General features: G+C 49.9%; 225 protein-coding genes and 1 riboswitch (1 of these 226 cut by a window edge). Of the genes, 119 read left to right on the top strand and 106 right to left on the bottom strand.

Annotated elements, in window-relative coordinates:
• On the top strand, positions 1-584 hold the end of the coding sequence (locus tag RYZ26_RS01125; RefSeq protein WP_317681275.1) for an aminopeptidase P family protein. 1195 nt of this gene lie to the left of the window's left edge; 584 of the gene's 1779 nt are visible here — the last part of the coding sequence; its start codon lies off the left edge, out of view; the stop codon is at positions 582-584.
• A 178-nt stretch (positions 585-762) separates the two neighbouring features.
• Here RYZ26_RS01125 and ccoG read toward each other — a convergent pair whose 3' ends face one another.
• Complete coding sequence (gene ccoG, locus RYZ26_RS01120; RefSeq protein ID WP_317681274.1) at positions 763-2208, bottom strand: cytochrome c oxidase accessory protein CcoG; 1446 nt, start codon at positions 2206-2208, stop codon at positions 763-765.
• Between the two features lie 211 nt (positions 2209-2419).
• Here ccoG and RYZ26_RS01115 point away from each other — a divergent pair, with 211 nt between their 5' ends.
• The gene (locus tag RYZ26_RS01115) at positions 2420-3808 is read left to right on the top strand and encodes an aminotransferase-like domain-containing protein (protein WP_317681273.1); all 1389 of its coding nucleotides are present in this window, start codon (positions 2420-2422) and stop codon (positions 3806-3808) included.
• Here the strand turns inward: RYZ26_RS01115 and RYZ26_RS01110 are convergent.
• Entirely contained in the window at positions 3791-4351 is a 561-nt protein-coding gene (locus tag RYZ26_RS01110; protein WP_317681271.1) for a regulatory protein RecX, read from the bottom strand. The genes RYZ26_RS01115 and RYZ26_RS01110 overlap by 18 nt on opposite strands.
• Positions 4352-4421: 70 nt before the next feature.
• Between RYZ26_RS01110 and RYZ26_RS01105 the strand changes: the two genes are divergently transcribed.
• Positions 4422-5213: an ABC transporter permease gene (locus tag RYZ26_RS01105; RefSeq protein ID WP_317681269.1), complete on the top strand. Its 792-nt coding sequence runs from the start codon at positions 4422-4424 to the stop codon at positions 5211-5213.
• Here the strand turns inward: RYZ26_RS01105 and RYZ26_RS01100 are convergent.
• Positions 5210-5704, bottom strand: coding sequence for a hypothetical protein (locus RYZ26_RS01100; RefSeq protein WP_317681268.1), 495 nt, complete (start codon positions 5702-5704; stop codon positions 5210-5212). The genes RYZ26_RS01105 and RYZ26_RS01100 overlap by 4 nt on opposite strands.
• A gap of 105 nt (positions 5705-5809) precedes the next feature.
• Here RYZ26_RS01100 and RYZ26_RS01095 point away from each other — a divergent pair, with 105 nt between their 5' ends.
• Complete coding sequence (locus RYZ26_RS01095; RefSeq protein WP_317681267.1) at positions 5810-6238, top strand: Lrp/AsnC family transcriptional regulator; 429 nt, start codon at positions 5810-5812, stop codon at positions 6236-6238.
• Positions 6239-6303: 65 nt separating this feature from the next.
• Here the strand turns inward: RYZ26_RS01095 and trxA are convergent, their stop codons facing one another.
• Positions 6304-6621, bottom strand: a complete 318-nt coding sequence (gene trxA / locus RYZ26_RS01090) for a thioredoxin TrxA (protein ID WP_317681265.1) — start codon at positions 6619-6621, stop codon at positions 6304-6306.
• A 157-nt stretch (positions 6622-6778) separates the two neighbouring features.
• On the opposite strand from trxA, the gene RYZ26_RS01085 reads away from it, so the two are divergent.
• The 10 genes from RYZ26_RS01085 (at position 6779) to RYZ26_RS01040 (ending at position 17119) form a co-directional block, all read left to right on the top strand.
• Positions 6779-8524, top strand: a complete 1746-nt coding sequence (locus RYZ26_RS01085; protein WP_317681263.1) for a tetratricopeptide repeat-containing sulfotransferase family protein — start codon at positions 6779-6781, stop codon at positions 8522-8524.
• 3 nt (positions 8525-8527) lie between these two features.
• Entirely contained in the window at positions 8528-9133 is a 606-nt protein-coding gene (locus tag RYZ26_RS01080; protein WP_317681262.1) for a nicotinate-nucleotide adenylyltransferase, read from the top strand.
• Positions 9117-9518 carry a ribosome silencing factor gene (gene rsfS / locus RYZ26_RS01075; protein ID WP_317681261.1) on the top strand — a complete coding sequence of 134 codons (402 nt, stop codon included), beginning with the start codon at positions 9117-9119 and terminating at the stop codon, positions 9516-9518. Before RYZ26_RS01080 ends, rsfS begins: the two co-directional genes overlap by 17 nt.
• Positions 9518-9976 carry a 23S rRNA (pseudouridine(1915)-N(3))-methyltransferase RlmH gene (gene rlmH, locus RYZ26_RS01070; RefSeq protein ID WP_317681260.1) on the top strand — a complete coding sequence of 153 codons (459 nt, stop codon included), beginning with the start codon at positions 9518-9520 and terminating at the stop codon, positions 9974-9976. The genes rsfS and rlmH overlap by 1 nt, the downstream gene beginning before the upstream one ends.
• Positions 9977-10127: 151 nt before the next feature.
• On the top strand, positions 10128-10904 hold the full coding sequence (locus RYZ26_RS01065) for a hypothetical protein (protein ID WP_317681259.1): 777 nt from the start codon (positions 10128-10130) through the stop codon (positions 10902-10904).
• Positions 10905-11043: 139 nt separating this feature from the next.
• Positions 11044-12606, top strand: a complete 1563-nt coding sequence (gene gpmI / locus RYZ26_RS01060) for a 2,3-bisphosphoglycerate-independent phosphoglycerate mutase (RefSeq protein WP_317681258.1) — start codon at positions 11044-11046, stop codon at positions 12604-12606.
• Positions 12593-13849, top strand: a complete 1257-nt coding sequence (locus RYZ26_RS01055) for a murein hydrolase activator EnvC family protein (protein ID WP_317681256.1) — start codon at positions 12593-12595, stop codon at positions 13847-13849. Before gpmI ends, RYZ26_RS01055 begins: the two co-directional genes overlap by 14 nt.
• On the top strand, positions 13846-15165 hold the full coding sequence (locus RYZ26_RS01050; protein WP_317681255.1) for a S41 family peptidase: 1320 nt from the start codon (positions 13846-13848) through the stop codon (positions 15163-15165). The genes RYZ26_RS01055 and RYZ26_RS01050 overlap by 4 nt, the downstream gene beginning before the upstream one ends.
• Before the next feature lie 16 nt (positions 15166-15181).
• Positions 15182-16648, top strand: coding sequence for a divergent polysaccharide deacetylase family protein (locus RYZ26_RS01045; protein ID WP_317681254.1), 1467 nt, complete (start codon positions 15182-15184; stop codon positions 16646-16648).
• Entirely contained in the window at positions 16649-17119 is a 471-nt protein-coding gene (locus RYZ26_RS01040) for an RNA pyrophosphohydrolase (RefSeq protein ID WP_317681253.1), read from the top strand.
• A gap of 197 nt (positions 17120-17316) precedes the next feature.
• Here the strand turns inward: RYZ26_RS01040 and RYZ26_RS01035 are convergent, their stop codons facing one another.
• The 4 genes from RYZ26_RS01035 to RYZ26_RS01020 all read right to left on the bottom strand — a co-directional run bounded on the left by RYZ26_RS01035 (position 17317) and on the right by RYZ26_RS01020 (position 20631).
• The gene (locus RYZ26_RS01035; protein WP_317681252.1) at positions 17317-18687 is read right to left on the bottom strand and encodes a tetratricopeptide repeat protein; all 1371 of its coding nucleotides are present in this window, start codon (positions 18685-18687) and stop codon (positions 17317-17319) included.
• A 4-nt stretch (positions 18688-18691) separates the two neighbouring features.
• On the bottom strand, positions 18692-18871 hold the full coding sequence (locus RYZ26_RS01030; protein WP_317681251.1) for a hypothetical protein: 180 nt from the start codon (positions 18869-18871) through the stop codon (positions 18692-18694).
• Positions 18872-18940: 69 nt separating this feature from the next.
• A complete protein-coding gene (locus tag RYZ26_RS01025; protein WP_317681249.1) occupies positions 18941-19276 on the bottom strand; it encodes a hypothetical protein in 336 nt (111 codons plus the stop codon).
• 80 nt (positions 19277-19356) lie between these two features.
• A complete protein-coding gene (locus RYZ26_RS01020; RefSeq protein WP_411576845.1) occupies positions 19357-20631 on the bottom strand; it encodes a glutamate-5-semialdehyde dehydrogenase in 1275 nt (424 codons plus the stop codon).
• A 111-nt stretch (positions 20632-20742) separates the two neighbouring features.
• On the opposite strand from RYZ26_RS01020, the gene RYZ26_RS01015 reads away from it, so the two are divergent.
• Positions 20743-21954, top strand: a complete 1212-nt coding sequence (locus RYZ26_RS01015; protein ID WP_317681245.1) for an MFS transporter — start codon at positions 20743-20745, stop codon at positions 21952-21954.
• Here the strand turns inward: RYZ26_RS01015 and RYZ26_RS01010 are convergent, their stop codons facing one another.
• The 6 genes from RYZ26_RS01010 to rplU all read right to left on the bottom strand — a co-directional run bounded on the left by RYZ26_RS01010 (position 21955) and on the right by rplU (position 28741).
• Positions 21955-22878, bottom strand: a complete 924-nt coding sequence (locus RYZ26_RS01010) for a glycosyltransferase (RefSeq protein WP_317681242.1) — start codon at positions 22876-22878, stop codon at positions 21955-21957.
• Positions 22875-24008, bottom strand: coding sequence for a glutamate 5-kinase (gene proB / locus RYZ26_RS01005; protein ID WP_317681240.1), 1134 nt, complete (start codon positions 24006-24008; stop codon positions 22875-22877). Before proB ends, RYZ26_RS01010 begins: the two co-directional genes overlap by 4 nt.
• Before the next feature lie 76 nt (positions 24009-24084).
• Entirely contained in the window at positions 24085-26721 is a 2637-nt protein-coding gene (locus RYZ26_RS01000) for an ATP-binding protein (RefSeq protein ID WP_317681238.1), read from the bottom strand.
• A gap of 175 nt (positions 26722-26896) precedes the next feature.
• Entirely contained in the window at positions 26897-28000 is a 1104-nt protein-coding gene (obgE, locus tag RYZ26_RS00995) for a GTPase ObgE (protein WP_411576844.1), read from the bottom strand.
• Between the two features lie 145 nt (positions 28001-28145).
• Positions 28146-28403 carry a 50S ribosomal protein L27 gene (rpmA, locus tag RYZ26_RS00990; RefSeq protein WP_317681236.1) on the bottom strand — a complete coding sequence of 86 codons (258 nt, stop codon included), beginning with the start codon at positions 28401-28403 and terminating at the stop codon, positions 28146-28148.
• Between the two features lie 26 nt (positions 28404-28429).
• On the bottom strand, positions 28430-28741 hold the full coding sequence (gene rplU / locus RYZ26_RS00985) for a 50S ribosomal protein L21 (RefSeq protein ID WP_317681234.1): 312 nt from the start codon (positions 28739-28741) through the stop codon (positions 28430-28432).
• 300 nt (positions 28742-29041) lie between these two features.
• On the opposite strand from rplU, the gene RYZ26_RS00980 reads away from it, so the two are divergent.
• From RYZ26_RS00980 to RYZ26_RS00970, 3 genes are all read left to right on the top strand, one after another.
• Positions 29042-29569, top strand: a complete 528-nt coding sequence (locus RYZ26_RS00980; protein WP_317681232.1) for a PAS domain-containing protein — start codon at positions 29042-29044, stop codon at positions 29567-29569.
• A complete protein-coding gene (locus tag RYZ26_RS00975; RefSeq protein WP_317681230.1) occupies positions 29547-30842 on the top strand; it encodes a methyl-accepting chemotaxis protein in 1296 nt (431 codons plus the stop codon). The genes RYZ26_RS00980 and RYZ26_RS00975 overlap by 23 nt, the downstream gene beginning before the upstream one ends.
• 134 nt (positions 30843-30976) lie before the next feature.
• Complete coding sequence (locus RYZ26_RS00970; RefSeq protein WP_317681228.1) at positions 30977-35848, top strand: SPRY domain-containing protein; 4872 nt, start codon at positions 30977-30979, stop codon at positions 35846-35848.
• Between the two features lie 53 nt (positions 35849-35901).
• Here RYZ26_RS00970 and greB read toward each other — a convergent pair whose 3' ends face one another.
• Positions 35902-36378, bottom strand: coding sequence for a transcription elongation factor GreB (gene greB / locus RYZ26_RS00965; RefSeq protein ID WP_317681226.1), 477 nt, complete (start codon positions 36376-36378; stop codon positions 35902-35904).
• A gap of 66 nt (positions 36379-36444) precedes the next feature.
• On the opposite strand from greB, the gene RYZ26_RS00960 reads away from it, so the two are divergent.
• From RYZ26_RS00960 to RYZ26_RS00910, 11 genes are all read left to right on the top strand, one after another.
• On the top strand, positions 36445-36996 hold the full coding sequence (locus RYZ26_RS00960) for a DUF1190 domain-containing protein (protein WP_317681224.1): 552 nt from the start codon (positions 36445-36447) through the stop codon (positions 36994-36996).
• Positions 36997-37002: 6 nt separating this feature from the next.
• On the top strand, positions 37003-38157 hold the full coding sequence (locus RYZ26_RS00955) for a glutathionylspermidine synthase family protein (protein ID WP_317681223.1): 1155 nt from the start codon (positions 37003-37005) through the stop codon (positions 38155-38157).
• A 136-nt stretch (positions 38158-38293) separates the two neighbouring features.
• Complete coding sequence (locus RYZ26_RS00950; protein ID WP_317681222.1) at positions 38294-39004, top strand: hypothetical protein; 711 nt, start codon at positions 38294-38296, stop codon at positions 39002-39004.
• A gap of 3 nt (positions 39005-39007) precedes the next feature.
• The gene (locus RYZ26_RS00945) at positions 39008-39547 is read left to right on the top strand and encodes a hypothetical protein (RefSeq protein ID WP_317681220.1); all 540 of its coding nucleotides are present in this window, start codon (positions 39008-39010) and stop codon (positions 39545-39547) included.
• A complete protein-coding gene (locus RYZ26_RS00940) occupies positions 39548-40636 on the top strand; it encodes an MBL fold metallo-hydrolase (RefSeq protein ID WP_317681218.1) in 1089 nt (362 codons plus the stop codon).
• A 124-nt stretch (positions 40637-40760) separates the two neighbouring features.
• A complete protein-coding gene (locus tag RYZ26_RS00935; RefSeq protein ID WP_317681216.1) occupies positions 40761-41711 on the top strand; it encodes a bifunctional riboflavin kinase/FAD synthetase in 951 nt (316 codons plus the stop codon).
• A 22-nt stretch (positions 41712-41733) separates the two neighbouring features.
• Positions 41734-44523 carry an isoleucine--tRNA ligase gene (ileS, locus tag RYZ26_RS00930; protein ID WP_317681214.1) on the top strand — a complete coding sequence of 930 codons (2790 nt, stop codon included), beginning with the start codon at positions 41734-41736 and terminating at the stop codon, positions 44521-44523.
• A 93-nt stretch (positions 44524-44616) separates the two neighbouring features.
• Complete coding sequence (gene lspA / locus RYZ26_RS00925) at positions 44617-45126, top strand: signal peptidase II (protein WP_317681213.1); 510 nt, start codon at positions 44617-44619, stop codon at positions 45124-45126.
• 24 nt (positions 45127-45150) lie between these two features.
• The gene (locus tag RYZ26_RS00920) at positions 45151-45729 is read left to right on the top strand and encodes a DUF3035 domain-containing protein (RefSeq protein WP_317681211.1); all 579 of its coding nucleotides are present in this window, start codon (positions 45151-45153) and stop codon (positions 45727-45729) included.
• Between the two features lie 93 nt (positions 45730-45822).
• On the top strand, positions 45823-47157 hold the full coding sequence (locus tag RYZ26_RS00915; RefSeq protein WP_317681209.1) for a M16 family metallopeptidase: 1335 nt from the start codon (positions 45823-45825) through the stop codon (positions 47155-47157).
• Positions 47154-48452: a M16 family metallopeptidase gene (locus tag RYZ26_RS00910; RefSeq protein WP_317681208.1), complete on the top strand. Its 1299-nt coding sequence runs from the start codon at positions 47154-47156 to the stop codon at positions 48450-48452. Before RYZ26_RS00915 ends, RYZ26_RS00910 begins: the two co-directional genes overlap by 4 nt.
• 94 nt (positions 48453-48546) lie before the next feature.
• Here RYZ26_RS00910 and RYZ26_RS00905 read toward each other — a convergent pair whose 3' ends face one another.
• The 3 genes from RYZ26_RS00905 to RYZ26_RS00895 form a co-directional block, all read right to left on the bottom strand.
• On the bottom strand, positions 48547-49377 hold the full coding sequence (locus tag RYZ26_RS00905) for a mechanosensitive ion channel family protein (protein WP_317681207.1): 831 nt from the start codon (positions 49375-49377) through the stop codon (positions 48547-48549).
• 91 nt (positions 49378-49468) lie between these two features.
• Positions 49469-50557 (bottom strand): YeeE/YedE family protein, encoded by a 1089-nt coding sequence (locus tag RYZ26_RS00900; RefSeq protein ID WP_317681205.1) that lies wholly within the window; start codon positions 50555-50557, stop codon positions 49469-49471.
• Positions 50558-50669: 112 nt separating this feature from the next.
• Entirely contained in the window at positions 50670-51446 is a 777-nt protein-coding gene (locus RYZ26_RS00895) for an FKBP-type peptidyl-prolyl cis-trans isomerase (RefSeq protein ID WP_317681203.1), read from the bottom strand.
• Positions 51447-51622: 176 nt separating this feature from the next.
• Between RYZ26_RS00895 and RYZ26_RS00890 the strand changes: the two genes are divergently transcribed.
• Together RYZ26_RS00890 and RYZ26_RS00885 are read left to right on the top strand one after the other, a co-directional pair.
• Positions 51623-52624: a hypothetical protein gene (locus RYZ26_RS00890; RefSeq protein WP_317681201.1), complete on the top strand. Its 1002-nt coding sequence runs from the start codon at positions 51623-51625 to the stop codon at positions 52622-52624.
• Between the two features lie 61 nt (positions 52625-52685).
• Positions 52686-52907, top strand: coding sequence for a hypothetical protein (locus RYZ26_RS00885; RefSeq protein ID WP_317681199.1), 222 nt, complete (start codon positions 52686-52688; stop codon positions 52905-52907).
• Between the two features lie 317 nt (positions 52908-53224).
• Here the strand turns inward: RYZ26_RS00885 and RYZ26_RS00880 are convergent, their stop codons facing one another.
• On the bottom strand, positions 53225-53713 hold the full coding sequence (locus RYZ26_RS00880; protein ID WP_317681197.1) for a hypothetical protein: 489 nt from the start codon (positions 53711-53713) through the stop codon (positions 53225-53227).
• 129 nt (positions 53714-53842) lie between these two features.
• Between RYZ26_RS00880 and RYZ26_RS00875 the strand changes: the two genes are divergently transcribed.
• Complete coding sequence (locus RYZ26_RS00875; protein WP_317681195.1) at positions 53843-54571, top strand: SDR family oxidoreductase; 729 nt, start codon at positions 53843-53845, stop codon at positions 54569-54571.
• Here RYZ26_RS00875 and RYZ26_RS00870 read toward each other — a convergent pair.
• The 5 genes from RYZ26_RS00870 to dapB all read right to left on the bottom strand — a co-directional run bounded on the left by RYZ26_RS00870 (position 54568) and on the right by dapB (position 57845).
• Positions 54568-55320: a substrate-binding periplasmic protein gene (locus RYZ26_RS00870; protein ID WP_317681194.1), complete on the bottom strand. Its 753-nt coding sequence runs from the start codon at positions 55318-55320 to the stop codon at positions 54568-54570. The genes RYZ26_RS00875 and RYZ26_RS00870 overlap by 4 nt on opposite strands.
• 108 nt (positions 55321-55428) lie before the next feature.
• Positions 55429-55935 carry an SRPBCC family protein gene (locus RYZ26_RS00865; RefSeq protein WP_317681193.1) on the bottom strand — a complete coding sequence of 169 codons (507 nt, stop codon included), beginning with the start codon at positions 55933-55935 and terminating at the stop codon, positions 55429-55431.
• A 1-nt stretch (position 55936) separates the two neighbouring features.
• The gene (locus RYZ26_RS00860) at positions 55937-56272 is read right to left on the bottom strand and encodes an ArsR/SmtB family transcription factor (protein WP_317681192.1); all 336 of its coding nucleotides are present in this window, start codon (positions 56270-56272) and stop codon (positions 55937-55939) included.
• A 79-nt stretch (positions 56273-56351) separates the two neighbouring features.
• Positions 56352-56984, bottom strand: a complete 633-nt coding sequence (gene nth / locus RYZ26_RS00855) for an endonuclease III (protein ID WP_317681191.1) — start codon at positions 56982-56984, stop codon at positions 56352-56354.
• A 57-nt stretch (positions 56985-57041) separates the two neighbouring features.
• Positions 57042-57845, bottom strand: coding sequence for a 4-hydroxy-tetrahydrodipicolinate reductase (dapB, locus tag RYZ26_RS00850; protein ID WP_317681190.1), 804 nt, complete (start codon positions 57843-57845; stop codon positions 57042-57044).
• 147 nt (positions 57846-57992) lie between these two features.
• Between dapB and RYZ26_RS00845 the strand changes: the two genes are divergently transcribed.
• Positions 57993-59213, top strand: coding sequence for an argininosuccinate synthase (locus RYZ26_RS00845; RefSeq protein WP_317681189.1), 1221 nt, complete (start codon positions 57993-57995; stop codon positions 59211-59213).
• A 110-nt stretch (positions 59214-59323) separates the two neighbouring features.
• Here the strand turns inward: RYZ26_RS00845 and RYZ26_RS00840 are convergent, their stop codons facing one another.
• Entirely contained in the window at positions 59324-59731 is a 408-nt protein-coding gene (locus RYZ26_RS00840) for a Ros/MucR family transcriptional regulator (protein WP_317681187.1), read from the bottom strand.
• Between the two features lie 74 nt (positions 59732-59805).
• On the opposite strand from RYZ26_RS00840, the gene RYZ26_RS00835 reads away from it, so the two are divergent.
• The gene (locus tag RYZ26_RS00835; RefSeq protein WP_317681186.1) at positions 59806-60066 is read left to right on the top strand and encodes a sulfurtransferase TusA family protein; all 261 of its coding nucleotides are present in this window, start codon (positions 59806-59808) and stop codon (positions 60064-60066) included.
• Positions 60067-60069: 3 nt separating this feature from the next.
• Here RYZ26_RS00835 and RYZ26_RS00830 read toward each other — a convergent pair whose 3' ends face one another.
• Entirely contained in the window at positions 60070-60501 is a 432-nt protein-coding gene (locus RYZ26_RS00830) for a GNAT family N-acetyltransferase (RefSeq protein ID WP_317681185.1), read from the bottom strand.
• Positions 60498-61181 carry a tRNA (adenosine(37)-N6)-threonylcarbamoyltransferase complex dimerization subunit type 1 TsaB gene (gene tsaB, locus RYZ26_RS00825; RefSeq protein WP_317681184.1) on the bottom strand — a complete coding sequence of 228 codons (684 nt, stop codon included), beginning with the start codon at positions 61179-61181 and terminating at the stop codon, positions 60498-60500. The genes RYZ26_RS00830 and tsaB overlap by 4 nt, the downstream gene beginning before the upstream one ends.
• Before the next feature lie 78 nt (positions 61182-61259).
• Between tsaB and ddpX the strand changes: the two genes are divergently transcribed.
• Complete coding sequence (ddpX, locus tag RYZ26_RS00820) at positions 61260-61814, top strand: D-alanyl-D-alanine dipeptidase (protein ID WP_317681182.1); 555 nt, start codon at positions 61260-61262, stop codon at positions 61812-61814.
• On the opposite strand, the gene RYZ26_RS00815 is transcribed toward ddpX, so the two are convergent.
• Positions 61811-62662, bottom strand: coding sequence for a LysR family transcriptional regulator (locus tag RYZ26_RS00815; RefSeq protein WP_317681181.1), 852 nt, complete (start codon positions 62660-62662; stop codon positions 61811-61813). The two genes, ddpX and RYZ26_RS00815, sit on opposite strands and share 4 nt — an antisense overlap.
• 114 nt (positions 62663-62776) lie before the next feature.
• Here RYZ26_RS00815 and RYZ26_RS00810 point away from each other — a divergent pair, with 114 nt between their 5' ends.
• The 3 genes from RYZ26_RS00810 to RYZ26_RS00800 all read left to right on the top strand — a co-directional run bounded on the left by RYZ26_RS00810 (position 62777) and on the right by RYZ26_RS00800 (position 65810).
• A complete protein-coding gene (locus tag RYZ26_RS00810) occupies positions 62777-63967 on the top strand; it encodes a YbfB/YjiJ family MFS transporter (RefSeq protein WP_317681180.1) in 1191 nt (396 codons plus the stop codon).
• A 63-nt stretch (positions 63968-64030) separates the two neighbouring features.
• Entirely contained in the window at positions 64031-65143 is a 1113-nt protein-coding gene (locus RYZ26_RS00805; protein WP_317681179.1) for an ion transporter, read from the top strand.
• Positions 65121-65810, top strand: coding sequence for an HAD family hydrolase (locus tag RYZ26_RS00800; protein WP_317681177.1), 690 nt, complete (start codon positions 65121-65123; stop codon positions 65808-65810). Before RYZ26_RS00805 ends, RYZ26_RS00800 begins: the two co-directional genes overlap by 23 nt.
• A gap of 55 nt (positions 65811-65865) precedes the next feature.
• Here RYZ26_RS00800 and RYZ26_RS00795 read toward each other — a convergent pair whose 3' ends face one another.
• Positions 65866-66828 (bottom strand): zinc-ribbon domain-containing protein, encoded by a 963-nt coding sequence (locus RYZ26_RS00795; protein WP_317681176.1) that lies wholly within the window; start codon positions 66826-66828, stop codon positions 65866-65868.
• Between the two features lie 203 nt (positions 66829-67031).
• Between RYZ26_RS00795 and ftsE the strand changes: the two genes are divergently transcribed.
• From ftsE to RYZ26_RS00775, 4 genes are read left to right on the top strand one after another with little or no spacing between them, the layout of a single operon-like run.
• Complete coding sequence (ftsE, locus tag RYZ26_RS00790) at positions 67032-67742, top strand: cell division ATP-binding protein FtsE (protein ID WP_317681313.1); 711 nt, start codon at positions 67032-67034, stop codon at positions 67740-67742.
• Positions 67739-68632 carry a cell division protein FtsX gene (locus RYZ26_RS00785; RefSeq protein WP_317681175.1) on the top strand — a complete coding sequence of 298 codons (894 nt, stop codon included), beginning with the start codon at positions 67739-67741 and terminating at the stop codon, positions 68630-68632. The genes ftsE and RYZ26_RS00785 overlap by 4 nt, the downstream gene beginning before the upstream one ends.
• 3 nt (positions 68633-68635) lie before the next feature.
• Complete coding sequence (locus RYZ26_RS00780) at positions 68636-69268, top strand: YdcF family protein (RefSeq protein ID WP_317681174.1); 633 nt, start codon at positions 68636-68638, stop codon at positions 69266-69268.
• The gene (locus tag RYZ26_RS00775) at positions 69265-69996 is read left to right on the top strand and encodes a lysophospholipid acyltransferase family protein (protein ID WP_317681173.1); all 732 of its coding nucleotides are present in this window, start codon (positions 69265-69267) and stop codon (positions 69994-69996) included. Before RYZ26_RS00780 ends, RYZ26_RS00775 begins: the two co-directional genes overlap by 4 nt.
• On the opposite strand, the gene RYZ26_RS00770 is transcribed toward RYZ26_RS00775, so the two are convergent.
• On the bottom strand, positions 69993-71300 hold the full coding sequence (locus tag RYZ26_RS00770) for a DUF2336 domain-containing protein (protein WP_317681172.1): 1308 nt from the start codon (positions 71298-71300) through the stop codon (positions 69993-69995). The genes RYZ26_RS00775 and RYZ26_RS00770 overlap by 4 nt on opposite strands.
• A gap of 44 nt (positions 71301-71344) precedes the next feature.
• A complete protein-coding gene (locus RYZ26_RS00765; RefSeq protein WP_317681171.1) occupies positions 71345-72982 on the bottom strand; it encodes a sensor domain-containing diguanylate cyclase in 1638 nt (545 codons plus the stop codon).
• Between the two features lie 327 nt (positions 72983-73309).
• On the opposite strand from RYZ26_RS00765, the gene RYZ26_RS00760 reads away from it, so the two are divergent.
• Positions 73310-74359: a glucosaminidase domain-containing protein gene (locus RYZ26_RS00760; protein WP_317681170.1), complete on the top strand. Its 1050-nt coding sequence runs from the start codon at positions 73310-73312 to the stop codon at positions 74357-74359.
• Here the strand turns inward: RYZ26_RS00760 and RYZ26_RS00755 are convergent.
• Positions 74330-75496, bottom strand: a complete 1167-nt coding sequence (locus RYZ26_RS00755) for a benzoate/H(+) symporter BenE family transporter (protein WP_317681169.1) — start codon at positions 75494-75496, stop codon at positions 74330-74332. The genes RYZ26_RS00760 and RYZ26_RS00755 overlap by 30 nt on opposite strands.
• A 101-nt stretch (positions 75497-75597) precedes the next feature.
• Here RYZ26_RS00755 and RYZ26_RS00750 point away from each other — a divergent pair, with 101 nt between their 5' ends.
• Positions 75598-76164, top strand: coding sequence for a helix-turn-helix domain-containing protein (locus RYZ26_RS00750; RefSeq protein ID WP_317681168.1), 567 nt, complete (start codon positions 75598-75600; stop codon positions 76162-76164).
• A 139-nt stretch (positions 76165-76303) separates the two neighbouring features.
• Positions 76304-76633, top strand: a complete 330-nt coding sequence (locus tag RYZ26_RS00745; RefSeq protein ID WP_317681167.1) for a hypothetical protein — start codon at positions 76304-76306, stop codon at positions 76631-76633.
• Between the two features lie 27 nt (positions 76634-76660).
• Here RYZ26_RS00745 and mutS read toward each other — a convergent pair whose 3' ends face one another.
• The gene (gene mutS, locus RYZ26_RS00740; RefSeq protein WP_317681312.1) at positions 76661-79273 is read right to left on the bottom strand and encodes a DNA mismatch repair protein MutS; all 2613 of its coding nucleotides are present in this window, start codon (positions 79271-79273) and stop codon (positions 76661-76663) included.
• A gap of 306 nt (positions 79274-79579) precedes the next feature.
• Here mutS and RYZ26_RS00735 point away from each other — a divergent pair, with 306 nt between their 5' ends.
• From RYZ26_RS00735 to RYZ26_RS00725, 3 genes are all read left to right on the top strand, one after another.
• Positions 79580-80071, top strand: coding sequence for a hypothetical protein (locus tag RYZ26_RS00735; protein ID WP_317681166.1), 492 nt, complete (start codon positions 79580-79582; stop codon positions 80069-80071).
• 48 nt (positions 80072-80119) lie between these two features.
• Positions 80120-82393 carry an NADP-dependent malic enzyme gene (locus tag RYZ26_RS00730; RefSeq protein ID WP_317681165.1) on the top strand — a complete coding sequence of 758 codons (2274 nt, stop codon included), beginning with the start codon at positions 80120-80122 and terminating at the stop codon, positions 82391-82393.
• A 135-nt stretch (positions 82394-82528) separates the two neighbouring features.
• Positions 82529-82894: a glutaredoxin family protein gene (locus RYZ26_RS00725; protein WP_317681164.1), complete on the top strand. Its 366-nt coding sequence runs from the start codon at positions 82529-82531 to the stop codon at positions 82892-82894.
• On the opposite strand, the gene RYZ26_RS00720 is transcribed toward RYZ26_RS00725, so the two are convergent.
• The 6 genes from RYZ26_RS00720 to thiC form a co-directional block, all read right to left on the bottom strand.
• Positions 82895-83683: a substrate-binding periplasmic protein gene (locus RYZ26_RS00720; protein ID WP_317681163.1), complete on the bottom strand. Its 789-nt coding sequence runs from the start codon at positions 83681-83683 to the stop codon at positions 82895-82897.
• Positions 83684-83755: 72 nt separating this feature from the next.
• Positions 83756-84421 (bottom strand): heme exporter protein CcmB, encoded by a 666-nt coding sequence (gene ccmB / locus RYZ26_RS00715; RefSeq protein WP_317681162.1) that lies wholly within the window; start codon positions 84419-84421, stop codon positions 83756-83758.
• Entirely contained in the window at positions 84421-85092 is a 672-nt protein-coding gene (ccmA, locus tag RYZ26_RS00710) for a heme ABC exporter ATP-binding protein CcmA (protein WP_317681161.1), read from the bottom strand. Before ccmA ends, ccmB begins: the two co-directional genes overlap by 1 nt.
• Positions 85093-85379: 287 nt before the next feature.
• Positions 85380-86129 (bottom strand): substrate-binding periplasmic protein, encoded by a 750-nt coding sequence (locus RYZ26_RS00705; protein ID WP_317681160.1) that lies wholly within the window; start codon positions 86127-86129, stop codon positions 85380-85382.
• A 46-nt stretch (positions 86130-86175) separates the two neighbouring features.
• The gene (locus tag RYZ26_RS00700) at positions 86176-86844 is read right to left on the bottom strand and encodes a substrate-binding periplasmic protein (protein WP_317681159.1); all 669 of its coding nucleotides are present in this window, start codon (positions 86842-86844) and stop codon (positions 86176-86178) included.
• 128 nt (positions 86845-86972) lie between these two features.
• Entirely contained in the window at positions 86973-88763 is a 1791-nt protein-coding gene (thiC, locus tag RYZ26_RS00695; protein WP_317681158.1) for a phosphomethylpyrimidine synthase ThiC, read from the bottom strand.
• A 51-nt stretch (positions 88764-88814) separates the two neighbouring features.
• Positions 88815-88927: riboswitch (TPP riboswitch) on the bottom strand.
• Between the two features lie 208 nt (positions 88928-89135).
• On the opposite strand from thiC, the gene RYZ26_RS00690 reads away from it, so the two are divergent.
• The 3 genes from RYZ26_RS00690 to RYZ26_RS00680 all read left to right on the top strand — a co-directional run bounded on the left by RYZ26_RS00690 (position 89136) and on the right by RYZ26_RS00680 (position 90952).
• A complete protein-coding gene (locus RYZ26_RS00690; RefSeq protein WP_317681157.1) occupies positions 89136-90149 on the top strand; it encodes a class 1 fructose-bisphosphatase in 1014 nt (337 codons plus the stop codon).
• A 148-nt stretch (positions 90150-90297) separates the two neighbouring features.
• Positions 90298-90531, top strand: coding sequence for a hypothetical protein (locus RYZ26_RS00685; protein WP_317681156.1), 234 nt, complete (start codon positions 90298-90300; stop codon positions 90529-90531).
• A 169-nt stretch (positions 90532-90700) separates the two neighbouring features.
• Positions 90701-90952 (top strand): hypothetical protein, encoded by a 252-nt coding sequence (locus RYZ26_RS00680; RefSeq protein ID WP_317681155.1) that lies wholly within the window; start codon positions 90701-90703, stop codon positions 90950-90952.
• On the opposite strand, the gene RYZ26_RS00675 is transcribed toward RYZ26_RS00680, so the two are convergent.
• Positions 90930-91598 carry a hypothetical protein gene (locus RYZ26_RS00675; protein WP_317681154.1) on the bottom strand — a complete coding sequence of 223 codons (669 nt, stop codon included), beginning with the start codon at positions 91596-91598 and terminating at the stop codon, positions 90930-90932. The genes RYZ26_RS00680 and RYZ26_RS00675 overlap by 23 nt on opposite strands.
• 12 nt (positions 91599-91610) lie before the next feature.
• Positions 91611-93413: a translation elongation factor 4 gene (lepA, locus tag RYZ26_RS00670; protein ID WP_317681153.1), complete on the bottom strand. Its 1803-nt coding sequence runs from the start codon at positions 93411-93413 to the stop codon at positions 91611-91613.
• Positions 93414-93614: 201 nt separating this feature from the next.
• Between lepA and RYZ26_RS00665 the strand changes: the two genes are divergently transcribed.
• From RYZ26_RS00665 to lpdA, 9 genes are all read left to right on the top strand, one after another.
• A complete protein-coding gene (locus tag RYZ26_RS00665) occupies positions 93615-95024 on the top strand; it encodes a methyl-accepting chemotaxis protein (RefSeq protein ID WP_317681152.1) in 1410 nt (469 codons plus the stop codon).
• 189 nt (positions 95025-95213) lie between these two features.
• The gene (locus tag RYZ26_RS00660) at positions 95214-96653 is read left to right on the top strand and encodes a methyl-accepting chemotaxis protein (protein WP_317681151.1); all 1440 of its coding nucleotides are present in this window, start codon (positions 95214-95216) and stop codon (positions 96651-96653) included.
• Between the two features lie 94 nt (positions 96654-96747).
• Complete coding sequence (zapE, locus tag RYZ26_RS00655; protein ID WP_317681149.1) at positions 96748-97869, top strand: cell division protein ZapE; 1122 nt, start codon at positions 96748-96750, stop codon at positions 97867-97869.
• Positions 97870-98281: 412 nt separating this feature from the next.
• On the top strand, positions 98282-99238 hold the full coding sequence (gene mdh, locus RYZ26_RS00650; protein ID WP_317681147.1) for a malate dehydrogenase: 957 nt from the start codon (positions 98282-98284) through the stop codon (positions 99236-99238).
• Between the two features lie 111 nt (positions 99239-99349).
• Complete coding sequence (sucC, locus tag RYZ26_RS00645; protein ID WP_317681146.1) at positions 99350-100549, top strand: ADP-forming succinate--CoA ligase subunit beta; 1200 nt, start codon at positions 99350-99352, stop codon at positions 100547-100549.
• A 1-nt stretch (position 100550) separates the two neighbouring features.
• Positions 100551-101426, top strand: a complete 876-nt coding sequence (sucD, locus tag RYZ26_RS00640) for a succinate--CoA ligase subunit alpha (protein WP_317681145.1) — start codon at positions 100551-100553, stop codon at positions 101424-101426.
• A gap of 98 nt (positions 101427-101524) precedes the next feature.
• Positions 101525-104461 carry a 2-oxoglutarate dehydrogenase E1 component gene (locus RYZ26_RS00635; protein WP_317681144.1) on the top strand — a complete coding sequence of 979 codons (2937 nt, stop codon included), beginning with the start codon at positions 101525-101527 and terminating at the stop codon, positions 104459-104461.
• 17 nt (positions 104462-104478) lie between these two features.
• The gene (gene odhB, locus RYZ26_RS00630; RefSeq protein ID WP_317681143.1) at positions 104479-106089 is read left to right on the top strand and encodes a 2-oxoglutarate dehydrogenase complex dihydrolipoyllysine-residue succinyltransferase; all 1611 of its coding nucleotides are present in this window, start codon (positions 104479-104481) and stop codon (positions 106087-106089) included.
• Between the two features lie 82 nt (positions 106090-106171).
• Positions 106172-107575, top strand: coding sequence for a dihydrolipoyl dehydrogenase (gene lpdA, locus RYZ26_RS00625; protein WP_317681142.1), 1404 nt, complete (start codon positions 106172-106174; stop codon positions 107573-107575).
• Positions 107576-107795: 220 nt separating this feature from the next.
• On the opposite strand, the gene RYZ26_RS00620 is transcribed toward lpdA, so the two are convergent.
• Positions 107796-108185: a hypothetical protein gene (locus RYZ26_RS00620; RefSeq protein WP_317681141.1), complete on the bottom strand. Its 390-nt coding sequence runs from the start codon at positions 108183-108185 to the stop codon at positions 107796-107798.
• A gap of 93 nt (positions 108186-108278) precedes the next feature.
• On the opposite strand from RYZ26_RS00620, the gene RYZ26_RS00615 reads away from it, so the two are divergent.
• Positions 108279-108977: a helix-turn-helix transcriptional regulator gene (locus tag RYZ26_RS00615; protein ID WP_317681140.1), complete on the top strand. Its 699-nt coding sequence runs from the start codon at positions 108279-108281 to the stop codon at positions 108975-108977.
• Here RYZ26_RS00615 and RYZ26_RS00610 read toward each other — a convergent pair.
• The 4 genes from RYZ26_RS00610 to RYZ26_RS00595 all read right to left on the bottom strand — a co-directional run bounded on the left by RYZ26_RS00610 (position 108974) and on the right by RYZ26_RS00595 (position 112237).
• A complete protein-coding gene (locus RYZ26_RS00610; RefSeq protein ID WP_317681139.1) occupies positions 108974-110239 on the bottom strand; it encodes a diguanylate cyclase in 1266 nt (421 codons plus the stop codon). The genes RYZ26_RS00615 and RYZ26_RS00610 overlap by 4 nt on opposite strands.
• Before the next feature lie 207 nt (positions 110240-110446).
• Positions 110447-111322: an aromatic amino acid exporter YddG gene (yddG, locus tag RYZ26_RS00605; protein WP_317681138.1), complete on the bottom strand. Its 876-nt coding sequence runs from the start codon at positions 111320-111322 to the stop codon at positions 110447-110449.
• Between the two features lie 15 nt (positions 111323-111337).
• Positions 111338-111610: a hypothetical protein gene (locus RYZ26_RS00600; protein WP_317681137.1), complete on the bottom strand. Its 273-nt coding sequence runs from the start codon at positions 111608-111610 to the stop codon at positions 111338-111340.
• A 36-nt stretch (positions 111611-111646) separates the two neighbouring features.
• Positions 111647-112237: a hypothetical protein gene (locus tag RYZ26_RS00595; RefSeq protein WP_317681136.1), complete on the bottom strand. Its 591-nt coding sequence runs from the start codon at positions 112235-112237 to the stop codon at positions 111647-111649.
• A 75-nt stretch (positions 112238-112312) separates the two neighbouring features.
• Between RYZ26_RS00595 and RYZ26_RS00590 the strand changes: the two genes are divergently transcribed.
• Together RYZ26_RS00590 and RYZ26_RS00585 are read left to right on the top strand one after the other, a co-directional pair.
• The gene (locus RYZ26_RS00590) at positions 112313-112636 is read left to right on the top strand and encodes a hypothetical protein (RefSeq protein WP_317681135.1); all 324 of its coding nucleotides are present in this window, start codon (positions 112313-112315) and stop codon (positions 112634-112636) included.
• An 82-nt stretch (positions 112637-112718) separates the two neighbouring features.
• Positions 112719-114152, top strand: a complete 1434-nt coding sequence (locus tag RYZ26_RS00585) for an ATP-binding protein (protein WP_317681134.1) — start codon at positions 112719-112721, stop codon at positions 114150-114152.
• On the opposite strand, the gene RYZ26_RS00580 is transcribed toward RYZ26_RS00585, so the two are convergent.
• The gene (locus RYZ26_RS00580; protein WP_317681133.1) at positions 114149-114610 is read right to left on the bottom strand and encodes a MarR family winged helix-turn-helix transcriptional regulator; all 462 of its coding nucleotides are present in this window, start codon (positions 114608-114610) and stop codon (positions 114149-114151) included. The genes RYZ26_RS00585 and RYZ26_RS00580 overlap by 4 nt on opposite strands.
• 93 nt (positions 114611-114703) lie before the next feature.
• On the opposite strand from RYZ26_RS00580, the gene RYZ26_RS00575 reads away from it, so the two are divergent.
• From RYZ26_RS00575 to RYZ26_RS00565, 3 genes are read left to right on the top strand one after another with little or no spacing between them, the layout of a single operon-like run.
• Positions 114704-115366 carry a fumarylacetoacetate hydrolase family protein gene (locus tag RYZ26_RS00575; protein WP_317681132.1) on the top strand — a complete coding sequence of 221 codons (663 nt, stop codon included), beginning with the start codon at positions 114704-114706 and terminating at the stop codon, positions 115364-115366.
• Positions 115367-115401: 35 nt separating this feature from the next.
• The gene (locus RYZ26_RS00570; protein WP_317681131.1) at positions 115402-115773 is read left to right on the top strand and encodes a RusA family crossover junction endodeoxyribonuclease; all 372 of its coding nucleotides are present in this window, start codon (positions 115402-115404) and stop codon (positions 115771-115773) included.
• Entirely contained in the window at positions 115770-116054 is a 285-nt protein-coding gene (locus tag RYZ26_RS00565; protein ID WP_317681130.1) for a hypothetical protein, read from the top strand. The genes RYZ26_RS00570 and RYZ26_RS00565 overlap by 4 nt, the downstream gene beginning before the upstream one ends.
• Here the strand turns inward: RYZ26_RS00565 and arsJ are convergent.
• Genes arsJ through RYZ26_RS00550 form a run of 3 tightly spaced genes read right to left on the bottom strand, consistent with a single transcriptional unit; the run spans position 116044 to position 118591 of the window.
• Entirely contained in the window at positions 116044-117261 is a 1218-nt protein-coding gene (arsJ, locus tag RYZ26_RS00560; protein ID WP_317681129.1) for an organoarsenical effux MFS transporter ArsJ, read from the bottom strand. The genes RYZ26_RS00565 and arsJ overlap by 11 nt on opposite strands.
• Entirely contained in the window at positions 117258-118271 is a 1014-nt protein-coding gene (locus tag RYZ26_RS00555; RefSeq protein ID WP_317681128.1) for an ArsJ-associated glyceraldehyde-3-phosphate dehydrogenase, read from the bottom strand. The genes arsJ and RYZ26_RS00555 overlap by 4 nt, the downstream gene beginning before the upstream one ends.
• A complete protein-coding gene (locus RYZ26_RS00550) occupies positions 118268-118591 on the bottom strand; it encodes an ArsR/SmtB family transcription factor (RefSeq protein ID WP_317681127.1) in 324 nt (107 codons plus the stop codon). The genes RYZ26_RS00555 and RYZ26_RS00550 overlap by 4 nt, the downstream gene beginning before the upstream one ends.
• Before the next feature lie 265 nt (positions 118592-118856).
• Between RYZ26_RS00550 and RYZ26_RS00545 the strand changes: the two genes are divergently transcribed.
• The 3 genes from RYZ26_RS00545 (at position 118857) to RYZ26_RS00535 (ending at position 122005) form a co-directional block, all read left to right on the top strand.
• Positions 118857-120473: a calcium-binding protein gene (locus tag RYZ26_RS00545; protein WP_317681126.1), complete on the top strand. Its 1617-nt coding sequence runs from the start codon at positions 118857-118859 to the stop codon at positions 120471-120473.
• A 136-nt stretch (positions 120474-120609) separates the two neighbouring features.
• The gene (locus RYZ26_RS00540) at positions 120610-120780 is read left to right on the top strand and encodes a hypothetical protein (RefSeq protein ID WP_317681125.1); all 171 of its coding nucleotides are present in this window, start codon (positions 120610-120612) and stop codon (positions 120778-120780) included.
• 205 nt (positions 120781-120985) lie between these two features.
• Positions 120986-122005 carry a DUF4917 family protein gene (locus RYZ26_RS00535; protein ID WP_317681124.1) on the top strand — a complete coding sequence of 340 codons (1020 nt, stop codon included), beginning with the start codon at positions 120986-120988 and terminating at the stop codon, positions 122003-122005.
• An 18-nt stretch (positions 122006-122023) separates the two neighbouring features.
• Here the strand turns inward: RYZ26_RS00535 and pth are convergent, their stop codons facing one another.
• From pth to rfaD, 10 genes are all read right to left on the bottom strand, one after another.
• Positions 122024-122710, bottom strand: coding sequence for an aminoacyl-tRNA hydrolase (pth, locus tag RYZ26_RS00530; protein WP_317681123.1), 687 nt, complete (start codon positions 122708-122710; stop codon positions 122024-122026).
• A gap of 11 nt (positions 122711-122721) precedes the next feature.
• The gene (locus tag RYZ26_RS00525) at positions 122722-123351 is read right to left on the bottom strand and encodes a 50S ribosomal protein L25/general stress protein Ctc (protein WP_317681122.1); all 630 of its coding nucleotides are present in this window, start codon (positions 123349-123351) and stop codon (positions 122722-122724) included.
• 96 nt (positions 123352-123447) lie between these two features.
• On the bottom strand, positions 123448-124287 hold the full coding sequence (locus RYZ26_RS00520) for an alpha/beta hydrolase (protein WP_317681121.1): 840 nt from the start codon (positions 124285-124287) through the stop codon (positions 123448-123450).
• Positions 124284-125021 (bottom strand): sulfite exporter TauE/SafE family protein, encoded by a 738-nt coding sequence (locus tag RYZ26_RS00515; protein ID WP_317681120.1) that lies wholly within the window; start codon positions 125019-125021, stop codon positions 124284-124286. Before RYZ26_RS00515 ends, RYZ26_RS00520 begins: the two co-directional genes overlap by 4 nt.
• 155 nt (positions 125022-125176) lie before the next feature.
• Positions 125177-126109, bottom strand: a complete 933-nt coding sequence (locus tag RYZ26_RS00510) for a ribose-phosphate pyrophosphokinase (protein WP_317681119.1) — start codon at positions 126107-126109, stop codon at positions 125177-125179.
• 137 nt (positions 126110-126246) lie between these two features.
• A complete protein-coding gene (locus RYZ26_RS00505; protein ID WP_317681118.1) occupies positions 126247-127197 on the bottom strand; it encodes a hypothetical protein in 951 nt (316 codons plus the stop codon).
• A gap of 81 nt (positions 127198-127278) precedes the next feature.
• A complete protein-coding gene (pgeF, locus tag RYZ26_RS00500; RefSeq protein WP_317681117.1) occupies positions 127279-128058 on the bottom strand; it encodes a peptidoglycan editing factor PgeF in 780 nt (259 codons plus the stop codon).
• A gap of 5 nt (positions 128059-128063) precedes the next feature.
• A complete protein-coding gene (locus RYZ26_RS00495) occupies positions 128064-129152 on the bottom strand; it encodes a class I SAM-dependent methyltransferase (RefSeq protein WP_317681116.1) in 1089 nt (362 codons plus the stop codon).
• Positions 129149-129958 carry a prolipoprotein diacylglyceryl transferase gene (gene lgt, locus RYZ26_RS00490; RefSeq protein WP_317681115.1) on the bottom strand — a complete coding sequence of 270 codons (810 nt, stop codon included), beginning with the start codon at positions 129956-129958 and terminating at the stop codon, positions 129149-129151. Before lgt ends, RYZ26_RS00495 begins: the two co-directional genes overlap by 4 nt.
• Before the next feature lie 15 nt (positions 129959-129973).
• On the bottom strand, positions 129974-130963 hold the full coding sequence (rfaD, locus tag RYZ26_RS00485; protein ID WP_317681114.1) for an ADP-glyceromanno-heptose 6-epimerase: 990 nt from the start codon (positions 130961-130963) through the stop codon (positions 129974-129976).
• Between the two features lie 154 nt (positions 130964-131117).
• Here rfaD and RYZ26_RS00480 point away from each other — a divergent pair, with 154 nt between their 5' ends.
• Both RYZ26_RS00480 and RYZ26_RS00475 read left to right on the top strand, forming a co-directional pair.
• Positions 131118-131375 carry an accessory factor UbiK family protein gene (locus RYZ26_RS00480; protein ID WP_317681113.1) on the top strand — a complete coding sequence of 86 codons (258 nt, stop codon included), beginning with the start codon at positions 131118-131120 and terminating at the stop codon, positions 131373-131375.
• A gap of 171 nt (positions 131376-131546) precedes the next feature.
• A complete protein-coding gene (locus RYZ26_RS00475; protein WP_317681112.1) occupies positions 131547-132050 on the top strand; it encodes a type III secretion system chaperone family protein in 504 nt (167 codons plus the stop codon).
• A gap of 6 nt (positions 132051-132056) precedes the next feature.
• On the opposite strand, the gene RYZ26_RS00470 is transcribed toward RYZ26_RS00475, so the two are convergent.
• The gene (locus RYZ26_RS00470) at positions 132057-132905 is read right to left on the bottom strand and encodes a hypothetical protein (protein ID WP_317681111.1); all 849 of its coding nucleotides are present in this window, start codon (positions 132903-132905) and stop codon (positions 132057-132059) included.
• A 122-nt stretch (positions 132906-133027) separates the two neighbouring features.
• The gene (locus tag RYZ26_RS00465) at positions 133028-133552 is read right to left on the bottom strand and encodes a cyclic nucleotide-binding domain-containing protein (RefSeq protein ID WP_317681110.1); all 525 of its coding nucleotides are present in this window, start codon (positions 133550-133552) and stop codon (positions 133028-133030) included.
• Between the two features lie 100 nt (positions 133553-133652).
• Here RYZ26_RS00465 and RYZ26_RS00460 point away from each other — a divergent pair, with 100 nt between their 5' ends.
• Positions 133653-135326: an adenylate/guanylate cyclase domain-containing protein gene (locus RYZ26_RS00460; protein WP_317681109.1), complete on the top strand. Its 1674-nt coding sequence runs from the start codon at positions 133653-133655 to the stop codon at positions 135324-135326.
• A gap of 6 nt (positions 135327-135332) precedes the next feature.
• Here RYZ26_RS00460 and RYZ26_RS00455 read toward each other — a convergent pair whose 3' ends face one another.
• The 4 genes from RYZ26_RS00455 to yghU form a co-directional block, all read right to left on the bottom strand.
• Positions 135333-137252, bottom strand: a complete 1920-nt coding sequence (locus RYZ26_RS00455) for a cyclic nucleotide-binding domain-containing protein (protein WP_317681108.1) — start codon at positions 137250-137252, stop codon at positions 135333-135335.
• Positions 137253-137345: 93 nt separating this feature from the next.
• Complete coding sequence (locus tag RYZ26_RS00450) at positions 137346-138038, bottom strand: hypothetical protein (protein ID WP_317681107.1); 693 nt, start codon at positions 138036-138038, stop codon at positions 137346-137348.
• 195 nt (positions 138039-138233) lie between these two features.
• Positions 138234-138908, bottom strand: coding sequence for a glutathione S-transferase family protein (locus RYZ26_RS00445; protein ID WP_317681106.1), 675 nt, complete (start codon positions 138906-138908; stop codon positions 138234-138236).
• A gap of 20 nt (positions 138909-138928) precedes the next feature.
• On the bottom strand, positions 138929-139774 hold the full coding sequence (gene yghU, locus RYZ26_RS00440; protein WP_317681105.1) for a glutathione-dependent disulfide-bond oxidoreductase: 846 nt from the start codon (positions 139772-139774) through the stop codon (positions 138929-138931).
• Positions 139775-139873: 99 nt separating this feature from the next.
• Here yghU and RYZ26_RS00435 point away from each other — a divergent pair, with 99 nt between their 5' ends.
• On the top strand, positions 139874-140755 hold the full coding sequence (locus RYZ26_RS00435) for a LysR family transcriptional regulator (RefSeq protein ID WP_317681104.1): 882 nt from the start codon (positions 139874-139876) through the stop codon (positions 140753-140755).
• 71 nt (positions 140756-140826) lie between these two features.
• Here the strand turns inward: RYZ26_RS00435 and RYZ26_RS00430 are convergent, their stop codons facing one another.
• The 3 genes from RYZ26_RS00430 to RYZ26_RS00420 form a co-directional block, all read right to left on the bottom strand.
• On the bottom strand, positions 140827-141852 hold the full coding sequence (locus tag RYZ26_RS00430) for an aspartate-semialdehyde dehydrogenase (RefSeq protein WP_317681103.1): 1026 nt from the start codon (positions 141850-141852) through the stop codon (positions 140827-140829).
• Positions 141853-142188: 336 nt separating this feature from the next.
• Positions 142189-142815: a cation efflux transmembrane domain-containing protein gene (locus tag RYZ26_RS00425; protein ID WP_317681102.1), complete on the bottom strand. Its 627-nt coding sequence runs from the start codon at positions 142813-142815 to the stop codon at positions 142189-142191.
• Between the two features lie 68 nt (positions 142816-142883).
• Complete coding sequence (locus tag RYZ26_RS00420; RefSeq protein WP_317681101.1) at positions 142884-143318, bottom strand: MarR family winged helix-turn-helix transcriptional regulator; 435 nt, start codon at positions 143316-143318, stop codon at positions 142884-142886.
• Positions 143319-143413: 95 nt separating this feature from the next.
• Here RYZ26_RS00420 and RYZ26_RS00415 point away from each other — a divergent pair, with 95 nt between their 5' ends.
• A complete protein-coding gene (locus RYZ26_RS00415) occupies positions 143414-144073 on the top strand; it encodes a glutathione S-transferase family protein (protein ID WP_317681100.1) in 660 nt (219 codons plus the stop codon).
• A gap of 5 nt (positions 144074-144078) precedes the next feature.
• On the opposite strand, the gene RYZ26_RS00410 is transcribed toward RYZ26_RS00415, so the two are convergent.
• Positions 144079-144846 carry a hypothetical protein gene (locus tag RYZ26_RS00410; protein ID WP_317681099.1) on the bottom strand — a complete coding sequence of 256 codons (768 nt, stop codon included), beginning with the start codon at positions 144844-144846 and terminating at the stop codon, positions 144079-144081.
• Positions 144847-144955: 109 nt separating this feature from the next.
• Here RYZ26_RS00410 and RYZ26_RS00405 point away from each other — a divergent pair, with 109 nt between their 5' ends.
• Complete coding sequence (locus RYZ26_RS00405) at positions 144956-146131, top strand: YeeE/YedE family protein (RefSeq protein ID WP_317681098.1); 1176 nt, start codon at positions 144956-144958, stop codon at positions 146129-146131.
• Here the strand turns inward: RYZ26_RS00405 and RYZ26_RS00400 are convergent.
• From RYZ26_RS00400 to purD, 3 genes are all read right to left on the bottom strand, one after another.
• Positions 146123-148963, bottom strand: a complete 2841-nt coding sequence (locus RYZ26_RS00400; protein WP_317681097.1) for an EAL domain-containing protein — start codon at positions 148961-148963, stop codon at positions 146123-146125. The genes RYZ26_RS00405 and RYZ26_RS00400 overlap by 9 nt on opposite strands.
• On the bottom strand, positions 148960-149952 hold the full coding sequence (locus RYZ26_RS00395; protein WP_317681096.1) for a cytochrome-c peroxidase: 993 nt from the start codon (positions 149950-149952) through the stop codon (positions 148960-148962). The genes RYZ26_RS00400 and RYZ26_RS00395 overlap by 4 nt, the downstream gene beginning before the upstream one ends.
• Before the next feature lie 215 nt (positions 149953-150167).
• Complete coding sequence (gene purD, locus RYZ26_RS00390) at positions 150168-151454, bottom strand: phosphoribosylamine--glycine ligase (protein WP_317681095.1); 1287 nt, start codon at positions 151452-151454, stop codon at positions 150168-150170.
• Between the two features lie 57 nt (positions 151455-151511).
• Between purD and xseA the strand changes: the two genes are divergently transcribed.
• The 3 genes from xseA (at position 151512) to RYZ26_RS00375 (ending at position 154359) form a co-directional block, all read left to right on the top strand.
• On the top strand, positions 151512-153056 hold the full coding sequence (gene xseA, locus RYZ26_RS00385) for an exodeoxyribonuclease VII large subunit (protein ID WP_317681094.1): 1545 nt from the start codon (positions 151512-151514) through the stop codon (positions 153054-153056).
• A 77-nt stretch (positions 153057-153133) separates the two neighbouring features.
• Positions 153134-153913: a M23 family metallopeptidase gene (locus tag RYZ26_RS00380; RefSeq protein WP_317681093.1), complete on the top strand. Its 780-nt coding sequence runs from the start codon at positions 153134-153136 to the stop codon at positions 153911-153913.
• Positions 153914-153996: 83 nt separating this feature from the next.
• Positions 153997-154359 carry a response regulator gene (locus RYZ26_RS00375; RefSeq protein WP_317681092.1) on the top strand — a complete coding sequence of 121 codons (363 nt, stop codon included), beginning with the start codon at positions 153997-153999 and terminating at the stop codon, positions 154357-154359.
• On the opposite strand, the gene RYZ26_RS00370 is transcribed toward RYZ26_RS00375, so the two are convergent.
• Genes RYZ26_RS00370 through RYZ26_RS00350 form a run of 5 tightly spaced genes read right to left on the bottom strand, consistent with a single transcriptional unit; the run spans position 154356 to position 159991 of the window.
• Positions 154356-155279, bottom strand: coding sequence for a lysophospholipid acyltransferase family protein (locus RYZ26_RS00370; RefSeq protein WP_317681091.1), 924 nt, complete (start codon positions 155277-155279; stop codon positions 154356-154358). The genes RYZ26_RS00375 and RYZ26_RS00370 overlap by 4 nt on opposite strands.
• Entirely contained in the window at positions 155254-156237 is a 984-nt protein-coding gene (gene lpxK / locus RYZ26_RS00365; RefSeq protein WP_317681090.1) for a tetraacyldisaccharide 4'-kinase, read from the bottom strand. The genes RYZ26_RS00370 and lpxK overlap by 26 nt, the downstream gene beginning before the upstream one ends.
• The gene (locus tag RYZ26_RS00360; protein ID WP_317681089.1) at positions 156238-157515 is read right to left on the bottom strand and encodes a 3-deoxy-D-manno-octulosonic acid transferase; all 1278 of its coding nucleotides are present in this window, start codon (positions 157513-157515) and stop codon (positions 156238-156240) included.
• Positions 157512-158219, bottom strand: coding sequence for a lysophospholipid acyltransferase family protein (locus RYZ26_RS00355; protein WP_317681088.1), 708 nt, complete (start codon positions 158217-158219; stop codon positions 157512-157514). The genes RYZ26_RS00360 and RYZ26_RS00355 overlap by 4 nt, the downstream gene beginning before the upstream one ends.
• On the bottom strand, positions 158216-159991 hold the full coding sequence (locus tag RYZ26_RS00350; protein WP_317681087.1) for an ABC transporter ATP-binding protein: 1776 nt from the start codon (positions 159989-159991) through the stop codon (positions 158216-158218). Before RYZ26_RS00350 ends, RYZ26_RS00355 begins: the two co-directional genes overlap by 4 nt.
• A gap of 120 nt (positions 159992-160111) precedes the next feature.
• On the opposite strand from RYZ26_RS00350, the gene RYZ26_RS00345 reads away from it, so the two are divergent.
• Positions 160112-160888 (top strand): BUD32 family EKC/KEOPS complex subunit, encoded by a 777-nt coding sequence (locus tag RYZ26_RS00345; RefSeq protein WP_317681086.1) that lies wholly within the window; start codon positions 160112-160114, stop codon positions 160886-160888.
• Here RYZ26_RS00345 and RYZ26_RS00340 read toward each other — a convergent pair.
• From RYZ26_RS00340 to RYZ26_RS00330, 3 genes are all read right to left on the bottom strand, one after another.
• The gene (locus tag RYZ26_RS00340; protein WP_317681085.1) at positions 160863-162212 is read right to left on the bottom strand and encodes a TldD/PmbA family protein; all 1350 of its coding nucleotides are present in this window, start codon (positions 162210-162212) and stop codon (positions 160863-160865) included. The genes RYZ26_RS00345 and RYZ26_RS00340 overlap by 26 nt on opposite strands.
• A 74-nt stretch (positions 162213-162286) precedes the next feature.
• The gene (locus RYZ26_RS00335) at positions 162287-163027 is read right to left on the bottom strand and encodes a substrate-binding periplasmic protein (protein WP_317681084.1); all 741 of its coding nucleotides are present in this window, start codon (positions 163025-163027) and stop codon (positions 162287-162289) included.
• A gap of 12 nt (positions 163028-163039) precedes the next feature.
• On the bottom strand, positions 163040-164548 hold the full coding sequence (locus RYZ26_RS00330) for a UbiD family decarboxylase (protein WP_317681082.1): 1509 nt from the start codon (positions 164546-164548) through the stop codon (positions 163040-163042).
• Positions 164549-164639: 91 nt separating this feature from the next.
• Between RYZ26_RS00330 and RYZ26_RS00325 the strand changes: the two genes are divergently transcribed.
• From RYZ26_RS00325 to RYZ26_RS00275, 11 genes are all read left to right on the top strand, one after another.
• On the top strand, positions 164640-164951 hold the full coding sequence (locus tag RYZ26_RS00325) for a hypothetical protein (RefSeq protein ID WP_317681081.1): 312 nt from the start codon (positions 164640-164642) through the stop codon (positions 164949-164951).
• Positions 164952-165108: 157 nt separating this feature from the next.
• Entirely contained in the window at positions 165109-166899 is a 1791-nt protein-coding gene (locus tag RYZ26_RS00320; protein ID WP_317681080.1) for an HD domain-containing phosphohydrolase, read from the top strand.
• Entirely contained in the window at positions 166896-167561 is a 666-nt protein-coding gene (locus RYZ26_RS00315; RefSeq protein ID WP_317681079.1) for a hypothetical protein, read from the top strand. Before RYZ26_RS00320 ends, RYZ26_RS00315 begins: the two co-directional genes overlap by 4 nt.
• Positions 167562-167651: 90 nt before the next feature.
• Complete coding sequence (locus RYZ26_RS00310; protein ID WP_317681078.1) at positions 167652-168542, top strand: DMT family transporter; 891 nt, start codon at positions 167652-167654, stop codon at positions 168540-168542.
• A gap of 70 nt (positions 168543-168612) precedes the next feature.
• The gene (locus RYZ26_RS00305) at positions 168613-169866 is read left to right on the top strand and encodes an efflux RND transporter periplasmic adaptor subunit (RefSeq protein WP_317681077.1); all 1254 of its coding nucleotides are present in this window, start codon (positions 168613-168615) and stop codon (positions 169864-169866) included.
• On the top strand, positions 169863-173000 hold the full coding sequence (locus tag RYZ26_RS00300) for an efflux RND transporter permease subunit (protein WP_317681076.1): 3138 nt from the start codon (positions 169863-169865) through the stop codon (positions 172998-173000). The genes RYZ26_RS00305 and RYZ26_RS00300 overlap by 4 nt, the downstream gene beginning before the upstream one ends.
• Positions 173001-173038: 38 nt before the next feature.
• Positions 173039-174688: a glucose-6-phosphate isomerase gene (gene pgi, locus RYZ26_RS00295; protein ID WP_317681075.1), complete on the top strand. Its 1650-nt coding sequence runs from the start codon at positions 173039-173041 to the stop codon at positions 174686-174688.
• A complete protein-coding gene (mutL, locus tag RYZ26_RS00290) occupies positions 174689-176560 on the top strand; it encodes a DNA mismatch repair endonuclease MutL (protein ID WP_317681074.1) in 1872 nt (623 codons plus the stop codon). It begins immediately after the preceding gene.
• 12 nt (positions 176561-176572) lie between these two features.
• A complete protein-coding gene (locus RYZ26_RS00285) occupies positions 176573-178168 on the top strand; it encodes a tetratricopeptide repeat-containing sulfotransferase family protein (RefSeq protein WP_317681073.1) in 1596 nt (531 codons plus the stop codon).
• A gap of 16 nt (positions 178169-178184) precedes the next feature.
• Positions 178185-178385 carry a hypothetical protein gene (locus RYZ26_RS00280; RefSeq protein ID WP_317681072.1) on the top strand — a complete coding sequence of 67 codons (201 nt, stop codon included), beginning with the start codon at positions 178185-178187 and terminating at the stop codon, positions 178383-178385.
• A gap of 93 nt (positions 178386-178478) precedes the next feature.
• Entirely contained in the window at positions 178479-178892 is a 414-nt protein-coding gene (locus RYZ26_RS00275) for a YbhB/YbcL family Raf kinase inhibitor-like protein (RefSeq protein ID WP_317681071.1), read from the top strand.
• A gap of 124 nt (positions 178893-179016) precedes the next feature.
• Here RYZ26_RS00275 and RYZ26_RS00270 read toward each other — a convergent pair whose 3' ends face one another.
• From RYZ26_RS00270 to RYZ26_RS00245, 6 genes are all read right to left on the bottom strand, one after another.
• Positions 179017-179478: a hypothetical protein gene (locus RYZ26_RS00270; RefSeq protein ID WP_317681070.1), complete on the bottom strand. Its 462-nt coding sequence runs from the start codon at positions 179476-179478 to the stop codon at positions 179017-179019.
• Between the two features lie 169 nt (positions 179479-179647).
• The gene (locus RYZ26_RS00265; RefSeq protein ID WP_317681069.1) at positions 179648-180253 is read right to left on the bottom strand and encodes a hypothetical protein; all 606 of its coding nucleotides are present in this window, start codon (positions 180251-180253) and stop codon (positions 179648-179650) included.
• A 6-nt stretch (positions 180254-180259) separates the two neighbouring features.
• Entirely contained in the window at positions 180260-180511 is a 252-nt protein-coding gene (locus RYZ26_RS00260; protein WP_317681068.1) for a hypothetical protein, read from the bottom strand.
• A 63-nt stretch (positions 180512-180574) separates the two neighbouring features.
• On the bottom strand, positions 180575-181129 hold the full coding sequence (gene rsmD / locus RYZ26_RS00255; RefSeq protein WP_317681067.1) for a 16S rRNA (guanine(966)-N(2))-methyltransferase RsmD: 555 nt from the start codon (positions 181127-181129) through the stop codon (positions 180575-180577).
• Entirely contained in the window at positions 181110-182000 is an 891-nt protein-coding gene (locus RYZ26_RS00250) for a pseudouridine synthase (protein WP_317681066.1), read from the bottom strand. The genes rsmD and RYZ26_RS00250 overlap by 20 nt, the downstream gene beginning before the upstream one ends.
• Complete coding sequence (locus tag RYZ26_RS00245; RefSeq protein ID WP_317681065.1) at positions 181997-182716, bottom strand: gamma-glutamyl-gamma-aminobutyrate hydrolase family protein; 720 nt, start codon at positions 182714-182716, stop codon at positions 181997-181999. The genes RYZ26_RS00250 and RYZ26_RS00245 overlap by 4 nt, the downstream gene beginning before the upstream one ends.
• A 29-nt stretch (positions 182717-182745) precedes the next feature.
• Here RYZ26_RS00245 and RYZ26_RS00240 point away from each other — a divergent pair, with 29 nt between their 5' ends.
• Positions 182746-183195 carry a nucleoside deaminase gene (locus RYZ26_RS00240; protein ID WP_317681064.1) on the top strand — a complete coding sequence of 150 codons (450 nt, stop codon included), beginning with the start codon at positions 182746-182748 and terminating at the stop codon, positions 183193-183195.
• Between the two features lie 4 nt (positions 183196-183199).
• Here RYZ26_RS00240 and RYZ26_RS00235 read toward each other — a convergent pair whose 3' ends face one another.
• Positions 183200-184735, bottom strand: a complete 1536-nt coding sequence (locus RYZ26_RS00235) for a YifB family Mg chelatase-like AAA ATPase (protein WP_317681063.1) — start codon at positions 184733-184735, stop codon at positions 183200-183202.
• Positions 184736-184821: 86 nt separating this feature from the next.
• On the opposite strand from RYZ26_RS00235, the gene RYZ26_RS00230 reads away from it, so the two are divergent.
• Positions 184822-185088: a hypothetical protein gene (locus RYZ26_RS00230; RefSeq protein ID WP_317681062.1), complete on the top strand. Its 267-nt coding sequence runs from the start codon at positions 184822-184824 to the stop codon at positions 185086-185088.
• Between the two features lie 196 nt (positions 185089-185284).
• Here RYZ26_RS00230 and RYZ26_RS00225 read toward each other — a convergent pair whose 3' ends face one another.
• The 5 genes from RYZ26_RS00225 to truA all read right to left on the bottom strand — a co-directional run bounded on the left by RYZ26_RS00225 (position 185285) and on the right by truA (position 189354).
• The gene (locus RYZ26_RS00225; RefSeq protein WP_317681061.1) at positions 185285-186949 is read right to left on the bottom strand and encodes a peptidase U32 family protein; all 1665 of its coding nucleotides are present in this window, start codon (positions 186947-186949) and stop codon (positions 185285-185287) included.
• Between the two features lie 208 nt (positions 186950-187157).
• Positions 187158-187559: a DUF6746 family protein gene (locus tag RYZ26_RS00220; RefSeq protein WP_317681060.1), complete on the bottom strand. Its 402-nt coding sequence runs from the start codon at positions 187557-187559 to the stop codon at positions 187158-187160.
• 132 nt (positions 187560-187691) lie between these two features.
• Positions 187692-187871, bottom strand: coding sequence for a DUF1289 domain-containing protein (locus RYZ26_RS00215; protein WP_317681059.1), 180 nt, complete (start codon positions 187869-187871; stop codon positions 187692-187694).
• A gap of 56 nt (positions 187872-187927) precedes the next feature.
• Positions 187928-188620, bottom strand: coding sequence for a M48 family metallopeptidase (locus RYZ26_RS00210; protein ID WP_317681058.1), 693 nt, complete (start codon positions 188618-188620; stop codon positions 187928-187930).
• A complete protein-coding gene (gene truA / locus RYZ26_RS00205) occupies positions 188617-189354 on the bottom strand; it encodes a tRNA pseudouridine(38-40) synthase TruA (protein WP_317681057.1) in 738 nt (245 codons plus the stop codon). Before truA ends, RYZ26_RS00210 begins: the two co-directional genes overlap by 4 nt.
• A gap of 115 nt (positions 189355-189469) precedes the next feature.
• Between truA and RYZ26_RS00200 the strand changes: the two genes are divergently transcribed.
• Positions 189470-190555, top strand: a complete 1086-nt coding sequence (locus RYZ26_RS00200; protein WP_317681056.1) for a hypothetical protein — start codon at positions 189470-189472, stop codon at positions 190553-190555.
• Positions 190556-190621: 66 nt separating this feature from the next.
• Positions 190622-191839 carry an alpha/beta hydrolase family protein gene (locus RYZ26_RS00195; RefSeq protein WP_317681055.1) on the top strand — a complete coding sequence of 406 codons (1218 nt, stop codon included), beginning with the start codon at positions 190622-190624 and terminating at the stop codon, positions 191837-191839.
• Here RYZ26_RS00195 and RYZ26_RS00190 read toward each other — a convergent pair.
• From RYZ26_RS00190 to RYZ26_RS00180, 3 genes are all read right to left on the bottom strand, one after another.
• Positions 191833-192156, bottom strand: coding sequence for a DUF779 domain-containing protein (locus RYZ26_RS00190; protein ID WP_317681054.1), 324 nt, complete (start codon positions 192154-192156; stop codon positions 191833-191835). The genes RYZ26_RS00195 and RYZ26_RS00190 overlap by 7 nt on opposite strands.
• A gap of 84 nt (positions 192157-192240) precedes the next feature.
• Positions 192241-193761, bottom strand: a complete 1521-nt coding sequence (gene adh / locus RYZ26_RS00185) for an aldehyde dehydrogenase (protein ID WP_317681053.1) — start codon at positions 193759-193761, stop codon at positions 192241-192243.
• Between the two features lie 257 nt (positions 193762-194018).
• Positions 194019-194507 (bottom strand): DUF1178 family protein, encoded by a 489-nt coding sequence (locus RYZ26_RS00180; protein ID WP_317681052.1) that lies wholly within the window; start codon positions 194505-194507, stop codon positions 194019-194021.
• A 146-nt stretch (positions 194508-194653) separates the two neighbouring features.
• On the opposite strand from RYZ26_RS00180, the gene RYZ26_RS00175 reads away from it, so the two are divergent.
• On the top strand, positions 194654-196114 hold the full coding sequence (locus RYZ26_RS00175; protein WP_317681051.1) for a M48 family metalloprotease: 1461 nt from the start codon (positions 194654-194656) through the stop codon (positions 196112-196114).
• A 94-nt stretch (positions 196115-196208) separates the two neighbouring features.
• On the opposite strand, the gene RYZ26_RS00170 is transcribed toward RYZ26_RS00175, so the two are convergent.
• Together RYZ26_RS00170 and RYZ26_RS00165 are read right to left on the bottom strand one after the other, a co-directional pair.
• Complete coding sequence (locus tag RYZ26_RS00170; RefSeq protein WP_317681050.1) at positions 196209-197768, bottom strand: 2-isopropylmalate synthase; 1560 nt, start codon at positions 197766-197768, stop codon at positions 196209-196211.
• A 540-nt stretch (positions 197769-198308) separates the two neighbouring features.
• On the bottom strand, positions 198309-199325 hold the full coding sequence (locus tag RYZ26_RS00165; protein WP_317681049.1) for an NAD(P)/FAD-dependent oxidoreductase: 1017 nt from the start codon (positions 199323-199325) through the stop codon (positions 198309-198311).
• A 157-nt stretch (positions 199326-199482) separates the two neighbouring features.
• Here RYZ26_RS00165 and tsaE point away from each other — a divergent pair, with 157 nt between their 5' ends.
• From tsaE to pnp, 16 genes are all read left to right on the top strand, one after another.
• Positions 199483-199947 (top strand): tRNA (adenosine(37)-N6)-threonylcarbamoyltransferase complex ATPase subunit type 1 TsaE, encoded by a 465-nt coding sequence (gene tsaE, locus RYZ26_RS00160; RefSeq protein WP_317681048.1) that lies wholly within the window; start codon positions 199483-199485, stop codon positions 199945-199947.
• Positions 199934-200938, top strand: a complete 1005-nt coding sequence (locus RYZ26_RS00155; protein WP_317681047.1) for an aminoglycoside phosphotransferase family protein — start codon at positions 199934-199936, stop codon at positions 200936-200938. The genes tsaE and RYZ26_RS00155 overlap by 14 nt, the downstream gene beginning before the upstream one ends.
• On the top strand, positions 200923-201639 hold the full coding sequence (locus RYZ26_RS00150) for a nucleotidyltransferase family protein (RefSeq protein ID WP_317681046.1): 717 nt from the start codon (positions 200923-200925) through the stop codon (positions 201637-201639). Before RYZ26_RS00155 ends, RYZ26_RS00150 begins: the two co-directional genes overlap by 16 nt.
• Positions 201623-203185: an apolipoprotein N-acyltransferase gene (gene lnt / locus RYZ26_RS00145; RefSeq protein ID WP_317681045.1), complete on the top strand. Its 1563-nt coding sequence runs from the start codon at positions 201623-201625 to the stop codon at positions 203183-203185. The genes RYZ26_RS00150 and lnt overlap by 17 nt, the downstream gene beginning before the upstream one ends.
• Before the next feature lie 132 nt (positions 203186-203317).
• Positions 203318-203788: a helix-turn-helix domain-containing protein gene (locus tag RYZ26_RS00140; protein WP_317681044.1), complete on the top strand. Its 471-nt coding sequence runs from the start codon at positions 203318-203320 to the stop codon at positions 203786-203788.
• Positions 203789-203964: 176 nt separating this feature from the next.
• Complete coding sequence (metK, locus tag RYZ26_RS00135; RefSeq protein ID WP_317681043.1) at positions 203965-205137, top strand: methionine adenosyltransferase; 1173 nt, start codon at positions 203965-203967, stop codon at positions 205135-205137.
• Between the two features lie 69 nt (positions 205138-205206).
• Positions 205207-205911: a tRNA (guanosine(46)-N7)-methyltransferase TrmB gene (gene trmB, locus RYZ26_RS00130; protein ID WP_317681042.1), complete on the top strand. Its 705-nt coding sequence runs from the start codon at positions 205207-205209 to the stop codon at positions 205909-205911.
• Positions 205912-205976: 65 nt separating this feature from the next.
• Positions 205977-206753 carry a substrate-binding periplasmic protein gene (locus tag RYZ26_RS00125; protein ID WP_317681041.1) on the top strand — a complete coding sequence of 259 codons (777 nt, stop codon included), beginning with the start codon at positions 205977-205979 and terminating at the stop codon, positions 206751-206753.
• A 123-nt stretch (positions 206754-206876) separates the two neighbouring features.
• On the top strand, positions 206877-207410 hold the full coding sequence (gene rimP, locus RYZ26_RS00120; protein WP_317681311.1) for a ribosome maturation factor RimP: 534 nt from the start codon (positions 206877-206879) through the stop codon (positions 207408-207410).
• A gap of 6 nt (positions 207411-207416) precedes the next feature.
• Positions 207417-208931, top strand: a complete 1515-nt coding sequence (nusA, locus tag RYZ26_RS00115) for a transcription termination factor NusA (RefSeq protein ID WP_317681040.1) — start codon at positions 207417-207419, stop codon at positions 208929-208931.
• Positions 208918-209496, top strand: coding sequence for an RNA-binding protein (locus RYZ26_RS00110; RefSeq protein WP_317681039.1), 579 nt, complete (start codon positions 208918-208920; stop codon positions 209494-209496). Before nusA ends, RYZ26_RS00110 begins: the two co-directional genes overlap by 14 nt.
• 35 nt (positions 209497-209531) lie before the next feature.
• Positions 209532-212096, top strand: a complete 2565-nt coding sequence (gene infB, locus RYZ26_RS00105) for a translation initiation factor IF-2 (RefSeq protein WP_317681038.1) — start codon at positions 209532-209534, stop codon at positions 212094-212096.
• A gap of 79 nt (positions 212097-212175) precedes the next feature.
• Positions 212176-212580, top strand: coding sequence for a 30S ribosome-binding factor RbfA (gene rbfA / locus RYZ26_RS00100; RefSeq protein WP_317681037.1), 405 nt, complete (start codon positions 212176-212178; stop codon positions 212578-212580).
• An 80-nt stretch (positions 212581-212660) separates the two neighbouring features.
• Positions 212661-213557, top strand: coding sequence for a tRNA pseudouridine(55) synthase TruB (gene truB, locus RYZ26_RS00095; RefSeq protein ID WP_317681036.1), 897 nt, complete (start codon positions 212661-212663; stop codon positions 213555-213557).
• 21 nt (positions 213558-213578) lie between these two features.
• Positions 213579-213848, top strand: a complete 270-nt coding sequence (rpsO, locus tag RYZ26_RS00090) for a 30S ribosomal protein S15 (RefSeq protein ID WP_317681035.1) — start codon at positions 213579-213581, stop codon at positions 213846-213848.
• Between the two features lie 250 nt (positions 213849-214098).
• Positions 214099-216303, top strand: a complete 2205-nt coding sequence (gene pnp, locus RYZ26_RS00085) for a polyribonucleotide nucleotidyltransferase (protein WP_317681034.1) — start codon at positions 214099-214101, stop codon at positions 216301-216303.
• Between the two features lie 323 nt (positions 216304-216626).
• Here pnp and RYZ26_RS00080 read toward each other — a convergent pair whose 3' ends face one another.
• Together RYZ26_RS00080 and RYZ26_RS00075 are read right to left on the bottom strand one after the other, a co-directional pair.
• Complete coding sequence (locus RYZ26_RS00080) at positions 216627-217025, bottom strand: ATPase inhibitor subunit zeta (protein WP_317681033.1); 399 nt, start codon at positions 217023-217025, stop codon at positions 216627-216629.
• Positions 217026-217049: 24 nt separating this feature from the next.
• A complete protein-coding gene (locus RYZ26_RS00075; RefSeq protein WP_317681032.1) occupies positions 217050-217787 on the bottom strand; it encodes a FadR/GntR family transcriptional regulator in 738 nt (245 codons plus the stop codon).
• A gap of 154 nt (positions 217788-217941) precedes the next feature.
• Between RYZ26_RS00075 and acuI the strand changes: the two genes are divergently transcribed.
• Positions 217942-218931: an acrylyl-CoA reductase (NADPH) gene (gene acuI, locus RYZ26_RS00070; RefSeq protein ID WP_317681031.1), complete on the top strand. Its 990-nt coding sequence runs from the start codon at positions 217942-217944 to the stop codon at positions 218929-218931.
• 124 nt (positions 218932-219055) lie between these two features.
• Positions 219056-219712, top strand: a complete 657-nt coding sequence (locus tag RYZ26_RS00065; protein WP_317681030.1) for a tetratricopeptide repeat protein — start codon at positions 219056-219058, stop codon at positions 219710-219712.
• Here the strand turns inward: RYZ26_RS00065 and RYZ26_RS00060 are convergent.
• From RYZ26_RS00060 to miaA, 6 genes are all read right to left on the bottom strand, one after another.
• Entirely contained in the window at positions 219709-220128 is a 420-nt protein-coding gene (locus RYZ26_RS00060) for a secondary thiamine-phosphate synthase enzyme YjbQ (RefSeq protein ID WP_317681029.1), read from the bottom strand. The two genes, RYZ26_RS00065 and RYZ26_RS00060, sit on opposite strands and share 4 nt — an antisense overlap.
• Positions 220129-220160: 32 nt before the next feature.
• Positions 220161-220910 (bottom strand): DODA-type extradiol aromatic ring-opening family dioxygenase, encoded by a 750-nt coding sequence (locus RYZ26_RS00055; RefSeq protein WP_317681028.1) that lies wholly within the window; start codon positions 220908-220910, stop codon positions 220161-220163.
• A 264-nt stretch (positions 220911-221174) separates the two neighbouring features.
• Entirely contained in the window at positions 221175-222194 is a 1020-nt protein-coding gene (gene ilvC / locus RYZ26_RS00050; protein WP_317681027.1) for a ketol-acid reductoisomerase, read from the bottom strand.
• A 51-nt stretch (positions 222195-222245) separates the two neighbouring features.
• Complete coding sequence (ilvN, locus tag RYZ26_RS00045; protein WP_411576843.1) at positions 222246-222764, bottom strand: acetolactate synthase small subunit; 519 nt, start codon at positions 222762-222764, stop codon at positions 222246-222248.
• A gap of 14 nt (positions 222765-222778) precedes the next feature.
• Entirely contained in the window at positions 222779-224560 is a 1782-nt protein-coding gene (ilvB, locus tag RYZ26_RS00040) for a biosynthetic-type acetolactate synthase large subunit (RefSeq protein WP_317681025.1), read from the bottom strand.
• Positions 224561-224666: 106 nt separating this feature from the next.
• Positions 224667-225623 (bottom strand): tRNA (adenosine(37)-N6)-dimethylallyltransferase MiaA, encoded by a 957-nt coding sequence (gene miaA, locus RYZ26_RS00035; protein WP_317681024.1) that lies wholly within the window; start codon positions 225621-225623, stop codon positions 224667-224669.
• 58 nt (positions 225624-225681) lie between these two features.
• Between miaA and serB the strand changes: the two genes are divergently transcribed.
• The 6 genes from serB to fmt all read left to right on the top strand — a co-directional run bounded on the left by serB (position 225682) and on the right by fmt (position 230490).
• Positions 225682-226536: a phosphoserine phosphatase SerB gene (serB, locus tag RYZ26_RS00030; protein ID WP_317681023.1), complete on the top strand. Its 855-nt coding sequence runs from the start codon at positions 225682-225684 to the stop codon at positions 226534-226536.
• Between the two features lie 130 nt (positions 226537-226666).
• Positions 226667-227656 (top strand): sodium-dependent bicarbonate transport family permease, encoded by a 990-nt coding sequence (locus RYZ26_RS00025; RefSeq protein WP_317681022.1) that lies wholly within the window; start codon positions 226667-226669, stop codon positions 227654-227656.
• 10 nt (positions 227657-227666) lie between these two features.
• Positions 227667-227981, top strand: coding sequence for a P-II family nitrogen regulator (locus RYZ26_RS00020; RefSeq protein ID WP_317681021.1), 315 nt, complete (start codon positions 227667-227669; stop codon positions 227979-227981).
• Positions 227982-228245: 264 nt separating this feature from the next.
• The gene (locus tag RYZ26_RS00015) at positions 228246-228887 is read left to right on the top strand and encodes a carbonic anhydrase (protein ID WP_317681020.1); all 642 of its coding nucleotides are present in this window, start codon (positions 228246-228248) and stop codon (positions 228885-228887) included.
• Positions 228888-228950: 63 nt separating this feature from the next.
• Positions 228951-229460, top strand: a complete 510-nt coding sequence (gene def, locus RYZ26_RS00010; RefSeq protein WP_317681019.1) for a peptide deformylase — start codon at positions 228951-228953, stop codon at positions 229458-229460.
• 76 nt (positions 229461-229536) lie between these two features.
• Positions 229537-230490 carry a methionyl-tRNA formyltransferase gene (gene fmt, locus RYZ26_RS00005; protein ID WP_317681018.1) on the top strand — a complete coding sequence of 318 codons (954 nt, stop codon included), beginning with the start codon at positions 229537-229539 and terminating at the stop codon, positions 230488-230490.
• Positions 230491-230686 lie beyond the last annotated feature (196 nt).

The raw sequence follows: 230686 nt of genomic DNA, 5'->3' as shown, positions 1-230686 counted from the left end.
GTGCGCAATATCTGGATGGCACCACGGATATTACCCGGACCGTGGTGCGCGGCACCCCGACAGATGAGATGAAAGATCGCTATACTCGTGTCCTGAAAGGCCATATCGCCATTTCGTCCACCCGTTTTCCAAAAGGGACAACAGGATCACAGCTTGATGTGCTGGCACGTCGTCCGCTTTGGCAGGCCGGGATGGATTATGATCATGGTACGGGTCATGGGGTCGGTAGTTTCCTGAATGTCCATGAAGGCCCGCACCGAATTTCCAAAATGCCGAGCAAGGTCGGGCTGGAAGTTGGTATGGTGGTGTCGAACGAGCCTGGCTATTACAAGACAGGGGAGTACGGCATTCGTCTGGAAAATCTGATTTGCGTGCAGGCTTCAGAAGGGGGGGAGCGTGAAATGCGGATGTTTGAGCCACTGACGCTTTGTCCGTTTGATCGCAAAGGGATTGAGCTTTCCTTACTGAGTAAGGATGAGATTGACTGGATCAATGACTATCACAAAACAGTCCGTGATCAACTGACGCCTTTGTTGGACGGGGATGATCTAACCTGGTTGATTGAGGCGACTGAATCTTTATAAAAACTGCCACCCCGGCACGATGACCGGGATGACAGCTGGGGGGTATTTTTTTCTTACATGTCATTCCCGCGAAAGCGGGAACCCAGCCCTATAGCTCGTTTTCTGGGTCCCCGCTTTCGCGGGGATGACGAATAAATCAGGCAACCATCAACTGCATTTTTTGCAGCATCAGAGCTGATTACTTCGGTCCGTTAAAGATCGTCTCTTCCACTTTCATCGGATGCAGTCCCGGGTCACGCAGGATGATCTGGATTGGCAGTTTACCGTCATAGTTCGGCAGCATCCTGCCTTTGATCAGCACGCGCAGGGTCTTGATCTTGCCGCTTTCAATGCTGAACTGAGAACCCGTATGACCCACAATAGAAAAGTCAGGGAAGTTGGCTGCTTCCACATCCAGAAGATATGTGCGTGTGGTGTCGCTTTTGTTCAGCACGCGCAAGGTATAAGCATTCTGAATTTTCCCGGAACTGAGGGTGACAAAGAAAGGGGCGCGGTCTTTCAGGACATTCAGTTCAGTCAGTTCCCGGTTGCCCAAGGCAAAGCTGGTTACAATCACGGTCGCAAGCAGAATAAACCCATAGATCATCGTGCGCGGACGCAGCAGGTGAGACGGCTTTTCCGGTGTTTTGTTGGCGGCACGTGCGGCGATGTTATGCTGACTGTCATAGGAAATCAGGTTTTTGGGCAGATCAAATTTCGCCATCACATCATTGCAGGCATCGATACAGAGTGCACAGCCGATACATTCCATCTGTTGCCCATCACGGATATCAATGCCAGTGGGGCAGACCTGAACGCACATGGAACAGTCCACACAATGTCCCCGGTCTGAAAAATCCCGGTTCTTGCCCGGCTTACCACGGTCTTCTCCGCGCCAATCTTCATAGGTGACGACCTTGCTGTGCTGGTCAAACATAACCCCTTGGAAACGACCATAGGGGCACATGTAAAAACAGACTTGCTCACGGGCAAATCCAGCCATGACGTAGGTCATTACCAGCAATGTCAGGAAGGTTGCCAGGCTCCAGCCATCAATTTGCCCGGTGAAGAGTTCCTCCGTTACCGAAGCGGCATCCCCGAAATACCACAGAAATGACAAGGCAAAGAAGGTGGAGATGGCAAGCCAGAGTGTATGTTTCACCGTGCGTTTCATGAATTTGGAAAAACTTGGCTTGGCGTGATCAAGGCGGATACGGGCGTTGCGGTCCCCTTCTACCCAGGATTCAACCTTCATGAACAGGTCGGTCCAGACAGTCTGGAAACAGGCAAAACCACACCAGGCCCGTCCGATCATGGCCGCGCTAAAAAACAGGCCGACGGCGGCAAAGATCATGATGCCCGTCAGCATATAGATATCCTGCGGCCAAATCTCCAGATCAAACAGGTAGATACGCTTGCCACCGATATCAAACAAAATCGCTTGATCCGGCTTGTCGCCATCGCGGTCCCATCTGATCCAGGGGCTGAGGTGATAGAAAGCTAAAAGTAGCCACATCAGGGTTGATTTTAAGGAACGATAAAAGCCAGGGATATGCCGGGGGTGAATTTTAATTCGGTCAGCATAAAGCGGTCCCTTTTGATTTTCTGATGATAGTGTGGCGGGATCCGGGGGCAGGGGGCTCATGTGTCAATTCCTTCCTTTATGCCTTGCAATAGGGGGGAGGAAAGACATATGATACATGCAATTTCAATATAAAATTCATACAAAATCACATTGTATGTAAATATTTATACATACAATAAAGTGACTGAATTAAAGAGCTGATAGCCTGTAAGAAAAGCGGAAATGATGAAATTTTTAAAATTGTATGGAATGTATGTGAGGGCAAAAGATCATGACGAAAAATGACCTCCACTGGTTTCCCCATACGCTGGATTCGCAGCAGCCGGTTTATCTCGCTATTGTCGATGCGATTGAACAGGATCTGGCTCGCGCGGTTTTAAAAGCAGGTGATAAACTGCCCCCACAACGCCAGCTTGCTGCCCGCCTTGATATTGATTTCACCACCGTGACCCGTGCCTATGCGGAAGGAAAGAAACGTGGGCTTCTGGTCGCCCGTGTCGGCCAGGGCACCTTTGTGCGCGGGGCGAAAGAAGACCGCTTGCCGGAAAATCAGATCATCGATATGGGCATGAACATCCCGCCTTTGCCTACTGACAAACGCCTGCTGGACCGGATGAAGCGCGATATGGCGCAGGTGGTGATGCGTATGGATGAACAAAACTTGTTTGGCTATCAGGATTTTTTCGGAACATTTGAGGAAAGAGAAACAGCGGCACGCTGGGTAGGAAGGCGCTATGATCCCGCCCATGCGGACAATCTGCTGATCTGTCCGGGGACCCAAGGCACTTTACTTGCCTTGCTGGGTCATCTGGGCGGACGAAACATGTGTGTGGCATCCGAAGAATTCACCTATCCCGGTTTCAAGGCGGTGGTGGAAAAACTGGGAGTGACACATATCGGGCTGGAAATGGATCATGACGGGATCGTGCCCAACGCCTTTGAAGAGGCTTGCCGCAGCCATAATCTGTCCGTCCTTTATTGCACCCCGACGCAGCATAACCCGACGACAACCACCTGGCCCTCACAGCGTCGCCGCGAGATTGCAGAGATTGCGCGGACTTATGATGTGAAGATCATTGAAGATGATGCTTATGGGTTCATTTCCAAACATGCCCCGGCCCCACTTTCCAGCTTTGCCCCGGAACTCAGTTACTATATCGCTGGATTGGCAAAATCGGTGGCCAGTTCCCTGCGGGTCGCCTTTCTGACCTGCCCAGACCAACCACTGCAAAAAGAAGTTTCCCAGGCCCTGCGTGCCACCTCCTTGATGGTATCGCCCATCACCAAAGCCATGGCGATTGATTTGATCACGACGGGGTGTGCGGATTTGCTGGGGGAGGCAATTTCAAAAGCTGCGCGGGATCGTCAGAAAATTGCACGTGAGGTTTTGTCTGATTACACTTTCCGCGCCGACCCCAATGGATTTCATATCTGGTTGTCCCTGCCGCTCAATTGGGATCAGAAAGATTTTGTCAGCCGTATGCGCCGTCAGAATGTGCGACTGGTGGCTGCTGATGATTTTGCTGTTTCAGATCGGTCCGTCACGGGTGTGCGTCTCTGTCTGGGGGCACCTAATTCCATGGAACAGGCCCGTCATGTGCTGGAACTGATTGCAGAATTGCTGAAGAAGGAAGACGATTATTCAAATGCCATCGTCTAAATCTTCGGGGGTTTCAGCTTCAATAATGTCACGTGCGAGATCATAGGAAAATCCGGCACGCGCCATGGCGGCCAGGTCTTTTTCCTTCAAGGCTTCCCGTTTTTCCGGCAAACGCCAGGGGCCAAGCCTGCGCCGACGTGCCAAGGCAATAGCGGCGTCGCGTTCCAAGTCGGGACTTTCTGTTTCTTCGCGCAGGGCATCAAGGGCGTAATTAATGTCGTCTTCTGAAACGCCTTTTTCCACCAGTTTCATGCGGATAACACGCAGCGAAGTGCCTTTGCGATGAAGGGCACTGGCGCGGCCTTCGGCGTAGGTTTTATCATTGATGAAATTGGCTTTTTCCAGCTTATTGAGAATATCTTCAACCCAGTCGATGCCGTCCTGCACAGATGTATCATGGTGATAATGGGATTTATGCACCCGGCGCATCAACACTTGCCGCAAGTTTTCACGCGAAGTGGCGAAGCGATCAATGTACCTTAATGCCGCATTTCTTAGAGATTGTGCGGTGATGGGCCTTGGAATTTTTTGATCTTGTGACATATCTCACTTAACTTCATGCCTTTGTGCTGATAAAAACAATAAACATTTATTTCCTAAAAGAGAATCTCTAATGACTCCCATTGAAGTCAATCCTAATTCTGCCAACTGGCTTGGCCTGTGGACGCTCTATTCCCGTGAAGTTCGCCGGTTTTTAAAAGTTTATACTCAAACGCTGCTGGCCCCGCTGGTGACAACCTTGTTGTTCTTTGCGGTATTTACATTGGCCCTGGGTCGCGCAGTTGAACAGATCGGATCGGTTCCCTTTATGGAATTTTTGGCCCCGGGTCTGGTGATGATGGCGATTACGCAAAATGCGTTTGCCAATACCTCCAGCTCGCTCGTGATTGCGAAAATTCAGGGCAATATCGTTGATACCTTGATGCCGCCTTTGAACGCCCATGAACTGACCTTTGCTTATGCCATGGGTGGCACCACACGCGGGATTGTGATAGGGACCATCATCGTTTGTGTCATGAGCCTGTTTGTCCCCATGGGAATCGATAATTTCGGCCTTGTGCTGTTCCATGGTGTGATGGGGGCGATGATGTTGTCATTGCTCGGCATCATCGGCGGTATCTGGTCGGTGAAATTTGACCATATCGCAGCGGTGACCAACTTTGTGGTCACGCCGCTTTCCTTCCTGTCTGGGACATTCTATTCCATTGAACGTTTGCCGGAAATGGGCAAGTTCCTGGCCTCTATTAACCCGTTTTTCTATATGATTGACGGGTTCCGTTCAGGCTTTATCGGTCAATCTGACAGCACGCCAATGACAGGCATTTTGGTCATGTTGGGCGTGAATAGTTTCCTGTGGTTTGTCAGCTACCGTATGTTCAAGACGGGCTATAAATTGAAAGCCTAAACGCTACCCAGATTTTCCATGACGAGCACGCGTGCCAGACCATTGGGATGGGCGACGTGCTCACATCCTTCTTCCATATGGGCGATCATGCCAGCAGTCAGGGTGACGGATTTATAAGTATCCCCGTTGCGCTGATAACGCATTTCCACTTCGCCATCCAGAACCGCGAAAACTTCCTGCCCATCATTCACATGCCATTTGTAGGGCGTGGACGTGCTGTGGACGCGCACGCTGATGCCGTTCAGGTTTGCGATATAAAGCTTGCCCCATTCTTTATCAGAGACAAAGTTTTTGGTGTCATAGGTGGTCAGGCGGCCTGTTGGTGCAAACTGTCCCAGCACATGGGGATAGTTTTCTGGATTATTGGCAAAATTGTCGCGACACCCGGGGTTGCAGAATCCTATGCGCATGTCCTGATAATCGGCAATGGAGTCCGGCTTGACAGGTTTGCCGGAATTGGGACAGATTGTGTTGATACTGGATTGGGTCATAAATCTTTCCTCTGTTTGAATAGTGAGGAGATTTTACGGATTTTCCCAAATTGATGCGCCCTGCACTATGACCAATCCCCCGTCACAATGAAGGTCTGAACAGAAATGGATGATATCGATAAAAAGCTTTTGGACTTTCTGGAAATCAATGGCCGCGAAACCATCTCCACCCTTGCAGGAAAGGTGGGCCTTTCGCGTACATCGGTGAAGGAACGTATTGATCGTCTGGAACGCGATGGGGAAATTCAGGCCTATACGATTAAACGCAAAACCTCAAGCGCGGGGCCACGCACACGGGCTTACCTGATGATTAAAACCAATGGGGCTTTGTGTCACGAAATTGCGCCCATATTGGAGAAAATGCCCGAGGTGCGTTTCTTTGAATCCATCTCGGGCGATATCGATGCGCTGGTTTGTGTGGAAACCGAAACGCCAGATGAATTGGGGTTATTGCGTGATAAAATTGCAGGCTTTCATCAGGTTACAGATATCCAGACTTTGAGCGTCATGAAAACCCGGATTGACTGGCGATAAGCCACAAAAAAAGCCCCGGCTGAATACTCAAGCGGGGCTTCTTTTTATGAATAAAGCGTCTGGCCTCAGAGGACAGATTCAATCCATTCCTGCAGTTTGTTTTTAGGCAGAGCACCGATTTTAGTCGCTGCAACCTGACCGTCTTTAAACAGCATCAGTGTTGGAATGCCACGCACGCCAAATTTGGAAGGTGTGCCTGGGTTTTCATCAATATTCAGTTTCGCGATGGTCAGTTTGCCATCGAGTTCTTCAGACAGTTCGTCCAAAGCAGGTGCGATTTGTTTACAAGGTCCGCACCATTCTGCCCAAAAATCAACAAGAACAGGTTTATCGGAGTTTACGACATCTGCGTCGAAACTGTCGTCAGTAATCTTTTTGCTCATAATCTTATCCTGAAGGATCAAAAAATAACGTGGCTTGAATTTAGGTGTAACAAAGCAGCACGTCAAGCCAAGGAACGAAAGAAACTGGATTTATAAAGGGGATATGGCGTAAGCTTTCCCAACTAACGTTTTGAAAAGAGATAGGGAATCCTTCCTTGTGAGCAAGCAAAAGCTTGAACAGGCAAAAGCTGCAATTGACCAGAAAGACTACGGGCGCGCGGAATCGATTTATCGCGACCTGTTGATGGAAAATAGCGCGGATGTGGATGCTTTTCTGGGCTGGGCAGAAATGGCGATTGCACTTTCCAACCCGCAGATGGCGCTTGATCTGGCTGATCAATTCCTGTCTTTTAACCCGGATCACGTGGGCGCCTTTATCCTGAAAGGGCGTGTCCTTTTAGAGGCCGGGCAGTTTGAACCTGCGGCCGGCTTCTTCAATCATGTTTTAAAAATCGATCCTGAAAATAAAGACGCGCGCTTGCATTTTGCCCGTCTCTGTGCCCACACCAACAATTGGCAGGCCGCCCTGCAACTGTGCCCCAATGACATTGATCTGTGGTTTGCAAAGGGGCAGTTCCATATCAAACAGGATCAGGTGGTCGCAGCTATTCATGCCTTTAAAGAAGTGATTGCGCGTGCCGATCAACACCAGCTTGCCCATTTTCATTTGGGCCATTGTCTGGGGAAACTGGGTTGGACCCATGAGGCAGTCCATCATCTGGAAATATCCAGGTCCTTAAATGAAGACCATGAACAGACCCTCATTGATCTTATCAATGCCTATGAAAAATTGGACTATTATGAGAAAGCGTTGGACCTGATTGGAAACGACGATGATCGCTTTATTGATCATCGAATCCGTTTGTTAAACTGGCTTAATCGGTCTGATGACATGACAGCTGCATTGGATCACCTGGCAGCACGCGATCCGATCCGTGCGCTGAATCTTGAAAAACTGGACCCCAAACGTCGTCATTCCGATGAGACACTGGCAAACTATACGCAAGCGATTCTGCAGGATCAGGAAGGTGATAAACGGTTAAAGAGTTTTGCCCTGAACGCCATTGCCCAGTTCTATCATCGTAATAAAAACTATGAACAGGCGATGACTTGTTATCATGCAACCCACGCCATGGTGCGCCCCGACGAAACAATACGTCTGTCGGGTCATATCCAGAATTATAAGGAGTGTCAGGTCGATGGGTCAGATAGCGACTGTCCCATCTTCATCATCGGCATGCCCCGTTCGGGCACCTCGTTACTGGAAGCCATGCTGGCGCGCCATAACGATGTGGCGGCGGCGGGTGAGCTGATATTTATGATGCATGCCGACAAATTCATTGAAGACGAACTCAGCCCTGATCTTTCAAGCTTCCTTTCAGAAGGGTATCTCGCCCGGCTGGAACCGCATCGTTTGGGCAAAAAGCATGTAATCGACAAAATGCCGCTGAACTTCCAGCAGGTCGGACTGATTGCCACCTTGTTCCCGAAAGCGCGTTTTCTCTACACATTGCGCGATCCCATCGCCACCTGCTTTTCAATCTATCAACAGATATTCACTGGCCACCATCCTTATTCCCATGACCTAAAAAACATCGCGGATTATTATAAGGACCATCTGGAACTGATGGATTTCTGGAAAGGCTTGTTTGACGATCGTATCTTTGAGGTTTCATACGAAAAACTGGTCAGTCACCCTGAAGAACATGCTCGCGAGATTCTGGGTTTCCTAGATCTGGACTGGCAGGACGCGGTTTTGCAGCAAAGTGACAAAACGGTTGTGCGCACGGCCAGTTCGTGGCAAGTCCAGCAGGAGATTTACACCAGTGCCATTGCAGGCTGGAAAAACTATGAACCCTGGCTGCAGGACCTTATTGATGCCTTTCAGGATCAGGACAGTTAACACATGAGTCTTCCTTCCTTTGGACCCAACGCGCACCTGACCATTGGTCTTTTGGGTGGCTCGTTTAATCCCGCCCATGAAGGCCATGTTTATATTTCTGAACGGGCCTTGAAAGATATGGGGCTGGACGGGGTGTGGTGGCTGGTGTCCCCGCAAAACCCACTGAAACCGAGAAAAGGCATGGCGCCTTTGGCAAAACGGGTGGAAAGTGCCAAAAAAGTGGTGAAAAACCCGAAAATCAAGATAACAACACTTGAAACCCGCCTTGGGACCCGTTATACCGCCGACACGCTGAAAGCATTACATATGCGCTATCCCAATATCCGGTTTGTCTGGATCATGGGGGCGGATAATCTGGCGACATTTCATCGTTGGAAAGACTGGCAGGTCATTTTCAACATGTGCAGGATTGCCATTTACCATCGTCCAACTTATGCTTTCAAGGCGTTGTCGTCGAAAACGGCCAAACGGTTTGGAAAGGCACGATTGCCTGCCTCCCAATCGCATGTCCTGAAACGAAAGACTGCCCCGGCCTGGATTTTTATGCCCATCCGCGGGAACAGCATATCGGCAACCGAGATTAGAAACAGACTTGAACATAAGGAATGAGACCATCGTACGTTCGAAAAAAAGCCAACTAAGCGCCAAAGAAATTTTGGAACTGGCTGTGACCTCTCTGGATGATGACAAAGGTAAAGACATTGTCACCATCGATTTGGCAGGAAAATCAAGTCTGGCAGACCATCTGGTGATCGTATCCGGTACATCCCAGCGTCAGGTTGTGGCGATGGCCGATCACCTGATGGAAAAACTGAAAGCTGCGGGCCTGAAAGGCCTGATGGCAGAAGGCAAGGATCAGGGGGACTGGGTTGTTGTAGATGCCTTTGATGTGATCATCCACCTGTTCCGCCCGGAAGTACGCGAATTCTACAATCTGGAAAAGATGTGGGATGGCCCGGCTTCAGCATCTGCGGATTCTGAACATATCAGCTGATGAAAAGTCACATTCTTGCAATCGGTAAATGGAAGAAGGGGCCTGAGAAGGCCCTTTTTGATACCTATTGCGATCGGATGCGCCCGGCCCCGATTCTTAAAGAACTGGATATCCGCAAAAAGTTAAGTGGGCTGGAATTAAAACAGGCAGAGGCTGAACTTCTACTGGATGCTGTGCCCAAGGGGGCGATTATCGTAGCCATGGATGAACGCGGCAAGACCATGGGCAGCCGGGATTTTGCCAGAAAAATCCAAAATTGGATGGACCAGGGCCGCAGTGATATTGCCTTTATTATTGGCGGCGCAGATGGTCTGGACGAAAGTGTGCGCGCCCGTGCTGATATGCTGTTAAGCTTTGGTGCTATGACCTGGCCCCATATGCTGGTGCGCCCTATGCTGGCTGAACAACTGTTCCGGGCCCAAGCGATTCTGTCCGGTCATCCCTATCATCGGGACTAGTATTCTTGCTAACGCATACGCTTAATTGAAGATTTTCTGTAAAATCTGGGTTATTTCACAAGAAAGACATTTGCGGTTTTGACGAAACAGGTCATAATCCCATATAACAAATGAGAAACAGATTTCACCAGCAAGGGGCGAAGCGATAAAAATGCAAGACTCAGTAAGCTCATATGCGCTAGACGCATCCCATTCACAGGTCGGTCAGTTCCAACACGAATTGTTTGACCAATGCCGCAATACATTCGAAGCTTTTCAGGGACTTGGCGATGTTGCCGAAGATATGCGTATCCTGTCACTGAATGCAGAATTGGCAGCCGGTCGTGCCGGCACTTACGGTGTTTCCATCCGGGCGCTGACACAATATACCCGTGAACTGGTAAACCGCCTGGAACAGATCAATCTGGAAATGCGTAAAGTTGAAGCTTTTCAGGAGCCTGAAGTGGAAGAAGGCGCTGAAGCTGTCGAAGCGGTTGAATATGAAGAAGCCCCGGCTGAAGAATACGCAGAAGCAGAATATGCTGAGGGCGAATATACTGAAGCAGATTACGCAGACTATCCAGCCGAAGGTGAAGGTGAATATGCCGAAGGCGAATATGCTGAAGAATATTACGAAGAAGCAGCGGATGATGGCATCGCTGCAGCACTGGCACAGTTTGACCAGGACAATGGCGGCGTTAAATATCTGAACGAACAGGCAAAACGCATTGCCGAGGTTGTATCCCAGTCCAACTCCATCGCGACAAACATGGCGATTGAGGCAGCGACAGCGGGTCAGTATGAAGATACATTCACCAACGTGGCAAATGACATGCGTGGTTTCGTGGACACTTTGAAGAACATGGTGACACGGGCGCAGGATTCCATCGAAAAAGCTTTCCGCGCTGAAAAAAGTTTAAAAGAGATTGATGCGGCTGCCCGTCAGTAAGCTTCAACCTCAATATTAGAATACCTTGTGGGTCGTCTCTGTTTAAAAGCCAGTGTCTTGGTTTTTTAGGTGGAACGACCCACATATATGTAAGGCTCTCGATAAAAAAACTCCCCCCATCTACTTTTGAAGATTGACCATGACACAAACACTTTCCATTCGCCCCACAGTCCTATGTATTCTGGATGGCTGGGGACAACGCCTTGAAGAAACAGACAATGCCATTGCATTGGCGAACACCCCGACATGGGATCGCCTTTCCAAAGACTGCCCGACAACGCAGCTGGATGCATCCGCTGAACAGGTTGGTCTGCCTGCTGGTCAAATGGGCAATTCTGAAGTTGGTCATATGAACCTGGGGGCAGGTCGTGTGGTGATGCAGAACCTGCCACGTATCGACAAGGCGGTTGCGGAAAACACATTGGGTGATACCCAAGCCATGAAAGACCTGATCGCAGGTCTAAAGGACACAGGCGGGGCCTGTCACATGATGGGGCTGCTTTCCCCCGGTGGTGTGCATTCCTCCCAAGACCATATGGTTGCACTTGCAAAAACCATTGATGCCGCAGGCATTGCCGTTCATATCCATGCCTTCCTGGATGGCCGTGATACGCCACCCAGCAGTGCCAAAGGATTTATGGAACGCTTTGAAGCCGATGTTGCCGATTGCGCAAACGTCAAAGTCTCCACCGTATCGGGACGTTTTTATGCGATGGACCGGGATGAACGCTGGGACCGTGTGGGCAAAGCCTATGACGTTCTGACTGCTGGTGTTGGTGAAGTCGCAGATACAGCCATTGATGCGATTTCCCAATCTTACGCCAAAGAGGAAACTGACGAATTCGTCCTGCCAACAGCTGTTGCGGGTTATGACGGGATGAAAGACGGCGATGCGGTTTTGATGGCGAACTTCCGTGCGGACCGTGCGCGTGAAATTCTGGCAGCGCTTTGTGATCCGGCGTTTGACGGGTTTGATCGTTCCAAGATCGTTAAATTCTCCTGCCAGACAGGTATGGTGGAATATTCCAGCCATCACAATACTTTCATGACTGCCCTGTTTCCGGCTGAAAAACTGCAAAATATTTTGGGTCAGGTGGTGTCTGATGCGGGTCTGAAACAGCTGCGTATCGCCGAAACGGAAAAATACGCCCATGTGACGTTTTTCCTGAACGGTGGCGAAGAACAGGTCTTCCCCGGTGAAGATCGCATTTTGGTCCCGTCGCCCAAAGTTGCGACCTATGATCTGCAGCCGGAAATGTCAGCGCCTGAGCTGACCGACAAATTGGTCGAAGCGATCGAAGGCGACAGCTATGATTTGATCGTCGTGAACTACGCCAATGGCGATATGGTTGGTCACACAGGTATGCTGGATGCGGCGATCAAGGCAGCTGAAACCGTTGATCATTGCCTGGCACGTCTGGAAAAAGCCATCACGGCATCTGGCGGCACCATGTTTGTGACAGCGGATCATGGCAATGCAGAACAGATGACCGATGCCAAATCCGGTCAGCCACATACGGCGCACACCTTGAACCCGGTTCCGGTCATTCTGATCAATGCACCTGAAGGCGTGAGCCAACTGGACAGCGGATCTTTGGCCGATGTGGCCCCGACCCTGTTGCAACTGATGGGGCTGGATCAACCGGAAGATATGACCGGACAATCGCTCATTAAAGATGCGGGGCTACGTGCGGCACAATAAATCCAGATGGTTGCTTTCCGCCTTGATGGTGCCCCTGTTTTTCGGGGCACCTGAGGCTGCCTTGGGGGCAACCAAACAGGATGAATTGAAAGAACTGCAACGCGACATTCAGGATCAGAAAAAAAGAAGTTCTGAACTTGAAAATAAATCCAAAGTCCTGCAGGACGAAGCCCGCGCCTTGCGTGCTGAATTGATTGCCCTGTCGCAATCGGTGCAACAACGCGAAGCTAACGTCACCCACCTGGAAATTGCTATTCGTGATCTTGCGATTGAAGAAAAGCAGGCCCGTCTGGAGCTTGAAAAACGCTATGCGCTGTCCATCGATACCCTGATGGCGCTGCAACGCCTCGCCCTTAATCCACCCGAAGCCCTGATTGCATCGCCGCAAGATCCCGGTGATATGGTCAGAAGCGCGATTTTACTGCGTTCCATCGTACCGCAAATTCAGGAAGATGCCACTGTCTTGCGAAAAGAGGTGGAAGCCTACGCCAAAAAGCGCACTTTGTTGGAAAATCAAAAGAAAAGTCTGAGCCGGGCCAATATCAATCTAGATGATGAACGCCGCCGTCTGAACGTGCTGATCAAAGAGAAAAAAGCCTTGAGTGCGCGCTATGTCAAAGACAGCAAGGCCGCACAAAAACGAGTGGCTGCGCTCAGTAAAAAAGCGAAATCCCTGAAAGGGCTGCTGAACCAGCTGGAACGTGATCGCAAAGCCCAGGCGAAAAAGAAAAAGGCCCAACCACGTATTAAAGCCACACCTGAAAGCAAACCGCAAACGGCCCGGGAAACTGAAGAGGCCGAGATCGTTCTGGGCAAACCGCCAAGGGGAAAACCTATTGCAAAAGCAAAGGGTAAACTGTCTCGTCCGGCCACAGGGCGGGTGGTGATGAAGTTTGGCGCGCGGGAAAAACTGGGTGGAAAACACAAAGGTATCAGCATCAAAACGCGAAAAGGGGCACAGATTGTTGCCACTTATGATGGACAAATTGCCTTTGCGGGGCCATTTCGTGGGTATAAACAACTCTTAATCATTGATCATGGCGACGGATATCATACACTGCTGACAGGGATGGAACATATTGATGTGTCTGTTGGACAATGGCTTTTAAGTGGCGAGCCTGTCGGAGTTATGTCGTCAAACGGATCAAGTAATGCTAATCTCTATTTCGAGCTGCGCAAAAACGGCGCACCAATCAATCCGTTGCCTTGGATGAGGCGACAAAACGCAAAGGCGCGAGGATGACCATTCGATTTTCTAAAGTGATCGCTTTTCTGGCTGCATTTCTGCTGGTTGCTCCGGCATTGGCACAAGATGCAGATAAACCAAAAGAAGACCCGGCAAAGACGTATCAGCTTCTTAATCTGTTCAGCGAAGTTTTTGAAAAAGTTCGCAGTGACTATGTGGAAGAAAAAACTGATCAGGAAATTATCGAAGCGGCCATCCAGGGTATGCTTAGCTCCCTTGATCCGCATTCAAGCTTTCTAAACGCTGATCACTTCAAGGACATGCAGGTTCAGACCAAAGGTCAGTTTGGCGGTCTGGGTATTCAGGTTTCGATGGATCCATCCGGTTATATCAAAGTCATTTCTCCTATTGATGACACACCTGCCTTTAAAGGCGGTGTAGAGGCAGGAGATATCATTACCCATCTGGACGGTGAATCTGTATCCGGTCTGACACTGAATCAGGCCGTTGATAAAATGCGCGGGCCCGTGGGCGCTGACATCACCATGACCCTTCGTCGTAATGGGGAAAAGCCATTTGATGTGACCCTGACGCGTGCCGTCATCAAGGTGCCATCTGTGCGTAACCGAATGGAAGGTGATATCGGCTACATCCGCATCACCAGCTTTACTGAACAAACAGAAAGTGGCCTGAAACGCGCTGTTGAGAAATTCAACAAAGAAAAAGGCGACCGTTTGAAAGGGATCGTGCTTGATCTGCGGAATAACCCGGGCGGTTTGCTGGATCAGGCGATTTCAGTTTCGGATGCATTCTTAAGCCGTGGAGAAATTGTTTCTACCCGGTCGCGCCGGGCAGAAGACATTCAGCGTTTCAATGCGCGTCCGGGTGATATTGCGGATGGTTTGCCGATTGTTGTGCTGATCAATGGCGGGTCAGCCTCTGCTTCTGAAATTGTCGCAGGTGCCTTGCAGGATCATGCCCGTGCCTTGATTTTGGGGACACAGTCTTTCGGTAAAGGTTCCGTTCAAACCATTATGCCATTGGGTGTCAATGGGGCGATGCGTCTGACCACTGCGCGTTATTACACGCCATCTGGTCGTTCTATTCAGGCGCTCGGCATTGAACCTGACATCAAGGTTGAAGTCGCCAAAATCGAAAAGCTTGGCACAGGTCTTGGCAGCCGCGAAGCTGACCTGCGTGGATCGTTGAAAAACACGGACGAAAACGCAGAGGAACGTCAGAAAAAAGTCGATGAAGAACGCAATGGTGATGATAAAGAAAAAGAGGTTCAGGACTATCAGCTCAGCCGTGCGCTTGACCTGATTGAAGGGATCTCGCTTTATTCTGAAATGCCACGCAATACAGAAGAGTAATCGAAGGTAAGTGACCATGGCCGACGACGATGATGATTTCGATCTCGATTTCGATGACGACGACGAAGTAAGCGGTGAAAGTGGCGTACCTGCGCCCACTGATTATGACGACGACGATGATGATTTCGATTTTGACGATTTCGACGATGACTTCGATGGTGAAGGCAAAGGTTCGAAACTGAAAGAAATGCTGGCTGGCAAAGGCAAGCTGATCGGGATCATTGTCGGGGCTGTGGTTGGTCTGGGCGCTATTGGCGGTGGCGCTTACTGGTATTTCATGGGCGATGATGGCTCAGCAGAAATGGCTGAAGGCAGCAAAGGCAAACCCATTGGCGGCGTTGGTGGCGCGGTTGGGATGGCTTTGCAACAACAGGCCACATCCGGTCTTACGCCCCAAACAGGTAAACTGACCCAAGGCGGTAAATTGATGCAGGGCGGGGCAACAGGTGGTGGTAAATTAACCGCTGCGGGTTCTGCGCCTGCCAAGTTAACAGCGGGTGGCAGTAAATTGACAGCTGCTTCTGCGGCGACTGTGGCTGCGACCACAAGCGGTGGTATGGGCGGATACAACCCGGATAATCCGGCAAATCCGCTTTCTACGGCTGCTGTGGCGGAAGTTGGGGTCAATATCCCGGCGGTTCTGCCGCGTGCTTTTAATGGTCTGGGCCAGCCCAAGGCCCCCCAACCATTGGCAACGCCAGATGATAAAAGCCTGTTTGAAGTGACCGACGTGGGCCTGTTGCCCATGGTGTCCCAGGATGGACGCGAACCCTGGAAAACCTATGCCCGACCTTTTGCAGGTGATCCATCGACCCCTGTTGTTGGGTTGGTGGTGACAGGCCTTGGCCAAAGTGCCACCTTGACCGAAGCTGCGATCAATTATCTGCCACCGGATGTGACTTTATCTTTCAGCGCTTATGGGCGCGGTGTTAAAGACTGGGTTTTGAAAGCGCGCGCCATGGGTCATGAAGTTCTGCTGGAACTGCCGATGGAAACCGATAGCTTCCCGGTGGATGATCCCGGCCCCATGGCGATGATGACATCCAAAAGCCCAACGGAAAATCTGAAGCTTTTGAACCTGTTGATGATGCAGGCCCAGGGCTATGTCGGGTTTGTCGGACAGCATGGGTCGCGCTTTACCAAAAACAAGAAAGCCATGGCCCCTGTGTTGGGGGAAATTAAAACCCGTGGACTGTTCTTTATGGACCCGCGCACCGCAGAAGGCAGCCTGACTTTGGAAATGGCGGACCAGATGCAGTTGGCGCGTGCCATTGCCGATACCACCATCAGCCCCAATGTCAGCGGTCAACGCCTGCGCGCCCAGCTTGACACAATCGCGACCATTGCCGGTAATCAGGGGGCGACAACGGCCCTTGTTACTGCGACACCGAACAGCATTCGTGTGATCAAGGAATGGACTGAAAAGCTGCAGAACGTGAAGATCGCCCCGATCACCAGCCTCGCCGGAAGACAGAGATCGTAAATGGCAAAGAATAAGAAAGACCTGCCGTACCGCCCCTGTGTCGGGATTTGCGTACTGAATAAAGATGGTCAGGTTTTTGTGGCCGAACGTCTGGACACCCCCGGTGCCTGGCAGATGCCGCAAGGGGGGATCGACAAAGGCGAAGACCCACAGGATGCAGCATTACGTGAGTTAGAGGAAGAAATCGGGACGAATAAAGGATCGATTTTGGCACGCACCGAAGACTGGCTCTATTACGACCTGCCGGATGATCTGATCGGCAAGGTCTGGAAAGGCAAATACCGCGGCCAGAAACAAATCTGGTTTGCCCTTCGTTTTGAAGGCGAAGATAAAGACATCGACATCAATACCAAACACCCAGAATTTTCCCGCTGGAAATGGGTGGATTTAGCTGAAACGGTGGAGCTGATCGTCCCGTTTAAGCGCGAGCTATATCAGGAAATTGTGAACCAGTTTAAAGGCTTGGTGTGACGTTAACGCGATCCACACCCTCCCCAGCTGTCATCCCGCACCCTCCAGCGTCATCCCGGATTCATTCCGGGATAATGGGTGGAAGGAACGCAAGATACATTCGGACCTGCCACAACGCCTTATCCCGGAATAAATCCGGGATGACGTAAGAAAGAGCAAAGGAGGAGGGCAAGAGCACACATCCTTCAAGCCCCCTTTTATTCCCCCAACCCAAACCGCATATAAATGTCCCGCGCCTCTTCTTTGCGATCACGTTCAAAAAGAAAAAGGGCAAAATTCCTTGCAACGCCTTTTGTGTTGGGATGCTCTTTCCCTAAAGAAGCTTCAAACACCGTCACCGCTTTGCGATATAAAGGTTCCGCCTCTTCATATCGGCCCAAGGTTTTATATAGTGCCGCGAGATTGTTTGACCTGATCGCTATTTTTGGATGATCCGTCCCCAATGCCTTTTTATCAATCTCTAAGGCGCGCAGAATTAAGGGTTCTGCCTCTTCATATCGACCCTTGGCTCTATATAGTTCTGCGAGATTGTTTGAACCGGTTGCTACGTTCGGATGATCCATCCCTACTGTTTTCTCATCAATCTCTATGGCACGCAGAATTAAGGGTTCTGCCTCTTCATATCGGCCCAAGGTCTGATAAAGTCCCGCGAGGTTGTTTGACCTGATCGCTATATTTGGATGATCCATCCCGAGTGCTTTTTCATCAATCTTCAAGGCGCGCAGATATAAGGGTTCCGCCTCTTCATATCGGCCCAAGGTCTGATATAATCCCGCGAGATTATTGTAATCAATTGCTATGTTGGGATGATCCATCCCAAATGCTTTTTCGTCAATTTCCAAAGCACGCAGAATTAAAGGTTCCATTTCTTCATATTGGCCTATAGCTCTATAGCTCTCAGCGAGGTTATTTAAAGCGATCGCAAGATTTTTATCATTTTCAGGTAAATGAGTTTCCCATAGTTGAACAACTTTTTTTTCAATATCCAAAGCATCTTGGTATTTGCCAGCCCTGTCCAAATTCATTGCTTGATCAAGACGATACTCCCCATAAGCTTCATGGTCATCTCGTGGCGTGGTTTGCGCGGCTTTTCCGCAGTAATCAGCAGCACCGAGGTAATCATATTCAAGGGCTTTAAGTTCTGCCATTTCGCTATAGGTTTCCGCAGCGGAAGCCGCATGTTGGTCTCTGTCATTTATGTCAGCAAGGGCGGCGAGGTTGAGGAGGTGTTCGGCCTTTTGCATCTCGCCCTCTTCAAGGGCTTGACGGGCCTGATCTTTTAAATCGCGCGCTTCATCTGAACTTTTTTCGTTCTGTTCAATTTGATCCAGCAGGGCTTTATATTTCTCTGCCAGTTCATCCAGGGCACTGGCCGGGTCATCAATTTTATCGGCATTATCCTGCACCAGCTGCCATAAGCGATCTACCGCCGCTTTGGTCAGGGTGTATTTATCACGCAATGCATCGTAGCGATCAGGATCAATCCCGTTATAATTATTCTGGGTATTGCCACTGCCAGCTTGTTGGTTGATACCGTCTTTTTGTTCGATTTTTTCTTTATCCAACATGGGACTAGTCCTTATCTCTTGGCATCGTCATGTTGAAATTATTTTGAGTGTTATTTTCCCCCGCTTGCTGATTTGTCCCTTTGGTCTGTTTGATCTTGATGGATTTTTCTTTCGCTTTCCATCCTGTGATAAAACCAGCCGTTAAGCTGATCAGAAAACCGATGACAATTTCAGTAAGTTCCATAATAGAGACCCTTCACACCCAGTAGTTGGATAAAGGATACAGGTCTGGGCCGTCAGTACAAGGGGAAAACTAAATCACTTTCCCGCCGCCAAACATGGCAAGCGCTTCGTCGAGCGTGCCGCGCCATTCCTGACGTCGGGCCAGTTTTTCCTGGGCGGCTGGGGGCAACTCGTCAAAGCTGATGGTGCCTTTCATGATCAGAATTTCGATCAGATCTTCCACCACGCGGGCCATAGCCATGTCGCTTTCTGCCAGATCAAGCAGGGTTGCGGCCGCGCCGTCCTGGGTGCTTAAGAACGCCATAATATCCGGGTGGTTCATGGGCAGTTCTTCGTCTACACCTTCGTGCGGGTTTTGGTAGATGGCGATGATTTGTCCCGAAGGTTCGCGCAAGACAAAGGGCATTAAATTATTCTCCAGTGACAAAACAGACCGATAGTGTGGCTGTTTTTGGATGAAAATTCAATGCCCTTAGGGACTTGTTGTTATGGACGGGTCTGGCCCTGTCCACGCACCTTGTATTTAAAGCTGGTCAGCTGTTCCACACCAACCGGGCCACGGGCATGCATTTTCCCTGTGGAAATCCCGATCTCGGCCCCCATGCCAAATTCACCGCCATCGGCAAATTGGGTGGAGGCATTCAGGACACAGATCGCACTGTCCACCTGATTGAGGAAGGTTTCCGCCACCTCATTATCTTCGGTGATGATACAGTCGGTATGGTGCGACCCGTAGGTGTTGATGTGGTTGATGGCTTCAGAAACGCCATCCACAACCTTAACCGAGATAATGGCATCCAGATATTCTGTACCCCAGTCTTCTTCTGTTGCAGCTGAAATACGGCTGTCCACAGCTTGCGCTGCATCATCACCACGGACTTCACAGCCCGCATCAATCAGATCACTGATGATGGATGACATATCAACCGAGCGGTTCACCAGCAGGGTTTCAGTTGCCCCACAAATACCTGTGCGGCGCATCTTGCCGTTGACCACCACTTTGCGTGCTTTTTCAAGGTCAGCTTTTTCATCCACATAGATGTGACAAATCCCATCCAGATGTTTGAACAAAGGAATTTTGGATTCACGTGTGATACGTTCAATCAGTCCTTTGCCGCCGCGTGGGACAATCACGTCGATGGTGTCAGACATGGTCAGCATTTCACCCACGGCTGCACGATCCGTTGTCGGGATCATCTGGATGCAGGTTTTGGGCAGGCCAACCTGGTCTAATGCATCCGTTAAGCTTTCCATGATCGCATGGCTGGAATGGAAGCTTTCCGACCCCCCGCGCAAGATCGCAACATTGCCGGATTTCAGCGACAAGGCACCTGCATCTGCCGTTACGTTGGGGCGCGATTCGTAAATAATGCCGATGACGCCTAGCGGGACACGCACGCGTTGGATTTCCAATCCGTTGGGACGGTCCCATTCGGACATGACATCGCCCACCGGATCATCCAGCTTGGCGATGGCTTCCAGACCTGCGGCCATCCCTTCAATGCGCGCATCGTCCAGCATAAGGCGGTCCAGCATGGAACCACTGAGACCTTTTTGCTCACCAGCGGCCATATCCTTGGCGTTGGCTTCCTTGATTGCCGGGGCGTTGGCGCGCAACAATTCAGCCGCTTTTAAAAGGGCATTGTTTTTCTGCTCAGTCGGGGCAACGGACAAAACCTGTGCTGCGGCTTTCGCCTTGGTGCCGAGGTCTTGCATGATTGCTGTGATGTCTTGAGCTGCTTGCGCCGTCATCGAATTAATTCCTTCATTGTCCCGTCATTCCTGCAATTAGGCCAAGGATGACGAGCGTGTTTAAAATGGACGCCTAAAATAAGCATTTCTTTTAAAAGTCGCAAGCTGTATCAAAGAAGCATGACAGAGACATTCAATTGGTCGAAAGACCGCATTCAGGTCATCTTACTTGCGGGCGCTCAGGCTATGGTCATGAGTGGCGCAAGCCTGATCATGACAATCACTGCATTAACAGGTGCCATGCTGGCTGATGATCCGGCCATGGCAACCCTGCCGCTGGCCTTTCAATTTGTCGGCATGATGTGCGCAACCATCCCTGCATCGTTGTTTATGGGACGGGTCGGGCGCAAGATCGGGTTTACGGTGGGGTTGCTCATTGGGGCAGCATCAGCATTGATTGCGGCTTTCGGGATTTTTCAGGGGAATTTCTGGCTGTTTGTTGTTGGCAGTTTTGGTCTGGGGATCAACAACAGTTTTGCCGCTTACTTGCGTTTTGCAGCGGCTGAGATCGTTGAAAAAGAACATCGCCCGACGGCCATTTCCTATGTGATGGCAGGCGGGATTGTGGCGGCTTTCCTTGGCCCCTGGCTTGCGACACAGACGAAAGAATGGTTTGAACCCGTGCTGTTTGCAGGCGGTTTTGTTTCCATGGCCGGGCTTTATGGTATTGCCATGGTGGTTGTCTGGATCGTGCGCTTTAGAAAAGAAACACCGAACAATGAATTGCATGGCCCGGCGCGACCCCTGATGGAAATCGTCAAGCAACCAACCTTTATCACGGCAGCCCTGGCAGGCACCATGGGCTATGGGGTAATGAGTCTGGTCATGACGGCGACGCCCTTGGCGATGGTGGCTTGCGGGCTTGAATTTACGGATGCGGCCTTTGTTATCCAGTGGCATGTGTTGGGCATGTTCCTGCCCAGTTTCTTTACCGGGAAATTGATCCAGAAATATGGTGTGCTCAATATCATTCTGATCGGGGCGATCCTGAATGGGGCCTGTATGGCCATTGCTTTGGCCGGGCTGGATCTGATGAATTTCTGGTTTGCGCTGGTCGCACTTGGTGTGGGCTGGAACTTTATGTTCATCGGTGGATCATCTTTGCTGACCCAATGTTACCGCGAAACCGAACGGTCTAAAGTTCAGGCGCTCAATGACTTTATGGTCTTTGGCACCGTGGCTGCGGCGAGTTTTTCCAGTGGGGCTATTCAAAATGAATTTGGTTGGTCCTGGGTCAACCTTGTGGTGGCGGTGCCCATGCTAATGGCACTGCTGTCTGTTGTTTGGTTGAAGGCTTTGAATAAGCGAACAGAGGCTGTGGCTGGAGAATAATTATCTGCGTGGCTTGGGGCGGCGCACGTCTTCGCTGTCCCAGGTATGCAGGGTTTTTTCGATCAGTGGCGCTGTCTGATACCAGATGGGCAGTTGCGACAGCGCATAATAGAAGAAATCACGACAGAACATGGATTTGCCCTGTTCGCGCTTTGCCCATTTCCAGGCACGACCTGCACAGCGTTTAAAGGCGAGGCGTTGCAGCTTGACTGGCACATCCGGATTGTCGCGCAGGAAATGCTGGATGGTGGCGGACAGGTCATGAATGACGGTGGCGGATGCATCCAGTACACGGCCTTCGGCTTCGCGCGGACCAAAAACGGCCAGCAAATCGGTCAGCCCCATGCGACCACGATAGCTGACGCGCAGAGGGATAGAGAAATCCTGAACGAAGATGGTTTCATCACAGCCACCCATTTCTTTAAACATCTGTGTGCGGATCATGGTGGAGGTGGAACCGCCCATGCCGTTTCGGATGAAATCCTTAAACGGGTCCTGCACCATCCGCACGGTGCCTGTTTCGTCATGGGTATTTTCAAAGGCTGTAAGCAAATCATCTGTGAGCTGCCATCCCGCCTGCAGGTGATCCAGTTTATGTTCGCGCATCAGTTCCATCATGCGCCGGGTGGCGAAATGGGTCATGACGTCATCGGCATCAACGATTTTGATAAATTCGCCCTGTGCCTTGAATCCACCTGTGTTGGTCGCTCCGGATACCCCCATATTTTCCTGCTGGATAATATGGACGTTGTCCCAATCCTTTGTTTCTTCTTTGATAATCGCAACTGAATTATCGGTCGATCCGTCATCCACAAAGATGAATTCACGGGTGAAATCACCGGACTGCTGACCGAGCGAGGTCAACATGGGGCCGAGGAAATTTTCTTTGTTATAGACCGTGATGACGAAGGAAATATCGATCATTCATCCACCACCAGATCATCGCGGTGAATCATGACGTCACGGCCCTGATAGCCAAGCTTGCTTTCAATCTCGGATGATTTGACGCCGACGATCTGGGTGGCATCTTTTGATCCATAGGCGATCAGGCCACGCGCGACCTCATTGCCGTCGGGGCCAATGACCTGCACGGCTTCACCGCGTTCAAACGTGCCGACGATTTCTTTAACGCCGATGGGTAGCAGGCTTTTACCTGCTTTCAGGGCTTTCAGGCAGCCTTCATCCACAATGACTTTCCCGACAGGCTTGAGACTGCCGGAAATCCATTGTTTACGCGCTTTCTTTGGGGTGGCTTCAGGCAGGAACCAGGTGGATTTAACCCCTTCTTCCAAGGCTTTCAGCGGGTTTTGACGCTCCCCCTTGGTGATCACCATGCGACAGCCTGCGTTCAGGCAAATCTTGGCCGCAGCCAGTTTGGTCATCATGCCGCCGGACCCTACATTACTGGCGGACCCGCCTGCCATGGCTTCAATTTCTGGCGTGATATGTTTGACCACCGGGATAAATTCAGCCTTCGGGTCTTTGGAAGGATCCGCCGTATAAAGCCCATCGATATCAGAGAACAGAACCAGTGTATCGGCGCTGACCATGGCAGCAACGCGTGCGCCCAGGCGGTCATTATCACCAAAGCGGATTTCGTCGGTTGCCACACTGTCATTTTCGTTAATCAGCGGCACGGCACCGACTTTTAACAAGGTCTCAATTGTATTGCGGGCATTGATGTAGCGGCGGCGGTTTTCGCTGTCTTCCAGCGTCACCAGAATTTGGGCAACCGTGATGCCATGATGACCCAGAACTTCCTGATACGCATGCGCCAAACGAATGTTTCCACAAGCTGCTGCGGCCTGTTTTTCTTCCAGGCGCAGGCTGCCATCGGGCAGGTCGAGATGACGACGCCCCACTGCAATCGCACCGGATGTTACGACCACGATTTCCTGACCACGAGCACGGGCCTGCGCGATATCGGCAGCCAGACTTTCCAGCCATTTGCGGTGCACGGTGCCATGGGCCGCATCTACCAAAAGGGCCGACCCGATCTTGATGACGATCCGTTTGCCATCTTTTAACGCGGTACTTTTGAGAAGGTCTGCCATAGTGTCGTTTTTTCGGAAAAACCAAGAGTTAATGAACGAGCTTCACCTTATAGGCCATTATGCGTGAAGAGCAAGTTTATATGTTCTTTGAATGACACAAATGCAGATGAAGTGTCTTAAGAAATTCCAATACATCAAAGGGTTTGCTGATGAAGGCGTTGACCCCGATTTTAAGGGCTTTGTCCACATCATTGGGCATGGCACTGGCACTTAACGCTATCACAGGGATATGGCTTAGGTTTTCTATTGTTTTGATCCGTTTAAAGACTTCCAAACCATCTATATCGGGCAAGTGGATATCCAGCAATAACAGGTCTGGTTTGTGGGTGCGTGCCAGTTCAATTCCCACGGCCCCTATACTGGTCGTGATCAGTTCGATATTTTCAAATTGACCCAGCAACCCTTCCATCAAGATGACATTGCCCGCGTTATCTTCAATATAAAGTATCTTTAAGGGGCCAAGTTTTGAAATCTCACCAAGCTGTTGGTCCGTGATTTCTTCAACTTTATTATGAACCGCAGTGGCTTCTGTTGCCACTGCTATATCGATCCAAAAGGTAGAGCCTTCACCGAGTGTGCTTTCAACGCCGATTTCACCGTTCATTTTCTCAATGATCTTTTTGGTGATGGTCAAGCCGATGCCTGTGCCTTCAACTGCGCCATGTTCTTCCCCCAATCGGTTAAAAGGTTGGAATAATTCAGCCATTTGATCTTTGCTGATGCCTTTACCGGTATCGCGCACAAGCAGGCGGACCTTATTGCCCAAATCTTGATAATCCAGTGTCACCATTCCGCCATCCACGTTATATTTTACCGCGTTGGACAGGAGATTGACCAGCACTTGCTTGAGGCGCAGGTGATCGGCATGGATGTTGTGTTTGCCCTCAACTGGGGTGACCAAATCATTGATCTGAATACTACGTTCTTCCCCCATATGGCCAACCAGATCAAGTACTTCCTGTGTCAGACTATCCAATTCGATATTTTCCATCTGCAGCGAGATGTTACCACTTTCAATGCGTGCCAGGTCAAGCACCTCGTTGATCAAGGCCAACAGGTGGTTACCTGCATCTGAAATTTGCTTCATATAGGGTTTGTGACGATCGGCCAAGGGCTGTCGGCTGTCCATATTCATCAGTTGGGCAAAACCGAGTATGCCGTTCAACGGCGTGCGCAACTCATGGCTCATGGAGGATAGAAAATCACTTTTGGCTTTATTGGCTTTTTCCGCCGCAATTCTGGCAGCGTTGATTTCTTCCTCCCATACATGACGTCGGGTGATGTCACGCGCTGCGCCCAAATAGCCGAGGAAATTTCCCGCATCATCAAATTGGGGACGCCCGGAAATTTCGATGTATTTTCGTGATCCGTCATTGGCGATCAAAGGATATTCAAAGTTCTGAATATCGCGGTGATTTTCCATATCAATCATATGGGCACGCCATTTTTTCGGCTGCAGGGCGACGATCTCGGGTCCTGCGACTTCAAGGCGAGTCTTACCCAAAACTTGTTCTGGGCTCAGGCCTGCAACGTCATAGAATTTTTCAGACAAAAAGGTAAAGCGCAAATCCGGCCCCATTTCCCAGAACCATTCAAAGGAAGATTCAGCAATGGTCTGAAAACGTGCCTGGCTGGATCTCAGCTGGGCTTCAACCCGTTTGCGATCTTTAATTTCTTCTGACAATTCAAAGGTACGATGTGCCACCAACTGTTCAACCTTGCGATGACGGCTGACAGTGGTTTGAATGTAAAAGACCAGAAGGATGGTGAAGAGCAGACTTGCAACAGCCACCAAAGGGGCAGCCCAAGGTGCCCCGATTTCTCCCAATGCCTTTTGGTTGGGCACCACATAAAGTGCCCAGGTCCGGTCCCCCACATCAAATTTCGTAGCATGATGGATTTGATCTTTTAAATCTTCAAACGGGGATAAATCGCGATATTTTGGATCTCCGTTTAATAGATAGGAGGCAATGAATTGTTTGGTTTCAGTTGTCTCATCTGCAATATAAAAACTAATGTTGCGGGTCTTGATATTGGGGAGGATGGTTTGGCGGATCACCTGATCCAGCGAAATTTGTGCAAAGGCAAATCCGTTCAGATATTTTTGGCGCAGATCAGGAGTGTTATTGAGGAATTCATTGTGATAAATCGCCTGTATGGGGAAAAGGAAGGTTTCTTCTGAAGGAGGCAGCTTGAGATAGGCAAGCGTAAGAATATCGTTATCTCGCGCAGACTTCATGGCGGTTTTTAAGCTGCTGATATGACCAAAATCCAACCCGAGAATATCGCCGGATGTTTCTATCGGTTCGACAAAAAAAGCCGGGAAATAATACGGGCGGTCACTTAAAGGCTGGTGGATGTCGTTATTTGAAAGTTCGTGAAAGTCAAAACTATCCAGCCCATCGGCGCGGGCATTCATTATATAGCCATTGAGTGCGTTTTTTGACACACGGGGTAACCAGCCCACCCGGATGATGGATTTAAAGGTGGTGACATCGCGGGTCACAAATTTCTTGAATTCCGGGCGCAGAACCAGTGAAGAAGACCGATAAAAAGCCGAGATGCTGTTGAGCACTTCTAGGCGTTTGGTCAGTTCTTTTGATAGATAGAGAGAGAATTGAGAAGACTGTTCCTTCATCCAGATCTGGACGTTGCGTTCCTGCCAGCTTTTGATGAACTGATATCCACCCAGCGTAAAAAGCAGACTGACCATTAAAAAAAACAAAGTGATCCAGTACAGCCTTAAGACGCTGTATGTGCTCGCATCGCTATTTTGCAGATCTTTTCTCTGGTTTTTGGGCATAGTAAACCTGCTTTATTAAGGGGATAACTATATCACCATTTAAAAGCATTTGTAATTTTGTCTCTTTGGTTTTGCTCCAGATTAATCAGCCCAACGGATCAAACGGTTTGGTTTCTTCTTCCCACTCGTTTTCTTCCTCAACCGGGCCGTCATCCCATGGACCAGCGGTGAATTCTTTGATCCCGCCGTCATCGCCAGTAATGATCCGGTTCATTTTCAGCAAGAGAGGCTGCACACCTGTGCGCGCCACACCGGAAATGGTAAAAATCTCGCCGTCATAGACTTTGGACAGGATTTCTTTTTGTTCTTCCACCTGTTCCGGCAGCAGGGCGTCACATTTATTCAGCGCAACGACTTCGGGCTTTAAGGACAGTTCTTTACTGTAGGCCAGCAATTCATGGCGGATGGTTTCATAAGCCACATCCACATCATCCTGTGTCACATCGATGATATGCAGCAAAACAGAACAACGTTCCACGTGACCGAGGAAGCGGTCGCCCAGACCCTGGCCTTCGTGGGCGCCTTCGATCAGGCCGGGGATGTCAGCAATGACAAATTCATTACCGTCTTTCTGGTCCCCTGCATGGACCACACCTAGATTGGGATGAAGCGTGGTAAAAGGATAATCCGCAATTTTCGGGCGCGCACGTGAAACGGCGGACAGGAACGTTGATTTCCCCGCATTTGGCAGACCGACAAGGCCTGCATCTGCGATCAGTTTCAGGCGCAGCCAGACCCAGCGTTCCACGCCTGGCCAGCCTGGCTCAGACTTGCGTGGGGCCTGGTTGGTGGATGTTTTAAATTGGGCATTTCCGCGACCACCATCGCCGCCGCGCATGAGTACGCGGGTAACACCGGGTTCCAGAAAGTCAGCCAGCACTGTTTCTTTATCTTCATCCAGAATTTGGGTGCCCACAGGCACGCGGATGATGATGTCATCACCTTTTTTACCGGATTTGTTACGCCCGGCACCGCCATCGCCACGCTTGGCCTTGAAATGTTGTTGGTAGCGGTAATCAATCAGCGTGTTCAGGTTATCAACACATTCCACGATCACATCGCCGCCACGGCCGCCATCGCCGCCATCGGGACCACCGAATTCAACGTATTTTTCACGTCTAAAGCTGGTACAGCCATTACCGCCGTCACCGCTTTTAAGGAAAATTTTTGCCTGATCGAGGAATTTCATCGTTCAATATCCAAATTGTCTGAGACGAAAAAAGAGGAATGGCTGCTACCATCCCTCTCTTCTCTAACTTTTAATAAACGCGTCGATCCGTATGACGCAAATGCGTCTCGCACGCCCAATGGGCCGCTCGGGATTTGCGAAGTGCTTATTCAGCAGCTTCAACGTTTACGAAAGTACGGCCTTTAGCTTTGGTCTGGAAGTTCACTTTACCTTCAGCTTTAGCGAAGAGTGTGTGATCTTTACCGATACCAACGTTTGTGCCAGGGTAGAATTTTGTGCCGCGTTGGCGAACCAAAATGTTACCAGCCAATACAGCTTCACCGCCGTATTTTTTGACACCGAGGCGTTTGCTTTCTGAATCGCGACCGTTACGGGACGAGCCACCAGCTTTCTTATGAGCCATAACTTAATCTCCTAAAATGAACGGCCTTAGCCTTTGATAGACTTAATGCGCAAAACGGTCTGCTCTTGGCGGTGACCTTTTGTGCGGCGATATTGTTGACGACGCTTCTTTTTGAAGATGATGACTTTGTCACCTTTGCCTTGCTCGATCACTTCTGCAGTTACAGAAGCACCTTTAACAAGGGGAGTGCCAACAGTGGTTTTGCCTTCTGCACCAACCAGAAGAACGTCTTCCAGCTTGATTTCAGAACCGGCTTCACCAGCCAATTTTTCAACAACGATTACGTCATTTTCAGCGACAGTATACTGCTTGCCGCCAGTTTTCACGATAGCGAACATGGTTCGTCATATCCTTAAATTTACGCGCTTTACGGTGTTGGGAGTACCAAACTTCGACTCGAAGACGAGAACCTCAAACAGCGTGTTAACAAATATAGGGCTTTATGAAACCATAAAACCCGTCAAGTTGGCGCAATATACGCAAGTTTTTGCAAGAGTCAACGATTAAGCCAATTTGGTGGTTGCAATCTGGATATTTAATCAATAGGTAATAGTACGTAATCGCACTTTTTGCCTGTATTTTTAAGGATTAATTTGTGAAGATGACCATACAGAAAATAAGAATATAACGAGAAATAAATGACACAAGATCAAACTTTCCTGTCAGGGGTGGAACGGACTTTCGATGACAACCAGATCATTGTCAGTAAAACTGATACCAAGGGGCGTATCACTTATGCAAACCAGGTGTTTCTGGATGTTGCCGGATACCAGCTTTCCGAGGTCATGAACCAGCCGCATAACCTGATCCGGCATCCCGATATGCCCAGATGTGTGTTCAAGCTTTTGTGGGATACGCTTGCGCAAAAGCAGGAAATTTTCGCCTATGTGATCAATCGCTGCAAAAACGGGGACCATTACTGGGTGCTTGCCCATGTTACGCCTAGTTATGATAAAGACGGCCAGATCATTGGCTATCATTCCAATCGGCGTGTGCCCAAACAGTCGGTTCTGGAACAGGCGATCAAACCGCTTTACGCTGCCTTGTTGAAAAAAGAACAAGCCTATCAAAACCGCAAAGAAGGGATGGAAGCCTCCACACAGATGCTTCTGGATGTCTTGAATGAAAAAGGGGTCGGTTACGATGAATTTATTCTCTCTTTATAAAAGCCAGATCCTGCTTTCAACGGCGCTTCTTGCCCTGTTGGGTTTGTTTGTCTTTATGTCTGTCACCGCCGGATTTTCGATGGTGAGCCTGGTGCTGACGGTTGTGGTCAGTGCTTGTATTTTGATCGCGATGTCATTGGGTGGGCCAAGTTCCAGCACTGCAAAATCTGGGGCATTGGGTGAAGTCATGCGGGTTTGTAATGAAGTTGATCAGGGCAATTTCGAAGCCCGGATCACCACGTCGGCATCCGGTGAAACTCAGGCGCTTTATAATTCGGTCAATGCCATGATCGACCGTACGGACGCTTTTGTACGTGAAGCGGCAGCGGCGATGGAATATGTGGCCCAGAAAAAATATTTCCGCTTTATTATCGAAACCGGGATGACCGGGGCCTTTTTGAAAGCAGCACAGGATATCAATGCCTCTATCCACAATCTTTCTGACATGCAGCATCAGGCTCATGAGATGCAGGACAAGGTTCATAATGTAGTGGAAAAGGTCGTTGAAAACGCACAGGCCATCGTGACCGAAGCTGAAAGCATGGGCGGGCGGATCGATACCAGTTCATCCGGTACCATTGATGTGGCCGAAGCGGCCAATGATGCATCGGAAAGTATTGTGCTGGTTGCTGCGGCCGCTGAAGAACTGGCGGCCAGCGTATCAGAAATTAACCGTCAGGTATCCTACGCCAGCGAAACCTCGCAGACCGCGATGGATAATGTAAATTCCATTCAGAATGATATTACGATCCTGTCTGAAGAAGCCAAGAATATTGGTGAGGTTATTCAGCTGATCTCTGACATTGCCGCAAAAACAAACCTGCTGGCCCTGAATGCAACGGTGGAAGCAGCGCGTGCTGGCGATGCAGGGAAAGGTTTTGCGGTTGTTGCTGCCGAAGTGAAGAACCTGGCGGACCAGACCAGCAAGGCCACTGACCGGATTTCTGATCAGGTGGGCCATATTCAGGATGCGACTGAAGGGGTGGTTCGCAAATCACGCGATATCAATCGCACGATTAACGAGATCAATGAGGTCTCAGCGGCTATTGCTGCTGCTGCAGAAGAACAGGGCGCAGCCACAACTGATATTTCAGAGAAAGTCGGGGTGGTTGCCGATCAGTCCAAGAAGGTATCTGATCGCATCGGTGATATTGCGCAAGCCTCCGCCGGGTCGTATGCGGGCGCGATCACCGTGATCTGGGCGGCTGGTGACCAGATTAAGCCCGTTGAAGAACTGGATGATGATCTGAAAACATTCTTTGAGATGCTTTAATATATACAATTATATGGTGTGGCAATAATGCAACGCATTGAGAATAAAATACTCTTATGTGTTGTGTGTCATACCATTTTCCAAAGATCCTGTTACATTTCTCCGTGATCGGTAAAATCAAGGAGAATTAATCAATGACAAGTCAGAATTCTGTTTTTACAACAGGTGCGCTTATTTTCAGCGAATCCTTCGAAAATAGTGGATTAACTGGGAACAGTTGGGGATTGTTTGATGAAACAGACAGCTGGAATGTGAATGGCTGGGATGTGGAAAGTGTCGCAGATCTGGAAATCCAGAATGGCAATATTGGCGGCACAACTGGTGGTTCAGACGGAACCGCACATGCCGAATTTGACAGTCATGGTTCTTCCTCTCTACCAAAAATCACCAAAACACTTAATACACCTAATGATACGTACCATTTGACTTTTGACTACATGCCCCGTCCAGGCAATGAGGACACAAGTGATCTTCGGGTTCATGTGGGATCGGAAAGTTTTGATATTACCTCTGATAGTAATGGCAATATTACGATTGTCGGTACAACAAGCTATCAGATTGAGCAAACGACAAATGCAAATGGCTGGACAACATTCAGCGTTATTATTGAAGGTTCAGCGGCTACAACAGAAATAGGTTTTGAAGGCCTGCAACCCGAAGATACCCTTGGCGCCTATCTGGATGCGATCAACGTTCATGAACTTCAGGAAGTGAGCGTTAATGATGCCGTCATTTCAGTAAACACTGGGGATGAAGCCATTTGGCATTTATCTGGCGCAGGGGAACCCGGCCTGGTTTTTTCGATTGATGGTACGCCTGATCCTGTCACAGGCTGGATTACAACGGCTGGGGGGCACCAGGTCCGCCTGATTGATCCGGCGACCGGGGAATATGAATTTGTGGCCGGAAACCCGGATGGGGAGAATGATTTTAGCTACACGGTTACTGATGAGTTGGGGAATGTACGATCTGCGGAGATATCCGTTGAGTTAAATGGTGGTGCATTGGGTGCGCTTCTTCCGTTGGGAGGAGAAACGCAAGTCAACACCTATACCGCTTCAGCACAAGTTTATCCGTCCGTGGCAGCGCTCAGTGATGGTGGACACGTGGTGGCCTGGCAATCCAATGGTCAGGACGGCAGCATGTATGGCATCTATGGGCAACGATTTGATGCCGCAGGGCAAGCTGTTGATGGGGAATTCCTGATTCCGACGTATACATCGTCTGATCAGATCGATGTGTCGCTTACAGGACTGCCTGATGGTGGCTTTGTTGCCAGCTGGACATCCAGCCGTGACAATAGTGGAACCGGGTATGATGTTTATACCCGTCAGTTTGATGCCTCGGGAAATCCTATCGGTGCTGAAGTGAGGGTGAACACCTATTTGACAGGTCATCAAAATCATTCAAGTATTACCACTCTATCTGATGGCAGTTACGTTGTGGCTTGGCAATCTGATGGTCAGGACGGAAGTATGCTGGGTGTATATGGTCAACGTTTTGACAGTGCGGGCCAGACCATTGGCAATGAATTCCTGATTCCAACCTATACCTCATCCGAACAAATGGAAGTTGCTTTGACAGCAACAGCAGATGGTGGTTTTGTTGCGACTTGGACGTCCAGCCGCGATCATAGTGGGACATCATACGATATCTACGCACGTCAGTATGATAGTTCCGGGAATCCGTTGGATGATGAGTTTCTGGTGAATACTGAATATGATACCAGTTATCAGCAATTGTCCGATGTCGCTGCCTTAAAAGATGGCGGGTTTGTCGTGACTTGGCAATCGTTTAATCAGGACGGTGGCGGGAATGCCATCATTGCCCAACGTTATGATAGCTCTGGTCAAGAGCTGGGTGTCGCGTTTCAGGTTCATGACTCTGATCTGGATAATCAACGTTTCCCTGCAATTACGTCATTGACGGATGGAGGCTTCCTGATTGCGTGGGAAGACAACAATCGGGATGAAAGTGGTTTTGCTGTCTATGTTCAACGCTTTGACGTGAATGGCAATCAAGTTGGTCCGGAAACACAAATCAATACATATGAGACTAGTAATCAAGCGGATATTGCGTTGGATACACTGGCAAATGGGGATGTAATTGTAACTTGGGACAGTTCGGGTCAGGACGGTAGCGAAGGCGGGATTTATTCTCAGCGTTTGACGTTTGAAAGTTCAACACCGACACTATCTGATGGTAATGATATTTATTTTGGCACATCCAGAGTGGATCTAGTGGATGGCCTTGCAGGCGATGATCTGATCAAAGGTGAAGGCGGGGATGATACTCTGTCAGGTGGGGCTGGTGATGATGACTTGTATGGTGGCGCTGGCAATGACGTGATTGATGGGGGCGACGGGATGGACCGTCTCTTCTTTGATGACGCCCGCTCTGCTTATACTATTGATGCAACTGCTGGGACGGTCACCCATATCGCAACGGGTGAGGTGAATACCTACACCAATATCGAAGAACTGGTCTTCACCCCAGAAGCCGACGGTGGTGTGATTTCTGTGAATGCCTGGGATGACGCCACTTGGTTCCTGTCCGGTGCTGGTGATTATGATGCCGACGGCGATGGCGGCAAAGAAGTTACCTTTGCCATTGATGGCACACCGGACGTTGATGGTTGGATCACCACGACGGATGGTCATCAGGTTCGTCTGATTGATACTGTGACGGGTGAATATGAATTCAAGGCCAGCCAGACGGCAGGAACGGACAGTTTTACTTACACGGTAACTGATGAACTGGGGAATGTGAGCCAGTCTGCTATGAATATTGAGATACCAGATAGTGTTCCAACAACCTACGAGGCAGGTCATTATAACGAGAACCAGTCATTTGATAATCCATCCACAAGCTGGGTAAATCATCTTGCTGATGCGGCTTTGCCAAAAACAGGTAAATGGTATTTCGAATATCAGGTTGATCGCAATGAGGGCTCCGGGGGGCAACATGCGCTGGGTATTATGACCAGCACACCGCCAATTTCCTATATGGGGAATGCCAATACGGGCGAAAGTTACGGCATTCTTGATGGTGATCCAAATGTTTGGAAAATCAGTGGTTCAAGTTATGAGGAGATAAGTGATTCTGGCATTTGGGCTACGCAACGTGTCGGTGTCTATATTGATATGGATAATGGGACAATCGGCTTTAACATCAATGGCACAGATTATGAGAATGTGTACACAGGCATTGATACCACGCTGGACTGGTTCCCTGCGGCTTCCAGTTATAACGAAGACGGAACTTTCCTGTTTAAATCTGATGACTGGACCTTAACCCCACTAAGCGGCTATTCGACATTGGAATTTGTTGCTGATTTTGATGGCACAACCGGGAATGACGTGGTCATTGGTGACGCATATGATGAAACCATCGACGGCCTTGCTGGTGATGATTTGATCAAAGGTCAGGGCGGGGACGACACCCTGTCTGGCGGTGACGGTAATGATGACCTCTACGGTGGTGCTGGTTCAGATGTGATTGATGGCGGCGATGGCGATAAAGACCGCCTCTTCTTCGATGAAGCCCGCTCGGCTTACATAGTTGATGAACAGGCAGGCACAGTAACTCATATCGCCACGAACGAGGTGGATACTTATACCAACATTGAACAGTTTGTCTTTGCCCCAGAAGCAGAAGGTGGCGTGATTTCTGTTAATGCTGGCGACGAAGCCACCTGGTTCCTGTCCGGGGCAGGTGATATTGACGCTGACGGGGATGGCGACAAGGAAGTCACCTTCGCCATCGATGGTACACCTGATGCTGAGGGCTGGATCACCACAGCAGATGGTCATCAGGTGCGCTTGCTGAACAGCGGCACAGGTGAGTATGAGTTCAAGGCAGGTCAAACCGAAGGCGCAGACAGCTTTACTTATACAGTCACCGATGAGATGGGGAATGTCAGTTCCGCTGACATGTCCATTGAAATTAGATCAGACAACCCTCAAACCTATGAAGCAGGTCACTATAACGAGAACCAGACATTCGACAATACGGCAACGGCATGGGTGAACCATCTTGCCGATGTGGCACTGCCTAAAACAGGTAAATGGTATTTCGAATATCAGGTTGATCGCAATGAGGGCTCCGGGGGGCAACATGCGCTGGGGATTATGACCAGCACGCCACCCATTTCCTATCTGGGGAATGCCAATACGGGCGAAAGTTACGGTATTCTTGATGGTGATCCAAATGTTTGGAAAATCAGTGGTTCAAGTTATGAGGAGATAAGTGATTCTGGCATTTGGGCTGCGCAACGTGTCGGTGTCTATATTGATATGGATAATGGGACAATCGGCTTTAACATCAATGGCACAAATTATGAGAATGTGTACACAGGCATTGATACAACACTGGACTGGTTCCCTGCGGCTTCCAGTTATAACGAAGACGGGACCTTCCTGTTTAAATCTGATGACTGGACCTTAACCCCACTAAGCGGCTATTCGACATTGGAATTTGTTGCTGATTTTGATGGCACAACGGGGAATGACGTGGTCATTGGCAATGAATATGGCGAAACCATCAACGGCCTTGAAGGTGATGACCTTCTTAAAGGGGAAGGCGGGGATGACACTCTGTCCGGCGGTACAGGATCAGACATCCTTACAGGCGGGGACGGGGCGGATAGCTTTGTCTTTGGGTCGCTCGCTGAAACGGCCAATGGGGATTTTGATACCATTACCGACTTCCAATCCACCGACACGCTTAGCTTCAAGGCAGATACCTTTGAAGGGTTGAGCGGTCTGGCAGGTAATCTGTCTGATCTGATTGCTCAAGGCGAAGCGGTTGATTTCCTGACCGATCTGTCTGCCACGAAGGATGCCAAAGCGACCTTTATTGTGGTTCAGGACAGTCAGAACCCGAACAATGCAGAGGTTTATTATGATGCTGATGGCAGTGGGACTTCTTACGAAAGCACCAAGATTGCGGACGTGGAAGGCAGCACGACCATCACCGCCAGTGATATTGAAATCATCACGGGTTAATGAAACGACCTAAGGAAAAAGGGCCGCAACGGAAATAGCGTTGCGGCCCTTTTTTAATATTGGATGTTCAGAATTTCCAGCTCTTCATCCCCTTTCGGGGTTTTAACGGTGACCAAATCACCAACGCGGCCTTTGTTCAGGGCACGTGCGACCGGCGAAATCCAGCTGATCAGTCCGATGGTCGAATCGACTTCATCTTCGCCGACAATGCGCACTTTGACTTCTTCTTCGCGGTCATTTTCATAAATGACGGTCGCGCCAAAAAACACCTGTTCACGGTTGGTTTGTTCTTCCACCTTGACGACCTGGGCGGCTTCAATCCGTTTGGTCAGAAAGCGCACGCGGCGATCAATTTCGCGCAGGCGTTTTTTGCCATATTGATAATCCGCATTTTCACTGCGATCGCCATTGCCTGCGGCCCAGGAAACCACCTTGACCACCTGGGGGCGTTCCACCGACCAGAGCTGGTGTTTTTCGTCTTTTAAAGCCTGTAGGCCTTCTGGGGTTATATAGTTCGGTCTGTCTGTCATAAAAATTCACTTGTTGTTTTTGGCATTCCTACTAGATTATGGGACAAACGTCAAAACAGGTGAGTTATGAAACGCAGCAAATCTTTGAAACTGGCCCTGATGGGGGCGACCCTTTTCTCCATGACCGCATGTGACAACCCGGATGAGGTTGCCGCCATCTTTGAAGATGTGGATGAATGCGCCAAATATGAAGGTCAGGACCTGGACCAATGTCGTCAAGGCTGGGAAAAAGCTGCTGAAGAACATATTCGCACCGCCCCGAAATATACCTCCATCGAAGATTGTCAGGAAGACTTCGGTCCGGAACAGTGTGAACAGGCCCCGCAACAAACATCCTCCGGTGGTTCTGTCTTTATGCCATTGATGATGGGCTATATGATGGGATCCATGTTGTCGAATGGGACGCGTTCCAACGTGGCAACGCAGCCGCTTTATCGCTCCAAGGATGATCCAAAATCTTTCCGCACGGGCGATAATCAGAAAGTTTCCAGCAAGACGGGCGTTCAGAAGGTTCCTTCAAACGTGACCAAAGCGCCCAGCACGAAAACATCAACCGTGCGTCGTGGTGGTTTTGGCTCCACCGCCGCACGCACAAGCACAAGAAGCTTCGGCGGCTAAGACTTTATGTTTCGCATCGACATTCAAGAACGTGACAATTGGCAGCAGCTGGCCAAAGAAGTCGGATTCCAGTTTCATACCATTGATGGGGAGAAATATTGGGATGAAAGCGCGTGCTATCGCTTTACCATGGATCAGATCGAAAACCACATCGAAGATCCAACCGCTGAGCTGGAAGAAATGTGTTTTCAGGTCGTTGACCGGGTGGTGGAAGATGAAAGCCTGTTGAAAAAGCTCGCCATCCCTGAATTTTACTGGGATTATGTGCGCGGCAGCTGGATGAACCGGGAAAAAAACCTCTATGGCCGCATGGATTTTTCCTATGATGGTTCTGGCCCGGCCAAGCTTCTTGAATATAATGCTGATACCCCAACTTCCCTTTATGAAAGCGCGGCCTTTCAGTGGGTCTGGATGGAACAGGCGATGGAACAAGGCCTGATCCCGCCTGATTGCGACCAGTATAATTCCATCCACGAACAGATGATTGGCGCCTTTGCCAATATGGATATCCATGGCACGCTTCATATGGCGGCCTGCCAGGGCAGTCTGGAAGATGAAGGCACCGTTCTTTATATGGAAGAATGCGCAACCCAAGCCCATGTGAACACGCACTTCATCCATATGGAAGAAATCGGCATTGATGCACAAGGACGGCTTACCGACCTGCAGGATAATGTCATTACTGATATGTTTAAACTCTATCCGTGGGAATGGATGATGCGCGATGAATTCGGTGAAGCCATGCCCAAATCCGGCGTGACCTTCATTGAACCGTCCTGGAAATCCATCCTGTCCAACAAGGGCATCCTGCCGTTGTTGTGGGAAATGTTCGAAGGCCATCCCAACCTGTTGCCGTCATACTTCATGGAAGATGCGAATAAACTTTCCGGTGGATATGTGAAAAAACCGATCTATTCGCGTGAAGGCGCTGGCGTCACCATGGTGAATGAAGGTCAAATTGTGGCAGAAGTGCCCGGCCCCTACGGCGAAGAAGGCCACATCGTCCAAGCGCTGCACCCGCTCCCCGTCTTCGAAGGCAACCACACTGTCATCGGCAGCTGGCTAGTCGCCTCCCAGCCCTGTGGTCTGGGGATCAGGGAAGACAGTTCTGCCATTACGAAGGACACGTCCCGGTTTGTCCCGCATGTGATCCGGGATTGAACGTAAGTGGTTGATAGCGGTAAGAAATGTTATTTACATACGAAAAATTTTAAATTCATGTTTTTCGTAATTTAATACAATATGTTAACTTATATAGGTTAGGAAAGAGTAGCGTATTCTTACTTATGAGAGTGTGATGGATTATAAATATGGTCTAGAGTCAAACCAGACAAGTATTGTCTTGGTGGGAAAATTTAATCCTTTGATATTTCAACCAAGGTGGCTTGAAAGTGTTGATCTAATTGGCGCGGAAGAAGCCCTACGACTTGAAATAGAAGAAGGTGCTTTAGAAATTATCCATCAAGATGTTGCTATCCTTAACTTAAATTGGGGCAAGCTACATATAGACAGAGGTCGCTTCATGGCCATTTGCGATATGGAGCCACATGAAGCAATTTTTGACTTCACTCGATCTTGTTTTGACATTTTAGATAGCACTCCCATTTATCAAATGGGAATTAATCGCACCGTTACATATCGTTATCCAGATGAGAATGCTTGGCATCACCTAGGAGATACACTCGCACCAAAAGAGCCCTGGGGAGAGCTTATGTATAGAGAAGGAGAGCGAGTAGGAGGGCTTCGTACTATAGTTATGGAACAAGCCACGGGCGATGAGAATGGTCGCAAGTCACGCCTTGACGGGGGGTATGGATATACCCAAATTAAGATTGAAGCAGAGAAGGCAGGGGCCTTTGCTGTGAGTGTTCAAGTTAACAACCATTTTGAAGTGGAAAAACAAGAAGACGTCTTAGGTTCTTCAATAATCCTAGACATTCTCAATGAAAAGTGGGAAAAGTCTGTTGCCGATTCAAATGAGACAATTCTGTCAATTCAACAGGTGTAATCGATGGTTCCTTTTGATCCCGTATCAACAACTCTAGATGATTATAATCAGGAACTAGAGCTTAATGGTAATGATCTGAATTATCAGGAAGTAAAGAGTCGCTTGTCTTATTTGGGGTTAAAAGAAGAGAATTCACCTGCTTCTACGATGGATGCAGAAATTAATCTTCGCAATAACCTAAAAATCATTCACAAAACTTCTTTAATCTCACGTACAGACAAATTCAAAGTTCTCCAAAAATGGGAAGGTACTGTTGTTAAATTACATGCTGACTATTTTGAAGCAGAATTACGTGATTTAACGAATGTTGGTAATGTCGAAGTCGCTGAATTTGAGTTCTCTGAAGTCACCAATGACGACAAAACCTTGTTAACTGAAGGAGCCATTTTTACTTGGCTCATAGGAAAACAAGTGGTTCATGGTACACAGTCGAACTCATCCATACTTAAATTTAGACGACTACCCCGATATACTAAAAAAGACCAATTGCGAGCTAAAGAAAAAGCTGAAAAGTTGGCATCCTTTTTTGCAAAAATAAAATAGATGGTTGCTGAAATTACTATCTTTGGCCCTAATTTTGGGGAGTCGATACTTGTAGACAATGGAAACAACCATTGGATGTTAATTGACTCATGCCTTGACCCTGAGACGCATGAGCCAGTGGCGTTGAAGTATTTAAAAGAAAAGGGATTAGACCCTGCTGCGGCCATCAAATTAATTGTCATTTCACATTGGCATGATGACCATGTTAAAGGAATGGCAGATATAATAAAGCAATGTAAGAATGCTAAAATTGTGATGCCTGGTGCACTTTTAGATGAAGAATTTATCGAATTCGCAGTATCTTTCTTATCAGCCACGCCAATAACAGGTGGCAATGGCACAAGAGAAATAACTAGTGTTTTAGAATATCTCGCAGAGAGTGGTCGTGAACCTGAAATGGCATTAGACAATAAAGTTATTGAACGCTTCCCTGCTGAAGATATTAACTCTAGTTCAGACACTGTAATTCATACGCTATCCCCTTCAAATGAGCAGTATATCCAATTCCTTACTGCTATCAGCGAAAATCACCGCCAAATTGGTGAAGCTGGTAAAAAAGCCATTCGACAAAAACCCAATCACGTTGCGATTGCTATATGGGTCGAATCTAACGACCTAAATATTTTGCTAGGTTCTGATTTAGAAGAGACAGGTAATCCCAAACTAGGTTGGTCAGCTATTCTGAATTCATCTGCAAGACCTAGAGGAAAAGCAGATGTATATAAAGTGTCTCATCACGGTTCAGAAAATGGTGATCATGACGAAATTTGGACTAAACTGTTATCTGATGCCCCACTTTGCGTACTCACGCCTTTTGTCAATGGTGCTGTGAGGTTACCGCGTAAAAAGGATGTTGAAAGACTCGTCACTAAAACTAATGATATATTCATCACCAGCAACAATCTCAAACCTAAAAAGGTTAAACGAACAGGAAAGGTTCAACAGATGATTAAAGCAACCGCGAAAGGTGGTAAGCTGAAAAGAGTGGACCACCTATATGGACAAATTACTTGCAAAAGACAAGATGGTAAATGGGAAATAACGCTAGCGAATGAGAGCGTGCATTTAAAAGAACTGCTGCAAAAATAAAAAAAGGATAATAGTAAATTTAAATTATAATTTATAAGAGTAATGTTATTCCAGTATTCTTAAAATTTCCCGCATTCTCCATCTTTCCGCTTGACCCTTTCGTCAATCCGGCTACTTTCGGCGCATGCGCATATTCAGACATTTTGAGGACTTGCCGCCCGAGGTCAAAGGGGGCGCGGTCGCGATTGGAAACTTTGACGGGGTGCATCTGGGGCACCGTGAGGTTATTGGCGAAGCCGGATGGATCGCCAAGGCTCATCGTATCCCGTGGGTGGTGCTGACGTTTGAGCCCCATCCGCGTATGGTGTTCAACCCAACCCAAGACCCTTTTCGGATCACGCCGTTTCGCATCAAGGCGCGCCACATTGAAGAAATGGACGTGGATGATCTGGTCGTTTTGCAGTTTGATAAAGACTTTGCCAGCCGCAAGGCGGAAGATTTTATTCAGGATGTGCTGATTGACGGACTGGCGGCCAAACATGTGGTCTGCGGCTATGATTTCTATTTCGGCGCCAAACGTCAGGGCAACCCAGATATGCTGCTGCATAAAGGTCGGGAGCTTGGCTTTGGCTTTACTTGCGTAAATCCGGTCAAGGATGACGGCGGGGAGGCTTATTCCTCCACCCGCGTGCGTGAATATCTTTATGGCGGACAACCTGCTGAAGCGCGTGGCGTTCTGGGCCGTCCGTTTGAGATTGAAGGCCGTGTGGTCAAGGGGGATCAGCGCGGGCGCGACATCGGCTTTCCAACCTGCAATGTGGAACTGCATGATTATCTGGAACCCGCCTATGGCGTCTATGCCATTCGCGCAGGCGTGGATGATGGGACCAGCACCGTCTGGCATGATGGGGTGGCCAATATCGGCAAGCGACCGACCTTTGATAAGCGCGATATTATGCTGGAAGCCCACCTGTTTGATTATGACGGCGACCTTTATGGCAAACACCTGCGTGTCGCCCTTTTAGACTTCATCCGGCCGGAACAAAAATTCAGTGGAATTGATGAAATCAAGGAACAGATCGCAAAAGATTGCATCTCTGCCCAAGACATACTAAAGAAGACCGAACCTTTTTAACTCTCACCTGTAAGTGAAGACCATGACTGTGGACTATAAATCGACTGTATTCCTGCCTAAAACCGACTTTCCAATGCGTGCCGGCCTTGCCAAGAAAGAGCCGTTGATTCTGGAAAACTGGGACAAAATTGGTCTTTATGAAAAACTGAGAGAAGACGGCAAGGGCCGTGAGCCCTTCGTTCTGCACGATGGCCCCCCTTATGCCAACGGTCATCTGCACATCGGTCACGCGCTGAACAAGATTCTAAAAGACATCATCGTTCGTTCCCAACAGATGATGGGCAAGAATGCGAACTATGTGCCGGGCTGGGACTGTCACGGTCTACCGATCGAATGGAAGATCGAAGAGAAATACCGCAAGAAAAAGAAGAACAAGGACGAAGTGCCTGTTCTGGAATTCCGCGAAGAATGCCGCCAGTTTGCCAAGCAATGGATCGACGTTCAGCGCGAAGAATTCAAACGCCTGGGCATTACGGGCAACTGGGAAGATCCTTATCTGACCATGACGAATAAGGCCGAAGCCACCATTGCGAAAGAGCTGTGTCGTTTCCTGATGAACGGTGGTCTATATAAAGGGGCCAAGCCTGTCATGTGGTCGCCTGTTGAGAAAACGGCGCTGGCTGAAGCCGAAGTTGAATATTTCGATCACGAATCCACCACCATCCATGTACGTTTCAAAATTGAAGAAACCAAACTGGATGCGGTGAAAGATGCAACCATCGTGATCTGGACCACCACGCCCTGGACTATGCCGGGCAACCGCGCCATTTCATACGGCAATGATATCGATTATGCGGTCTATGAAGTCATCGATGTGCATGACGGATCACTGGCCCGCGTCGGTGAAAAAATCGTCCTGGCAGAAGCGCTGGCAGCAGAAGTCATGGGCGAAGCCAAAGTTGCTGATTTCAAACAAGTCGCCATGTTTAAAGGCCGCGAGCTGGAAGGCACCATCTGTAGCCACCCATGGCGCGGTCGTGATTATGATTTTGACGTTCCTTGTATCGCAGGTGACCATGTGACGGTTGAAGCAGGTACCGGGTTCGTTCATACCGCACCGGGCCATGGCCAGGAAGACTGGGAAGTTTCCATGGAATATGGCATTGCCGTGCCGGATACCGTGGGTCCTGATGGCTGTTATTATGAGCATGTGCCGATTTTTGCAGGCGAACATGTCTATAAAGTTGCCCCGCATGTGCTGGAACAGCTGACCGAGGTTGGCAGCTTGCTGGCATCCGGCAAAATCACGCACAGCTATCCATGTTCGTGGCGTTCAAAGGCCAAGCTGATCTTCCGCAACACCCCGCAGTGGTTCATTTCCATGGACACAAATGGCTTACGCGACAAGGCGTTGAAGGCGATTGATGACACACGGTTCGTTCCAGACATGGGCCGCAACCGTCTGGGTGGCATGATCAAGGATCGCCCGGACTGGTGTGTGTCACGTCAACGCGCGTGGGGTGTGCCGATCACGGTGTTCGTTGACAAGAAAACGGGTGAGCCGTTGCGCGACCAGAATGTGGTTGATCGCATCATCACCGCCTTTGAAGAAGAAGGTGCAGACGCCTGGTATTCACGTGATCCGCAGGAATTCCTCGGCAACGATTATAACGCTGAAGATTATGATCAGGTGACCGACATTCTGGACGTTTGGTTTGATAGTGGTGTAACGCATGCGTTCGTTCTGGAAAATCGCGATGATCTGTCCTGGCCGGCATCGCTTTATCTGGAAGGGTCCGACCAACACCGTGGTTGGTTCCATTCAAGCCTGCTGGCATCCTGTGGCACACGTGATCGCGCGCCTTATGATGCGATCCTGACGCACGGCTTTGTGCTGGATGAAAAAGGCTTCAAGATGTCCAAGTCATTGGGCAACGTGACCAGCCCGCAGGATGTGAATAACCAGTATGGTGCGGATATCCTGCGTTTGTGGGTGGTTTCTGCGGACACTGCAGACGATCTGCGTATCGGCCCGGAAATCATCAAGCAACAGTCTGACGTTTATCGTCGTCTGCGTAACACCATTCGTTACCTGCTGGGTAACCTGGAAGGCTTTACAGACGCAGAAAAACTGCCTGTTGAAGAAATGCCGGAACTGGAACGCTGGGTGCTGCACCGCTTGTACGAGCTGGATCAGCAACTGCGCGGCGCTTGTAACGACTTCGTCTTCCACAAGGCTTTTGCAGAACTGCATAACTTCTGTGCGGTTGAATTGTCTGCCTTTTATTTCGATATCCGTAAAGATGCGGTTTATTGTGATGGGGAAAACAGCATCCGCCGTCGTGCTGCGCGCACCGTTCTGGATACGTTGTTCAACACATTGACCGCGTGGCTGTCTCCCTTCCTGGTCTTCACCATGGAAGAAGCTTGGACATGTCGCTTTGGCGAAAATGCCGACAGCGTTCACATGCGTCAATTCCCGGATATTCCTGAAAGCTGGAAAGATGATGAACTGGCAGCCAAATGGGCCAAAGTGCGCGACCTGCGCAAAGTGGTCACAGGCGCGTTGGAACTGAAACGAAAAGAAAAGACCATCGGGTCTTCTTTGCAGGCTGCCCCTGAAGTTTATGCAACAGCTGATTATGTTGCAGCCATGGACGGTGTTGATCTGGCTGAGATTTCCATTACGTCTGCTGCGAGCCTGAGCGAAGGCGACGTGCCGGATGGGGCTTTCACCATGGAAGATGTTGCGGGCATTGGTGTTGTCTTTAAGGAAGCTGCAGGCGGTAAATGTGAGCGTTGCTGGCAGATCCTGCCAGAAGTCACTGAAGAAGGTGGTATCTGTAAGCGTTGCGAAGATGCGATTGCCTAACTAGTTCTGGAGTCATCCCTGCGCAGGCAGGGATCTCTTTTCATGTCTTTTAAGGTTCCTGCCTACGCAGGAATGACGATCAGTTGGATTTAGATGCTGGATTCCTTAAAACAAAAGCCCGTTGTTGGTGGATTATTGATGGCGCTGATCATCTTTTTGCTGGATCAATGGACCAAGTTTGAAATCGTTTATAGCGTGATGGCGCCGCCGCGCGTGATTGAAGTAACATCCTTTTTCAATATTGTTATGGCGTGGAATCGCGGTGTCAGCTTTGGTATGTTTGGTTGGGATTCGGAAATTAAAGTTTACCTCCTTGCCGGGATGGCCTTTGTGGCCGCTGTGGGGCTGGCGGTCTGGATGTATCGGGAAGGCCGCCTGGCTTTTGCCATACCGTGTGGTGCGATCATTGGCGGGGCCATCGGAAACGGTATTGATCGCCTGCATTGGGGCGCGGTTGCGGACTTTCTGGACTTCCATGTGGCGGGTTATCACTGGCCAGCCTTTAATGTGGCGGATATGGGAATTACCTGTGGGGCGACACTTTTGATTTTAGATAGCTTGTTTCGCAAGCCAGATTCATCTAAAAATAATGAGAGTGAATAGTTAACTTTAACGTCGGCGATTGATATGTCTGTTGCAACATATAAGAAGTTTCTGAGTTTGGCAGTTGTCTGTGTGGCCTTAAGTGCCTGCAGTGGTGCCAAGGAAATGCTGGGTCTGGAAAAATCAGCCCCGGATGAATTTGCCGTTTATTCACGTGCCCCGCTTAGCCTGCCGCCTGATTATTCCTTAAAACCGCCAACACCTGGGGCGGAACGCCCACAGGGCGAAGAAGAATCTGTGAAGGCACAACGTGCACTAACAGGACGCAATGCACCAGAACCTGTTGGTCAAACTGTTGCAGGTTATGAAGGCATGAGCCCGGGTCTGCAGTCTATCCTGCGTCAAACTGGGGCGTTGAATGCGGACCCAGGTATCCGCCGCACCATTGATCGCGAAACCAGTGCTTTTATCGAAGAATCTGAAACTTTTACAGAAGAGCTGATGTTCTGGCGTGACAAAGGTGAATTCGGCACAAAAATCGATGCCGCCAAAGAAGCACAACGCATCCGTGAAGCACAAGCTTTGGGGCAGAAAGTTGAAGGCGCGAACGCAGTTGTGATCGAACGCGAAGAAAAAGCCCTGCTTGAAGGTTTATTCGACTAATTCACGATCTTTAAGATCAAGCTTGCCCTTGTTTGGTCATTGTTTCACGCTACATCCATAATAGTCTTGAATGATGTTAAGAAGGATGTACGTGTGCGTATTCTGTTCCTGATTATTGGTTTTGCACTGTTTTCATTGAAATCAGAAGCAGCCGTTTTTAATCCGCAAAGCTTTACCCTGAAAAACGGGATGCAGGTTGTGCTGATCCCCAACAACCGTGTACCTGTGGTTCATCATATGGTGTGGTACAGGGTGGGTTCCGCCGATGAACCTGCAGGGAAATCCGGTATTGCCCATTATTTTGAACATCTGATGTTTAAAGGCACCAAAACCCGTGCACCCGGTGAATTTTCAAAGATCGTTGCGAAAAACGGCGGGCGCGACAATGCTTTTACTTCCTATGATTATACAGGATATTTCCAGACGGTTGCGAAAGATCGCCTTCCCTTGATGATGGAACTGGAAGCTGACCGGATGACCAATCTGACGCTGACAGCCGAAGTGATTGAGCCGGAACGTCAGGTCATTCTGGAAGAACGCCGTCAACGCACAGACAACAATCCGGGATCGCAACTGCGCGAACAAATCAGCACCGTTCAATATATGAATCATCCCTACCGCATCCCCGTGATCGGTTGGGAGCATGAGATCAAGGGGCTGACGCTGAATGACCTGAATACATTCTATAAGAAATGGTATGCGCCCAATAATGCGGTCCTAGTTGTGGAAGGCGACATCACGCTGGCAGAACTTCGACCGTTGGCCGAAAAATATTATGGGGTGATCCCGGCTGGGGAAAAGATTGAACGTATCCGGCCCATTGAACCTACCCAGCATGCGGACCGCCGTGTCACTAAATGGGATGAACGTGTGCGGCAGAATTCAATTCAACGAAGCTATCTGGCCCCAAGTTACGGATCGGCGGAAGAGGGCGATACCTCACCTTACGATCTGCAGGTTCTGGAAAATATTTTGGGCGGTGGCTCGACCAGTCGTCTTTATCGTTCTCTCGTGATTGATCAGAAAGTTGCCGATTCTGCCGGATTCTATTATTCGCCGAGCATGCTGGATCAAACGACGATAACTTTCTGGGCGTCGCCTAAACAGGGTGTCGATATCGCGGTTGTGGAACAGGCGATCCTAAACGAGATCGATCTGCTGCTCGAAAAAGGCGTGACCCAGGATGAAGTGATGCGCGCGCAGAAGACACTGGTGAATGAAGCGGTTTTTGCCCGCGATAATCTGGGGACTGCTGCACAGGTGTTAGGAAGTTCTCTTGCCATTGGCGTGACGATTGATCAGATCGAAAGTTGGCCGGATCGAATTAAGGAAGTGAACCCCCATAGTGTCAATACGGCCTTGCGTGCTGTTTTGAAAGACAAATATTCAACAACCGGCGTGCTGCTGAGCAAGGGAGAAGGCTCATGAAATATATCATTATCTTACTTGTGACGCTATTCAGCCTACCCGTTCATGCGCTGGCTCCGGTTCAGGAAGTAACGTCTGACAAAGGCATTAAAGCCTGGCTGATTGAAGATCACACCAACCCGATTGTGGCCATGCGCTTTTCTTTCCGTGGCGGTTCTGCCCTGGATCCGGACGGGAAGGAAGGACTGGCCCGTCTCGCGTCTTCCACCATGGACGAAGGGGCTGGCAAATGGGATTCTCAAGGCTTCCAAAGTCGCCTGGAAGACCTGTCGATAACTATCCGTTTCGAAGCAGGTATGGACAGTTACAGTGGGCGTCTTCTGACGTTGAGCGAAAATCTCGACGCTTCTGTTGATATGCTCAAGACTGCCCTGACAGATCCGCGCTTTGAAACAGAACCTGTTGAACGGATCCGCAGCCAAATCCTTGCAGACCTGCGTCAACGCGAAGAAGACCCAGATAGTTTAGCGGCCCTTAGCCTCTATAAACAGATTTTTGGCGATCACCCCTATGCGCGGGGATCACGCGGCACCTTGTCCGGTGTTGCCAATATCACCCCGGATGATCTGAAATCTTTTGCCAAGACACGACTGGGTAAAGACAATCTGATCGTCGGCGTGTCTGGTGACATCACGCCGGATCAGTTGAAAGTCTTGCTGGATAAGACCTTTGGGGATCTGCCTGATAAGGCGGCAAGCTGGCATGTGCCTGCCGCTAAAATTGCCTTTTCTAATGGCCTGACGGTTATTGATAAGCCTGTTCCGCAAAGCAGTATTATCTTTGCGCAAAAAGGGATTGAGCGCGACCATAAGGATTTCTATCCGGCCTATGTGCTGAACTATATTCTGGGGGGCGGTGGTTTTTCATCGCGTCTTTATGAAGAAGTGCGTGAAAAGCGCGGTCTCGTTTATTCCGTCTACAGCTACCTTGCCAATTATGAAGAAGCCGAACTTTGGATGGCAGGGGCAGGTACACAGAATGCCCGCGTGAAAGAAACTCTGGACGTAGTGCGCGCAGAATGGGAAAAGGCCGCCCGTGAGGGGGTATCCGAACAAGAAGTGATGGATGCCAAGACATACCTGACCGGATCGTTCGCGCTGCGTTTTAAATCCAGTGATGCGATTGCTTCCATTCTGGTCGGCATGCAGAAAGATCACCTGCCCATCGATTTTCTGGAAACGAGAAATCAGGAGGTCGAAGCGGTGACGCCGGAAGATGTGAACCGGGTCGCGAAATCCTTATTGACCCCTGAAAATCTGATGGCCGTTGTGGTCGGGCAACCGACGGGGCTTTAAAACACACTGTCATTCCCGCGAAAGCGGGAACCCAGGAACATTTGTTCAACTGGCAAACTGGGTCCCCGCTTTCGCGGGGATGACAGATGTATGTTTAAGCTTTTTCTTCATTCACATGATGAACCACCTGCTGCGGGTAAGGAATGGATATTCCTTTTTCATCAAAGGTTTGTTTGACCTGTTTGGTAATGTCCCATTTGACGCGCCAATAGTCACCAGCATCGACCCAAAGGCGCACGACCAGGTTCACCGAACTATCGGCCAGTTCGCCCACTGCCAGCACAGGGGCCGGGTCCTGTTTGATGCGATCATCGGCTTTTGCGATGGATTCGATAACAGCCATCGCCTGATCGATATCATCTTCATAGGAAATCCCCATGATCAGATCGACACGGCGGGTGTCATGGGCACTGAAGTTCTTGATTGCGCTGCCCCAGACCTGCGAATTTGGCATGATGATCTTGACGTTATCGCCTGTTGCCATTTCGGTGGTGAAGAGTGATACACCTTTGATGGTACCCGCTTGTCCGCCAACTTCAACAAAATGGCCCACCTTGAAGGGACGCAGGAACATCAGCATCACGCCTGCGGCCACATTACTGAGGGTTCCTTGCAACGCCAGGCCGATGGCCAAGCCGGCCGCACCTAAGACAGCGATGAGAGAGGTAGTTTCAACACCGAATTTGTTCAGGACCGCAAGGACCGTAACGGCAATGACGATATATTTGGCGAAGGTGGACAGGAAGCCTGCCAGCATCTCATCTGCTTTGCCGCTTTTTAGCAGGCCTGCTTGAATTTTGTTTTTGGCAAAACCAGCAAACCAGAAACCAGCGATCAGGATAATTACTGCGCCGATGACCTGCAGACCGTAAAGGGAGATGAAATCCATCACCGCTGTTGATGTTTGTTCAATAGAATCTTCCATGCCTATATGCTCCATATATCTAAATGTTGCAAAGCACTATGAAGAAGTCTGAAAGAAATTGAAATCAGGAAAAACCCGGTAATGAATTTTTTTATTCTGCTGCTGCCAGATTTGTCGCTGCAGCTTGTTCGCGGTTCATCAGCCAGTGACCGATTTTTGCCCCAACCACAATCGCGCTCAGGCTGATGATAGAGGAAAAGGCCAGCGTACTGATACCGGACAGGCCCTGACCGATAGAACAGCCAATCGCCATCACAGCACCCGTGCCCATCAGCAAGCCACCACCAAGGTAGCGCAGCATCTCTTTGGGTTCGCCACTAAAGCCTTGCAGTTTTAATTCACGACGCAGGAGCGCTGAGACGAAAGATCCCGCAATGACCCCACCGATCAGCATGATGCCGAAGTTTGCGCTTGTTCCGGTATAGATCATCAGGAACTGCATGGCATTGCCGCCCGGTGCAACAAAGGTCAGGGATTCCAGACGCTGGGGTTCAAATTCATCAAAGCCGATGACGCCTGTGACGTACCAGCCGCCCACAACCAGGGTACCGATGATGACGGAAGCCACGGTCAGGTAAAGGCGATCGCGCAATACAATGCTGCGTGCGATTAAAATGAACGCTAGCAGGCAGGCCAAAACAATGGCACCTGTGCGGATCGGATCAACTTCAAACCCAAACAGGCTAGCGGCCCCCTGGACCACATCCGGTCTATCCAGACCGACCTGAACCGCGCCTTCCAAAGACTGACGCACCGGGGCAAACAGGCCGCGCATGGTCATATAGCCACTGAGTGCAATCATCAGGATCACGATCAGGGAGCGCAGGTTACCTGTTGCGGCCAAGACGACCTGACGGCCTGCACAGCCGCGCGCCAGCATCATACCGATGCCAAACATTATCCCACCGAGGATGAGGGAGAGAACAGGGAGGCTTTCGCCCCAATAGGCAGATTCGGAAAGATCAATTTCGAAAGTCGGGATCAAAGCTTGTGTGCCTCCAACTGCGATCAGGGTGGCGATCAGCCAGCCGCGCAATTGCCCGGCACGACGGCCTTCAAAGGCCTCGCCAGCAGCTTGTCGAAAACAGAAACGACTGGATTGTCCCAGAAAACCGAAGGCAAGGCCAATAAGGCCACCGCCGATTAACAAGATCTGTGTTGGTTCCATGTCTTCAAACATGTTTGCTTTCTCCAATATGCGCACAAACTGCATCTATTCGTATATGCAGCTTGTGACATATTAGGTTTCGCAAATCAACTATTTTATTGTTTTTTAGTGTAAATAAACATAATTAACACACTGAGCATGTGTTTTTTAGGTTACTCAGGTCCGCTTTGACTGTTGGATTCTTCTCTCGCATCCAATGGGTTATGCCATATTGAACGTTATAGATGTTCTTATAGCCATACCGTGCAGACAGGCCATCGGATGCCATACGGGTGCGGTTTCCAGTGCGACAAATTAAGATGACTTCGTCGGTTGGCTTGACGATTCGGTTTAAATCTTCGACAAACTTTGGATTGATCTGACCGTTTGGCATTCTGAATGGCAAAAGCTTGCTGCCTTCAATGATACCTGTTTCCTGCCATTCTTTCGGTGTGCGCACATCCACGATGGTGACGCCTTTGGCTTTCAGTTCTTTTAACTTGCTGTTGTCGATATTTTCATAAGGCGGTTTGGAAACACCCAGAAGCTCGACTTCAAAGCGCAAGGTCGCATTTGGCGGGATGACACCGCCAGCCCCGCGCGGACCATAGGCCAGATGGGACGGAATAATAAGTTCACGTTTGCCACCAACGCGCATGCCTTTAACGCCTTGATCCCAGCCGGGAATGACCTGACGCGCACCCAGAACAAAATTGAAAGGTTGGCCGCGATCCACACTGGAATCGAATTTGGTGCCGTTCATCAGCCATCCGGTATAATGCACGGTGACTTTCTGATTTCCAATGGCCTCATCCCCGGTCCCAACCGTAATATCCTTGATTTGCAGATCAGCGGCGTGCGCCTGGATACTCAAAATGAACAGGGTCAAAAAACCAAATAGGCGAATAACTTTAAACTTCATCTCGCAACCTTCCGTTTTAGCGTACGACCATCTTACATTATCCCCATCTTATATGACGAAGACTTTGTCTTTTTCATGGCTTTATGCTTTTTTGGTGGAAAGCTTTCTTATATAAAAAGTGGAAGGGGTATATAATTAAACCCCTGATCGGGATAAAGAAAAGGATTGCCATAGAAATGGCCGGGGATAACAACGACGATATTTTCCAGTCCATCCGCCAGGCGGTGGGTCAGACACTGGAAATGGCCGAAGCAGAAAGCAAGATTTCGGATGAAACCAAGACGTTATTGTCACAACTGATTTTAACACGTCGTGGTGATGGCGAGGTCGTGCTGGACGTGGGTGCCTTGCAACGCATGAAAGCGGCCGAAAACCAGTGGGTGGATAAGGAACGCAGCGAACAGGATCGTCTGGTGAACCCAACCCGCCTGCCGCAACTTGTCCCGGGATTGAACGGTCTGGCTTCCAGTCAGTATCTGGCTTTTGTGCAGCGCCCGTTGGAACGCAATGGTGATAACGCGCCGTTTCTGGAAGCCGCCGCGCACCGCCTGATTGATGAATATAATGAAAAAGAAAAGGCGGCTGAACGCAACAAGCTGTTTGGTACCATGCAGCGCTATGTCGCAAAAATGCTTATTGATGCCTTGTTGAGTAAGGAACACGGGATCACTGACCAAGATGAACTGGATAAGTTGCGCGATGCGACCGCGCCGAAAGACCAGTTTGCGCTTGCTTCAAAAATTCTGGGCATCCCCACCAATGAAGTGATGAACCGCCTTTATAAATTAGGCGTTGCTTTGACCCTGATTGAAGGGATCAAGATGAAGGCGCTGAAAATCCGCAAAGCCGAAGCGGCCTTTGAAGCCAGTCTGCGTAAACTGGCTTCGAATGATAGTGGTCCGACCGCGAAAACCCGTATTAAGGAGATCTTTGTCGGGTTTAAGAAAGAGCTGGATCTGATGGCGAAAGCCTATACCCAGATTACGCGCGAACTTTCGCCCATTATTGAGAAAATGCAGAAAGACAATTTCGATCAGAGTTTTTCAAATCTGCATCGATCTGCTGCGGTACTGGACGCTATGGCGTCGCGCTGGGTCATTATTATCGGGGAAGCCAATAACAAGGCGCATCGACCTGGAGAAATCATAAAAGGGATGCATAAGGTCTTTACGCATTAGTTTAATAAATTACATATATAAAGAACGCGATAACCTTGCCGACTACGATGGAGTTAATAATATGAGCGATGGACGCCCTGCCTTACGATTTAAAACCCCGGTTCCGCTGAATGTTCTGGAAGATTTTCTCGAACGCGAATGTGGCAGCGGCTGGGATTTGAAACTAGAAGGGATCGCCGAAGATTTGGGTCAGAAGGTTGTTTTGGTGTCTTTTACGGATGCAAATGATCTGGCCAAGTTCAAAGCCGGATATAGCGCCTTGAAGAAACAGCACGGCGGCTGAGACAATAGCTTTTAAGTTGAAAAGCCCTGATATATTCAGGGCTTTTTTTATGTCTGCATTATCGAAATGTAGAACTTGCACATATACCTAGGTGTTCGTACGTAGCTTTTTTTTGTAGAAAAGTGGCTCTTTTCGGTTATTATACTAGACATCTATTCCGCCGATCTTATCGGTTTGAAGTATATAGTCTTAGGGTTGTATGTGGATGGCCGATACCTTTTTCGGGCTTTGCCCGAATCAGAGCGCCTGGAAGTCAGAGATGACTTCCTACAAACTTATAAAAGCCGGTCTTTTGACCGGCTTCTTTTTTGCCTGATTTATCTGCGACCGAGTTCGCGCAAGGTTTCTTCAATATTTTGCCAGGCTTCCCGGATGGCTTCATCCGCTTCATCAGAATGTCCGTCTGCAAAATACGCCATCAGGGCTTCGGCCAGTTCCAGCAGCTTGTCGCGCTGATCAGCATTTTCAGCCTTTCCATCCATGGATCGATACATGAACGAGCTGAGCTGTTCACGGATGGCATCGGATGATTTTCCTGTGCTGGCGATATCATAGACATGGCTGATCATATAAAATCGTTTGGCTGCACGGCGCTGCAGGGCATAGGATTCGTGAAGGCCGATGCGTTCCTGCAGATGTTCTTTTTCTGCCATCAGACGTTTGGTGTCGTCTTCATCGGCTGTTTCGATTGATTTGTTGAACTCTACTTCCAGGCGCATGACTTCGGCTTCGGTTCTTTTTACCTCTTCAGCCGCCCAGTCCAGTTCGCGTTTGATCTCATAGAGTAAATGTTCTTCGTTATGCATGGAAGGAGCCCTCGGTGCGTTTCTCGTTGGAAAAAGTCTAGCAGAGCAGGCAAAAAAAATCATTACGATTGCACCTCCTGATTTAATTTCTTAAAAAGTATCAAACGAAACAATTTAAACAGGGGCATCATGTCGGATTTAACAGGAAAAACCATCATCATCACCGGGGCAAGCAGTGGATTGGGCGAAGCTATGGCACGTAAATTTGCCCCACTTGGCGCAAACCTGGTGTTGGGCGCACGCCGTCAGGACAAGCTGGAAGCCATCAAAGCGGATTTAGGTGACAATGTGCGTATTCAGGCCTGTGATGTGACGCAGGCAAAAGATGTCGAGACGTTGGCGAAATTGGCGCTGGATGAATTTGGCAAGATCGATGTTTTGATCAATAACGCGGGCATCATGCCGCTGTCCTTCTTTGCCGAAAAGAAAGTGGCCGATTGGGACCGGATGATTGATGTGAATATTCGCGGTGTTCTGCATGGGATTGCAGCGGTGATTGATACCATGCATGCCCAGAAATCCGGCCATATCATCAATATCGCCTCGGTCGCCGGACATGTGGTGTCACCCACTGCCGGGGTTTATAGTGCGACCAAATACGCTGTGCGCGCCATTTCAGAAGGGTTGCGTCAAGAATCGCGCGGCTATCTGCGTACCACCATCATTTCCCCCGGGGCTGTGACGTCAGAACTGACCCAAGCAATAGAAAATGAAAAGATTGCCCAAGGGGTGGATAAGCTTTACGAAGATGCGATTGAGGCGAACGCAATCGCAAAGGCCGTGCTTTATGTGGTGGAACAGCCCGAAGATGTGGATGTAAATGAAATCATCGTGCGCCCCACCAAGCAGATGCTTTAAGGTTTTAGGCCAAATTCCTGAGACAGATTATCATAGAGACCGGATGTGCGGATGGATTGGAGACCGAGGTTAAACTGGTCAATCCAGTTTTGTGCATCCTCGATCCGTCTGGAGACGATGAAATGAAGGGAAAAACCTTTTTCATCCAGGTGATGGACTTTGATCTGGGTGGCATCCACACCGTCTTTTTTCAGATGATCCATAAACTGCTGGCGGTTTAGCACCACCACATGCTTTTTAAGGGTAGTGATGGTCCTCAGGCAGCTTTGCATGTCGGAGGGTTGAAACAGGCTGATCTCACCTGCCTTTCTGAATTTCTCAAACTTATCGGCGATGGCGTATCCGATGGGGCGGCAGATGGTGCGTCCTTTCATATCTTCATAAAGTTTGAAGTCCGCTTTTTCAGACATGTTGCTCAGGGCCACATAGGTTTCTGTGAAAATCGGTTCAGAATAGAGGAAATCTGCCCGGCGTTCTGCCGTCGGGATATAGGGGAAGGTCCCGATAAATTGGGCGTTCTTGCTTTCAATATAGCCGCGTTTCCAGGGTTTCCAGAAAATTTCTGTTTTATATCCGACAGCTTTGAAAGCGGCGTTCACAACAGCTGTGGCCAGTCCATCCTTGGGCAGATTGGGATCGGTAAAAGGCGCGTAGTCTTCCCCGGTCACCAGTGCGATTTTTTTGTCAGCAAAAGCGGGGGAGGAAAGGACCAGAAGGGTCAGTATGCAGAAGATACGAAACAGTTTCATCCATCCCAGGAACGTCAATAACGGCTTAAATATAAAGTAAACTGACCTTTCAAGATAGTAAGTAATGTCCCTGCGCTATATAGGTTAACCCTAATGTATAGCGCAGATTTAAAGGGTTGCGAGGTAGGCTTCCAACTGTGCCATGCCTGCGCCCCAGCCTTTATCGTGATCAGAACGGGTGGCTTCGAAGGCCTGCAGCTCTTCAACTGTTGGATTTCGTGGCTCCCATAGGAAGGTCAGTTTTGTTTTGCCATCGAGGGTTTCTTCAAAGGTAAGGGTTGCCAGCATGTCTTTGGGCCAGTTGGGCACATGTTTCATATGGACGATCTCACCCTCAGCATTGGACATATATTGCAGGAAGACAAGTTTTTCAGGGGATCTGACTTCTTCAAATTTGGTGAAGAGCCACATTTCATGACCATTTGGCATGGTGATTTTATGAAGCGATGTACCGCCATCTTTGATATCCGCACTGACATACTCACAAGAACAGCCCGGCATGGGGAACATCCAGTTGTTGAGATGTTCGACCTGCGTCCAGGCATCAAAGACCAATTGGCGCGGCGCATTGAATTCTCGTTCGATTTTGGACGGAATGACTTTAATTTCGCTCATGTCAGCTGCCTTTTTCTTGAATGTCGGTGAGATATTGATCCAGTTGATCCATGGTCCCGCCCCAATATTCCTCAAACTTGTGCATCCATTCCTGAATGGGGCGCAGTTTTTCGGGCTGTACGCGGTAAAATCGAAACCGTCCCTGTCGGCGTTCCGTCACAATCTGGACTTCGCGTAGAACTTTCAGATGTTTGGACACCATGGGCTGGGGCCAATGCACCACTTCTACCAACTCGTTCACTGTCATTTCTTTTTTGACAAGCTCTTCGATCAGCGTGCGGCGCTTGGGTTCCCCAATGGCGCTAAAGACATCATGTGTGGTTTTCAATCTGGACATGCGGATAATATATACCCATATAGGAATATGTCAAGGCAGCTTTTTAGAATTGATTAAAACAGCTTTCAAAAAAGAGAAACTAAACCGTTTTGGCTTTATAGTTACAGAGGTCGTAGACCTTGCATTTCTCGCAGTCAGGCTTGCGGGCTTTGCAGATATAGCGACCATGCAGGATCAGCCAGTGGTGCGCGTGGAAGAGATAGTCTTTGGGGATGCATTTCAGAAGTTTCTTTTCCACTTCCAAAACTGTCTTCCCCAAGGCCATACCTGTGCGGTTGGCGACGCGAAAGACATGGGTATCAACCGCAATGGTGGGCACACCCCAAGCCATGGAACGTACCACATTTGCGGTCTTGCGTCCCACACCGGGCAGCTTTTCAAGGGCGGCCTGGTCATTGGGCACGATGCCGTCGTGGTTATCGACCAGCATCTGCGCTGCCTTCATGACGTTCTTGGCTTTGGAATTATAAAGCCCGATGGTCTTGATATAGTCCTTGAGCTTTGCTTCTCCCAGATCAAGCATTTCCTGCGGGGTAGAGATCACTTTGAAAAGAGCTTCTGTCGCCTTGTTCACCCCGATATCTGTAGCTTGCGCGGACAAGGCCACAGCCACCAGCAAAGTATAGGGATTGGTATAGTTCAATTCCCCTTTGGGTTCGGGATTATCTTCTTCCAGACGGCGGAAGAATTCAATGCGATCAGCTTTTTTCATAGTTAGAAATCCTGTCATTCCAGAACCCTGCCTGCGCAGGGATGACGGTGAAGGGAGTTACTCTTTCAGCCCCAAAACGTCCTGCATATCAAAGATGCCGTTCTCGGCCTTTTGGGTCCAAAGCGCAGCGTTTACCGCACCGCGTGCAAAGATCACGCGGCTGGAAGCTTTGTGGGTAATCTCGAATCGTTCGCCTTCGATGGCGAAGACGACGGTGTGTTCACCAACCACGTCACCACCGCGCAGCGTTGCAAAACCGATATCGCCTTTTTTGCGTTCACCCGTAATGCCGTCGCGCACTTTATCGGCAACTTCATCCAGATCAACACCACGACCCGCAGCGGCGGCTTTGCCCAGGCTGAGTGCGGTACCGGAAGGGGCATCGACTTTATGTTTGTGGTGCATTTCCACAACTTCGATATCCCAGTTGTCATCCAGCATGCTGGCAACTTTTTCCGTGATGGCAAAAGCAAGGTTCACGCCCATGCTCATGTTTGTTGCCTGAATAACCGTGGTGGATTTGGCTGCTTCATCAATGATGGCCTGGTCATCCGCGCTCAGACCCGTTGTACCAATTACCAGGTTGGTGCCGTGTTTGGCGGCCAGCTTGGCGTGCTCGATGGTTGCGGCGGGCGCAGTGAAATCGATCACCGCATCACTATTTGCAAACAGTTCTTCCGCATCGGTGATGATCTTGGCTCCGCTTGGTACCTCGCCGGACACAACAGCCGGGTCTTGGCCTACAAAAGGCGAGCCTTCGCGTTCTGTGCCGCCCGCCAGTTCTGCGCCTTCGGCGTTGACAACGGCCTGAACCAACATACGACCCATGCGGCCTGCACAGCCCACAATACCGATTTTCATTTTGATGCTCCAAATCTCAAATTCATATTTTTCCGGACGCTAGCAGAAGCGCTGGGGAAAGGCAAACAAAAGACCCCTTGCTCTTGTCCCTCTGATGGCTTATTTTCGGGCCAAATTGACATGACCTGTTTTGAAGGCGATTAGAATATGAGCGACATCAAAAAAGTAGTACTGGCCTATTCCGGTGGTTTGGACACATCCATCATCCTGAAATGGCTGCAAGATACCTATAACTGTGAAGTGGTGACCTTCACAGCTGACCTCGGTCAGGGTGAAGAAGTAGAGCCTGCACGCAAAAAAGCTGAGCTGCTGGGTATCAAGGAAATCTTTATTGATGACCTGCGTGAAGAATTCGTTCGCGATTTCGTTTTCCCCATGTTTCGCGCCAATGCGGTTTATGAGGGGGTTTATCTGCTGGGTACATCTATCGCGCGTCCCCTGATCGCCAAGCGTCAGATCGAGATTGCACGCGAAGTTGGCGCTGATGCGGTTTCTCACGGTGCAACGGGTAAAGGCAACGATCAGGTTCGTTTCGAACTGGGTTATTATGGCTTGCAGCCAGACATCAAGGTGATCGCGCCATGGCGTGAGTGGGATTTGAATTCCCGTACCAAACTGATCGAATATGCCCAACAGCACCAGATCCCGGTCCCAAAAGACAAGTTTGGTGAAGCGCCTTATTCTATGGATGCGAACCTGTTGCATATCTCTTATGAAGGTAAAGCGCTGGAAGATCCATGGACAGAATATTCAGAAGACATGTTCCTGCGTACCGTTTCACCTGAAAACGCACCGGATGAGCCTACATTCATCGAGATCGAATATGAAAAAGGGGACCCAGTCAAGCTGAACGGTGAAAAACTGTCTCCGGCTGCCATGCTGACAGCGCTGAACGAAGTGGCTGGCAAGAACGGTATTGGTCGTCTGGATCTGGTTGAAAACCGTTTTGTGGGTATGAAATCGCGCGGCGTTTACGAAACACCAGGTGGCACTATTATGCTGACCGCGCACCGTGCCATGGAATCCATTACACTGGATCGGAATGCAGGCCATTTGAAAGATGAATTGATGCCTCGTTATGCAGAACTGATCTATAACGGTTTCTGGTGGTCTCCAGAACGTGCGGCCATTCAGGCCCTGATCGACAGCACACAAGAAAATGTGTCCGGTGTTGTTCGCCTGAAACTCTATAAAGGCAACGTTATTGTTGTGGGCCGCAAGTCTGACCAGTCGCTTTATTCTGAAGAACATGTAACGTTCGAAGAAGATGAAGTATACGATCAGCGCGATGCAGAAGGCTTTATCAAGCTGAATGCGCTGCGTCTGCGTATGTCAGCCGTGAAACCAGACATGGGCCACGTCGGCTAAGCTCTGGTTTAATGAAATAAGAAAAAGGCCTCTTGGGAATTTCTCAAGAGGCCTTTTTTGTATCTATATACTGTCATCCCGGATTTATTCCGGGATGACAAATAGAAGGATTACTTCTTACGTGCACGTGTACCCAGGCCGATTTTCTTCGCCAGGTTACTGCGGTGTTCGGCGTAGTTTGGCGCAACCATCGGATAATCAGATGGCAGGTTCCATTTGTCGCGATACTCTTCCGGTGTCATGTTGTAGGCTGTTTTCAGGTGACGCTTCAGCATTTTCAGTTTTTTGCCGTCTTCCAGACAAATGATATAATCCTGCTGGATTGATTTTTTGACGGGAACGGCTGGCTGAAGCTTTTCTTTTTCTTCCGGTTTTTCGCCAACTGTGCCTAAAGTCCGATAGACATCTTCGATCAATTGGGGCAAATCACCAGTGCTGACGGAGTTGTTGCTGACATGAGCTGAGACGATTTCTGACGTCAGCTCCAAAAGTTCAAGTTTGCTGGGTTGCTCGCTCATGGTAGAACACTCCTAAATCTGTGTTGTTTGACAGATGGTATATAGGTGTATTTCAAAAAAGTGACAAGAAATTAATGACTAATCAATTGAGTAAAAAATCTGACATTACTTCAGATTCTTTTATAGATATAACCTCTGATACATGTCCGATGACTTTCGTTAAGACAAAACTGCGTCTGGAGAAAATGGAAGACGGCCAAGTTCTTGAAGTCTTGTTGAATGATGGGGAACCATTAAAGAATGTTCCTCTCTCAGCACAGGAATTGGGGCACTCTATATTATGCACAGAAGCCCAGGATGATGGGAAAACCTACAAATTGTGGATCGAAAAATAAGCGTTAATTGCGCATTTTTTCCATAACAATGGCATCGATTGTGCTGTTGTCGGCTCGTTTATAATAGTTTTTGCGCACCCCGACTTTGCTAAATCCGGCTTCAGTGTAAAATAAACGTGCGATTGAATTATCTTTTGCAACCTCTAGGAATATTTTTTCGGTCTTTTTTAAGGCCGCGTTCAGCAAATTTCGCGCAATTCCTTGACGTCGCGCACTCGGATTAGTCGAAATTGTAATAATTTCAGATTCGCACTCATCACCTTGGCAGAGAATAAATCCGACAGGTTCATCCTCCTGCATCATGATAAAGCCGAAGCTTGCGGGCAGACCAATCAGGTCAGCAAAAGCTTTGGCTGTCCAGTTTTCATCAAAGCTGTCTTTGTGAAGCTTGGCGATGATTTTCGCATGGATGGGGTATAGCTCTACAATCGTCATGGGCGTAGACGTCCACCGTTTTTGGGCAGTTCTGCATCCGGTGGACGGATATAGAAAGCTGATGGGCGCGCGTTCGGGTCATTCGGGATGCCTTTGCTGGCGGCACATCTGGCAATATGCTGGGCATCCGGCAGGCGTGAAGCCGTTTCAAATGCTGTTATGCCGCGTTCTTCAAATAAAGGTTTCAGGCGGGCAAAACAATCTCCGGCAACCAGAATCTCTTCGGCATCTTTTGGCGCCATCATGACGATATCTTCAGGCATGCGCGCAACCGGGTCGCTCAGGGGCGTGCCATCAACATTATAATATTGGGCATAAAGATCAGCCCGTTTGGCATCCAGTGCACACAGAAGCGGCCGGTCACGATCCTGTTCCCCATAGGCCAGGGCTTCCAGCGTGGTCACCCCGATCACCGGACGTTTGGCTGCAACGCCGAAACCACGTGCGCAAGCCAAGGCAATGCGAAGACCTGTAAAACCACCCGGTCCAACAGTCACGGCAATGGCGTCCATCTCTTCCACAGACTGGCTGGCGTTCTCCAGTACAGCCTCGACCATGGGCAGTAGTTCACTTGCATGACCGCGCGTCATTTCCTGAAAGTCATGGGCGATGATCTGATCATCTGCCAGCAGCGCAACCGAACAGGCCGCCGCTGCGCTATCCATTGCCAAAATCTTCATAGGGAAGCTTACCTTTTATCAACCAATGGCCTCTTATACTGTGAAACCCCTTCATTCATCAACAGGTAGAACAGGTTCATGGCGCTGATCGAAATAACGGAAAAATCTCACAATGTGGTTCTGGATATGAAATATGCCACAGCAGATAATTTCACCGATGAACCCGTTTATACCAAGCCCTTCTGTTTCCTGCATGAAGAAGCCGAGGGATTGTTATGTGAAGCCATTGATATTGCCGACAAACTCGGTTATCGCTTCCGTATTTTCGATGCGTTCCGCCCCAGCGAAGCGCAATGGAAGTTGTGGAATCACACCCCGGACCCGGATTTTCTGTCCGATCCTCGCCGTGGGTCGCCCCATTCACGAGGGGCTGCTATTGATCTGACCTTGATCGGCCCCGATGGGAAAGACCTGGATATGGGCACAGGATTTGATGAATTCACACCGCTGTCCCATCACGGCAACAAAGAAATCTCGGTTGAAGCCCAGCAGAATCGAATCCTATTGATGGGTATCATGACCACTGCAAACTGGGACTTTTATCGCAATGAATGGTGGCACTACCAACTCTTCAACGCCCGACGCCTGCCAACCTTTAGTGACAGTGCACTGCCTGAAAGTATGATGACCTAAGCAGCCTCAAGTGCTGCATATTCCGCCGTCAGCGCCATCAGGGTTTCCATGGGCTTTGTCTGGATGGTGGTTTTGTTGCAAATCAGATAGGTATCCACATCCGCGATCTCGTCCGGTAAGTCAGTGATGATCAGGTCTTTGCTTAGGCCTTTGGCGACTTCCTGTGGCAAGAGGGTGACGCCAAGTCCGGCGCTGACGCAGCCGATGATGCCTTCTTGGGTGCCGAATTCCATGATGGTGTAGGGCAGGCGTCCTTCGCGACGCAGCCATTCTTCCGCACGTGCCCGATACGCACAGCCTTTGCGATAAACCAGCAGGGTGCTGGATTTTTCATTACCCGGTGTGCTGACCAGAACAAGCCGTTCTTTAAAAAACGGATATTGTACGATCTTGTCGCTTTCAACCTTGCTGCCGACAATGGCACAGTCCAGTTGATGATCCAGCACTTTTTTGATCATTTCGTCTGTGGTACCTGTGCGCACGGACAGTTCTGTCTTGGGATGGCGTTTGTGAAATTCTTTTAAGAGCGTCGGAAGCCTGACAGCCATTGCTGTTTCCATGGATCCGAGTGAGAGGGTGCCGCCATCATCCAGACTGGCGTTGACCGCACGTACGGCTTGGCGTTCCATATCGATCAGCTGATAGGCGTGATCCAATAAAACATGCCCTTGTGTGCTCAGTTCCATCCCCCGGCTTTTACGCACAAAAAGGGAGACCTGAAGCTCTTCTTCCAGTTTTTTGATGCGTGCAGTGACGTTGGATTGCACACAATGAAGCTGTTCTGCAGCCGTTGAAACACTGCCATTTTCTGCCACTGCGATGAAGATTTTAAGGGAGGAAATTTCCATAGCGACCTCATGATATCACTTTTTATGAATGATATCATCAAAACTAATCGTTTGTAATGATTATTTTCACAAGATACTATACTGTTCGATCATCAAACAAAAAGGTGCCAACTGATGCAACATCACCTGCCCACATGGAAATTGCTTCTTGCCAGTATTTCGTCACTTATCCTCACCATGGGGATTGCACGATTTGCGCTGACACCTTTGCTGCCTGCCATGCAAACGGCAACGGGTTTGGGGGATGATGGGGCAGGCTTTCTGGCGGCCTTTAACTATGCTGGATATTTGTCCGGTGCTTTGATCGCCAGTCGTCTGCGTGATCCCATGGTTAAACTGACTTATTATCGCTGGGGGATGATTTTGGCTGTTTTGACCACGGCATTGATGGCCTTTACCGACAGTGTCGTGATCTGGTCGGGCTTGCGTTATATTTCGGGTCTGACAAGTGCGGCAGGAATGGTGATTTGCACTTCATTAGTGCTGGATCATTTAAAGCAACGCCATCGCCCTGATTATATCGGTATTCACTTTAGCGGTGTGGGTTTAGGTGTGATTGTCAGCGGGATTGTTCTGACATGGTCTGAACCTGTCATGGGATGGAGTAATGCCTGGCTGATCATTGGCGTAATTGGCCTGTTGCTTGCGATCCCTGCCATGTTGTGGGTGGGGGCGGATGGCTTGCCGACACCCGTTGCGGGTCATGCCAATCAGGTAAAATTGCGTCAGAGACAAATAACATTTCTGCTGATTTCTTACTGTCTGGCAGGCGCGACGTTTTCCATCGGCACGACTTTTATTATCTCCATCATGGCGGAAAACCCGGCCCTTGCTGATAGCCGCAATTACGCCTGGGTGATGCTGGGCGTTGCCCTTGCACCAAGTTGTTACTTCTGGATGAAGGTTGCCGGCAAAATGGGTGATTTTAAAGCATTGGTTCTTGCCTATCTGGTTCAGGCTGTCGGATGTGCCTTGCCCGTCCTGATCCCGTCTTCAGCCAGTGCCCTGGTCGGTGGCTTTATGTTTGGCGGATGTTTCATGGGGATTGTAACCGTGGTGCTGGCCCTTGGTGGCAAGTTGTCGCCGCACAATCCATCTGCGCTCATGGGTATTTTGGTGGTGTCTTACGGCGTTGGGCAAATCGTTGGCCCGATTTTGGCCGGGATTGCCATGGAACAAACCGGATTTAGCGAGCTTGGACTTTGGAGTGCGGCTGCCTGTTCGCTCGCCTCTATCATCTTTATGCTGGGCACACGGTGTCCGCAAGGTACTCCCTATGAAGAAGGCAAGCCCTGCCTGACTTAAACCTTCCTTCATCCTTTTTTCCTACACTTGATCTGTTGAAATAGGGGAAATGGGTGCAAGGCTATGGCACAGCAGGAACGTAGATCAGGTAAAGGCCGTCGAATCAAAAAGGCCGAAACGGTCCACAAAGATCAAACGGTCGGGCGACGTGAGAGCGATATTCTGGATGCGGTTGCCCCCCGTCAGCGCGAATTTACTCCACAAGCAGATAATCAAAGCCGACGGAACCGGGTTTATGAAGTTATGGAAGTCGGGCGCAAGGATGACTTTCCTTCCCTGTTTTTTGATGTATTTATCATTGCTCTAATTTCCCTGAACGTTCTGGCAGTTATTCTGGAATCGGTTGCTTCTCTGCAGCAGGTTTATGGGGATTACTTCTACGGGTTTGAACTGTTTTCCGTTGCTGTCTTCACTATTGAATTGGCCTTGAGAATCTGGACGGTTTCGGAAAATCCTGATCCGAAATTTGCACATCCGGTTTGGGGGCGACTGAAGTATCTGCTTACGCCGACGGCACTGGTTGATATTATCGCAATCCTTCCATTTTATCTCAGCTTCCTGATTGCTGTCGATCTTCGTTTCATGCGGGTTCTGCGTCTGCTTCGGGTCTTTAAGCTGACGCGTTATTCCTCTGCCATGTCCATTATGCTGACGGTTCTCAGGCAGGAAGCGCGTGCCTTTGGGGCCGCGCTTTTTGTGCTGCTGCTATTAATGATTTTTGCGGCCAGCATGATTTTTCTGTTTGAACATGAAGCCCAGCCCGACGTTTTTTCGAATATCCCGAATGCCATGTGGTGGGCGGTGATTACACTGACGACGGTGGGGTTTGGCGATGCCTATCCGATCACGCCCGTGGGTAAATTTTTTGGGGCAGCGATTTCCATCGTCGGGATCGGGATGGTTGCGTTGCCTGCCGGGATTCTGGCCTCTGCTTTTTCCGAACAACTGCATCTGCGTCGGGAAAAATACCGCGACCGGGTGGTGGACGCGTTGGCAGACGGCGTTTTGACAGAAGAAGAAGCCGAACAATTGCGTAAAATTCAGGAAGATTTGGGAATTTCTATAGAAGAAGCGCGCAACATCCTGCACCATAGTGTAAAAGGGGGCCTGCATTTTTATGCCCATTGTCCCCATTGTGGTGAAAGTTTACAGGATGACCATAGACACAAACGCTGATTGCGCCTTCGATCTGATCATATTTGATTGTGACGGCGTGCTTGTGGATAGCGAGCTTTTGGCCTCGCATGTGCTTTCAGAAGTGCTCGCAAAATATGATGCGGATGTGCCGCCCCGTGAATGTCGTGAACGGTTCACAGGCTCCAGCCTGAAACGGGTGAAAGAACTTGTCTTTAAAAGTGCCGGGATTGAACTGCCGGATGATTTTGAACAACAGGTTCGCAAGGCTGATCGAGACGTGTTTGAACAACGCCTTGCCCCGGTTAGCGGCATGGAAGAAGTCTTGGAGTTGATCAAGCTGCCCGTATGTGTGGCGTCCAGCGGTAGCATTGAAAAGATCACCCATTCTTTGGAACTGACCAAAATGATTGATCATTTCAAACCCAATTTATTCAGCGCTGAAATGGTCATGCGCGGCAAACCGGCGCCTGATTTGTTTTTGCATGCGGCTAAAGAAATGGGTGTTTCACCGGATCGCTGCTTGGTGATTGAAGATAGCCCGGTCGGGATTAAAGGGGCGCAAAAAGCCGGAATGACCGTCTTTGGGTTTGCAGGGGCATCCCATGCCGGGCCTGGCTATGCTGAAATGCTGGAACTTGCTGGCGCGGATATGGTTTTTCGTGAGATGTTTGCCCTATCCAATATGGTGCAATTTTATCAGAAATAAATAAGCCGCCCCTTAAATGAAGGAGGCGGCTTTTAAATATTATATCTGAAACGGTTTATTGCGCTTCAGGGACCATAAAGTCCACACCGACGCGGCGTGCGGATGATGGTGGGTTTTTGATGCGGGCTTCAAACGGGGAGAACCCCCCCGCTTCAATCTCGCGATCTGTTGTTTCCACGACTTCGAAATGCACTTCTTCGTCATTTACGTCATAAAGAGAAATCCGGATCATCGGCACGCTGAATTTCACCTCTGAAATATTGGCCACATCGCCGACGACGACCACAATGGTGTCATTGCCTTCTTTAACGATGTCGGTTGTGTACTCTCTAAAGACCAACGACTCTTCAAGTTTCGGTGTCATGCCCAGCATTTCCTGAATCTCGCCGTAATATTGGTCGTAGATTTTGTAATAATCCGTTGTCTGCGGCACAAACTGTGTGATGAATGAACGACCAAAATGAATGGCGGCGACCAGAATGGCCAGCAGCAGGATAATATAGAACAGGAACTTGAAGAACCCGCCCTTTTTCTTCTGCTTTTCTTTTTTGCGCACAGGCGCGGTGAAGACTTCCGGGATTGGTTCTGGATCACCAATGTCATCCAATGTGTCGATATCGTCAGAGCTATACATGGATTCCGCCATGGATTCCATCGGTTCAATATCATCATCGCCGAAGATATCGTTTAATTCTTCATCAGACGGCATGTCATCCACAGGGGCATCAGATGCCGCTGGTGGTTCCGGTTCCGGCTCTGGTTCTGGCTCAAACACAGGTTCTGGTTCGGGTTCTGGCTCAGGTTCCGGCATGGGGGCCGGTTCTGGCGCAGGTGGAGGGGGAGGCGGCGGTGGTGCTGTCGTTGTTTCATGATCATCAAGTTCAAGAATACTGTCATCATAGGGCTTTTGTTCCCAGGCATGACCACAATTCGCACAACGTAACGTGCGCCCATCTTCGCCCAGTGCGGCGATCGGAACGGAATAATGTGCTGAACAGTTCGGACAACTAATAATCATAAGGCCACCAAAATTTCACGTAAGTCCTTAAACTTTATAGGCGTTTCCTTACTTTGACGCAAGATCACGCATAAAGCAATTTCTTTCATAAATATCGTTATTTTTCACTTTAACTCAGATTGTGTGAATAAGGTCTTAACTCAGGCTCAAAGTTCGCATAAAAAAGAGGACCGAAAATATATTGGGATTTCTGAGACTTGGTTATCGTTAAACTGGAAAATGTTGGATTGCGCTATGGGGTTGGTCCCGAGATTCTGCGCGATGTCTCTTTGACCTTGAATGAAGGTGCGTTTCATTTTCTGACCGGTCCCAGTGGGGCGGGTAAGTCCTCCCTGTTGAAACTGATGTATCTGGCCCATCGCCCGACCCGTGGCCTGATTTCCCTGTTTGGCAGCGATATCGCAACGACCGACCGGGAAAAATTGCCTGCGCTTCGCCGTGAAGTCGGCGTTGTATTTCAGGAATTCCGCCTGCTGGATCATCTTTCCACCTTTGATAATGTGGCTTTGCCCATGCGGGTTGCTAATGTTCATGAAAAAGATATCAAAAAGCACGTAAGTGAACTTTTGGCCTGGGTGGGCTTAAAAGATCATATGGATGCGCGCCCCACCACGCTTTCAGGTGGGCAGCAGCAACGTGTGGCCCTTGCCCGTGCTGTTATTACCCGTCCGCGTCTATTGCTGGCGGATGAGCCGACGGGGAATGTGGATGACAAGCTGGCAGTGCGTCTTTTGCATTTGCTGGAAGAATTAAACAAGCTGGGCACGACCATTGTGATGGCGACCCACAACGAAGGACTGGTGCGTCAGTTTGGCCATCCGCGTATCTGTATTGAAGATGGCCGGGTGGAACAAATGGGCCCATTGCGCCCGGCGCGCGGCGGTGGTATCCGCATGGAAGGGAAAATCTCATGAGTTTCCTGTCCTTTAACCATCATAAAGATTTGCCGCTGGATAAAGACCCGGGCACGCGCTTTCTGCCCTGGTTGATTGCCTTTATGGTTTATCTGGCGGCTTTATCCGTCATTGCAACCAGCATCATGCAATCGGTCAGCCTGCGCTGGGAACAAGGGGCCAGTGATACGCTGACGGTACAAATCCCACCGCAACGCAGTGTTCAGGCGGATCAGCATCAAACTGAAGCCGCCCTTAAAATCCTGCGTGCTAACCCGGCTGTCTTGCTGGCGAACCCCATGGCGAAGTCCGAGGTGCTGGAACTGCTGGAACCCTGGTTGGGTAACGCAAACAGTCTTTCAGATATGCCCATGCCGCATTTGATTGATGTGACCTTGCGTTCATCTGTTGAATTTGATGCCAATGCGGTACTGACCCAGATAAGTCAGGTGGCCCCGGGGGCAACACTGGATGATCATCGCATCTGGCTGGATCGCCTGATCCGCATGAGCCAGACGTTGGAATATGGTGCTTATATCGTGTTGGCGCTGATTGGGCTGGCCTCCATCGGAACGATCTTTTTTGTGACCAAAACAGGCCTTGCCATCCATCATGACGTGATTGAGGTGCTGCATTTGATCGGAGCACAGGATAGTTATATCGCGCGTCAGTTTGCGGAACATTCCCTGCATCTGGGCCTGCGTGGCGGGATGTTGGGGCTGGCGGTTGCCGGGCCGACATTTGGCGGGTTTGCCTATCTTTATCGCCAGATCGACAGTGCTTTATTGCCACAGATTGATATCACGCCTGTGCAGTGGGTGGCTGTCATGTCGCTGCCGCTGATTTCCGGGTTGATGGGATATCTGACGGCAAGGTCAGCTGTGTTACGCAGCCTGAAAAAGATGGTTTAACCCATGAGTGGTTTTGGACCTAAACGCAAACGCCGCTTTATCGGGCCGTTTTTCGTCCTGTGTCTGCTGATCTGTGCTGTCTGGACAGGCGGGTTTATCGCTTTCCTCGATTTGGTGCCGCGCACGGTTCAGGATCAAGATAGTCTGACTGATGGTATCGTGGTTTTAACAGGTGGGACCAAGCGTCTTAATACGGGCCTGGAACTTCTTTCTGATCAGAAAGCACAAAAAATGCTGATTTCTGGTGTATATCGCGGGGTTGACCTGGAAGAACTGCTCAGTCTTTCAAAAGAATCGCCGCAGGAGCTGGAATGTTGTATCGATATTGGTCATGAGGCTGACAATACCCGCGGTAATGCGCGTGAAACAGCTGATTGGGTGGAAAAAACAGGCTTTCAGACCGTGCGATTGGTGACAGCCAATTACCATATGCCAAGAAGTCTGTTGGAATTTTCTTTTCATTTACCTTATACCACTATTATTGCCCATCCGGTTTTCCCTGAACATGTCAAAGTGGATCAATGGTGGCGCTGGCCTGGGACAGCGGCGCTTTTGGTGGGGGAATATAATAAATACCTGTTGGTGTGGGTGCGTCAGGAATTGGCCCGCAGAACTGATTTAGAGATATTGAAATGACATTTATCCGCTCGCTCCTGTTTAATATTTACCTGTTTGGCGGCACCGGGATCATTGCTTTGATCCTGTTGGTTCTGATGCCTTTTTCGTCACAGGAAATGCGTAAAGGATCCCAATTCTGGACCCGTTATGTCATGTGGGGCATGCGAAATATCACCGGCATAGATTATGAAGTGCGCGGCCTTGAAAACCTGCCGGAAAGCGGTGCGATCATCGCGTGCAAACACCAGTCGGCCTGGGATACGGCGATCTTTGTTTTGTTGCGTCTTTCAACGGCTTATATCCTGAAAAAAGAACTGTTGAAAATCCCGTTTTATGGTTGGTATGTGAAACGCAGCGGCCATATTGCGGTGGATCGTGCAGCCGGGGCCAGTGCGTTGAAAAATATGGTGCGTGATGTGAAAGAGGCACTTGGAAAAGGGCGCAATGTGGTTATTTTCCCGGAAGGTACACGCTCTTTCCCGGGGGAAGCGGGGGACTATCAACCCGGTGTTGCAGCTATCTATACCCAGACCAAACAGCCTGTTATTCCGGTTGGACTGAATTCCGGTGTTTTTTGGGGGCGACGTAGTTTTTTGAAGAAACCGGGCAAAATTGTTATCGAGATCATGCCCGCGATTGAACCCGGTCTGAAACGCAAAGAGTTTATGGACGTTCTGGAAAAAACGATCGAAGACAAATCACGCGAACTGGAAGCCGAAGCCTTGAAAAAGATGAGCCAATCTTAAACAGCCATATTGGTGAAAAAGTCGATCTGCCACTGCAGTTCTTCATCTTTCAGGGCATATTGCCCATCGTTATGTTTCAAGATATCATCTGCCGGAATATGGGCGACCTTGGCCTGAATGCGCATTGCCATGATCGCATCCATCCCTGCTTTCCAACACAAAGCTGCGACACCGCGCGCACTGCGCATGGCGATCATGCGCTGGGCAACTGACATATGCATGTGGGACAGTTCAGCCAGCCCCGCCACTACAAAATCGTAATCGCCTTCAGTCAAGGCATTGGCAACCACTTGCGGGGTCAGTTTGTTCATGCGTTTCAGATTTTGGGCAATCACATGGGCAGGTTGCTGGAACAACCATGTATATTCTTTTTTCAGTGCCATGTTGGTCTGATCAAGATCAAGGCTGGGAACGGTTTTCTTGCGCGGTTTATGTTTCACAGCCAAACGGCGGGAAACTTCTTTTCTGACAACATTCAGGGTTTCCGCGTTCAGGTCATCGCGGCCCTTCAAACTGTCCATCAGATTGTCTGCAACAAATTCCGCCAGACGCTGAGCCGCATTGTTACTTAGGACAGGGCGATGAACCAGTGGCCCCTGCCATTCCTTAATTTCGCGGGATTGATCGACCAGTTGATCCAGTGTTTCTTCGCGGATCTGGGCGCTGTCATTGCATAACAATGTGGTAATCGCAGGCACATCATGGGTTTCCACAATCGCATCGGACACGGACGAGCTGACGCTCGCACGATTTGAAATGGCGCCCAAAGCCCCGGATGAAATCCCGCTGGAAATAATTTCAAGTAAGGCATCATCGGTCAGAACCGGGGAATGTTCCAGCACAGGTGTGGAAACCGACAGTTCGGAATCACAGGCGAGCTTCTTAATCAGTTCTTCCGGTACCTGGGCGACATCTTTTAGGGTTTCCGCCAGAATGCCCCGCACATTCGCCAATTGGTCGGACGCGAGAATTTCCAGGGCCTGGAAGGCATAGCTTTGCACCCGGTCAACCTCGTAAGCGGTCAGTTTCGGGGCCAGAACGGCGATTTTTTCTGCGAGATCCGATCGAATTTCATCGTTGGCGTCTTGTGCCAGGTCCACATAGGCGCGCGCAGGTGTTGCCTTGTTACGCGCAATGGCTTTACGTACTTCCGGGTCCGGGTCGCCTGCCAGATAGAATAGAATTTCGGGACGAATGTCTTCACGCTCGGCCAGCGATTTACGAACCGTGAGGTCACGGTGCTGGGCAAGTTCTTTTGCCTCATCATAAGTTAGAGGCGCATCATGTACTGGGTTGCTATTCATCGTCTTTTCAGAGCCTGTACACGTCGTCGTTCGTCATGGTTATTTTACTTTGGTTCATAGGGCACAGCTTTTCTAAAATTGCCGCGTCCTGCGCGTTTTGCCTTGTACATAGCCGCATCTGCGCGACTGATCAAGCCTTCAACGTCTTCATCTGAGGTCGGGTCAAACAAAGCCAGTCCAACCGACACACCCAGGGGTTTGTCCGGGCTGCCGGAATGTTCCCGGAAAAAGGCACTGGATTCGATAATCCCGGCACATCGTTTGTCTGCCGTTTCTTCACTGATGTCATCCAGCCACAGGGCAAATTCATCCCCACCAAGACGTGCAACCACATCACCCGGGCGCACGTGTTTGAGCAGAAAATCACGCAGCATCAGCAAGACATCATCACCTTTCTGGTGACCAAACACATCGTTTACCTGTTTAAAGTGGTCCAGATCCACATAGATCAGTGCGGCTGGGGCCTTGTTATATTGCAGCCGCTCAATATGGCGCGGCAGTTCATCTTCAAAGAAGGCGCGGCGGTTTAACAATCCGGTCAGCGCATCGGTGCGTGACAGTTCTACGATCCGTTCATGCCCGGAGATTTGTTCGTTTGCGATGCCGAGCTGGTTTGCAACATCAATGGCGAGGATTTTATCATCATCATTCCAGGTGCCGCGCACTTTTTCACGCCACAGGCAGATGGCGCCATTGACGTTACGGCGATAGCGTGTGGCAGAGAAAATCGCCAGCCAGTCCGGTGTTTCAAAAATGCCGACTTCATTTTCATTCAGTTTTTCAAGGCGTTGAAACAGGTCTGGCACGTCTTCGGGCACATCGCCAAAGGAGGCATCCACAATCATACCACTGTCCGGCTGACGACGGAAAATCTGACATCCATTGGCGCTGAGCGCACGTGCTGTTGCATTGGCGGCTGCTGTCAGCATATTGCTGGGTTCAACCTCATCACGGATGGTTTTGACGATATAGGCCAACAGCTGATCACGGTGATAGGCGCGTGCAAGTGCCGCATCGCGTTCGCGCTCATCGGTGATATCGCGGCATACACCGCGTGTGCCGACCCATTGATTGTTTTCATCAAATAAAGGCAGGCAGGAAACGGTCAGGCAAGCCGGCTCCCCGTCTGGGCGCAGGACCCATACTTCTTCACGTTCCAGCTTGGATTTGGACATGAAGGGATTAAGCGAATGTTTTTTGTCGCGTTTTAAGACAATATCTTCGGAATGTTTCTGGATCAGCTCGTCCGGCTCGTAGCCCACCGCACCACGTTGGGAGACGAAAATAAAGTGTCCATCCGCGCCCACTTCCCAGGCGAAGTCACTCGAAATTTCCACCAGGTCTTTGAAACGCTGACGCGAATCCATGAGGGCCGCACGCAGGTTATGTTCAAGGGAGCTGTCTTTGGCAAAAATCAGATAGCCATCATCGGTGGGTGAAATGGTCATGTCAAAGAAGAGAACGCCCTTGTCACTTTCCAGCCCGATCGTCTGCAAAAGGGGCGAAAGGGTTGCATCCACTTTGTCGAAAATATCTATAATAGTTTGACTCTGAAGGTTTTTTACAATGATTTGCGCTGCGTTACTTTGGGCAACCACTTGACGGTCTTTGCTGAGAAATGCCGCTGGGAAGGGCGCAATTGTCACCCATTTGGTTGAAATATTCGCAGATGATTCAGGCATATTTTTTTCTTTTCGTTACGTAGAAAACCACCGCTCTTATCCCTTTAAAGAGCAAGGAATATCCTATTCGGGATTGGCGAGGAAATCAAACACTCCCTTAATCAATAGGCTGGATTAGGAAAAAATGTCTATCTAGTAGGGTATGAAAGCGGCCTTATCATGCAAGGCCCTTTAATCCTTAAAGATTTGTTAAGAATATTGTCGTCTGGCATTCAGGTCGAATTTCTGTACAATCCGCCTTACAGCCTGATCGGATGCGGCTGGTAAAAGAAAGATCGATCACTTGCGCATTTTAAAGATCGCACGTTGTCATAAACAACTGGTTTAATGCGCTTTTTTGTTAACAACATTGATTTGGATATGGCTGAAGTTCAGGAAAACAAAGGCTGCCAATGGACGATTCTGGGTCTTTTGGGGTTCTGTTTTATTGCTGTCACCATGGCGCAGATTTTTTATCCCGCCAATACGACAAGCAAAGCACCGGTTTCCGTCTTGCCACTGGCAAAATCGAAACAAGTCGCCAAAGCTGGTATTGATGCGCTTGAAGGGCGCAAAGATAAATTTGGTGATGGACGTCTAAGTTCGTCTGATCTCAACTCCCAGTTCGACAAAATCGGATATCAACTTGACCCGGTTTTAAAAGGCGAAAACACCGTGCCGCGCGTGTTCATCAGTGCATTGCCTTATGATCTGGCGATGATCAAACAGACGGATGAGCGCAAATCCCTGTTTTTCCGCACGCTGTTGCCACTGGTTCTGAAAATCAATGAAGAGATTATTACCAATCGCGCCAAAGTCTGGCGTCTGCGCCACCGTTTGACCATGGGTCTGGCACTGCGGGGTGAAGACCGTATCTGGTTGAACGCGGCCTTTAGCCGTTATCGCGTTGCGGATCAGAATTTTGATCTGCTGCTGGAACGTATGGATGTGGTCCCTGCCTCTCTCGCATTGGCGCAAGCTGCAGAAGAAAGCGGTTGGGGTACCTCGCGCTTTGCCCGTGAAGGCAATGCCTTGTTCGGCCAATGGACGTTTGATCCGAAAGACAAAGGTATCGTGCCGTCTGGTCGTGCAGAAGGGAAAACCCATCGCATCAAAGCTTTTGATGACCTGAAAGGCAGCCTGAAAGCCTACGTGCGTAACCTGAATTCTCATAAAGCTTATCAGAAACTGCGTGTGCTGCGTCGCCAGATGCGCGATAACCGCGAAGCATTGAACGGTCATAAACTGGCAACCGCACTGGATAAATATTCAGAACGCGGTCTGGATTATGTCACGGGCATTCAGGCGATTATTGACAAGAATAACCTGAAGCAGTTTGATAATGTCACGCTGGAAGAGGCCGAAGCCTCAGCCACGTTGAACAGTCCGCTGATTTAACAGATAAACGATTAATCCGATCACCAGCCCCCAAAAGGGCGCCCCGATGGTCAGAAATGTTCCGCCTGATGCTGTGATGACAAATGTCAGGATCGCAGCTTCACGGCCCCGTGTGTCTTCCAAGGCACCATGTAGGCTGTTGGCGATGGTACCAAGCAAGGCAAGGCCTGCAATGGCCCCGACCAGGGCTTGTGGGAAGGCTGTGAAGAATCCGGCAACGGTGGCTCCGAAAATACCCGCCAGCAGATAAAAAATCCCAACCCAGATGGTGGAATAATAACGCTGTTTGGGGTCAGGGTGCACGTCTTCGCTCATACACAAAGCGGCCGTGATCGCTGCCATATTATAGGCATATCCGCCAAAGGGTGCGAACGCCAGACCCATGGCCCCGGTCCATCCGATCAAGGGGGACGCTGGTGTTTGATAGCCATGTGCACGAAGCGCTGCAATACCGGGGACGTTTTGCGACGCCATCGTGACAATGAAAAGCGGCAGGCCGATTCCAATCAGTACTGATATGTCAAAAGTGGGCGTGGTCCAGACAGGTGTGGTGACTTCCAGCGTGATGTCGCCCATATCGATTTTGCCCTGCATCAAAGCGAGGATCACCCCGATGGCAAAGGTTAAGGGGATGGCATAGGTGGATTTCATCCATTTTGCCAAAATGTAGGTGACCAGCATGGCCGCGACAATCAGGGTTTCGGTCTCAAACGCGGGGAAGATTTTGAAGGCGAATTGCAATAAGACACCTGCCAACATGGCGGTGGCGAGACTTTGAGGGATCAGCTTCATAATCTTGTCAAACCACCCGGTCAGCCCGCAGATGGTAATCAGTAATGAACAAAACAGAAAAGCCCCGATGGCATCACTATAGGCAATGCCGGGCAAGCTGGTGACCATCAGCGCCGCCCCCGGTGTGGACCAGGCGATCATGATGGGATGGCGGTAATATACAGAAAGTGCAATTCCCATCACCCCCATGGCAACGCCCAGCGCCCACATCCAGGAACTGACCTGATCAGGCGTGGCCCCGGCGGCGATTGCCGCCTGAAACACAATGGCGGCCGCACTGGTATAGCCGACCAAAATGGCAACAAATCCGGCAGAAATATAGGAAGGGGAGAAAAACTGTTTCATGGGGGGCTCACAATTTTGTGCGTTATAACGTACATTCTGGTCACCCTATCATTTGTGCGTTATAACATCCAGAAGAATTTTTGTGGGCGAGGGGAGTGACCATGCAGGACCCAAAGGATCATCTGGCAGACATGCTGCGTTCGGTGCGCAAGGAAAAGAAGCTCAGCCTTGATAAAGCCGCTGATTTAACGGGTGTGAGCAAAGCCATGCTGGGCCAAATCGAACGCGGGGAATCGAGCCCGACTGTTTCAACGCTCTGGAAAATCGCCACCGGATTTGAAGTCTCGCTCTCCAGCTTTATTGAACCACCGTCCAAAAAACTGGGTGAAACAGCCGTGCGCGAATCCGATGACATCCGCCAGCACCCGGCAGGCGAAGGGCTGTTGATCGCGCCCTTGTTCCCCTATGACGATCATCTCGGGTTTGAATATCTCGAACTCACCATCCAGTCCGGCTATAACCGCATGTCCGAACCCCATGCCCCGGGTGTGATCGAGTTCATCACCATTATGGAAGGCGCGCTGGAAATTTACTGCGATGATCTTTGGCATGACCTGGAAGTCGGCCAAACCATTCGCTTTGCCGGGGACCGCCCGCACGGTTATCGCAATATGAGCGATCAGGACGCCAAGGTCCTGACAGTGATCCATTACCCCAATGGTCGGTGAAGAGGACGACAAAAGAAAACTACGTCATCGCGCATATGTTGCGCGATCAGGGTTAAGGCCAGAGCGTGATATCCACCCTGATGGCGCAATGAATGCGCCATGACGAATTTTTGTGCTATCTTATGGTGGTGCATCAGCAATGGACAAGCGTATGACTCGATCCATCCTCACTCTTTCCTTTCTACTCTTCTTCCTCACCGCCTGTTCCATGAACGGCAAGCTGGTCACCACCAGCGACGGCCAATGCACCTACAATGAATATGAAGTCATCTCAAAGATCGTCGGGCTAAACGACTATGACGCCACCTTCCGTATCGACGCCAGCCGCCCCTTCATCCATGTCCCTTTGCGCCAATTCAATCAACTCCCCCAACTCGGCGAAATTTATATCATTGGTGTGCGGGAAATTATGAAAGGCAGTTGCCGCCCCTTTTATACGTGGGTGGTGGAGCAGTTATTGGATACGTAGTTAATCGTCATGCCGGCGGTGTGTGGGTTAGTCGCTGGTGCGCAAATCTTTCAGCTTGTAGAGCGCCTCAAGAGCCTCGCGTGGGGTCAGGTCATCGGGGTTGATGTCGTCGAGTGCGAGGTCTACTTCGTTGGGTCTCGCAGTTTCAACCACTTCTGGCTCAGCTGCCAAAGCCGCAAATAAAGGCAGGTCGTCGGCTAATTTGGTGACCGCGCTGCTTTGTTCGCCTTTTTCCAAGGTTTCCAGCACTTGCTCGGCGCGTTTGATGACGGCTTTGGGCAGGCCGGCCAGGCGGGCCACATGGATGCCGTAGGATCGATCGGCTGCACCTGCGCCGACTTCATGGAGGAAAATCACTTCGCCTTTCCATTCCTTCACTTTCATGGAATGGCACGACAGATGACCGAGTTTGGCGGTCAGCGCTGTCAGTTCGTGATAGTGGGTGGCGAAAAGGGCGCGGCATTTGTTGAGTTCGTGCAGATGTTCTACCACCGCCCAGGCGATGGAGAGGCCATCAAAAGTGGCCGTGCCGCGCCCGATCTCATCCAGAATAACGAGGGATCGATCTGTGGATTGGTTAAGGATGGCCGCAGCTTCCACCATTTCCACCATAAAGGTTGAACGTCCGCGCGCCAGATCATCGGCTGCACCCACGCGGGAGAACAAACGATCCACCACGCCAATATGAGCACTGCTGGCAGGCACGTATCCGCCCATTTGTGCCAGGATGGTGATCAGGGCATTTTGGCGCAGGAATGTCGATTTACCCGCCATGTTGGGACCGGTGATCAGCCAGAGGCGTTGTTCGTCAGAAAGATCACAATTGTTTGCCACAAAGGCAGATTCGTTGGCGGCTTCAAGGGCGGCTTCCACGACCGGGTGACGGCCGCCCTGAATATCGAATTCGTAACCCTGGCTCAGGATCGGGCGGTTGTAGTTGCGCTCCACGGCCAGTTCAGCAAGGGCTGCCAGAACGTCGAGGCGGGCGAGAGAATTGGCGGCCAGTGCAATCTCATTGGCATTGGTTTGCACCCGATCAATCAGTTCCTCAAACAGGCGCAGTTCAAGCGCGAGGCCCCGGTCCGCAGCTGAACTGATCTTGCCTTCCAACTCGGACAGTTCCACCGTTGTATAGCGGATGACATTCTTCATGGTCTGGCGATGGATAAATTCGCCTTCGGTGGGCATTTTTTCTGCCTGTTTGGCGGTCACTTCGACGAAATAGCCCAGCACATTGTTATGTTTGACCTTCAAGGTGGGGATATCGACTGCTTCCGCATATTTAGCCTGAAGGTTGGAGATCAGGCGCTTGCCTTCACTGCGTAGCGTGCGTAATTCATCCAGTTCGGGCGAATAATCAGGGGCAATGAAATCCCCATCTCGTGCCATCAGCGGCAACTCCATGCCTAATGCACGGCGCAGATTATCAACCAGTTCCCCGTGGGAGCCCAGATCGGTTGCGCAATCTTCCAGCACTTTGGGCGGGGTCAGCGAAATCAGTTTTTCGCGCAAAGAGAAACTGGCGGCTAGTCCGTCGCGGATAGCAGCGAGATCACGCGGACCGCCCCGACCCAATGTGATGCGCGAAAGGGCGCGTTCCATATCCGGGCATTCTTTAAGCGCGCTGCGGATATCTTCGCGTGCAGGCAAATCTTCGGTGAAGAACTGGACGCCATCCAGCCGTTCATCAATGGCTGCAACATCGGTCAGGGGTGAAGACAGCCATGTGGAGAGCAGACGCGCCCCTGCCCCTGAAACCGTGCGGTCTATCACTTCCAGCAGACTGCCTTTGCGCTGACCGCTAAGGGTAATGGTCAGTTCCAGATTACGACGGGTTGCTGCATCAATTTCCATGGTTGCGCCTTGCGCGACCTGGCGTGGGGTTTCAAGGCGGGGCAATTTGCCTTTTTGCGTCAGTTCCACATAGTCAACCAACGCGCCTGCTGCCATAATCTCGGCACGTTCAAAATTGGCAAAGGCATCCAGCGTTTTGACATTATATAAAGACTCAAGACGCTTGGCGGCATTGGAACTGTCAAAACGGCTGTTGGGTTGAGGCGTCAGGATGGATTTGAAATCACCAAAGGTTTCAAAATGGGCCGGGTCCTGCAGCAGCTTGTCACTGACCAGCAATTCACCGGGGTTCAGACGTGCCAGCACCGCAGGCAACATGGCGGGCACGCAGGCTTGTGTATAAAAAGCACCTGTTGAAATATCCAGCCAGGCAACGCCAATGTCATTTCGTGATTGGGCCACGCAGGCGAGGAAATTGTTCTGGCGCGCATCCAGCAAGGTATCTTCGGTGATGGTCCCTGCGGTAAAGAGGCGGACCACATCACGTTTCACCACCGATTTTGATCCGCGTTTTTTGGCCTCTGCCGGGTCTTCCATCTGTTCACACAGCGCAACCTTGAAGCCTTTGTCTACCAGTTTGGGAAGGTAACTTTCATAAGCCTTGACCGGAACGCCGCACATGGGGATGTCATCGCCTTTGTGATGGCCGCGCTTGGTCAGCGTGATCTGCAAAGCTTCGGCGGCAGCAATGGCATCGTCAAAGAACAGCTCGTAAAAATCACCCATGCGATAGAACAGCAACATGCCCGGATGACGTTCCTTGATCGCCATAAACTGCGCCATCATTGGGGTCGCGCCTTCGGCCATACGGCTGGCAATTTCCTCGTCCGTGATCTCGGTCGGGAGGTGTTCTTTGGTGACGTCAAGCATGGTCATGAAATCATTTACTGCTGCAGGGATTGAAAAAAGTGGAATAGTGATAACATGGGTAAGAGACATGTTTCCACCGTCTTATTCCTGCATTGTTAGAAGCGCATAGCACCATTGTAGGAAAAACGTTGGTTTTTTGAGTCTTTTCGGGCTAGCCATATGTCCCATATTGGTGCATATTGCGCAATATAAGTTCACAATTCACTATATTGGTTAAAATAAATGAACCCAAAACCACCTCTTACCGAGATCGTCGGCATTCTTAAAACACGTGAGAAATTCGAAGTCTGTGTGGCAGCACTGCTGGAAGGCGGCTTTGAACGCACGGATTTGAGTGTTTTAAGTTCACATGAATCGATTGAGGCTGCGGGCAAGCCTGCAAAACCGATCAAGGATGTGATGACGGCATTGGTGGGGGAAATCCGTTTTGAAGGACCGATGGTCGCCAGTGGCGGCATCTTCCTTGCGGGGGGACCAATTGGGGAATTGATCGGCGCTGTTGTGGGAGCGACAGTCGGTGGTGTTGCCATAAAAGAAGTCCTCGATGAAGTGACAGCGACACCGCATACAGAAGATTTTGCGCGCGCGGTTGATGCCGGCAGCATTATCTTGTGGGTACGCAGCGAAAGTGATGAAAAACAGGACAAGGCAACCAAAATCCTTGAATCTTTCGATGCGGATAACGTCCATCTTCATACCAACGAGCAGGGTTAAATCCTGCCATTTGCGGCAACAAAATCAAACTAGAGACGAAAACATATTATGGACGATCAATCAGTTAAGGTTACTGAGCGCGAAGCGCTTCTTATGCATGCATCCGGACGCCCGGGTAAGCTTGAAATTCACCCGACAAAACCGCTGACAACACAGCGTGATTTGTCCCTAGCCTATTCACCAGGTGTGGCGGCACCATGTGAGCAGATCGCGCGCGATCCAAATCTGGCCTATGACTATACAGCCAAAGGCAACGTGGTTGCGGTTATTTCAAACGGGACAGCTGTACTTGGTCTGGGCAACCTGGGTGCGCTTGCTTCCAAGCCTGTGATGGAAGGGAAGGCGGTTCTCTTTAAACGCTTTGCCGATGTGGATGGTATTGACCTGGAAGTCGATACCGAAGATGAAGATGAATTCATCAATTGTGTGAAATATCTGGGTAAATCTTTCGGCGGTATCAACCTTGAAGATATCAAGGCCCCCGAATGTTTCACCATTGAAACCCGCCTGCGCGAAATGATGGACATCCCGGTCTTTCACGATGACCAGCACGGCACGGCCATTATTTCTGCTGCGGGCCTGATTAACGCCTGTGATCTGACAGGGCGCAAGATGGAAGACGTTAAACTGGTCTTGAACGGTGCGGGTGCTGCTTCTATCGCTTGTTGTGAGCTTGTAAAAGCCATGGGTGTGAAGCATGACAATGTGATCATGTGTGACTCCAAAGGCGTGATCTATAAAGGTCGCAAAGAAGGCATGAACCAGTGGAAATCAGCACATGCGTCTGACACAGATGCGCGTACACTGGCTGAAGCTTTGGAAGGCGCGGATGCCTTCTTTGGTCTGTCGGTTAAGGGTGCAGTAACCCAGGATATGGTTGAAAAGATGGCACCAAAGCCGATCATTTTCGCCATGGCAAACCCGGATCCGGAAATTACACCGGAAGACGTGAAAGCGGTTCGTCCCGATGCGATTACCGCAACAGGTCGTTCTGACTATCCAAACCAGATCAACAACGTTCTTGGTTTCCCATACATCTTCCGTGGCGCACTAGACGTTCGTGCCAGCACGATCAACGAAGATATGAAAGTGGCCTGTGCACAAGCGCTCGCTGATCTGGCCAAAGAAGACGTGCCGGATGAAGTGGCAGCTGCTTATTCCGGTCGTCGTTTGCGTTATGGCCCGGACTACATTATTCCGGCCCCATTTGATCCGCGTCTGATTTTCTCTGTTCCGCCTGCGGTGGCCGAAGCGGCCATGGCATCCGGTGTGGCACGTCGCCCGATCATTGATATGGATGACTACCGCAACGAGTTGGCCAGCCGTCTTGACCCGACAGCTTCTAGCCTGCAGGTGATTTGCGATAAGGTTCGCGGCAACCCACGTCGTATCGTCTTTGCCGAAGGTGAAGAGGAAAAAGCGATCCGTGCGGCTTATGCCTTCCTGAACGCGGGCTACGGCACACCGATTCTGGTCGGTCGTGAAGATAAAATTCAGGCAACTATGAAGAACCTTGGTCTGGCGGATGCGCAAGGGATTGAGATCAACAACTCCCTGATCGGTCCACGCACCAAGGAATATGCGGAATATCTATACAGACGTCTGCAGCGCAAAGGCGCGTTGATGCGTGATTGCACGCGCTGGGTAAACCAGAACCGAAATATCTTTGCGGCTGTAATGGTTGCCTGTGGCGATGCGGACGGCATGGTTACCGGCCTGACCCGTGGCTTCTATTCAGCTTATGAAGATGTGGAACGTGTGCTTGATCCATCCAAGGATCAAATCCCGATGGGTGTTTCCATTGTTGTTTCCAGCGGTCATAACACGGTCTTTTTGGCCGATACCCGAATTCACGAAACACCAAACGCACAGGAAATGGCGGATATCGCGATTTCTGCGGCGGCAAAGGCACGTCGTCTCGGCCATGAACCGCGCGTTGCCTTCCTGTCCTATTCATCCTTCAGCGGTCGCGCTGGTGGTCGTTCCGAAGAAGTGCGCAAGGCGGTAGAAATCCTTGCTAATTCCAATGTGGACTTCGAATTTGACGGTGAACTGACCGTGAATACAGCCCTGGATCAGGCTTTGCTGAATGATTATCCGTTCAGCCGCCTGTCCGGTCCGGCCAACGTTCTGGTCATGCCGGGTCTGCATACTGCGGATATTTCTTCCAAACTGTTGCAGAAACTGGGCGGTGGCACGGTGATTGGTCCGATCATGATGGGTCTTGAAAAACCTGTTCAGATCGTCCCGCGTGACACCACGGTTTCCGAGATGGTCAATATGGCTATCCTGGCTGCTCACGATGCCATCGTTGGTCGCTAAGAAACCCAAATAAAGACAGCGAAGCCCTCACCGATTGGTGGGGGCTTTTTTGTGAGGATCTCAAACTCTGGAAAGAGTCTAATTTATGTGCTAAAGCTCCGCCCCGTTAATTGGGGTCATATCGGAGACAGACTGATGAAATTTGTTCGCTGGGTTTTGGGGCGTATTATTCTGATCGTGGATTTTCTGACACGTCCGAAGTTTCTGGTACGTGAACAGGATGCGCAGGCCAAAGTGGATGAGGTCACCGCGAATATGAGCATTTATCAGTTCAAGGCCTGCCCGTTCTGCGTCAAGGTGCGCCGCCAGTTGCGTCGTCAGGGATTGAATATCGAACTGCGCGATGCAAAGGAAAATATGACCCATAAAGAAGAACTGACCCAACAAGGCGGACGTCATAAAGTCCCCTGTCTGCGCATCGACCAGGATGGGGCAGAGACTGAATGGCTTTATGAATCGAAAGAGATTATTTCCTATCTGGAAAAGAAATTCGCCGCCTGATTACTGTGCGTAATCAGCAATTTTTTTCAGGTGATCGTTTAAAATCCGATCCAGCGTGCCATCTGTTTTCATGTCTTTGATGGCTTGGTTCACTGCTTCCAGTTTGTGGGCGCAAGTTGCCTCTTTGCTGATCATTACATGCATGGCGTTGGCGAGGATGGCTTTGGGAAGGGCAGTAATTTCGCCTTCCAGCTTTTGGGTATGGATAAACTTTAATCCTTCCACATAGCCGAGGATGCCGTAATCCGCGCGATCGTTCTGCAACATGGTGATGATGGCATCACTTTGTGGGACTTCCTGTAAATCCAGATGTTTTTGTGAAAAAGTATCGAACTCATCGCCTAACGACCCGCCCAACAGATGCATGCCGGAACGTCCGATCAGATCGGCAAAGGCATGGAAAGTAAATTCTTTTCCGGATTTTACAAAGATACGCAGCTCATCCGTTCCCATAGCTTCGGAATAATGGAATTTTTCTGCCCGTTCACTGTTCCAGTAGGCGCCCAAGACCATATCCACATGCGCATTTTCCAGATCATAGATGATGCGTTTCCAGGGGCGATCGACCTGAATGGTCAATTTAAGCCCGACCCGCTTTAAAGCCTCGCGCATGCCATCGACCATCACGCCCGTCAGATGTCCCTCTTCGGTGCGATAGGAAAAGGGATACCAGTTATTCACCCCGTTGCCGGAAAAAGCGGTGCATTCTTCTGCGGCTGCACCTTTTTGAAATCCGGCAAAACAGGTGAGGAGAATTAGGAAGGCGAAGGCCCTTAAAGATGTCATCATCCTGTAAGGATATCACAGGGATTGAGCAGAACCTACGGATCAGATGTGTTAAGCTTTTGTGACAGTCAGCGTTTATTCGACAGACTGCCTGACTGCGGCAGCCGCTGCAAAAGGACAGAAGGCAAGACAGGCAAAGAGAATACCGGACAGGATCAGGATTTGAGATTTCACCGCAAAGCCACCGATGGCTGCTTCGATCAGTCCCACGCCAAAGATCAGGACAGGGACAAACAGGGGCAGCACCAGCAGGGAGATCAAGACACCACCACGTCGTGACCCTAGCACAAGGGCCGCGCCGATAGCGCCAATGAGGCTAAGGGCGGGGGTGCCGAGCAGCAGGGCCAGCATCAACATGCCAAAGCCTTCGCCGCTCATATTCATCAGAATGGCGAGTAAGGGCGACGCGATCATCAAAGGCAGGCCTGTGGTCAGCCAGTGGGCTGTGATTTTTCCCAGCACAATCAGTTCCAGCGGCATGGGGCTTAGCGTCAGAAGCTCCAGCGAGCCATCTTCATAATCGGTTTGAAACAGACGTTCCAGTGACAGCATGGATGCGAGCAGGGCAGCTACAAAGATCACGCCAGAGGCCACACGGGCGAGGATATTGCCTTCCGGGCCAATGCCGAAGGGGAAGAGAACCACGGTCAGGATGAAGAACATCACAACCATGACGCTGTCACTGCCCTGACGAAGGGCCAGGCGCAAATCACGTTTTACGATGGATAGAAAACGTCCCATTAGATACCCTCCGCCAGAAGTGATGCACTTTCATGACCGCGCTTGGCGGTGAAGGTGCCCACATTCAGAATGTTTTGATCTTTGATGTTCATGTCGGAATGGGTGGAGAGCACAACAATGCCACCATTTTCGCGATGTTTCTCGATAATTCCTTCCAGCTTTTTGATGGATTCTTTATCAAGGGCGGTCGTTGGTTCATCCAGCAGCCAGACCGGAGATTTGGAGGCAATGATGCGCGCAAGGTTGGCGCGGCGCTTCTGCCCGGCAGAAAGAAAGCGCCCGGGAACGTCGATCAGGTGACCGATGGAAAAAACGTCCAGAGCTTCGCGGAAATTGGCTTTGGCTTCATCGGCATCGCTGCGCAAGCCCGCCCAAAAATGCAGATTTTCTTCGACGGTTAAAACAGGTTTGATGGCGTCATGATGGCCGACGTAATGCAGCCGTTCGCGGTGTTCATCCATATCATCATCAACGGATTGTCCGTCCCAGCTCATGATGCCTGCAGCAGGTCGTAAAAGTCCGGCCATCATGCGCAGCAGTGATGATTTACCCGCCCCGTTATGACCGATCAGGGTGAGGCACCCGCCACTTTCAATTTCGAAATTCAGTTTTGAAAAAACCAGTCGTTCGCCACGAATGCAAACCAGGTCCTGTCCCGCAAATACTGCCATGTTCCATCATTCCCCTAGTGATGACGCCGACCTTAAATCAAAACATCCCCGGGGGGCAAGTCCGGGGATGTGATGATTAGGATTCTAGCATGATCGATTTTGGTGGTCTGGATGTTGTCTTGAAGAGCAATTAGTTTGTTGAACTATACCTTATGAGGGCGATCGATACTTGGGCTTATCGAGGGGGGATGCTCTTCAACGCACCATCCTTTCCATGTTTGGTAATATGCAACCCAAATTAGGCAGCAATATGAGCGATTTCTGCCTTAATGTGCCTTATTTCATTTTTATCGGATGTTGCGCTGAATAATGGCTTTAACGCTGCCGCTTTCTTTCAGCTTTGCCACCGCTTTATTGACGTCATCCAGGCGATGGGCGAGATTTTTATGCAGGCGCACGGCCACATTGACGGAATAATAAGGGTCGCCAAACTGGACCATAAATTTATTGTGGTTGATGTAAAAAGATGCCGCGTGGCGTTCCAGTACAGCCACATCTGCCTTGCCATCTACCAGCATCTGAAGAACTTCCAGCGGGCTGCTTCCATTTAAACGCACCCCATAATCATCTTGATTGGGATAGGTAAATCCTTTGATGCCCACAACGCGTTTGTCGCTCAAGGCTTTGGTCGATGGGATGGGGAAGGTTTTGCCTTTGGGGAAGACCCAGACCTCAATCAATTTATAAAGCGGGTCACTAAACACATGGATATTGTCTTGTCCGGGAAACCAGATGGGATTGAGGCAGCAATCTACGCTGAGTTCGCCTTTTTGAAATTTCTGGCGGCCGATATCGATGGGGTAATCCCTGAACCTTAATTCCACGCCGATTTCATCAGCAATGGCAGCGATCAAATCCACATTGATGCCACCGGGACCATAGCCGTTACGGTGTTTGAAGGGGGAAAGATCTTCTTTTTGGATCGACATGATCCAGCTTTCTTCATCACCCCAGGCAGGTGGGCTGCACAGGGCAAAGCACATGAGCGTGACGACAGCACATAGGCAGGCTGCATTTATGTTTTTGTTCTTCTTCATGACTGGCTCACGATACGATGATAGGTTCCATCGGCTTTGATGTCTTTTAAGATGATATTGATTTTTCGGCGTGTTGTTGACCCTCTTTATTCGTCTTTAAGAGGATAACAACGTCGTATGAAAAGATGGGATTGTTCCTGTCATATTCAATGTTTGGATTGGTAATTTTTTCAAGGGCGGCAAGGCCGGATTGTTCTTCTACAAGGAAACCGTCGAGTCGCTTTGCTTTGAGTTTGCGCACATTATCCATATCACTTTGTGCGGTCTCCAGATGAATGCCGGATGTCGTATAAAGGGACGGGTCGTATTTATAATGTGCGGTGATGCCAAGGCGCATGCCCTTTAACTGTTCCAGTGTTTTGGGAATGGGCTGGCCTTTGCGTACAAAAACGAAATCGCGTTTGGTGTAGATTGGTGTGGTCAAAATCCCCACTTTGGATCGGTTGCCCTTGGGAAACGGGATTAACATATCGACTTCATCTCCCAAAAAGGCGCGGTGTGCCCGTTTGCCCGGGTAGACGGTGATGTCGAATGTGATATCGCTGCGTTTGGAAATTTCTTGAAGCAGCTCGATAAAAACGCCCTTGGTGGGACTTTCCACCATTAAGGGTATCTGGATTGCAGCAACCTTGATATGTGTGTCAGCACGTCCATCAGAGGTGTAAATCCCAGATAGAATTGTACAAATTAAAAATAATGAAATTGCGCGTGGCATTCATATACTTTCATGTGATCCTTAACTGGAAGTATATCAATAATTTAGAAGAGCGCAAATACCGATAAATACATAGAAAAAGGGACTGCGTTGCCACAGTCCCTTGATCATTTGCAGTTGAAGAAGTCTTATTCAGCAGCGTCGATCTTTTTATAGATTTCGCCACCTTCTTCTTTGAATTTTTCCGACATTTCCAGCATGCCTTTGGCGGCTTCTTCTTTCACTTCATGGCTGATGCGCATGGAGCAGAATTTTGGACCGCACATAGAGCAGAAGTGAGCGATCTTCGCGCCTTCAGCTGGCAGTGTTTCATCGTGGAAGGACAGGGCTTTTTCTGAATCCAGGGCCAGATTGAACTGATCTTTCCAGCGGAATTCAAAGCGAGCTTTAGACATAGCGTCGTCACGCAGGCGTGCACCTGGGTGGCCTTTGGCAAGGTCGGCAGCGTGGGCTGCAACTTTATATGCCATCACGCCTTCTTTTACGTCATCGCGGTTTGGCAGGCCAAGGTGTTCTTTTGGTGTTACGTAACACAGCATGGCACAGCCGTACCAACCGATCATGGCCGCACCGATGGCAGAGGCCAGATGGTCATGACCAGCAGCGATATCTGTAACAAGCGGGCCAAGCGTATAGAATGGGGCCTCGTCACAGACTTCCAGCTGTAGTTCCATGTTTTCCTTGATCTTGTGCATGGGCACGTGACCTGGACCTTCGATGAAGCACTGAACGTCATGTTCCATACATTTCTTTTGCAGAACGCCAAGGGCGCGCAGTTCAGCAAACTGTGCTTCGTCGTTGGCGTCTGCAATGGAACCCGGACGCAGGCCGTCACCCAATGAAATGGCAACGTCATATTGTTTTGCGATTTCACAGATGTCGTCGAAGTGATCCCACAGGAAGTTCTGCTTGTGATAATGCAGACACCATTTCGCCATGATGGACCCACCACGAGAAACAATACCTGTGACACGGTTTACGGTCATTGGTACGTGTTCCAGAAGCAGACCAGCGTGGATGGTCCAGTAAGAAACGCCTTGTTCTGCCTGTTCGATCAGTGTGTCTTTAAAGATTTCCCAGGTCAGGTCTTCAGCAATGCCGCGACATTTTTCAAGCGCCTGATAGATCGGCACAGTCCCGATCGGAACAGGGGAGTTACGAACGATCCATTCACGGATGTTGTGGATGTCAGTCCCTGTAGACAGATCCATAACGGTGTCAGCACCCCAGCGGGTCGCCCAGACCATTTTGTCTACTTCTTCTGCTACCGAAGAAGTCACAGCAGAGTTACCGATGTTGGCGTTGATCTTGGTCAGGAAGTTGCGGCCAATAATCATGGGTTCCAGTTCTGGGTGGTTGACGTTGGAAACCAGAACGGCACGGCCACGCGCGATTTCAGAACGCACGAACTCACCTGTGCAGACGTCCGGGATTTCCGCCCCCATTGGATCGCCATCACGCAGGTAAGCTTCTTTGCGGCCTTCGTTTTCACGAATGGCAACATATTCCATTTCTGGTGTCACAATACCGCGACGCGCATAGGCCAGTTGTGTTACTGCTGCACCATCTTTGGAACGCAATGGTTTCAGATCACCACGTGGGAAAGCTTCAACGCCCGGCTGTTCGTCATCGCCTTTCAGGCCATTGTCTTCTGGTTTGACTTCACGGCCTTCATATTCTTCCACATCGCCACGTGCCAGAATCCATTCACGGCGCAGCGGCGCCAGACCTTTATAAATGTCAATGGACGCGTTCGGGTCAGAGTATGGACCGGATGTGTCATAAGCAACCACCGGGCGTTCACCGCCTTCAAGGTGGATGCAGCGCATAGCCACGGTCACTTCGTCATGGGTTTCTGAGCCAAAGAAAACTTTCTCAGAACCGGGAAGTGAGCCGGTGGTTACATCAAGTTTTGTCATCGTTTAGGATCTCCTAACATATAAAACAGGAGATCCGGATTAGGGGGCTTTGGGGGAAATCATGTCCATCCCTACGCCGGTTCAACCCGGATCAGGTTCAAAGGGTTCATTGGTGAGGCCCAATATCTCAGCCCTTTATTAACCGGGCACCCCTTGGAATATGCTTAAGGTGGGGTAGATGATACTAAAGGTCAAGGGAATAAAAAGTAATAATATTACCCAAAATTTCAACTTGGGACATTTCAATGTGTTAGGTCTGCCGTAGATGCGAAAACATGCAAGGTTTCTGGCTTTTTGCCTTGTTTGTCGTTGCTAAAGCTGTGGCATTTTGCTATCGACCACCCAACGCACGTTTATTTGGGGAGCACAACCATGTCCGGTTATCGCAAAACGCTGACACACTTTCTTATTGAAGAGCAACGACGTCGTCAGGGTGAAGGGGTTTTAACCTTATTGCTGGCCGATGTGATGACCGCCTGTAAGACCATTTCTGATCTGGTTGATCATGGAGAACTGGCAGGCGCTTTGGGCACGCATGGAACGGAAAATGTTCAGGGCGAAGTCCAGAAGAAACTGGATGTGCAATCTAACGAACTTTTTAAATTCTGTAACACCATCGGTGGCCATCTGGCAGGGATGGCATCTGAAGAAGAAGACGATATCGTCACGGTTCCGGCGGAATATAGCGGTCGCTACCTTCTGTTGTTTGATCCACTGGATGGGTCTTCCAATATTGACGTGAACGTGTCTGTGGGCTCTATTTTCTCTATTCTGCGCTGCCCGGACGGGATCGACCAGCCAACGGCGGAAGATTTCCTGCAGCCAGGGACCGAACAGGTTTGTGCAGGCTATACGGTTTATGGCCCATCGACCATGTTGGTACTGACAACAGGGAATGGCGTAAACGGCTTTACGATGGACCGTAACGTGGGTGAATTCTTCCTGACTCATGAAAATCTGACGATTCCGCAAGACACAAAAGAGTTTGCGATTAATATGTCAAATATGCGTCATTGGGAACCACCTGTAAAACGCTATATTGATGAATGTCTGGCAGGCTCCACAGGTCCGCGTGAACGAGATTTCAACATGCGCTGGGTGGCGTCCATGGTTGCAGACGTGCACCGGATCATCAGTCGTGGTGGTGTCTTTATGTATCCGATGGATGAACGTATCAAAGACAAAGGCGGCAAGCTGCGCCTGATGTATGAAGCAAACCCGATGTCCTTCATCATTGAACAGGCAGGCGGTATGTCCTCAACAGGTCGCAAGCGCATCATGGAGCTGAAACCGGAAGAACTCCATCAGCGTGTACCTGTGATTCTGGGCTCCAAGCGCGAAGTGGAACGTATTGTGCGCTATCATGAAGAAGAAGACGCCAAGTAAAGCGATTAAAAATCTACAAGACTAAAAGGTCCGGTTGTATATCGGGCCTTTTTGTTTGGATGTGAACTAGGTAATTCTACTTATTAGATGGATGAAATGTACGTCATTTAAGAGTATGATAATACAGGTTTTTATAAGGCGATAAAAAATGCCTACCAGTGACAGAGCATCTAGGGAAGTTGCAGAACATTTTTATAAGAAGTACGGCTGCGCGCGCGCAACCGAGATTATTTCTGCTCGGCTGTCAGGCGATGGTCAGGTCAACCGCACCGAATTCTGGTGTGATGTTCTGAAACAGCTTGCAAAAATGGACACCCCACGGGGGCGTTCGGCTTTTACCAGCACCATGGTTCATACGGTACAAATACCTGTGACTGAATAATGTCGCAGTGCGACGATTTAAAATAATTTTTCTCTTTCCTGATTATCTTTCAGGTGGATAGATTTTGGTGCGTTGCACGCTGTCAAAAAAACCATAAAAACTTTCTGGTCATTAGGGTATAATCCCCCCAAAAAAAGAAAACAGATTGTCAGGAATAGGGAGACAGGCAATGGCGTATCATTCAAGATCACCCCGCGTGGTGGGCGCACATTTCTTTGCGAAATATGGTTATGAAGACGGTCTGATCCGGGCTTCAGCCGAAGCTTCAGAAAATCCGCAGGATCATTTCTGGCATGATGTGATCAAGGTTGTGGAAGGCCTGCAGGAACGCGAAAGCAAGGGCATTCATCCTTGCGCAGCTTTACCACCACAGCCTAGAAAAGTGCCGTTGGCAAATCCTAAGGCGCAGCAAAGCTTCTGAAGGGGTCGAAGCTTGCGATATAGCGATCAAACGCATCCATGAAGTCACGGTAATCTTCATGGAGATAGTGATGCACGTCTACTTTCCCCACGGTCTCAAGCTTGATGGGCTGCGGGGTGTAGTTGGCCAGAATATCTGTTGCCGCCATGGTCACATTGTTGGTTAAAAAGCGCCCAATGATTTTCCGGTTATAGGCATCGGCGATTTTTTCTTCCCCTTTGAAAGGGATACCTTTGCGGCTGGTCATATATTGATCCTGCCAGACAATGCCAAACATATAAGCGGTGGGATGGCTGTTGCGGATTTTGGCGTCTGGATGGCCCCAGATGCCTTTTTGCAGGACAAACATGGGCTTGGCGCTTTTGATGAAGCTGGTGGTATATAGGCTTTCAACACCGGGTTGGCGCATCAATTCACCGTCGCTACGCTGTTTGTTAAAGTCCAGAATGCCGCGTTTGGACGGCATCTGCACAAAGATGGTCTCGCACCCCAAGTCATGATAAATCCCCTGCACCACAAACAGCGTGCGTGCACTGATATCGTTGTTCTGGACCACAGCAATCGTTTCCGGGCACTTGTAATCAGCTTTTGCAGTAAAAGCTGTGAGGCTGAGGACACAAAATGAGAGAGCCAGAAAACGAACCATAGTCTTTCTTTGTTAATCGTCACCCATCTTGAGGGCGGCAATGAAGGCGGTTTGTGGAATTTCCACTTTACCAAACTGACGCATTTTCTTCTTACCCTTCTTCTGTTTTTCCAGAAGCTTTTTCTTACGGGTAATATCACCACCATAACATTTAGCGGTCACGTCTTTACGCATGGCAGAGATGGTTTCACGTGCGATGACCTTGCCGCCGATGGCGGCCTGGATTGGAATTTTAAACAGCTGGCGCGGGATCAGGTCTTTCAGGCGCGAACAAACCTGGCGGCCACGCCCTTCTGATTGCGAACGGTGCGCCATAAAGGCGAGCGCATCCACAGGTTCGGCATTCACCAGAATCTGGATACGCACCAAGTCGCCTTCGCGGTATTCGTCCACTTCATAGTCGAAACTTGCATATCCACGCGAACAAGACTTCAGACGGTCATAGAAATCAAAGACAATCTCGTTCAGCGGCAGGCGATAAACAGCCATAGCGCGCGAACCCACATAGGTCAGTTCCATCTGTTCACCGCGACGATCTGTACACAGCTGCAGAACGGGACCGAGATATTCATCCGGCACCATGATAGTGGCTTTGATCCAAGGTTCTTCGATCTTGTCGATCTTGGTCACATCCGGCATATCAGCCGGGTTATGAAGCGAGGTCATTTCCCCGTCGTTCATATACATGTGATAGACAACCGATGGGGATGTTGTGATCAGGTCCAGATCATATTCACGTTCCAGACGTTCCTGAATAATTTCCAGGTGCAATAACCCCAAGAAGCCACAACGGAAACCAAAACCAAGGGCAGCCGAGCTTTCCGGTTCAAAATGGAAAGAGGCATCGTTCAGATGCAGCTTGCCAAGGGCATCGCGCAAATCTTCAAAATCAGCTGCATCCACCGGGAAGAGACCACACCAGACCACTGGTGTTGATGGTTTAAAGCCGGATAGGGCTTTATCTGCCGGGCGTTTGGTTTCGGTGATGGTGTCACCGACGGCTGCGTCAGCCACAGATTTGATAGCGGCTGTGAAATAGCCAACTTCGCCTGGGTTCAGGGCATCCAGTTTTTCCATTTTAGGGGAGAAGCAACCGACCTGATCGATCTGATATTCTGCTTCGGTGTTCATGAAGGTGACCTTCATGCCACGCTTGAGCTGACCATCCTTAATACGCACCAGTGTCATGACACCCAGGTACGGATCATACCAGGAATCGACGATCAGCGCTTTCAGCGGTGCATCTGCATCACCCGTTGGTGCTGGCAGTTCGCTGCAGATGCTTTCCAGGACGTCTTCACAGTTCAGACCCGTCTTGGCAGAAACCAGAACCGCGTTTGTCGTATCAATGCCGATCACATCTTCGATCTGTTGCTGAATGCGCTCTGGCTCACTGGCAGGCAGGTCGGCTTTGTTCAAGACGGTGATGATCTCGTGATCGTTTTCAATCGCCTGATAGACGTTTGCCAGTGTCTGGGCTTCGACCCCTTGTGTCGAATCGACCACAAGAAGGGAGCCTTCGCAAGCCGCGAGGGAGCGTGATACTTCATAAGCAAAGTCAACATGACCTGGTGTATCCATTAGGTTCAGTTGGTAAACTTGCCCATCTTTAGCGGTATATTTCAGACGCACGGTCTGGGATTTGATCGTGATGCCGCGTTCACGTTCAATGTCCATATTATCCAGGACTTGTTCCTGCATTTCGCGATCCGTCAGGCCGCCACACAGATGGATCAGGCGATCGGCCAATGTGGATTTCCCGTGGTCGATATGGGCAATGATGGAAAAGTTCCGGATATGGGACAGGTCAGTCATGGAGGTCGTCCGCTCAAAAATAAAAGTTAAATAGCGCGCGAACATATAGGGAGTCTGAGAAAAGCGCAACTGTCTGCGTAGGCTCTTATATGTAAATTTTGTTACAAAGTCGTGTTGCTTAATTTAGTAAACCCATGCAAACTTCAACTAATAATATAAGAAATGGGTAGAACAGGTGCTCAAATCAGGGAGGCTATGATCGTGAAGGAGAACGGTTTATCGCAACGGGTCGATCAGGTGATACAGCAAATCGCCGATGGTGCGGGCGACATTGTGGTGGAAATCGCAGATGTCGCAGGCAATATTGACCATGTGGCCGCGCGGGCCAAATTACAGGCCAGAAGCTTTGAAATCGTCGGTGAAGCGGCCGATGCCCTGGCAAGCGTTAAAACAGAAATTTCAGAAGCAGCACAAAGTTCCCTGCGTGTGGGTGAACAGGCAACCGATGATGTGGAACAATCCAATCAAAAAGTGCTGTTGTCCTTGGATACCATCGATTCACTGGTGGGCTTTGTTCATGAGATGGAAGAACGGCTGGAGAAATTGAATTCCGCCCTGGATGAAGTGCACGGCGTTTCGGAAGTCATTCAGACCATTGCTTCACAAACCAATCTTCTGGCATTGAATGCAACCATTGAAGCAGCACGCGCAGGCGATGCGGGTAAAGGCTTTGCCGTTGTGGCAGGTGAGGTAAAGAACCTGGCGGGACAGACCGCAAAAGCGACCGAACAAATTGATGGCACCCTGAATTTGCTGAATGAACAGGTTGTCCTGTTGCTGGATGAAAGCAAGGTCGGGGTCAGAAGCGCGGCCATCGCCCAGGAAGGCACCAAGGATATTGGTGATGCCATCAACCTGGTGGGGGAAGCTATTGCCAAAGTAAATGATCAATTGACAAACATCAGCAAGACTACCGCCGGCATTGACACCCATGTGGATAGTGTTGTCAGTCAGATTGAATCCACCAGTCAAGGCAGCGCGAAGAACCGCGATGATCTACAGGCCTGTAACGACCGTTTGTCCAGCCTGCGTCAATATGGTGAAGACATGATCCAGGCCTCCAACCAATTGGGGGTGGAAACTGTTGATACCTATTCCATCAATGCAGCGGTAGAAGGTGCCAAAGAAATCGGTCAGGCGTTTGAAGCTGCATTGGCAGGCGGTCAGGTCAGCGAGGCTGAATTGTTTGATCGCAACTATCACAAAGTGATTGGGACCAATCCCGTTAAATTTACGGTCAAGGGGCTGGATTTCTATAAAAAGATTTTACCGAACATTCAAAACCGGATCCGGACAGAAAATCCGGATTTCACCATGTGTTGTGCGGTGGATATGGGATGCTATCTGCCGGTCCATAATAAAGAATGTAATGCCGATCCACGCCCCGATGACCCGGACTGGAACGCGCTTCACAGCCGTCAGGAAATGATCTGGGATCATTCGGTCGGGAAAGCGGCAGTTGCCAGCGAGGATGTTTTTCTGTTGCAGGCTTATCGGCGTGAATTGGGAAATCGTCAGTTTGAAATGATGAAAGATGTCTCTGCTCCGATCTATGTGAACGGGAAAAAGTGGGGCGCGTTGCGTTGTGGTTATAAGGCAAAACAAATTTAGAACCACTTTAGGATGGATTGGTATTACCTGAAACGATAAGAAAAGGCTGGAATTCTGCGGCATTAATCGGTAAAAGAATACCGTGTTCGACTTTTTGCGTGCTTGAAAAAATCTATAAATAAGAGCATCGTTGAACGCAGACAGACAGTAACCCAAAAAATGGGTACGTCTTATCTAGGGAGAAATAACGTGAAAGACGATACCGTTTCCAACGGTCCGCTTGAAGCAGGGAATGACAGCTCACTGGACGGCAAGGTCGCTGAGGTCATTCAGAAAATTGCGGTAGATGCCGGCGATATTGTGATCGAGATCGCCGATGTTGCGGGAAACATCGAAGATGTGACCGCACGGATTAACAAGCAGACAGACAGTTTCAATTTGGTGCGTGAAGCCGCTGCGGCTATGGCGCAGGCCAAGGATGAAATTGCCGGTGCTGCGCAGACATCATTGGCTGTGGCCGAGCAAGCCAACACAGATGTCACTCAGTCGCGCGAAAAGGTGGAAGTATCCTTAAGCAATATCCAGACACTCGTGGATTTTGTGCGCAACATCGAAGAACGTCTGACTGGATTGAACGGTGCTTTGGAAGAAGTGCGCGGCGTATCCGGTGCCATTCAGAAAATTGCCTCGCAAACCAACCTTCTGGCGCTGAACGCGACCATTGAGGCTGCGCGTGCAGGCGATGCGGGTAAAGGCTTTGCCGTTGTGGCAGGCGAGGTGAAGAACTTGGCCGGACAAACAGCAAAGGCGACCGAACAGATTGACCATACGCTGGAAGAATTGGGGTCCCAGGTGGAAATGCTGATGGGCGAAAGTGTGCGCGGTGTGCAAAATGCTGCGGCTGCCCAGGAAGGCACCAAGGATATTGGCGATGCCATCAATTTGGTTGGGGAAGCCATTGCCAAAGTGGATGGGGAGCTGGTCAATATCAATCAGGCCACCTCTTCCATCGACGGTCATGTGGATGGCGTGGTCACCCAGCTTGAAGAAATGAGTGCCCGTGCGGAAGAAAACCGGGTGGACCTTGGTGGTTGCAACGAACGGGTTGCCAAACTGCGTGACTTCGGTGCGGATCTGATCCAGTTGACCAACCAGTTGGGTGTGGAAACGGTTGACAGCTTTTTCATCAATCAGATTGTGACCGGAGCGAATAAGGTTCAGGCTTTGTTTGAGCGCGGTGTGGAAAGTGGCGAGATTTCGATGAATGATCTGTTTGATCAGGAATATGTGCCAATCGAAGGCACCAATCCGACACAGTATCGCACGAAAGCTTTGGCCTTTCTGGATAAGCATCTTCCGGAAATTCAGGAACCGATCCAGGCCTCTAATGAAAAGATTGTTTTTGCAGCTTGTGTAGATACCAATGGCTATCTGCCCGTTCACAACCTGTCTTTCTCTCAGAAGCAGAAGCCGGGTGAGATTGAATGGAACACAGCTAATTGCCGCAACCGTATGGTCTTTAATGACCGTGTGGGACTGGCTGCGGGTCAGAATGAAAAGACTTTCCTTGTGCAGGCCTACCGTCGTGATATGGGCGGGGGGAATTTTGTGATGATGAAAGATGTTTCCGCACCGATTAATGTGCGCGGACGTCACTGGGGCGGCATGCGTTCCGGTTACAAGCTCTGACATTTTATAGCTGTTATAAAGAACCCTGCACTTGATGCGGGGTTCTTTTTTGCCTAAGAATAGAGAAAATCAACAAGAACAGGGATTTTCGCATATGGTTCAGGGTCCTATGCATAATTACCGCGCGCTGCTGCAAAAAGGGGACATTCGCCCGGATGTGGCACAGGAACTGGCGGTCGAGAAATTGCAGCTTCTCCATCATGCACTGAAATCATATGAACCCGCCACCGGGGAAACTGGATGGCGCGCACGTTTTGGTCTGGCCAAACGCAAGGAAACCCCAACCCCGCCGCAAGGTATTTACATGTACGGTGATGTGGGCCGTGGTAAATCCATGCTGACGGACCTGTTCTTTGATGGTGCCCCAGTAGCGGCCAAGCGCCGGGTGCATTTCCATGAATTTATGCGCGAAGTTCATGAACGTTTAAAAGACATCCGCGAAAAAAAACTGGATAAAAAAGACGATGCCATTGTCGTTCTTGCCAAGCAACTGACTGAGGAAGCCTGGCTTTTGTGTTTTGATGAATTTCAGGTGACGAACATTGCGGATGCCATGATCCTTGGGCGTCTGTTTGAAAATCTGTTTGAACGCGGTGTGGTGATTGTGGCGACATCAAACCGGGTGCCGGAAGACCTCTACAAAAACGGTCTTCAACGTGAACGCTTTTTGCCTTCCATCGATATGATCAATCAGAAACTGGACGTGATGCAGCTTGCCAGTCCGACCGATTATCGCCTGGGCCGTGAAGGCGGGGAGCAAACCTATTTCTATCCGCTAGATATGGAAGCGCGTGACTGCTTGCATGAACAGTTTGAAGAAATGACCAAGGGCCAAGCCAAGCCTGACTACGTCATCATCAAATCACGCGAGATCGAACTGCCCAAAGCCTATGAGCGCATCGCCTATTTCACCTTCGCCGATCTTTGCGTCAAACCTTATGGGGCGAATGTATACCTGGAACTGGCAACTCTGTTCGACGTGATCTTCATCGAAGCCATCCCGCAATTGTCGCCCAAAAACCGCAACGAAGCAGAACGGTTTGTCCATCTGATTGATGCGCTGTACGAACATAAAGTGAAGCTCATCTGCTCAGCTGCCGCGCGTCCTGAAACACTTTATCCAGAAGGTGACGGTGCTTTTGAATTCCAGAGAACAGTCTCCCGCCTGATGGAAATGCAGTCGGAAGACTACCTGGGTGCCGAGCATTTGACCTGATTTTCAACCATGGAATCGGTTTTCATGACGCAGGGTTGAAATTGATCCTTTTTATAGATTCGCGCATGCACAATTATGGGTCAGTGCATGCGTGTAATGCATGGTATCACCACACCGTGGCTATGCTGCACCACAGCATTTTACGTTGAAATATTATTAAACCCTAGGGGTTCTCTCGCTTTTCGAAAATTTCAGAGCGGGTGATACCCAGTTTTACGCAGCTTGGTAAGACCACTCTGGTCTAAAGGCTAGGGTTTCTGCGGGGTTAAGCAGGTAAGTTTTTGGAAACAAGACTTGCTCTACGTCAAGAATCACGCTACTAACCTCGGACGGGTTTTTGGACTTTTGTCGTATGTCTCTATATGACGGGGTCCAGCTTTATTTATTTAACCGCATCGAGGGAAGATTCTCCATGGCACGGAACAAGATTGCGTTAATCGGCGCTGGTAACATCGGCGGCACACTGGCTCACCTGGCAGGTCTGAAAGAATTGGGCGACGTTGTCCTTTTTGACATTGCAGACGGCATTCCACAGGGTAAGGGTCTGGACATCGCGGAAAGCTCTCCAGTTGATTGCTTCAACGCTTCATTCTCAGGGACTACCGACTACAAAGACATCGAAGGTGCAGACGTTGTTATCGTAACTGCTGGCGTACCTCGTAAGCCTGGCATGAGCCGTGATGACCTGATCGGCATCAACGCTTCAGTCATGAAGTCTGTTGGTGAAGGCATCAAGCAATATGCGCCAGACGCATTTGTAATTTGTATCACAAACCCGCTGGACGCGATGGTTTGGGCACTGCGCGAAGTTTCTGGTCTGCCACACAACAAAGTTGTTGGTATGGCTGGCGTTCTGGATTCAGCACGCTTCCGTTACTTCCTGGCTGAAGAATTCGACGTATCTGTTGAAGACGTAACAGCCTTCGTACTGGGTGGCCACGGCGATACAATGGTACCGCTGGAGCGTTACTCTGCAGTTGCCGGTATTCCGGTTCCTGACCTGATCGAAATGGGTTGGACCACACGTGAAAAAATGGACGAAATCGTTCAACGTACACGTGACGGCGGTGCCGAAATCGTTGGTCTGCTGAAAACTGGTTCTGCGTTCTACGCACCAGCAGCTTCTGCAATTCAGATGGCTGAATCTTACCTGAAAGACCAGCGTCGCCTGCTGCCTTGTGCAGCTTGGGTTGACGGCCAATACGGTCTGGACGGCGTTTATGTTGGTGTTCCAACAATCATCGGTGCCAACGGTATCGAGAAAGTTGTTGAGATTGACCTGAACGACGAAGAAAAAGCTATGTTCGACAACTCAGTCAACGCCGTTCAAGGCCTGATTGCAGCAACTAAAGAACAAATGGCTAAATAATGAAGTCTGCGGGGTGATGGCAAGTTGCCCCGCTTCTTTATTTAGGGAACGTTCAAAACTAATCATCCTGAAAATGGGTATTCCTTTTTCACACTTTGAGGCAAAGCAAAGATGAACATTCATGAGTATCAAGCTAAGCAGGTTCTAAAGAAGTACGGTGTAAACGTACTCAACGGTGGTGTTGCTTACACTGCTGAAGAAGCTCGCTCAGAAGCACAAAAACTGGGTGGACCAGTTTTTGTTGTTAAATCCCAAATCCACGCCGGTGGCCGTGGTAAGGGTAAATTTAAAGAAGCATCAGCTGGCGAAGCCGGCGGCGTGCGCGTTGTAAAATCAGTTGATGAAGTTGCAGAAAACGCAGGGCAAATGCTCGGCGCTACTCTGGTAACGCACCAGTCTGGTCCAGAAGGTAAAGAAGTTAAGCGTGTTTACATCGAAGATGGTTGTGACATCCGCTCTGAACTGTACCTGGCTCTGTTGATCGACCGTGCAACTGACAGCGTAACCATCATGGCTTCCACAGAAGGCGGTATGGACATTGAAACTGTTGCGGAAGAAACTCCGGAAAAGATCCTGACTGTTTCTATCGATCCAGCAACAGGCATCATGCCTTTCCACACACGTCAGGTTGCTTTTGGTCTGGGTCTTAAAGGCGCGCAAGTCAAGTCTTGCTCCAAGATCCTGGCTGCACTTTACAAAGCATTCTGCGACACAGACGCTTCCATGCTGGAAATCAACCCACTGGTTGTAACTGGTGATGATGAGCTGGTTGCACTTGATGCGAAAATGAACTTCGATTCAAACGCACTTTATCGTCAAAAAGAAGTCGAAGAAATGCGCGACGAAGACGAAGAAGATGCAATGGAACTGGAAGCTTCCAAGCACGACCTCAACTACATCAAACTTGATGGTACAATTGGCTGTATGGTGAACGGTGCCGGTCTTGCGATGGGTACAATGGACATCATCAAACTGTACGGTGGTGAGCCAGCTAACTTCCTCGACGTTGGTGGCGGGGCGACGAAAGAGCGCGTAACTGAAGCGTTCAAACTGATCCTTTCTGATCCAAACGTTGAAGGCATCCTGGTTAACATCTTCGGTGGTATCATGCGTTGTGACGTGATTGCAGACGGCGTTGTGGCTGCGGCCCGCGAAGTTTCCCTGAACGTTCCACTCGTTGTACGTCTTGAAGGTACAAACGTAGAGCAAGGCAAAAAGATTCTGTCTGAATCTGGTTTGCCGATCATCACTGCTGATAACCTCGCTGACGCGGCTGAGAAAGTCGTGAAAGCCGTGAAGGAGGCCGCGTAACATGTCTTGCCTTATCAATAAAGACACAAAAGTCATCTGTCAGGGTTTCACTGGCGCACAAGGTACATTCCACTCTGAGCAAGCGATTGCTTACGGTACACAAATGGTTGGTGGTGTAACACCAGGCAAAGGTGGCACCAAGCACCTTGACCTCCCTGTTTTTGACACTGTTGCGGACGCTAAAGAACGTACAGGCGCAAACGCTTCTGTAATCTACGTTCCACCACCCTTCGCAGCTGATGCGATCCTGGAAGCAATTGATGCTGAGATCGAACTGGCTGTTTGTATCACAGAAGGTATTCCTGTGATGGACATGGTTAAAGTGAAACGCGCTTTGGCGAACTCCAACACGCGCCTTGTTGGTCCAAACTGCCCAGGTGTGATCACACCGGGCGAATGTAAGATCGGTATCATGCCTGGTCACATTCACCAGCGTGGTTCTGTTGGTATCGTTTCTCGTTCTGGTACGCTGACTTACGAAGCTGTTCACCAAACAACAGCTGCTGGTCTGGGCCAAACAACTTGTATCGGTATCGGTGGTGACCCTGTAAACGGCACAAACTTCATCGATTGCCTGGAAATGTTCCTGGCTGATGATGAAACTGAATCCATCGTAATGATCGGTGAAATCGGTGGTACTGCAGAGGAAGAAGCTTGTGAATTCCTCAAACAGTCTAAAGTGAAGAAGCCTATCGTTGGCTTTATCGCTGGTGTTACTGCGCCTCCTGGAAAACGTATGGGCCACGCTGGTGCCATCATTTCCGGTGGTCAAGGTACTGCTGATGCGAAAATGGACGCAATGAAATCTGCTGGCTTTGCTGTTGCAGACTCTCCTGCTTCTATCGGTAGCACAATGGTTAAGCTGTTGAACGGCTAATCATTAATGGATGAGTAATCATCCAGCCTAGTTATGGCAGAAAGAGTGCGGTTTGTTGGGTTATGGGACAAGCCGCACTCCTCTAGGGAAAATAAAATATGGTCGATACCCCTGAATCAGTCCTAAATGGCAACAACACTGTGTATCTCGCAGAATTGTATGCCCGTTATATGAAAGACCCCTCCTCTGTAGATCAGAGCTGGGTTGCTTTTTTCTCAGGATTACGTGAAGAAGGTCTGGAAGCACTTCAGAACCTCTCCGGTCCAAGTTGGAATAAACCAAGTCATGGTGTAGTCAACACAGGCGTCAGTGCCGTAACCGCTCCGGTTGCGAATGCACAGCCACAAGCGGGTGCTGTTTATGCACAAGCTGACGATGATGCCATCCGTGCTGCGACACTGGATAGTATCCGCGCACTGATGTTGATCCGTTCTTATCGTGTTCGCGGTCACCTGATCGCCCGCTTCGATCCGTTGGGGATCGAAGGGAACGATTACCACCCTGAGCTTGATCCGAAATCATACGGTTTCACAGACGCCGATATGGATCGTCCGATCTTTATCGATTTCGTTCTGGGGCTGGAAACAGCCACGCTGCGTGAAATCGTTGAAAAGATTCAATCCACATACTGCCGTCACATCGGTGTGGAATTCATGCACATTCAGGAACCGGAAGAGAAATCCTGGATCCAGCGTCGCATTGAATCGTCGGAAAACCAGTCGGACTTCACGGTTAAGGGGAAGACGGCCATTCTGGAACGTTTGACCGAAGCTGAAGGTTTCGAACAGTTCCTCGACAAGAAATATACGGGTACAAAACGTTTTGGTCTTGAAGGTGGTGAGTCTCTCATCCCGGCCATGGAACAAATCCTCAAGCGCGGCGCACAGCTGGGCCTGAAAGAGGTTGTTCTGGGTATGCCACACCGTGGCCGACTGAACGTTCTGACCAACGTCATGCACAAACCTTTCCGCGCTTTGTTCTCTGAATTCCAGGGCAATTCATCCAACCCGGATGACGTTGAAGGTTCCGGCGACGTTAAATATCACCTCGGTACAAGTGCTGACCGTGAATTCGATGGCAACACTGTTCACCTGTCACTGACAGCGAACCCGTCTCACCTGGAGCTGGTTAACCCGGTTGTTCATGGTAAGGTTCGTGCGAAACAGGAACAGCTGGGCGGTCCACGTTCACAGGTTATGCCACTGTTGTTGCACGGGGATGCGGCTTATTCCGGTCAGGGTATTGTCCCTGAAGGTCACGCCATGTCTGAACTGCGCGGCTATAATGTCGGCGGTACCATGCACATCATCGTGAACAACCAGATTGGTTTCACAACAGCGCCGCACTATTCTCGTTCCAGCCAGTATCCTTCTGATGTTGCGAAAATGGTTCAGGCCCCGATCTTCCACGTAAACGGGGATGATCCGGAAGCTGTGGTTCACGTTGCACGTATCGCAACCGAATACCGTCAGGAATTTGGTAAGGACGTTGTTATCGACATGTTCTGTTATCGCCGTCACGGCCATAACGAATCTGACGAGCCGATGTTCACCAACCCGCACATGTATAAGACCATCAAAAACCAGACAACGACTTGCGAGCTTTACGCACAGCGCCTGGTGGCTGAGAAAGTTCTGACGGAACAACAGGTTCAGGACATCTATGATACTTTCCGTGCACGCATGGAAGAAGAATTCGAAGCTGGTAATTCCTACAAGCCAAACAAAGCCGACTGGTTTGAAGGCAAGTGGGAAGGCATGGCAAATGCCCGCGGTGAAGAAGAACATCGCAACGAAGATACCTCTGTTTCCGAAGATATCCTGCGCGAAGTGGGTAAAGCCATTTCAACAGCGCCGGAAAACTTCTCGGTTAACAAAAAGGTTCTGCGTCAGCTGAAAGCCAAGTCCAAAATGATCGAGACCGGTGAAGGGATCGATTGGGCAACGGGTGAAGCGCTTGCGTTTGGTTCTCTTTTGCTGGAAGGCCATAAGGTTCGACTAAGCGGCCAGGATTGCGGTCGCGGGACATTCTCCCAGCGTCACTCCGTGATCGTGGATCAGGAAAGCGAAGAACGTTATCGTCCGCTGAACAACATTCGTGAAGGTCAGGGTGACTACGAAGTTATCGACAGCCCGCTGATCGAACTGTCTGTTCTTGGTTTTGAATATGGGTATTCTCTTGCAGAACCAAATGCACTGGTGATGTGGGAAGCACAGTTTGGTGACTTCGCCAACGGTGCGCAGATGATGATTGACCAGTTCATTTCTTCTGGCGAATCAAAATGGCTGCGTCTTTCTGGTGTAACCATGCTGCTGCCACACGGTTATGAAGGTCAGGGTCCTGAGCACTCTTCAGCCCGTCCGGAACGTTACCTGCAGCTTTGTGCGGAAGACAACATGCAGGTTTGTAACCTGACAACACCTGCGAACTATTTCCACGCACTGCGCCGTCAGCAATGTCGTAATTTCCGTAAACCACTGGTGATCTTCACGCCGAAGTCCCTGCTGCGTCACAAACTGTGTCAAAGCACGCTGGCTGATTTCACAACCGGTTCCGGCTTTAAGCGTGTGATCGGTGAAATCGATCAGCTGACTGACAAGAAGAAGGTTAAGCGTGTCGTTCTGTGTACAGGTAAAGTTTACTATGACCTGCTGCAACAACGCCGCGACAAGAACATCGATGATGTTGCCATCATCCGTGTTGAACAACTCTATCCTTGGCCGAAAGAGACAATCAAAGAGAAGCTGGCTGAATATCCAAATGCCGAGCTTGTCTGGTGTCAGGAAGAACCTGCGAACATGGGCTACTGGTCCTTCGTCTTCCCGCGCCTGCTCTACATCTGCCAAGAGTTGGGCATCAAGGGTGGCTTCCCGGGTTTCTCCGGTCGTCGCGCATCTGCATCACCTGCAACAGGTCTGAACAAAGTCCACGTTGCTGAACAACAGTTCCTGGTCGAAGAAGCACTGACAGGTAAGTTGGAAAGCCTTCCAACACCGTTCGCGCGTGAGACCAAAATGGCTGCATCTAAACTATAGAATTTGTGAGGAAACAAATGGCCACAGAAATCACTGTTCCCGCTTTGGGTGAGTCCGTATCTGAAGGTACGGTCTCAAAGTGGCTCAAAAATATCGGCGACACTGTCGCTGTTGACGAACCGCTTGTAGAGCTGGAAACAGACAAAGTAACTGTCGAAGTACCTTCACCCGTTGCAGGTACACTTGTTGAAATCGTTGCAGGTGATGATACAGACGTCGAAGTTGGCGCTGTTCTCTGTATGGTTGGTGAAGCGGGCGAAGCTGCTGCACCAGTTGCCCCTGCGGCTGCCGCTCCTGCTGCTGAAGCTGCAGCCCCTGCTACCTCATCTGGTACAGGCGAAGTTGTTGACATCGTTGTACCAAACCTGGGTGAGTCTATCACCGAAGGGACGGTTGCAAGCTGGCTCAAGGCTGTTGGCGATGAAGTCGCTGTTGACGAAGGTCTGTGTGAAGTTGAAACAGACAAAGTTACAGCTGAACTGCCAAGCCCGGTTGCGGGTGTTGTCACTGAAATCATCGTTGCTGAAGACACAGACGTAGAAGTCGGTCAGGTCGTTGCCCGCGTAGCGGTTGGCGCTTCTGCTGGCGCGGTTGCCCCTGCGGCTGCTGCCCCTGCTGCGGCTGCATCTGCCCCTGCGGCAGCAGCGGCTAACACAGCACACCCACTTTCACCTGCTGTTGGCAAGCTTGTAAACGACAATGGTCTGGATGCATCCAAAATCCCGGCAACCGGCAAAGACGGTCGCCTGGTCAAGGGTGACGTTCTGGCGTACATTAAAAGCGGTCAGGCTGATAAAGACAAGGCGGCTGCGGCTGCCCCTGCACCTGCGGCTCCTGCACCAAAAGCGGCGGCTCCGGCTCCTGCTGCTGCAGCACCAGCCTCCAGCACACCAAATGGTGCAATGATCCCACCACGCCCGGAAGGTCCACGTGAAGAACGTGTGAAAATGACCCGCCTGCGTAAAGTGATCGCGTCTCGTCTGAAAGAAGCACAAAACACAGCGGCTATTCTGACAACCTGGAACGAAGTCGATATGACAGGCGTTCTGGAAATGCGCAAACAGTACAAAGACGGCTTTGAAAAGAAACACGGCGTGAAGCTTGGCTTCATGGGTATCTTCACCAAAGCTTGTGTGACTGCGCTTCGTGAATGGCCAGCGGTTAATGCTGAGATCGATGGCGATGACATCGTTTACAAAAATCACTATGACGTGGGCATCGCGGTTGGGTCCCCAACTGGTCTGGTTGTTCCTGTTGTACGTGATTGTGACGAAAAATCACTGGCACAGATCGAAGGCGATATCGTTGACTTTGGTAAGCGCGCACGTAGCGGCGAGCTGAAAATGGACGAAATGATGGGTGGTACATTTACCATCTCTAACGGTGGTGTGTTTGGCTCTTTGCTATCTGCACCGATCCTGAACCGTCCACAGTCTGCGATCCTGGGTATGCATAAAACACAGATGCGTCCGATGGTCATGCCGGATGGTTCCATCCAGGCTCGTCCGATGATGTATCTGGCGCTGTCTTATGATCACCGTATCATTGACGGTCGTGAAGCTGTGTCCTTCCTGGTACGTGTAAAAGAGTGCCTCGAAGATCCACAACGCATCTTGCTGGACGCATAAGATCAAACAAATTAAGCGGAAGGCTGATGAAATACAGTCTTCCGCTTTTTTATGAATTTTATCCTTTAGGGAATTGAAGAATATGAGTGATAATTTTGATGTTGTCGTTATTGGCGGTGGTCCGGGCGGTTATGTATGTGCCATCCGTGCAGCGCAACTGGGTTTGAAAGCTGCAATTGTTGAAAAGCGCGGCTCATTGGGCGGTACGTGTTTGAACGTCGGCTGTATTCCGGCCAAGGCACTGCTGCAATCCACACATCTTTATGAAATGGCTGCCCACGAAATGGCGGACCATGGGATCAAGGTGACCCCGAAGCTTGATCTGGACAAGATGATCGATCGTAAGGAAGCCGTTGTAAAACAGCTGACAAGCGGCGTTGAATTCCTGATGAAAAAGAACAAGGTCAAATATATCGTTGGTGAAGGTAAAGTCACAGGCGAAGATGAAGTGACCGTGTCCTTGAACGATGGCGGTGAAGAAATCGTCAAGGCAGAAAACATCGTGATCGCGACAGGTTCTGACGTTGCGACCCTGCCATTCCTGGAAATTGACGAAAAAGTCATGATGTCTTCCACGGGTGCGATGGAACTGCGCAAGGTACCAAAGAAAATGGCTGTCATCGGTGGCGGCGTGATCGGTCTGGAACTCGGTTCCGTTTGGAGCCGTCTTGGCACCGAAGTGACTGTCATTGAATTCCTCGACGGTATCCTGCCAGGCATGGACGGTGAAATTCGCAAAACCGCCAAGCGCCTGCTTGAAAAGCAAGGCATCAATTTCAAACTGGCAACCAAGGTTACAGCCGCGAAGAAGACAAAAACATCTGTCACCCTGACCATGGAACCCGCTGAAGGTGGCGAGTCTGAAACATTGAAGGCGGATGCCTGCCTCGTTTCCATCGGTCGTCGTCCTTACACCGACAATCTCGGTCTGGCGCAAGTGGGTGTTGAAATGGACGAGCGTGGCTTCGTTAAGGTTGACCACGACCTGCAGACAAATGTTGCGGGTATCTTCGCCATTGGTGATGTGATTGGCGGCATGATGCTGGCACACAAAGCCGAAGAAGAAGGCGTTGCGGTTGCTGAAATGTTGGCGGGTCAAACGGGTCACGTCAATTACGATGTGATCCCGGGTATCGTTTACACCCACCCAGAAATCGCAAGCGTTGGTAAATCTGAAGAAGCGCTGAAAGAAGCGGGCATTGCCTATAAGAAAGGGAAATTCCCCTTTACCGCAAACGGTCGCGCGTTAGCGAATGGCGATGCGGAAGGTTTTGTTAAAATCCTGGCTGATAAAGAAACAGATCGCGTTCTTGGTTGTCACATTATCGGCCCACAAGGCGGTGATTTGATCCAGGAAGTGGTTCAGGCCATGGAATTTGGCGGATCAGCCGAAGATATCGCACGTACCTGCCACGGTCATCCGGGTCTGCCGGAAGCTGTGAAAGAAGCAGCAATGGCAGTGGATAAACTGCAAATCCACGCTTAGGTTTCTTTCAAGAGAATATAATAACGGCGCCTTTCTTTTCCAAGGAATGGCGCCGTTATCATTTTTGATGTCACTTGAGGGCTCAAGCCAGGGCATCGCCTCAACCCGAATATGTGACATCTGCGAACACATGAACCTGTTCCCCGGCGGAGGCCGGGGTCTTTTGTAAGCAGTATTCGTCATCCAAAAGGTCCCGGCCTTGGGCCGGGACACAGGTTATTTAAGCCACTGCCTTTGCAAGGGCATCGAACTCTTCTTTGAACGCCTGTTGCAGACCTTCAAGTTCTTCATCAGACATTTCTTCCATCAGGATGCAGGTCAGATTGAAGATGCTGGTGCCATCTGGCAGGGGCGATACGCGCGCCGGGAAAGCCATCATCTGGTCTTTGGTCGGGCCGCTTTTCATATCGACCACACCTGTTTTGGCATCGGCTTCGACTTCGTAAAACATGTCACCGTGCGGTGTGGTGATGATGTAGTCATCGCCTTCTTTGCGCACGCCTTTACAATAGTGGATGGCCCATTTGGGCAGGTTTTCTTCTTTGGAAAGGAAGTTGAACAGATTTTCTGCACTGGTGTTAACGATAAGTGATTTGGAATCGACAAGCATTTTTATCTCCTGCTCGTTTGGTTTGAACTGAAAGGAGCTTACTGACATACTCCTGACAACTAGCTGTCAGGAGAGTTGCAGTAGGATATTTTCATGAAAAAAACAGATCGCCATTTCAAAATCATCAATTTCCTTCAGGGCCGCCGCCGTGCCGTTACTGCAGATCGGATCGCGGAAGAATGCGAAGTCTCTGTGCGCACGATCTACCGTGATATTCAGGCCCTGATCGGTTCTGGCGTACCGATTGAAGGCGAAGCAGGCGTGGGCTATCTGCTGGATGACGGCTATCATCTGCCGCCCCTAAGTTTTGATGTGGAAGAGATCGAAGCCCTTGTCCTGGGCATGGCGATGGTCTGCAACTGGACCGATGAAAAGATGGCCAAGGCGGCGCGTGGGGCGTTGGATAAACTTAAAAAATCTCTGCCGGAAAGTGCGACGGAAAAGCTTTATGGCACCGCGCTTTTTTCTTTTCGCAGTGCCAGTTACGTTCCCTGGACCATTGATTTTTCGGCTGTACGTGCAGCCATTCGTGATAAGAAAAAGATCGAAATGTCTTATGAAGATGGCAAGGGTGATGTGTCGGCACGCTGTATTCGGCCTTTGGCACTTGCTTTCTTTGGTCCCGTCTGGTTGTTGTTTGGCTGGTGCGAGTTGCGCAATGATTTCAGGAATTTCCGCATTGATCGCATCACCGATTTAACCGTGACGGACATCGCGTTTAAGGATGAGGTCGGCAAGCGGCTGATCGATCAATGCGAAACGGGTGATTTCAGGGACGAGTTGCGACGTTAACTGTCCATCACCACTTTGTTACGCCCGGTTTCCTTGGCGGTATAAAGGTGACCGTCTGCAATATTCAGCAAGTCTTCCAGCTGCCCAACCTTCTGCCAGCTGACACCAATGCTTAGTGTGGTCTTGATCTCGCGGTTGCCATAGCTGACCGATGTTTCTTCGATGCCTTTGCGCAAAGCTTCAAAGTCTGCTTCCAGGTCATCCAGGCTATTGGTTTGCAACAGGATACAGAATTCTTCTCCGCCAAAGCGAGCCACAACCCCTTTGTTCCCAAAGTAAGAGCGCAGTTTGTTTGAGACATGTTTCAAGGCTTCATCGCCGCCGTCATGGCCATAGGTGTCATTGATGCGTTTGAAGAAATCAATGTCGCACATGGCCCCGACCAGATAGCCGCCATTGTCTTTTACATCCTGCAGCATGACTTGGCCGCGTTCAAACAGATAGCGGCGGTTGCGCAGGCCTGTCAGATAATCGGTGATTAGGGAATCTTCCAGGGCTTTGATATGTTCCAGCATCTCGATGTTCTGGGAAACCCGGCAGAAAAATTCTTCATTCAAAAACGGTTTGGTGATGAAGTCATTGGCGCCAACCTTGATGAATTTGGCGGAGAGCGCATGATTGCCGTAGGTCGATACTCCGATGATGCAAATCTGGCGTTTGGAATAATGGGTGCGGATTTTTTTGGTCAGTTCAAACCCGTCCAGATTGGGCATGTTGTAATCTGTGATGACCAGCATGATATCTGGATTTTCGTCCAGGATTTTTAAAGCTTCCAAGCCGTCTTCAGCTTCCAGCACCTGAAATTTGTAACGGGCCAGCAACCCGTGCATCTGATAGCGCGCAGATTTGGAATCATCGGTCAGCAACACTTTGACTTTTTGGTTGTGGTACAGGCGTTTTACCGTTGAAATGACATATTCAATGCTCGCCGGGCTGTCTTTGACCACATAATCGATAATGTTTTGCTTTAACAGATGATCGCGCAGATCTTCGCTGAACTGCCCGGAAAAGACGATGGAAGGAACTGACTTTCCCATCACATAATCCACGATTTCACCTTTGGGCGCATCGGGTAAATTCAAGTCCAAAAGGGCGAGAAAAAAGTCTTCAGATCGTTCATCCAGAATGGTGCAGGCTTCCTGATAGGTTTCTGCACAGGTGACTTTAAAACCCAGTTGTTTTTCGATTTGGCTTTTAATGACCGATCTGAAAAATTTGGCATCTTCAACCAGGAGAATTTCTACGTTTTGGGCGTCATCCATGGGGGATCCTAGTGGTACGGCGGGCAGGTTTGCATATGGTGTGTTCTTGTGGTTGCAAGTGAGAATGCAACTTGTTAGCCCCATACTATCGTCATCACTGGGTTGTTGTCCAATGGCAAGTCTTTTGAAAACGCAGGTAAAATAGCAAATTTTTAACTTAAGGTTGCTGCGTGATATAAGTAATCAATAAATAGCTGTTTATGCCGTTTATTTCCGTTTCAGGAAATCTGATGAGGCAAGGATGGCCCCGCCTGAGATTAACGCACAAGCCCCGGCAATGGCCCAGGTCAGGCTGCCTTCCCCGATCAGTAGCAACAGCAAGGTGGAGGCAAGCGGGATCATGTAAGACCCGGCCCCCAATGCGCGGATGTTGCCGTGCTTGACCCCGTAGTCCCAGAAGAAGAAAGCCCCGCCTGCAGGACCCAATCCCATGGCGAGCAAAACCAGCCAGCCAACTGTGGTGTCTGGCAGGATGGTTGTTTCAAAGGCGAAGTGACAAATGGCCGCAAGGATCGATCCGGCCAGACAAAACCAGCCGACCGCATCGGTGGGCACACCGCCGAACAGACGGTTTAAAACCGAATAGGTTGACCAGACCAGACCGCAACCGATGGCAGCGATATAACCCAGGGCATATTGTGCTTCAAAACTGAAGCCTTTGCCACCGGTGACCAGAAGGATGGTTCCGGCAAGACCGCTTAGGGTCCCAAGCGTGTGATACCAGCGCAGCTTTTCCCCGGGCAGAAAGGCAGAAAAGAAAACGATCAGCAACGGCCAGAGATAATTGATCAGATTGGCTTCGATGGCAGGGGCGGATTTCAGTGCGAGGAAATAAAGGAAGTGATAGCCAAACAGACCGCTGACCCCCAAAATCCAGGCTTTTGGGGGCTGGTAAATATGGGAAAGCGGCGTTTCCCCTTTGACCGTCCATTTGATCACGGCACATAAAAAGGCAACAAAGAAGGAACTCGCGACCAACTGAAAGGGTGGGATCGGTCCTGACCAGACGGTCAGGATACCGAGTGTAGACCACATGAACAGGGCCACTGCACCGATCAGGGTGCCGCGTAAAACTGAATCCACTGTATTTATTCCTTATTATTCTGAGAGCGCTTTTTCAGCGGCTTCCTTGGCGGCGTTGAAAGCATCGGTTGCTTTATCAGCAACAATCCCGGCATCACGCTTCATGTTATCCAGTGCTTCTGCTGGGGTCATGTCGCGGTTATTTTTTTCAACGGTTTCTTTTTGGGGTTCAGCCTTTTCGACCTGTTTGGCTGGCTTTGGTGTTTCTGATTTTTCTTCTTCACCACAGGCTGCAAGTGCAAGACAGAGTGATCCGGCCATCAGGGCCAATGTGAAAGGTCTGATCATGTGTAGCCTCCTTTAAGTGGCAAGAAGTGAAAGAACTTAACTTAGTTTATCAAACGGGATGGAGAGATTGTCACGCGCTTTTTGCATTTTTTCATCCGGCGTCAAGGGACGGGCCGGGGTGTTAATTTCTTCATCCTCGTCATGGGGATGCCAGTTTTTCATATATTCTTTGGCCGGACGCACATCTTCTTTGGCGTCATTGTCTTCATAATCGGCCATATCATATTCATCAAAGGTGGGGTCATCATCTTCGGCCCCTTCTTCTTCGGCCAGTTCTGCCAGACGGTCATAGGTGGTGAGTGAGCTGTAAAGGTCAGGATCAATTTCTTCGCGGTGCGGGCGACAGCGCCAAAGTAAAAATCCTGCAGGCAATCCGGCCAGAAGCCAGCCCGGCAGTTGCAGCAAAGTCAGGACCACACCGTCAAACAGGGCGGACGCATAGTGGGCTTTAAAGGTGATCCATTTCGCCCCCATCATGGCAACCAGCAAGTCGTTGGTTGACGTTATGAACCCGCGCCCCAAAGCACTTTCTGCTGCGGCCAGCAAAAAGGCGAGACCAAAGAACAGCCAGCCAATTAGAAAACCCAGCTTAGTGACGGTGGTCATATGTGCATCTGATCGGGCCACGTATGCTCCTATAAATTACTTCACATCCTTTCATAACATAGATAGGGTGATTTCGAACCAGCAAAAAGTGATGCAATGAATGTAATCAAGGACGAAAATTTACGACTGCTCTATTCAGATCAGGAACGTGAATTTATTCATGAAAAAATCGTTTATCATCGGCGCTCTTTTATCATGTGTGTGCTGACGACCATTGGCATGCCGATTTTCTACATGGTTAATCTGCATTTTGTCGGTACCGGGAACTTCTTGTTGCTGGTCTCCTGCCTGATCTGGGCGATCCTTGGATTGTTTGGTTTTTTACAGTTGCCATTTGCGGGCTGGAACCTGTGGAAGTACTGTAAAATGGCCGCTGAACATCAGGAATTCCTTCAAAAATACAATCGCTTAACAAATTGATCTTTTTTAAGATCATTAGCTTGCGCTTAGACAAAAGCTTGCGTATCATCCTTGCAAAAGAAATCGAAAATTGGGATGAACAATGCAGACATATGGGGTTGATGCGGTTAAAAACCGATTGCTGTTTGATAACCCCTGGTGGGCTTTAAACGATCAGGCCCCACAAAAGTTCAAACAACCACCCAAGCGTATTTTCTTTAACGATTTTGCCCGAAAAATTGAAAAAGGCGAAGCTGGACGTGCCGTCGCCCTCGTGGGTCCACGACGCACAGGCAAGACCGTGATGGTGCGCCAGATGGTCGCCCGTCTGATCGAAGGCAACACGCCGCCCCGGCATGTGCTGCTGGCATCCCTTGGTACGCCCACATATTGGAATGCGGGTCTGCATCAGATCATCGACCTGTTTGTTCAGCGTAACAAAGACAGTATGGAAGGGCGCACGCTTTATGCTTTTCTGGATGAACTGCAATATATGCCCGACTGGGAAGCAGAACTGATCAAGGTTGCCAAAGCCTTCCCGCAGGTGCGCCTGATCGGTGTACTGTCCGCCGGATGCCCTTTGCCGGAAGAAATTGAAGCCAAGGACCCGGGCTATGATGTGGCCGTACTACCCAGTGTCAGTTTTGCAGAGTTCCTTCGTTTTCGCGGGCGGGAAAAAGAATTGTTTGGCGGTGATCCGGCCAACCACAAACTGGCCTTTAACCAGGCTAACCTGCCGATGTTGAATAAAGAATTTAATTATTACATCAACTACGGCGGCTTCCCGGAAAGTGTGTTGGGCAAAACCCAAGGCCCACCGTCGCCTCTGTTTGTGCGTGATACCTTAATCGAACGTTTGCTGCATAAAGATATGGCCTCTTTCTTTGGGATCAATGATCTGAAGGGTCTGTCGCATCTCTTTACGCTTTTGGCCTATAACACCGGACTTGAAGTCAGTATTGAAGAGTTGGCGCGCGAAACCAAGATTGCCAAAAACACACTGCGCAAATATCTGGATTATCTGGAATCTGCCTGGCTGATCCGTAAATTGCACCGGGTGGATAAAAACGCCAAACGTTTCCAGCGTGCGGTGGCCTTTAAGGTCTTTATCACCTCACCCAGCTGGTATGCGGCCCTTTTTGGTCCCGTCATGCCGGATGATGAAGTGTATGAACGATTGGTGGAAACGGCGGTCTATTGCCAATGGCTGGGTGTGCCACAACGCATTTCAGCCCTGACCTACGCCAGCTGGCGCGGTGGATCGGTTGATCTGGTGGGCTATAGCGATCTGGCGGCACAAAAATCACGCGCCCCGGAACCCAACCTGATCATTGAAATGGATTGGAAACAGAAACTGTCCGGCTTTGGCGAAGGGCCACAGACGGTGACAGAATTTGTACGCATGAACTGCAATGGGGAAGAAAACACCTTGCTGTTGACCCAAAATCTGGTGCGCACAGGCTATCATCGCCACGTGCGTGTTCAGTCGGTTCCGGCCAGTCTTTATGCTTATGGGTTGGTGAACGAAGTTATTTAAACACCTGCTGCGCTGTTCATTTTGCGCAACAAGGTCATCAGCTGCACCGCTTCTTCATCACTTAGGCTACCGACAGTTTTGGCATCACCTTCTTTGGCCAGTTCTACGCAACGGTCAAAAACCTGTTTGCCTTTTTCGCTGAGCTCCAACGCATTGGATCGACGATCTGTTTGGGAGGGTTTGCGGATGACCAGGTCACGATTTTGCAGCCCATCGATGACCGCAACCATGGTGGAACGTTCCACACCCAGGGCGCGGGCGACCGCAGATTGGGACATGCCTTCGTTGCTGTCAATCAGGGTCAGCACCCCAAACTGGCCGGGGGTGACCTGTGTTTCAGCCATGGCGTCATTAAAGTTATTGAAAGCAGAAACCTGTGCGCGGCGCAGGTGATAGGTCATCAAGTCGTTCAAGGGCCCAATATTGGTATTTTGTTTCTTTGAATTGGAATCTGGCACCTTAAAACCTCTCGTCACCATCAGACATAAAATGTTATGAAGATTAACATATAACCCGTCGCGCTATCTGTCTAGTATTGGAGTTTGATCAACATGTCCTATGTCGTGCCTTTATGGAATCCCCCAGCCTTGAAAATCAAAGATTCAGATGATGAATTTCCGGTGCGCCGGGTCCATTGTGTGGCGAAAAACTATGGGGATCATATCCGGGAGATGGGCGGGGACCCGAACAAGATCAAACCCAAGTTCTTTTCCAAATCCGCCCATGCGGTAGCCGCTGGCGTGGATGAGGTTTCTATTGAGTATCCCCGTGCCACATCCGATCTTCATTTCGAGGTCGAGCTTGTAGTGGCGCTTGGTGAAAGCGCGGAAGTTTTTGGCTATGGCCTGGGTATTGATTTCACCAAACGGGATTTGCAGGCCGTTGCGAAAGAGTCCGGTATGCCGTGGGATACATCCAAGAACTTCACAGGCGCGGCTGCGGTTTCCAAAATCACCCCCATCGCTGAAACAGGGGAATTGAGCGAAGGCGCGATCACGTTGGCTGTTAATGGGGAGATCAAGCAGGAGGGGAACCTCAATCAAATGATCTATAATGTGGCCGAGATCATGGAACATCTGGAAGGTTATGACGAACTGCTGCCCGGTGACATCATCTTTACCGGAACGCCCGCAGGTGTGGGCGCGGTTCAAAAAGGCGATGTGATGACCTGTACCCTGGCAGGTCTGGATGATTTTAAAGTGACGCTTGCCTGATGGAAAAAGGATGGTCAGGGGGCGGGCGGTTTCGTATGGCCCGCATATATGGTGGGGTGCTGGTTCACTTCACCCATCTGACCTCGCGCGGCGGGAAGTTCCAGTCTGATATCGGGGACTTCTTTCGCAAAAATGCAAAAGACATCCGCGCGAGTTATGATCCGTTTGAGGTCAGCATCTGGATTGAACATACGGGCAAGGAACGCCGCGTTGATGTGGATAATGTGGCCAAGGCCTGTCTGGACAGTTTAACGGGTGTGCTTTGGCAGGATGATGCACAGGTCAAGCGCCTGATCGTTGAAAAAATGTCAGGCGAGGCCGACCATGTTTATATGCTTGCCAAACCCTGTGAGACTTTGCCAAATATGGATCAGTTGAACGATCTCTTAAAGGAAATTTCGGGATGAAAAAAATAGTAATGGGATTGGCCGTTTTGGCGTTGAGCGCCTGCATGCAGTCCGTACCCAAACACTGGCAACACCCGAAATTGCCCTCCAGCCAATGGGGATCGGATCACACCAAATGCAAACGCGCGGCGGATAAATACCTGGGCCTGATCGCTTCTTACGAAGCAGATCAGGACATCAGCAGTTTTTCCGAACAGATGCGCCAGTATGATGCCGCCAAAAAACAAAAAAAACTTGTCGCCGACTGTATGCGCAAAGCAGGCTACGTTCCTATGAGGTAACTTCCTCTGGACTATGTTTCGGTAAGAACACCACGCTTCCTGCCGCAATCAAGACCATGACGGCAGAGACTGCAAGGCAAGCTTCCAGTCCGGCCATTTGATAGACGAGACCGGAAAGGAGTGTTCCAAGCAGGCGGCCGACCGCGTTGGCCATATAGTAAAAGCCGACGCTTAAGGACACTTTGTCTTCATCGCTATAGGCCACGATCAGGAAAGAATGGACGGACGAGTTTACGGCAAAGACAAGGGCAAATAGCAGGAGGCCACCGATCAGCAACTGGGTTGCGGCTTCAGGGAAGGAATAGAGGCCCCAAGCCATACTGGCGGGAAGCGCAAAAAGCATAAAGCCCCACGCCGTGGCGGAGCGTGCCCCACTTGCTGCATCATTTGTCTTGTGGGTAATGCGCGGCACAAACGCCTGAATGATGCCGTAACCGACAACCCAGGCGGCCATGAAGAGGCCAATCTCATCAAAGCTCCAGCCCAATTGCGAAGCAAAAAAGACCGGGACGCCGACAACAAACCACACATCGCGTGAGGCAAAGAGGAAGATGCGGGCAAAGGACAGGATGTTGATCTCGCGTGATTTGGAGAAGAGATCCTTACCCGTGATCTTGGATTTGGCTTTGCCTAGTTCGCCTTGCACAGCAGAGACAGCAAATAAAAGAATGGCTGCGAGACATCCGGCCATGACCCAAAGGGCCATCTGGAAACCCAGTGTTTCCAGCAGCAACCCGCCCAAGAAGAAGCCGACGCCCTTTAGTGCGTTCTTTGATCCGGTCAGCAGAGAGACCCATTTAAACAACAGGCTTTCGTCTGCCACAACCAGTTTGACCGCACTTTTGGAACTCATCTTGGTCAGGTCTTTGGCGACCCCGCTTAGGGCTTGGGCGGCCATAACATAAGCGACAGATAAAGAAATGGCCCAGCTATCCTGTAGTAAGGACAGCATGGTCAAAGCTACAATCTGTGTGGCAAGCCCGGCAAATAGCGTCAGGCGCAGGCCAAATCGTGCGCCGATCCATCCTCCGACAAAGTTCGTGACAATCCCCATGGCTTCGTAAAGCAGGAACAGGAAAGCGAGATCAAGCGGGGTGTAACCCAGATGGTGGAAATGCAGCAGGACCAGCATGCGCAACGCACCATCAGAGAGCGTAAACCCCCAATAGCTGGCGGTTACGCAGGCATAGTTCTTGAGGTCACTCATGACAGTTTTTCAGCCATCATATGGGCGATATCCATCATGCGGTTTACATAACCCCATTCGTTATCGTACCAGAGATACACTTTCAAATGCGTCCCATCGACCACAACGGTGCTGGGACCGTCCACGATGACAGAACGGGCATCTGTGGTGAAATCGGTGGAAACTAGCGGACGGTGTTCATAGCCGAGAATGTCTTTTAATTCCCCTTCAGCGGCTTCTTTAAACAGCTGATTGACTTCTTCGGCGGTGACTTCGCGTTTCATCTCAAAGACAAAATCGGTCAGCGAACCTGTCAGCAACGGGACACGCACCGCATGACCGTCCAGCTTGCCTTTCAGTTCCGGGTAAATCACCGCAACAGCAGTGGCGGATCCGGTGGTGGTTGGGATCAGGGAATTCACCCCACTTCGGGCCCGGCGCAGGTCTTTATGTGGGCTGTCGATGATGACCTGTGTGTTGGTCAGATCGTGAATGGTGGTGAAGGAACCTCGCTCAATCCCGATTTTTTCATGCAGCACCTTGATGGCGGGCGCAATACAGTTGGTGGTGCAGGATGCAGCCGTCACGATATTGTGGGTGTCATTATCATACAGGTCTTCGTTGACCCCATAGACCAGGTTCAGCGCGCCATCAGTTTTCACCGGGCAGGAAACCAGAACCTTTTTGATGCCCGCATCCAGGAACGGCTGCAGCAATTCATCGGTACGGTATCGGCCTGAACATTCCAGCAGAATATCAATCCCCATATCCGCCCAGTTGACCGCATCCGGTGCTGTTTCTTCGGTAAAAGACAAATGCTGGTCATCAATGATCAGGGTCTTGTCTTCATACGAAACGTCATGATCCCAAGTCCCGTGTACGGTATCAAATTGCAACAGGTGGGCAGCGCAATCGATACCGCCGTTGGGTTCATTGATATGGACAAATTCGATGCCGGGTGTGTTCCAGCCTGCACGCAGGACCAGTTTACCCATACGGCCAAAGCCATTGATGGCAACACGGATTGTCATGTTTCATTTCCTTTTTGGTCTAAACAAAGTTCAGGTTTGCCTTCGCAACATTCATCGGACAGAAATCCGATCAGATCGTTCATGGCGTCAAAATTAACCGAATAGATCAGTGATCGTGCCTTGCGTTCACGGTCCACCAATCCACTGCTGCGCATTTGATTGAGGTGATGCGACAGGGTGGAGGCTGAGATATCACAGGCAGCCGCAATATCTCCGGCGGCTGCACCATCGGGTCCGATTCGCACAAGGTATCGATAAATGTCCAACCGGGCTTCATAAGCCAGAGCAGACAGTATATGGACGACATTTTCAGTTTTCATATTTCGATTATAGTCGAAATATCGAAATAATAAATGACAAATTTATGAAAATTTGAATATCAGGAATTGAGGAGGATGGAAGAGGGTAATTTAAGATTTAGAAAGACCGTTTGAAGGCATACATTTGTGTTCAAAGTCCACATAAATCCGTTGGTTTTGGATTTTTTATCGTATACCTTTTTATCGTAAAAAGTTGATAACTCCTAAACTGGATAAACCAAAAAGCAACAATAAAAATATACCGAGACGATGAACGGGATAACTGATGAAATGGATTGAAGTCGTACAAAACTGGTGGAACGACATTGCCTTGGCCGTTGATGGCCGTGAAGAAACACCGCAAGGCCTGTCACGTGATTATGTGGTGAGTAATGCCGAAGTCGAAACCTCTGTAAATGACACTGAAACAGGTGATCAGACGCTGAAAGCTTTTTCCAGCGACAAGGGGATGCTGCTGACCTATGGCTATGAAAATGTCACCGCGCTTTTTGGTGGGGATGAGAAATCACATATCGTTTTGAATGATGTAAAAAATGCGCTGCTTAGAACCCATCGCGGTGATGATTTTATCGAAATTAACCCGGCTGTTGAGACAAAAGATAAATCCAGCCTGCAGATTTTCACCCATGCGGGTAATGACATGGTCATCCTGAATTCTATGATGAATGCGGATGTCTATTACAAGATTAATGCAGGTCCCGGTAATGACCAGATTATCTCGCGCGGGCGCAGCAAGGAAGTGCTGGATGGCGGGGAAGGCGATGACTATTTCGAACCGGGCCTTGGCAATGATGTGGTCTTGGGTGGCCCGGGGTTTGACGAAGTTCAGTTTGCCGATAAGCTTGCGGCCTATAAAATCCGTGAACTTGCCAATGGCCGGGTTGAAGTCAGCAATGACTCTGAAATCAAAACACTGGTTGACGTGGAAATTCTGACCTTCAAAGACAGCTACCTGCATTTCGGTCAGGACAATAACGTTGATGACGGGATACTTTTCTTACAGGCTTCTCAGGGGAGCTATGTGTTCCAGGCAAGTTATGGGGCAACCCGGGAAATCACAACTGAACGCTATGAAATTTTAGAAGAGATATTGCGCTTTTTTAAAGAACGTTATTTGGCTCAGTCTTCCAAAGAAGAACAGGGGATGGCAGAAACAGCGCCCGACGCGTCCAGCACGCCAGAAGAAACTGCCGAGGTTGCAGAGGTGGTACCGGAAGAAGCTGATGTGCTTGCCGGAACGGCCTTTGAAAAGGGGGAAAAAGAAGACCTGTTGCTGGAAGAGGGGCAAAAACAGCTTAATCATGTTCAGGAAGCCACCTTGACGATCCCAGACATGGAGGAAACTCCCATTGAAACCCCGATCGATATCATCGCCATTGAAGGGTTGATCCGTGAAGGCGGCAACAAGAAAGATTATCTCAGCGGCAGTTGGGAAAGTGATTTGATCATGGGCGGGGCAGGTCGTGACAATCTGTTTGGCTGGGATGGGGATGATGTCCTGATCGGCGGGGCAGGCAATGACCGGATTGAAGGCGGTGGTGGTGATGATTTGATCATTGGTGGTACCGGCAAGGACACGGCCTTTTACTGGGGCTGGGCCGATGAATTTGTTTTTGATCTGGAAAAAGGCACGATTACTGATTTGCTGGACGACTATGGGACGGATACATTGGTTTCAGTTGAGAAAATTCAGTTTATTGATGCAACTTATAAAATCACCGACGACGGCATTGAAAAATCAAGCACAGGCTGGAACCGCTGGTTCAGCAGCGACCTGCATGTAACAGGTGAAGGCCCGGGGAAAACCGAGGACGATAATAGTTCTTATCAATTGCATGTTTGCTGCCATGGGAAAGAACAGCAGATGACGATTGAGATTTAAAGCGCAATTCTGACGTCCCGCAATTTCTGAAAATTTAAGGATAAAGACGGGCGAATGGCTTCATAAAAGGCAGATGACCTGCACAGATTTTATATAATGGTAATACCATTTATCACGAGAGACTGTGGAGTTTGATGTGCAAAAAATGATGGCCTACCCAGATAGAGTCGCAGAAAAAAACGGTGACTATATCGAAGCTTTTTCCAAACGTTTACTCAAAGCTTTGGGGCGAAAAGAAGCAGAGCAAATCTGCCGAGAAAATCACTGGGTCGGTGTGCAAAATTATATCGCATCCTCAAAAGACTAATCAGAACCTGACAAAGGACAATGCGACTTCTCCCGTAAGTTCGCATCACTTGGCGTCAGGTCATGTCCCCTACAAATCCTCGGGCCTGACGTCTTTTTTTATTTTAAGAAGCTTTTGTTGAATATTATACAATCTAATGATATTTAAACCTCTGATTATAAATACTATCAGGGGAAGCATTTAGAAATAGATGTTATCAGCGTAAATGATTCAGAAGTGGATTGACATTAAAGATAATTTTAATGATGCAATTGTTGTTGGTAATGGTGGTAGCCGGGCAGTGTCAGGAGCTTTCGCTTATCGCTCTCTATTGGAGAAAGCTCGCCAAGACGGTCATGTTAATGAAGAGCTTACCCAACTTTTCGAGAGGTTCAAAACTGAAGATTTTGAGAACCTTTTGAGGAAACTTTGGTATGCTCAACAGGTTAATGACGTTTTGGATATAGAAAGCGATGCTATTGGACAGGCATATGAGACTATTCAAGGGGCGTTGGCACAGGCTGTTCGGTCAGCACATTGTACTTATACCGATGCTTTACCTTACTTTGGTGAAATAGCGACGTTTTTATCTCAATTTAAAACCATATTTTCGTTAAATTATGACCTGATTACTTATTGGGTAATGATGCATTCAAATGACAACCAAAATACACACAAGTTTAAGGATTGTTTTGTTAAAGCAGGAGGGGGGTTTGAGTTCAATTGGGGGTATTTGAGAAGTTCCCAGATACCGAATCAAAAAGTCTCCTTGGTGTTTTACCCTCACGGTGCATTATCATTGCTGATTGGTGAAGAAAGGTCAGTAAAGAAAATTATTAATGATGAAGGGGCAAGTTACCTAGAAACAATTATTGATAATTGGGAAGCTGAAAAAAATCCACCACTCATTATTTGTGATGGAAATAGTGAGAGCAAGAAGCGCAATATTATTAATAATAAATATCTGTCTGATGTTTATCAAAATGCGCTTCCGAATTCAGGTCCCTCATTGACTGTTTATGGTTGGTCGATGGGACCACAGGAACAGCATATTATTGACCAAATTATGAACGGTAATTACGAGAGAATTGCCTGTTCCGTGCATCAACCTCAAACACAATCAGGTGAAGATTTTATGGCCAGTGTTCAAAGAAAATTTCGAGATACTGGTATTGAGGTCACTTTCTTTGACGCAGCCTGCTCAGGTTGTTGGGTAAATCCTCTTGAAGAAGTTGCCGCAGAATAGGGATTCAGACTGGACGACTCACTTAAGCTTTTTCAACACTGCAAAAGGCGAGTCGTCCTCGACCTTCTCGTCAGTTTTCTTTTTGCCTTGCACAGCTTGCGCCTCTGCTTTCTCGCCCTTTGGCTTATTCGGGCGCTGGGGGTGCATGTCGAGCGCATAGCGGTTCATGAAATCGGTGTCTTTATTGTCGCAGACAAGGCCGATCAGCTGGCTGGTGACATCCAGCATTTTTTCAAGTTCGGCCTGTTCACCTTTGGCGAAGTCACCAAGCACATGGCCGTGTACGCGTTCTTTGGAGCCGGGGTGGCCGATGCCTAAGCGCACGCGTTTATAGTTTTTACCCATATGGGCATCAATACTGCGCAGACCATTGTGACCGCCGTGGCCGCCTGCGGTTTTGACTTTGATTTTGGTAAAAGCGAGATCCAGTTCGTCATGCATAACGATGATCTGTTCCGGATCAATTTTATAGAAGCGAGCGGCCGCTGCAACAGAACGTCCCGACTCGTTCATAAAGGTTTCCGGCATGAGGGCCAGAACCTTGCATCCGTCGATGTTGCCTTCGCACATCTGACCGGAAAACTTTGAGCGCCAGGGCCCAAAGGAATGGCGCCGGACAATGTTGTCCAGCGCCATAAAACCGATGTTGTGGCGGTTCTTGGCGTATTTCCCACCAGGGTTGCCTAATCCGACCAACAAAATCATAAGAACAAGCCTTACTCTTCAGCAGCTGCTTCTTCTTCGCCTTCTTCACCTTCTTCTTCAACGGCTGCTTTCTCACCAGAGCTTGGTGCAGCAACAGAACAGATAGTGAAGTCACGGTCAGTAATCGTTGGTGTAACACCTTCTGGCAGTGTAACTGCAGAGATGTGAACACTGTCACCAACAGCCAGGCCAGCCAGATCAACTTCGAGGCTTTCCGGAATAGCTGTTGCCGGACAAACAACTTCAACTTCGTGACGTACAACGTTCAGAACACCGCCGCGCTTCATGCCTTCGGACTGGTCTTCGTTGATGAAGTTTACAGGAACAGAAACAGTGATGCTTGCACCTTTGCCCAGACGCAGGAAGTCAGCGTGCAGAGGCTGGTCTGTTACCGGGTGGAACTGAACGTCACGGCAGATAACAGTTTCTTTGGATTTGCCGATCTGGATTTCACCAGTGGACGCAAAGAAAGTCTGACCAGTGTGCAGTTGTACCCACAGTTCTTTCGGGCTGATAGAGATGCTTACAGGGTCTTTTTTGTCACCGTAGATGACGGCCGGAACTTGGCCTTCACGACGGATTGCGCGGGCTGCCCCCTTGCCGGCTGTCTCACGCTTTTGTGCAGTTAGAACATAGCTCATAGCTGTTTCCTTAAATTCTTTCGATAAAAATACACGGTGCCTCCAGGGGTGCCCCGTGAACGTAAGCGCGCGTGATACAGCAAATGAGCGTCAGAGTCAACGACCGGGCGTTGTTTTCCTTTGGATTTCCTCAAGATAAGTAAAGAGGCCTTCTGTATAGGTCCGCCCGCTGGTCATGAAACCATTGCCATGATCGCCACTGATTTGCAGGAAACGGGCTTTCTCTTTGGCTTTTTTAAAAAGAATGCGGCCATGGTCATAGGGGATCAGTTCGTCTTCAGTGCTATGAATGATCAGGATATCAGCCTCAATCTTTTCAATATTCTTCAGGTTGGGATAATGGATGCGCGACAGAAGGCGCACGGGCAGATAGGGATAGGTTGCAACACCCATATCAGCAATGGAGGTAAAGGTCGATTCCAGAATGACAGCGCGCGATGGTTTGCGGGTCGCCAGTTCACTTGCGACCCCGCCACCCAGTGATCGACCAAAAATCACGATCTCATCTGCGGGGATTTGACGCTCAATTGTCAGATAGTCATATGCAGCGGTGGCATCTTTATAGGTGCCTGATTCAGAAACCGCTCCCTCACTTTGACCATAGCCGCGATAATCAATGATAAAGACATCATGATCCATTTGATTGAAAAGACGGATGGTGTCCAGACGGTGGGTGATATTGCCTGCATTGCCATGGAAAAACAGGATGGTGCCCAGGCGCTGGCTGGGACGTGCGGGTACAAACCAACTATGGATTTTGACGGTATCTTCGGTGGTCATAAAGACATCTTCAAAAGGCAGGGAGATGGCGTCCGGTGCCGCGTAGAAATCATGACTCGGATAAAAGACAAGACGATGTTGAAAGCTCCAGACCAGCAGGACCAGAAGGCTATATCCCAGCCCGAACACCAAGGCGATGATCATCAGTGTTTTCATAGCAGGGCCTTACGAATGATGTTTAGTCCCATCAACAGGAAGATGATCAGCACGACTTTCTGGAACTTATCCGGGTTGATTTTCTTGCGGATCATCTCCCCAATCGTAAATCCAAGCAGGGTCGTGACAATCATCAACAAAGACGTGCTGGCAAGCGGCCCTGTCATGAAGCCGTTGATCCAATATCCGATACATAAAGGGATGCTGCCCATACTGAGCAGGAAACCTGTGGCGCGCACAAAATCATCTTTTTCGATCCGTCTGGAGACCAGATAAATCACCATGGGAGGTGCCCAGATGGCGGTAAAGCCACCCATAATCCCGGCAAGAGTTCCCGCAATAAACTGCGCCGGGCGATCAAGGCGAGCGGGGAGTTCGGGCGGATGAACAAACAGGCTGGTGAGCGAAAAGAGGATAATCACCGTCCCCAGAATAATCATGATGATGTTGACCGGAATATTTGCTGACAGCTGCGTACATATCATGATGAAGATCGTTAGCATCAGGGCAAAGGGCCAGTAGGTCCGCGCAATGCGCATCACATCTTTACTGCGATAGACCTGCCAGAAATTGGAGACCATGACCGGAAAAATCACCAGAGAGATTGCGGTAAAGGGATCATAAAATTGCGACAGGATTGAAATGGAGGCTGTCGGCAGCCCAATGCCAACTGTCCCTTTGATGGTGCCGGCAAAAAGAAAGATAAAAAGGGCAATCCAGAGAAGTTGGTCCATAAAATACATCCGTTATGTCATTTCCGCAAAAGCGGGAACCCAGAAAACCATACAGGGTGACTGGATCTTCAATCAAGTTGGGGATGACGGTTTGGGCAACAAAAAAGGCTACCCGGTATGGATAGCCTTTTTGAATTTGTTATCGCTGTGTTTGATTAATCAAACAGGCAGGAAATTGATTGTTCGTCATGAATGCGCTTCATGGCTTCTGACAGGATCGGCGCGATGGAGATCGGGCGGATGTTGCCCGCTTCCAGCACTTGTTCTGTGCCCTGAATAGAATCGGTGATGGCCAGTTCCTGCAAAGCAGAAGAAGTGATACGTGAAACCGCACCGCCGGACAGAACACCATGTGTGATGTAGGCAGATGCACTTTTTGCACCGTTTTCCAGCAGCGCTTGGGCTGCGTTACAGAGCGTACCACCAGAATCGACGATATCGTCGATGAGGATACAGTTCATACCTTCCACATCCCCGATTACGTTCATCACTTCAGAAACACCTGCGCGTTCGCGGCGTTTATCGATGATGGCAAGACCTGCATCCAGACGTTTGGCGATTGCACGGGCGCGAACCACACCCCCCACGTCAGGTGAAACGATCAGCAGATTGTCTTTTTCGTAATTTTCCGCAATGTCACGGGCAAATACCGGGGCAGCGTGCAGGTTATCAACCGGAATGTCGAAGAAGCCCTGGATTTGGCCTGCGTGCAGGTCCATGGTCAGGACGCGATCAGCACCGGCTGTTGTGATCAGGTTGGCCACCAGCTTGGCAGAAATCGGGGAACGCGGAGCGCTTTTGCGATCCTGACGGGCGTAGCCGAAGTAAGGCACGACTGCGGTAATACGACGGGCTGATCCGCGTTTGGCCGCATCAATGGTCACCAGAAGTTCCATCATATTGTCGTTTGCTGGATAGGATGTGGGCTGCACGATGAAAACATCTTCGCCACGGACATTCTCGAGAATTTCTACGAAAACTTCCTGATCGGAAAAGCGCTTTACGCTCGCTTCGGTGAGAGGAATGCCAAGCTCTTTACCAATCGCTTCGGCTAAAGGACGGTTTGCGTTACCAGTAAGGATTTTCATGTGAAAATCTAGCCCTAAAGTTGATGTACCCGAGAATTTTTCGCAACATAACAACGCCGCCCATCTGTGTAAACGCCTTATTCATCAATAAAGGCATTATTGTGACAAAACGAAGACTCCCTGCGCCTTACAGCGCCTTAAAATGGTGGCAGGGTCAGGCGTTTTCTATGTCCCGGTGCAGCCGATGTGCCACGTTGGCCGCGACTCGCTTCAAATGCCTGTTCTGAACGGTGGCGTTCAACCACTTGTCCGATACCGGGCATGGCCGCGCGTGAGATATCATAGGCCAGACGCCCCCAGCGGCCTTCAAAAGCACCTGCGTCCAACTGGTTATTTTGGCGCGCGCGTCCCAGTTCTTTGCCTTCTGCATCCTTGACGATCCAGGCAATAATAATGCGTTGCTTGCCTTCAAACGGATCAAGAATGTCGATGTCTGCACTCAGGCGGTAGGTGTGTTCGTTTGGTTGTCGGCGCACACTTGCGCCAAATTGACGCAGCGTCAGCCCCATGGCTTTGCGCAATTCCGCTTCGCCACTGCCCAATGCGCCTTCGATTTGGGTAATGGTGAAGGTGACTGGCCTGTCTTTGGGGTCCAGTTCGACGGCCTTTTTCTCATTTTCATCCTGCAGATAGCCTGCAAACTGGTCTGCGGCATTTTCCACCAGATCATCGATCAGTTTTTGATCACCATATTCCCATTGATAGACATCCCCACGAATTTCCTGAGACGATTCATGAATGACTTTTTTGCTTCGATCCATAAAGGTCCAATAAATGCTGCCCATATGGTTTTTGCGCCCTGAATTGAAATCCAAAAGTACTTGCCCGCGCACATGATAGCTTGGGTTCTTTAAGGGATTGGATGTGGCGGGAATGTTTCGTGCGCCCAGACTATCCGCCAGACTGCTTGCCAGAATTTTCCCCATGGGGATGGATGTCCCTTCCATGGGCAGGATTTTGACAATCCCTGCATCGCGCAGACGCAGGCCCGAGGTATCAACCCCGGTGCGGCTGTGGCGAAACGGTTGTGGGGCTTGTGTACAGCTTGCCACAAAAAAAAGCAGGAATAGGCAGGATAAAAGACGCATGGCTAGATCAGACCATCATCACACAGGAAAAGAGAATAGCGGCCATCGACATAAACATGAGCATGATCAGATAGGGCATGATTAATCCAGTACAATAGCCGAAATCTGGCGACCGTAGTCCGCCTCATTCCGATGGGTGGTACGACGATAGCTAAAGAACTTTTTTTCGTCGCCATAGGTATCTGCCGGGCTGGCTTCAACGCTGGCGAGACCCAGGTCGTCCAGCTTGGCTTTTACAAAACCGGGCAGGTCAAACTGATACTTGTTTTCAGCCTTACCGTCTGTGAAATAGCTCTCAAAGGCCGGGTCATGATTTAAGAAAGTTTGTTTAAACCCCCCATCTACTTCGTAGGAAGCCTGATGGATGCAGGGGCCGACAGCGGCGTTAATGTTTGTACGAACTGCGCCGATTTCTTCCATGGCTTTGACAGTGTTTTCAAGAACCCCGCCGAAAGCACCTTTCCATCCTGAATGTGCAGCACCGATGATCCGATTTATCGGATCATGAAACAGAACAGGGGCGCAGTCAGCAGCAAGAACGCCGAGGGCCACATTTGGCATTTTGGTGACCATGGCGTCCAGTTCGGGGGCGCGCTCGCGGCTCCAAATTTTGTCTACAATCTGGACGCGGTTGGAATGTACCTGAGCGGCACTTAAAAGATCAGACACATTGGGACCAAGAGCCTGGGTGACAAGCGCGCGGTTGGTCAGTACGTCTTTTAAGTCATCATCGGACCCCCACCCACAATTGAGACTGTTATAAATGCCCTTACTGATCCCGCCTTCACGGGTGAAAAAGCCGTGGGTTGCGGTGATGTTTTTTGCGGTAAGCTGCGGTAGTTTTTCGTCTGTGTCACTCATTAGCTTTAAGAACCTTCAAAGGCTGGGGGGGCGGGGTGGTTGGGGTGGGTTGCGCAAATGACTTTAAACAGGCTTCCCATTTCTTCGGGTGAACAAAGCCGTTTGTGGGCGGCAACGATATCGTCCTTTTGATCGTCCTTGGCATTTTCCAACAGGGCCTGCATGCGCTGGGTTATGCCAAGCTGTTCCAGAAACTCGCCCTGTCCCATCGGTCCCCAGACTTTGGCGCCACCTTCTGTAAAGCTTTTACCCAATGTGTTGAAATCCACATGGGCCGTCAAATCAGCCTCGCCCGGTGTTTCCAGCACGTCGATATATTTATGGTCTTTCAGGGCCTGCAAGGTTTCACCAAAGGCCGGTTTTGCATAGCCATAGTCAAGCGCAAGCACGGCACCACTTTGATTCTGGATCCGGTCCGCCAGCATATGGGCGATGGATTGGGAAACGATGGAGATTTCAAATCTGTCTCCCACACTCTCTTTATCTTCCAAAGGCGCAGGCATCAGGGCCGTTGCGGCTTGGTCTGATTGCAGGACAAATCGTAAGCTGTCGTTGTCTGGATCAATATCAATAAATCGTTCCGCCCAGCCTTTTTCACCTTTTTCAAATTGGCGGATGGGTAAAGCATCGAAGAATTCATTGGCAATAAAGATAGCGGGGCCATCAGGGATGTCAGTCACGCTGTCATGCCAGATGATGTCAAAATCGCTTAAAGTTTCTTTCTGTTTTTCTTTTAGGGTCGGGCTGATTTCGACCAGATGAACCTGTGCAGCCTCCAGAAAGCCCGGCACCATCTTAACCGCACGTAAAGCATCACTCATCAACGTGCCGCGCCCGGGGCCGAGTTCGACCAGATGGAAAGCTTTCGGGCTGCCCATTTGCTGCCAGGTGATGGCCGCCCACAGGCCCAGAAGTTCCCCAAAGCATTGGCTGATTTCCGGTGCGGTGGTGAAATCACCTTTGGCCCCAAAGGGGTCACGGGTCATGTAGTAGCCGTACTTTGGGTGACACAAACATTGGGTCATGAAGTCTGAAACAGAAATCGGCCCCGTTGCCTCAATCTCGCGATAAAGAATGTTACGCAAGTCGGTCATGCAGGGGTTTCCGATTTGGAACGCAGTGCGCGGATTACCAGATACAGGCCGATCAGGATCATGGGTACAGATAGCCATTGCCCCATGGTGGAACCCCCGCTTAAGAACCCGATATGGGCATCTGGCTGGCGGAAAATCTCAACGATGGATCTGGCAATACCGTATCCGGCGATGAACAGCCCGACGAACAGGCCAGCTGATTGGCGTAAGTGTTCCCGGCGCGACAGGATGAACAGCAGGACAAACAGCATTAGTCCCTCCATCAGGGCTTCGTAAAGTTGGCTTGGGTGACGTGGTTCTGGCCCGCCATTGGGGAAGACAACGCCCCAGGGCACATCGGTTGTGCGGCCATAAAGTTCGGCATTGGCGAAATTGGCAATGCGGCCAAAGAACAGACCGATCGGTGCGCCACAGGCCAGCAAATCCCCGAAAGTAAGCATGGGCAATTTGTGTTTTTTACAGAACAGGATGGCACTGACCACCACGCCCATGAACCCGCCGTGGAAAGACATGCCGCCGTTCCAGACCTGCAGGATCGCCAGCGGGTTGTGGCTGAAATAGTCGAAATTATAAAACAGCACATATCCAAGACGCCCGCCCAAAACCACACCGATGGTGGCCCAGAACAGGAAGTCATCCACATGTTCGTGGGTGATGTTGCCGGGGAAGGATTTGACCTGCCATTTGATATATTGCCAGCCACCAACAAGGCCCGCGAGATAAGCAAGCGCGTACCATCGGATCGCAACAGGCCCGACTTCAAGGGCGATGGGGTCGATCATGGGAAAGGGAATGGCCAATGCCATAATGTCATTCCTGTCTTATTTAAAGGGATCGTCTTTATTGAGATAATTCTGCACATAATCACGCACGCCGTCTTCCAGGCTGGTGAAATTTTTGTCGTATCCGGCCGTGCGCAGTTTATCCATATTGGCTTCGGTGAAATACTGATATTTGTCGCGGATATTTTCCGGTGTTGGCACGTATTGGATCATGGGTTCTTTATCAAGGGCGACATAAACTGCGGTTGCCAGGTCTTTAAAGGATCGTGCCTTGCCCGTGCCCACGTTAAACAGGCCACAGACATCTTTGTTTTCATAAAGCCACAGGATCACGTCAACCACGTCGCCCACCCACACGAAGTCACGCAGCTGTCCGCCGTCTTCATAATCCGGGTGGTGGGATTTAAACAGTTTACAGAGATCGTCTGCTTTCGCCTGTGGGAAAACATGGGCGACCACACTTTTCTGCCCGCCTTTATGATATTCGTTGGGACCATAGACGTTGAAGAATTTAAGGCCAGCCCATTGCGGTGGGGTCGATCCATTTTCGTCTTTGCAGCGTGCTACGGTGCGATCAAACAGATGTTTGCTCCAGCCATAGGCATTGAGCGGACGAAGGCCGGACAGGTTCTTGCGGTCTTCAAAATCATCAAAGCCGTTTTCGCCGTCGCCATATGTGGCAGCAGAAGAGGCATAGATAAAGCGCACGTTTTGATCCGCACACCAGTCCCACAGGGCGGTGGTCAGATGGAAGTTGTTTTCCAAGATTTTATCGGCGTCGGTTTCCGTGGTTGCTGAAATCGCGCCCATGTGGAAGATGGCTTTGATGTCCGCGCTATATTGCTGCAGAAATTCAAACAGGTCGTCGGGGTGCACAATGTCATAAAGGTCGCGCTTGGCAATATTTTGCCATTTTACCCCGTCGCGCAGACGGTCGCAGACAACGATCTTTTCTTCCGGATAACGTTCTTCCAGGGAAGCGACAATGTTAGAACCGATAAATCCGGCACCACCTGTGACAACAAACATCTTCTTTACCTTATTTTTGCGCAGGAGCTCTGCTTTTTATACTGACCTGCCTGTTATATGTCCGATTATGCACATTCATCAAGCAAGACTTGCACATCAAAAATCCCATGCCATAATGCCGCACCGATTCGCTATAGCCAAAAGGATCTGATCCATGCAGAGCAAAAACCGCATTTTCGACGATATGGCCAAAGTTGCCAGTGGTGCTGTGAGCACTTTTTCCGGTGTGCGCGAAGAAATCGATGGCATGATTCGTCAACAAATTGAACGGGTTATGGCAGATATGGACGTTGTGCCACGTGATGAATTTGAAGCCGTAAAAGCCATGGCCGCCAAAGCACGTGCTGAACAGGACGCCCTGATCGCCCGCATTGACGAGCTGGAAGCAGCGCTAAAAAAATCAAAAAAATAAACAAGTTAAGTGGAAGATAGAGGGGCTGCGGAGTCGCTGAAATTCATACGCGGTTCTTCCACATTTTTATCCACAGGAATCTTTTTTTCGAATCCACGAGGGCCTTGCACGGGCCCTTTTTTTGTTTAGGGTCAGGCGCAGAACACAAACAAAAAAAGATTTGAACAAACAATGACTTTATTGGAACAGGTATCCCCATCCGCTCAGAACCGTGGCCTTGATGTGCTTGAAACTTTGGCCGATCAACGTGGCTGGGTTCTGGAAACAGCCAGCAATGGTGATCTGATTATGGAAAGCGTGGGCGACTGGTGCACTTATGCAGTTCAGTTTGCCTGGTCAGCAGAATTTCAGTCCCTGCATATTACCTGTTCTTTGGATATGCGTTTGCCAAACAATGAAGCCTCCACAGTCAATGATTTGCTGGCATTGATTAATGCCAAGTTGTGGATCGGTCACTTTGCTGTGGTCCCGGGCATTCATGCGCCCGCGTTCCGTCACACTATCCTGATGAATGGGTCTACGGCAAGCAAAGCAGCCGAACTGGAAGACATCATCCAGACCGGTCTTGGTGAATGTGAACGTTTCTATCCAGCCTTCCAGTTTGCCGCCTTCAACAACATGCCTGCCCATGATGCGATGGCATGTGCGTTGTTTGAATGTGCGGGCAACGCTTAAAGTCGGTTACTGAACCGGATTGTGCCAGAAACGGGCAGGGATATTTTTGACACGCCTTGATAAGAGCGGGTTTGGTATCTGAAAGACTTTTGAAAAAGACTGGATTTTTTTTAAGGCTTTGGCCGTGTTTGGGTGTGTGTTGAAATTCGACATAAAGCTTCCGTTCTCATAGGCTGTGCGCAGACCCGATTCCAGAATGTCTTTAAGCGCCGTTGATTCTCTATTTAAATAAATGAAGTAATCAAACGGATAGAACAGGATGACATCGGGCTGAATTTCAAAATCATAACCTTTTCGCGCCTGTTGATCGATTTCAACATAGGCTTCGTTGATGCCCCGGTTAAACAGGCGGAAACGGCCATGGTTTAGCATGCGCCAGAGATTGTCATAGGTGGATGAAATGACATCGAACCCGGCGCTTTCAAAAATGGTTGTATCCGGCCAGCCAATGCCGGACCCAATGGTGTGACGTTGCAGGTCAGACAGATTGTTGATAACGAACCTTTCTCCTTTCTTGCGGATAAAAACCCGAGCGCCCAAAAGACCACGGGTTAGCGGAATATCGATTTGTAGAAAACGCAACTCTCGTTCCCGGGAATAGCCCGTAAAGAACATATCGATGTTTTGTCTGTTTTCCAGCATGTTGAGAACCCGTTCCTGTGACGTATTGGCGAGTGGAATTAGCTCAAGTTGATGGTCGGGGTCTGTTGTTTTGAGCGCCAGTTCAATCACACTAATTTCATAGGAAAAAATCTCAGGATCAGCATGCAAGAGGCCAAGTCGAAAGGTATCCGCACGCGAGGGTGTGGTGAAAAAGGCGACGAACAGAATAAGGAACAATCGAACCAGTTTCATAGAACAGCCAACAAATACATTTCTATCAAGTGTATCTGTCTCAAAAAGTATGTCCAGATGTAATTGCCTAATGACTATTTAAATCTGGAGTAGTGAACGTTGGTTGTTTCCTATTTTACGGATTACGCTTCTTCCGGAGTGAAATCAGGCGGGATGCGGCGTTCAGCGTAGTTGATCAGGACTTTGTAAAGCCCCTTCAGGAATACATCCAAGTCTTCCACATCATCAGCTTTTTTGATGAGATAATAGGCGATTTTGTCACGTTCGATATCTTTATCGCCATCGGGGCGGTTTTCCATCAGTTCAAACGGCAAGAGTTCCTGTGCATAAAGGATCAGGAACTGGACCGCATCGCGTCTGTCTTTTGATAGTTGGCTGAGACGGTCGTGGAATTCTTTGCGGCTGCACGTCAAAACGTTCGTGTCACTGACAGCAACAGCAGCGGCCATGCGGTTGGAATCAGAGATTACGCCCATCTCGCCAAACATGGCACCTTTGCCAATGGTGTCGATTTCCTTGATCTCACCATTTTTATCGACTTCCAGGCGAACCTTGCCCGAGGTGATGAGATAGGCTTCACCCGCACGTTGGTTCTGGGAGAAAATAATTTCACCTTCTTTGTAGGTACGTCGCGAATAATCTTTCATTTTGGTGTCCTTGGCAAATAATCCCTCTATTCGTAAGTATAATAATTATGTTTAAATATGCGAAGGTGCAAAATAAAAATATCTGGCTGAGGAGCAAGGCGTGAAACTCAACATCGGGCATAAAATTTTTGCAGTCGCTGTCGTTGTATTGATTTTAATGGCGATTGTGTCCGTTTTTTCCCTTCGCATCACCTCAAATATCAGTAATGAGCTGAATTTGGTGGCGAAAAAACAATTGCCGCTCAGTGACACCATTGGCCAGATCAACGTCAGTATTCTGGAACAGGGAATTCTGCTGCAGCAACTTTTTGTTCTGCCCCATGATACGGAAAAATCTATTCAGCGCCTGGAAGGTTTGAAAGACCGAATTGAGAGAAATTTTGATCGCGCCAATCATATTATTGAAAATGATGCCCTTGCCGATCACCCTGATGAGACCTTCGACAATCTGAAAAAGACCCTGCTGGATGTCGAAAAGGAATATCGCCAGTTTGAAGTGCATAGTATTCAACTGCTGGAGTTGCATGACCGTGGGGATATGGCGCAGTTTATTGATCTTCTGCCGGAACTCAACAAACAGCAGGCCGCGATTGACAAGGAAATTTCTGCCCTTCGGGTCCATGTGGAAAATGTGGCTGAAACCTCGGTTTCTAACGCGGATGAAGAAGAATATAAGTTGCTGGTTTTCCATTCTGTTATGACCGTGATTGCCTCTGTTTTGGGGCTTGGGATTGCCAGTATGATCACCATTGTGCTGGTCAAAAATATCCGCCGTCTTGTGGCTGCTAATGAACAGGTGGAAATCGGACAGTTGGATATCGCAGTACCCATTACGACCCATGATGAAGTGGGGAAACTCAGCGCGTCTTTTAACAATATGGTGGATGGGTTGCGCACCAAAGAACGGATCAAGGATACGTTCGGTAAATATATGGACCCGCGCATTGTCAGCAGGCTCATTGATAAGCCGGATTTTTGTAATCTGGGTGGGGAACGCTATGAGATGACGGTCATGTTTATTGACCTGAAGGGCTATACCTCTATCTCTGAAAAGCTGTCACCGGATGAACTGGTGGATATGCTGAACCTGTTTTTGGGTCGCATGACAGATGCGGTTTCAGCCAATCATGGGGTGGTGAATGACTTTATGGGCGATGCGGTGATGGCATATTGGGGCCCCCCGTTTTCAGGGGAAGATGATCACGCCTTGCTCGCCTGTAAAGCAGCTGTGGATGCCCGGAACAATTTCCAGCTGTTTGTGCAGGATGTGCATGAAAAACTGGGCGAACGCGCAGAAGGTCTGGATATCGATATGCGTGTAGGTCTGTCCACAGGCGAGGTTATTGCCGGAAATATCGGATCCTCGGCGTCGCGGAAATATTCTTTGGTTGGGGACCCGGTGAATTTGGGCTCCCGCCTTGAAGGGGCTAATAAAAACTACGGCACCCACATCATCATTTCTGAACGTACACGTGAATTGGCAGGTGAAACCATCCATGTGCGTGAACTTGATCTCATCCGGGTAAAAGGAAAGACCGAGCCGACCCGGATTTATGAATTGTTTGCAGATGAACAGGAGACAACCCTGTTTGATACGGCCTTAAGGGCTTATCGGGCACAGGATTGGGACGGTGCTATCAAGGCGTTTGAGGCCTGTGAAATCCAAGATCCTGCAGACCCGGTTCCTGCTATTTTTAAAGGTCGCATTGATCATTTGAAACAACAGCCACCCGGTGCTGATTGGGACTGCGTCTGGGACTTTCTGACCAAATAAGCTTATTTACTTTTCGATCCGTTCAGACAGGTCCAGTACGCGGTCGCTTAAGTGCATCAGCCAGTATTTGACAAAGCCGTTCAAGCCTTCCATCTGGCTGTCCAAGGCCTTTTTGGTGACCCGTGTCAGTAAGCAGTTGCTGACGGCAATGGCGGTTGCACTGCGCGGTTTATCTTCCAAAAGGGCCAGTTCACCGAAGATTTGGTTGGTGCCCAAAGTAATGAGCGTGACCTTTGATCCATTTTTGGTTTTAGAAATTTCAACGGAGCCTTTTTTGACGATATAGGCGCTGTCCGCTTTATCGCCTTCTTTGAAAATCACATCACCCGCCTTGACCGTAATGTTTTTGGTCAGTTTATTTGCTTGTTCATTTTTGGCGGACGGCTTTTTGTCTTTGGCAGGTTTTGGGTCTTCAAGGACCGGCTGTTTTTCATCAATGATGGGCTCACCGCTTTCGATCGAATTCTCCAGCATTTTCAGATATTCAATGACTTTTTTTTCCAGACTGGATTTCAGTTCTGGCTCGAAATTTCCGTTATTCAGGCGGAACATGATGCCGCTTAGAACGCAGAAAGAATCACTCGGTTTGGTCAAGTCCGGGATTAGTGAAGAGATAGATTGGACCTTCTTGTTTGCCCGAACCAAAGCAGCATTTAAGTTTTTGCCATATTTCTTCTTAAGATCAGACTGGCTTAAATCCAGAAGGTAGCCCAAGCGGATGGCCGGGTCGGGGACAAGGCCCAGGATGCTTTCGATACTTTCCGCCATATCCAGATCATCGGGGCCGGATTTAAGGGTGATTTTGGCACGTAAGGTAATGGCTGCACTCATGTCCGGGCCGCCAACAAAACCGGTTCTTTCTTTGAGCGATCGTACGATGCGCACAAAACATTCCCGGTTTTCTTCGCCGGAACTTTTCATCAAAGGCGAAATATTGCGCAGCTGACCGCGCACCTTATCCATCAACAGTTCTTTGGTGATGGGCAGGCTGTCTTCAAGCATGGCTTCATTCAGAATTTCAATGCAGGGATCGGATTTTTTATCAACTTCGGCCTCCCCCATGCAGAGTTTGATGAGGAATTCACAAATCAGGCCGACTTCGGGTTTGATCTTCAAGATAGAGGCAATGACTTCGCTGTTGTCCATCAATTCAGCGATGACTTCATCCAGGACCTGGTGGAAGCTGTCCGGGGCATCCTGTTTACGTAGCTCCAGTATGGCGAAAAGCTTTTTATTGTAATCGGCTGCATCATTCAGCACGACGGACAGAGTGTGGTAAAGCGCGATTTGCGGGTCGGTTGAATGTTTCTTATCTTCCAGATCATCCAGCAGGGCTTTGACGCCTTTGTCTTTCAGCAGCTGATAATGGCGTCGGTCCATATCCAGGATTTTGGCTTTGCGAATGACCAGGTCAAAGGCATCATGATGGCTGTTGTTAATCTCGGCAGAATCAAGGTCTGGTTTGCCTTGTGTCTGCAGGGTCGTAATGCGTTGGGTTGCGCGCATTAATAATGTGTCGTGACGTTCAATGGATAGAAGATTGCCATAATCAAACAGAAGTTCCAGGGCAGAAATAGAGCGGGTGTTCAGAAAATGTCTCAGCAACCGTCCAACTGTTTTGCGCGCCGGGAATTGGTAATAATCCAGAATGTCTGAACAGGGCGGGGCTTCATCCACGCGGGAAATGGACAGTTCATTTTTGGCTTGCACGCCTGTTTTTTGTTCAAAAATAACGTTGGTGCGACCGGAAGGGTCGCTGCTTTCAGAAGTGACGCGAACCGCGCTGAATTTATTTTGGTTTACCAGACTTTCGGCATGTTCAATGGCGCGCCATTTGACAGAAAAGATTGTATCCAGAACCCACTGGCCTGTTCTGGAACAGGTGGATACTTCATAGGTGTAGGTGGTAAATTCTGATTTCGCCATAACTTTTAATCTCGCGCCATTTGGATTTGGGCAAGCATCTCATGAGTTATGTAGACTGACAAGTCATTGATGGCAAAAGACTGTCCAGTGCCTTTATTTTGTTACTTTTGGGATAACCTTATTGACGATTTCAATCACTTCACGGCCACGTTTTGTATCGTGACACATGATCCGATCCGGGATTGTAGCCAGTGGCGGGGTCGAGGTATAGCTCAGTTGGCTGAAACTTGGGTCTGTGGCTAAAGCAGTGTCCAGGCCAAGCAGTGGCACAACCAACGCATCCATGCGTTTGCGCACCAGTTTTTTCAGGTTGATCTTGATGTCTGGTTGAAATTCATACTTTGCACCGACTTGCGGGATGACATCGCCCATGGTGTGTTGACGATAGATCAGGCCAACAGTTTTACCCAAAAGGTCATTTTTCTGCAGAATTTTCGGCGTGTCTTTATGATAAACAGCAACCCAATGTGTATCATGGATGGGAAGAGATTCGATATAACCTTTTTCCGGGTCATGATAGACAGCCGCATCGGGGGTTACGCAAGCATATTTACCTTTGAAAAAAGCACCATAGCCATGGGTCGGGCTCGAATAACGATAACTGATGGGCGGCTCGCTATGTCGGAGAACCTTGGCAATTACCTGTCCGGTCGGACCTTCCAGCTGTTCTGTACTATCCCCGAAATTTTCCGGGTTAAGCGGGATAATCAGATCGAAATCATATTCTTGTGCTTGTGCTTGCGATGTCATCAGCAGAACAAGGACACATAAGAGACGTAGTACCATTTTATCAAGCTTTATAATCATCATGGGGCGTGAGGATAGCTTGTATTTAGATTTTTGTAAACAATCTATAGGTTTGCTTGCATTTTATGCAATTTAATCTTGTATTGTATTTATTGTTGGCATCTTTTTGATAAGTAAAAGGAAAGGGGGGATATCGCGGTTTTGTAACATACCCCCCTGCGGTTGAAGATCCTGTTATTTCGGGTAGTTCGATGGGAACAGGGCACGGCGTGATGCCTCGTCCGGTTCTGTTTTAAAGTTAATATCTTTCCCAACGGTGCGGACCCGTGCGACGGCGTCGCGTTTGTTGATGGCGTTGTACCATTTTTCCAGATTCGGGAATTCGCCCAGACGGCCCTGACCCAGAACGGGTACGTTTTTATCAATCCAGCCCCAGGCGGAAATATCAGCAATGCTATAACTGTCCCCGACGATGAAGTTACGCCCTTCAAGGTGCTTGTCCAACACTTCATAGTGACGTTCAGCCTCGCGCATATAACGGTTGCGGGCATAGTCGATCTTTTCGGGCGCTGCGTGGTGAAAATGCACGGACTGGCCGGAATAGGGGCCAAGGCCTGTCGCGATAAACATCAACCAGGACAGAAGCTGGGGATGGTCTTCTTCCTTGACCAGAAACTTGCCAGTTTTTTGTGCGAGATACATCAGGATGGCGGTGGAATCGAACACAATCACCCCGTCATCATCAATGGCAGGCAGCTTGCCGTTGGGGTTGATGGCGCGAAATTCAGCGGTGTGTTGTTCGCCTTTCATGGTGTCAACGGGCACCAGTTCATAGTCCAGTCCGCTTTCTTCCAGGAACAGGGCGATCTTGTTGGGGTTTGGGGTCGGGTGATAGTAGAAAGTCAACATAGGGGGGATACCTTCAGGTTTTAAGAATTGGGAGTAAAGTCGGATGCATCGTGGCGTTCGCGCAATTGCTCAGCAGGGTCGCCCCAGACGCGATTGACCCGGCGGCCACGTTGTACGGCCGGGCGCTGCCAGACCTGTTCTGCCCAGCGAACAACATGTTGATAGTCTTGTACTTGCAAGAATTCAGCCGCGTTATAAAGCGCACCGCGTACCAGATTGCCGTACCAGGCCCAGATGGCGATATCGGCGATGGTGTAGCTGTCGCCCGTGATAAACTCTTTATCCGCCAGCTGTTTGTCCAACACGTGCAGTTGACGTTTGGCCTCCATCGCATATCGGTTGATGGCATATTCGTACTTGGCAGGCGCATAGTGATAGAAATGTCCGAAGCCGCCGCCCAGAAATGGTGCGGTTCCGTGGGACCAGAACAGCCAATTCAACACTTCTGTGCGCTCAGATAGGTCATGGGGCAGGAACTGATCATATTTTTCTGCGAGATACAAAAGGATAGAGCTGGTCTCAAACACCCGGATGTTTTTTTCTGCATCAAAAAGAGCGGGGATTTTGGAATTGGGGTTCAAGTCTACAAATCCGCTGGAAAATTGCTCACCTTCGGTGATGTCGATGAAGAAGGCGTCATAATCAGCCTCGGTTACGCCTGCTTCCAGCAGTTCTTCCAGCATGATCGCAACTTTCTGCCCGTTGGGTGTGCCATAAGAATAAAGCTGTAAGGGGTGTTTACCTTTGGGCAAGTCGGCTTCATAGGTTGCTCCGGAAATCGGGCGGTTGACCTTGGCCCAGGCCCCGCCGTTTTCACTGTCCCAATGCCAGACCTTGGGCGGGATATAAGTGTCTTGTTGTGTCATGGGTTTGCTCTCAACTGAATTTTCATTTGTCGAAAGCTTACATTTTGAATATTTTTAAATAAATGCCGCATTTTTGAAAATTATGTTTGAAAAATTCGAATGTATGCCATCACAGATCTTGAAACCTTCGTCGCTGTCGCCAAGCGAAACAGTGTTTCCAAAGCCGCCGGGGAACTGGGGATATCCATTGCCACGGCCAGTTACCGCCTGAGTAAACTGGAACAGGCGTTGAACGTTCTGCTGTTTCATCGTGATAATCGCAACATGACTTTGACGGATGAAGGTCTGTTGTTTCTGGAACGGGTTGAAGGGATTCTGGATGACCTTTATCAGGCCGAAATTGATATTGGTGGCGGGGATGCGCCGTTGCAGGGCCATTTGCGCGTTACGGTGTCGCCCTGGGTGCTGTCCCGTTTCATCATGCCGCACCTCCCCAAATTTCAGGCGATGCATCCCAAACTCGCCATAGATTTTCTGACCGTTGATCGTCTGGTGTCGCTGGTGGAAGAAGGCCAGGATTGCGGCATCCGCATCGGTGCGTTGGAAGACAGCGCCCTGATTGCGCAGAAACTGGCGGACAACGAACGCATCATCTGCGCCTCCCCCAAATTGTTTGACCGTTTCAAGGTGCCGACTTGCTTGAATGATCTGGAAAAACTGCCCTGGGTGTATTTGCCGTGGCAAAGCAGTTTTGATCTACAGAATGCGGACGGGCGAAAATGTCAGATCAGGGTGAATTCTGCCTCCTCCATCTCTGTGGTCGGATCAGACGTCCTGACCGAAGGGGCATTGAACGGTCTGGGCCTCGCCGTCAAATCCCGCCTCGCCATCCAGAAAGAACTTGATTGTGGTGATCTGATTGAAGTCATGCCCAACAGCCTGATCGAAACCAAAGCCCCCATCTGGTTCCTCTATCCGCCGAATGGTCGAAACGGGCGCAAGGTGAAGGAGTTTTTGAAGTTTATTCGTGAGGTGTTTTGATCAGGTACAAAAACCGCGACGCAGTTGCCCACATCGCGGTTTTTCGTTTCTTCTAAAAAGCCGTCAGCTTCTTATTTTTTCAGGTGATCACGCACCAGAGCTTCGGCGATCTGGACAGTATTCAGAGCCGCGCCTTTGCGCAGGTTGTCTGAGACACACCAGAAAGACAGGCCGTTGTCCACAGTGTCGTCCTTGCGGATACGTGAGACGTATGTTGCATCTTCGCCTGCACATTCAACCTGAGTCACATAGCCTTCGTCCGCGCGGTGATCAACAACCACGAGACCATCTTGCGCAGCCATGACTTCGCGCGCGCGCGCTTCGTCAATCGGCTTGGTGGTTTCGATGTTGATATATTCCGCGTGACCAACGAAGGCAGGCACACGACAGCAGTTGGCGTGGACTTTGATGTTTGGATTGAGGATTTTTGCAGTCTCGACTTTCATCTTCCACTCTTCTTTGGTCGCGCCGTCATCCATGAACACATCAATGTGCGGGATACAATTGAAAGCGATCTGTTTTGTGAAGACTTTCTGTTTTTCAGAGGCCGGTGCATTCATGTAAATGCCTTTGGTCTGTTCAAACAGTTCATCCATCGCTTCTTTACCGCCGCCGGAAACGGATTGGTAAGTTGAAACGATCACACGCTCAATACCGAATTCTTCATGCAGAGGCTTCAGGGCCACCATCATCTGGATGGTTGAGCAGTTCGGGTTGGCGATGATGTTGCGCTTTGTGTACTCACCGATGGCATCCGGGTTTACTTCCGGGACGATCAGGGGAATATCTTCATCCATGCGGAAGTGGGATGTGTTGTCGATGACAACCGCACCAGCTTCTGCAGCACGTGGGGCGTATTTGGCAGAAATGGAACCGCCTGCGGACGCCAGCACGATGTCAGTGCCTGTGAAGTCAAATGTGTCGAGGTCCACGACTTTCAGCACTTCGTCTTCACCATAAGAGATTTCACGGCCGACAGAGCGACGTGACGCCAGCGCCACAACTTCATCAGCGGGGAAATTACGTTCCGCCAAAATTTGCAGCATCTCGCGGCCCACGTTGCCAGTGGCACCCATTACTGCGACTTTATAGCCCATTTACTTCTTCCTTTTTAATCAGTGGCCTTCGGTTGTTCCCTTAAAGCCCTTTTCCTCGATTTTAAAACGCACATACGAAAAAAGGCCCTGAGCGATTTCCCGCGAGGCCTTTTTCGAATATACGATCCGTCTTCAGGTTCCCCGCAGCTACGCCGTGGTTTTCGTCGTTTTTGTGGTTGTCTTGGAGCCGGTGAGAGTTACGCATGCAACATCACCTGCAAAAGACTTTGCAGTTGTCTTGGTCTTAGACATGATGTTCAACGCCATAAACATGGTTTGTATGTAACTCCTGTGTTCGTGACGCCTTTCATACTGAAAAGACTCCCATTTGTCTAGTCACTTTTGCGCGTCGCACAATTCAACATAAGATTTTGAAATAATCTGTCCCGCGCCCCACAGGCCAAGCCCAGCGATCCCCAGACCGACAAGAATATCCGGCCAGCCGCTGGTGGTGGTCCAGACGCCGAGGCCTGCGGCCATCACCGCGATATTGGCAATGGCGTCATTTCTGGAACAAATCCAGATGGACTGACGGTTGGCATCCCCGCCGCGATGACGATACAGTAAAAGGGCGACGACGACGTTGGTGACAAGGGCGAGGAAGCCGATGATCCCCATGACCTCGGCGCGCGGCACAGTGCCGTCAATAATATGACTGACCGAGCTATAAAAAACATAAAGTCCCACCAGCCCCATGCAGATGCCTTTAAAAAGGGCGGCTTTGGCCCGCACCGTCAGGCTCATGCCCAGCACAACAAGGGTGATGGCGTAATTGGCCGCATCGGAAAAGAAATCCATGGCATCTGCGGTCAGGGCAAGGGATTGCCCCAAGGCACCTGCGATAAGTTCCACCAGAAACATTAAGGCATTTGTGATCAGCGCAAACCAAAGGATTCGGCGATAGGTTTTATCCTCCACCGGGCCTTGCTGGTCGCTGGAACAGGATTGGCATCCGGCACTCATGATCTAAGGCTCCCTTCCCAAAAGAACCTCATGAATATGGGCTTGTAGCTGGGCAGGATGCAAGGGCGTTACTGTAATTTTTTCAACAGATTGATCAGGGTAGCTATCTCGGCTTCCGACAATTTATCCCCCATATGTTCTTGAATGAAGGGACCGTAAATCTGCCAGATATTATCTTTGATTTTACGACCTTGTTCGGTGATTTGGATGACCTGGGCGCGTTTGTCACCGGGCAGGGGCTTTGATGAAACCAGCCCGGCTTTTGCCATCCGGTCGATGAGGCGGGAGATGTTGTATTGAGACAGCAACAAACTGTCTTCCAGCATTTTTGGGCGTAAATAGCCATCAGGCGTGCGCGATAGTTCCAAGAGCACATCATACCATTTCAAAGACGGCAATTTCGCGGCCTTCAAACGGGTTTCAATCTCATTCATCAGGGTCTGTTCCACACGGATCAGTTTGGACCAGGCCTGCATGGTTTGGGTGGTGGGTTTCTCTGTCATAAGGTCTTTATACAAAATATATGCAACTGCATCAATATTGACATTCATGCAAATGCATGTATTTTAAATGCAGTTGCATATAAATGGAGTTTCCCATGAAGATTAAATTGATCAGCTATGTTCTCTGCCCTTATGTTCAGCGTGCTGTTATCTCGCTGAAAGAGAAAAATATTCCTTTTGAACGCATCGATATTGATCTGGCGAACAAGCCGGATTGGTTTCTAAAACTTTCCCCCCTTGGCAAAACACCTGTGCTGCAGGTGGATGATCAGGTGTTTTTCGAATCCAACGTGATCCTGGAATTTCTCGAAGATATTCTGGTACATCCACTTCACCCTGAAGATCCAGTTGTGCGTGCGCGTCATCGCAGTATGATTGAGTTTTCTTCCGCCTTGTTAAATGACATCGCTGGATTTTACGGGGCGAAGGATCAAACGGTGTATGAAACAAAGAAAGAGATGATCCAAAAGAAGTTCATCTGGCTTGAAAATGCGCTGGAAGACGGTCCCTGGTTTAACGGAGAAAACTTCAGCCTGGTAGATGTGGTCTATGGCCCGGTCTTTCGCTATTTCGATACGTTTGAACAGGTCGATGGATTACGTTTCTTTGATAATCTGCCAAGACTCAGCAAGTGGCGTGCAGCATTATCTCAACGCGCATCCGTGCAGGAGGCCGTGATTGAAGATTATCCAGACAGGCTTCGGACATTTCTGTTGAACCGCAATTCCTATCTTAGTCAACAGATGGCGGCGTGATAGCTTTACTTATCCCAGGTCTCTTCATTGCCATCGACCAGCGTTAATTGCACGCCCGTTTCGGTGGCGGTGACGGGACCGAGGATGAGGGAGTTATATTTCTGTTCGGCAATTACTTCGGCTTCACCGGATTGGAAAGTGACGACCTTTAAGCCTGTGCGTGTCACATCGGGCAGGATGATGTCCGGGGTTTTATCGCCATTCCAGTCCATAATCTCATGCAAATCCAACTCGGATGAGCCGAGTTTGTGGTTGGAATAGGCAAAGGTGGATTTATCGATCACAAGCTTGCTGCCGCGTCGTTCAAACAGGGTGAGATGACCGCTGAGGTGAGGCTTGATCACACTGGCGATTTCCAGCTTGCCATCACGGTCAAAATCCCCGGTGCCAATGGGGTTTTGCCAACGGTGCGCTGTGCCAATGGCTTCGCTTTCCGCCGCGATTTTTAATTTGCCGCCGCGCACTTCCAAAAGCGCGAGCGCTGCCCCGCGATCAAGGTAGGAACGCACCACCAAAATGGCTTTGCGTCCGTTCAGCCCCATGGGGATGAGCCGTGGAGTGATATCTTCGAAAACCGAGTCTTCATCCAGACGAAAGGCAAGGATATTACCGTCATCCATGATGGCTTCCACTGCGCCATATTCAATACAGTCGCCCAAGACACAATGGTCATATCGTTCGGTGGGAAGAGAGAAGCGTGCGTCCACAATATCTGCAGCATCGGCTGCAAAACTCGCCAAAGTCAGAAGAAGGACGGAAAGGATTAATCGCATGGCACACCTCTTTTTCTTTTCTTATCTCATACTATTACTTAACACTCCGTGAAGCTGCTCACATAAGTGTGATTTGCCAGTGAGCAAATTCGTGCGTTAGATTATTCTCATGAACACGACGGTACCCCTCCCCCCTTCCCCAAACCCAACCGAGACTGTTCTCTCCGGCCCCCGCGTTGCCCTCGTTGGGGCCGGACTTGCGTTTGGGATCTGGTTTTTCGCAGAAGATAATCTGCAACAGGGACAATTGTTTGCCATTGGCCTGGGCCTTGGGGCAGCTTTGTTCTATGGCGCGTTTGGGTTCAGTGCGGCCTATCGAAAAGCCATTGTCCATCGTGACGTCAGTGGTGTTCTTGCACAAATCATTATGATCGGTCTGGCAACCCTTTTGTTCGCCCCTGTCTTATCATCGGGGGAGGCCAGCGGGGCCTGGGCCCCTGTGGGTGTGCAGGTCGGTATCGGCGCTTTTATCTTTGGTGTTGGCATGCAACTGGGCGGGGCGTGTGCGTCTGGCACTTTGTTCAGCATTGGTGGTGGAAGTTTACGGATGATGATTACGCTTTTCTTCTTCTGTATGGGGGCGTTTATCGGCTCGCTTCACCTTGGGTGGTGGGGGCAGTTGCCTGACTGGGGGACCCATTCGTTGGGGCATCTTTATGGGTGGGAAAGTGCTGTCCTGATACAGACGAGCATCTTTGTGCTGTTGTTCTTTGCTCTGCGGCGTTGGTCAAAAGGACATGCGCAATCGGGCCTGTGGAAATCCGAACTGGGATTGAAGAATCTGCTGATAGGGCCCTGGCCTTTGATCCATTGTGCCATTGCATTGGCCCTGTTAAATTTTGCCACTTTAATGACGGCCGGGCACCCTTGGTCCATCACCTGGGCCTTTACCTTATGGGGTGCAAAAACGGCAACGGTTCTTGGATGGGATGCGGCGTCCAGCGGTTTCTGGACGGCGCCTTTTCAGGCCCAGGCATTGGGCAATCCGGTTTGGCAGGATAAGACATCCTTGATGAATATTGCTGTTGTCATTGGCGCCTTTGCTGCGGCTATCATTTCATCCGGGTTGAAGATTAAAGCCCATATATCTTTAACGACATTACTTGCGCTGATCATCGGTGGCCTGATGATGGGCTACGGGGCGCGGCTTGCGTATGGCTGCAATATTGGGGCGCTGTTTTCCGGTATGGCGTCAACCAGCCTGCATGCCTGGCTGTGGATATTCTGTGCCATCCCCGGCACCATGGTCGGGATAAAACTGCGCCCGCTTTTTGGGTTAGACTGATAGCTTTTTCGCTTTAATCGCCGCCATGAAATCTTCCACCGGGATGGGTTTGCTATAGTGATAACCCTGGATCAGATTACAATTGCGTTCCAAAAGGAAATCGTTCTGCCCCTGATTTTCAACCCCTTCGGCAACGACCTTTAATTTCAGGCTTTGCGCCATGGACAAAATCGCTTCGGTAAGTGCTGCATCTTCTGAATTCAGCAGCACTTCATTGATGAAGGAACGATCAATCTTCAGCGTAGAAATAGGGAAACGTTTGAGGTAACTAAGCGAGGAATAGCCCGTGCCGAAATCATCAATGGAGAGTTGAACGCCCAGGTCCCGCACATCACGCAGAGTTTTCAGGACTTCACTGTCATCATCGACCAACAGGCTTTCAGTGATTTCAAGGGTCAGTTTATCTTCCGGCAGTTTGGTTTCTGTCAGGGTTTCTTTGACCAGACCCAGAATATCACTGCGTTTAAACTGGCGGCTGGACAGATTGACACTGACGCCCACATCCAGATTTTCTTCATGGCACCAACGCGCAGCATCCCGGCAGGCCTGACGTAAAATCCATTCCCCCATCGGGACGATCAGGCCGGTGTCTTCAGCCAGTGGAATGAATTTACCCGGTGGGATCAACCCGCGTTCCGGGTCATTCCAGCGAACCAGCGATTCTGTTGATTTGACGGTTTGGCTGACCGGGTCGATCATGGGTTGGTAATGCAGGACAAAATGGCCTTTATCCATGGCTTCATGCAAGGCCACTTCCATTTTGTGACGTTCCTGGGCGCGCGAATTCATTTCTGCTGTGAAGAAACAATAGGTATTGCGCCCAAGGTCTTTGGCCTTGAACATGGCCGCATCAGCATTTTGCAACAAGCTGTCCACGGTCTTGCCATCATCGGGGAAGAAGGTCGCGCCGACGGACACGGACGTATAAGTCGTGTTGCCTTCCAGCAGGTAAGGCAGGCTCAAACATTCCAGCATGCGTTTCAGCAAAGCTTCCACATCCGCATTATTGGCTGCATCATTTAAGATGATGATGAATTCATCCCCGCTCAGACGTGCAATGGTGTCGCTGCTTCTAAAGAGGGAGCGCAGACGGTCTGCTACATGGCGCAGCAATTCATCGCCGATGATATGACCGACTGTGTCGTTGATTCGCTTGAAATTGTCGATATCCAGGAAGAACAGGGCAATGCGCTGGTTATGACGCTTGGCCATATTGATCGATTGGGTCAATCGGTCCCTGAACAAATTGCGGTTGGGGAGGTCGGTCAGCGAATCGTAATTGGCCTGATAATGGATGCGTTCTTCTGACTTTTTGCGGCTGGTGATGTCGGTAAAGAGGGATACCCGTTTCATCATCTCCCCCTCATCATCATAGATGGTGGTGATGGAGAGCCATTCGGGATAAATCTCGCCATTTTTGCGACGGTTCCAAATCTCGCCCTGCCAGGTCCCGGCGATGCGCAATTCATCAAACATCTTCTGATAATAGGCTTTGTCGTGCCGCCCGGAACTTAAGATGCCAGGGGAACGACCAATGACTTCTTTTTCATTATAGCCGGTAATTTCACTAAAGGCCGGATTGACCATTTCGATCTTGTTATCCTTATCCGTCACCATCATGGCTTCGGAAGCGGTCTGAAAAACTGTACCGGCCAGTTGTAACTGGCTTTGGGCGCGTTTTTGTTCGGTCAAATCGACCCGCACCAAGGCATGACCGCCTTGTGCCATCGGCGTGTCGGAACTGAGCATCCAGTTCCCCTCGCTGGTCAAATCGATAGATGACCCATCGGGTTGAGCTTCGCGTTGGATAAGGTGTTTGCTGTCGGTGCGCGCTTTTTCAAATGCACCCAAGGTCATTCCCTGTTTGAGCGGAGCGGTAATTCCACTGTGCAGACGTTCAAAGGTCGCGTTCCAGAATACCAGTTTTTCATCGGGACCAAAAAAGGCAAACCCTTCGGACATGCTGGAGACGGCATCTTCAAACAATTGGGCGTTTTTACGTGATTTTTCACTGGCCCGATTCCATCTGAAAACCGCATAGGCCAAGGCCAGAAAGATCATGACTGCCAGCCCCAACAGCAAAAAGAGGTAGCCGTTATTTTTATTGTAACGCGACGTCTCAATGGATTGCAGGGAACTGATCAACAGGTTGGTGGCCAACTGGCTTTCCGGGTTGAACATCTCTTTCAGGATGTCAGAAATTTCCTGTGTGGTCTGGAAGCTTAGTTCCATATGACGTCGCGCGTTTGCCAGCTCTTTATTGTCCGTCCGTTGGCTCAGTTGGTTCAGGAGCTTCAGCGTATCCTGTGTGGTGGTAAAACGTTCTTCGGTCGGAAAAATCTGATAGCCCTGCAGTTCGTTCAGGGCACGCAAAGACAGAACGGATCCATCTAACCCATAATTTTTGGCATGTTCACGTAACGCTGCCAGCAGGAAGTTACTGGAATTGCGCGCGAGTGCGACTTTGGCTTTTAGGGTTTCGATCTTTTCAACACGGGCTTCAACTGATGTATTCAGCAAATCCATCTGATCCGGCAATGAGGGCACCATCGTTTCCGGGATTGCGGTCAAAAGACGGGACAGGTTTTTGCGGGTATCTTTCAATTGTTGAACCGTATCGACGATCCCGTCAAAATGCACCAGCTTAAAGCTTGCGGCCTTTAGCGCATCTTCATTTAATTTCAAATCCAGATGTTTGATTTTATGGGCCGTGGCGATGGTTTGGGTCAGATGCACGATTTCATCTGTCTCGGACTTAAACAGATGAAAGGTCAGGGCAATGGTCAGGGCCAGAACGCCGATCAACAGTACGATCAGTTGTGATGATTTCATTTTGCTTTCATCCGGTACTGTCCGCTCAAGGAATAGATAAAGGCCTGAATATCTTTGTTATCCTGTTTGGGGATGTCATAGCCCAATTGATAGCGCGCCATGATGTCGATGGCCTCTTCCAGCGTTTTGACACTGCCATCATGAAAATAAGGGGCGGTATGGGCGGCAACGCGCAGGCTGGGGACTTTGAAGACATGCAGGTCTTTCTCATCTTTGGTCACATTATATCGGCCCAGGTCATCCTTTGAATTAGTGTTCTTTTCATTGAAGAACGGGATAAACGCGCCCATGCGCTGATACATATTCCCCCCGACATTGATCCCCTGATGGCAGGCCACGCAGCCATATTCCTTAAACAGGGAATAGCCGCGTTTTTGCTGCGGGCTGATGGCATCGTCATAGCCGCGTAAATATTGATCAAAGGGGGAATTAACTGTGGTCAGGGTATATTCGTAGGATTTGATAGCATCAGCGATGGTATCTTCACTGATGATGCCGTCATAGAGCCTTTCAAAGGCCTGCACATAGCTTTCATCTGCTGACAATTTGGCAATCACCTCTTCCCAGACAGCTCCCATCTCAATCGGGTTGGTGACCGGGCCTTTGGCTTGTTCGGTCAAATCACCGGCACGCCCATCCCAGAATTGGGCGAAGTTAAAGCGGCTGTTCATCACGGTCGGGGCATTGACGGTTCCAACCTGGTCTTTTATCCCGGTGGAGGTCGTGGTGCCGTCCACGCCATAGTTGCTGACATTATGACAGCTGGCACAGCTGACAGAATTGTCACCGGACAGCAGGGTTTCATGAAACAAACGATCACCCAAGGCGACTTTGGCTGGATCGACATCATGTTCCAGCGGGATGGGGCGAATGGGTTCGTTTTCGCGGTTGATATTCTCATTTAAAATGCTTTGGGCAGTACAAATTTTTGATGACAACAAACCTGCCAACAAAACAGCATAAAAAATACCTTTTCCACGCACGCGCATAACAATGACCCGCTTATTTTTCTCGACCGCTCATTTCGGAATATTGTTTTTGTGCAATTTGCAACCTGGTAGAGAAAAATCTCTATTCAGTATAATTTTTAATAAGTTTCCGTTTGAGTTTTTATACTTCTAGGTTAGTCAAAAAAAAGTCATAAAGCAAGTCAGAAACCCGCTTTATGACTATGGATATTCGATTATTTTAGGCAGTGCTAATTTTAAGATTGTTGGCGTTCACGCTCAACAGCACGCCAGCCGATGTCACGGCGGCAGAACCCGTCTTTCCAGTCAATAGCATCAACTGCGTTATAAGTGGTTGTTTGTGCCTCGATCACGCTTGTGCCGCGCCCGGTGACACCCAGGACACGCCCGCCTGTGGCCAGTGTCTTATCGCCATCAGCCTTTGTGCCAGCATGGAAAACGTAAGCTTTATCAATGGCGTTGGCATCAGCAATGTTTTTGATCTCGGTACCTTTTTCGTAGGATCCGGGATAACCGTTTGCGGCCATCACAACAACCATGGCGGTTTCATCATGCCAATCAAGGCTGATGTCGTCCAGGCGACCTTCGGCGGCGGCTTGCAGGGCTTCCAAAACATCAGATTTCCAACGCATCATCAGCACCTGACATTCCGGGTCACCAAAGCGGATGTTATATTCCAGCACGGTTGGGATACCGTCTTTTACCATCAGCCCGCAGAACAGCACGCCTTTGTAAGGGCATCCTTCTGCCGCCATGGTTTTGATCAGGGGTGTGATGGCGGTTTCCATGATCTTGTCACAGATTTCAGGCGAAGCAATTGGGGTGGGGGAATAAGCACCCATGCCACCTGTGTTTGGCCCTTTGTCACCATCAAAAGCCGCTTTGTGATCCTGTGCTGCGGCCAGTGGTAGGGCGCGTTCGCCGTCCACCAGGGCAAAGAAGCTGCATTCTTCACCTTCCAGGAAATCTTCAATGACGATTTCATTACCCGCATCGCCAAAGATTTTGTCATCCATCATGTCGTCAACCGCGCGTTCAGCTGCTTCGACGTTCTGGCAGATGATCACGCCTTTACCAGCGGCCAAACCATCTGTTTTTACAACGATGGGGGCACCGTTTTTACGGATGAATTCTTTGGCCTGTTCAGCATCGGTAAAACGACCATAAGCAGCCGTCGGGACATTTGCCTTGGCGCACATGTCTTTCATAAAGCCTTTGGACCCTTCCAGCACGGAAGCGGCTGCACTTGGGCCAAACGTCTTGATGCCTTCTGCTTCCAGCTTGTCAACTACACCCAGCACCAGCGGGGCTTCGGGGCCGACAACAACCAGGTCGATGGCATTGTCTTTGGCAAAGGATACCAGACCATCCACATCCTCAGCACCCACATTGACGCATTGGGCCACATCCGCAATCCCGGCATTGCCCGGTGCACAATAGAGTTTGCTTAATTTTGCAGACTTGGCAATGGCCCAACATAGAGCATGTTCACGACCACCAGAACCAATGACGAGTACTTTCATGACGACTTCCCATATTTGATATTCACAAGTTGACGCACTTGTACCATATTGACCCCCATGACTGACAACCCTTTTGCAGATGCATTTGAAACACCGGGGCAACATAATCAACCGATCCTGAGTGTTTCTGAGCTTTCCGGCGCTTTAAAGCGCACGGTTGAAGATGCTTTTTCTCTTGTTCGTGTGCGCGGTGAAATCTCCGGCTTTAAGCGCGCGGCCTCTGGTCATTTGTACCTGGGGCTTAAGGATGAAAATGCGGTGATGGATGCTGTCTGCTGGAAAGGGATGGCGGCAAAGATCGACCTCAAGCCGCAAGACGGCATGGAAGTCATCTGTAAAGGGCGTCTGACCACCTTTCCCGGACGGTCCAAATACCAGTTGGTGATCGAATCCATGGAATTGGCAGGCGAAGGCGCCTTGCTCAAGCTTCTGGAAGATTTGAAACGCAAACTCGCGGGTGAAGGTCTGTTTGATCCGGAACGTAAAAAACAACTGCCGTTTTTGCCTAAGGTCATTGGGATTGTGACCTCCCCCACTGGTGCGGTGATCCGCGATATCATGCATCGCCTGAATGACCGTTTCCCGCGTCATGTTTTGCTGTGGCCGTGCTTGGTGCAGGGTAAGGGCGCGGCTGAACAGGTCGCCAAAGGGATCGAAGCCTTTAACAGTATTGATGGATCAAATGGGGTTCCAAGACCGGATCTGTTGATTGTGGCGCGCGGCGGCGGATCGCTGGAAGATCTCTGGTCCTTTAACGAAGAAATTGTTGTGCGCGCGGCGGCCAACAGCGATATCCCGCTGATCTCAGCGGTCGGTCATGAAACCGATACGACGCTGATTGATTACGCCTCAGACCGCCGCGCACCAACCCCGACGGCAGCTGCTGAAATGGCGGTTCCGGTGCGTATGGAATTGCTGGCGCAAGTAATGGATGACGGCACCCGCCTTGTCTCGGCCATGAACCGCACTATGGAAGAACGCACCCTGAGTGTTAAATCGGCGGCACGTGCTATCCCCAACCCACAAAGGTTGGTCGAAGACATGACACAGCGGCTGGATGATCGGGTGGAACGGTTGGGCAATTCCGTGCAAAACCTGTTGCAGCGCCAATCCATGCGGGTGGATCAACTGTCTGCCAAAATCCCCGAACCGCGACAGCAAATTCAGAATGCGCAGGAACGTCTATTGGGCCGCACGCAGGCTTTGATGTCAGGCTATCAGTCCTTGTTACAGCGAAAACAGAGTCAGTATGATCGCACGTCCGCACTGGTGCGTCGTAAGGCAGTGGATGACGGGATTGCGCGTTCTGAACAAAAACTGAAAAGCCTGTCGGCTTTGCTGGAAAGCTATTCATATAAAAGCGTGCTGGATCGTGGTTTTGCGCTGGTGACAGATAGAGAGGGGACGGCTGTGACGTCTTCCAGCGGTCTGGAGATCGGTCAGGAGCTCGCCATTCAGTTTGGCGGGGATGACAAGCTGGATGTGCTGGTCAATGGTGAGGGCGTGGCGCCGACGGTTGAGCCTGCTCCAAAACCGAAAGCGAAGCCCAAACCTGCGCCCAAGAAAAAAGCCCCACCACCGGAACAGGGAAGTTTGTTTTGATTGATATGTTCTCTCGTCATTCCTGCGCAGGCAGGAATCTATTGAAACAAAGGTTTTGGATACCTGCCTTCGCAGGTATGACGGCTTTATTTTTTGCTTTAAATGTTTTTGCCAACACCTATTCCCTGAACGGCACCTTCAAACAGGGCGGGCTTGTCTTTGGTACGGTTACGCCGGGTAGTCTCGTCCAGCTGGATGCCGAAGAAATTTTGGTCTCGCCTGATGGTCTGTTTCTTCTTGGCTTTGGGCGCCTGGCAAAGCCGGAAAGCTTCTTGATGATTACTTATCCGGATGGCACGCAAGTCACAGAAACGCTGAATATCGATAAGCAGAAATATAAAATTTCCCGCATTGATGGCTTGCCGAAAAAGAAAGTGACACCCAATCCGGAAGCATCCAAGCGAATCATTGCTGATAATACAGCAGTGAAAAATACCCGTAATAAAGTGACGTTGAATACTTTCTTTGCTTCTGGTTTTGACTGGCCGGCCAAAGGGCGTTTGTCTGGTGTTTTTGGATCGCAACGTATTTTAAATGGCAAACCGCGCAGCCCTCATAAAGGGATTGATATTGCCGCGCCGACCGGGACGCTCATTAAAGCGAGTGCCGATGGCACCATTTCATTGTTGCATCAGGGCATGTTTTTGATGGGCAAAACGGTGATGATCGATCATGGCTATGGCTTGCAGTCCATCTATATCCATATGAACGAAATCATTGTTAAAGAAGGACAATTTGTTAAAAAAGGTGATCCTGTCGGTAAAATCGGCACCACGGGACGGTCAACTGGACCACATCTTCATTGGGGGGTGAGTCTGAAAAATGTTGCACTCGACCCGCTTTTGCTGCTCAATTAGGTACAACTCTCACCTGTTTGGGTATAGAGAGACATAAAAAAATAGGTTAGACATCAATTTTTTTGGGTGTGGGGAATAACCTGATGAGCCGAATATTAATCGTCGATGACGATCCGGATATCTGTTTTGCCATGTCGGAAGTCCTTAAGGTCAAGGGCTACGATGTCGTTGTGACCCACAACGGGCATGAAGCCATGTCGCAGATCAGGGATGATTCGTTTGATGCTGTCCTGCTGGATATTTTCATGCCGGAAAAAGATGGCTTTGAAACCATTGGTGAAATCCGCCGAATGAACGCTGATATCACCATCATTGCCATGACCGGCTATGGTGAAGACCGTTTTAATCCGCTGGAATATGCCCGATCATTAGGGGCCAATGAAGCGTTGGCAAAACCTTTTTCCGCAGATGAACTCTTGGTCTGCCTGCGCCACTTACTAGGTTAATCTTTTGGCCAGCGGCGATGCAGCCACAGCCATTGCTCCGGACGTTCGGTGATCCAGTCTTCCAGGATCTGGTTAACTGTTGTCATAATGGCAAGAATATCTTCTTTACGATTACCTGTCAGGGGAACGTCAATGGGTGGATAATATGTCATCCTGAAATAGGCGCCTTCCTTACGTTCGATACGCATGGGAACAAGCGGACAGTTAAATTTTAGTGCAAATTGCGCCATTGCAGGCGCGGTCATGGCGTCATGCCCAAAGAAAGGGACAGGAATGCCGTCGTTCATTTTCTGATCCACAAGCAACGCAAGATGCCCACCGGATTTAAGTATTTCCAATGCCCGTCGCGCGCCTTTTGCGCCTTTGGGGATTAATTCGCACCCAACAGGCTTTCTTTTATCGAAAATGCCATTTACCCAAGGGTTATCAGGTTCACGGAAGATTAGTCCTAACGGAAGTGGAGGGGTGCGCTGTGCCATGGTACGGGCAGAAAACTCCCAATTTGCCATATGCCCCGAAAAGATGATGCCGCATTGGTCATCATCGCGTACCAAGTCAATATATTCCCCCCCAACGATTTCAAATCGTTCAGGATGGTCATAGAGGTTCAATTTTGGAATATGTGCCAATTCAAAACTGGTACGCCCCAGATTATCCCAGACGCCCGCCATGATGGTTTCGATTTCTGCAGCGGATTTATCGGGAAAGGCCTTTTTCAGATTTTCCAGGCCCAGCTTATGGACTTTCAGGCGTGGTCCGATCAAGCGCCCAATCTTCCCACCGATAGCAGAGGCCGTATCAATCGGGATTAGCCCCATGAGAAAAAAGATCGTATGGACCGTCATGCCCTGCAGCGGGTGGGAAATATATTTCTGAATAAAAGCGCGCATCACACTATTGGCTGTCTTCAAGAATATCACGAAGCACCCCATGTAGCATGTCCGCTTTGCCAAAATCCAGCTTGATTTTTATGACATCAATGTGACGGCGCAACTCTTGTGGTAGGCGGACCAGGTCTTTTTCCGTGGTAATGAGGCTGGCATTCAGTTGTTCAGCCTCCTTTCTCAGGCGGGTGATGTCCTGTGTGCTGTAGGGGTGATGATCACCAAAGCTATGTTGCGCTGCCAGAGTGATGCCCATATTCCGAAGAGTGGCAAAGAATTTTTCCGGCCGTCCAATCCCGGCAAAGGCGATGCAGGATTTACCACTTAAATCCGGGCGCGCTTTTGGGGTGATGGTGGCATCCAGAATAGGCAGATGGGGGGCGGCGTCTTTGAGCCGATCTTTTGTCTGGGTTACATCTTCTCCGATAAAGAGGATGGCGTCACAGCGTTGCAGGCCGTTTTCAAGCGTTTCACGCAATGGCCCTGCCGGGAAGACTTTTTCATTGCCATGGCCAAAGCCGCCATCAATGACAAGAAAGGAGATATCTTTGTGCAGATGCGGGTTCTGATAGCCGTCATCCATGATGATGACATCTGCCCCAGATTCCATACAGGCTTTGGCCCCGGCCACCCGGTTACGCGAGACACAGACCGGGGCATATTGGCGTAGCAGCAAAGGTTCATCACCGACATCTGTAGCAGATTGTGCATCAACCATCACCGGGCCTTCAAGCTTGCCGCCATAGCCGCGCGAAAGAAAAACAGGGTTTTTGCCTGCTTGTTTTAAGGTTTCACAGATGGTGATGGCACTGGGGGTTTTTCCCGCCCCGCCCATGGTCAGATTGCCGATACAGATGACCGGGATATCGGCCTTGAAGCGGGCGGGTTGTAAAGCGCGTTTGGCGGTCCGTGATCCATAGATGCCTGCGATGGGGGCGAGAAGGCTGGACAGCAAACTCTTTTGGCCATGGTTCCAAAACGCCGGGGCTTTCATTTAGGCCCCCTTTTCATCCAGCTGGAACTGGGTATTCAGCTTGTCCATGATCCGATCCAGCACGGCTGCTTCGGCCAAGGCAACATCTTTGGCCTTCTTTGCCAATTCAGTTGTCTGTGTCTGATTGTTCAGCAAGTGGGTGATTTTTTTAGCCAGTTCAACTTCATCAGCCACAACCGTGATGGCATCATTCTTTTGAAACCGATCCATAATTTCTGTGAAGTTGGTCATATAAGGTCCGCACAGAACGGCGCAATCCAAACGTGCGGGTTCCAACGGATTTTGTCCGCCCAGTGGTTCCATGGATTTGCCCATAAAGACCAGGTCGGACAGGCGATAAAGCAGGCCCATTTCCCCCATGGTGTCGCACAGATAAATATCGGTTTGTTCGCATGGCTGGTCGCCGTTGGAACGTTGGGCAATTGACAGACCAAGATCTTCCAGTTCCGCACGGATGTCATCTCCGCGATGGGGGTGGCGTGGTGCAATGATGGTCAGAAGATTGGGTTTGGTCTTTTTGACCGCATTATGCACACGTGCCAGCAGAGTTTCTTCCCCGGGATGTGTGCTTGCCGCCAGCCACAAGGCACGGTCTTTCAACAGGGATGTGAGCCGGTCCAGTTCTGCCGTGTCATAAGGAAGGGCGGGGGAGGCATATTTCAGATTTCCCACACATTGGACATTCTTAGCCCCGAGTTGGCGATAGTGACCTCCGTCTTTTTCTGTCTGAGCGAGACAAATGTCGAAGGTGTTCAGCAGGCCCGCAATAAATCCTTTAAACCGCATCCAGGATTTTAGCGATTTTTCAGACATGCGCGCGTTGATCAGCGCCAGATGGATACCACGTTTATGGCTTTCGTGTAAAAGGTTGGGCCAAAGTTCACTTTCTGCCCAAAAGGCAATGTCCGGTTTCCAATGGTCCAGAAACTTGCGCACATAAGGCAGGCGGTCAACCGGGACAAACTGATGGATCACCCCTTCGGGCAGGCGGTTTGCCAGAAGTTCAGCTGATGTAACAGTGCCTGTGGTGACAAGAATGTTAAAATGCGGATAGTCAGTTTTAAGCTTGTTGATCAGCGTCAGAAGAGAAATCGCTTCGCCCACACTTGCCCCATGTAACCAGATCAATTTGCCTGCTGGACGGGGCAGTCCTGCAATCCCCAGACGTTCTGAAAAGCGCGTTGGATGTTCTTTACCTTTTTCAAGGCGCTTTTTCAGATACCGTGAAATGATGGGCGCTGCAATATTGGTTGCAAGGCGGTAAAGCGAAAAGATCATGCGGCCTCCACCGGGGGATGACCTGTCAGTTCATCTACACGATTTTGCACCTTGATCAGGACGTCTTCCATATGGTCTTGCAATTCAGCTAATTCTTCTTTGCTGGCTTTTTTGGGGATGTAAATTGGTTCTTCCCATAAAAAGACCCCTGTGGTGAAAGGAAGCGCCAGGCAGAACCGATCCCAGCTGCCTAGATGTTTTCTTGATTTCATCCCGACCGAACAAGGCAGGATCGGCACGCCGGACAGTTTCGCCAGATTGATGACACCTGGTGTGGCGAGCATACGTGGTCCGCGCGGACCATCGGGTGTGATCCCTATAGATTCCCCGTTTTTAAGGGCTTTTAACATGGTGCGCAGCGCCGTCGCCCCGCCTTTGGACGATGATCCCTGAATACAGTCCACGCCAATATGACCGATGGTTTTGGCGATCAGTTGGCCGTCGCGATGCTGGGAAATCAGCATGTTGACCTTGCGATCAAAGTTCCAGCAATATGGCATGATCAGGATACGTCCATGCCAGAAGGATAGAATAAAGGGTTTATCTTCATCCCAGAATTTCTGCGGGATATGCCCGTTGATGATTTCCCATCTCGTGGTCTTGTAACAGAGCCAGATATACGCAAAGGCAATCCAGCATAAAATGCCGCGAAAGCCATCTGATCTGGAAATGGATTTAACCAGTTTTTTCAGAAACTTCTTCATGCGCTTTCGGACTCTTCTTCATTGAATTGCATGGCATAAAGTTTGGCGTAAATCCCATCTTGCGCAACCAATTCGGCGTGGCTTCCCTGTTCGGCAACCGTACCTTTGTCGATGACATAGATCAGGTCCGCATCCACAACCGTGGACAAACGGTGTGCGATCACCAGTGTGGTGCGATCTTTCATCAGTTCCTGCAGGGCGCTTTGGACCTTGCGCTCACTTTCAGTATCAAGGGCAGAGGTCGCCTCATCCAGCAGAAGGATGGGCGAGTTTTTCAACATGGCACGTGCAATGGAAACGCGCTGGCGTTGTCCGCCAGATAGCTTGACGCCATCTTCACCCACCATGGTGTCGTACCCGTCGGGCAGTTCCATAATGAAATCATGGGCGGCGGCATGTTTGGCGGCTGTAATGATATCTTCTTCGCTGGCACTTTGGCGGCCATAGGCGATGTTGGCGCGGATGGTATCATCAAACAGGACGGTTTCCTGACTGACCAACGCACAGGATTTACGAAGGGATGCCAGCGTGACCTCAGACACATCCTGTCCGTCAATGCAGACGCTACCTTTATCTAAATTGTAAAAGCGTGGCACCAGATTAAGGACGGTGGATTTGCCCGCCCCGCTGGGTCCGACAAGGGCAACGGTTTTGCCTGCCGGGATATGTACGTTCATATCTTTCAGCGCAACGGTACCGTCTGCATATTTGAAGGTCACATTCTTCAGGTCAATTTCGCCGCCTTTGATGTTGAGAGGCCGGGCATTTTCAATATTGTGAATGGCGGGTTTCAGGTCAAACATACCAAAGACACGCACCGCACCTGCCAGGCCACCCTGCATTTCCGCATTCAGGTGTGCCAGGCGTTTTGCAGGCTCATAAGCGCTGAAGGCAGAGGCCAGAAAGGCGAAGAAATCGCCGGGCGTTTTAATCCCGCTGATGACCTGATAGCCGCTATAGACAATCACAAGCGCTACGGTAAAGCCGATGACGGTTTCCATAATGGGGGAGTTCAGGGCTTTGGTACGTTCAGATTTAAAAATCAGGCGGCGGATATTTTCCGTATGAAAGCGCATTTGACCGCGTTCATAACGTTCCATCCGATAGGCTTTGACGTGACGGATGCTGGAAATGCTCTGGTTCAAGAACGTCAGCAGATGACCAAATTCAATCTGTGTGTTGGTCGAAACCTTGCGGATGCGCTTGCCGATTTTCAGGACCGGGCCGATGGTGATGGGAAAGACGATCAGGGCAAAAAGGGCCAGTTGCCAGTTGGCAATCAGCATAACGGAGACCATGCCGATTAAAAGCGTTAAATCTTTTCCGGCACTGGTCAGAACTTTTGTGGCTGTATTGCGCATGAGAACCGCATCGGTCATGAAGCGCGAAACCAACGTTCCGGTCGGATTGTCGTGGAAAAACGACAAATCCAGCTTCATCAGGTGATCATAAAGCTTGATCTGCAGGTCCGAGACAATGCGCAAACCCAGCCAGGACATGGTAGCGGTCTGACCAAATTGGGATATCCCCTTGACAATAAAAACAAAAATGATCCCGGCACCGACGTTCCAGAGCATATCTGTGTTTTTGGCGACGAAAATCTCATCCACAACGGGTTTGAGCAACCACATGCTGAGTGCAGCTGCTGCAGAAGAAACCGCCATGAAAATCAAGGCGATAACCAATTGTGTTTTATAGGGCAGGACAAATTCCACAAAGATGCGCTTCATCAGCGGGAAGGTGCGGGTGTCCAGTTTGGTTTCTGGTTCCAACGTCGGGGAATCCTAAATGCTTTCTTGAATTTGGCGCACATTACCACGGGTTTTCCCAATGTGCCATACCTTGATGTGATTGCTTGTCTTTCTTTCTAATATAGATTAAAGCTTCGCCTCATGAATGATGATTTGATCACTGCTGTTCAGGCCTGTGTAGATAAAGGGGTGCCTGCCCGAAGCGTTCCATTTGACTGGAATGGTGCGCGCTATTGGATCAAAATCTCATTGGCATCGCAAAAGAATATCTGGCATCGACTGCAGGATCTGGTGGCTTTTGTCACCCGGGCACAAATTGTGCGTTCCACCATTTCAGCCTCTGGTCAAACCGGGCTGGATGAAGAAGTCGCGCGCCTGAAACGGGTGGCAGAGCGCGGCGTTTGTGTTCCCCAGGTGATCGCCCGCAAACCTGGTTGGGTCCTTTTAAGTGATATCGGTCCCTGTTTGTTTGATGCGGTAAACGCGGCTGATGAAAAGGCCCCCTTGTTGATCCAGGCCATTGAAAGTCTGGCGGACCTGCATCAAAAAGGCGGTTGGCACGGCACCGGACAATTGCGCGATATGATTACCTGCCCGGATGGCCGGATTGGCTTTATCGATTTTGAAGAAGGTGTGGGTGAGGTGATGGCACACGAAGCTGCACAGGCCCGTGATGTTCTACGGTTCCTTATTTCAATTGTGCGCTTTGATGATGGCACAGGTTCTTTGTTGGAACAGGTATTGGCGGCATATCGTGCCAAGGCCCCCAAGGATGTCTGGCCGCACGTCAAATCAGGCATGCGTCTGATCGCGCCGCTGGCGGTTCTCCTCAGCCCCTTCGAAGAAAAACTGGGGCGCGATTTGCGTGAAGCTTTATTGGTTTATAACGCTGTTAAACAGATTGTCCGGCAACCGTAAGACCTTCAATGCGGATGGTCGGGGCGTTGGTACCGTATCTGAATTCCAGATCACTGGCAGGCGTTAAGTTCATGAACATATCTTTCAGATTGCCCGCAATGGTCAGTTCGGCCACTGGATAGGCAATTTCACCGTTTTCAATCCAGAACCCGGCGGCACCGCGGCTGTAGTCCCCGGTTACGCCATTAACGCCCATGCCGATCAGTTCGGTCACATAGAATCCTTGCTTGATGTCTTTCATCAGTTCTTCAGGGCTTAATTCACCCGGTTCCATATAAAAATTGGTGATACTGGGCGAAGGGGGGGAACCAGTGCCGCGCGCGGCATGGCCTGTGCTTTGTAGCCCCAACTGACGCGCAGATCGTAAATCCATGATCCAGCTTTGCAGGACGCCATTTTCAACGAAGTTGCGTTTTTTGTTTGGCAGACCTTCCCCGTCAATGGGTTTGGAACGAAGGCCGCGTTTGCGGTGTGGATCATCCACAATGGTAATATTGGGGGCAAAGATGGCTTCACCCATTTTATCTTTTAAGAAACTGGTGCCACGCGCGACTGAATTCCCGTTAATCGCCCCTGTTAAGTGACCGATCAGGCCTGCAGAAACACGGGTGGAATAGACGATAGGGACTTGCTGGGTTTCCACTTTGCGCGGGTTAAGCCGTGCAACGGCTTTTTCCCCGGCGGTACGTCCGATTTTTTCCGGATCGGTCAAATCTTCGGTATAGACAGCGGTGGAATAGTCGTAATCGCGTTCCATATCCGTGCCTTCGCCCGCAATCACGGCCGCGCTGATAGAACAGCCGGATGATGTGTAGGCATGGGACAGGCCGTTTGATCCGACGATGGCCACATCATGGCGACCCCATCCCGCTTCGGCCCCTTCAGAATTGGTGACGCCTTTTACCGCACGCGCCGTACCTTCTGCCTTTGTCGCCCAGGAAATCAGGGTTTCTTCGTCAGGCTCATAAGGGTCGTAGCCGTCCACATCGGGGAACTCGGTTGCTAACTGGTCGGGGTCCGCCAGACCGCAGAATTCATCTTCGGGCACCACGCGGGCCATGGCGACGCAGCGTTCGACCAGTTCTTTTAAGGAATCTTTGTTGAAGTCACTGGAAGAAACGATGGCCTGGCGTTTACCGATCAGCACACGCAGGCCCAAATCCTGACCTTCGGAACGTTCCAGATTTTCCGGATTACCCAGGCGTTGGGACAGTGATAAAGAGGTGCCTTCCACCAAAACGGCATCTGCTGCGTCAGCTCCCAAATTCTGTGCCTGTTTGACCAGATCATTCAGGAGGTCGAGATTGTTTTGATGTTGGCTCATTTTTATTCTCAATTCTTTCAGAAACTTATCTATCTCTTAGAGATAACCCATCTGTACAAATGCTCAAGGAGAAATCAGAAAAAATCGATATCCAGATCGATGTCTTTATCCCGTAGAACGTTTGATAAAATTTCTTTAATTGTCCCATCAGCGCGCATTTTTTCAAGCTCGGACGTCAGGGCAGCTTTCATTTCATAGTGGTGCGGCGCAAGGTAATGAAATAACGGTGTGCTGAGCAAAGCAGGCTTGAGGATACGTACTGCCTTGTTTTGTTCAGCAGTTAAAGCCCCCGCAGCATGATAGATCGGCGCAATGATCAAATCGATTTTGTTATTGTGTAGAAATTGAAAGGCGGTTTCATAATTTACAAAGGTGCGGGTCTGATAAGCCGCCGTGCGTTTTTCCAGCGACAGCTGGCCGCGCAGAATACCGATTTTATAACGGCTCAAATCCTGCCAGCTTTTCACCACGATATTGTCACGTAGCGCAAAGGCATAGATGGGATTGTTGAAAATTGGCACTTTGATGCGGATCAGGTCGGGATACAGGTCCGCAATTCGGCTTGTGCGCAGCATTTCGCCATCAAGTTGGCTGTCACTTGCCATCACCAGACTGCGTTTGCTTGGAAACGGATGGAAGCTGATTTGATGGCCCAAACGTCGATAGGCTTCGCGCAGGATGGGTTCCCCAAAGGCTGCCAGTTGGGTACCTTTGATTTGACCGATCTTAAATCTGTCATCACCCCAAGACGGTGTTTGTGCCAAAACCGATAAAAGAGCAATGATGATTGCGAAGAGTGGGTGGAATCTGCGCATGAAATCCTGACTTTATTTCCAGATGGGTTTACCGCTACCCGGCAGACCCAGTTTGTCCCACATGTCACTGACTTTATCGACCACTTCCTGATCCATGGCGATTTTGGTGCCCCATTCGCGATGGGTTTCATTGCCCATTTTGTTGGTTGCGTCCCATCCAACCTTACCACCAAGTCCACTTTCGGGGGAGGCAAAATCAAGATAATCAATCGGTGTATTTTCCACCATTAATGTATCGCGCACCGGATCCATGCGGGTGGACACCGCCCACCAGACATCTTTCCAGTCACGCGCATCAATATCGTCATCCACCACGATGATGAATTTGGTATACATAAACTGACGCAGGAACGACCAGCACCCCATCAGTACGCGCTTGGCGTGACCGGGATAAGCTTTCTTGATTGATACGACGGCGACCCGGTAAGAACAGGCTTCCGGTGGCAGCCAGAAATCGATGATTTCCGGGAATTGTTGTTGCAAAAGAGGGACGAACACATCGTTCAGCGCTTCGCCCAGCACACTTGGTTCATCCGGTGGTCGCCCCGTGAAAGTGGACAGGAAGATCGGTTTTTTACGCATGGTAATCGCGGTGATTTCAAAAACCGGGAAATCTTCCACGCTGTTATAATACCCCGTGTGATCGCCATATGGCCCTTCCGGTGCCTCTTCATCATGGCGCACAAAACCTTCCAGAACAATCTCGGCTTCAGCAGGGACTTTTAAAGGAACGGTCTTACAATCCACCAGTTCCACTTTTTTACCACGCAGCAACCCGGCAAACTGATATTCAGAAAGTGTATCGGGCACTGGCGTTACAGCGGCCAAGATGGTGCCGGGGTCCGCACCCAGAACGATTGCCACCGGCATAGGGGCGTTGTTTTTATCGACCCAGCGTTTGAAATGCTGTGCCCCACCGCGGTGTTTCAGCCAACGCATGATGCAACGGTTTTTGCCCAGCACCTGCATGCGATAAATACCTAGATTGAAATCATCAGTGCGGCCATTGTCCGGCCCATGGGTGACGACCAAAGGCCATGTGATCAGCGGGGCCGGTTCGCCCGGCCAGCAGGTCTGAATCGGCAGTTTGGACAGGTCGATATCATCGCCTTCCAGCACGACTTCATGGCACGGCGCTTTTTTGACCGTTTTGGGTTTCATGGACATGACGGTTTTGGCGAGCGGCAGCAATTTCAGCGCTTCTTTAAAGCCGTTTGGCGGTTCTGGCTGTTTCAAAAATGCCAGAGTTTCACCGATTTCACGCAGGCCCGAAGGTTCACGATCCATGCCCCAGGCAACCCGTTCCACGGTGCCGAACAGATTGACCAGCACGGGCATGTCATAAGGGGTGCCATCTTCTTTAATGACGTTTTCAAACAACACAGCCGGGCCTTCTTCGGCCAGCAGGCGGGTTTGAATTTCGGTCATTTCCAGGACGGGGGAAATGGGTTCGGTGACCCGGACCAAACGATCTTCACGTTCCAGTCTGTCCATAAAATCGCGCAAAGAAGAAAACGGCATTTATTCACCCTTTAGAAAAAAGTCTCACGCCTTCTCATAACAAGCTGCGAGCAAGACTTACAGAAATTTCTTGAGAACAGGATATTTAATTATGATTCCCGTCGTCACAACCCATTCTTTGTTAAAATCCCTGCTGAACGATCTGGTGACGACGCATGGGGAACCGGATTACGCACGCTTTCGTATTCTGGGCCCGATTGAACAGAAATATCGTGCGTTTTTTGAAGTGCTCAGAAATAGCGAAGATGATCTTTCCATCGTTTTGGCGCTGATCGAAAAAGACCCGGATTGTCTGGCTTACAATCCTATTGTGCGACTTCAGGCTTTAGTTGATTACGTGCAGATTGCATTTTTCATGTACTCACAGGTTGATAAGCTGTCCAAGAAATCGACCGTACACTAACTTTTTTCATTTAAACTTTTGTATTGTCGAACAAAATTTTGATATATTTAAACGGGTTTAATTATTATTTCATGAATTTGCCGCCATAAAAGAAGACCGGGGGGCGACGCTGTGTGCGTTGACGGTTGGTCGTGAAAAAATGTGAGTGCTCTGTATAATGGCCGAAGTGACTGCGGATCGATTTAAAAAATTGCTGGATATTGGTCTGGCCTTATCGACTGAGCGCAATTCCGTCCGTCTGATGGAAAAAATCCTCAATGAAGCCAAATCCATGTGTAACGCCGATGGTGGGACATTGTACCGGGTGGTGGATGAAGACAGTCGTTTGCGTTTTGAGATTATGCGCAATGACAGTCTGAAGATATACAATGGAGGCACATCCGGCAACGAGATTACTTTGCCGCCCGTGGAACTTTATGATCCGCAGACAGGTGAAGAAAACAGAAAAAACGTGGCGTCTTACTGTGCGTTGTCCAAGAATACCATCAGTATTGACGATGCCTATGAATTTGACGGATTTGACTTTCAGGGCACCAAGAAATTTGATGAAGCCACGGGCTATCGTTCTAAATCTTTTCTGACGGTGCCGCTTTATAACAATGAAGGCCGTGTCATTGCGGTTTTGCAGTTGTTGAATGCGCAGGATGAACAGACAGGCGAAGTCATCCCGTTTGACAAAGAACTGCAGCCATTTGTGGAAGCTTTGGCGGCCCAGGCGGCCATCGCGCTGGATAACCAGTTGCTGGTGGAAGCACAGCGCAAGCTCTTGGTTTCATTCATCGAATTGATCGCAGGCGCGATCGACGCCAAGTCCGCTTACACGGGCGGGCACTGCCAACGTGTGCCCGTTTTGACCGATATGCTGGCGGCGGCCGCGATCAAGGAAACATCCGGCACCTTTGCTGATTTTGATATGACCGAAGAAGAACAGTATGAACTGCATATCGCAGGTCTGCTGCATGACTGCGGGAAGGTCACCACACCGGAATATATCGTCGATAAAGCCACCAAGCTTGAAACCATCTATGACCGTATCCACGAAGTGCGCATGCGCTTTGAAATTTTAAAACGCGATGCGCAGATTGAATTTCTGCAGAAAATCAACAAGACGGACGATCAGGCGGAAAAAGAAAAGCTCAAACACGCCTATGCGGCACGTTTGAAACAGCTGGATGATGACTTTGCTTTTGTTGCGGAATGCAATGTAGGTGGAGAATTCATGGCACCAGAACGCATGGACCGTCTGGACGAAATCGCCAAGGAAACCTGGGTGCGCACGCTTTCTGATCGTATCGGTATCGGGCATGAAGAACTGACCCGCAAGAAAGACAGTGGCGAAGAGCCTGCCCTGCCGGTGACAGAAAATCTGCTCTCAGATCAAATGCACCATATCTTCCCACGCAAGGATAAATCCTTGTTTGACGAAGATAACCCGTATGGCTTCAAGATGACGCCGCCTGAAAATATGTATAATCAGGGCGAACTTTATAACCTGAAAGTCAAGGCAGGTACCTTGACGGAAGAAGATCGCTTTAAGATTAACGATCATATTATCCAGACCATCATCATGCTGGATCAGTTGCCGTTCCCGCGCTACCTCAAGAAAGTGCCGGAATATGCAGGCGGTCACCATGAAAAGATGGATGGCACAGGATATCCACGCAAATTGGCGGCGGAAGATATGTCCTGGCCTGCACGTATGATGGCAGTTGCTGATATTTTTGAAGCGCTGACGGCTGCGGACCGTCCATATAAATTGCCTAAGAAATTGTCCCAATCCATCAAGATCATGTCCTTTATGGTGAAAGACAACCATCTGGATAAGGACCTGTTTGAACTGTTCCTGACGTCCGGGGCTTATCTGGATTACGCCAACAAGTTCCTGCGCAAAGATCAGATTGACGAAGTCGATATCTCGCAATATGTCACGGATAAAGCGGCAGAGTGAACATTCGGCGCGCCCTTGATTACCCTTATGAGCTTTCAAAAACTTCTTTCATCCTGAATGATGGGGTGAAGATGGATTGGGAGACGGGTGTTGATTTGTCTGATCGTATCCCTGTGCTGGCCTGTGGGTCCAACCAGTCCCCGGTGCAGTTAAAGCGCAAATTCCCCACCGGATGCGTACCTGTGATGGCGGGTTGGCTGTCTGATTACGATTCTGTTTATTCTGCTCATTTCACTACATACGGCAGTGTGGCAGCGACCTATCATTATGAAGTAGGCCTGCGCACCCGCCAGATGGTCACCTGGCTGGATGCCGACCAGTTGGACGCCATGCATAACAGCGAAGCGCTGGGGGTGAATTATGAATTCGTCGAATTTGACGGGCTGGATTTTCAAAGCGATTGCGATCAGGTGATCACCACGGCCCATAGCTATCAAAGCCTGCGCGGTCCGTTGAAACTGGCAGGTAAGCCTGTTGGATTATCGGCGATTAAAGCTGAGGGGCGATCATATCAAGCTTTGTGGGAAGAAGAGCTGCAAAACCGCTTGCTGGATATTTTCGACTATCAGGCCGGGTTGGAAAATTTCATTCAGGAAACCATCAACGATAAAGAGAAGCGTCTTTCACGCACAGCCCGGCTGGTTGCGCTGTCATCAGAATAAACCATATCTACCTATCAGTATTTTTAATTTCCTCTTTTGGCGTTCGGGCAGTACAGTCCTGTTTCCAATGATTTAAAAAAGTTAATCCATATGCGCTTTATCCTGCATCCCTATATTCTCTTGTCCTTGGCTGTTCTTTTTTGGGCAGGCAATTCGGTTGTGGGGCGCGCTTTTGCAACGGACCTGCCGCCTGTGGCGATGGTGTTCTGGCGCTGGGTGATCGCAGCTGCGATCTTGTTACCGATCTGTTTTAAGCCCTTTATGCGTGATCTGCCGATTTTGAAGAACCATATCCCTTACGTGGCGGTGCAGGGCTTTTTAAGCATCACGGCGTTTAACGCACTGCTTTATTGGGGATTGCATTATACCAATGTGGTCAATACCTCGCTGGTGCAGGCGAGCATGCCGATTGTGACATTGGTTTTCTCCTGGTTGATTTTGAGAAAAGGACTGAACAAGCTGGGCATCGCCGGGATTATCCTGTCGTTGTTTGGGGTGTCCTGGGTGGTGGTGCGCGGAGATTTGATGACCATTTCAACCTTGACCTTTAACCCGGGGGATTTGATCCTGCTGGTCGCCGTTGTTGTCTGGTCAATCTATACGGTCTTGCTGGCAAAAATCCCTGAAGGCCTGTCCCGTCTTGGTTTTACCTTTGCCATGGTTCTTGCCGGGATTGTCTTGTTGGTACCGCTTTATGGCTGGGAGCTTTCAACCGGGGCTGAGATCATCCTGACGCGCGATAGTATCCTCGCTTTTGCCTACATCGGTATTTTCCCATCTGTTCTGTCTTTCCTGTGTTGGAACCGGGGGGTCGAGCTGGTGGGTGCCAATGTGGCCGGAACCTTCCTGAACCTGATGCCGATTTTTGGGGCGGTTTTGGGGATGTTGCTGCTGGGTGAAACCTTGAAGGATTTCCACTACGTCGGGATTGTCCTGATTTTCAGCGGGATTTATCTGGTGACGAAAAAAGCAGCTAAGTGACGTATTTCACAGTTTGGTAATATAATAGGTTGTAGAGTAGGATAGGCATAAATTATCAGGGGTAAGGGCGATGGAAAGTTCGCACAGTTTAAAAAAAGTGATCATTCCTGTTTTGATCCTGTCGGTTGCCGCCCTTATTTTTGCGATTCTAAAATTCACCAAACCGGAAACTCCCCTAAAAGAAGTTGAAGAACGGTTCTGGCCCGTGGAAGTCCAGACGGTTTCGTTTGAAGATATCCGCCCCCATTTACGTAGTTTTGGCGAAATTCGCGCAGGTCGCGAAGCTGAATTGCGCGCGCAAGTTTCTGGCTCTGTCACCTCCGTTCATGATCAATTGGGCGATGGGGCATCGGTGCGTGCAGGGGATGTGTTGGTTATCATTGATGACTTTGACTATCTCGCCACCCAGCAGGAACGCGAGGCGGATTTAAAAGAAGCTGAAGCCAGATTGGTGGAACTTCAAACCGTACTGGCAGGTGAAGAAAAACTGGTACCCGGCGATAAACAGCAAGTTGCCATTGCCGGGCGCGAGCTGGAACGACAGCGCAAATTGTTAAAACGTGCCGCGGTCAGTAAAAAAGCCTTTGATGATGCCCAATCACAGTTAAATGATCGCAAACAGAATGTTCTGGTGCGTGAACAGACATTGGCGCGGGTGAAGACCCAGATCGTGCAGGCGCAGTCTTCATTGGAAAAAGCAAAGACGGCCTTAAGCAAAGCCCGGCGTGATGTGGAAGATACCCGACTTAAAGCGCCATTTGATGGTTTTTTGACCGACACGGATGTGACCGAAGGAAAGCAGGTTTCGACCTCGGATCGCTTGGGGCGTTTGATCTCGCTTGAAAATCTGGAAGCAAGCTTTCATGTGTCCGAAGCCGATTATGCCCGGCTGACCCGCACACATTCGCTGGCAGGTCGCAAGGTCGCCGTGACCGTGCGCCGCGGGGGCGATGATATGACTTATGAGGCGTTGATTAACCGCATTGATGCTCGCGTGGATGCGGCAACGGGCGGGCGTAAAGTTTTTGCGGCCCTGTCCGGTCTGACATTAGAAACCGATCTGCGCCCCGGCGTATTTGTGGAAGTTTCTATTCCCGATGATATCTATAAAGATGTGGTCGCGCTACCGAAACGCGCGCTGCATGATGGCGGCATTGTTTATGTGGTCCACGATGGACGTCTGCAAAAACGGATGGTGGAAATTGCAGCCACCGATGGAGACCGGATTCTGATTGCGGGCGGGCTGAAAGCGGGCGATCAGATTTGCGTCACCCGCTTTGCCCAGATGGGCGATGGCATTCTGGTTAAGGTTGCTGGATCATGACACAGGGGCATAACGAAAGTCGATTTAATCTGGTCAGCCTGTTCACCCGCCATCGCACGGCCCCCAATCTGTTGATGTTTCTGATGATCCTTTTGGGTGTGGTGTCGCTGACTCGCCTGAACGTACAGTTCTTCCCTAATTTCGGCATTGATGTGATCACGGTGAATGTCACCTGGTCCGGGGCAGGCGCCGAAGATGTGGATGCCAATATTGTGCAGGCCTTGGAACCGGAATTGCGCTTTCTCGATAACATCAAACATGTAAAATCCACCTCGAACGAAGGTTCTGCCAGCATTTCCATTGAATTTGAAGCGGGCACAGAAATGCAGACCGCTTTGTCCAATGTGGAAACCGCTGTTGCCCAGGTCACCACCTTGCCCGAAGACAGTGAAAAACCAGTGATCAACCGGGTAACACGGTATGAACCTATCAGCCGATTGCTGTTAAGTGGGCCCTATCCGGAAAGTGCACTAAAGGCCATGGCGAAGGAATTGCGCGATGATTTGCTGGCCCGAGGGGTAGATAAGGTTGATTTGAACGGTGCGCGGGATGAAGAAATTTGGGTGGAAGTCTTGCCGGAAACACTGCGCCGTCTGGATATGACCATTGGCGATATCGCAAACCGCATCAGTCAAATTTCCCAAGATATTCCGGCAGGGGAAACAGGTGGCGCGCAGGCCAAACAAATCCGGGGGCTAGGCGAGGTCAAAACCGCAGAGGGTGTTGCCAGTATCGAAGTGCGCGCGCGTGAAAATGGTGAAAAGCTGAAACTGTCGGATATCGCACGTGTCAGTGAACGGTTTGACGCAGACGGGGCGGAAGTCCGCTTTGATCAGATGCAGGCGATTGAACTGCAGGTGCGTCGCTCCACCACCGCAGATGCCTTGGAAGTCGATGATATCGTCACGCAGTTTTTAAAAGATGTGCGTCCAACCCTGCCAGCCAATGTGCGCCTGGAACAATATGAGGTTCAGGCCAATCTTATTCGTGATCGTATCGATTTGTTGTTAAGCAATGGTCTTTCCGGGCTGGTGCTTGTGCTTGCCATCCTGTTTTTGTTTTTGAATACACGTGTGGCCTTTTGGGTGGCGGTTGGCATTCCGGTTTCTATCTTAGCAACCCTGTTTGTCATGGCGCTGTCGGGGCAGACCATCAATATGATCAGCTTGTTTGGTCTGATCATGGCCATTGGGATTGTGGTGGATGATGCGATTGTGGTGGGCGAACATTCCGAAACCTTGCGCCGACGTGGCCTGTCGCCTGTGGAAGCCGCCGAAGCGGGCGCTTTACGCATGCTGGTCCCTGTTTTTGCCTCCAGCTTGACCACCATTGCTGCCTTTATGCCCTTGCTTGCGATCTCTGATATCATGGGGCAGATCATTGCGGCGATCCCGTTCGTTGCCATTGCGGTGATTATTGCCAGTTTGATTGAATGTTTTTTCGTTCTGCCCGGTCATATGCGCCATGCGTTGAAAGGCAAGCCGGAAGCAGTCACAGGGTTTCGAAAACGGTTTAATGATCGCTTCGATCATTTTCGTGACACCAAATTCACCCGGTTTATCGAACAGGTTCTGGAATATCGCTATACGGCCATTGCCATGGCCTTTGGGGCATTGATCATTTGTATCGGGCTGGTGGCAGGCGGGCGTGTGGGCTTTCAGTTCTTCAAAGGACCGGAAGCCGAACGTATCTTTGCCAACGTTGAAATGGTCGCGGGCACCCCCCGGCTTGAAACCCAGAAGATGGTGGATGAACTTGAAAAGGCTTTATTGACAGCTAATGCGGCGCTGGGCGGTGATCTGGTTGTGACCCACGTTGCCAAAGTCGGCACCCGGGTGTCAGGTTCGGCTGCACATGGGGGTGGAAAATCCAGTGCGGGCAGTGACCATCTGGGCGGCATTTATGTGGAACTTGTAGCCTCAGATGCACGTGAGGTACGCACAGACGATTTCACCAAAGAATGGCGCGAACAGGTCAAGATGACTGCCGGGCTGGAACGTCTGACTCTGATCCCGGTACGCGCAGGCCCGCCCGGACGGGACGTGGATATCCGCATTCAGGGTGATAACATTCAGGCGTTAAAGGCAGCCTCGCTAGATGCACTGGATTTGCTGAAACGCTATCCCGGTGTCTCAGCGCTAGAAGACGATCTTCCGTTTGGCAAAGAAGAAGCCATTTTGGAATTAAGCCCACATGGCAAAGCCTTGGGGTTCACCACCGAAGATGTGGCGCGTCAGGTGCGCAACAGTTTTGACGGGGCCATTGCCAAACGGTTCCCGCGTGGAGATGAAGAAGTTCTGATCCGGGTGCAGTTTGATCGCGCCCATATCAGTCAGACCAGTCTGGATGAACTTTATATCCGCAGTCCTGCGGGCGCTGAAGTGCCGCTTAGTCAGGTGGCGAATTTGCGCAGCAAAAACGGTTTTGCCACTATCAAACGCGAAGATGGCATCCGTCAGGTTTCTATCACCGGGGAGATTAATAAATCCATCACCAGCACAGACCTTGTGATCAATGCTTTAAAGCGCGACGGGATTGACGAACTGGCACGCAAACATAATGTACATATGTCTTTTGCAGGTAAAGCCGAAGAACAGAAACGTACATTTGGTGATATGATCACAGGCGTGATTGTGGGCTTTAGTGCGATCTATATAATCCTTGCCTGGGTCTTTTCCAGCTATTCCAAACCCATTGTCGTGATGTCGGTTATTCCGTTCGGCTTTGTCGGGGCGACCGTTGGGCATTATGTCATGGGGTTTGATCTGACCATGCTTTCTCTTGTCGCACTTGTGGGGCTAAGCGGGATTGTGGTCAATGATTCCATCATTCTGGTCAGCACGGTCAAAGAACATCTGGATATGGGTAAAGCACCGCTGGAAGCCATCAAACGCGGCACGGTTGATCGTCTGCGCGCCGTGATCCTGACATCGGCCACCACCATCTGCGGGTTGACGCCCCTGATGTTTGAAACAAGCCTGCAGGCCCAGTTCCTGATCCCCATGGCGATCACGCTTGTTTTTGGCCTGATGGTGGCAACCTTGCTGGTGCTTGTTCTGATCCCGGCCCTTTTGGCCGTTTTGGAAGATTTAAAGGGGATAAGGGGGATTCCCTTTCTGAAGAAAACGGTTTAGTCTGGCGGCCTCTTATATATAAACGGCACAACCACATTATGAGCGCACTGACCGATAATCCCGCCTGGAAAGCTCTTCAGGCCCATCATGACGATATCAAATCCTTGCATATGCGCGATCTCTTTGCTGAAGATGCAGAGCGGTTTGAAAAATTCTCCGTGCGTTCCAGCGGCATTTTGCTGGATTATTCCAAAAACCGCATCACCGATAAGACCATGTCTTTGCTGGGTGATCTGGCGCGTTCAGTGGATGTGGAAGGCGCACGTGATCGTATGTTTGCTGGCGAACATATCAATTCCACCGAAGATCGCGCGGTCTTTCATGTGGCTTTGCGCAATCGTTCTGAACGCCCCATGATGGTGGACGGCGAAGATGTGATGCCGGATGTGCGCGCTGTTTTAAACAAGATGCGCCGTTTTACCGAAGATGTGCGCAAAGGTCAGTGGCGTGGTGTGACAGGCCGTCATATCAAAACGGTCGTTAATATCGGTATTGGCGGGTCTGACCTGGGCGTCATCATGGCATTGCAGTCTTTGCGAAGCTATCAACGTGATGATTTGACCCCGCGTTTTATCTCCAACGTGGATAGTTCTCACCTGGTGGAAACACTGCGTAATCTGGATCCGGAAACCACCCTCTTTATCGTGGCCTCCAAGACCTTTACTACGCAGGAAACCATGCTGAATGCGACATCAGCGCGGTCCTGGCTGGTGAAACGTCTGGGCAGTGAGGCCGTCAGCAAGCATTTTGTCGCTGTCTCCACCAACGAAGAAAAAGTCAAAACCTTCGGGATTGATCCGGAATTTATGTTTCCGTTCTGGGATTGGGTCGGCGGGCGCTATTCCGTCTGGTCGGCCATTGGTCTGGCGATTGCGCTGGTCATTGGCATGGACAAGTTTGAAGAAATGTTGGAAGGCGCGCATGCGATGGATGAACATTTCAGAACATCGCCGATCGAGCATAACATGCCGATCATTATGGCTTTGCTGGGCGTGTGGTATGCCAACTTTTTCGGATGGTCCACCCATGCGGTGCTGCCTTACGATCAGTATCTGACCCGTTTCCCGCAGTATCTGCAGCAGCTGGATATGGAAAGTAACGGCAAGCGCATGGACCTGCAGGGCCGTCCGATTGATTATTCTACCGGACCGATTGTGTTTGGTCATGCAGGCACCAATGCGCAGCATTCGTTCTTCCAGTTGCTGCATCAGGGCAGTTGGGATGTGTCTATGGACTTTATTGGTGTTGCGAATAATCACCATCCATTACGTGAACATCAGACCATTTTGTTATCGAACTTCCTGGCGCAGACGAAAGCGTTGATGCTGGGCAAAACCGAAGAAGAAGTGCGCGCGGAAATGACGGCTGAAGGTGTGTCGCGGGACCAAATCGATAAGCTGGCCCCGCATCGCACGTTCCCGGGTAACAAGCCCAGCAATTCATTGGTTCTGCCGTTGGTTACACCTTTCACGGTCGGGCAGTTGCTGGCGCTTTATGAACATAAAGTCTTTGTGCAGGGCATTTTGTGGAACATCAATTCGTTCGATCAATGGGGTGTGGAACTGGGAAAACAACTGGCCCGTGATCTGACACCCAAGCTGACAGGTGAAATGCCGATCATGGATGAAGATGCTTCCACCGAAGGGCTGCTGAAATATATGAAACGCTTGAAGAAAGAATTTATCTAAATGGGCATTCGTCTTCTCCCCCAAACGCTCATTAACCAGATTGCCGCCGGTGAGGTGGTGGAACGTCCTGCGTCCGCGATGAAAGAACTGGTGGAAAATGCCATTGATGCAGGCGCGACACGCATCGATGTGGTGATGAAAGAAGGCGGACGTGTGCTTCTGTCTGTTACCGATGATGGCTGTGGCATGGAACCGGATGAAATGGAACTGGCCGTACAACGTCATGCCACTTCCAAAATCCCGGATGAAGACCTGTTTAATATCGCAACACTGGGCTTTCGCGGTGAAGCTTTGCCTTCCATCGGTTCTGTTTCGCGCATGTCGATAACGTCGCGCACAGAAAAATCTGAAAATGCCTGGACGATCCGTATCGAAGGCGGGGAAAAGGAAGGGCCGGAACCAGCCGCCCATCCCAAAGGTACGCGCATTGAAGTGCGTGATCTGTTTTTTGCCACTCCGGCACGCCTGAAATTCTTAAAAGCCCCGCGCACGGAACTGACCCACGGCATGGACGTGATAAAACGTCTCGCCATGTGTCACCCGGAGATCGGCTTTACCTTAAGTGATGGCGTGCGCACCCTGTTGAAACTGCCTGTCGCCCATGGTGACCTGTTCGAAGCTTTGCTGGAACGCTTGCGCGGGATCATGGGCAAGGACTTTGCTGAAAATGCCATACCGATTGAGGCTGAACGTGACAATGTGCGCCTGACAGGCCACATCAGCCTGCCGACCTTGAACCGGGGCAACAATGCGTTGCAGTTCTTTTTCGTTAATGGGCGTCCGGTCAAGGATAAGCAGCTTTATGGGGCGATCCGGGGGGCGTATCGTGACTTCCTCGCTCATGACCGTCATCCGTTGCTCGCGCTCTTTATTGAACTGCCGCCGCGTGCGGTGGATGTGAACGTGCATCCGGCCAAAGCAGAAGTGCGCTTTCGTGATCCCCAAGGGGTGCGTGGCCTGATCGTCAGCGCTTTGAAACAGGCCTTGAATAACGCAGGCCATCTGGCGGCAACGACCGTGAGTGATGAAGCATTGGCGTCCATGCGTCCGGCGGAAATGCCGTTGCAGCAGCCCCATGCCATTGATCCGCGCGCCGCAGAAATGGCGCGTGCTATTACGTCGCCTCATCCCTCTTCCCACGGTGGGGGTGGCGGGGGGCATTATATCCCGCAAGGATTGCGTGAACAGGCCGCTGCCTTTCAGGCCCCGCTGACTGGGTTGGATGCGCCACCGCAAGCAAACGTTCGTGAATCATCGGATACCGCTATGGCGGCACCGCCGGAAGAATATCCCCTGGGTGTGGCGCGTGCACAATTGCATGAAACCTACATCATAGCCCAAAGTGGCGATGCCATCATTATGGTGGATCAGCATGCCGCCCATGAACGATTGGTGTATGAACGCATAAAAAACGATGTGGAAGAAACAGGTGTCAAACGTCAAGGACTACTGATCCCCGAAGTCGTAGAACTGGATTTGGCCGATGCGGACCGACTGGTGGCGCGCTCGGCTGAATTGGAAGAACTTGGTCTTGTGCTTGAAAATTTTGGATCCGGTACGGTGGTCGTGCGCGAAGTACCCGCCATGCTGGGGGCGAAAGTGGATGTGCAGGGGTTGGTGAAAGATGTGGCTGATAGTCTGGCAGAAGTTGATGAAGCCATGTCGTTGAAAGACAAACTGATGGATGTCTGCGGGTCTATGGCATGCCATGGATCGATCCGTGCAGGGCGTCGTCTGACATTGGATGAAATGAACGCCTTATTGCGTGAAATGGAAGCCACGCCACATAGCGGGCAATGTAAACACGGTCGGCCCACCTATGTGGAATTGAAACTGAAAGATATCGAACGGCTGTTTGGCCGAAGTGGGTAAAAGGATTGAACCTTGGCTGTTGGAATAAAAGTACAAATCAAAAAAGCTGAACGGCTGGCAAAAGGCGGCAAATTTGCAGAAGCGATCCAGTCCTACCAGGATATCCTTGCGCGCTTCCCGAAAAATGAGAGCGTGAAGGCCAAACTTTCTGATGTGCAGACGATTTTTTATGAAAATTCGCCCCAGCACGCCCAACGGGTGCAGGCACTTTTAAATTCGGCTAATAAAAAGTCAGCTGAGACTGTGTTGTCAGAGGTCAACGCCCTGATCAACGCTTTGCCGTTTCTGTCTCTGCTGCATAACGTATCAGGTGTGTTTCTGGCCCGCACTGGACAGTTTGAAAAAGCCATTGCAGCCTATCAAAAAGCATTATCGCTTGATCCCTTATTCAAGGATTGCGAAGATAATCTGGCCAATGCCTATAGCAATTTCAGCACGAGGCTCGTGTCTGAAGGTAAATTTGAAGAGGCATTGGGCGCTTTGGAAAAAGCGGTTGCAGGCAAAGACAGTTTTTTTGAAGCCTATAATAACATGGCCAATGTGCATTACATCCTGGGTGACAAAGAAAAAGCAGAGAGTGCCATCCGCAAATCCCTGAGCATCAATCCTGCTTTTGTGGAAGGCCTGAAAAACTATAGCCGAATTTGCCGCATTAGCGCAGATGATCCCTTGTTTGCTACCATGAAAGAACTGCAGGAAAATACTGACCTGTCGGACCTGCAGGCTTCACAGCTTCAGTTTGCTTTGGCGAAAGCGTATGAAGATCAGGGCGAAGTTGATCCGGCCATGCAGCATTTTAGCGAAGGCAATGCCATTCGTAAAAAACGGGTGGAATATCATCTTTCAAAAGACGAAGACCTGTTCCAAAAGATCGCAAGTCTGACCGATGGAAAAGCGGTTCCATCCATCAAACGGGAAAATCAGGACAATCGTCCTATATTTGTTGTCGGCATGCCGCGCTCTGGCACCACATTGGTGGAACAGGTGCTCGCCAGCCATTCAGATATCTATGGGGCAGGGGAGCTTATATTCCTCAATCAGAACCTGACACCGTGTACAACTGAAGGGGGCGAGAAAATCCCGGAAGTCTTTAAAGGCTATCTGGATTATATCGCTGCATTTCCGACTGAAAAAGCATTTATCGTTGATAAGATGCCGCTGAATTTCAGATGGACGGGCTTGATTATGTCTCATCTGGAAGACGCATTGGTGATTGATGTGCGGCGCGACCCAATTGCGACCTGCTGGTCAAACTTCAAACACGACTTTACTTCTAGCGGGAATGATTTCTCCCATTCGCTGGAAGATGTCGCGCAGTACTATAAAATGTATGTGGATTTGATGGATCAATTTGCTCAGGCCTTCCCCGGGCGCATTCATAGGCTGGATTATGAAAATCTGACGGAAAATACATCTGCGGAAATTGACGCGCTTTTTGCCTATCTGGGCATAGAGGTGGAGCCGCAATGTTATGAATCACACAAAACTAAACGCAGTGCCCATACGGCCAGTTCCGGTCAGGTAACTCAGCCGATCTATAAAGGCAGTTCCCAAGCCTGGAAGAAATACGCAAAACATCTCGCCAGCCTGATCGCGGCATTTGAATAGAGAGAGGAGAGACCTCATGGACAAAGGCGCAACATTGGTCAAAGTCGGCATCGCTATTTGCGTGCTCTTCTTTCTTCTCACTAATGCAGCAGCTTACGTGTTTTACACCACCCTGGATGATGGCATCGGTGCCATCCAGTGGTGCCTGCTTAGTCTGACCTTTGTCGGCGTTGGTGCGTTTCTTTATTATAAAGTGCTGAAAGAGATGGCGGGGTAAACCCGTCCTTTACTGATTGAATTTAATATTGATAATTCGTTGTTTGCCTGTACTCTGTTTTTGATTGAAAAACCAAAACGGTGGGAAGAAACAATGAAGAAATTTGCTTTAAATCTGGGTGTTATTTTGGGTGCCGGACTGACGCTGTCTGCCTGTCAGACGGCGAAAATGGCGGAAAATGCAGCGACCCTGGATGTTGCCTTTAACTGGCAAAACACCAAGGCCTGTTCGGGTGTGTCACCCGCATTTCAAATTGGCAATATTCCGGCCGGGACAGAGACGCTTAGCTTTAGAATGACTGACCTGAATAAGCTAAGTTTTAATCATGGCGGGGGTACAGTCAAATATTCAGGTTCTGGGGATATCGCGCAAGGTGCCTTTGGTTACACAGGACCATGCCCGCCATCAGGGCAGCATAATTATCGTTGGACCGTCCAAGCCCTGGATAAAAGCGGAGAGCTGATCCTGGGTGAGGGGAAGGCAACAAAAGCTTTCCCACCGAATTAAAGTTTGAGAATTCCGCCACCCCCACCTTCTGTGGGGATGGCATGAATTCGTATGATAACCTCCAAAAGTCAGCCTATGGACCTAAGCTCGATCCACAGGCTGACTTTGGCCTGTGCGGTACATGTTACGCCTCAATGGAAATGAAACTGCCATTCCCTGATGTGGTGTAACCCGCCTCCACCCACTTTTTTTGAAGATCGTTGAGGGCTGACTGGTCGATATTCTGACCACCATATTCCTCAAGCAGGTTCACGAGAGCCTTCACGGTTTCTACGGTGTCAGTGCTGGATGGCGGCGGCGGGGGTGGCGGAGGACGATTGCCCGCTTCGCCTTGCCCACCTGAGCCATTTCGCAAAGTCTCTGCATCAAAGCCAGCAGCTTCAATAGCATTCCTTAGATCACGTGAGGGTACGATCCCTTCTTCTCGAAACGTGTCGTTGATCGCCTGTATGTCCGCGTCTGTCAGATTTTCAGAATCATACTCAGACAGGAGTTCCTGAATAAGTGCGTTCTGAGATTCTGTCAGGCGTTGCGGTTCATACAGTTGCCCAACGTTGGAGATGGAACTAGAAACAGGGCCTATCATGATGAAGTCCTCCTTCTTCTAGTCGGTTATATGTGACCTTTCGGGTCACGAAGAATAAAGAAAGCAAGGGGAATGCCAGAATGCGCTGGTGTTAAGTCTTTGATTTTATTGAAGTAACTTTTAGTTTCGGGTGGCAGGATTTGCCTGACCGGGCAAAAACTTCCTACTCTTAAGGTCTGAACCAGAGACCGTAATTTCCAACTGGGGCATTTGCGTGCGGCTTGATGGCTTCCAGGTTGATCACCGGACGACCCATCAGGCGCAGGGCCAAAATGTCGCTGCTGAATTCATCCTGAAACAGCTTTTCAAACGTGTCGTCTTTCAAGGCACGTTTCAAACCTTCGTTCAGACGTTTGGCAATGTCGGGTCGGGATTTGCTGACGTAGAGATACATGGCCATCGGCGTGCGCAGCAGGATATGCGGTTCAATCGCAATATCGGGATGAATTTGTGACCAATATCCAAATTCAGACAGAAGTTCCCCCACCCCGCGAGAGAAATACTCACAGCGCTTATTCTGTAGCAGCTTGAACAGGTCTTTGTATTTGTCAGATTTGCGCACATTCAGCTTGTTATGTTCAAACACCTTGGTGATGTTCCAGCTGCGCGCAAGGCATGCAAACGGTTTCTTCAGTGCGTCCAGTGTGGTCGTGTTGGCAAAAAGGTTGCGATTTTCCCGGTGGATCAAGGAAATGCGAAATCCGATCAGCCCTTTATCGATAGGAATAGGGATCAGGGTGAAGCGTTTATCATATTCATCACTGCCCGGCAGCATCAGAACCTACGCGATCTTGCCTTGTTCCACCGTGCTTTCCATGCGCGGGCGTTCCATCGGGTCGGCGGAAAACTGGACTTTCCAGAAACCAAAATCTTCTTCTGTTTTTTGAAGGGCAAGTCCGATAACCCGGACGGCGTAGGCTGCACGTGCATCACTTTCTTCCGGCGGATGAGGATAGGTCACCACTATCGGTTCCGCAGAAGCGCTAGAGAGGGAAAGGCAGACCAAAGCCAGTGAAAGAAGAATGCGTTTCATGGTGTCCCAAAGTTTGGATGAAAGCAGACTATAGTATGATCACTGGTAGAAATCGAGTGCTGATTAGTGCTTCTGCAAAAATACAACCTGTGCGGCGCCATACTTGCGACGATCGATTTCTTCGAAAGTTTCAGGGGCGTTCCACTTCTCTTTACTGGAAAGCTCAATCACACAAATTGTCCCGGAATTCAGCCATTCTTTGTTTACAAGGTTTTGCAGTGCTATATCAGTCAAACCTGATTTATAAGGCGCATCCATAAAGATTAACTGATAGGGTTCTTGCGCAACCGTCAGGTTAGAAACATCAGCACGCAAGGGTTGAAGCGTGTGTCGATCCCCCATACCCTTTGCATTTCGCACCAGGCATTTCATAGCGGCTTCATCCTTGTCTAAAAAGGTCACATGTGCCGCTCCACGCGAATATGCTTCCAGACCCAAAGCACCTGTCCCACTAAAGGCATCCAGCACGCGGCCTTCGCGCAACGCACTTCGCCCCCAGCTTTGATGTTCCAGAATATTAAAGATGGATTCACGGGCACGGTCCGAGGTTGGTCGGGTATCTTGTCCTTCTGGCGCGATCAGTTTGCGCCCTTTAAATTTACCGCCGACGATCCGCATTTGGCTTTCTTCCTTTTTTTGCAACTTTGTTGTCATCGCTGCGTTTGTCTTTGCGCGGACCTTTGAATTTCGGTTTTTCACGCGCCTGGGCAAACCCTTCTTTGCCGGTATTGCGCGATGCAGAAATGCCGGGCACTTTTCCGCCAAACCATTCTGCCAAAGCTTTTCTTGGGATTTCTTCCATCTCGCCACGTGGCAGTTTGCCCAGTTGCACCGGGCCATAATCCGTACGGATCAGACGGGTAACTTCAAAACCCAAAGATTCCATGATGCGGCGGACTTCGCGGTTTTTACCTTCGCGGATGTTTACATTGATCCAGGCGTTTGATCCTTTCTGCACATCCAGTACGGCTTCGACCGATCCATATTGCACGCCTTCAATGACCGGCCCCTCTTTAAGGGCGGCCAGCTCATCTTCATTCACGCGGCCATGCACACGCACGCGATAGCGACGCACCATGCCGGAATTTGGTTTTTCCAGAAAACGTGCCAGTTCCCCATCGTTGGTCAGCAACAAAAGGCCTTCGGTGTTGAAATCAAGACGCCCGACCGAGATCACACGTGGTGTGCCCGCAGGTAGTTGATCAAAGACCGTTGGGCGGCCTTCCGGGTCGTTGTTACTGGTGATCAGGCCACGGGATTTATGGAATTTCCACAGGCGTGGCGGTTGCTTATCGGGCAGGGCTTTGCCGTCCACCACGATGATATTGGTGGGCAGAACGTTCAGTGCAGGGCTGTCGATGACATTGCCATCAACACTGACGGCACCTGCTTCGATCTTGCGTTCGGCCTCGCGACGCGAACAGACACCTGCGCGTGCGATGACCTTGGCGATGCGTTCGCCTTTCAGGGTGAGTTTTTCGTCGCTCATGTGCGTGCTGCCTCTATAAATGCGGTGAAGATTTTTTTGTCGCCTTCACAGATATGAAACTCCGGGTGCCATTGTACACCCAGACAGAATTTTTTGCCCGGAACTTCGATGCCTTCCAGCACCCCGTCAGGAGCGGTGGCATTGATAATGATGCCATCGGGTTCATTCGCAACCGCCTGATGATGCGCACTGTTGATGGAGAGTTCATCTTCCCCGACGATTTTATGCAGCAATGTGCCTGGTTTCACCGCAACGGTATGTCCGGCTTCATCACGCGGATTTGGTTGTTCGTGGGGCAGGCAGTTATCATAGCTGTCCGGGATGTGCTGGATCAGCTTGCCGCCTAAAACCACATGCAGCAATTGCTGCCCGCCGCAGATGCCGAGGATGGGCATATCGCGATCCAACGCGCCCTGGACCATGGCCCATTCGAACTTGGTGCGTTTATCCTTGGTGATGACCGTGTCATGCACATCGCTTTCGCCGTACATGGACGGGTCCACATCAAAGGCCCCGCCAGTGATGACCAGACCGTCGATCAGGTCAAGGTACTGTTCGGCCAGCTCTGGTTCGTGGGGCAGGGGAACAGGCAGGCCACCCGCGTGAGCAACGGAGCCTGCATAATTTTCGCGCAACGCATACCAGTCGAATTTGGAATAGGCGCCAGCGCTGCCATCTTCGCTATCCATGGTGATGCCGATCAGGGGAGTTTTCATAGCCACACTCTTAACGCTGTATTATAACGATGTCTATGAGTGATTATATGCAACAGGCCTTAAAAGAAGCTGAAAAAGCAAAAGAACGCGGTGAAGTCCCTATCGGGGCCGTTGTGGTGGACAAAGACGGCCAGATTCTGGCGGCTGCGGGCAACCGCACCGAAGAAGACCATGACCCAACAGCACACGCTGAAATCCTTGCCCTTCGTGCAGCTGCTGAAAAGATTGGCTCCGCCCGTCTGATTGATTGCGATCTCTATGTCACGCTGGAACCCTGCACCATGTGCGCCACCGCTATTTCCTTTGCGCGCATCCGGCGTTTATATTTTGGGGCCTATGATCCCAAAGGCGGCGGGGTCGATCATGGGGCGTGCTTTTATGATCAACCGACATGTCATCATAAACCGGATGTTTACGGTGGCATCCGTGAAAGTGAATGTGCGGAAATGCTGACGCGTTTCTTTGAGGAACGTCGGTAATTTTTTAAACAGCAAACACAGACTTTTCCTTCCGAATTACATTTGGGCGATAAGAAATACTTTCTGCAATATGCTCGCCTTTCACTTGTTCAACACCCGACAGATCGGCCAGCGTGCGCGCCACCCGAAGGACCCGGTGATAGCCGCGTGCGGACAATTTCAGTTTATTGGTGGCCTCCAACAAAAGGTTCTTCCCGGCTTGATCCGGTTCGGCAATCTTTAACAAGAGTTCCCCATCCGCCTCGGCATTAGTGCGAATACCGTGATCCTGATAACGCGTGCGCTGGATTTGGCGGGCCTTGAAGACGCGTTGCTTGACCTCCATGGTTCCTTCCGCAGCTGGTGGCAGGTGCAAATCGGTCGGGCTGACGGGCGGGACATCCAGATGAAGATCGATCCGATCCAGCAAGGGGCCGGATATTTTATCGCGGTAGTTTTCTGCGCATTTGGGTGCACGTGAACAGGCAAGGGCCGGGTCATCCAGGTGGCCGCAGCGACATGGGTTCATTGCTGCGATCAGTTGCACGCGCGCGGGGTAGGATACATGGGCATTGGCGCGTGCGATTTCAGCGCGACCGGATTCCAGTGGCTGGCGCAAGGCTTCCAGGGCAGGGCGACTATATTCCGGCAGTTCATCCAGAAACAACACACCGAGATGGGCAAGCGAAACTTCGCCTGGCCTTACACGATGACCGCCACCGACAAGCGCAGGCATGGAGGCAGAATGATGGGGGTCCCGAAACGGCCGTTCGGTCATCAATCCGCCATCGGGTAGAGTGCCTGCGATGGAATGGATCATGGAAACTTCCAGGGCTTCGTGGGCATCAAGGGGTGGCAGGATACCGGGCAGGCGGCGTGCCAGCATGGATTTTCCGGCCCCCGGTGGGCCGCATAAAAGCAGGTTATGGTTTCCAGCTGCGGCGATCTCTAACGCGCGCTTGGCACTTTCCTGTCCGCGGATATCACGCAGATCGACTTGATCATTATGATTTGTCGATTTGGCGTTGGTGGGCTGTGGACGACTAAGGATTTGGCGACCTTTGAAGTGATTGACCAATTCCAAAAGATCATGGGGGGCAAGCACATCGAGATCGCCCGCCCAGACCGCTTCGCCCCCTTGTGGTTTGGGGCACAGAATATTGCGCCCTTCGACCTGGGCATGAATGGCGGCTGGCAAAACACCTGTGACAGGAGAGATGCGACCATCCAAAGCAAGTTCACCAAGGACAATAAAAGGCAATAGCTCTTCTTCTGAAATCACATCCATGGCGGCTAGCAATCCAAGGGCGATGGGCAGGTCAAAGTGGGAGCCTTCTTTGGCCAGATCAGCAGGCGACAGATTGACCGTGATGCGCTTGGGCGGCAAGGAGAGCCCAAGCGCAGTGAGTGCCGCGCGCACCCGTTCCTTGGCTTCGGAAACGGCCTTGTCGGCAAGCCCCACAATGTTTAATGCAGGCAGGCCTGAGCTTATGGCGACCTGAACCTCGACCTTAACAACGTCAATGCCCTGGAAAGTAACTGTTGTAATACGTGCGGTCATGATACCCTCTTATTGCAATTTAAGAGAGGTATGAAAGGGCTTGGGGAATTTTATTGTGATGAGTTGGAATTTAGCGAAATTAATCTATGGAAGAAAATAAAGGCAGTTATACAGGAAATCCGGTCAGCGGTTTTATTTTCGGTATTGTGAAGATAGTGCTTGGATATGTTGCTATGGAGGTTATTTTTTCCGTAATCGCGGCGATTATATTGATGACATTGGGGTATTTTATTCCGAGTATTGAATTTACGAATAAGAATTTCAATATCAGTTATCTTCTTGCGTCATTCGGTATTTTATTGATGGGGCTTAATTGTGCAGCATTATACCTTTATTTCAGAAGTAAAAAGTAAGTGCTGTAAAGCTTTTGGAAAAAGCCGTCGTCACCCCGCACGAGTTGCGGGGTTAGGGGTTGGGGCAAGAGTCCTGAATTTTCCCCTTATCGCGCAACATGTGCGCGATGACAGTTGGAAGGGACGCGTGATTTTCGTGAGTCGAGGTCTACTAATGGCTGGGTCCCCGCTTTTGCGGGGATGACCAATCATTATCTTAAGCGATCTCTTTGCTTTCCAGCATTTCGCCGATTTTCTTCTGCTTCATTTTTTCACGCGCCTTGGCGTATTTGTCGTCCTGCCAGAACATCAGACAACCGTTACAGCCTTTACCACAGCAGCTTTCCAGCCCCTGTTTGGGGGAACGGTGGCCTGTGTTGGCTTTCATGGAAATCCGTTTACCCAGCAGTTCCGGGTCATCCATGATGGCGCGGTATTCTTCTTCGGAAATCAGGCCGCGTTCCAGTTCTTGCGCGCGGATTTCCGCTAGACGGGAAACGCGTTCTTCCTCACTCATCGGTGTTTCACGACGTGCAACGGTCAGGGCCGGGATACGTGCCTTGATGGAAGCCGGATTTTCTTTATCAAAAGCAGAAGCCGGAATACGGATGGCTTTGCCCTGACCCGGGTTCACTTTCTGTGTTGATTCACCTGTCTTGGCATCGATGAATTCATAGAGACGCAGACGGATCGGTTCGATCTCTTTTGGTGGCAGGAATTCCATCACATCGCCGGGCAGCAGGAAGTTTCTGATCTCAAGGATCATGTCATCACCATCCCAGTCCGTGACGATGCCGCCATACTGCCAACCACCGACAGGTTTTGTGCGGTCATAGTTATGGGCCACGCCTGTCAGACGACCTTCATGGAAGCCCATGGTGAAGCCACGGTTTTGCAAAGTGTAAAGTTCACGCAGGTATGGGTCCGGGTCCCAGTTGTCAGGATCGTCATACCAGTCATCAATCGCCAGACGATAAGCCCGCGCTGTGATGGCGGCGTAATATTCAGACTTGTTGCGCCCTTCAACTTTCAGACTGTCCACACCGAGTTTTAGATACTCCGGCAGCACAGGCATCAGACACAGGTCTTTGGAGTTCAGGATGTAAGAGCCGAAGTTATCTTCTTCGATCGGGAAGAGCTCGCCGGGGCGGAACTGTTCTTCCATCATGAATTCAAACAGGTCGGCGTTTTGGTCCGTGATCTCAATGGCCTTGTCGGTGCCGTCTTTCAGCTTCAGATGCAACTTGTATTTCCAGCGACAGGAATGCGCACAGTTACCCTGGTTCGCGCCACGTTCAGACATGAAGTTGGACAGCAGGCAGCGACCGGAATAGGTCATACACATGGAGCCTTGAACGAAAGCTTCCAGCTTGATGTTCGGTTGCTTTTCACGGATTTCTGCGAGTTCTTCAAAGCTTGTTTCACGTGCCAGAACGACGAGGGAAGCGCCTTGATTGCGCCAGAAATCAACGGTCAGCCAGGAACAGACGTTCGCCTGTGTGGAAACGTGCGCTTCTAAATCAGGCGCATGTTGGCGCACAAACTGGAAGACGCCTGGGTCTGCAATGATCACCCCGTCCGGTTTCACTTTACGGATGGTTTCAATAAACAGAGGCAGCTTTTCAATGTCGCTGTTATGCGTAAACAGGTTCAGCGTCAGATAAATGCGCTTGCCGTGAGCGTGACAATATTCAACGCCTTCCACCAGTTCTTCCAGCGTGAAGGAAGACTGGGTGCGCAGAGAAAGGTCAGGTGTCCCGGCATAGACCGCATCCGCGCCATAAAGAATCGCAGTTTTCAATTTCGTGAGCGAGCCAGCAGGCATCAAAAGCTCAGAACGTTCAGGGCGTGTGACGGTGGGGAGGGGGGGATGCGCAGTCATGGGCCAGGTCTTTCACATGGGACATGGCAAAGACAAAGCCGGGCCAAAATGCCTTGTGCCTTGTTTTTGCAGGGTTATCTCTTTGTAATCTGTGTTGGGCAACCAAGCCTCAACAAAAACAGAAAGCCGGCCCAAAAGCCAGCTTTCCTTCATCTATACCCCGCCTTATAGCACGCCTGCTAAAATGCGTAAATAGTTATTGGTATGATCAGCCCATTGGGTAGGCTTTAAAAAGCTTTGCAGCTTCTTTTTGAAGAACTTTAAAGTAGCTTTTCAGCAGACCTGGCTGGTTGCTTTCAGAGCTTAAGTGCACACCTTCAAGGTTGGTGGAGAAATCGGTCATGTCCAGTTTCGGCGCTTTATTGAGATAAGCAATGGCATCTTCCACTTCATAAGTGATTTCGTGGATACGTTCCATATTGTCTGCATTCAGGCCACCGTTCACTATAGAAGCGATTTCGTTATAGCCAGAATGAACGACTTTTACAGCCTGTTGGGTCGAGGCGATTTCAGCCCCTTCGTAATGGTCCGCTTTGCCTTCCCCAGCAAAAGACGGTGCAGCCTGAATAGCGATAAAGCCTGACAGAGCGAGTGCGATAAGTTTTTTCATTGTTCCATACCTGATATTAAGAATTATTCGCGGAGGAAGGTATAGGGGATTTTGAGGTCTGTCAATAAAAATGATAATCATTCTCAATTTGAAGGTAAAATAAAAGGGATGACGCGGCATCCCCTTTGATTTTTAGCTGGCTTCCTTTTGGCTGCGCTCTTCTGCTGCCGCTATGATCTCGCGGCGTTCGTCGTCATTGGCAGCGCGCCAGCCGACGATTTCTTCACGGGTGCGGAAACAGCCTTTGCAAAGCCCGTCCGGGCCCAAACGGCAGACGTTGATGCAAGGGGACGCAACAGTAAACTCAGTCATGGGAAATCCTTAATATCGCACTAAATTTGTCGGTCATATATCATAGCCGTTCTAATTTAGCGACCATTTCTTTGCAAAAAGGTGCCATTTTTCTTCAGCCAGTGACGCCCGGCTTTTACGTCCACACCCAAGCTATCAACCGTTGCCCAGAAGGCAGGACTGTGATCCATATGCCGTAAATGGGCCACTTCATGCGCGACCACATAGGTCAGAACAAAAGGCGGGGCGAGGATCAGGCGCCAGTTGAAATTGAGATAGCCCTTGGAGGAACAGGACCCCCAACGTGACACGGTATCGCGCACGGAAATTCGCTTCACCGTCTTGCCCAGTTGGTCGGCGAATTCATGAGCCTCACTTGTGATCTGAAGCTTTGCCTGCTTTTTGAGCCAGTCGGTTAATCTACGTTCAAAGAAATCAGCCTGGCCTGCCACATAGATCACGTTAGTCTCGCACCAGACGGTGCCGCGAGCCTCTGGTACATGTTTCAAAAGATGTGGCTCTCCCTTAAACGTTAGGGTCGCGCCATCTTTGAATGGGACGGGTGTGGGGTGTTTGAAAAGCTGATTGGCAATCCAGACTTTATGCTTTTTTGCCATATCAATCCCGTCTCGCGCTGGTACACCGTTTGGCAGGGTGACGATGACCCCGTTGCCTTTTGGGTCCAGTTTCAGGATCAGGCGCTTGGCGCGCGCATGCCATTTCAAATCAATCGGGATGTTTTGTCCGTCCAGTTCGATAAAATGGCTCAATATTTCGCCTCAACAAAATAAAGGCCGCAGGCAGGCGCGGTCTCTCCGCCCTTGGCGCGGTTTTTGGCTTCAAGGGCGTGTTTGACGTCTATTTCCTGCCATTTACCACGACCAACCATGGTTAGGGTGCCGACGATATTGCGTACCTGATGATGCAAAAATGACCGGGCGCGACAACGCACATGGATTTCCGCCCCGACCCGTTCGACCGTGAGTTCATCCAGTGTGCGGATGGGGGAATTGGCCTGACAGTGGGTCGCGCGGAAAGTCGTGAAATCATGCTTACCGACCAGATATTGTGCGGCGCGGTTCATGGCATCAGCATCCATATCACGCATAAACCACCAAACACGACCATGATCCAGTGCCGGGCGCCCGGGGCGACAAAGGATGCGATAAAGATAGGATCGTTCCAGACAGCTGAAACGCGCATGGAATTCTTCATCCATAATTTCGGTTTTCAGGATGGAAACCCGCGTAGGACGCACAAAATGATTGATGGCTTGTTGAACCTTATCTGCTGTTAAGGCTTTCTCCATATCGAAATGGGCGACCATGCCAAGTGCATGCACACCCGCATCTGTGCGTCCGGCGGTGTGGAGACGGACTTCGTGGCCGGCAAATTGGCCAATGGCGTCTTCGATGGTTTGCTGCACACTGGGACCGTTATCCTGGCGTTGCCAGCCGACGAGCCCGGTGCCGTCAAATTCGATGGTGAGTTTATATCTGGGCATTGATACGCATTATGCTTTTTAGTTAATAATTTGGGGAATTTTTCTAGTTTATATTCAAATATCCGGTTAGAGTAAAACAAACTAGCAATTTTAAAAAGACTGAGGGACGAATTCCGTGGCAAAAAAAGGTGTCCGTTTACCGGAAGTAGAAAGAGATTACGAAGCCGAAGATCGTAAACGAGTCCAGGAAGATATGGATTCACTGTACGCGGTGCCGCTGTCCATTCTGCCTTTGGAGACCAGAGGTCTGGCCCGCGCCCGCATGGTGAAGAACGTTAAACTTCAAAGCGCCATTGAAGTTTTTGCCGATAAAGAAACCGGTTCCGGTCAGCTGGACGTGGAAGATTTGCCTGCTGAATTTGATTGGCCGGAAGATAAGACGCACCCTGATCTGATTATCATGCGTAAACTGTCTGTGCTGTCCAGCTATGACATTTACTCGCTGCGCATTACGCTGCGCGAACATGGTATTCCGGTCAATGACGACGTGGCTTTGAAACTTTCGGATGACAAACAGGCGGAACTAGCAGGTTACATGCGCAGCTTTACCATGCCGCTGATCATGCAGATTTATGGGTCCGAAGATACATCTATCCAGTCTTTCCAGGACGTGGTTGGCCTGTTTAAGGACCCGGACGTTCGAAAAGCACGCGATAAGCTGCAGCAGATGGCGGACAAGCTGCAGATTGATCTGATGGAAATTCCAAAATTCCTGGAAGATTACGGTGATATCTTCCTGTCGCTTTCTTATTACCGAAACAGCCTTGATCAGATCATGCCGATTGTGAACGAATTTCTCGATTCCATGGAAGGCATCCGATCAAACTGGCAGCTGCGTAATGATCCGGCTTTGATGAAAACTTGTAAGATCGTTGAAAATACGGTTAACGGTACGTGTGCTTCTATTTCCGGTCGTTTTGAAGATTTTAACAAAGCGTCCAAATCCATGTGGAGCAATCTGGATGCGGAACGTTTCAAGGCTGTGAAGAATATGATCGAAAGTTATCACACCGTTATCGGTGGGGTTTTGTGTGGTCTGACAGTGAAAATGATCCACTGGAAACGTCTGTTCCCGGACCCTGATCTGGGCGGGCCTGTGCGTCGTTCTGAATTTATCATGTCAGAGATGAAGCAAGGCCTGGAACGTATGCGTGATCTGGAACAGGCCAAGCCGATCATGTCCGTACTGGGTGAAGACTAACGCTTGCCCTTCACATTTAAAACATGCATTAATCATCACCTATTCATTTAAAATATGTGGTGCTCTATGCGTTTTCTATCTCTGTTTGCCTCAGCCTTTTTGTTGATGGCCCCGGCCTGGGCGGATGGCCCAGCGCCGAAAATTGACTCAAGTAAAGTTACAGTTTCCGGTGTTTCAAGCGGTGCCTTTATGGCGCAGCAACTGCACGTGGCCTATTCTGATGTTTTCTCAGGCATGGGTTCGGTGGCGGGTGGCCCTTTCTTCTGTGCACAAAATATGAAGCCTGAAGATATCGCCACCATTAAACAACAATGTATGATGGGGATCGGTGCGGATCTGACAGCCACCACATATATCGACAAAGCCAATTCTCTGGCAGCTGAAGGTAAAATCGCGCCGCTGACGAACCTGAAAGATGACAAGGTCTTTATCTTCAATTCCCAAAGCGATCAGGTGATCAACCCGCTTTTGGGTAATGCGTCGCGGATTTTCTATGACCAGTATATGTCTGCTACTGACATTCAGGCTTGGGCGAATATTCCATCTTATGGCCCTTTCTATCCGGTTGCCCATGGCATGCCAACGACTAAAAGCATGTTTGACAAATTTGAAAATATTGGGGATGTGGCCACCCCTTGTTCACCCAGTAATTCCCAGCAATATTCCTGGTTCCCCAACCAGTTCCTGCGCGGGAATGATCCATGGATTTATCATTGCAACTATGGCTTCTTGCCCGGTTATGACTTGGGTAAAGACATCCTGTCTCACCTTTATGGCAGCATGAGTTCCAGCAAGACATTCAAGGACGCAAACCTCTATTCCTTCAAACAGAAAGATTATGTTGCTGACCTTTCAACCGATAAAGATCTGAACGATCACGGGATTGGCACGACAGGCTATGCCTATGTGCCTGAAGCTTGTAAATCCGGCACGAAAGACTGTAAACTTCATGTGGCGTTACATGGCTGTCAGCAGTTCCCGGAATGGAAGTTCAAGGGCAAAATCGGGTCCAGCTATGCCGGGCAGGAAATCACCTTTGGCGATACCTTCTATAAGAACGTTTATAATGATCTGGCAGAATCGAACGACATTGTGATGCTTTACCCGCAAGCTCATAACATCGGTACGCAAGAAGCTGACATCAACCCTTATGGCTGCTGGGCGTTCTGGGCCATGGCGGATGATGAAACCCATACGTACTACACGCGTGAAGGCCGTGAAATGAAGATGATCGCCAATATGGTCGATGCGTTGAAGAACGGGACCATGTTGCTGTCTCAGTAATGGGCGCGATTGATGAAACGGATACCATAGGGGGCTTCCAGTGAGAAGCCTCCGCCGCGACCAGGTGCGATATCAAGGGTGAAACTGTCTTCATCGCGATAATGGTCACTGAGAAGGTTTGAAATATAGACTGGAACGTCATCGATCATGCCTAAGAGGATATCGTTTTCCCCGATAGAAAAATCCTCCTCGCTAAAACATAAAGGCGCACTGCCATCACAGCAGCCGCCCGAAATCAGAAACAGAACTGATCCGTGATCATCCTTGATTTTGTTGACCATTTCCCTGGCTTTGGCCGTTGCCTTTAATGTTTGCATGTGACCTCTTGAAAAATTGGGTGCCGAAAGAGGGGGAAGCGCTAACAAAACCCTCTTTCGACTTGGGACGCTTAATTCAATCTATTAAAAGAAACCAAGCGCATTCGGGTTGTAGCTGACCAGCATGTTTTTGGTCTGCTGATAGTGATCCAACATCATTTTGTGTGTTTCACGACCGATACCGGATTGTTTGTATCCACCGAAGGCAGCATGTGCTGGATAAAGGTGGTAGCAATTGGTCCAAACACGACCAGCCTGAATACCACGGCCCATGCGGAAAGCGCGGTTGCCGTCACGTGACCAAACGCCAGCACCCAGACCAAAGGCTGTATCATTGGCGATTTCCAGCGCTTCAGCTTCGTCTTTAAAGGTTGTAACGCTGACAACCGGGCCGAAGATTTCTTCCTGAAAGATGCGCATTTTGTTATGGCCTTTCAGGATGGTTGGTTCCACATAGAACCCATCCGCGAGATCGCCGTCAAGTTTGGCCTGATGACCACCGCACAAGACTTCAGCACCTTCATTTTTGCCAATTTCGATGTAAGACAGGATTTTATCCAGTTGTTCTTTTGAGGCTTGCGCACCGATCATGGTATCGCTGGAGAGCGGGTCACCCTGTTTGATCTGCTTTACGCGATCAATAGCGCGTTCGATGAATTTCTCATAGATGCTTTCCTGGATCAGTACACGGCTTGGGCATGTGCAAACTTCACCCTGGTTCAGGGCAAACATGGCGAAGCCTTCAAGAGCTTTATCGAAGAAGGCGTCATCTTCAGCCATTACGTCTTCAAAGAAGATGTTTGGTGACTTACCGCCAAGTTCCAATGTCACCGGAATGATGTTTTCAGATGCATATTGCATGATCTGACGGCCTGTGCCTGTCTCTCCTGTAAAGGCAACTTTGGCGATACGCTTGCTCGTTGCCAGTGGCTTTCCTGCTTCAATCCCAAAACCGTTGATTACATTCAGCACACCTTTGGGCAGAACGTCCTTGATCAGGTCCATCAGAACCATGATCGCCATTGGTGTCTGTTCAGCGGGTTTCAAAACGACGCAGTTACCAGCGGCCAATGCAGGGGCCACTTTCCATGCGGCCATCAACAGAGGGAAGTTCCAGGGGATAATCTGACCTACAACGCCCAGTGGTTCATGGAAGTGATACGCATATGTATCGGTATCGATTTCTGCGATGGAACCTTCTTGCGAGCGAATGCAGCCAGCGAAATAGCGGAAGTGGTCAACAGCCAGTGGCAGGTCAGCAGCAGTGGTTTCTCGAATTGGCTTCCCGTTGTCGATGGTTTCTGCCATGGCCAGCAGGTCCAGGCGTTCTTCCATAAGGTCAGCAATTTTGTTCAAAACCTGTGCTCGTTCTGCAGGGGATGTTTTCGCCCAGCCGTCTTTGGCTTGGTGTGCTGCATCCAGTGCCAATTCAACGTCAGCAGCTTTGGAACGTGCAACGTCACAAATTTTTGCGCCAGTTGTAGGGGAGATGTTTTCAAAATACTCTCCCGCTGTCGGGGCAACCCATTCCCCGCCGATGAAATTGTCATATTTTGTGCGAATAGCGACATCACCTGCCAGTTCATTCAAGCTTTTTAAAAGCATCTTTTATCCTTTCCCAGACATGTCCGGATCACCCGAACGCCTATTAATTAACAATCTGTAAGACATACCGGATGCAAGATTTGTTGAGAATAAGACTTAAGTGCAGTGCAAGTGATTCTCAATAACATACAAGGGCTTGCTTTCGGATATGCCGCTATGTTTTTTTTGACATAACGATATATCCAATGACTGATTTTCCGGGCATATGCCATTCGACTTAAGTCTGGGGTGGGAAATAATTTATATAATACAGGTGGTTAGTTTGCTTGATCTTTACTTGCAAGCTTTGGCAAAGCCGCAACTTCGATGCCTTCATCGCGCAGTTCTTCGGTCTCTTCAGGCGTCGCTTCCCCATAGATGCCGCGTTCTTCTGCATCGCCATAATGGATGGCGCGCGCTTCGTCGGCAAAATCGTCACCGACGTAATCACATGTGTCTTCCACATGCTTTTGCAGCTTATTGACCACTTCCATAAAGACCTGGGCGACTTCCTGTGGGTCAGCCCCGTCGCGCATGTCATCGGCTGCTTTTTCTGCTGCCTCAATCGCGACTTGCTGATTGTCAGAAATCAGGGCTTCCTTGCGCGAAGCCACAGCCGGGGCCATGACGGCTTTTCTTACATTGTCGTTACCGCAGAAAGGGCATTGTACTTCCCCGCGTTCAGCCTGTTCATCAAAGGCTGAGCTGTCACGAAACCAGGCTTCGAATTCGTGATTATGTTCGCACAGGAGTTGGTAACGGATCATTGTCTTTATCTTCTCGGTTATGAAGTGATGCGGGGTTTAGCCTGTTTTCTTTATCCCCACAAGTAAAATAGCATGAAATCAGGCTTTGATCTTACTGATATTTTTTTTATGCTGTAATTCCAGATCAATAGCGAGGCCCTCTTTTTATGAGATTCATTGCACCGATTTTCGCGTTTGTTTTTATTGCGCTTTCTGTATCCGGCTGTTCCGTTAACCCAGCGACCGGAAAAAACAGCTTTACTGGACTGATGTCTGAAGAACAAGAATTGCAGGTGGGTAAAGAAGAACATCCTAAAATCCTTGCCCAATTTGGTGGGGCTTATGATCATGCGGCTATGTCGCAATATGTAGATGATCTGGGTCAACGTCTGGCAAAGGTGTCAGAACTGCCGGATCTGAAATGGACTTTCACCGTTCTTGATGATCCCATCATCAACGCATTTGCGCTACCTGGCGGTTATATCTATATCTCGCGCGGGCTCATTGGTCTGGCAGAAAATGAAGCAGAACTGGCTGCAGTTCTCGGCCATGAAATCGGCCACGTCACCGCGCGCCACAGTGCGCAACGCTATAGCCAGTCGGTGCTGACGGGTGTTGGTGCGACTATTTTGGGAATCGTTGTTGGCGGGCCTGCCGGAGATCTGGCGAATTTCGCAGGCCAGGCCTATGTGGCGGGGTATTCGCGCAGCCACGAAATGGAAGCCGATATGCTGGGCATGCGATATATGACCAAGCTGGGCTATGATCCGAATGCGTCTGCCTCTTTCTTTAAGAAATTGGCTGAACATACGGAAGTGTCTGCGTTGATGCGAGGACAGAAAGGTCAACAGCAGCATTATAGTATCTTTGCGTCGCATCCTGACACCCAGTCCCGGATTATCAAGTCAGAAGAGATCGCACAAGCCTATCCATCTAATTTGAACTTTAAAAACCGCCGCGTTTATCTGGCGCAAATTGACGGCCTTGATTATGGAACGAGCATTCATCAAGGCGTGATTGACGGACAGACTTTTATTCACCCGGACATGAGGCTGTCTTTTACGTTCCCCGAAGAATTTAAAATCACCAACCATCCACGCTATGTTCTGGGTTCCCACCCCAATGGCAGTGATATTCAGTTTAATACGGTACCGAACAAATATGGGGATATGCGCATGGATGAATATCTTCAAGGGGTTTGGGGGAAGAAGTTTAATCTTCAGGAAAATCAGATTATCCAGATTTCCGGCATGGAAGCGGCCACGGGCTGGACAGTGATGAAGGTGAAAAACCAAAAACGCACCTTGCGTCTTCTTGCGATCAAAGATGACGAACAAAAAACCATCTTGCGTTCCATCATCACCACCCCGCCGGAACTGACAGATGCGATGGATGAAGATATCCGGCGCTATGGCTATTCCTTTAGAAAGCTATCGTATCGCGAGGCTAAACGGATAAAGGGCCGCCATATCGCCCTTCATCGTGTGGGGCGTGGCGATACAATCTCCAGCCTCGCCAATCGTATGCATGTGGATAAGCTGAAAACCGACTGGTTTAAGGTCTTGAATAAAGAAACACTGAAAGACGGTCTGCAATCTGGTGAGACCGTGAAACTGGTGGTGAAGTAGAAAACGTTCATGCCTGTAGCGAGGATGACGTGAAAAATAAAAAAGGCCTTCGACGTAATATCGAAGGCCTTTGTTTTTTGTTATCCCGCGAAACTTAAATCCCGCCAACGTCTTCGGGCTTGCCCTTTTCACGTTTGACGAACAGTTTGTTTACTGCGTTCAGATAGGCAGTGACAGAGGCCACCATGGTGTCGGTATCTGCACCTCGGCCATTGACCGTCTTGCCGCCTTCTTCCAGACGCACGGTGACTTCGGCCTGGGCATCTGTGCCTTGCGTGACCGCAGATACTTGATACAGTTCCAGATGCGCATCCGGTAATGGCACGATTTCCTTGATGGCTTTAAAGGCCGCATCGACCGGGCCGTCACCTGCGGAAATTGTTTTGCGTTCTTCACCGTCTACCTCGATAGACAGCGCTGCGATCTGTTCTTTCACATGAGTGCCACAAGTGACCTGGAAGTGTTTCAATTTCACACGTTCATTGACGCGCATGACTTCGTCATCAACCAAAGCCATGATGTCTTCATCAAAGACTTCTTTCTTCTGGTCGGCCAAATCCTTGAAACGTTTAAACGCATCGTTCAAGGCATTGTCGCCCAGTTCATAGCCCAAAGCAGACAATTTGTCTTTAAACGCGTGACGACCAGAGTGTTTGCCCAAAACGATTTTGTTGGCATCGTTCAGACCGACACTTTCAGGGGTCATGATCTCGTACGTGCCTGCATGTTTCAACATGCCATCCTGGTGAATACCGGATTCGTGGGCAAAAGCGTTTTTACCGACAATCGCTTTATTGGGCTGAATGCTAAAGCCCGTAATGGCTGATACCATGCGCGATGCGCGTGTGATACGCTCGGATTTAATGTTGGTCGTATAAGGCATGGCATCCTGACGGGTGCGCAAAGCCATGACGATTTCTTCCAAGGCAGCGTTACCTGCGCGTTCACCCAGACCATTGATGGTACATTCCACCTGACGTGCGCCCGCTGACACAGCGGCCAAAGAGTTGGCAACCGCCAAGCCCAAGTCGTTGTGACAGTGTGTGGAGATACGTGCTTTATCGATGTTCGGTACGCGGTTCATCAACATTTCAATCATCTTGAAATATTCTTCCGGCACGGTGTAACCCACAGTGTCTGGAATGTTGATGGTGCGCGCCCCTGCATCAATGGCGGCTTCGACGCAGCGACACAGGAAGTCTGCTTCGGTGCGCGTGCCGTCTTCGGCAGACCATTCCACATCTTCCACCAAGGAACGGGCAAAAGTCACAGACTCTTTTACCTTGGCCAAAACCGCATCCGGTTCCATTTGCAATTTATATTTCATGTGCAAAGGTGATGTGGAAATAAAGGTGTGGATCCGGTGGATCGGCGCATGTTTGATGGCATCAAAACAGCGTTGAATGTCGCCTTGCGATGCGCGGGACAATCCACAGATGGAAGACGTCTTGGCGCGTTTGGCGATTTCAGTAACAGATTCAAAATCACCTTCAGAGGCAATTGGGAAACCCGCTTCGATCACATCAACGCCCATATCTTCCAGCGTTTCGGCGATGCGCAGCTTTTCTTCCAGGTTCATGGAAGCGCCGGGGGACTGTTCCCCATCACGCAAGGTGGTGTCAAAGATGATTACGCGGTTAGAATCGGTTGTCATTATTCTCGTCCTAGAAATAATATTTGAATATTAAGTAATGAAATCGACCCGATATTGCAACAGGCCTTGTCCCCTGAACGCTCGCTTCAGGTCACTTTTTATTCAAAAGGCATAGAAGCAAAGCTCGCTCAGGGGCGAGTAAGTCGTGCTAGGAGGAGAGAGAGGCGTTCTTGACCATAAACACGCAAGGCAACAGCTGCGCTTAAAGAAGCGGCAAGCAAAGTCACAGTGCTGATTTCCAAAATGGTCATAGAGTCTAAGCCTTCGATTAAAATCTCTAGGTTTATAAAAGGGCATTGTGCCCCAACTTGTCAAACAGTTTGTCGAATTTTTTCTTGAGGAGGCAAACGGGACTAGACAGATAATTAGTACTATGGTATGAATTTTGGTACCAATTGCCAATTCTTATACGACCAATATCGTTTTTGAAGAAAGACATGCTCTCCTTGAGCTATAGATCAACACTCTTGTTTTTCTACAGATTTAGAGACTTGGTTGTCTGTTGAAGCCCTGAGGATAGCCCCCAGGGCTTCTTCATTTTTATTCAGACGGCACACCCATGGATGTGGAATATTCAAAGTGCAGTTCTTCATCCGGATGGGCATATGCATGGGCTGAACGCGCGGCCATCGCGGCTTCAGAGAATCCGCACAGGATCAATTTCAGCTTGTTTTCGTAAGTAATAATGTCACCGATGCCGTAAACGCCAGGCTCAGATGTTGCCATGGATGTGGGGTGCACGGTCAGATGTTTCTTTTCCAGCTCCAGACCCCATTCTGCGATAGGTCCCAGGTTTTGTGACAGACCATAAAATGGCAGCAGCACGTCAGCTTCCAGATCGCGGGTATTGCCGTCAAAGTCTTTCACCACAACGGCGCTTAATTGATCACCTTCGCCTTTGAGGCCTTCCAGCTGATAAGGCACAACCAGTTCAATCTTGCCGTCTTTATCCAGCTGCTGCATTTGCGACACACTTTCGGGCGCTGCACGGAATTTCGGGCGGCGGTGAACCACCTGGACGGATTTAGCAACTTCGGCCAGGGACAATGCCCAGTCAACCGCACTGTCGCCGCCACCTGCAATGACAACACGCTTGTCGCGGAAGTCTTCACGCTTGCGCACCATATAAAAGACAGATTTGCCTTCATAATCAGTGAGGCCCTCCAGCGGGGGACGGTTTGGGCCAAAGGCGCCCACACCCGCAGCAATGATCACAGCTTTGGCGTTGATCTTGGTGCCTTTGCTGGTTTCAAGATCGAAACTGCCATCTTCCTGCTTTTCCATCTTGGTGACTTGCTGGTTCAGATGGTAAGTCGGATTGAAAGGCGCTGCCTGTTCTTCCAGTTTGTTGATCAGGTCACCGCCGGAAATAGATGGATGCGCCGGAATGTCATAAATCGGTTTTTCTGGATACATGGCCGTACATTGTCCGCCGATCATTTCAAGGGCGTCGATGACATGACAGTTCATTTTCAGCATGCCACATTCAAAGACTGCAAACAGTCCGGTTGGGCCTGCGCCGATGATGGCAACATCAGTTGTGTGAGAATCTGTCATTTCTTTTGCCTTCTTTAAGAATTCGGTAAATCAATTTGGCTTAAAATCGTTGAAAATCTTGTTGAAGTCTAGCTTAAAATCGTCATCCTCGCGAAAGCGGGGAGCCAGAAGGTTAAGGGCTGGATTCCCAATCAAGTTGGGAATGACGTAGAGGCACATGGATATTCGTATTGATAGTCAGGCACAGACTGAAGCTGTTGCACAAGAACTTGCAAAAATGACTGCACCAGGCGATGTGATCGCGTTTCACGGTGATCTGGGGGTGGGGAAATCCGTTTTCTCCCGCGCCTTTATCCGTGCGCTGACTACACCGGATGAAGAAGTCCCCAGCCCGACCTTCACCCTCGTGCAAATCTATGAGGCCGAGGTTGGCGAGATTTATCATTTTGATATGTACCGTCTGGAAAGCCCTGATGACAGTCTCGAACTGGGTATCGAAGAAGCTTTTGCCGACGGCATTTCACTGATTGAATGGCCATCCAAACTTGGCAACTATCTGCCCTGGGATTGTCTGAATATCGAAATTGCACCGGGTGAGACGGAAACCAGCCGCACCATCACATTTTCATCACAAGGCGCGTGGCTTGCGCGTTTGAAGGAGACCAGCTTTGACGGATCGTAAACTCCAGCGGGAACATTTTTTAAAAGAGCAAGGCTGGGATGGTGTGGATTGTCCGCTTTTGGCGGGTGATGCGTCTTTTCGTAAATATTACCGTCTGGAAAGGGGCGGGAAGACTGTCGTTTTAATGGATGCGCCGCCCCCTGAAAAAGTGAAGCCTTTTATCAAGATTGCGAAATTTCTGACGAACAACGGGTACAGCGCCCCAAAGATTTATGGCTATGACGTGGATAACGGGTTTATCCTGCTGGAAGATCTGGGCGACAATACCTATACTCGCATGCTGCGAAAAGGTTATGACGAACGTGATCTTTATAAGCTCGCCATTGATGTGTTGGTTGACTTGCATGAAGATGTCAAAGGTCTGCCCGATGATCTTCCTGAATATGACGAAGAACTCCTTGAAAATGAGGCCTTGTTACTATTGGATTGGTGGATGAAGGCTCAATTTGGGGATCATGCCCTTACGAAAGACATGCGAAAGAGTTATTTGAAGGCATGGCAAAAACCATTCCGTTATGTGCAGAGCCGACCTAAAAAGGTGGTTCTGCGTGATTATCATGTAGATAATCTATTGCTCCTGGAAGATCGAACGGGGTATCAGGCTTGTGGGCTTCTGGATTTCCAGGACGCTGTTCTTGGCTCCGGTATTTATGACGTTGTTAGTCTGCTTGAAGACGCCAGACGCGATATCAATATACGCCTTATCGAAGAAATGAAAATGCGCTACACAAGTTCGTTCGAAGACCTTGAAATAGACGAATTTGAAGCTCTTTTTGCCATCTTGGGCGCACAGCGTCATGCCAAGGTCATTGGCATTTTCGCGCGCCTATGCATGCGCGATGACAAACCTGTTTATCTGGAACATATCCCTCGGGTCTGGCGCTTACTGGAACGCTCGCTAAAGCATCCTATCCTTAAAGATGTCAAAACCTGGTTTGACACTCATATCCCAAAAGACGCGCGAGGTATTCCTGCATGTCTGCAAAAATAACATCCGGTATGGTGCTTGCTGCCGGGCTCGGGACACGCATGCGTCCGCTGACTCTTTCAACACCTAAGCCGCTTATTAAAGTAGCCGGGCGCACCATGGCGGATCGCTGTGTGGATCGCTTTGTGGAAGTGGGGCTGGATACTTGTGTGATGAATGTCAGCTATCTTGCCAATCAAATCACGGGACATTTCAAAAAACGCGATGATATCCAGATCGAATTTTCAGAAGAAGATGAACCCCTTGAAACAGGTGGCGGGGTGCAAAAGGCACTGCCTCTTTTAAAAGGAGATGCTTTTTATATTATGAATGGGGATGCGGTCTTGTTGAACGGACCGATCCCTGCGCTGGAACGTATGACGCGCAAGTGGGATCGTGAAGACCTGGATGTCCTGTTATTGTTACATCCCACAAGCAAAGCCCTGGGTTATGACGGGCGCGGGGACTTTACCCTCAGCCCGGATGGTATTCCGGCCTTTCGTGGGGAAATGGATACGGCGCCTTTTGTCTTTACTGGCGTGCAGATACTTTCGCGCAAAGTTTTTGAAAATAAAACAGAAACAAAATGGTCCTTGCGCCAGCTCTATGAAGATGCCATTGAACAGGGACGCATCAAAGCCATTGCCCATGATGGGGACTGGTTGCATGTGGGGACACCGGATGGATTAGATTTGGCGGAAGACTATTTTGCAAAACGTTCTTGAACTTGGCGGCTACAAACGCAAACTGGTCCTGATCGCGTTGGGGCTGGCGACTGTTCTTGCCCTGCCACCGATTTATATCTTCCCACTGGCTTTTGTTGGACTGTCCGGTCTTTTTCTGTTTCTGGATCGTGTGGAAACAAGGAAACAGGCTTTTGTCACGGGATGGATGTTCGGCATCGGCTTTTTTGGCGGCGGCCTTTACTGGCTGACCAATGCATTTTTGGTCCATCCGGATAAACATGGCTGGCTGATCCCGCTCGCTGTTCCGGCCCTTGCGGTTTCAATCGGCGTATTTATCGGATTTGTTACTTTATTAAGTCATCTTTTCTGGTCCTTGCGGCCAAAGAATGATGTGGTGTTGGGGCGTATTGTCCTGTTTGCCGTTGCCTGGACAGTGATCGAATGGGTGCGCGGCTGGATTTTCACCGGATTCCCCTGGAACCTGATCGGCACCATCTGGGGCTTTAATGATGAGGTCTTGCAGACCGCCAGTTATGTGGGGGCCTATGGGGTAAGCTTTCTTACTGTCTTGGCGGCAAGCCTGGGGGCAGCACTTTATTATACATGCAAGGCGCAAAAAGGATTTGCACTGGTTGCTGTCTTTTTATTACCAGGCCTGATGTGGACAACGGGTTACCTGCGTCTGAAAGATGTGGTGGTTGAATATCATGACGGGATTGTTCTCAGATTGGTGCAGCCCAATATTTCCCAAAAGACAAAATGGGATAAAAATCTGAAGATCAAAAACTTCAACACCCATCTCGAACTCAGTCTTGCGATTAACAAAGAGTCGGCACTTGGACGCCCGACACATATCATCTGGCCGGAAACCGCTGTGACCTTTGCGGCCAATCGTGATCCAAATGTTTTGCGTGCCATATCAAGTATTGTTCCAAAAGATGGAACAATTCTAACCGGAACACCGCGTATGACTCCGCGGGGTGAGAAACCCTTTCAAGTGTGGAATTCGATGATTGCTGTGGATCAAAATGCAGCGATTGTTGCCAGTTATGACAAAGCCCATTTGGTCCCTTTTGGGGAGTATCTACCGTTACGAAAATGGAACCCGATTCCCAAATTGACAGCTGGTATGGTTGATTTTTCCGCCGGAGAGGGGCTTCAAACCCTTCAAATCGGGTCCTTACCTGCCTTTAGTCCGCTAATTTGTTACGAAATTATTTTCCCAAACCAGGTAATTGATAAAAAAAATAGACCGCAATGGTTGTTGAACTTGACCAATGATGGGTGGTATGGGGATAGTCCCGGGCCTTATCAACACTTAATAAGTGCGCAGATGCGAAGCATTGAAGAGGGAATCCCCCTTGTTCGTGTCGCCAATACCGGGATCACGACAATCACGGATGCATATGGCCGTATGCAATCTTCAATTCCCTATGGAATTGAGGGGGTTATTGATGTTCAGCTCCCCCTCGCCCTGTCGAACGTTCCCTATGGGGCACAGCTGAGAACAGCCGCTTGGGCTGTATTACTGATTGTGTTTTTTATTCTGGGTCAGGTTCTGGTTTCCCTTAGAGTAAGACGATGATCTTCTACTGACAGTTTCAATAGAATCCACGCATATTCCCTTACTTGTGGTTCTGATTATTAGTTTGCTATAGTCCCTTTGATGTTAGAGAATGAAAGTTCTCTCAACTGGTAATATAAAAAGGGGATATGGATGGTCGCGATAGCGAAAGCAGTTGGCCTGCCAAAAAAGAAACCAGGAACACCTAATCCAATTGATATTCATGTGGGGTCTCGTTTACGTCAGCGCCGCACATTGTTGGGTATGAGCCAGGGTAAATTAGGGGATACGGTTGGTCTCACCTTCCAGCAGATTCAAAAATATGAACGCGGTGCCAACAGAATTGGCGCCAGTCGGCTATATGATCTAAGCCGTGTTCTGGATGTTTCGATTGCTTACTTTTTTGAAGAAATGCCTGAAGAAGTCAGCAAGGATCGTTACGAAGGGGTGAGCCAACATCTCAGCACAGATGTCTCTGCTTTTGAAGTTGATGACATGACACGTCGCGAAACTCTTGAATTGGTTCGCAATTATTACAAAATTACCAACCCGCTTGTACGCCGTCGCGTGTTTGAACTGGCAAAGGTTTTGTCTGCTGAAGATATCGCTGACGAAAAAGCTTGACCGATAGCCAGCATCTGTTACAAATCCCGCCGACCTTTTTGGGGGAAACCCTTAGGTTTGTGGGGGGATTTGGATCGCTTGCGCACCCACAGCAAAAAATGACGCTAAGTGGGCTTAATGTTTCACAGTGCCCTTGATCCATTGGTTTAACTCTTTGATCGAAAGGCGCTATGAACATGGCACTCGACAAATATCTCTTTACATCTGAATCCGTATCAGAAGGTCACCCGGATAAGGTTGCTGACCGTATTTCTGATACAATCATCGACGCATTCCTGGAACGCGACCCATATTCACGCGTTGCTGTTGAAACCATGGTGACAACAAACTTTGTTGCACTCGCGGGTGAAGTGCGCGGTCCGGACGATTTGGATCACGACAAATTCAAAGAACTGGCACGCGAAGCCATCAAGGACATCGGCTATGAGCAACGCGGCTTCCACTGGAAAGATTGTGAAATTACTTCACAAATTCATTCCCAGTCTGCGGATATCGCGCAGGGCGTTGATGAAGGTACAGGGACTGACAAAGAAGAAGGTGCTGGTGATCAGGGTATCATGTTTGGTTACGCAACCAACGAAACACCTGAACTGATGCCTGCGCCGATCATGTATTCTCACCAGATTTTGCGCCGCATGGCTGAAGATCGTCACTCTGGCAAAGTTCAGGGTTTTGGTCCGGACAGCAAGTCACAGGTGACACTGGCATACGAAAACGGCAAGCCTGTTCGTGCGACTTCTTTGGTTGTTTCCACACAGCATGACGAAAGCCTGTCTCTGGGCGACGTTCGTGAACTGGTTCTGCCTTACTTTGAAGAAGTTCTGCCAGAAGGCTGGTTGCCATCTGACGACGAGATTTACGTAAACCCGACAGGTCGCTTTGTGATCGGCGGTCCTGATGGCGATGCTGGTCTGACTGGTCGTAAGATCATTGTTGATACATACGGTGGTGCAGCTCCACACGGTGGCGGTGCTTTCTCTGGTAAAGATCCAACCAAGGTTGACCGTTCTGCCGCTTACGCTGCACGTTACCTTGCCAAAAACATCGTTGCGGCGGAACTGGCTGACAAATGTACAATTCAGCTGTCTTACGCCATTGGTATTTCCAAGCCGCTTTCTGTTTACGTTGACACAGCAGGCACAAACCATGTGGACGAAGCCAAGATTGCCAAGATCGCTTCTGAAATCATGAACCTTTCCCCACGTGGCATCCGTGAACACCTGAAACTGAACGCACCGATCTATAAAGAGACTTCTGCTTATGGTCACTTTGGTCGCACGCCGACAGATGAAGGTCACTTCAGCTGGGAAAAAACAGACCTTGTTGATGAACTGAAGCGTCAGTTCTAAAACAACTGTTGAATTTTCTGAAAAAGCCCGGCTATAAGGTCGGGCTTTTTTTATAGATGAGATTTGGCCATGACCGACCCCGACCTATATACCACCCGTCTGCGCACCTTTGGGCGTCGCCAGGGCTATAAGCTGAAACCGCGCCAGCAGGAGCTGGTGGATAATTTGCTGCCCCAGGTTCATATCGAACCGTCAGAAGATGGCAGCATGATTGATCCGGCCAGCCTGTTTAAAACGCCGATAAAAGAATTATGGTTTGAAGTCGGTTTCGGCGGTGGGGAACATTGTTCTCAGCAGTTGCAGGATAACCCGGATGTGGGGATGATTGCCTGTGAGCCTTTCATGAATGGGGTCGCAAGCCTTTTAAATCATGTGGACAATCACGATCTGAAAGATCGCATTCGTATTTTAGGCGATGATGCGCGTCCACTTCTGGATGTGATGCCCGATGCGTCCATCAGCCGGATGTTTTTGTTGTTCCCGGACCCCTGGCGTAAAAAACGTCATGCCAAGCGTCGTTTTGTCGGGCCGGAAAATATGAAACTGGTTGCCCGTGTCCTGAAGCCGGGGGCAGAATTCCGCGTCGGCAGTGACCATATGCCATATATCGACTGGACGCTGGAACATATGACCAAAGATCCGAATTTTGAATGGATCTGCGACGGGCCAAGTGACTGGCGTGTGCGCCCTGATGACTGGCCGCCGACGCGCTATGAGCAAAAAGCCATTCGACAGGGCAAGCCCTGTGTGTATCTGAGATTTAGACGGAAATAAAAATCTCCCCTTTGCGTTGATTTCTGGTATGGTTCTAAAAATCAATAAAACATACTGATAAAAATATGCGCGCCCGAACTTTTGTTTTCCTTTGTTGTTTTCTTGTCCTGCTGAATGTGTCGGCGGCCCAGGCTGTAACAACTGTTAAAGTGCTGGCCTATCCTTTTCCGCCTTTTATGAATGACGATGGCAAAACCGGGATCACGCCGGACATCCTGCGTCTGTTGAATGAAGAACAATCGACCTATCAGTTTGAGCTGATGGTGGTGCGCCCGCAGGATCGCTACGACCCCATCCTGTCTGCCAAAGCCGATATGATGTTCTTTGAAATGGAACAATGGAACTGGAAAGACAAGGTTGACCGCGTTGATTTTTCCAAACTGTTGATGAAGGGCGGGGAAGTCTATATCGCCAAGCGCAAACCTGAACAGCTGCGGTTTGATTTCAATCAGATTGAAAGCCGCAAGATTTTGGGGTTTGAAGGTTACCACTATGAATTTGCCGGGCTGAATGCGGATCAGGACTGGCTGAAATCCAAATATAACATCAGCTTTGCCACCTCTCATTACGATATGCTCAGGTCCATCAAAGCGGATGAGGCCGAGATCGCAATCGCCACCTTGTCTTTCCTGAAACAGTATTTTCATGAGAACCCGCAGGAACTGCTGACTTATGTGATTTCACAGGAATTTGCGCAGGTCTATAATCTGCGTGCATTGGTGCGTAAAGACGGGCCACTTGATCTGACAAAACTGGAAAGTCTGTTGCAGGATATCAAGAAAAAGGGCCAGTTGCAGGATATGCTGCAATCCTATGGCATCCTGCGCCAATGGCAGTTCTAGAGCGCCCATATACAAAATAGACTTGCATTTCCCAAAAAGAAGCGTATAAAGGCGGCGAACTCAATACATAACCACTTATGTGGACTTGATTGAAGTGGGCCAGGCGGTCCGCTTTTTTTGTTAATGGGTCTATGTGATCTAAAGGAAAGGGATATCTGCATAATGTCTTCAGCTATGCACCGCATCGAAGAAATCATTGCCCCGACCCTAACCGATTTAGGGTACGTTATCGTGCGCCTGCAAATGCAGGGTGATCGCCACCCCACTTTGCAGATTATGGCCGAACGTGCTGATCGCAAAACCATGGATGTGGAAGATTGCGCCAAAATCAGCCGCGCTGTTTCTCCGCTTCTGGATGTGGATGACCCGATTGACGAAGCCTATTCACTGGAAGTGAGTTCCCCAGGGGTAGATCGTCCGCTTGTGCGGGCGGAAGATTATGATCGTTTTGCCGGTTTCGAAGCCAAGGTGGAGATGTCCTACCTGATCGATGGCCGCAAACGTTTCACAGGCCGCCTCGTGGGGCTTGTGGATGGTAATGTACAAATTCTCGTGGACGGTGAGGCACAGGATCTTCCTTTTGAAGATATTGTTAAAGCCAAATTGGTCCTCACTGATGACCTGCTGGCGGCAGCGTCTAAAGAACAAGGATTGTAAGGAAAAATGGAACAATCGACCGGAATGCCTCGCCCTGAATTATTGCAAGTTGCCGATGTTGTGGCACGTGATAAAGGGATTGAACGCGATCAAGTTTTTGAAGCTATGGAACAGGCCATTCAAAAGGCTGGACGTTCTAAATACGGCCAGGAACATGATATCCGCGCCAACATCGACCGCAAAACAGGCGAGATCAAGCTTGCCCGTTACATCGAAGTGGTTGAAGAGGTCGAAGACGAGCATATGCAGATGACCGTTGATCAGGCACGCGCCCGCAAGGCTGACGCAGAGCTTGGTGAATTCCTTGTTGATCCACTGCCACCGATTGATTTTGGTCGCATTGCAGCCCAGACGGCAAAACAGGTTATCGTACAAAAAGTACGTGATGCAGAACGTGATCGTCAGTTCGATGAATATAAAGACCGCGTTGGCGAAGTTGTGAACGGTCTGGTCAAGCGTGTTGAATTCGGCAACGTTGTTGTTGATTTGGGTCGCACAGAAGCCCTGCTGCGCCGTGACGAATGTATTCCACGCGAACATGTTAAAAACGGTGATCGCATCCGCGCTTACATCTTTGATGTTCGTCGTGAAAACCGTGGCCCACAGATTTTCCTGTCTCGTTCGCACCCACAATTCATGGCGAAACTGTTCACACAGGAAGTGCCAGAAATTTATGATGGCATCATCGAGATTAAATCCTGCGCCCGTGATGCGGGCTCTCGTGCCAAGATCGCTGTTCAGTCTTCTGACAATTCCATCGATCCGGTTGGCGCTTGTGTTGGTATGCGTGGTTCGCGTGTTCAGGCCGTTGTATCTGAACTGCAGGGTGAAAAAATCGACATCATCCAGTGGTCTGCTGATCCGGCAACCTTCATCGTAAACGCGTTGGCCCCTGCTGAAGTTGCCAAGGTTGTTCTGGATGAAGAAACAAACCGTATTGAAGTTGTTGTTCCTGATGACCAACTGTCGCTTGCGATCGGTCGTCGTGGTCAGAACGTACGTCTGGCGTCACAACTGACCAGCTGGGATATCGATATCCTGACGGAAGCTGACGAATCCGAACGTCGTCAGGAAGAATTCAAAGCCCGTTCCAACCAATTCATCGAAGCACTGGATGTGGACGATGTGATCGCGCACCTTTTGGTAACAGAAGGGTTCTCTTCCATCGAGGAAGTGGCTTATGTGCCGCGCGCTGAACTGGCGGAGATCGAAGGTTTCGACATGGATGTGGCAGAAGAACTGCGCGCCCGTGCCCTGGCCTTCCTTGAAGAACAAGACAAGGTTCTGGACGCGAAGCGTCAGGAACTGGGTGTAACCGACGAACTGTTTAACGTTGAAGGCCTGTCTGCTGCCATGGTTGTGGCACTGGGTGAAAATGACGTTAAGACGCTGGACGATCTGGCTGATCTGGCTGGTGATGAACTGCGTGAATATGTCGGTGAGAAGAACCTGGGTGAAACGGCTGCCAATGAAATCATCATGGCTGCACGTGCGCATTGGTTCGAAGATGAAGACGCGTAAAGGGGATAGCCCTGAACGTCGCTGCATTGTCACCGGATCGGTTCTGCCCAAAGAACAATTGATCCGGTGCGTTGTCGGCCCTGACGATATTGTCGTCCCGGATGTGGATGGTAAATTGCCGGGTCGCGGTTTGTGGTTGAGTGCATCGCGAAATGTGGTAAATACTGCATGTGCGAAGAACGCATTCTCCCGTGCGGCACGCAAAAACGTCAAGCCTATGGACGGTTTGGCGGACAGAATTGAAGCACTTCTGGTGCAGCGCAGTCTCTCCCTCATCGGATTGATGCGACGCACAAGCGGTGTGATCTTCGGGTTTGAAAAGACCCGGGCCTGGTTAAAAAGCGGCAAATGCGCCGTGGTGTTGGCTGCACGTGATGGTGCGGATGACGGCCGGGGAAAGATTAAAGCTTTGGCAGGCGACCTGCCGTTGATCGAATTATTCGGTCAACAGGAACTGGGTCAGGCTGCGGGGCGGGACCATGTGGTCCATATGGGATTGGCGCCTGGTAAAATGGCCAAGCGCTTCCAAGTGGAAGCTTTGCGTTTGCAAGGTTTTCGCGACTGATTGTGGAACTAAAGAAAGACAGGCACAGCTCGGATATGACAGATAAAAAAGGCGACGACAGCAACAAGCTCAGCCTCAATCGACCCGGCAAACTTGAACTGAAAAAGACGGTTGAAGCCGGCCAAGTCAAGCAAAGCTTCTCTCATGGACGCAGTAAATCCGTGGCTGTTGAAGTGCGCAAGAAACGCACCTTTGTTCCTAAAGATGCCTCTGGTCGCATGACAGAAGTAAGCGCAGAAGAAAAAGCAGCACAAGCCGCTAAAGAAGCCGCTGAAGCAGCCTTCAAAAAGGCGCAGGCGAATTCAGACACGCATCTGACCGAGAGCGAACTGGCAAAACGCGCTGAAGTTCTTCAGAACGCACAGAAAGCCCAGGAAGAAACGCAAAAGCAGGCTGAAGCTGATGCTGAAGCGCGTGCGAAACGCGAACAGGCTGATGCAGAACGTCGCGCAGAAGAAAAAGCTGCTGAAGAACGTAAAGCAAAAGCTGAAGCGGACCGTAAAGCCAAGGAAGACGCGGCTGCGAAAAAACGTGCTGAAGAAGAAGCGCGCAAAGCTGCCGAAGAAGCTGCCCTGGTTGCACAACGCGCTGAAAAAGACGGTGCGCGCAAAGCAGCACCTGCACAGGACGCGAAACCTGCTGCGGCTAAACCTGCAAAGAAAAAAGAAGTTAAGAAGCAAGACAACAAACGTGGCGGCAACAATGATCGTCGTCGCGGCAAAGGCAAGCTGTCCATTGATAACTTCGGTGGTGAACAGCGCCAACGCTCGCTCGCTTCTGTAAAACGTGCACGTCAAAAACAGAAACAGCAAGCTGGCGGTCCAAAGCCTGAACAGGTGAAACAGAACCGCGAAGTGACTTTGCCGGATCATATTACGGTTCAGGAACTGGCCAACCGTATGTCTGAAAAAGCAGCAGCTGTTGTGAAAACACTGATGACCATGGGCACCATGGTTACGATCAACCAGACCATTGACGCCGACACCGCGCAGATCATTGTGGAAGAATTCGGCCACACCGTAAAACGTGTTTCTGATGCAGATGTGGAAGTCGATCTGACAGGTCCAGAGGACAACGACGAAGACAAAGTACACCGCGCGCCGATCGTGACTGTTATGGGTCACGTTGACCACGGTAAAACATCTCTGCTGGATGCGCTGCGTGAAACAGACGTTGTGGATAAAGAAGCCGGCGGTATCACCCAGCACATCGGTGCATATCAGGTGACCATGGCGTCCGGTGCAAAGATCTCATTTGTTGATACACCGGGTCACGAAGCCTTTACGGCCATGCGTGCGCGTGGTGCGGAACTGACAGATATTGTTGTTCTGGTAGTTGCGGCTGATGACGGCGTTATGCCACAGACGATTGAGGCGATCCGTCACGCAAAAGCGGCTGACGTTCCAATCATCGTTGCGATCAACAAAATCGACAAGCCGGGTGCTGACCCAAGCCGTGTGCGCACAGAACTGCTGCAACACGAGATTCAGGTGGAAAGCATGGGCGGTGAAGTGATGGACGTTGAAGTGTCTGCAAAACAACGCCTGAACCTGGAACAGCTTGAAGAAACCATCCTGCTGCAAGCCGAAGTTCTTGAACTAAAAGCCAACCCGAACCGTGCTGCGGAAGGTGTGGTTGTGGAAGCCCGTCAGGAACGTGGTCGCGGTAACATCGCAACCGTGATGGTTCAACGCGGTACATTGCACATCGGGGATATCTTCGTTGTGGGTACCGAATGGGGTCGTGTGCGTGCATTGGTCAATGATCACGGCCATCACGTTAAAGATTCAGGCCCGGCTATGCCTGTTGAGGTTCTCGGTCTGCAGGGCACACCATCTGCGGGTGACCAGTTGGTCGTGGTGGATTCAGAAGCCAAGGCACGTGAAGTTTCCCAATACCGGACCAACAAAGACAAAGCGGCCAAGGCTGCGGCATCTGGTCGTGGTACGCTGGAAGAATTGTTCAGCCAAATCCAGGCGGGTGAAGTGAAAGAACTGCCTGTTTTGATTAAAGGTGACGTACAGGGTTCTATCGAAGCCCTTTCCGGTACCTTTGAGAAACTGGCCCGTGACGATGTGAAGGTTAAAGTTCTGCATGGCGCAGTTGGTGCGATCAACGAGTCGGACATCACACTGGCACGTGCATCCAACGCCTTGATCATCGGCTTTAACGTTCGTGCCAATCCACAGGCGCGTGAACTGGCCAAACGTGACGGCGTGGACATTCGTTACTACTCCATCATCTATGATGCAGCTGATGATGTGAAACGTATGATGTCCGGTTTGCTTGATCCTGTTTATCAAGAGAAATTCATCGGTTATGCCGAAATCCGTGAGACATTTAATATTTCACGTATCGGTACGATTGCGGGCTGTATGGTCACAGAAGGGATCGTGAAACGCGGTGCCAAGGTTCGTCTGCTGCGTGACAACGTTGTTGTTCACGAAGGTGCGCTTGCACAGCTGAAACGTTTCAAGGACGATGCCAAAGAAGTCAAATCCGGCTTTGAATGCGGTATGTCCTTTGAAAATTACAACGACCTTAAAGTCGGCGATATGATCGAATGTTTCGAAATGGAACAAATCGAACAGGAAATCTAGCGAGAGCGTGTCCCGGCGAAAGCCGGGATCTCTTGAAAGAAAGGCCCCGGCCTTCGCCGGGGTACATGAGAATAAATCTATGACCAGAAGATCAGGTAAAGCACCAACCCAACGCCAATTGCGTGTGGGTGAAGAAATCCGTCATGCGTTGGCGGAGATTATTGCACGCGCGGATTTTCGTGATCCCGACCTGATTGACGCGTCCATCTCGGTTTCCGAGGTACGCGTCAGCCCGGACCTGCGTAACGCAACTGTGTTTGTTTCTGACCTCGGTGGCAATAACACGGACGCGGTGGTTAAAGGTTTGAATCGGGCCAGTGGTCATGTGCGTCATGAATATTCCCGTCAGTCCACGACCAAATATATCCCGAAGTTCAGCTTCAAACGCGATGAGTCACTGGATGAGGCCCTGAAGATCAACAAACTGCTTCAGGACCCAAAAGTTCAGGCCGATATTCATCGCGATGATGACGAAGAGAATTAATCCGTCATCCCTGCGCAGGCAGGGATCTTTCTCGTGTTTCCCAGATTCCTGCCTGCGCAGGAATGACGTAAGTGGTTAATATGGCCCGTAAGAAAAAAGGCATTCCCATTCATGGCTGGTTGATCATTGATAAGCCGCTTGAAATTTCTTCCAACAATGTGGTGGGAAAAGTCCGCTGGCTGACCAAAGCACAAAAGGTCGGCCATGGCGGAACACTTGATCCATTAGCCTCCGGCATTCTTCCCCTCGCATTCGGCGAAGCAACCAAAACGGTTTCCTATGTCATGGATGGCACCAAGACCTATCGCTTCGAAGTCAGCTGGGGGGAAAGCCGCAACACGGATGATGCGGAAGGCGAGGTGACCGAAACGTCCGATGTGCGCCCGAAGCAGGATCAGATTGAAGCCGTCCTTTCAAACTTCATTGGTGAAAATGACCAGGTCCCCCCGATCTATTCCGCCCTTATGATTGATGGGCAGCGTGCTTACAAGCTGGCGCGTGACGGACAGGATGTGGAAATGGCGTCACGCAAAGTGCAAATTGATGATCTAAAACTGATCGAATGTGTTGATGCGAATCGGGCGTTGTTTGAAGTTCAATGTGGCAAAGGCACCTATGTACGCTCTTTGGGGCGTGATATTGCCAAGGCGTTGGGCACTGTTGGCTATATTTCTCTTCTTAGGCGCACAAAAGTTGGTCCTTTTGACGAAAAAAGCGCGATTTCTCTGGATTCCTTAGAAGAGATTGTGCATAGTGACGCGCTTTTTGAAAGCCTTCTTGCGATAGAGACCGTGCTAGACGACATCTTGGCTCTGGCCTTGTCGCAGGATGAGACCCAAAAAATTCGAAACGGTATGGCGCTAGATACGGATTTGGCGGATGCAGAGGTCATCAGACTGATGCATGACGACAAACTCGTTGCCCTTGCCAAAGTCGAAGACGGGAATGTCCGTCCCTTTCGGGTCTTCAATTATTAACATTTAAATATGGAGTATCTGATGTCGATTACTGCTGAAGAAAAAGCACAGGTTATTGCAGAATTCGCAACCAAAGAAGGTGACACTGGTTCACCTGAAGTACAGGTTGCTATTCTGTCCAAGCGTATCGCAAACCTGACAGAGCACCTGAAAACACACAAAAAAGATTTTCACTCTCGTCGCGGTCTGTTGCAAATGGTTGGTCAACGTCGTCGTCTTCTGGACTACACCAAGAAGAAATCCAACGACCGTTACCAAAGCATCATTGAACGCTTAGGTCTGCGTCGCTAAGACAAAGATTTTCGTAAGTAAGGCGCGATATACCCCACCCGGTATGACGCGCCTTTCTTCGTTTTCGACCTATGTGTTCCGGCGTATGCTGGAACCTCTGTCCAAGAGGCCCCGGCATACGCTGGGGAACATGTCATAAAGTCTTCAAGTCACAAGTGGTCGAAGTGGCGTAAAGTGAAGGCTAAGGCCGTAGGTAAATTTTTAAGGGAAGGTCCCTTAAGCGGCCAAAGTACGTATGTAAGGAAGATATATGTTTAAAGAATTCCGTAAAGAAATCGAATGGGGCGGTCGTCCGCTTGTATTCGAAACTGGTAAAATTGCACGTCAAGCAGACGGCGCTGTTATGGTGACTTATGGCGAGACAAAAGTTCTTTGTACCGCTGTTGGTCAGAAGCAGGCACGCGCTGACATCGATTTCTTTCCGTTGACGGTTAACTATCAGGAAAAAGCATTTGCTGCTGGTAAAATCCCAGGTGGCTTTTTCAAACGTGAAGGTCGTCCTTCTGAAAAAGAAACACTGACATCTCGTTTGATCGACCGTCCGATCCGTCCGTTGTTCGCACCGGGCTATAAAAACGAAACACAAGTTATTTGTACGGTTCTGGCACATGATCTGGAAAATGACCCAGACATCGTTGCTATGGTTGGCGCCTCTGCTGCACTGACTATTTCCGGCATGCCATTCATGGGCCCAATCGGCGCGGCACGTGTTGGCTACATCGAAGGCGAATATGTTCTGAACCCGACTTCTGAACAATTGGAAGACAGTGTTCTTGATCTGGCCGTTGCCGGGACACAAGAAGGTGTTTTGATGGTTGAATCTGAAGCTGAAGAGCTGTCAGAAGAAGTCATGCTGGGTGCGGTGGCTTTTGGTCACAAAGAATTCCAGGCTGTTATCGATGCCATCATCGATCTGGCTGAAGCTTGTGCAAACGATCCTTGGGATCTGCCTCAACCTGTTGAGTACCTCGGTGAAGTTGAAGCCAAAGCGGCTGAACTGGCGGAAGCTGACCTGCGCGCTGCTTACAAAATTGTTGATAAGCAAGAACGTGTGGCTGCTGTTTCAGAAGCCAAAACCAAGGTTACTGAATTTTACGCTGACCAGATTGAGTCCGGTGAGGTTTCCGGCGTCGTTGTTTCCGGCGTTCTGAAGAACCTGGAAAAAGACATCGTTCGTCGTGACATCATTGCAACGCAATCTCGTATCGATGGTCGTGACACAAAAACAGTTCGTGCCATTGACGCAACTGTTGGCCTGCTGCCACGTGCACATGGTTCTGCCCTGTTCACACGTGGTGAAACACAGGCACTCGCCGTAACCACTTTGGGTACAGGCCAGGATGAGCAAATCATCGATGCTTTGGACAAAGAATACCGCGAAAACTTCATGCTGCACTATAACTTCCCACCATATTCTGTTGGTGAAGCAAGCTTCCTGAAGTCCCCTGGTCGTCGTGAAATTGGTCACGGTAAACTGGCGTGGCGCGCTATCCGCCCATTGATGCCGTCCAAAGACGATTTCCCATACACTGTACGCGTGGTTTCTGAAGTCACAGAATCTAACGGTTCTTCTTCCATGGCAACCGTTTGTGGTACATCTCTGTCTCTGATGGATTCCGGTGTTCCATTGAAACGTCCTGTTGCGGGTATCGCAATGGGCCTGATCAAGGAAGATGATGGCTTTGCAGTTCTGTCTGATATCCTGGGTGATGAAGATCACTTGGGTGATATGGACTTTAAAGTGGCTGGTACCGAAGAAGGTATCACGTCTTTGCAGATGGACATCAAGATTACATCCATCACACCAGAGATCATGGAAATCGCCCTGGATCAGGCCAAAGACGGCCGTGTTCACATCCTGGGTGAAATGGCGAAAGCCATCACATCCGGTCGTGACGATGTTTCTAACAACGCACCAAAAATCACTGCCTTCCAGATCAACAAAGACAAGATCCGTGAAGTCATTGGTACAGGTGGTAAAGTGATCCGCGAGATCACCGAAACAACTGGTGCGAAGATTGACATCGAAGACGACGGTACCATCCGTGTGGCAGCTGTTGACGGCGAAAGCGGGCAGAAAGCTATCGACTGGATCCAGGGTATTGTTGCTGAGCCTGAGCTCAACAAAATCTACCGTGGTAAAGTCGTTAAGGTCATGGACTTCGGTGCATTCGTTAACTACATGGGCACAAAAGACGGTCTGGTTCACATCTCTGAACTGAAGAACGAGCGTGTCGCCCAAGTTTCTGACGTTCTGTCTGAAGGTGATGAAGTCTGGGCGAAACTGATCGGTATCGATGACCGTGGTAAGGTTAAACTTTCCATGCGCGTTGTGAACCAAGAAACAGGTGAAGACATCACGGAAGAAGTTGGCGAAAAACGCCCGCGTTCTGAAGGTGATGGCGAAAAGTCCGATAAGCCGCGCGGCCCACGTCGCCCGCGTCGTAAAGACTAATCACTGATCACAGTCGATTAAAGATAAACCCCTTGAGCGCGATGGCCTCAAGGGGTTTTCTTTTTATCTGCACCGACTGGCAGTTCATGTACGTATATGTTGGCGGTTTTATGTTTGATAAAGTCGCAGGTATCGTATTGGAATGTGTAGTCTGAAATTCAAGACCGTCTGCAGTGAGAAGGATGCTTTTATCAGTTGCTACGCGCCTATAAAAATCAACACCGGAAGGGAGTAAAGGGGCCGGGCTTGGATTGTTGAATATGGCCAGAAAAAGATCTGGGAGTCCGTGTTTTGAATTCAAGCTGGTGGAAAAAGAATAAGGACTATTTTTTCTTCTTTTTTTTATCCTTTTTGTCTTTCTTTTTCTGTTTGGCTTTGACTTCTTCTTTTGTGCGTTTGGCTTGTTCGGCGAGCATACCTTGCAACACTTCTTTTTCAAACTGACGTAGCTTTTCCCAGACTTCGGTTTCCTCAATATCGATATTGGCCTTTTGAAAATCGGCCATGATGCGATCGACAACAGGTTTGGGGCCAGCTTTTGAAATATCAGCACTGATCAGTTCAAGGAAGTATTCTTTCTTATCCGTATCCAGCTGTTTTGCCGCCCAATTGGCAATTTTCTTGTTGCGCTTGGCTTCCAGATAAAAATATTCCAGATCATCATGGGCATGACGTACTTCGTCTGTGACCCGCTTGGAGCCCATGGTTTCAACGACTGACATCCTCTTTCTCTCCCTTAAAAAAGATCAGTTTTTCGCATCTCTCAAGGCCTGTGCCTTTGAATAGCGGTCTTTTAAATCATCCATTTGTTCCATGATTGCCTGTGCTGCGCCCTCTGCATCACCAGCTGTAATGGACGCAAGGATGCGTTCATGCTGTTCAACCGTTTTTTCTTTATCCCAAAAGCGAAAGACAATCAAGTTGACGATGGGTTGCACGGCTTCGATCACTGATGTCATCATGAATTTTAACATGGAATTCTGCGTTGCATCTACAATGGCACGGTGAAAGCGCACGTCTGAGGCGCAAAAATCCTGATCAGCAATGCTGTTATTTTTTTGCACCGAAATTTCAAATGCCATGGCATTCAGATGGCTTTGATCGCGGCGAACAGCGGCCTGTCTGACGCAGATCAGTTCCAGTTCACGGCGTGCTTCTGCGATGTCAGATAAATCAAACTCGCCCATTGTTGTCAGTAATGATGTCATGTTGGACAGGGTTTCCTGGGCTTCCAGACTGTCCGGGCGGTTAACGAAGGTACCACCACTCGGCCCTCGGCGCGACCGGATCAAATGCTGGGCGGCAAGACGTTTCAAGGCCTCGCGGATGGTGGGGCGCGACACACCGAACCGTTCGGCCAGTTCCGGTTCGGTCGGCAGGCGTTCATCCACTTTTAAGTCGCCTTCTACAATCGCAGCGCGGATGGTTTCGGCGATTTGTTTGGCGAGACTTTCTGTGACCAGCGGTTCGTATTTAATGCCCATAAATGCGTTCTTTCCTTTTTATCCGTTGAAGGAGAATGCGCAGAAAACGCCCAAAAACTCAATCAAATTATCTCATTTTTATATTTGTTTGACAAATATAAAAATATAAGTAATCTAAGATCAACATCTTCAATCATCACAAAAGGGAATTCCCATGTTTAAGGCTTTGGTTCTGTCTAAAACTGACGATGGCGTCACATCCGAAATCACTGAACTGGACGAGTCACAATTGCCGGAAGGCGACGTTGTGGTCTCTGTTGAATATTCAACGCTGAACTATAAAGACGGTCTGGTCCTCAATGGTCTCGGCGGCCTGACCCGTGAATTCCCACATGTGGGTGGGATTGATTTTGCAGGTACCGTTGAAAGCAGCAGCCATGCAGATTTCAAAGCAGGTGACAAAGTCGTCCTGACGGGCTGGCGTGTTGGTGAAATCCACTGGGGCGGCTATGGTCAGAAAGCCCGCGTTTCCGGGGATTGGCTGGTGCCGTTGCCAGAAGGTCTGTCCCCACGTCAGGCAATGGCGGTCGGTACAGCTGGCTTTACCGCCATGCTGGGTGTAATGGCACTGGAAGATCACGGTCTGACACCGGATTCTGGTGAAGTTCTGATTACAGGTGCTGCAGGTGGTGTAGGTTCTGTTGCAGCCGCTATCCTGTCCAACCTCGGGTACGACGTTGCAGGCTCTACAGGTCGTGCAGACACGCACGATTATCTGAAAGAAATGGGCGTAAACACCATTATCGACCGCGACGAGCTTTCTGAAGAATCCAAACGTCCGTTGGAAAAAGAACGTTGGGCAGGCTGCATCGATGCGGTAGGCGGCACCACACTGGCCCGGGTTCTGGCACAATTGAAATATGGTGGCTCTGCAGCAGCGATTGGTCTGGCAGGGGGCAACAAGCTTCCGGCAACCGTAATTCCGTTCCTTCTGCGTGGTGTGAACCTGTTGGGGATCGATTCGGTTATGTGCGCCAAGGAAAAGCGTATCACTGCCTGGCAGCGCATTGCACGCGACCTGCCGATGGAGAAACTGGAAAACATGGTCACCGAAGCCAAACTGGAAGACCTGCCGCAACTGGGCAAAGACATCCTGGGTGGCAAAGTCCGTGGCCGAATGGTCATTGATGTCGCAGGTAGCTAAGCACCTATTGTTACAGAGAATTGAAAGTTTAAGCCTCGTATTCATACGGGGCTTTTCTTGTTTAAATGCCGGGGTGAAATGATTAGGTTAAGTATGGAACCTATAGTTATTTCGGAGTCTTTTTATGTTTCGCCTATTGTCCGTCCTGCTCGCTCTCCTTCTTTTGCACACATCTCCTGTTGAGGCCAATTCAGCACGCGATCTGGCAGAACGTTTGGAAGCGAAAGCGTCAAACGGTGATATCAAGGCGGCCTATAAACTCGGTCTGTTCTGGTCGCAGGGTAAGAAGGTGGATCCAGACTATTTTACCGCGGCGGAATGGTTCGAACGCTCCGCTGAAGGCGGCTACACCAAGGGCATGCTGAAGATCGCAGATATGTATGAAGAAGGTCGGGGCGTTGATAAAAACCTGAGTGCCGCCCTGAAATGGAACAAGATGGCTGCGCAAAACGGGTCAAAAGCCGCGATGGTCAAGCTGGGGGCGATCCATGCCTTGCAGAATAATTTTAAAGATTCTGCCAACTGGTATATGAAGGCCGCGATCAAAGGTGATGTTGCCTCTATGCGTGAGCTTGGTAATTACTATCTGAATGGTTCAGGCGTGCGGTTTGATCTGAAACAGGCCTTTGCCTGGCTGGAACTGGCCATTGAAAAGGGTGATTATAAAGCCAAGGCGCTGCAGGGCAAAATCGTTCAGAAAAAAGGTCAGGGCTGGGCTGATGATCTGCGTCGCAAGGTCAATATGCGCATGGTCCCGGTTGCCTATTGGGACGAACGTTAATCCCCGATAAGATGGCCCACGACAGATCGATTATGCGGGGCCTTTCGATGTTCAAACAGATAAATCCCCTGCCAGGTGCCGAGGGTAGGACGCCCGTTCGCAACTGGGATGGACAGGGACACATCTGTCAGCGCTGATTTGATGTGAGCTGGCATATCATCCGGCCCTTCCATGGTATGGCGCAACCATTCCATATATTCCGGCACCATACGGGCAAAAAACTCGTTTAAGTCGAGCTGCACATCCGGGTCCGCATTCTCCTGAATGGTCAAGCTCGCGCTTGTATGACGGCAAAAGAGCGTCAATAACCCGGTCTCAATCCCGCTGTCAGCAACCCACCGGCTCACTTCCCGCGTGAACTCGTAAAGGCCTTGCCCTTGGGTAGAGAGGCTGAAGCTGGTTTGGGATTGTTGCATGGAGGTGCCCTTTCATGTTCGGGCACATCCTATCAATCAAACCGCACCGCTGCCATAGACAAATTGCCATGTTCGAAGCCGCGATGAAGCAGGGTGGCTGTATCGCCTGCGCCCATGGCGACGTAGAGGGGGAGCCAGTGTTCGTCACGCGGATGGGCGCGGGTGAAGTGGGGGGCTTCTGCATGGGCGTTCAGCAGGGCGTCCTTGTCGCCGGATTCTAGTTTCTCGACAAACCAGTCTTCATAGGCTTGCGCCCAGTCATCAGGCTGGGTGGAATTCCATCTGATTTCACCCAGATTGTGGGTGACCGCGCCGGAGCCGATGATCAGCACGCCTTCATTTCTCAGTTCCTTCAGCTGCTCACCGAGTTGATAAAGGTAGGCGGGGCTTTCACCGGATTGCAGGCCCAGCTGCACGACGGGGATGTCGGCATTTGGGTAGATCAGTTTCAGCGGTGACCATGCGCCATGATCCAGTCCGCGAACAGGGTCAATATGGGCGTCTAACAGGCCTTGCAGGCGCGTTGTGAGTTCGGATGAGCCACGGGCAGGGTAGTGCATCTGGAACAAAGCTTCGGGGAAGCCATAGAAGTCGTGGATGGTTTTGTGCTCTTCTGCTCCTGTAACGGTCAGGCTGCGGGTTTCCCAATGGGCACTGATTACCAAAATGGCTTTCGGGCGTGGCAGGTCTTCTGCCAGACCGGACAGAAACGCGCGACCTGCACTGTCTTCTTCGATCAGAACGGTGGGCGATCCGTGGGAAATAAATAAGCTCGGCATCATAGCTGGGGTCTCCTTCTTTCTGGAGATTAATATAGGCCCAAGCAGTGCTTCTGATTAGCGGGAAATTGGGAAACAGATTGTTTCCGGCAGACAGGTGCATCTCCCTTTAACGTCATTCCTGTGAAGGCAGGAATCTGTGTTTATGAGATCCCTGCCTTCACAGGGATGAACAAAAAAAGGGAGAGACCAAAAGGCCTCTCCCCTCTTCTTGCAGTGCATGCAGACTCCTTTACACGGAGCCACGCAAATACCCTAATCCGAAGATTAGTTGCGTTCTTTGTCAACCAGCTGGTTGGCTTTGATCCATGGCATCATGCCACGCAGTTTTTCACCGGTTTCTTCGATTGGGTGCGCTGCGCCCTGTGCGCGACGTGCTTTCAGGAACGGTTGGCCAACTTGGTTTTCCAGCATGAAGTCACGAACGAATTTACCCGTTTGGATATCGTCCAGAACTTCTTTCATGCGTTCTTTAACGGAAGCGTCAACAACACGTGGACCGGAAACATAGTCGCCGTATTCAGCAGTGTTGGAGATGGAGTAGCGCATGTTGTGCATGCCGCCTTCGTACATCAGATCAACGATGAGCTTCACTTCGTGCAAGCACTCGAAGTAAGCCATCTCTGGTGCGTAACCAGCTTCTGTCAGTGTTTCGAAACCGTAGCGGATCAGTTCAGTCAGACCGCCACACAGAACAGCTTGTTCACCGAACAGGTCAGTTTCACACTCTTCTTTGAAGTCTGTTTCGATGATACCGGAACGACCGCCGCCAACGCCACAAGCGTAGGACATGGCGATTTCTTTCGCGTTACCAGAAGCGTCCTGGTGAACAGCGATCAGACATGGAACGCCGCCGCCTTTAACATATTCGCCACGAACCGTGTGACCTGGGCCTTTTGGCGCGATCATGATAACGTCGTGGTCAGCTGGTGCTTCGATTAGGCCGAAGTGGATGTTCAGACCGTGTGCGAAAGCCAGTGCGCCACCTTGTTTCAGGTTTGGTGCGATTTCGTTTTTGTAGATCTCGGCCTGCAATTCGTCAGGTGTCAGGATCATCAGAACGTCAGCCCATGCTGCAGCTTCAGCTACAGACATAACTTTCAGGCCTTCGCCTTCAGCTTTTTTGCGTGTTGCAGAGCCTTCACGCAGAGCAACAGCAACTTCAGTTGCGCCAGAATCGCGAAGGTTAAGTGTGTGGGCGTGACCCTGAGAGCCGTAACCAACGATGGCTACTTTTTTGGTTTTGATCAAGTTGACGTCTGCGTCGCGATCGTAATAAACCTGCATGTTCAAATACCCCTTGAACTTTAAAGATTAAGAATGTGGATGCGATTTGTCTTAGAGCCCCTCGGCTCCGCGAGAAATCGCCACGACACCGGTACGTGAAACGTCAACCAGTCCCAATGGCTCCATCAGATTAATAAATGCATCGACTTTGCCGGCCTTACCAAAGACCTCAAAGACGAAGGATGAATTCGAGCTGTCGATAACCCGTGCGCGGAAGATATCGGCAATGCGCAATGCTTCTACACGATGTTCCCCCTCGCCTGCAACCTTTACCAACGCCATTTCACGTTCCACGCTTGGGCCGTCGATGGTGAGATCGACAACTTTGCGCACAGGAACAAGGCGATCCAGCTGTGCTTTGATCTGTTCGATCACCTGACGGGTACCACTGGTCACGATGGTAATCTTGGACAGATTTTCAACGTGATCGGTTTCTGCAACCGTCAGACTTTCAATATTATAGCCACGACCGGAAAAGAGACCGATCACGCGGGCCAAAACACCTGCTTCGTTATCAACGAGAACAGATACCGTATGGCGAAGGATGTCGTTTTTATCTTCGTTAGTCATAGTCATTTCCTCCCTTACACCAAAACACCGGATTCGACGCTGCCGCCATCATCCGAACTTTCAGAATCTTCTGGGCCCATAATAATTTCGTTATGGGCAGCCCCCGATGGGATCATCGGGAATACGTTTTCTTCCGGGTCTGTGCGGATGTCAACGATTGTCGGCAGATGGCTGTCAAATGCCTGTTTAATCACGTCGTCCAGTTCACCCGGGTTGCTTGCACGCAGGCCAAGCGCACCATAAGCTTCAGCCAGTTTGACAAAGTCAGGTTGACCTTCGATGTGGCTTTCAGAATAACGTTCGCCATGGAACATTTCCTGCCACTGGCGCACCATACCCAAGAACATATTGTTCAGGATGAAGCATTTAACCGGCAGCTTGTAATCCATCATGGTGGTCAGTTCCTGCAGGTTCATCTGGAAGGAGCCGTCACCCGCAATTGCGATAACTAGACCGTCCGGATGGGCAACCTGTACACCCATGGCAGATGGATAACCATAGCCCATGGTACCCAGACCACCGGATGTCATCCAACGCTTTGGCTTTTCAAACGACAGATGCTGTGCCGCCCACATCTGGTGCTGGCCAACTTCTGTTGTATAGAATGTGTCTTTACCTGTTTCTAAAGCCAGATCACGGATACGTTGCAGCGCATATTGTGGCTTGATGATCTTGTTGGAATTGGTGAATTTCAGGCTGTCTTTCTTGCGCCAGTCTTCAATTTCTTTCCACCATGCATCCAGAGCTTTGCCATCAACCTGTGCCTGATCGGCTTTCCAGTGTTTGATCAGTTCTTCCAGAACGTGGGCAACATCACCGATGATCGGCACATCGACTACAACGTTTTTGTTGATGGAAGATGGATCAATATCCACATGAATTTTCTTGCTGTCAGGGGAGAATTTATCCAACGCGCCAGTTACACGGTCATCAAAGCGCGCACCGATGTTGATCATGACGTCACAGTCATGCATCGCCATGTTGGCTTCGTATGTGCCGTGCATCCCCATCATGCCGAGGAACTGTTTGTCAGACCCGGGAAACGCCCCCAGACCCATCAGAGTCAGGGAACAAGGAATACCAGTCATTTTCACCAATTGGCTGAACAACGTACAAGCTGCTTCGCCGGAATTGATGATCCCGCCACCACCGTAAAACAATGGCTTCTTGGCGTTTTTGATCAGTTGAACGGCTTCTTTGATTTGTGCGGTTTCACCCTTCATCTGTGGCTTGTAGGACTTATGTTCAACCGCGGAATTTTTCCCCGGTGTCTTATAAGTCCCTGTCGCCAGCAGAATATCTTTTGGAATATCAACCAGAACCGGACCCGGACGACCAGAACGTGCCAGATAGTAGGCTTCGTGAATAACACGGCCCAGATCGTTAACGTCTTTCACCAGGTAGTTATGTTTTGTACAACCGCGCGTGATGCCTGTGATGTCGGCTTCCTGGAAGGCGTCGTTCCCGATCAGGCTTGAAGGCACCTGACCTGTCAGACAAACCAACGGAACCGAATCCATCATGGCGTCAACAAGACCTGTCACTGTGTTGGTAGCACCTGGACCAGATGTCACAAGCACCGTACCCACTTCCCCAGTAGAGCGTGCATACCCTTCCGCGGCGTGGACAGCGGCCTGTTCATGTTTCACCAGAATGTGGCGAAGACCATTTTGTTTGAACAGCGCGTCATACAGCGGAAGAAGCACGCCACCCGGTAGTCCAAACATCACATCCACACCTTGATCTTTCAAAGCCTGGATTACGATTTCAGAACCGGTCATTTCTTTCGTGGACATGCAATTATCCTCCGTCTCAACGAATTCTTTTGTCCCCCCTCAGATAGGGGCACAAACAAATGCACCCGCGCGGGTGCGCGAGCTACGAGGTGCGCAACCTAATGGGTCAGAGACTATAGGTCAACAAAAACTGGCGAATTTTCTTATAAATTTCGTCACGCAAACTTTCCGAATATTGCGCAGAATGTATTTCACATTGTTTTATTTGATTACGAAACCATGTGCATTGGCGTTTTGCAAAGCGCCTTGTCTGCATCTGGGCAAGGTCGCGGGCCTCTTCCAATGTGGCTTCTCCGCGTACGTATGACAGCAGCTCGGGCACCCCTAATGCCTTCATAATCGGCAGTTTTCCGTCCAGTTTCAGTTTATCAAGGGCAGTTACTTCTTCAATGGCGCCTTCTTCCAGCATCAGATCAAAACGCATGTCACAGCGTTTATAAAGGATGTCACGTGGCGGCATGATCACATCTGTCATGAAAGCCGCATCCAATGCAGGTTCGGGTTTAATTTCGCGCTGTAAGACGGCTAATGATGTCCCTGTGGCTTCCAAAACTTCCAAGGCACGACAGATTCGTTGCGCGTCACGCGGTTTCAGACGGGCTGCCATCTCAGAATCTTTGGCCTGCAGTTCTGCATACAGTACCTCAATACCGTCCTCGTCCGCACGCCTGCGAATCTGCGTGCGAATCTCTTCTGGGATGGGGGGTAATTGGGAAATCCCTTCCACCAGCGTCTTGATATAAAGCCCGGTGCCCCCTGTAACCACAGGCAGTTTGCCTTCTGCCCAGACATTTTCAATCTCGGCCACGCACAGTTTTTCCCAATATCCGGCAGAACAGGTCTCAGACGGATCCATCACGCCATAAAGGCGGTGGGGGGCCAGTGCTTCATCTTCCACGCTGGGACGGGCGGTTACTACGCGCAGACCGTCATAAATCTGCATGGAATCTGCGTTAATAATGACCCCGTCAAATTCCCGTGCGATATCAAGGGCGGTTGCAGATTTGCCACTGGCGGTCGGGCCACCAATGACGATAACAGGCTTTTTGGCTTTAGTTTGCATCTGATAGATAACTCTGGCATAAACGGCGCACCGCGAAACACAACGGCACAATATAGTAATGTCTTACGTTCTGACCTTTATAGCAAATCCTGACAAACAACAAATCACCGATCAGCAAATCACCGAACTTTTGCCCGGCATGACGCCCGTCTGCCTTTCTGAAGGTGAAGCTTATGACGTCTTCACCGATGATGTGATCAATCTGGTGGACTTGCGCGAAAAGCTGCCCCATGTGGATGTGATTTTGCAAAATTCAGCAGGGCGAAAAAAGAAACTGCTGATCGCCGATATGGACAGCACCATCGTGACAGGGGAAACCTTGGATGATCTGGCCGAATTTGCAGGGATCAAAGACGAAGTGGCCGAGATCACCATGCGCGCCATGAACGGGGAAATTCAGTTCCGCGATGCCTTGCGTGAACGGGTCATGATGCTGAAAGGACTTTCAAGCGCCTTTATGGAAGATGCCATGAAGATGGTGCACCTGACACCTGGGGCAAAAGAACTGGTCGCCACCATGAAAGCCAATGGCGCTTATTGTGCGCTGGTTTCTGGCGGCTTTACCTTTTTTACCTCACGCGTTGCCAAGCAGGTCGGCTTCGATTTCAATGCGGGTAACAATATGGAAATTGTCGATGGCAAGCTTACAGGCGAAGTGATCGATCCGATCGTGACCAAAGATTCCAAACTGGATTATCTGAAATCCTTAAGTGCTGAACAAGGCATCACCACAGATGATGCGGTGGCGGTCGGTGATGGGGCGAATGATCTGCCGATGATTTTGGAAGCGGGTCTAGGCATCGCTTTTCACGCCAAACCAAGCGTGGTTGCCAAGGCAAAACACAATGTTCAGAACGGAAATCTGACCAGTCTTCTATTTGCACAAGGATACAAAAGAAGCGATTTTCAATAGTTCTAAACTATAGATTAAATAGCTGATTTCTATATATACGTAATTTGGTATTTAAATACCATTTTAACCTTGACGCCTTCCTTTTTTCACTTACATTCAGGCCAAACTCACATAAAAAAAGAGATGGCCTATGGAAGAGATACTATCAGTTGCTGTAGATAACCTGACATCGCCCATGGTGATGTTTTTTGCGCTGGGCTTTTTAGCTGCCATGACGCGCGTTGACTTGTCCTTGCCACAACCCGTTGCAAAAACCATTGCGGTTTATCTGATGCTTGCCATTGGATTTAAGGGCGGTGTGGGGATGGCGGGTACAGGCACAAGCTTGACCGTGCTGGCGCCTATCGCCATTGGCATCCTGATCAGTGCCTTACTTCCTTTCATCGGTTATCAGTTGTTGCGTATGACAAGTGGTCTTTCTTCGATTAACGCAGCGGCGGTTGCGGCTCATTTTGGGTCCATCAGCATTGTCACTTTCCTGACAGCCTCGCAAATTTTGATAGATCGGGGAACGAAGGGTGAAGGCATCCTGGTTGCAGTCGCAGCCGCTATGGAAGCCCCCGCTATTGTCGCCGGGATCTGGATTGCGGCGCGTCATCTCAAAAAGAACCCGTCTGAACAAACTGCCGACAGCGGGGAACTTTCCATGCGCGAGGCAGCGCTCAATAGTTCCATCCTTGTGCTGATCGGTTCTTTCATCATCGGCTGGGTCGTGGGACCACAAGGTCTTAGCGAAGTTAAACCCTTTATCAGTGATCCGTTTAAAGGGGTGCTGTGTCTCTTCCTGCTGGATATGGGCGCCATTGCCGGGCGTGGGTTGATGCAGAACCGTAAACTGCTGGATTTCGGGGTGGTTACCTTTGGTCTTTATATGCCCCTGATTGGTGCTGTGGTTATGGCGCTCTCTATCTGGCCGCTTGATCTATCTGTGGCTGGCAAGACTCTCATGCTGGTTCTGGCGGCAAGTGCTTCATATATCGCGGTGCCAGCGGCCATGCGACTGGCTTTGCCTCAGGCGAACCCGGCTGTTTATGTTACCTTATCACTGGGCGTGACCTTTCCTTTCAACCTTGTTATCGGCATTCCGCTTTATGTGGCGCTCGCCAACTGGCTTTATTAAGGAGTAAGCTATGCAGACTTACAAAAAAATCCGTGTGGAGGTTGTAATCGAACAGCCTGCTGTGGAACGTCTCGCCCACCTTCTGGATGAAGAAGATCACGTCAGTGGCTATACCATCGTCCCGGTTCATGGTGGAAGTGGGGTTCATGGCTTGTGGACCCGTGATGGTATGGTGACCGAAGCCGAAGGGATGATGATGGTGATCTGCATTCTGGATGACCGTTATAAGGATGAATTGCTGGAACATCTGGCGACTTTCCTCAAGAACCGCATCGGGATTGTCACCGCCAGTGAAGTAGAAGTTCTACGCAATGATCATTTCTAAAATCACTGATTGATGGGAATTTTTAATAGTATTTATCTATTAAAACCATAGAGTATTTCTATTAATCGGTAATTCGGTATTTAAATACCAATTAAACATTGACGTTATCCGTTTTATGGGTAAAGTGTGCGCAGTTTGTCAGGAAAGTGAGAGGGCTTTTTTGACAGATTTTCTGTCTTCCCGTATGTTTTATGTATCTTAACAGTCTGCATATTGGGGAAATGACAGGCGTCGTTCCATTGCAAAAAATAGGGTCACAAAATCATGGAAACAACAGAAAAGCTGAAAAAAGGCTACAAAGAATTCCAAGAAAAATATTTCCAGGAATATAAAGATATGTACCTTGATCTTTGTCTCAATGGCCAAAAGCCAAAGACATTGCTGATTTCCTGTTCAGATTCCCGTGTAGACCCCAGCATTATCCTGCAGACCGAACCGGGTGAATTGTTTGCTGTTCGTAATGTGGGTAACCTTGTGCCACCTTACAAAGTTGATGACAGCCATCATGGTGTCAGCTCGGCCCTTGAATATGGCGTGAATGTTTTGCAGGTGGAAAATATCATGATTATGGGGCATGCACATTGTGGTGCCATTCAGGCTGCGATTGATACGGAAAACAATCCCGATGAGCTTGGTACCGAATTTGTTCATAACTGGGTGCGCATTGCGCAAGACACTTTCAAGAACCCACAATGTTGTGCTGCTTCGATTAATGCGGGGAACCGTAACCCGCATGAGGTTGAACAGGCCTCCATCGTGAATTCCATGAAGAACCTGGAAACTTTCCCCTTCATCAAGAAACGCATCGAAGAAGGCAGTCTGAAAATCTATGGTCTCTATTTCCATATCGAGACTGGTGAACTCTCAGCATATGACCGCAAAACAGGCGAATTCGGCCCGCTTTAACTTGACCTTTGGGTCATATCCTCTTATGTCCATGACAAAGATTTCATCAAGAGAGATACTGTCGTGGCTATTCTGAAGATTTTGACCGCACCGGACCCTGTTTTAAAGAAAAAGGCCCAACCTGTTGAAGAAGTAACGGATGACATCCGCACGCTTCTGGATGATATGGTTGAAACCATGTATGACGCGCCAGGCATCGGTCTGGCCGCGCCGCAGGTGGGTGTCTTGAAAACCGTCATTGTCATTGATGTGACAAAGGACGAAGACGAACCGTTCGTCTATAAAATGGTGAACCCGGAGATTGTCTGGTCCTCTGACGAGCTGGGTACATATGAAGAAGGTTGCCTGTCGGTCCCGGAAAGCTACAGCGAAGTTGAACGCCCTGAGCGCGTTAAGGTCAGATATCTGGATGAAAACGGCCAGTCCATGGAAGTGGAATGTGACGGCCTGCTCGCCACCTGTGTGCAGCATGAGATTGACCATCTGAATGGCAAGCTATTCATCGATCATATCTCGCGTATCAAGCGTTCCATGATCATGCGCCGTCTGACCAAACTTAAAAAATCTGCTTAAGAAACGTCATTCCTGCGAAGGCAGGAATCTTTATCTCGCATACAGGAGATCCCTGCCTTCGCAGGGATGACAGAGAATGACCGAAGAAGATATCCTCAAGGAAGAAAATCCCCTGCGCCTTGTCTTTATGGGCACGCCGGACTTTTCCGTGCCGCTGTTAAGCGCCCTGATTGATGCGGGGCACGAGGTCGTCTGTGTCTATAGTCAACCCCCACGCAAAAGTGGTCGTGGCCAGAAGGTCAATCTCACCCCCGTGCATGCTTTTGCAGAAAGCAAAGGGATTGAGGTCCGCACACCTTTGACCCTGAAAAGCGAAGAAGATCAAAAAGCCTTTGCGGATTTGAATGCCGATTGTGCGATTGTGGCAGCTTACGGTTTGCTTCTGCCTAAAGCCATTCTGGATGCACCAAAATATGGCTGTCTGAATGCTCATGCCTCTATCTTGCCGCGCTGGCGTGGCGCTGCCCCGATCCAGCGGGCTATCGAAGCAGGCGATGATGTCTCAGGCGTCACCATAATGCAAATGGATGAAGGTTTGGATACGGGCGATATGTTGTTGATCCAGCCTGTTGCCATTACGGCTGAGACTACAGGAGAGAGCCTGCATGACGAGCTTTCCTTTGAAAGTGCACGCCTCGTACTGGAAGCGCTGCGTGCAGTGGCGGGTGGCTATACCAAGCCGCAGAAACAGCCGGAGGAAGGCGTAACGTATGCCAAAAAACTGGGCAAGAAAGAAAGTCAGATCGATTGGTCTGAAACAGCGGTAGGGATCGAACGTCGCATTCGTGCCTTCACCCCCTGGCCCGGTACCTGGTTTGCCTTTGGCAAAGACCGCATCAAGGTAATCAAGGCAGAAGTGGTTGATGCATCCGGTGAGGCCGGTATACGACTGGACGCGGATGGTCTGGTCATTGGCTGTGCAGAAGGGGCGCTGAAAATTCATACCCTGCAACGCAGTGGCAAGGGCGCAACAGATGCTGAAAGCTTCCTGCGCGGCTTTGACATCCCGGTTGGTAGTCAGGTGGTATAAAACACCCTCTCTCGGAGTGAGAAATATAAAAAGGCCCGAAAGCGATTGATGCTTGCGGGCCTTTTTGTTGGTGTGTGGGATTACCCCTGCGAGATCATGTCTCTGAGTTGTTTGGCCATCACGGTGAGCATGGCGAAGTCGACGCCTGAAGATGTTTTCTTCATCTCGCTCAGCATCTGGTCGGTTTGCTCAATGG

The sequence above is a fragment of the Terasakiella sediminum genome (assembly GCF_033100395.1).
In the GTDB taxonomy this organism is placed as follows: domain Bacteria; phylum Pseudomonadota; class Alphaproteobacteria; order Rhodospirillales; family Terasakiellaceae; genus Terasakiella.
Note: the sequence above shows the minus strand (reverse complement) of the source record. Positions and strands in the feature narration are given on the sequence as shown.

Bases quoted from the DNA above. Each gene is read 5' to 3' on its own strand.
- ccoG (WP_317681274.1), bottom strand. From the start codon at position 2,208: ATGAGCCCCCTGCCCCCGGATCCCGCCACACTATCATCAGAAAATCAA.
- RYZ26_RS01115 (WP_317681273.1), top strand. From the start codon at position 2,420: ATGACGAAAAATGACCTCCACTGGTTTCCCCATACGCTGGATTCGCAG.
- RYZ26_RS01110 (WP_317681271.1), bottom strand. From the start codon at position 4,351: ATGTCACAAGATCAAAAAATTCCAAGGCCCATCACCGCACAATCTCTA.
- RYZ26_RS01105 (WP_317681269.1), top strand. From the start codon at position 4,422: ATGACTCCCATTGAAGTCAATCCTAATTCTGCCAACTGGCTTGGCCTG.
- RYZ26_RS01100 (WP_317681268.1), bottom strand. From the start codon at position 5,704: ATGACCCAATCCAGTATCAACACAATCTGTCCCAATTCCGGCAAACCT.
- RYZ26_RS01095 (WP_317681267.1), top strand. From the start codon at position 5,810: ATGGATGATATCGATAAAAAGCTTTTGGACTTTCTGGAAATCAATGGC.
- trxA (WP_317681265.1), bottom strand. From the start codon at position 6,621: ATGAGCAAAAAGATTACTGACGACAGTTTCGACGCAGATGTCGTAAAC.
- RYZ26_RS01080 (WP_317681262.1), top strand. From the start codon at position 8,528: ATGAGTCTTCCTTCCTTTGGACCCAACGCGCACCTGACCATTGGTCTT.
- rlmH (WP_317681260.1), top strand. From the start codon at position 9,518: ATGAAAAGTCACATTCTTGCAATCGGTAAATGGAAGAAGGGGCCTGAG.
- RYZ26_RS01065 (WP_317681259.1), top strand. From the start codon at position 10,128: ATGCAAGACTCAGTAAGCTCATATGCGCTAGACGCATCCCATTCACAG.
- gpmI (WP_317681258.1), top strand. From the start codon at position 11,044: ATGACACAAACACTTTCCATTCGCCCCACAGTCCTATGTATTCTGGAT.
- RYZ26_RS01050 (WP_317681255.1), top strand. From the start codon at position 13,846: ATGACCATTCGATTTTCTAAAGTGATCGCTTTTCTGGCTGCATTTCTG.
- RYZ26_RS01045 (WP_317681254.1), top strand. From the start codon at position 15,182: ATGGCCGACGACGATGATGATTTCGATCTCGATTTCGATGACGACGAC.
- RYZ26_RS01040 (WP_317681253.1), top strand. From the start codon at position 16,649: ATGGCAAAGAATAAGAAAGACCTGCCGTACCGCCCCTGTGTCGGGATT.
- RYZ26_RS01035 (WP_317681252.1), bottom strand. From the start codon at position 18,687: ATGTTGGATAAAGAAAAAATCGAACAAAAAGACGGTATCAACCAACAA.
- RYZ26_RS01030 (WP_317681251.1), bottom strand. From the start codon at position 18,871: ATGGAACTTACTGAAATTGTCATCGGTTTTCTGATCAGCTTAACGGCT.
- RYZ26_RS01025 (WP_317681249.1), bottom strand. From the start codon at position 19,276: ATGCCCTTTGTCTTGCGCGAACCTTCGGGACAAATCATCGCCATCTAC.
- RYZ26_RS01015 (WP_317681245.1), top strand. From the start codon at position 20,743: ATGACAGAGACATTCAATTGGTCGAAAGACCGCATTCAGGTCATCTTA.
- RYZ26_RS01010 (WP_317681242.1), bottom strand. From the start codon at position 22,878: ATGATCGATATTTCCTTCGTCATCACGGTCTATAACAAAGAAAATTTC.
- proB (WP_317681240.1), bottom strand. From the start codon at position 24,008: ATGGCAGACCTTCTCAAAAGTACCGCGTTAAAAGATGGCAAACGGATC.
- RYZ26_RS01000 (WP_317681238.1), bottom strand. From the start codon at position 26,721: ATGGTCAGTCTGCTTTTTACGCTGGGTGGATATCAGTTCATCAAAAGC.
- obgE (WP_411576844.1), bottom strand. From the start codon at position 28,000: ATGAAATTCCTCGATCAGGCAAAAATTTTCCTTAAAAGCGGTGACGGC.
- rpmA (WP_317681236.1), bottom strand. From the start codon at position 28,403: ATGGCTCATAAGAAAGCTGGTGGCTCGTCCCGTAACGGTCGCGATTCA.
- rplU (WP_317681234.1), bottom strand. From the start codon at position 28,741: ATGTTCGCTATCGTGAAAACTGGCGGCAAGCAGTATACTGTCGCTGAA.
- RYZ26_RS00980 (WP_317681232.1), top strand. From the start codon at position 29,042: ATGACACAAGATCAAACTTTCCTGTCAGGGGTGGAACGGACTTTCGAT.
- RYZ26_RS00975 (WP_317681230.1), top strand. From the start codon at position 29,547: ATGAATTTATTCTCTCTTTATAAAAGCCAGATCCTGCTTTCAACGGCG.
- RYZ26_RS00970 (WP_317681228.1), top strand. From the start codon at position 30,977: ATGACAAGTCAGAATTCTGTTTTTACAACAGGTGCGCTTATTTTCAGC.
- greB (WP_317681226.1), bottom strand. From the start codon at position 36,378: ATGACAGACAGACCGAACTATATAACCCCAGAAGGCCTACAGGCTTTA.
- RYZ26_RS00960 (WP_317681224.1), top strand. From the start codon at position 36,445: ATGAAACGCAGCAAATCTTTGAAACTGGCCCTGATGGGGGCGACCCTT.
- RYZ26_RS00955 (WP_317681223.1), top strand. From the start codon at position 37,003: ATGTTTCGCATCGACATTCAAGAACGTGACAATTGGCAGCAGCTGGCC.
- RYZ26_RS00950 (WP_317681222.1), top strand. From the start codon at position 38,294: ATGGATTATAAATATGGTCTAGAGTCAAACCAGACAAGTATTGTCTTG.
- RYZ26_RS00945 (WP_317681220.1), top strand. From the start codon at position 39,008: ATGGTTCCTTTTGATCCCGTATCAACAACTCTAGATGATTATAATCAG.
- RYZ26_RS00940 (WP_317681218.1), top strand. From the start codon at position 39,548: ATGGTTGCTGAAATTACTATCTTTGGCCCTAATTTTGGGGAGTCGATA.
- RYZ26_RS00935 (WP_317681216.1), top strand. From the start codon at position 40,761: ATGCGCATATTCAGACATTTTGAGGACTTGCCGCCCGAGGTCAAAGGG.
- ileS (WP_317681214.1), top strand. From the start codon at position 41,734: ATGACTGTGGACTATAAATCGACTGTATTCCTGCCTAAAACCGACTTT.
- lspA (WP_317681213.1), top strand. From the start codon at position 44,617: ATGCTGGATTCCTTAAAACAAAAGCCCGTTGTTGGTGGATTATTGATG.
- RYZ26_RS00920 (WP_317681211.1), top strand. From the start codon at position 45,151: ATGTCTGTTGCAACATATAAGAAGTTTCTGAGTTTGGCAGTTGTCTGT.
- RYZ26_RS00910 (WP_317681208.1), top strand. From the start codon at position 47,154: ATGAAATATATCATTATCTTACTTGTGACGCTATTCAGCCTACCCGTT.
- RYZ26_RS00905 (WP_317681207.1), bottom strand. From the start codon at position 49,377: ATGGAAGATTCTATTGAACAAACATCAACAGCGGTGATGGATTTCATC.
- RYZ26_RS00900 (WP_317681205.1), bottom strand. From the start codon at position 50,557: ATGTTTGAAGACATGGAACCAACACAGATCTTGTTAATCGGCGGTGGC.
- RYZ26_RS00895 (WP_317681203.1), bottom strand. From the start codon at position 51,446: ATGAAGTTTAAAGTTATTCGCCTATTTGGTTTTTTGACCCTGTTCATT.
- RYZ26_RS00890 (WP_317681201.1), top strand. From the start codon at position 51,623: ATGGCCGGGGATAACAACGACGATATTTTCCAGTCCATCCGCCAGGCG.
- RYZ26_RS00885 (WP_317681199.1), top strand. From the start codon at position 52,686: ATGAGCGATGGACGCCCTGCCTTACGATTTAAAACCCCGGTTCCGCTG.
- RYZ26_RS00880 (WP_317681197.1), bottom strand. From the start codon at position 53,713: ATGCATAACGAAGAACATTTACTCTATGAGATCAAACGCGAACTGGAC.
- RYZ26_RS00875 (WP_317681195.1), top strand. From the start codon at position 53,843: ATGTCGGATTTAACAGGAAAAACCATCATCATCACCGGGGCAAGCAGT.
- RYZ26_RS00870 (WP_317681194.1), bottom strand. From the start codon at position 55,320: ATGAAACTGTTTCGTATCTTCTGCATACTGACCCTTCTGGTCCTTTCC.
- RYZ26_RS00865 (WP_317681193.1), bottom strand. From the start codon at position 55,935: ATGAGCGAAATTAAAGTCATTCCGTCCAAAATCGAACGAGAATTCAAT.
- RYZ26_RS00860 (WP_317681192.1), bottom strand. From the start codon at position 56,272: ATGTCCAGATTGAAAACCACACATGATGTCTTTAGCGCCATTGGGGAA.
- nth (WP_317681191.1), bottom strand. From the start codon at position 56,984: ATGAAAAAAGCTGATCGCATTGAATTCTTCCGCCGTCTGGAAGAAGAT.
- dapB (WP_317681190.1), bottom strand. From the start codon at position 57,845: ATGAAAATCGGTATTGTGGGCTGTGCAGGCCGCATGGGTCGTATGTTG.
- RYZ26_RS00845 (WP_317681189.1), top strand. From the start codon at position 57,993: ATGAGCGACATCAAAAAAGTAGTACTGGCCTATTCCGGTGGTTTGGAC.
- RYZ26_RS00840 (WP_317681187.1), bottom strand. From the start codon at position 59,731: ATGAGCGAGCAACCCAGCAAACTTGAACTTTTGGAGCTGACGTCAGAA.
- RYZ26_RS00835 (WP_317681186.1), top strand. From the start codon at position 59,806: ATGACTAATCAATTGAGTAAAAAATCTGACATTACTTCAGATTCTTTT.
- RYZ26_RS00830 (WP_317681185.1), bottom strand. From the start codon at position 60,501: ATGACGATTGTAGAGCTATACCCCATCCATGCGAAAATCATCGCCAAG.
- tsaB (WP_317681184.1), bottom strand. From the start codon at position 61,181: ATGAAGATTTTGGCAATGGATAGCGCAGCGGCGGCCTGTTCGGTTGCG.
- ddpX (WP_317681182.1), top strand. From the start codon at position 61,260: ATGGCGCTGATCGAAATAACGGAAAAATCTCACAATGTGGTTCTGGAT.
- RYZ26_RS00815 (WP_317681181.1), bottom strand. From the start codon at position 62,662: ATGGAAATTTCCTCCCTTAAAATCTTCATCGCAGTGGCAGAAAATGGC.
- RYZ26_RS00810 (WP_317681180.1), top strand. From the start codon at position 62,777: ATGCAACATCACCTGCCCACATGGAAATTGCTTCTTGCCAGTATTTCG.
- RYZ26_RS00805 (WP_317681179.1), top strand. From the start codon at position 64,031: ATGGCACAGCAGGAACGTAGATCAGGTAAAGGCCGTCGAATCAAAAAG.
- RYZ26_RS00800 (WP_317681177.1), top strand. From the start codon at position 65,121: ATGACCATAGACACAAACGCTGATTGCGCCTTCGATCTGATCATATTT.
- RYZ26_RS00795 (WP_317681176.1), bottom strand. From the start codon at position 66,828: ATGATTATTAGTTGTCCGAACTGTTCAGCACATTATTCCGTTCCGATC.
- RYZ26_RS00785 (WP_317681175.1), top strand. From the start codon at position 67,739: ATGAGTTTCCTGTCCTTTAACCATCATAAAGATTTGCCGCTGGATAAA.
- RYZ26_RS00780 (WP_317681174.1), top strand. From the start codon at position 68,636: ATGAGTGGTTTTGGACCTAAACGCAAACGCCGCTTTATCGGGCCGTTT.
- RYZ26_RS00775 (WP_317681173.1), top strand. From the start codon at position 69,265: ATGACATTTATCCGCTCGCTCCTGTTTAATATTTACCTGTTTGGCGGC.
- RYZ26_RS00770 (WP_317681172.1), bottom strand. From the start codon at position 71,300: ATGAATAGCAACCCAGTACATGATGCGCCTCTAACTTATGATGAGGCA.
- RYZ26_RS00765 (WP_317681171.1), bottom strand. From the start codon at position 72,982: ATGCCTGAATCATCTGCGAATATTTCAACCAAATGGGTGACAATTGCG.
- RYZ26_RS00760 (WP_317681170.1), top strand. From the start codon at position 73,310: ATGCGCTTTTTTGTTAACAACATTGATTTGGATATGGCTGAAGTTCAG.
- RYZ26_RS00755 (WP_317681169.1), bottom strand. From the start codon at position 75,496: ATGAAACAGTTTTTCTCCCCTTCCTATATTTCTGCCGGATTTGTTGCC.
- RYZ26_RS00750 (WP_317681168.1), top strand. From the start codon at position 75,598: ATGCAGGACCCAAAGGATCATCTGGCAGACATGCTGCGTTCGGTGCGC.
- RYZ26_RS00745 (WP_317681167.1), top strand. From the start codon at position 76,304: ATGGACAAGCGTATGACTCGATCCATCCTCACTCTTTCCTTTCTACTC.
- mutS (WP_317681312.1), bottom strand. From the start codon at position 79,273: ATGATGGCGCAGTTTATGGCGATCAAGGAACGTCATCCGGGCATGTTG.
- RYZ26_RS00735 (WP_317681166.1), top strand. From the start codon at position 79,580: ATGAACCCAAAACCACCTCTTACCGAGATCGTCGGCATTCTTAAAACA.
- RYZ26_RS00730 (WP_317681165.1), top strand. From the start codon at position 80,120: ATGGACGATCAATCAGTTAAGGTTACTGAGCGCGAAGCGCTTCTTATG.
- RYZ26_RS00725 (WP_317681164.1), top strand. From the start codon at position 82,529: ATGAAATTTGTTCGCTGGGTTTTGGGGCGTATTATTCTGATCGTGGAT.
- RYZ26_RS00720 (WP_317681163.1), bottom strand. From the start codon at position 83,683: ATGATGACATCTTTAAGGGCCTTCGCCTTCCTAATTCTCCTCACCTGT.
- ccmB (WP_317681162.1), bottom strand. From the start codon at position 84,421: ATGGGACGTTTTCTATCCATCGTAAAACGTGATTTGCGCCTGGCCCTT.
- ccmA (WP_317681161.1), bottom strand. From the start codon at position 85,092: ATGGCAGTATTTGCGGGACAGGACCTGGTTTGCATTCGTGGCGAACGA.
- RYZ26_RS00705 (WP_317681160.1), bottom strand. From the start codon at position 86,129: ATGAAGAAGAACAAAAACATAAATGCAGCCTGCCTATGTGCTGTCGTC.
- RYZ26_RS00700 (WP_317681159.1), bottom strand. From the start codon at position 86,844: ATGCCACGCGCAATTTCATTATTTTTAATTTGTACAATTCTATCTGGG.
- thiC (WP_317681158.1), bottom strand. From the start codon at position 88,763: ATGACAAAACTTGATGTAACCACCGGCTCACTTCCCGGTTCTGAGAAA.
- RYZ26_RS00690 (WP_317681157.1), top strand. From the start codon at position 89,136: ATGTCCGGTTATCGCAAAACGCTGACACACTTTCTTATTGAAGAGCAA.
- RYZ26_RS00685 (WP_317681156.1), top strand. From the start codon at position 90,298: ATGCCTACCAGTGACAGAGCATCTAGGGAAGTTGCAGAACATTTTTAT.
- RYZ26_RS00680 (WP_317681155.1), top strand. From the start codon at position 90,701: ATGGCGTATCATTCAAGATCACCCCGCGTGGTGGGCGCACATTTCTTT.
- RYZ26_RS00675 (WP_317681154.1), bottom strand. From the start codon at position 91,598: ATGGTTCGTTTTCTGGCTCTCTCATTTTGTGTCCTCAGCCTCACAGCT.
- lepA (WP_317681153.1), bottom strand. From the start codon at position 93,413: ATGACTGACCTGTCCCATATCCGGAACTTTTCCATCATTGCCCATATC.
- zapE (WP_317681149.1), top strand. From the start codon at position 96,748: ATGGTTCAGGGTCCTATGCATAATTACCGCGCGCTGCTGCAAAAAGGG.
- mdh (WP_317681147.1), top strand. From the start codon at position 98,282: ATGGCACGGAACAAGATTGCGTTAATCGGCGCTGGTAACATCGGCGGC.
- sucC (WP_317681146.1), top strand. From the start codon at position 99,350: ATGAACATTCATGAGTATCAAGCTAAGCAGGTTCTAAAGAAGTACGGT.
- sucD (WP_317681145.1), top strand. From the start codon at position 100,551: ATGTCTTGCCTTATCAATAAAGACACAAAAGTCATCTGTCAGGGTTTC.
- RYZ26_RS00635 (WP_317681144.1), top strand. From the start codon at position 101,525: ATGGTCGATACCCCTGAATCAGTCCTAAATGGCAACAACACTGTGTAT.
- odhB (WP_317681143.1), top strand. From the start codon at position 104,479: ATGGCCACAGAAATCACTGTTCCCGCTTTGGGTGAGTCCGTATCTGAA.
- lpdA (WP_317681142.1), top strand. From the start codon at position 106,172: ATGAGTGATAATTTTGATGTTGTCGTTATTGGCGGTGGTCCGGGCGGT.
- RYZ26_RS00620 (WP_317681141.1), bottom strand. From the start codon at position 108,185: ATGCTTGTCGATTCCAAATCACTTATCGTTAACACCAGTGCAGAAAAT.
- RYZ26_RS00615 (WP_317681140.1), top strand. From the start codon at position 108,279: ATGAAAAAAACAGATCGCCATTTCAAAATCATCAATTTCCTTCAGGGC.
- RYZ26_RS00610 (WP_317681139.1), bottom strand. From the start codon at position 110,239: ATGGATGACGCCCAAAACGTAGAAATTCTCCTGGTTGAAGATGCCAAA.
- RYZ26_RS00600 (WP_317681137.1), bottom strand. From the start codon at position 111,610: ATGATCAGACCTTTCACATTGGCCCTGATGGCCGGATCACTCTGTCTT.
- RYZ26_RS00590 (WP_317681135.1), top strand. From the start codon at position 112,313: ATGAATGTAATCAAGGACGAAAATTTACGACTGCTCTATTCAGATCAG.
- RYZ26_RS00585 (WP_317681134.1), top strand. From the start codon at position 112,719: ATGCAGACATATGGGGTTGATGCGGTTAAAAACCGATTGCTGTTTGAT.
- RYZ26_RS00575 (WP_317681132.1), top strand. From the start codon at position 114,704: ATGTCCTATGTCGTGCCTTTATGGAATCCCCCAGCCTTGAAAATCAAA.
- RYZ26_RS00570 (WP_317681131.1), top strand. From the start codon at position 115,402: ATGGCCCGCATATATGGTGGGGTGCTGGTTCACTTCACCCATCTGACC.
- RYZ26_RS00565 (WP_317681130.1), top strand. From the start codon at position 115,770: ATGAAAAAAATAGTAATGGGATTGGCCGTTTTGGCGTTGAGCGCCTGC.
- arsJ (WP_317681129.1), bottom strand. From the start codon at position 117,261: ATGAGTGACCTCAAGAACTATGCCTGCGTAACCGCCAGCTATTGGGGG.
- RYZ26_RS00555 (WP_317681128.1), bottom strand. From the start codon at position 118,271: ATGACAATCCGTGTTGCCATCAATGGCTTTGGCCGTATGGGTAAACTG.
- RYZ26_RS00550 (WP_317681127.1), bottom strand. From the start codon at position 118,591: ATGAAAACTGAAAATGTCGTCCATATACTGTCTGCTCTGGCTTATGAA.
- RYZ26_RS00545 (WP_317681126.1), top strand. From the start codon at position 118,857: ATGAAATGGATTGAAGTCGTACAAAACTGGTGGAACGACATTGCCTTG.
- RYZ26_RS00535 (WP_317681124.1), top strand. From the start codon at position 120,986: ATGATTCAGAAGTGGATTGACATTAAAGATAATTTTAATGATGCAATT.
- pth (WP_317681123.1), bottom strand. From the start codon at position 122,710: ATGATTTTGTTGGTCGGATTAGGCAACCCTGGTGGGAAATACGCCAAG.
- RYZ26_RS00525 (WP_317681122.1), bottom strand. From the start codon at position 123,351: ATGAGCTATGTTCTAACTGCACAAAAGCGTGAGACAGCCGGCAAGGGG.
- RYZ26_RS00520 (WP_317681121.1), bottom strand. From the start codon at position 124,287: ATGAAAACACTGATGATCATCGCCTTGGTGTTCGGGCTGGGATATAGC.
- RYZ26_RS00515 (WP_317681120.1), bottom strand. From the start codon at position 125,021: ATGGACCAACTTCTCTGGATTGCCCTTTTTATCTTTCTTTTTGCCGGC.
- RYZ26_RS00510 (WP_317681119.1), bottom strand. From the start codon at position 126,109: ATGAAAATCCTTACTGGTAACGCAAACCGTCCTTTAGCCGAAGCGATT.
- RYZ26_RS00505 (WP_317681118.1), bottom strand. From the start codon at position 127,197: ATGCGTCTTTTATCCTGCCTATTCCTGCTTTTTTTTGTGGCAAGCTGT.
- pgeF (WP_317681117.1), bottom strand. From the start codon at position 128,058: ATGAGTGACACAGACGAAAAACTACCGCAGCTTACCGCAAAAAACATC.
- RYZ26_RS00495 (WP_317681116.1), bottom strand. From the start codon at position 129,152: ATGACCGACTTGCGTAACATTCTTTATCGCGAGATTGAGGCAACGGGG.
- lgt (WP_317681115.1), bottom strand. From the start codon at position 129,958: ATGGCATTGGCCATTCCCTTTCCCATGATCGACCCCATCGCCCTTGAA.
- rfaD (WP_317681114.1), bottom strand. From the start codon at position 130,963: ATGTTTGTTGTCACAGGTGGTGCCGGATTTATCGGTTCTAACATTGTC.
- RYZ26_RS00480 (WP_317681113.1), top strand. From the start codon at position 131,118: ATGCAGAGCAAAAACCGCATTTTCGACGATATGGCCAAAGTTGCCAGT.
- RYZ26_RS00475 (WP_317681112.1), top strand. From the start codon at position 131,547: ATGACTTTATTGGAACAGGTATCCCCATCCGCTCAGAACCGTGGCCTT.
- RYZ26_RS00470 (WP_317681111.1), bottom strand. From the start codon at position 132,905: ATGAAACTGGTTCGATTGTTCCTTATTCTGTTCGTCGCCTTTTTCACC.
- RYZ26_RS00465 (WP_317681110.1), bottom strand. From the start codon at position 133,552: ATGAAAGATTATTCGCGACGTACCTACAAAGAAGGTGAAATTATTTTC.
- RYZ26_RS00455 (WP_317681108.1), bottom strand. From the start codon at position 137,252: ATGGCGAAATCAGAATTTACCACCTACACCTATGAAGTATCCACCTGT.
- RYZ26_RS00450 (WP_317681107.1), bottom strand. From the start codon at position 138,038: ATGGTACTACGTCTCTTATGTGTCCTTGTTCTGCTGATGACATCGCAA.
- RYZ26_RS00445 (WP_317681106.1), bottom strand. From the start codon at position 138,908: ATGTTGACTTTCTACTATCACCCGACCCCAAACCCCAACAAGATCGCC.
- yghU (WP_317681105.1), bottom strand. From the start codon at position 139,774: ATGACACAACAAGACACTTATATCCCGCCCAAGGTCTGGCATTGGGAC.
- RYZ26_RS00435 (WP_317681104.1), top strand. From the start codon at position 139,874: ATGTATGCCATCACAGATCTTGAAACCTTCGTCGCTGTCGCCAAGCGA.
- RYZ26_RS00430 (WP_317681103.1), bottom strand. From the start codon at position 141,852: ATGGGCTATAAAGTCGCAGTAATGGGTGCCACTGGCAACGTGGGCCGC.
- RYZ26_RS00425 (WP_317681102.1), bottom strand. From the start codon at position 142,815: ATGAGTGCCGGATGCCAATCCTGTTCCAGCGACCAGCAAGGCCCGGTG.
- RYZ26_RS00420 (WP_317681101.1), bottom strand. From the start codon at position 143,318: ATGACAGAGAAACCCACCACCCAAACCATGCAGGCCTGGTCCAAACTG.
- RYZ26_RS00415 (WP_317681100.1), top strand. From the start codon at position 143,414: ATGAAGATTAAATTGATCAGCTATGTTCTCTGCCCTTATGTTCAGCGT.
- RYZ26_RS00410 (WP_317681099.1), bottom strand. From the start codon at position 144,846: ATGCGATTAATCCTTTCCGTCCTTCTTCTGACTTTGGCGAGTTTTGCA.
- RYZ26_RS00405 (WP_317681098.1), top strand. From the start codon at position 144,956: ATGAACACGACGGTACCCCTCCCCCCTTCCCCAAACCCAACCGAGACT.
- RYZ26_RS00400 (WP_317681097.1), bottom strand. From the start codon at position 148,963: ATGAAATCATCACAACTGATCGTACTGTTGATCGGCGTTCTGGCCCTG.
- RYZ26_RS00395 (WP_317681096.1), bottom strand. From the start codon at position 149,952: ATGCGCGTGCGTGGAAAAGGTATTTTTTATGCTGTTTTGTTGGCAGGT.
- purD (WP_317681095.1), bottom strand. From the start codon at position 151,454: ATGAAAGTACTCGTCATTGGTTCTGGTGGTCGTGAACATGCTCTATGT.
- xseA (WP_317681094.1), top strand. From the start codon at position 151,512: ATGACTGACAACCCTTTTGCAGATGCATTTGAAACACCGGGGCAACAT.
- RYZ26_RS00380 (WP_317681093.1), top strand. From the start codon at position 153,134: ATGACGGCTTTATTTTTTGCTTTAAATGTTTTTGCCAACACCTATTCC.
- RYZ26_RS00375 (WP_317681092.1), top strand. From the start codon at position 153,997: ATGAGCCGAATATTAATCGTCGATGACGATCCGGATATCTGTTTTGCC.
- lpxK (WP_317681090.1), bottom strand. From the start codon at position 156,237: ATGAAAGCCCCGGCGTTTTGGAACCATGGCCAAAAGAGTTTGCTGTCC.
- RYZ26_RS00360 (WP_317681089.1), bottom strand. From the start codon at position 157,515: ATGATCTTTTCGCTTTACCGCCTTGCAACCAATATTGCAGCGCCCATC.
- RYZ26_RS00355 (WP_317681088.1), bottom strand. From the start codon at position 158,219: ATGAAGAAGTTTCTGAAAAAACTGGTTAAATCCATTTCCAGATCAGAT.
- RYZ26_RS00345 (WP_317681086.1), top strand. From the start codon at position 160,112: ATGAATGATGATTTGATCACTGCTGTTCAGGCCTGTGTAGATAAAGGG.
- RYZ26_RS00340 (WP_317681085.1), bottom strand. From the start codon at position 162,212: ATGAGCCAACATCAAAACAATCTCGACCTCCTGAATGATCTGGTCAAA.
- RYZ26_RS00335 (WP_317681084.1), bottom strand. From the start codon at position 163,027: ATGCGCAGATTCCACCCACTCTTCGCAATCATCATTGCTCTTTTATCG.
- RYZ26_RS00330 (WP_317681082.1), bottom strand. From the start codon at position 164,548: ATGCCGTTTTCTTCTTTGCGCGATTTTATGGACAGACTGGAACGTGAA.
- RYZ26_RS00325 (WP_317681081.1), top strand. From the start codon at position 164,640: ATGATTCCCGTCGTCACAACCCATTCTTTGTTAAAATCCCTGCTGAAC.
- RYZ26_RS00320 (WP_317681080.1), top strand. From the start codon at position 165,109: ATGGCCGAAGTGACTGCGGATCGATTTAAAAAATTGCTGGATATTGGT.
- RYZ26_RS00310 (WP_317681078.1), top strand. From the start codon at position 167,652: ATGCGCTTTATCCTGCATCCCTATATTCTCTTGTCCTTGGCTGTTCTT.
- RYZ26_RS00305 (WP_317681077.1), top strand. From the start codon at position 168,613: ATGGAAAGTTCGCACAGTTTAAAAAAAGTGATCATTCCTGTTTTGATC.
- RYZ26_RS00300 (WP_317681076.1), top strand. From the start codon at position 169,863: ATGACACAGGGGCATAACGAAAGTCGATTTAATCTGGTCAGCCTGTTC.
- pgi (WP_317681075.1), top strand. From the start codon at position 173,039: ATGAGCGCACTGACCGATAATCCCGCCTGGAAAGCTCTTCAGGCCCAT.
- mutL (WP_317681074.1), top strand. From the start codon at position 174,689: ATGGGCATTCGTCTTCTCCCCCAAACGCTCATTAACCAGATTGCCGCC.
- RYZ26_RS00280 (WP_317681072.1), top strand. From the start codon at position 178,185: ATGGACAAAGGCGCAACATTGGTCAAAGTCGGCATCGCTATTTGCGTG.
- RYZ26_RS00275 (WP_317681071.1), top strand. From the start codon at position 178,479: ATGAAGAAATTTGCTTTAAATCTGGGTGTTATTTTGGGTGCCGGACTG.
- RYZ26_RS00270 (WP_317681070.1), bottom strand. From the start codon at position 179,478: ATGATAGGCCCTGTTTCTAGTTCCATCTCCAACGTTGGGCAACTGTAT.
- RYZ26_RS00265 (WP_317681069.1), bottom strand. From the start codon at position 180,253: ATGCTGCCGGGCAGTGATGAATATGATAAACGCTTCACCCTGATCCCT.
- RYZ26_RS00260 (WP_317681068.1), bottom strand. From the start codon at position 180,511: ATGAAACGCATTCTTCTTTCACTGGCTTTGGTCTGCCTTTCCCTCTCT.
- rsmD (WP_317681067.1), bottom strand. From the start codon at position 181,129: ATGCGGATCGTCGGCGGTAAATTTAAAGGGCGCAAACTGATCGCGCCA.
- RYZ26_RS00250 (WP_317681066.1), bottom strand. From the start codon at position 182,000: ATGAGCGACGAAAAACTCACCCTGAAAGGCGAACGCATCGCCAAGGTC.
- RYZ26_RS00245 (WP_317681065.1), bottom strand. From the start codon at position 182,716: ATGAAAACTCCCCTGATCGGCATCACCATGGATAGCGAAGATGGCAGC.
- RYZ26_RS00240 (WP_317681064.1), top strand. From the start codon at position 182,746: ATGTCTATGAGTGATTATATGCAACAGGCCTTAAAAGAAGCTGAAAAA.
- RYZ26_RS00235 (WP_317681063.1), bottom strand. From the start codon at position 184,735: ATGACCGCACGTATTACAACAGTTACTTTCCAGGGCATTGACGTTGTT.
- RYZ26_RS00230 (WP_317681062.1), top strand. From the start codon at position 184,822: ATGGAAGAAAATAAAGGCAGTTATACAGGAAATCCGGTCAGCGGTTTT.
- RYZ26_RS00225 (WP_317681061.1), bottom strand. From the start codon at position 186,949: ATGACTGCGCATCCCCCCCTCCCCACCGTCACACGCCCTGAACGTTCT.
- RYZ26_RS00220 (WP_317681060.1), bottom strand. From the start codon at position 187,559: ATGAAAAAACTTATCGCACTCGCTCTGTCAGGCTTTATCGCTATTCAG.
- RYZ26_RS00215 (WP_317681059.1), bottom strand. From the start codon at position 187,871: ATGACTGAGTTTACTGTTGCGTCCCCTTGCATCAACGTCTGCCGTTTG.
- truA (WP_317681057.1), bottom strand. From the start codon at position 189,354: ATGCCCAGATATAAACTCACCATCGAATTTGACGGCACCGGGCTCGTC.
- RYZ26_RS00195 (WP_317681055.1), top strand. From the start codon at position 190,622: ATGCGTTTTCTATCTCTGTTTGCCTCAGCCTTTTTGTTGATGGCCCCG.
- RYZ26_RS00190 (WP_317681054.1), bottom strand. From the start codon at position 192,156: ATGCAAACATTAAAGGCAACGGCCAAAGCCAGGGAAATGGTCAACAAA.
- adh (WP_317681053.1), bottom strand. From the start codon at position 193,761: ATGCTTTTAAAAAGCTTGAATGAACTGGCAGGTGATGTCGCTATTCGC.
- RYZ26_RS00180 (WP_317681052.1), bottom strand. From the start codon at position 194,507: ATGATCCGTTACCAACTCCTGTGCGAACATAATCACGAATTCGAAGCC.
- RYZ26_RS00175 (WP_317681051.1), top strand. From the start codon at position 194,654: ATGAGATTCATTGCACCGATTTTCGCGTTTGTTTTTATTGCGCTTTCT.
- RYZ26_RS00170 (WP_317681050.1), bottom strand. From the start codon at position 197,768: ATGACAACCGATTCTAACCGCGTAATCATCTTTGACACCACCTTGCGT.
- RYZ26_RS00165 (WP_317681049.1), bottom strand. From the start codon at position 199,325: ATGACAGATTCTCACACAACTGATGTTGCCATCATCGGCGCAGGCCCA.
- tsaE (WP_317681048.1), top strand. From the start codon at position 199,483: ATGGATATTCGTATTGATAGTCAGGCACAGACTGAAGCTGTTGCACAA.
- RYZ26_RS00150 (WP_317681046.1), top strand. From the start codon at position 200,923: ATGTCTGCAAAAATAACATCCGGTATGGTGCTTGCTGCCGGGCTCGGG.
- RYZ26_RS00140 (WP_317681044.1), top strand. From the start codon at position 203,318: ATGGTCGCGATAGCGAAAGCAGTTGGCCTGCCAAAAAAGAAACCAGGA.
- metK (WP_317681043.1), top strand. From the start codon at position 203,965: ATGGCACTCGACAAATATCTCTTTACATCTGAATCCGTATCAGAAGGT.
- trmB (WP_317681042.1), top strand. From the start codon at position 205,207: ATGACCGACCCCGACCTATATACCACCCGTCTGCGCACCTTTGGGCGT.
- RYZ26_RS00125 (WP_317681041.1), top strand. From the start codon at position 205,977: ATGCGCGCCCGAACTTTTGTTTTCCTTTGTTGTTTTCTTGTCCTGCTG.
- rimP (WP_317681311.1), top strand. From the start codon at position 206,877: ATGGGTCTATGTGATCTAAAGGAAAGGGATATCTGCATAATGTCTTCA.
- nusA (WP_317681040.1), top strand. From the start codon at position 207,417: ATGGAACAATCGACCGGAATGCCTCGCCCTGAATTATTGCAAGTTGCC.
- RYZ26_RS00110 (WP_317681039.1), top strand. From the start codon at position 208,918: ATGAAGACGCGTAAAGGGGATAGCCCTGAACGTCGCTGCATTGTCACC.
- infB (WP_317681038.1), top strand. From the start codon at position 209,532: ATGACAGATAAAAAAGGCGACGACAGCAACAAGCTCAGCCTCAATCGA.
- rbfA (WP_317681037.1), top strand. From the start codon at position 212,176: ATGACCAGAAGATCAGGTAAAGCACCAACCCAACGCCAATTGCGTGTG.
- truB (WP_317681036.1), top strand. From the start codon at position 212,661: ATGGCCCGTAAGAAAAAAGGCATTCCCATTCATGGCTGGTTGATCATT.
- rpsO (WP_317681035.1), top strand. From the start codon at position 213,579: ATGTCGATTACTGCTGAAGAAAAAGCACAGGTTATTGCAGAATTCGCA.
- pnp (WP_317681034.1), top strand. From the start codon at position 214,099: ATGTTTAAAGAATTCCGTAAAGAAATCGAATGGGGCGGTCGTCCGCTT.
- RYZ26_RS00080 (WP_317681033.1), bottom strand. From the start codon at position 217,025: ATGTCAGTCGTTGAAACCATGGGCTCCAAGCGGGTCACAGACGAAGTA.
- RYZ26_RS00075 (WP_317681032.1), bottom strand. From the start codon at position 217,787: ATGGGCATTAAATACGAACCGCTGGTCACAGAAAGTCTCGCCAAACAA.
- acuI (WP_317681031.1), top strand. From the start codon at position 217,942: ATGTTTAAGGCTTTGGTTCTGTCTAAAACTGACGATGGCGTCACATCC.
- RYZ26_RS00065 (WP_317681030.1), top strand. From the start codon at position 219,056: ATGTTTCGCCTATTGTCCGTCCTGCTCGCTCTCCTTCTTTTGCACACA.
- RYZ26_RS00060 (WP_317681029.1), bottom strand. From the start codon at position 220,128: ATGCAACAATCCCAAACCAGCTTCAGCCTCTCTACCCAAGGGCAAGGC.
- RYZ26_RS00055 (WP_317681028.1), bottom strand. From the start codon at position 220,910: ATGATGCCGAGCTTATTTATTTCCCACGGATCGCCCACCGTTCTGATC.
- ilvC (WP_317681027.1), bottom strand. From the start codon at position 222,194: ATGCAGGTTTATTACGATCGCGACGCAGACGTCAACTTGATCAAAACC.
- ilvN (WP_411576843.1), bottom strand. From the start codon at position 222,764: ATGACTAACGAAGATAAAAACGACATCCTTCGCCATACGGTATCTGTT.
- ilvB (WP_317681025.1), bottom strand. From the start codon at position 224,560: ATGTCCACGAAAGAAATGACCGGTTCTGAAATCGTAATCCAGGCTTTG.
- miaA (WP_317681024.1), bottom strand. From the start codon at position 225,623: ATGCAAACTAAAGCCAAAAAGCCTGTTATCGTCATTGGTGGCCCGACC.
- serB (WP_317681023.1), top strand. From the start codon at position 225,682: ATGTCTTACGTTCTGACCTTTATAGCAAATCCTGACAAACAACAAATC.
- RYZ26_RS00025 (WP_317681022.1), top strand. From the start codon at position 226,667: ATGGAAGAGATACTATCAGTTGCTGTAGATAACCTGACATCGCCCATG.
- RYZ26_RS00020 (WP_317681021.1), top strand. From the start codon at position 227,667: ATGCAGACTTACAAAAAAATCCGTGTGGAGGTTGTAATCGAACAGCCT.
- RYZ26_RS00015 (WP_317681020.1), top strand. From the start codon at position 228,246: ATGGAAACAACAGAAAAGCTGAAAAAAGGCTACAAAGAATTCCAAGAA.
- fmt (WP_317681018.1), top strand. From the start codon at position 229,537: ATGACCGAAGAAGATATCCTCAAGGAAGAAAATCCCCTGCGCCTTGTC.